The sequence below is a fragment of the Acidovorax sp. GW823-FHT01C06 genome (assembly GCF_058798375.1).
In genome coordinates this window covers 112,632-279,206 of sequence record NZ_JBXAKN010000008.1, presented here as the reverse complement: position 1 = coordinate 279,206, position 166,575 = coordinate 112,632, and the positions used below count along the sequence as shown (strand labels likewise).

Here is a 166,575-nt window from a genome sequence, read left to right as displayed (position 1 = left end):
CTTTGCTTACTCATGGCACCTCCTATTGGGCCTCAGGTTTGAGGCTCAGAGGTGTCTAGAAAACCCGGGGCGATTCATGGTGACGCCGCGCTCCTTGAGCCAGTTGTTGTTGCTCGACCCCGTGAGGAACCACAGCAGCTCCTGGATGATGGACCGCAGGTGCACCTTCTTGGTGGTGACGAGCGGAAAGCCTTCCTTCAGGTCGAAACGCATCTGGTGGCCGAAAACGCTGCGGGTGCCGGTGCCCGTGCGGTCGGATTTTTCCACGCCGTGGGTGAACACGTGGCGCATGAAGTCTTCGTATTGCGAGCGGACGGGGCGGGCGTGTTCGGTCATGGCGGTTGGAAGGCGAAAGACGCGATTTTAGGGGGCGGCTGCCGGCAGGAACCGGCTAAGCTCGCAGACCTTTTCGCCCAGCTGCCCTTTTTAGAAAGAAGCCCCCGATCATGCGCCCTATCTCTCCAGCCCCTTTGTCAAGCGCCGTGCTGGCCGCTCTTGCGTTGGCTGTGCTGCTGCCGGGTTGCGTGGGCACGGTACCCACGGCGCCCACGGCGCTGCGCAAGGTCGCGCGTCCTGTGCCCAACGAGGTACCTGCCGGGCCCGCCAATCCCTGGGCGAACCTGCAAACCCAGGTAGGCAACTATCCGGTCGGGGGCTCAGACTTCCTGCGTGCCGGCCCGCTGGCCGAGCGGCTGCGTGGGCTGCTCGGTCTCGCCAACTACAACGTGCTGCTGGACAACCTGCAGGTGAGTGGGCCGCTGCGGCAAGACGGCTCCATGCTCTACATCACCGGTAACCGGCCGGACGCAGGCGACACGGAGGCTGCCGCCATCGTGGTCCACGCCGCCACCGACTCGGTACGCGTATGGCTGCTGACCGGCGGGGAGGAATGGGACGTGCAGGACCTGGGGACCCCGAAGACCCTGCCGGCCCACGTTGCCACGATGATGGAAAACGCGCGGCGCTGAGCGCGCAGCCGGTCTGCCGGATGGCGGCGTGCCCAGGGGCTGGGCGGGAATGTGTTTCTATAATCAAGAATCATTCTCAAAAAGGCCGTCACGCCATGTCTGCCGCTCACCCCCTGCACGCGCTCTACAGCCACCACCACGGGTGGCTGCAGTCCTGGCTGCGCCGGCGGCTCGGTTGTGCCGACGACGCGGCCGACTTGGCGCAGGACACCTTCGTGCGCCTGCTCGCACGGCCCACCGCCATCGCCCCGGACGCGATGCGCGAGCCGCGCGCCTACCTGACCACGGTGGCACGCGGGCTGCTGGTGGACTTCTGGCGCCGGGGTGAACTGGAGCGCGCCTACCTGGCAGACCTGGCCCTGCAGCCCGAGGTGCTGCAGCCATCCCCCGAAGAGCGCCTGGCCGCCGTGCAGATGCTCCACGCGGTCGATGCAGTGTTGCAGGGCCTGACGCCCAAGACGCGCGCAGCGTGGCTGATGAACCGGCTCGATGGCCTCACGCACGCAGAGATTGCCGAGCAGCTGCAAGTGTCGGTGCCCCGCGTGCGCCAGTACCTGGCCAACGCCATGCGCCACGCCTACCACCTGCGCTTCGGTGGCGCGGCGTGAGCAGCGCGGGCTGGACCACGGGCGGCCCCCCTGGTGGTGCAGCCGACGACCACCCCGTGCCGCCTGCCGTGCTGGAGGCCGCCATTGGCTGGCAACTGCGCCAGGGCGAGGGCGATAGCTCGCCGGCGGACGCGCAAGCCCTGGCCGACTGGCTGGCCGCACACCCCGACCATGCCCGCGCCTGGCGCCAGCTGGGCGACATCGACCAGCACCTGACCCGCGCCGCCGCAGGTCCCGGAGCCCGCGCAGCGTTGCTGCTGCCACCGCGCCGGCGCCGTCCAGCCCGTGTGGCGGGCGCCGTGCTGGGACTGGCATTGGCGCTGGCCTGCGGCGTGCTGGTGCTGGACCGCTACCAGCCCGTGGGCCAACTGCTGGCCGACCACCGCACCGCCACCGGCGAGCGCCGCACCATCGTGCTGCCCGACCAGACCGTGCTGCACCTGAACACCCGCAGCGCTGTGGATGTCGTGTTCAGCCAAGACCAGCGCGCCATCCACCTGCGCGCGGGCGAGGTGGCCGTGGAAACCAGCCATGCCGACCCGGCTGAGCGGCGCCCGTTCGTCGTGCTGACCGAGGACGGCAGCCTGCGCGCCCTGGGCACCCGCTTCACCGTGCACCGCTGGCCACAGGCGCACGCCGCTGGTATCGGTGAAGCGCAGGGCCGTGGCGCGCCCGCCACCGAGGTCGCCGTCACCGAGTCGGCCGTCGCGGCCCGCCCGGCGACCTGTGCGGCAGCAGCGTCCGAGCCGTGCGCTGCCGAGCGCATCGTGTCGGCCGGGCAGGGCGCGCGGCTGGAGGGCGGGCGGGTGGACCCGTGGGCAGCCCCGCCCGATGCCGACGCCTGGAAGGACGGCATGCTGGTCGTGGACAACCAACCCTTGGGCGAGGTGGTGGCAACGCTCGCGCGGCACCGGGTCGGCCACCTGGGTGTCGACCCCCGCGTGGCCGGGTTGCGCGTGACGGGCACGCTGCCCCTGGCGGACACCGACCAGGCCCTGTTGGCGCTGACCGCGGCCGTGCCGGTCGATGTGGTCTGGACCACGCGCTGGTGGGTCACGCTCAAGCCGCGTGCTGCGCCCTGAGGATGAAAATTTCAAGAAAATAGGCCGCTACCGCTTGATGGGAAAGCGCTGGCAGCTATCAAAAGATGAGCGACTTGGTGCGGCTGATCGACGGTTCCATTCAGTTCAACCCAGATCCACCAGCCGAAGCAGATCAACCCAGATCGCCCCTGCCAGCCGGCAACCCACCCACCAGCGATGCCGGCCCAAAAAAGAAATTGCCCCGGCCCCCTCTCACTTTTCGGCACCCGTTCGGCAATCAGACAGAGACCGTGCATTGGCGCGGTTGCCCCTCTTTTCTGACGTGACCCGTTTCGGAGCCTGACCCATGCCCTCTGCTGTTCTCCCCTTTCCGCTGAACCCCTGCGCTACCGCGCTGCTGCTCGCGTTGGCGGCCTCTGCCGCGGCCGCACAGCCAGCCACGGTGCAGGCCCCTGCGGCCCCGGCCAGCGCTGCGGCCGTACGCGACTACGACCTGCCCGCCGGGCCACTGGGGGCTTCCCTCAACCGCATCGCGCGCGATGCAGGCTTGGCGCTCACCGCCGATGCGCAGTTGGTGGAAGGCCGCAACGCGGCGCCCGTGCGGGGACGCTTCGATGCCCCCGAGGCACTGCGCCGCGCGCTGGCAGGTTCGGGGCTGGAGCTGCGGCAGACCACGGGCGGCGTCTTCACGCTGCGCGAGGCATCGCGCCCTGCAGCGCAGGCACCCCGGCTCAGCGATGCCGCCACCCTGGGCGCCGTCACCGTGACGGCCAGCGCCGAGGCAGCGCCCGGCGATTTGCCGCCCGCCTATGCCGGCGGCCAGGTTGCCACGGGCAGCCGGGTCGGCCTGCTGGGCCACCAGAGCCTGATGGACACGCCGTTTCACATCACCAGCTACACGGCCGAACTCATGCAGGACCAGCAGGCGATCACCGTGGCCGATGTGCTGGCCAACGACCCGTCCGTGCGCACGGTGTCGTACAGCCTGACGAACGCTGCTGCGGGGGGCGACATCTTTCTGATCCGCGGCTTCTCGGTGCAGGACTCGGTGCTGTTCGACGGCATCGGCGGCATCGCCACCAACCGTGCCGTGGCGGTCGAAGCGGCCGAGCGCGTCGAGGTGCTCAAGGGCCCCAACGCGTTGCTCAACGGCATGGCGCCCGGGGCGGGCGGCGCGGTGGGCGGCGCCATCAACCTGGTGCCCAAGCGGGCGGGCGATGTGCCGCTGACACGCCTGACCACCACGTACCTGTCCAGAGGCAACCTGGGCGGCCACCTGGACGTGGGCCGCCGGTTCGGCGACGACCACCAGTGGGGTGTGCGCTTCAACGGCGTCTACCGTGACGGGAAGACCGCTACCCAGGGCCAGTCCGTCGAGCTGGGCGCTGCGGCGCTGGCCGTGGACTACCGGGGCAGTCAGTTGCGGGCCTCGGTGGATGCCGGCCACCAGACGATGAACAACGAAGCGCCGCAAGGCGCCGCGGGCTTTGGCATCGACGACGCCATTGCCATCCCCAGGCCGCCCCGGGCCAGCCATCGCATCGCGCAGGACTGGGAGTTCGCCAGGTCGCGCAGCAACTACCTCTTGGCCAAAGCCGAGTACGACCTTACCCCGGACTGGACGCTCTCTGCAGCCGCGGGTGGCAGCCACACGCGGTCCCGCTACCTCGCCACCGACGTGTTCGTGACCAGCATGCAGGGCGATGCGCAGGCCACTACGTACTTCTGGCCCAACTGGACGAACTACCGCACCCTGCAAGGCGGGCTGCAAGGCACGGTGCGTGCCGGCGAGCTTACGCACCGCATCCACCTGCATGCGTCGTACCTGAAGAAGGACAGCGGCTTCACGGCGCAGTACTACGGCTTCGACAGCTTCGCCACGAACATGTATGCGCCCGCGGCCACCGCGCGTCCGTCCATCGACGGTTTCTCATCGCGGCCGCCCCAGACCGATTCCTTGCAGTTGCCGTCCGTGGCGCTGTCCGACACCGTCTCGCTGTGGCAAGACCGCCTGTCCGTCACCCTGGGCGCCCGCTACCAGCGCGTGAAGGTCGTCAAGTACGACACCACCACCGGGGCCGGCAGCGCCGCGTACGACGAGCACGCGGTGACGCCGGCGCTGGCGGCGGTGTTCAAGCTACAGCCGCACGTGTCGCTCTACGGCAATTACATCGAAGGGCTGGTCCAGGGCGATTCAGCACCGCTGGGCACCACCAACGCCGGGCAGGTGTTTCCGCCGGTCCGCACGAAGCAGCGGGAGGTGGGCGTGAAGGCCGATTGGGGCCGCTTCAGCACCACGGCGAGCCTGTTCCACATCCAGAAGCCGAGCGGGCTGGTGGCCTCCAACGGCGATGGCACGTTCACTTACCAGGTCGGTGCAGAGCAGCGCAACCGCGGGGTCGAGCTCAATGTCTTTGGCGAGGTGGCCCGGGGCACGCGCCTGCTGGGCGGCGTGACCTTCAACGATGCCCGGCTGACCAAAACCGAAGGCGGCACCTACAACGGCAACGCCGCGCCCAATGTGTCACGCTGGCAGCTCAACCTGGGCAGCGACCACGACGTGGCTGCCGTTCCAGGGCTGACGCTGTCGGCCCGCATGATCGCCAGCAGCGCGCAGCAGGTGGACGCCGCCAACCTGCGGCGCATTCCGGGCTGGACGCGCTGGGACATCGGTGCCCGCTACAAGACCCAGGCGTGGGGCCGGCCGCTGGTGCTGCGCGCGGGCGTGGACAACCTGTTCAACCACAACTACTGGTCCAGCGGCTCCGGCAACTGGCTGTATGTGGGAAGTCCCCGCACGGTGACGCTGTCTGCCACGGTGGATTTCTGACGCGGAGCAGGCTGCCGTGGGCAGGGGGGCAAATAGAGGGAGGAGGGGGTATGGGCGTCAACCCCAGTGGGCCTTGGTGCAAGAAAATGTGGATTGAATTGGCCTCTGCCGCTTGATAGGTAAGCGCTGGCAGCTATCTATTTGATAGTAATCCAGGGCATTCGCTACGCCAGCGCAGCGACGGTGCAGCCGCCTTATCGCACTCGTTTAGATACCCTGTTGACACATCTAGGTATAAATCCTGAGTATCTGGTGCAAATTAGTATTTGTGGGGGCGTCTGGAGTACCAATCGAGCATCGCAGCATCGGTATCGTTCAGTCCGTCAATGCCTGCATGCCTTGCGCCGGTGTTGAAAGGCAGATTCCCATACCAACGACCGAGGAGACTTTTCCGATGCCACATTCCACCCCTGTCACCATGCCCCAGCGCCTGGCCGTCGCCGTTGCGCTGGCCTTGACGTCGCTGTGCGGCGCCGCCAGCGCGCAGACCGAGCTCGTGATCGCCACCGTGAACAACGGCCACATGATCGAGATGCAGAAGCTCTCCAAGAACTTCGAGCAGGCCAACCCCGACATCAAGCTCAAGTGGGTCACGCTCGAAGAAGGTGTGCTGCGCCAGCGCGTCACCACCGACATCGCCACCAAGGGCGGCCAGTTCGACGTGATGACCATCGGCATGTACGAGGCGCCCATCTGGGGCAAGAAGGGCTGGCTGCAGGAGCTCAAAACCGACGCCGCCTACGACGTGGACGACCTGCTGCCCGCCGTGCGGGGCGGCCTGTCCATCGACGGCAAGCTGTTCGCCGCGCCGTTCTACGGCGAAAGCTCCATGCTCATGTACCGCAAGGACCTGGCCGACAAGGCCGGCGTGCAGGTGCCCGAGCGTCCCACCTGGCCGCAGATCAAGGACCTGGCCGCCAAGATGCACGACCCCAAGAACGGCGTGTACGGCATCTGCCTGCGCGGCAAGCCGGGTTGGGGCGACAACATGGCGTTCTTGACCACGCTGGTCAACACCTTCGGCGGCCAGTGGTTCGACATGCAGTGGAAGCCGCAGCTCGAATCCAAGCCCTGGAAGGACGCGATCACCTTCTACGTGGACCTGCTCAAGAACTACGGCCCGCCCGGCTCGTCGGCCAACAGCTTCAACGAGATCCTGGCGCTGACCAACTCCGGCAAGTGCGGCATGTGGGTGGACGCGACCATCGCGGCATCGTTCGTGAGCGACCCCAAGCAGTCCAAGGTGGCCGACCAGATGGCCTTTGCCCAGGCGCCCACCATGAACACGCCCAAGGGCGCCAACTGGCTGTGGTCGTGGAACCTGGCCATCCCGGCCGGTTCGAAAAAGGTGGACGCCGCGCAGAAGTTCATCACCTGGTCCACCAGCAAGGACTACATCCAGCTGGTCGCCAAGACCAACGGCTGGGCCAACGTGCCCACCGGCACGCGCAAGAGCACCTACGCATCGCCTGAGTTCCAGAAGGCCGCCCGCTTCGCCGCCGCCGAGAAGGTCGCGATCGACTCGGCCAACCCGACCGATTCGACCCTGCCCAAGAGCCCGTACGTGGGCGTGCAGTTCGCGGCGATTCCGGAGTTCCAGGCCATCGGCATCGCGGTGGGCCAGCAGATGAGCGCGGCGCTGGCGGGCAAGACGACGGTGGACGCGGCGCTGAAGGCCAGCCAGGTGTCTGCGGACCGGGAAATGAAGAAGGCTGGTTACTACAAGTAAAGGCTGGCGGGGCCACCGAGGCTCCGCCGTCCACTGCCCATCCGTGGATTGACCAGTGCTGATCCTGGGGCTCGCCATTCACCATGGCGGCCCCGTCGCCCTTTCGGAAACACCATGAACCGCCGCCTGCTCCCCCGCCTGCTGCTCACGCCAGCCATGGCCACGCTCTTCCTGTGGATGATCGTGCCGCTGGTGATGACGATCTACTTCTCGCTCATCCGCTACAACCTGATGCAGCCGGACCAGACCGGCTTTGCCGGGCTGGAGAATTTCGAGTACTTCGTCACCGACCCCTCGTTCGGCACGGCGGTGGTCAACACGCTGCTGCTGCTCGGCAGCGTGATCCTCATCACGGTGGTGTTCGGCATCGCCATCGCGCTGCTCATCAACGAGCCGTTCGCGGGCCGGGGCATCGTGCGGGTGCTGCTGATCTCGCCGTTCTTCGTCATGCCCACGGTGAACGCGCTGATGTGGAAGAACATGATGATGAACCCCATCTACGGCGTGCTCGCCCAGGTGTGGATGTTCTTCGGCGCGCAGCCGGTGGACTGGCTCACCGACCACCCGCTGTTCTCGGTGATCGTCATGGTCTCCTGGCAGTGGCTGCCCTTTGCCACGCTGATCTTCATGACCGCGCTGCAAAGCATGAACCATGAGCAGCTCGAGGCCTCGCGCATGGACGGCGCCAACTACCTGCAGCAGCTGCGCTACCTGTACGTGCCGCACCTGGCGCGCTCTGTGGCGGTGGTGGTGATGATCGAACTCATCTTCCTGCTCAGCATCTTTGCCGAGATCTACACCACCACGGGCGGCGGCCCGGGCGATGCGAGCACCAACGTCACCTTCCTGATCTTCAAGCAGGCGCTGCTCAACTTCGATGCGGGCGTGGCCTCGGCCGGCGCGCTGTTCGCGGTGGTGCTGGCCAACATCGCGGCCGTGTTCCTGATCCGCATGGTCGGCAAGAACCTCGACAAATAACCGAAGCACCACCATGACTGCTCGACGCCGTTCCAACTATCCGCTGGGCCTGCTGGCCCTGCGCACCGTGGCTGCCTGGGGCGTGGCCCTGCTGCTGTTCTTCCCGCTGGCCTGGCTGCTGCTGACCGCGTTCAAGACCGAGCTGCAGGCCATCGCCGTGCCGCCGCAGCTGTTCTTCATCCCCACGCTCGAAAATTTTCACGAGGTGCAGGAGCGCAGCGACTACCTGCTGTACGCCAGGAACTCCGTCATCACCAGCGTGCTGTCCACCCTGGTGGGGCTGATGCTGGCAGCGCCCGCGGCGTATGCCATGGCCTTCTTCAAGGGCAAGTACACCAAGGACATCCTGATGTGGATGCTCTCCACCAAGATGATGCCCGCCGTGGGCGCGCTGGTGCCCATCTACGTGCTGGCGCAAAAGAGCCACCTGCTGGACACGCAGCTGGCACTGATCATCGTGTTCGCGCTGTCCAACCTGCCCATCATGGTCTGGATGCTGTACTCGCACTTCAAGGACATCCCGCGCGAGATCCTGGAGGCCGCGCGCATGGACGGCGCCACCCTGTGGCAGGAGGTGCGCCTGGTGCTGCTGCCCCTGGGCATGGGCGGCCTGGCGTCCACCGGCCTCCTGTGCCTGGTGCTGTCGTGGAACGAGGCCTTCTGGAGCCTGAACCTGAGCGCCGCCAAGGCCGGCACGCTGGCCACGCTGATCGCCTCGTACTCCAGCCCCGAGGGCCTGTTCTGGGCCAAGCTGTCTGCCGCCTCGCTGATGGCCATCGCGCCCATCGTGGTCTTTGGCTGGTTCAGCCAGAAGCAGCTCGTTCAGGGCCTGACCTTCGGTGCGGTCAAGTAAGCGCCGCAGTTTTTCTCCCAGTTTTCAAGATTTCAGGAACCCGATTCCATGGCTTACCTTCAACTGCGCGGCATCGAGAAATTCTTCGGTGAGCACCGCGCCATCAAGGGCATCGACCTCACCATCCAGCAAGGCGAGTTCATCGTCTTCGTCGGCCCCTCGGGCTGTGGCAAGTCCACGCTGCTGCGCCTGATCGCGGGGCTGGAGAACATCGACGGTGGCTCGCTCATGCTCGATGGCCGCGACATCACCGACCAGCCTTCGAGCAAGCGCGACCTGGCCATGGTGTTCCAGAGCTATGCGCTGTACCCGCACATGAGCGTGTACGAGAACATGAGCTTCGCGCTCAAGCTGGCCAAGGTCGATCCGGCCATCGTGCGCGAGAAGGTCGAGCGCGCCGCTGCCATCCTGAACCTCACCACCTACCTGGAGCGCACGCCCAAGGAACTCTCGGGCGGCCAGCGCCAGCGCGTGGCCATCGGCCGTGCCATCGTGCGCGCGCCCAAGGTGTTTCTGTTCGACGAGCCGCTGTCCAACCTGGACGCGGCCCTGCGCGGCCAGACCCGCGTGGAGATCGCCAAGCTGCACCGCGACCTGGGCGCCACCACCATCTACGTCACGCACGACCAGGTGGAGGCCATGACCCTGGCCGACCGCGTGGTGGTGCTGCGCGACGGCGTCATCGAGCAGGTGGGCACGCCGCTCGAGCTGTACGACCAACCCGCCAACCAGTTCGTGGCCCAGTTCATCGGCACGCCGCAGATGAACGTGGTGCCCTTGCAGCAGCTGCCCGCACCGGTGCAGCAGCAGGCACCGGCGGGTGCGGCGGGCGGCGCCATCGGCCTGCGGCCGGAAAACATCGCCGTGCGCAACACCGGCGTGACGCCGGTGGGCGGCCAGGTAGACCTGGTCGAAGCGCTGGGTGCCGAGACGCTGATCTATGTGAGCACACCAGGGGGCGCACAGTTCGTGGCCCGCCAGAACGACCGCACCAGCCTGCGCGCCGGTGATGCGGTCAGCCTGGACATCGACGCATCGCAAGCCCATTGGTTCGACCCCGCAGGCCGCGTGGTGGCCCGCCAGACCGCATGACCACCATGACCCTCGGACAAGAACTGCAAGGCAAGGTGGCGGCCATCACCGGCGCTGCATCGGGCATTGGCTTCGCCAGTGCCCAAGCCATGGCCGACGCGGGTGCGCGCGTGGTGCTGATCGACCGCGACGAAGCCGCGCTGGCCAAGGCCTGCGCTGCGATCGGTGCCAGCGCATTGCCGTTGGTACTGGACTTGCTGGACGCCAAGCAGTGCGCCAGCCTGCTGGCGCGCACGCTGGCCCTCGCCGGCCAGCTCGACATCTTCCACGCCAATGCCGGGCTTTACGTCGGCGGCGATCTGGTGGACGCCGACCCCGACGCCATCGACCGCATGCTGAACCTCAACGTCAACGTGGTGATGAAGAACGTGCACAACGTGCTGCCCCACATGATCGAACGCGGCACGGGCGACATCATCGTCACCAGCTCGCTGGCCGCGCATTTCCCCACGCCATGGGAGCCGGTCTACGCATCGTCCAAGTGGGCGGTGAACTGCTTCGTGCAGACCGTGCGCCGCCAGGTGTTCAAGCACGGCATCCGCGTGGGCTCCATCTCGCCCGGGCCGGTCATCACCTCGCTGCTCGCCGACTGGCCGGCCGAGAAGCTGGAAGAGGCCAAGGCGAGCGGCAGTCTCATCGAAGCGGCCGAAGTGGCCAGCGTGGTGCTGTTCATGCTCACGCGCCCCCGTGGCATGACCATCCGCGACGTGGTGATGATGCCCACGAACTTCGATCTTTAAACACCTGCATTCACGCACCATGAATTTCATCCTGCACCTGGGCCTGGGCTCGTTCCACCGCGCCCACCAGGCCGTTTACGTCCACGCATTGCGCCAGCAGGGAGACACCGGCTGGGCCATTGCGGGCGGCAACCTGCGCGCCGACATGGCCGACACCATCGCCGCGCTGCAGGCCCAGGGCGGCCGCTACACGCTGGAGACCGTCACGCCCCAGGGCGAGCGCAGCTACACCGTCATTGAATCGATCCAGCGCGTGATCCCCTACCGGGACGACCTGGCCCCGCTGATCGCCGCAGGTGCCGACCCCGCCACGCGCATCATCTCGTTCACGGTGACCGAGGCGGGTTACTACCTCGATGCGCAAGACCAGCTCGACTGGCCCAGCTTTGCCGACCTGCGCGCCGACCTCGCCACCGTCAAGGCGGGCCAGGCGGGCCACACCCTCTATGGCGGCCTGGTGAGCATCCTGCGCGCGCGCAGGGCCGCCGGTGCCGGCCCCGTGACACTGATGAACTGCGACAACCTGCGCCACAACGGCGACCGCTCGCGCGGGGGCCTGCTGCAGTTCATCGACGCGCTGGGCGATGCCGCGCTCAAGGCCTGGGTGCAGGAGCACACGAGCAGCCCCAACGCCATGGTCGACCGCATCACGCCACGCCCCACGCCGGACGTGGCCGAGCGCGTGAAGGCCGCCACCGGCTGGGACGACCAGGCCGCGTTGATGGGCGAGAGCTTCATCCAGTGGGTGATCGAAGACGACTTCATCGCAGGCCGCCCCGCGTGGGAAAGGGTCGGAGTCGAGATGGTCGATTCGGTGCAGGCGTACGAAGAAGCCAAGATTAGACTGCTCAACGCTACCCACAGCTGCATTGCCTGGGCGGGCACGCTGGCGGGCTACCAGTACATCCACGAAGGCACGCACGATGCCACCATCCGCCAGATGGCCTACGACTACGTGACCGACGACGCGATCCCGGTGCTGCTGCCGTGCCCCATCGACCTGGAGGCCTACCGCGACGTGGTGCTGGACCGGTTTGGCAACCCTGCGATTGCGGACACCAACCAGCGCGTGGCCATGGATGCGTTTTCCAAGATCCCCGGCATGATCGCGCCCACCATCCGGGACCAGCTGGCCCGCGATGGCTCGTTCGACAGCGTGGCCGTGCTGCCCGCGCTGTTCCTGGCCTACCTGCAGCGCTGGCATGCCGGGCAGATCCCCTACACCTACCAGGACCAGGCCATGGACCCGGCCGTGGCGCATGCGATCTGCGATGCGCCGGACCTGGTCGCCGCCTATGCCGCGGATACCACCCTGTGGGGCGAAATGGCCTCAAACCCGCGGCTGGTTGCCACGCTGCGCAACGCCTTTGCCCGCGTGCAGGCCTTCGTGGCCGGGCGTGCGGAACGCCAGGGGTTGGTGTAAGTTGAGCGGCCCGACCACAGGAATGACGCCATGACCGTGAAGACGACGCCTGTCTCTCCGCGCCAGACCAAGCCCGAGCTGGAGCACGACTACGTGCGCTTTCCCGAGCTCGGGTACGAGTCGCCCGAGGCCGCAGGTTTCATCCGGTGCCTGTCGCATGGGTTTCCCACGCCGCTGGCGCGCTGGCACTACCACGACGAGTATGAGCTGCACCTCATCACCGCCACCTCGGGCAAGGTGTTCGTGGGCGACTGGATCGGGCAGTTCCAGCCCGGCCATCTGGTGTTGACCGGGCCGCGCCTGCCGCACAACTGGATCAGCATGGACCTGCCCGAAGGCGGCGTGCCGCTGCGCGACCTGGTGATCCAGTTCTCGCACGCGCCGCTGGTCGCCAGCAGCGAGAGCATCCCCGAGCTGCGCGAGGTGTTGCCCCTGCTGGAGCGCGCACGCCATGGCATCGAGTTCTTTGGCATGGAGGCCCAGGCGCAGGAACACTGGCACCGCATCAAGGCGCGCCAGGGCCTGGCCCGGTTTGGCGCGTTCTGTGAATTCCTGAGCGACCTGGCCCGCTGCACCGACTTTCGACTGCTGTCGAGCACCCAGCTGCAAAGCGAGGACAACGACACCCAGCTCGACCAGATCAACGCCATCGTGAGTCGCATCACCGGCCACCTGGCCGACCCGTTGTCGGCTGCCGACCTGGCACAGGAGCTGGGCATGACGGAAAGCCGCTTCTCCCGCTTCTTTCGCCGTGCCACGGGCAACACCTTCACCGACTTCGTGAACCTGGTGCGCGTGAACCGCGCGTGCCAGCTGCTGATGGAGACCGAGCGCTACATCACCCACATCGCCTACGACGTGGGCTTCAACAACATGGCCAACTTCAACCGCCGCTTTCTGGACATCAAGGGCATGACGCCCAGCGAATACCGCAAGCAGGGAGCCGGAAGATTCGGAAAGGCCCCTTGAAGTGGCGGGGCGCCTTCGCTGCGGGGCGGCCCTTGCCGGGCATCTGTGGCCTGGGTCGCGCCGGTTGCGTGCGGCGGGGGCCTGGCTTCCACTTTGAACCACTGAAATCTGCCAACCACCCATGTACCTCGGAATTGATTTGGGCACCTCGGGTGTCAAGCTCCTGCTGCTCGACGAAACGCAGGCCGTGATCGCCACGGCCGACGCCGCCGTGCCCCAGCACCGCCCGCGGCCCACCTGGAGCGAGCAGCACCCGGCCGACTGGCTGGCCGCCGTGGAAGCCGCCGTGCCGCAGCTGCGCGCCCAAGCCCCCGCAGCATGGGCGCGGGTGCGCGGCATCGGGCTGTCTGGCCACATGCATGGCGCCGTGGTGCTGGGCGCGCAGGGCCAGGTGCTGCGCCCCGCCATTCTCTGGAACGATGGCCGCGCGAGCGCCGAATGCGCCGCGCTCGAGCAGGCCGTGCCCGCCGCGCGCCAGGTCACCGGCAACCTCGCCATGCCCGGCTTCACCGCACCCAAGCTGTTGTGGCTGCGCACGCACGAGCCGGCCGTGTTCGGCCAGATCCGCACGGTGCTGCTGCCCAAGGACTGGCTGCGCCTGCAGCTCACGGGCGATGCGGTGAGCGACATGTCCGACGCATCGGGCACGCTGTGGCTCGATGTGCAGGCCCGCGCCTGGAGCCCCGCGATGCTGCGGGCCTGCGGGCTCGATGCCTCGCACATGCCCGCGCTGGCCGAGGGCAGTGCACCCACGGGCACGCTGCGCAGCGATGTGGCCCGCCGCTGGGGCCTGAGCGGGGGCGTGGTGGTGGCCGCAGGCGCGGGCGACAACGCCGCCAGCGCCGTGGGCGTGGGCGCCCGCACCGCCGGGCAGGGCTTTGTGTCATTGGGCACCTCGGGCGTGGTCTTCCGGGTGACGGACGCCTTTGCGCCCGCCACCGAACGCGCCGTGCACGCTTTTGCCCATGCGCTGCCGCAGCGCTGGCACCACATGTCGGTCATGCTCAGTGCGGCAAGTGCGTTTGGCTGGGCCGCGCGGCTCACGGGGCAGGGCGATGAAGCCCGGCTGTCTGATGCCGTGGGTGCCCTCAGCCCCCACCGCCAGGCCCAGGCGCCGCTGTTCCTGCCCTACCTGAGTGGCGAGCGCACGCCGCACAACAACGCGGCTGCGACCGGCGTCTTCATGGGCTTGCGCGCCGAGCACGAAGCGGCGGACCTGGCCCATGCGGTGATGGAAGGCGTGGGCTTTGGCCTGCTCGACGGGCTCAACGCCATGCGGGCGGTCGGGGCAGGGCAGGGCCGTGCGCTCGGGGCGATCGGTGAGGGTGAGGACGCCCTGGCACTGGTCGGTGGCGGCGCCCGCAGCAACCCCTGGGCGCAATTGCTGGCCAGCGCGCTGGGCACGCCGCTGCAGCGTCCGCAGGGTGCACATGCTGCTGCCGCCCTGGGCGCGGCGCGGCTGGCGGCCATGGCCTGCGGTGGCGACGAGGCCCACTGGTGCCAGCCCTTGCCCGCCGACGCCACTTTCGACCCCCAGCCCGCACAACAAGCCCTGCTGGCCGAGCGCTACGCCCGCTTTGTCGCGCTATACCCGGCGCTGCAGTCGCAGTTCTGACGCTGCTCTCCGCACCCTCTTCACATCCACCATGACTTCGGTACACCACACTTCCCAGGCCACGGCCCCCGTCCAGGCCGCCATCGCGGGCGAGGCCCTCATCGACCTCATCCGCCGCCCCGATGGCAGCTACCTGCCGTGCCTGGGTGGCGCGCTGTACAACCTGTGCCGCGCGCTGGCCCGGCAGGACGTGGGCACGCAGTACCTCAACCCCTTGTCGCGCGACCGCTTTGGCCGCGAGCTGGCCGCGCAGCTGGTCGCCGACGGTGTGCTGCTGGCCCAGCCCGGGCCGGTGCAGCAAGTCACATCATTGGCCGTGGTCAATCTCAATGAACACGGCCACCCCGACTACGCCTTCTACCGTGAGGGCGTGGCCGACCGCGCCGTGTCGGCGCACGGCCTCAGCGAGGCCTGCGCCGCCTTGCCCGCGTTGCAGCTGGTCTGCACCGGCGCCCTCGCGCTCGATGCCCGCGACACCGCCATCTACCAGCCCTGGCTCGCTGCCCAGCGCGCCGAAGGCCGCTGCGTGGTGGTCGATGCCAACCTGCGCCCCTCGGTCATGCCCGACCTGGACGCCTACCGCACCACGGTGCACGCGGCGTTGGCACACGCCCACATCATCAAGGCCAGCGACGAAGACCTGGACCACCTAGCCGTGCCCGGCACTGGCGCCCTGGCCCGCGCCCGCCACCTGCTGGCCGCCAACCCCCAGGCCCATCTGCTGGCGCTGACGCTGGGCGCAGAGGGGGCCTGGCTGCTGCACCAGAGCGGCATGCAGTGTTTTGCCAAAGAAGCGCAGCCCCTGCGGGTCATCGACACCGTGGGGGCGGGCGACAGCTTCCTGGCGGGGCTGCTGGCGCACCTGCTGCGGCAGGCGCCGGCAGCGGGCGCTGCCAGCTTCGTGCAGTTCGTTGAAGCGCTGTCCGTTGAGGCCGGCCAGCAGGCTCTTCGCCATGCACTGGCCAGTGCGAGCCTGTGCGTGATGGAGCAGGGGTGTGTGCCGCCCGGGTGGGAGGCCGCGAGCGGGTGGGCGCGGGCGCACCCTTGCGTCGCCGGGTAGCGGCCGGCGTCGCCACGGTCTTGCGCCCGTGCCCGCCTGCGCGCAGGCGGGCTGGCGGGCTGGCGGTACGATGGCACCGGCCTGTCCGGGCAGGACAGCCCATCGCAACCTCCATCTTTGCCCGCGCAGACCTTGAATCCACCATGAAGCCCGTCCCTGCCGCTGTTCCCGTCACGGCCCATGCAGCGGCCGACGCCTGCAACGTGGTCCGCCAGTCCATCACCCACTGCTGCGCCCTCGACCACCACCACGATGCCGCCATCCTCGGCACATGGCTGGCCAACAAGACGCCCGAGAATCTGGCCGCCTGGATGGCGGCACCGGGCGCGATGGCGTGGGGTGTGTATCGGGGGGACACGATGGTGGGGTTTGCGCTGTGGGCACGCTCCACGCTGGCGCTTTGTTATGTGGTGCCAGAAGCATTGCACCAAGGTGTGGGCCGTGCCCTGCTGCTCGGCGCGGAGGCCCATGCGCGGCAGTTGGGCCTGGCGGCTGTGGGACTGGAGAGCACGCGCACGGCGGAAGATTTTTACCGCCGCCACGGGTATGAACCATCGGGCGCGCTGCAGGTGTGGGCGGGGCTGCAGGCGCAACCCATGCGCAAGGTGCTGTGAGGCGGTTTTTTGCGCGGCGCGGTTGACGGTTGTGGCCCTGGTGGCGGCTGCGGGTTTTAGCGAACAATCGGGCGCTGGCGCCCGAGTTATCTGCGCTGAAAGCTATTGTCTTTATAGCAAATTGGCTGCGCCGTACCTCCGCACGCGCCACCCGTGGCCGGGATGCCCGGGAGGGGGCTTCGGGGCGTGGGCCCTGTTCAGAGTTCCTGGGCGTAGACGATGAAGCCGTGGTGCTTGGCCATCTTGTCGTACAGCTGGCGCCCGGCCGCATTGGTTTCGTGGGTCTGCCAATACACCCGCGACGACTTCGCGGCACGCGCCGCGCCATACACGGCGTCGATGAGCGCGCGCCCCACGCCCCGGCCGCGCGCGGCTTCGCGGGTGAACAGGTCGCTGAGGTAGCACACGGGCTCGATGCGCGTCATGCTGCGGTGAAAGAGGTAGTGCGTCAGCCCCAGCATCTCGCCGCTGGCCGCATCGTGCGCCACCAGGCAGAAGACGGGTTCCGCCGGGTCGTGAAAACGCTGCCAGGTGGCCTGGGTGATGTGCTCGGGCAGCGCGGTGGCCCCAAAGCGGCCATAGAACGCGTTGTAGCCATCCCAGAGCGGGCGCCAGGCGGCGTAGTCTTCGGGCTGAACGGGGCGCACGGTAACGGCGGTGGTCATGGGCCGGCCTCCTGGGATTTACTGGAGCACCCGCCCCGGGTTCATGATGCCCTGCGGGTCGAGCGCCTGCTTGATGGCGCGCATCATCGACAACGCCACGGGCGACTGGTACTTCTCCAGCTTGTCGGCCTTGAGCTCCCCAATGCCATGCTCGGCCGAGAACGAGCCGCCGAACTCGGCCACGGCTTCGTACACCAGGTGGTGCACATGCTGCTCGTGCTCGCGCAGGAAGGCCTTGGCATCCCCCTCGGCCGGTGCCTGGACGTTGTAGTGCAGGTTGCCGTCGCCCAGGTGGCCAAAGTTGACCAGGCGCACGCCCGGGATCTCGCGCTGCAGCACCGCGTCGGTGTGCGCGACGAAGGCGGGGATGCGCGAGATCTGGATGGAGATGTCGTGCTTGATGTTCAGGCCCTCCTCGGCCTGCGCGAGCGGAATGTTCTCGCGGATGTGCCAGAGCTGGCTGGCCTGGGTGAGGTTCTCGGCCACGACGGCGTCGGTCACGCAGCCCATCTCGAACGCGGTCTCCAGCAGCGCTTCAAACCGCGCGCGGGCATGTTCTTCGGATTCGCTGTCGGAGTTTTCGAGCAGCACGCACCAGGGAGCGTTTTCGTCGCCGAGGAAGGGCACGCGCAGCTGCGGCATGTGTTTGCCCACCAGGCTCAGCGCGAACTGGCCCATCACTTCAAAGCCCGTGAGGCCAGCGCCCAGCTGCTTGTGCGCCAGGCCCAGCAGGGCCACGGCGTGTTCCATCGACGGCACGGCGGCCCAGGCCGTGAGGCGGGCGGCGGGCTCGGGGTAGAGCTTGAGCGTGGCGGCGGTGATGATGCCCAGCGTGCCTTCGCTGCCGATGAACAGGTCGCGCAGGTCGTAGCCCGTGTTGTCCTTGCGCAGGCCCTTGAGGCCGTCCCACACCTCGCCCTGGGCGGTGACCACCTCGAGGCCCAGGCACAGGTCGCGCGCATTGCCGTAGCGCACCACCTGCGTTCCGCCCGCATTGGTGCCCAGGTTGCCGCCGATGGTGCAGCTGCCCTCGGCCGCCAGCGAGAGGGGGAACAGCACACCCGCATTGCGCGCCACGTCCTGCAGGTTCTGCAGGATGCAGCCGGCCTCCACCGTCATGGTGAGGTTGTCGGTGTCGATGCTGCGCACCGCGTTCATGCGCGTGAGGCTCAGCACGATCTGCGTGCCGGAATCATCGGGTGTCGAGCCCACGGCCAGGCCGGTGTTGCCGCCCTGCGGCACGATGGTGGTTCCCGCCGCCGCGCAGGCCGCGACCACGGTGGCCACCTCCTGCGTGGTGGCGGGGCGCACCACGGCCAGGGCCTTGCCGCGCACGCGGCGGCGCCAGTCCTGTTCCCAGGCGGTGAGGTCGCCCTCGGTGATCACGTGGGCAGGGCCGACGAGGGTGCGCAAGGTGTCGAGCAAGGTGGTCATGGACAAGCGTCTTCTTCAGTTCGAGGGAGGGGGATGGCGCGCGGCGGCTGGCATCAAGAGGCCGGCGTGGCCGCGGCGGCTGCCGCCGCCTTCGCGTTGCGCTGGCGCAGCCGCACGTGCAGTGTGCAGGCCACGAACAGGGCCAGGCACAGCGCGACCTCGGCCCAGGCCAGCCATTGCGACGGCGGCCTGTCGCTCCAGCCGCGCACCACGCCTTCGGTGAAGTACAGCCAGATCACCAGGCTGACCCAGCGGTAGGTGTACATGCGGTTCTTGAGGATGCCCGCCAGCGGGATGCACAACGGCAGCGCCTTGAGCGCGAGCCAGGTCCCGCCGGGCCGCAGGGGCGCCAGCACCAGTTCCCAGGCCAGGCACAGGACGATGAGCGCCAGCAGGCTGCCGGTGGCCAGCCAGCGTGTGGCACGGACGCCGCTGTCGGCGGGGCTGGAAGGGAGGGCGGGGGCTCTGGGGGATGCGGTCATTGGGGTGGCATCATATCGGCCATGCCTTTTTCCTTACAGACAGTAGCGTCGCGCTTCGAGGCGCTGATCACGGAACTGTCGCACTTTCCCTGGAAAACCACCGCGCAGACCCTGCGTGAACGCTTTCGCGAGGACCATCTGGGGCTCACCGCCAGCAGCCTGACCTTCACCACCATCCTCGCGCTGGTGCCGTTCTTTGCCGTCGCCCTGGCCGTGTTCACGGCATTCCCCATCTTTGGAAAGCTGCAGGACGTGTTGCAGCGCTGGCTGGTGGACAGCCTGGTACCCGACAGCATCTCCCGCCAGGTGCTGGGCTACCTCACCCAGTTCGCGGCCAAGGCCAGCGGCCTGGGCGTGGCGGGTTTCAGCATCCTGCTGGCCACGGCGCTGGCGCTGATCCTCACGATCGACCGCACGCTCAACGACATCTGGCGCGTGCAGCGCCTGCGGCCGCTGGGGCAGCGGGTGCTGATCTACTGGGCGGCCATAACGCTGGGCCCGCTGCTCATGGGGGCGAGCCTGGCGCTCACCTCGTATGTCATGTCGGCGTCCGGCGGGCTGGTCAAGCGCCTGCCCGACGGCGTGCAGCTGCTGTTCGATTCGATCCAGTTCCTCGTGCTGGCGGCGGGCATGGCGTCGCTGTACCACTATGTGCCCAACACCCCGGTGAAGTGGCGCCACGCGTGGACCGGCGGGCTCTTCGTGGCCGTGTGCATGGAGCTGGCCAAGAAGGTGCTGGCGCTGTACCTGGGCAACGTGCCCACCTATTCGGTGGTGTACGGCGCGTTCGCCACGCTGCCCATCCTGCTCATCTGGATCTACGTGGCCTGGGTCATCGTGCTGCTGGGGGCGGTGGTCACGGCCTACCTGCCCAGCCTTCTCGCGGGGGTGGCGCGGCGTGGAACCGTGGCGGGCTGGACGTTCCAGCTGGCCGTGGAGGTGCTGCAGGAGCTGCACCGGGCCCGCTCCCACGCCATGAAGGGGCTGCGGCCGAGCCAGCTGGCGCAGCGGCTGCGCGTGGACATGCTGCAGCTGGAGCCGGTGCTGGAGGCGCTGACGGCCCTGGACTGGGTGGGGCAGGTGAGCGATGCGGCGATGAGCGTGTCGGACGTGCCCGAGTCCCGGTACGTGCTGCTGATCGACCCGCAGAGCACGCCGCTGGAGCCCCTGGTGCACAAGCTCCTGCTGGAACGCTCCACGAGCCTGGAGCCCCTGTGGGCGCGCGCGGGGCTGGGCGGCCTGCATGTGCGCGACGTGCTGCAGGCAGAGTAGGCCGTGGCTGGCCAGGCGGTCCGCTCCATTGGTTTGCTATTATTTTTATAGCTATCCGCGCATTGCAGTGAAGCGCCGTGGCCTGTTGGGGCCAGAAATCACAGCGATACCTTCCCCGTCCAGATGTCCTTGTACATCACCCAGTCGCCCATGAAGCTGTACAGGGGCCGCTTGAAGCTGGCCGGCTTGTTCTTCTCGAAGCCGAAGTGCCCCACCCACGCGAAACCGTAGCCGCAGAGCAGGCCGTACAGCAGGTACTGCGGCTTGCCCGTGGCGATGAGCATCGCCAGGCACACCAGCGTCAATGTCGAGCCGGCGAAGTGCAGTCTGCGGCAGGTGCGGTTGCTGTGCTCGCTCAGATAGAAGGGGTAAAACTCCGCGAAGCTCTTGAAGGCGCGCGGATCGGTCGTGGGGGCGGCGCTGAGGTCCATCGTTGTCTCCTGGTTGTTTTCAAGCGCTTTATACGCCCAAGCCCGTCTCCATGGCGTGCCGGGTTTGACAGGCGCCGCCGCGTGGTATTTAATTAATCGACTAATCGATCTATTAATAACCGTGCGAGGTGTGCGATGCGGACCGTGAACCCCGAGCGCCACCAGGCGCGGCGACAGCAGATCCTGGAGGCCGCGGTGGCCTGCTTCATGCGCAAGGGGTTCCATGCCACGCGCACGGCGGAGATCTGCGCCGAGGCGGGCATGAGCCCCGGCAATCTGTTCCATTACTTCCCGACCAAGGAGGCCATCGTTGCCGCCATCGTCGAAGAAGACCAGCGCGAGACCGCCGGGCGCTATGCCGCGGCGGCCCGCGCCCGGAACCTCTACCAGGCGCTCCAGGACATCGTGGAGGAGAGCATCGCCCAGCTGGCCGACCCCGTGTACCTGCGCATCGGCGTGGAGGTGCTGGCCGAAGCGGTGCGCAACCCGCTGGTGTTTGCGAGCGTGGCCAGCAGCGAGGCGGGCCGCAAGGCGGCCCTGGTGCATCTGCTCGGCGCGGCCGTGGAGCGCGGGCAGGCCCGCCTCGCCCTGCCGCCGGCGCAGGCGGCGGACTGGATCCTGCTGCTGCTGGACGGCGCCTTTGGCCGGGCCATGGTGGAAGAGCGCTTCGACGCCGCTGCCTGCCGCACGCTGGTGCTGGGCGCGCTCGCGGCGGTGGTGGTGCCGGCCGCATGACGCGCGTGGCTTGCCCCGCCATGGACACCAACCCCTCGCTCCCGGACGGCAACCCGGCCCAGCCCGCCGGGGCGGCGGACCGCGAACATGCCATTGACGCGCTGCGGGGATTTGCCCTGCTGGGCATCGCCATGGTCAACGCGGGCAGCTTTGCGTCCACCTACTTCGGGGTGGGCGTGTCCGACCCGGCCTTCTCGCGGCCCGTGGACCATGCCGTGCGCTGGTTCGTGGCGCTGGTCTTCGAGACCAAGTTCTATCTGCTTTTCTCGCTGCTGTTCGGCTACAGCTTTGCGCTGCAGATGGACTCGGCCCAGCGCTCGGGCGGCGCGTTCGTGCCGCGTTTCCTGCGGCGCCTTCTGGGGCTGGGGCTGCTGGGGCTGGCACATGCCTGGCTGCTGTTCGCGGGGGACATCCTGGTGACCTATGCGCTCCTGGGCCTCGTGCTGCTGGCGCTGGGCCGGCTGCGCCCCGTGGCCGCCGTGGCGCTGGCCCTGGGGTTGCTGGGCATCACGGCCTGGGGCTGGGGGGCGATCGCCTGGCTGGTGGCGCTGGCCCCGCCGCTGGACCTGCCCGTGGCCGAACTGCACGCCAAGGCGCAGCAGGCCGCGCAGGCCTACCGCGCCAGCGTGCAAGAGGCGATCGCGCAGCGGGGCCGCGACATGGCCGATGGCGTGTGGTTCGTGCTGGTGTTCGTGCAGGGGCCCTGCGCGCTGGCCATGTTTTTGCTGGGGCTGGCGGCTCGGCGCTCGGGCTACCTGGCCAGGGTGGCGCGGCAGCCGGCCCGGCTGCGCCGATGGATGGCGTGCTGCCTGCCCGTGGGCGCGGCGGGGGCCTGGTTCTACGCGTCCGTGCAGCCCGGGGCCAGCAGCGTCACCCACCCCGAGCATCTGGGGCTGGCCGCGTTGGCGGTCGATCTGGCCACGGCGCCATTCCTTACCTTCGGGTACGTCGCGGCGCTGCTCTGGCTGCTGCAAAGCGGCCCCGCCGGCCGCCGGCTGGGCGCGGTGCTGGAACCGGCAGGGCGCATGGCGCTGTCGAACTACCTGCTGCAGTCGCTGGTGGGGGCGCTGGTGTTCACGGCCTACGGCTGGGCGCTGGTGGGCCAGGTGGCGCCGCTCCTGGTGGGGCTGGGCGTGCTCGTACTGTACGGTGCCCAGCTGGCACTGAGCTGGCACTGGATGGCCGCCCACGCCTATGGCCCGGTGGAGTGGCTGCTGCGCGCCGTCACGCTCTGGCAGCGGCCGGCATGGCGGCGCCGCGCGCGCTGACGGCGAGAGCGCGCACGGTGGACGCGGGGACGCGGGCCGGCCGCGCCCTGCCGTGCTGGTTCAGCGGGCCAGGAAGTCCCGCAGCGCGAACAGCGTTTCTTCCGGCGCTTCGGTCATCTGGTTGTGGCCCACCGGCAGGGGCGCGACCTGCACTGTCCTGCCCGCTGTGCGCGCGGCGTTGACCAGGCCCTGTGCGGCCTTGGGCGCGGTCATCTGGTCCTGCGCACCCAGTGCAAACAGCACGGGGCAGGTGAGCTGGGCCATGGCCGCTTCGCCGCCGCCATAGCTGTCGCAGGCGACGAAACCCCGGTGAAACACGTTGACGGCGGGGTTGCTGCGCAGCACCTTGCGCCCGAGCGCCATGCCGGCGCCAAACACCCAGGTGCCGGGGCCCAGGGCCGAAGGGGGCGCCGCCAGCGTGCTGCGAGAAAACACGTTGACCATGCGCATGGCCTTCTCGGGATCGCTTTGCGAGGCCTCGATGAGCGCGGGCGACACCTTCATGGGAAACGCCGTGCCCACCAGCACCAGATGGCTGATGCGGTCCTTGAGCCGCGCGGCCGCCTCCATGGCGATGAGCGAACCCCAGCTGTGCCCCACCAGCGCCGCCCTCTGCACGCCGGCCGCGTCCAGCAGCGCGCCAATGAAGTCGGCGCCCTGCTCCACCGAGGCGGGCGCGTCGCCGCCGCTTCTGCAGTGGCCGGGCAGGTCGATGGCCAGCACGTTCCAGCCGTGGTTGGCCATGTAGCGGCTTTGCAGGGCCCAGACACTGTGGTCGTTCAGCACGCCATGGATGAAGACCACGGTGGGCTTGGATGCATCGAAGGCCTTGCCCCCGGTGTAGCAGTAGACGGGGCTCTCGTTGACTTGAAGTTGCATGGCGTGTTCCTGTGTTCGCTCTCTTGTGTGGATTGTCTCGGTGGAAAAGGGGCATGGGGCTGGCGCCTAGCCAGGTGCCTGTCCGGTCGGGGCCATCGCGCGGTGCGTGTCCAGCGCCTCCAGCCAGCGCAGCGCGGCATCGCGAATGCGGTCGCTCGGGTCGTGTGCCGCCGTGGCTTGCGCCAGGGAGCGCAGGTGGGCCGCATCCTGCTTCCAGTAGCCCAGGCCCAGCACGGCCAGGAAGCGCACGGTTTCCTCGGCATCGCCCGTGGCGGCGCGCGCCAGCGCGGGCACGATGCGCGGAGCCCGTTCGCTGCCCAGGGCGCGGTCTCCCAGTGCCATGGCAGCGTGCTGGCGCACGAGCGGCGTGGGCGAGCCCAGGCCGCGCAGGGCTTCGTCCACGTCCGCCGGGCCCAGCGTGCAGGTGCCGCGCCCCGGAGCCAGCTTGCCCTGCAGGGCAAGCCGGAGGGCAGGGTGCTGCAGGACGGCGTGTTCCAGGGGGGCATAGTCCAGCGGGCGGGGCTGAAGGCACCGGTCCCGAAAGGGCCCCAGCGGCGCGGCCAGGCCGCTGGCGACCAGGTCGTCCGCCAGCGTGCCCACCTGCGACAGCAGCCACCGCCCATCCCCCAGCTGCCCCAGCGCGCAGGCGCACCCGAGCCGGCCCGCGCGGCCAAGGTGGGCCCGGCTGCCGCGTGGGACCGGCCGCAGCAGGTGGTGGCGCAGGGCGTCCAGCACCTCGGGGCTGGCGGATCCGATGTCGCCCAGGAGCCTGGCCGCGATGGACTGCGTGTCCGCGCGCTCCAGCAGCGCCAGCAAGGCGGGCGCCGCGACGGGGCCGAGCCGCCGCAGCGCGTGTTCGGTGTCCTGCGTGGCATGGTCCACGGCTTGTTGGCGGCCCAGGCCCAGCTCGGGCGCGGCTTCATTGCGCAGGCATGCCAGGTGATAGCGCAGTTGCTGGTCCGGGGGCAGCGCTTCCACGCGCAGCGCCTCCGCGATGGCGGCCGCATGGCCGGGAAGCAGGGCGGCGAAGGCATCGTCTCCCAGGCAGCGCCGGGCCCACTGCACGCCCTCGTCGCTGTCCTCATGCAGCAGCACGGCGAAGTCCGGCGTGAGCCGGTCCGACCAGGGCAAGGCCCGCAGCGCGGTGCGCAGGCGCTGGCATGCGCGCACCAGGGCCTCCAGGCATTGCTGCTCGGTGGCCCGCCAGTGCGCCACGTCGCCGCGGCAGGCATGTGCCTGCAGCTCCTGCTGCATCCGGGCCAGGGCTGGGCTGTCGGCCGGCAGGTCAGGCCACCCCCAGTCCGCCGGATTCCAGCGCAGGCTGTACAGCGTGCCGCCCCCGCCGTCATCGTCGCCGCCCTTGGCCTGGGCGTAGGCCTGTTCGCTGTTCAGCGCGATCGCGGGCAGGAAGAGGGGGCCATCAAGCTCGCGGCCCATGCCGGCCAGGGCGACCGCATAGAAGCGGTGCTCCGGGTGCCCGGCAAGGACGGCGCTGGCCACCGCGAGCGCGGCGTCAAGGAAGGCCTGCTCGAAGGCGTCCCAGGAAAACGCGGGCTGTGGGGCTGCGGCTTGCATCGGTGTGGCTGGCGTGGTCGGGCCCAGGCCTTCAGGCGGCCTTCTCTGCGGCCTTGAGGGCGCGCTTCAAATCGTCGATCAGGTCGTCGGCATCCTCCAGCCCGATGGACAGGCGGATCGTGCCCTGCGTGATGCCGGCACCCGCCAGGGCCTCGTCGCTCATCCGGAAATGCGTGGTGCTGGCCGGATGGATCACCAGGCTGCGGCAGTCGCCCACGTTGGCCAGGTGGCTGAAGACCTTGAGGGTTTCGATGAACTTCTTGCCCTGTTCGCGGTTGCCCTTGAGGTCGAAGCTGAACACCGAGCCCGCGCCGCGCGGCAGCAGCTTTTGCGCCAGCGCGTGGCTGGGGTGGGATGCGAGCATGGGGTGGCCCACGCGTGACACGAAGGGCTGAGCGGCCAGAAATTCGACCACCTTTTCGGTGTTGCGCATGTGCTGCTGCATGCGCAGCGGCAGGGTCTCGATGCCCTGCAGGATGAGCCAGGCCGTGTGCGGGCTCATGCAGGCGCCGAAGTCGCGCAGGCCCTCGCGGCGCGCGCGCAGCAGGAAGGCGCCCACGGTGCTCTCTTCGGCGAACACCATGTTGTGAAAGCCGTCGTAGGGCTGGGTCAGCTCGGCGAACTTGCCGACGGATCTGGGGCCGTCCCAGTCGAAGCTGCCGCCATCGACCACGACGCCGCCCACCACGGTGCCGTGGCCCGAGAGGAACTTGGTGGCCGAGTGGTAGACCAGATCGGCGCCATGCTCGAACGGCCTGATGAGCCAGGGCGAGGTCAGGGTGGAGTCCACCAGCAGAGGCACACCGGCCTCGTGCGCAATCGCGCTCACGGTGGGGATGTCCAGCACGTCCAGGCCCGGGTTGCCCACCGTCTCGCCAAAGAACAGCTTGGTGTTGGGCCGCACGGCGGCGCGCCAGGCGTCGATGTCGCCGGGCTTGACGAAGGTGGTCTCGATGCCGAAGCGCGAGAGCGTGTAGTGCAGCAGGTTCTGCGAGCCGCCATACAGCGCGGTGCTGGCCACGATGTGGCTGCCGGCACCCATCAGCGTGGCCACGGCCAGGTGCAGCGCGGCCTGGCCGCTGGCGGTGGCAATGGCGCCGACGCCGCCTTCCAGCGCCGCCACGCGCTGCTCCAGCACGGCGTTGGTGGGGTTGCTGATGCGGCTGTACACGTGGCCGCCACGCTCCAGGTTGAACAGCGACGCGGCATGGTCGCTCGACTCGAAGACGAAAGAGGTGGTCAGGTGGATGGGCACCGCGCGCGCGCCAGTGGCGGGGTCGGGGCTTGCACCCGCGTGCAGGGCCAGCGTGTCAAAGCCGGGGTCGGAGTAGCCGGGCATCTGTGTGTCTCCCATGTTGTCAATTCAGCCGGGCATTGTGGGCTATATTTGGTGCAAGACAGCCTCTAGCGCCTGCCGCGCTCTTCCCGCCCTCTTGGAGACCCAGAAACCATGAAAGTCAGCGACATCCTCCGCGTCAAAGGGAACACCCTCTACACCGTCACGCCGGACGAGCCGCTGGCGGGCGCCGTGGATGTGATGGCCGACAGGGACATCGGCTCGCTGGTGGTGATGGAGCTGGGCGATCTGGTGGGCATGCTCACGTTTCGCGAAGTGATCCAGGCCGTGGTGAGGAATGGCGGCAGCGTGGGCACCCTGCAGGTTCGCTCGGCCATGGACGATGCACCCCTGACCTGCACGCTCGAAACCGACATGGACGAGGTGCGCCGCATGATGCTGGACCGCCATGCGCGCTACATGCCGGTGATGGACCGCAAGATGCTCATGGGCGTGATCAGCTTCTACGACGTGGCCAAGGCCGTGGTGGACAGCCAGAACTTCGAGAACAAGATGCTCAAGGCCTACATCCGCGACTGGCCGGAAGACGACGCCCGCGGCGGCTGACCACGGCCGCGCCCTGGCGGCGCTCAGCGCGGGCGCGCTGCCTGCGCGCAGAGCCAGGCCTCCAGTTCGTCCGGTGGCAGCGGCTTGCCAAACAGATAGCCCTGCATGACGGGACAACCATGCGCCTGCAGCCACTGCTGCTGGCCCGTGGTTTCCACCCCTTCGGCCACCACCACCATGCCCAGGCTGTGGGCGATGCTGAGCACCGATACCGTGAGGGCCCGCGCGGTGGGGCTGGTGGTGAGGTCCTGCACGAAGGCCATGTCGAGCTTGAGCTCTGAAATGGGAAGGCGGTGCAGGTAGCTCAGGCTGGAATAGCCGGTGCCGAAATCGTCCAGCGACAGCCGGAATCCCTTGCCGTGCAGCGCCTCGATGTTGGCCAGCGTGACGGGCCGCGCGTCCATCATGACGCTCTCGGTGATTTCCAGAAGCACGTCGTCCGCGCGCAGCCCGTGGCGCCGCAGCGCATCGCACACCTGCTGCGCAAGGTCTGCCTGGTGGAAGCTGCGCCCTGACAGGTTGACCGCCACGCAGGGCACGTGGTGGCCCGCCGCGCGCCATGCCGATAGCTGCGCACAGGCCTCGTCCAGCAGCCACAGGGTCAGCTCGTGAATCAGGCCGGACTCTTCGGCCACGGGGATGAACCGGCTGGGCGGCACCATGCCCCATTCGGGGTGCTGCCACCGCGCGAGGGCTTCCACGCCGTGCAGTGTGCCGGGCGCTTCGCCGAGCACCTGGGGCTGGTAGTGCAGCGTCAGGCGGCGTTCGGCCAGGGCCTGGCGCAATGCGCGCTCCAGCGCTGCACGTTCCTGCGCGCGCCGGTTCATCTCCGCGCTGAACAATTGCAGGCTGTGCCGGTGATCGCTCTTGGCCTGTGCCATCGCCTGGTCGGCATGGCGCAGCAGCGTCTCGATGGCGTCGCCGTCGTCGGGAAACATCGCGATGCCGATGCTGGCGTGGCAGACATGGGCCTGTCCATGGATGTCCATGGGCCGGGACATTTCCTCCAGCATGCGGTGCGCCGCCTGCACCGCTTCCTCGGTGGCGCACTCGGACAGCAGCAGCACGAATTCGTCGCCCGCCAGCCGGCCGATCAGGTCCCGCGCTCGCAGGCACTGCGTCAGCCGCCTGGCCACTTCGCACAACAGCGCGTCGCCCGCGGCATGCCCCTGCGTGTCGTTCACCTGCTTGAAGCGGTCCAGATCGATGAACAGCAGCGCGCCGGGGCGGCCGTCCTGCCGCAGGCCGGCCAGCGTGCGCCCGGCGCTGCTGAGGAACATCGCGCGGTTGGGCAGGCCCGTGAGCCCGTCAAAAAAGGCGAGGCGGTGAATGCGCTGCTGCGTGGCATTGCGCTCGATGGCCAGCGCGCACAGGTGCAGGCATACACCCACCAGCCGGTAGTGCAGCGCATCCGGGCCGCGCGGCTCGCGAAAGTAGAAGGCAAAGGTGCCCACCACCTTGCCCGTGTGGTCGCAGATCGGGCTGGACCAGCAGGCGCGCACGCCGCTGGGTGCGAACAGCGCGCGGTAGTCGTCCCACAAGGGGTCGGTGGCGATGTCGTTGACCGCCACGGGGATGCCCCTGAAGGCCGCGGTGCCGCACGACCCCGCACGGGGGCCGATGGGCAGGCCGTCGAGCGCCTGGCAGATGGCGGGAGGAAGCCCCGGTGCCGCCAGGGGGCGCAGCAGGCCTTGCTCATCCACGGCCAGGATGGAGGCGGTGACTTCGGGGGCGATGCGCTCCACTTCGTGGCAGACGAGGGCCATCAGATCGGCCAGGGGCAGTTCATTGACCATGCCCTCGAGCACCCGCTTTTGCAGCACCTCGTGCATCTTGGTGAGCGTGATGTCCGTCAGCACGGTGATGCTGCCGCCCGGCCCGCCCGAGGCCTCGTCCGATGCATTGATCATCATCGACACCCAGCGCGGCGCGCCGGCCCGGCTGTACAGCAGGGTCTCGGTGTGGAAACTGCCCTCGGTGTGCATGCCGCTGCGGATGTCGGCGAGCAGCCCCGGGTCGGAGTGCGGGCCCAGCAGCACATCGCTCAGGTGCCGCCCGAGCACCTCCTGGGGCCTGAACCCGAACAAGCGGGTGAAGCCCTCGTTGATGTACACGACGAGCCTGGCGCTGTTGCTCATCACGATGGCGTTGTCGCTGGCATCCAGGGCCCTGCGCAGCGGGGCGTCTGCCAGGAGGCCTGCCGGTGGGCGGTCCAAAGGGGAGGGGGAGCCTGGAAGGTGCGGAGCTGAAACGGGCATGGTTGTCCCAAAGATCGTCCACCCATGCTAGCAAGCGCGTCCCGCGATGCCAAGCAGGTTGGTGGCGCGTGGTATCCGCACCGCACGGAGGGCCCGCCTTCGGGCTCCTGGCGCACGGCACGGGCCATCACCCCGGGGGCAAGGCGCGGCCGTGCGGCCGCTCTGGGATAATCCCGCGCCATGAGCGGCAATACTTTCGGATCCCTATTCGCAGTCACCAACTTTGGTGAATCCCACGGCCCGGCCATTGGCTGCGTGATCGACGGCTGTCCGCCCGGCATGGCGCTCGCCGAGGCCGACATCCAGGCCGACCTGGACCGGCGCCGCCCCGGCACCAGCCGCCACGTCACCCAGCGCAACGAGCCCGATGCGGTGGAGATCCTGTCGGGCGTGTACGAAGGCAAGACCACCGGCACGCCGATTGCGCTGCTGATCCGCAACACCGACCAGCGCAGCAAGGACTACAGCAACATCGCCGAGAGCTTTCGCCCCGGCCATGCCGACTACACCTACTGGCACAAGTACGGCATCCGCGACCCGCGCGGCGGAGGCCGGTCTTCCGCCCGCCTGACGGCGCCCACGGTGGCCGCTGGCGCCGTGGCCAAGAAGTGGCTTGCGCAGCGGTACGGCGTGCAGTTCCGCGCCTGCATGACACAGCTGGGCGACCTGTCCATCCCGTTCGAGAGCTGGGACCACGTGCGCAGCAATCCCTTCTTCGCCCCCGTGGCCGACGTGCAGCAGTACGAGGATTACATGGACGCCCTGCGCAAGGCCGGTGATTCCTGCGGTGCCCGCATCCGCGTGCAGGCCACCGGCGTGCCCGTGGGGCTGGGCGAGCCGCTGTACGACAAGCTCGATGCCGACATCGCCCACGCCATGATGGGCCTGAACGCGGTGAAGGGCGTGGAGATCGGGGCGGGCTTTGCCAGCGTGGCCCACCGGGGCACGATGCATGGCGATTCGATGACGCCCCAGGGCTTTCGCACGAACAACGCGGGCGGCGTGCTGGGCGGCATCAGCACCGGGCAGGACCTGGAGGTGAGCATCGCGATCAAGCCCACCAGCTCCATCATCAGCCCGCGCGAATCGATCGATGTGCACGGCAAGAGCACCGAGGTCGTCACCAAGGGCCGCCACGACCCCTGCGTGGGCATCCGCGCTGCGCCCATCGCCGAGGCGCTGCTGGCGCTGGTCGTCATGGACCATGCCCTGCGCCACCGCGCGCAGTGTGGCGATGTGGTGCCGCCGGTGCCGCCCATCCAGGCATCGTTTCTGTAGGAATCGGCATGGCACAGCGCACCGGGCCCGGCCCGGGCGCTTCGCCGCCGTGGTTTGCGGGGCGTGCAGGGATGCGCGCCCTTTTTACTGGACTGGACAAGGCACTCTCCATGCGCAGGTTGTTGGCACAGGCATTCCGTGGTTCAGGATGGGCGCGCGGCGGCGCGGTGCTCGCGGCGGCGGGCGTCCTCGGGGGCCTGCTGGCGGGTTGTGGCACGGCCACGCGATGGGCCGGCGATCCGGCACCCGCGCACATCGACATCACGCTCATCGGCTTCAACGACCTGCATGGCAACATGGAGCCGCCTCGCATGGCGCATGCCGTCCCAAGCCCCGCAGGGCCGGTGGCGGTGCCCGCGGGCGGGATGGCGTACTTCGCGAGCGCCATCGCAGCCCTCAAGGCGCGGGGGCCGCACCACGCGGTCGTGTCCGCCGGCGACATGGTCGGTGCGTCGCCGCTGGTGTCCTCGCTATTCCTGGACGAGCCCACCATCGAGGCCGTCAACGAGATGCAGATCGACTTCAACGCGGTGGGCAACCATGAGTTCGACCGCGGCTGGCGCGAGCTGCTGCGCCTGCAGCAGGGAGGTTGCGAGAAGTTCACGGCGCGCCAGCCCTGCCAGATCAGCCAGCCATTCAAGGGCGCCCGCTTTGGCTTCCTGGCCGCGAACACGGTGCGCGTCGAGGACGGGCGGACACTGCTGCCCGCGACGGGGCTCAAGCGCTTCACGCAGGGTGGCACCACGGTGACGCTGGGCGTCATCGGGCTCACGCTCCAGGCTACGCCCACCATGGTGAGCCCCTCGGGCGTGGCCGGGCTGCGCTTCGAGGACGAGGCGGCCACGGCCAATGCCCTGATTCCCCAGCTCAAGGCGCAGGGCGCCGACGTGATCGCGGTCGTCATCCATGAAGGCGGCAACACCACGGCCGGCGTGCAGGAGACCAGCTGCGCGGGCCTCTCCGGCGACATCGTCCCCATCCTGGAGCGCCTGGACCCCGCGGTGGACGTGGTGGTCTCCGGCCACACGCACCAGGCCTACGTGTGCGACTACGCCCGTGTGAATCCCGCCAGGCCCTTCCTGCTGACCAGTGCAGGCCAGTATGGGACGCTGCTCACCGACATCCAACTGCGTGTGGACACCCGCACGCGCCGCGTGGTGCGCAAGACGGCGCGCAACGTCATCGTGCAGGGAGAGGCCTTCACTGGCAGCCAGGGACACGTGCCCATGACCTCGGCCGTGCCTTCCTTCCCGGCCGATCCGGCGGTGCAAAAGATCGTCGACACCTACCGCGCGGCGGCCATACCGCTGGCGCAGCGCCCGGTGGGGCAGGCCGTGTCGGCCCTGCGCCGCGTGCTGACGCCCTCGCTGGAGAGCGCCCTGGGCAACCTGGTCGCCGATGCGCAGCTCCACGCCACGCGCGCGCCGGAGCAGGGCGGGGCGCAGCTGTCCTTCATGAACCCGGGGGGGCTGCGTGCCGACCTGGTGCCGGATGCGCAGGGCCTGGTGCGCTACGGGCAGCTGTTTGCCGTGCAGCCCTTTGGCAACCAGCTGGTCGTGAAGACCTTCACGGGCGCGCAGATCAGGGCGGTGCTGGAGCAGCAGTTCGCCAGCGGCAGCAACACCGTGCAGCGGCCCCGCGTGCTGTCGGTCTCATCGGGCTTTGCCTACCAGTTCGACCTGTCCCGGCCGGCGGGCGAGCGCGTCAGCCAGATGGTGCTGCAGGGTGCTGCGCTGCGCGACGACATGCAGGTGCGCGTGGTGATGAGCAGCTACCTCGACAGCGGCGGAGACAACTTCACCGTGCTGACCGAAGGGCGCGACCGCCTGGTGGGCGGGCTGGACCTGGACGCGCTGGAGGCCTACTTCCGCACGCAGAGTCCGGTGGCCGTGCCTGCTACCAACCGCATCACGTCCGTCGCGCGCGCCGTGCGTTGAGCGGCGGCGGCTATTCCTTGCCCGGGCGCAGTGCCCCCAGCCAGCGCAGCGGGTTGAAGCCCGTGACCAGGCCGGTGGCCACCAGCACGAGCACGCCGCCCCAGAGCATGCCGGGGCCCAGGGCCTCGCCCAGGAACACATGCCCCCAGGCCACCCCGAACAGCGGGATCATGAACGCGGAACTCATCGCCGCCACCGGGGATACCTGGGCGAGCACGCGCAGGTTGAGCCAGTAGGCCAGGCCCGAGGTGGCGATGCCCATGACCGCCACCGCCGCCACGGCCCCGGGGGTGAAGCGGGCTTCGGGCAGGCTCCATGCGGCGCCCGGCAGCAGCAGCACCAGCGCGGCGGCGTGGATGCCCGCGGCGATCGACAGGGGCGACATGCGCGTGGTGGCCCGCTTCATCCAGGTGGTGGAGACCCCGTAGCAGGCCGACGCGATGATGCAGGCCAGTGCCGCGACCAGCAGGGACGGCGTGGGCTCCACCGGGCCGAGCTGCACGATCAGGGCCACGCCCGCGAAGCCGCACAGGCAGCCCAGCCACTTGCGCTGGCTCAGCGTGTCTTCCTTCATCCACGCGGCCGCGAGCACGCTGAAGGGAACGGCCATCGTGTTGAGCAATGAGCTGTAGCCCGCCGGCAGGTGCAAGGCTGCCCAGGCATACAGCAGGAACGGCACCGCCACGGTGAGCGTGCCCAGCCCGAACAGCTCGCGCCAGTGGCGCCACGGCCAGGGCTCGCCGGCCGCCCGCATGATGGCGACCAGGGTCAGCGTGCCCAGCCCGATGCGCAGGGCGGCCATCACGTTGGGCCCCAGCAGCGGGCTTGCGATGCGGATGAAGAGAAACGAAGCGCCCCAGAGGGCCGACAGCAGCACCAGCTGCAGGAAGTGGCGGGTTTTCACCGCAGGCATTGTCGGGCAGCCGCGGTGTTTCTGTGCACCAGGGGGGTGTTTTGCCCATGAAAATAGCCTCTGGCGCTTTTACTTCAAGCGCCGAAAGCTATATTTTTGATAGCGTATCGCCAAGGTGGCCGCTGGGCCTGGCTGGCTGGCGGCGGGTGCGTGGGCAGCCCAGCCCGGCAACAAACGGGCCGTGGGCGCCGCGGCGGCTATTTGCGCACTTCGTCCACCATCGCGCGGAAGTCGTCGATGTCCTCGAAACTGCGGTACACGCTGGCAAAGCGGATGTAGGCCACCTTGTCGAGCTTCTTGAGCTCGCGCATGACCAGCTCGCCGATGCGGCTGGAGATCACTTCGCGCTGGCCGAGGTTGAGCAGCTTTTCCTCGATGCGCTCGATGGCGCTGTCGATCTGGTCCGTGCTGACCGGGCGCTTGCGCAGCGCCAGATTGAAGGAAGCGAGCAGCTTGGCGCGTTCGTACTCGATGCGCCGGCCATCCTTCTTCACGATGGCAGGGAAGCTCACTTCCGGCCGTTCGTAGGTGGTGAAGCGCTTGTCGCACGCGCCGCACTGGCGGCGGCGGCGGATGAACACCCCATCTTCAGAAACCCGCGTTTCGACGACTTGCGTTTCCAGGTTGCTGCAGAAGGGGCATTTCATGGCGGCTGCTGACCGGTGAAGTTAACGGTAGACCGGGAAGCGGGCCGTCAGCGCATTGACCTTGGCACGCACCGCCGCGATGTTGGCCTCGTCGCGGGGGTTGTCCAGCACATCGGCGATCAGGTTGGCCGTGATGCGGGCTTCTTCTTCCTTGAAGCCGCGCGTGGTCATGGCGGGGGTGCCAATGCGCACGCCGCTGGTCACCATCGGCTTTTCGGGGTCGTTGGGGATCGCGTTCTTGTTGATGGTCATGTGGGCGGCGCCCAGCACAGCCTCGGCTTCCTTGCCCGTGATGCCCTTGGCACGAAGGTCCACCAGCATCACGTGGCTTTGCGTGCCGCCGGAGACGATGCGCAGGCCGCGCGCGGTCAGTGTCTCGGCCACCACCTTGGCGTTCTTGGCCACCTGCTCCTGGTAGGCCTTGAACTCGGGCTGCAGCGCTTCCTTGAAGGCCACGGCCTTGGCAGCGATCACGTGCATCAGCGGGCCGCCTTGCAGGCCGGGGAAGATGGCGCTGTTGATGGCCTTCTCGTGCTCGGCCTTCATCAGGATGATGCCGCCACGGGGGCCGCGCAGGCTCTTGTGCGTGGTGCTGGTGACCACGTCGGCATGCGGCACCGGGTTGGGGTACACACCCGCGGCGATCAGGCCGGCGTAGTGGGCCATGTCCACCATGAAGATCGCGCCCACGTCCTTGGCCACCTTGGCAAAGCGTGCGAAGTCGATGTGCAGGCTGTAGGCCGAGGCACCGGCGATGATGAGCTTGGGGCGGGTTTCGTGCGCCTTCTTCTCCATGGCGTCGTAGTCCAGAGCTTCGTTGGCATCGAGGCCGTAGGAGACCACGTTGAACCACTTGCCCGACATGTTCAGCGGCATGCCGTGCGTGAGGTGGCCGCCTTCGGCCAGGCTCATGCCCATGATGGTGTCGCCGGGCTTGAGGAACGCGAGGAACACGGCCTCGTTGGCGGATGCGCCGCAGTGGGGCTGCACGTTGGCGGCCTCGGCACCGAAGATCTGCTTGACGCGGTCGATGGCCAGCTGCTCGGCCACGTCCACATGCTCGCAGCCACCGTAGTAGCGCTTGCCGGGATAGCCTTCGGCGTACTTGTTGGTCAACTGCGTGCCCTGCGCCCACATCACGGCGGGGGAGGCGTAGTTCTCGCTCGCGATCAGCTCGATGTGGTGCTCTTGCCGGGCGTTTTCAGCCTGGATGGCGGCAAAGAGCTCGGGGTCGGTTTGTTCGACAAGAATATTGCGGTCGTACATGATTGGCAGTCCTATGAACTTGTGTCCCTTGAAACAAGGGCTGCCCAGGCGAACGGCGGAACGCAGAAGGATGAACCCCGTGCGGCACGCTTCCCAGTGGTTCACAAGGGGCAAGCCCTTGCTGGTTTCCACGTCAGCGGCAGCACCCTGTGTGCGGGATGCCGCGCCTATCGCCAGTCGCGTACCCCGCTAGTGTAGCTGACGTGGCATGCGCAACCTGTGTCGCATCGCGCGAAGTGCCGTGCGCCCCGGGGTCATGGCGCCCCGGCCGGCGGCACAGGATCGGCTCAGAGCCCCGTCAGCAGGGCCACCTTGTCGGCCGCCACCGCCGCTGGCGTCGCGGGCGGCGCAGACACCGGGATGACCTGGGCGGGTGCCTGGGTGGACAGCGTGGGCGGTGGCGCGGTGGGCATGGAGCGGCCACCGGCCACCTGGCGCAGGCGGAAATGCTCGGCCATCACCTTGGCGGCATAACCGCCGTCGTCGGCCAGGTTGCCGGCGCCCACGTAAAAGCGCAGCCCGCCTTCCACGGAACCCGCGCGCGAAATGCATTCCTGCAGGACCTTCACGCCCACGCGCAGGTTGCTCACGGGATCGAAGGCCGCAAAGTGCCCCCCGAAGTTCTGGTACTTGTCGGTATGTACGTTGGTCATCACCTGCATCAGCCCCTGGGCGCCCACCGCGCTTTGCGCAAACGGGTTGAAGCTCGACTCGATGGCCATGATGGCCAGGATCAGCGTGGGATCGATCTTGGACTTCGCGCCAATTTCATAGGCCTCTGCCACCAGCACGCTCAGCGGCTCGGGGGCAACGCGGTACTTCTTGCTGAGCCAGAACGCGACGGCGGCCTGCTCCTGGGGCAGGTCCTTGGGATTGCCCGCCGTGGCGCGCTCGCTGGCCTCCGGCTCGATGGGCATGCCAAGCACTTCCACCTGGCGGGCCTGCAGCCAGTTCATCAATTGCGCTTCGCCTGCCTGGCGCAGGTCCGGGCGGGCCGTGAGGGTGATCACGACAAAGGCCACAGCCAGGCCGATGAGGGCGAAGCTGTTGTGGGTGATTTCAAGAAAACCTTCGGTCACGTCGGCCACGAAGGTCCGCACGCCGGAGACTATTTTTCCTGACGCTGTCATAGCTCTTCCTTTCTGAAGCGCCGCACTGAGCCTGGGCAGTCATCGGTGACTGTCCCGTCTCAGCGGGTCGCCTGGATTGGTACGCCATCAAGTGGGCCGCACATCTCTGGGGTGCTTTGGGCCTGGTTTGACTTAGCCGGGTTCGGCAGCGGGTTGGGGTTTTTACTAGCCTGTTTTTGGGGCTGGCGGATTCTAGGAGGTCACTAAATGCTTAGTCAATACTAATGAATTAAATCATTAGACTAATAAGTTATAAAAAACATGTAAAAAATCACAGTTTTTGGGGTGCCGGCGGACGTTTGGGGCCTGTGGCCTCAGGCGGGTTGTTACAAGCTCATGTCAAATTCAATCGGTGGACTTTTCGCCATTGAGAATCCAGTTTGAACTGCGGCAACTACTTTGGTAAGGTTCAGTTGCCTGTTGATTTCAGGCATCGCCAGACGAAACCAAGTCTCCCTCCAAAGGCATTCAGTGCCCTGGTGCAGCAGATGAGGATTCCAAGGCACCCCCTGGAGGCAATACCTTGCCTCCTCGCAGTGTGGACCTTCATCTCCGCATTTGCGACCGATGGCAAAGACCGTTGTGTCAGCCGTCAAGCCCGGCAGGCAGGCCTTGAGGCACTGTCCGCCGGGCTTTCTTGTTTGTGCTGGCGGGCTGTCTGGGCTAGCGGCGCTTATATATAGATAATGGGGGCTGTTCCCTAGAGCGGCGACAGTTCGCCCGGAGTCGCGGGCGATGCCCCTTGCGGGGGTCGCAGCATGTCAGCCCGTCTGGCAAAGCCTTGTGCCAGATCACCCTCGGGGTTTGGCGCAGCGCCATGCTGCGGTCTGTTGGCCGAACCCGGTGAAAATAGTCTCCTTGTTGCCTTGGCGCGCGTGCAGTGCGGTTGCCAGGGCGGGCCTCCAGGCAATGCGCCTGGGGGAGCCTTTGTTATCCATTGGATCCATGTTTCCATTTTTTTCCCGCAGCAAAATGTCCGACGCACCTGAAGTGAATCCGGCCCCGGCCAAAACCCATGAGCCGCATCCGCTTGATGCGTTGACCGGCGGCGCCTTTTCTGCCGCCACCTCTGGTGAGCGCGCCTCCCGCATCCGCGACTGGCTGGCCACGCAGCCTGCCCCGGAGCAGTTGCAGGAGGTCTTCAAGGAGTTGAGCGGCCGTGACAAGGGCGCAGCCCGCGCGGTGCGAGAGCGCCTTGACGAAATCCGCCGCGCCAAGGGGCAGGAGGCCATCGCCGCCGAGTGGGCGGAAAAGGCACAGGCCCTTCTTGCGGCCCCTAAGCTCAATATCGCCGATGCCATGGCCTGGCAGCGCGATGCGGCCAAGGCCGGTGCGCCGCTGTCGCGCGAGCCGTTGTCGCTGCTCAAGGTGCAGGTCGCGGACCGTGTGAAAGTGATCGAAGACCTGCAGCATCGCGTGCAGGTGCAGCGGGAGGCCGCCGTGCTGCTGGCCCAGCGCATCGAAGTGCTTTCCACCAAGCCCTGGCGCGATGCGCAGGCGGCGCTCGAACTCCTGCGTGCCGATGTGGCGCGCTGGCAGGAACAGGCACAGGAACTCACCAGCGATGCCAGCTGGGCGAGCGTGGAAGCGCGCTTTCCTGCGCTGCTCGATGCGTCGCGCACCCAGTTGCTGGTGGTGTGGGAGGCTTTCCAGCCCGCCGTCGCCCAGGCCGTGGCGGCCGCGGCCGATGCGAGCGCTGCACTGCCGCCCGTGCCCGTATGGGCCGACGAGCTGCGCGCCGCGCGCGGCCTGCCCACGGAGGCCGCTGCTGCGGCGGCCACGGCCAAGCCTGCGCGTGCGGCCAAGCCCAAGGCGGCTCCTGAAGTGATCGAGAAGGCCGCGCAAAGCGTGCGCGAAGCCCTGGCCGTCCTCGAAAAGGAAACCGCCGAAGGCCATGGCAAGGCCAGCGCGGGTGCTGCAGCCGCGCTGCGCGCCGTGCTCAAGGTGCATGGAAAGCACATCGACAATGCCCTGGAGCAGCAGGTGCACGCGGCCCTGGTGGCGGCTGGCGAGCTGGAGGGCTGGCAGCGCTGGAGTGCCGACCAGGTGCGCGAGGACCTGGTGGCCAAGGCCGAGGCCTTGCTCAACCGTCCTGAAGGCCAGGCCCTGGGTGGCCGCAAGATGCAGGAAATCCTGCGCAACCTGCGCGACCAATGGAAGCAGGCGGACCAGGGGGGCGCACCCAACCATGCGCTGTGGAAAAAATTCGATGAAGCCTGCAACGCGGCCCACAAGGTGGTCGAGGCCTGGCTGGACAAGATCCGCACGGAGGCTGCCGAGCACAAGGCGCAGCGCCTGGCACTGATCGAGGAGCTCAAGGCATGGTCGCAAGCGCACGCGGCGTCGGGTGACTGGAAGGCCATCAACCGCGCGCTCCACCAGTTTGGCGACCGCTGGCGCGAAGGTGGTCATGTGGGCGAGAAGATCTTTGCCGAGCTGCAGCCCTTGTGGAAGCAGGCCATCGCCTCGGCGGCGGCCCCGCTGGAAGCAGCCCAGAAGGAGAGCCTGGCGCGTCGCCACGCCATGATCGACGAAGCCACCGCATTGGGGGCTGCGCCCGCGCTGCGCATCGATGCGGTCAAGGCGCTCCAGCAGCGCTGGCAGGCCGAGGCGCAGACGGTGCCACTGGACCGCAAGCACGAGCAAAAGCTGTGGGACGCGTTCCGCAAGCCCATCGACGAGGCTTTCAACCGCAAGTCCGCAGACCGTGAGCGCGCAGTCACCGAATTGAGCGCCCGCGACCGCGTGGTGCTGGAGGCCTCCAAGTCCCTGGAAGCCGCCAATGCGACGGGGGATGCGCAGCAGATCCGCTCTGCCATGCAGGCGCTGGAGGCCGCGCTGCGCGGTCAGGCGCAGGCCGCGCAGGCCGTGGCCTCGGCGCAGAAGGACGAGCAGAGCCAGTCCGCCATGGCGGCTGAATCCGCTTCGGAAGCTCCGGCGGATCCGGTGGCCGAGGGTGTGGAGGCGGAGCCGGTGGCTTGCGCACCGGCGCCCGTGGCACCCAAGCCCGTGGCGCGGCCCGTGGTGGCCGTGCGCGGTGACGACCGGCCGGGCATGAAGAAGGATGCGCCTGCTGCGCCGGGCCGTGGTGCGCGCCCCGGCGACCGCAGGGATGGCCGCCCTGGCGACCGTGATGCCGGCCGTGGCGGCCCGCGTCCAGACGGTCGTTTTGGCGACCGCAATGACCGGGGTGGCCGTTTCGGCGACCGTCCTGCGCAGGAAGACCGGGGCCCGCGCCTGGGAGACACCGCTTTCCGCGCGCAGCGCGAAGCCATGGAGCATGCCCAGCTGGCCCTGAAAAAACTGGCGGCGCAAGCCCACGGCGAGGCACTGACGCAATTGCTGACCGCGTGGGAAAAGCGCGACGCGGGCCTGGTGCCCAGCACGCAGGATCTCGGAGCGGGTGTGACTGCATCGGTGCGCAACGCCTGGGCGCAGGCCCTGTCGGCGGCGCCGAAGGGCGATGCCTCGGAAGCGCTGCTGCGCCTGGAGGTGGCCGCAGAGGCGCCCACGCCCGCGGAGCACATCGCCGCCCGGCGCATGCTGCAGCTGCAACTGCTCACGCGCCGCAACGATCCCGCGCCAGCGCAGACCTGGGGGCAGGACGCGGCCCGCGTGCTGGCCAGCGCCAGCGACGCGGCCAATGCGCGCCGCCTTCAGAACGCACTCAAGGCACTGCTGCGCAAGTAAGAGGGCCAAAGAAGCGATGGCTGGCGGGTTGCCGGTGCACATCCGGCCTTTCGAGGCGGCCGATGAGGCTGCCGCGGTGGCGCTGTGGCACGACTGCGGGCTCGTCCGCCCCTGGAACGATCCTCACAAGGACATCGCCCGCAAGCTTCTGGTGCAGCCAGAACTTTTTCTGGTGGCGGTGGTGCCGGCGCGAGACGGCATGGCGGAACGGCTCGTGGGCACCGCCATGGCGGGCTATGACGGCCACCGGGGCTCCGTGTACTACCTCGCGGTGGCGCCGGGGCATCAGCGGCTGGCGCTGGGGCGCCGTCTCATGGCGGAGGTGGAGCTGCGCTTGCTGCGGCTCGGGTGTCCCAAGGTCAATGTGCTGGTGCGCACCAGCAATGCCCGGGTCCTGCATTTCTACGATGCCCTCGGCTATGCGCGCGACGAGGCGTTTTCATTGGGCAAGCGGTTGATACCTGATCTTTGAGCAGGGCCGGGGAGGGCTTGTCCGGAGCGTGGACTGCGCAGGGCATTGATGGCCACGAAGAGCCGCCCGTTGCCCGCCTGTCGAGGGCGGGGCAGGAATAAAAAAAGCCGTTGCGGTTGCAACGGCTTTTTTATTGTTTGGTGCCCAGGAGAGGACTCGAACCTCCACGATGTTACTCGCTAGTACCTGAAACTAGTGCGTCTACCAATTCCGCCACCTGGGCTTTCAGATCAGCCTCGAATTATAGAACAAGTAATTGCGGCTTCTGGCGAGTGGATGAAGATTTTTTTAAATTCATTCCGCCAGCGTCTCGGGAAGCGGCGTCGGGGCATGGAGGCGGGAAATAAAAAAGCCGCTGTATTCACAGCGGCTTCGATATTTTGAAAACCTTCACAGGTTCTCGTTAAACTTGGTGCCCAGGAGAGGACTCGAACCTCCACGATGTTACTCGCTAGTACCTGAAACTAGTGCGTCTACCAATTCCGCCACCTGGGCATTTCAGGAAAGACTAAGATTGTATATCAAAAAAACCACCCCCGGCGCGCAGTCCGCGCATCTGTCGGACGAAATTGAAGGCAGCGTGCAGGGGCACCGTGACGGACACGGTTTTGTCATCCGCGACGATGGCGAAGGCGACATCTATATCCCCCCCAACGAAATGCGCGCTGTCCTGCACAAGGACCGCGTGCGCGTGCGCATCGTGCGCCAGGACCGGCGCGGCCGCCCCGAGGGCCGCGTGGTCGAGATCATCGAGCGCCCGCCCCAGCCCATCATCGGCCGCCTGCTGCAGGAAAGCGGCGTCTGGCTGGTGGCGCCCGAGGACAAGCGCTACGGGCAGGATGTACTGATCCCCAAGGGTGCCACCGGCGCCGCCAAGCCCGGCCAGGTGGTCGTGGTCGAATTGACCGAGCCGCCGGCCCTGTTCGGCCAGCCCGTGGGCCGCATCACCGAAGTGCTCGGCGAGGTGGATGACCCCGGCATGGAGATCGAGATTGCGGTGCGCAAGTACGGCGTGCCGCACGAGTTCTCGGCCGAGTGCCTGGCCCAGGCCAAGGAACTGCCCGACAAGGTGCGCGCGCAGGACAAGAAGCGCCGCGTGGACCTGACCGACGTGCCCCTGGTCACCATCGACGGCGAGGACGCGCGCGATTTCGATGACGCCGTGTACTGCGAGCCCGCCAAGGTCGGCCGCGCCAAGGGCTGGCGCCTGCTGGTGGCCATCGCCGACGTGAGCCACTACGTGGAGACCGGCAGCGCCATCGACATCGATGCCTATGACCGCGCCACCAGCGTCTACTTCCCGCGCCGCGTGATCCCCATGCTGCCCGAGAAGCTTTCCAACGGCCTGTGCTCGCTCAACCCCGAGGTCGAGCGCCTGTGCATGGTCTGCGACATGCTGGTCACCGCCAAGGGCGAGGTGCATGCCTACCAGTTCTACCCGGCCGTGATGTTCAGCCATGCGCGGTTCACGTACACCGAGGTCGCGGCCATTCTGGCCAACACGCGCGGGCCCGAGGCCAGCAAGCGCAAGGACCGCGTGAAGGACCTGCTCAACCTGCATGACGTGTACCGCGCCCTGCTGGTGGCGCGCCAGCAGCGTGGCGCGGTGGACTTCGAGACCACCGAGACGCAGATCATCTGCGACGAGAACGGCCGCATCGAGAAGATCGTGCCGCGCACCCGCAACGATGCGCACAAGCTCATCGAGGAGGCCATGCTGGCCGCCAACGTGTGCAGCGCCGACTTCATCGCGCAGGGCGGCCAGCCCGGCCTGTTCCGCGTGCACGAAGGCCCCACGCCCGAGAAGCAGGAAATCCTGCGCAACTACCTCAAGGCCATGGCCGTGGGCATGACCATCGGCGACGATCCCAAGCCCGCCGAGTTCCAGGCCATCGCCGAGGCCACCAAGGACCGGCCGGACGCGCAGCAGATCCACACCATGCTGCTGCGCTCCATGCAGCAGGCCATCTACACGCCCGTCAACAGCGGCCACTTCGGCCTGGCGTTCGAGGCCTACACGCACTTCACCAGCCCCATCCGGCGCTATCCCGACCTGCTGGTGCACCGGGTCATCAAGGCCATCCTGGGCAAGACCAAATACGCGCTGCCGTCGCTGCCGACGCCGGGCGAGGCCCACGCCAAGCTGGCCAAGCGCCTGGCCGCCCGCGTGGCGGCGCCCGGCACCAAGCCGCGCAAGGACGTGAAGCCGCCGAGCCGCGATACGCAGGCCTGGGAGGCCGCGGGCCTGCACTGCAGCGCCAACGAGCGCCGTGCCGACGAGGCCAGCCGCGACGTGGAAGCCTGGCTCAAGTGCAAGTACATGCGCGAGCACCTGGGCGAGGAGTACAGCGGCGTGGTCAGCGCGGCGACGAGCTTCGGCATCTTCGTCACGCTCGACGCGATGTACGTCGAAGGCCTGGTGCACATCACCGAGCTGGGTGGCGAGTACTTCAAGTTCGACGAGGCGCGCCAGGAGCTGCGCGGCGAGCGCACCGGCATCCGCTACGCCATCGGCGCGCGGGTGCGGGTGCAGGTCAGCCGCGTGGACCTCGATGGTCGCAAGATCGACTTCCGCCTGGTGCGCGAGGGGGAGGAGCTGCTCGGCCGCGCGCTCAAGGACAAGGGCGTTGCCTCCGACGGCCCCGGCGGCGCGCGCAAGGCGGGGGGCCGCCCGGCAGCCCGCAAGCGTGGCCCCGCGCCCGAGGCGTCCAGCACCGAACTCGCATCGCTCACGCGTGAGCGCGCGGCCCGCTCGCCCATCCAGGAGCTCAAGGCCTCGGTGAAAAAGGCCGCGGCCGGCAGCAAGTCCGGCAAGGGCAAGGGGCGCAAGCCGCGCCGGGGCTGACCCACCCGGCTTCCACCCGGGGTGAACCGTCTCCCGGGCGGGAGTTTGCTATATATTTGATAGCTTCCAGCGCTTTCCAGAAGAGCGCCAGGGGTCGATTCAATGGGATTTCTCTGACATGGAGCGGGAGGGCCGCGCCCCGGGGTGTCGCAGGAATTCCGCATACCGCAGCGCCGTGTCCCGGGGCGCTTCCATCATCGGCAGGTGGCCCACCCCGCGCAGTGCCTCCACCTGTGCTCCCGGCAGGGCCGCCTTCAGGGGCCGCATGCCGGAGGGGTGGAAGACGCGGTCACTTTCGCCCCACAGGACCAGAGTGGGGTGCTGCTCGAGGGCGGCGAGCTTTTCCTGCAGCAGATAGCGGTCCTTGAGCTGTGCATCCCAGAGCCGCGCATTGGATGCCGCGTTGCGCAGCGCGTCCTGCTGCGTGGCGTGCAGGATGGGATACGGCAGGAAAGGGCGTTTCTCGAACACCAGCGCCATCATGGCGTCGAACGCCGCGGGGTCGTGCGCCACGAGCGGGCGCTGCCCGCTGTCGATGAGGTGGTCCATGGCGCTGGGTTGCGGTGAACGGATGCCGTGTGGTGCTCCGATGAAGGCCACGCTCGCCACGCGCTCGGGGTGTGCTGCGGCGAACAGCGCCGCGATCGTGCCCCCCATGGAGTTGCCTGCCAGATGGGCCTTTTCAATGCCCAGTGCATCGAGCAGGCTGCGCAGGCGTTCGGTGTGGGCGGCGTAGTCATAGGCCTGGTCCTCGCGGCGCGTGCTTTCTCCGAACCCCGGCAGGTCTGGCGCGATCACCCGGTGGGTGGCTGTGAGCGGGCGGGCGAACTCCACCCAGTGGTCCTTCTCGGCAAAGATGCCGTGCAAGAGGACGACCGGAACGCGGGGGGAACTGGTGGCGCCCTGCGCCGGGGGCCCTGGCGTGGCGCCGCTGTCCAGGTAGTGGATCTGGTGCATCGCGGCGGCGACGGTCTTTTCCTCCAGGCCCGACAGGCTGCGATTGAGCGCGAGCAAGGGCTCCGTGAACAACGAGGGGGCACCGTGGTACAGCGCCGTGGCGGCGAGCGCGAAAGCTGCCACGGCAGCAAGGACAATGCGTTTCAAGGAGGGGTCTCCAGAGGTTGTCGTGGGTGGGCCGGCGCACGCCTGTCCTGCCCGCGCGGGGGCATTGGAATGGGGGGCATGGACGGGGATGGCGAAGGCTATCGGGAACCGTGCGAGAAAACTTGTATGTTTGGGCTATGCGCATGCCAGCACGGAACACACTGACCTTGGGCGCCGACCGTGCGCTGTATCTGGGCGACCTTCCCTCCACGGGCTGGCACTGCCATGCGTCGCCGGTGCTGCTCATCGGCCTGTCGGGGCGCTTTGCCTTGCACTGGCAGCCGGGGCGGGTGGAGACGTGCCACAGCGCGCTGGTGGCCGCCGGGGTGGAACATGTGTTCGACCCCTGCGGAGAGCACGTGGCGCTGATGTACCTGGAGCCCGACTCTCCCGAGGCGCGGGGTCTGCGGGGCCCGTTCCAGCAGCACGATGGTGTGGTCCTCGACGCGGCCAGGGCCGTGGGCTCGCGCAGCGCCATGGACGCTTACCTGCGCCACTTCGATCTGCAGGCCCTGCTGCGGTGCGGGGGTGGGCATGCTGCGGCGCCCCTGGATCCGCGCGTGGCGCGCGGCCTGCTGGCCCTGCGAAGCCCCCGGGACGGGCGGTGGGCGCGCGAGGGGCTGGCGTCATCCGTGCAGCTGTCGGCCTCGCGTTTCAACCACCTGTTCCGGGCGGAGATGGGCGTCAGCCTGCGCCGCTACCAGGTGTGGTCGCAGGTACGGCTGGCCATGGCGAACCTCGCGGTCAGCCCCCGGCTGACGGATGCTGCGCTGCAGGGCGCGTTCTCCGATTCGGCGCATTTCAGCCGCATGTTCCGGCAGACCTTTGGCATGACCCCCTCCAGCGTGCTCAAGCCCCTGAAGGAGGTCACGCTGGTGGGCCGGTGAAGGCCTCCTTGGCGGCGGTGGGCGGCGTGCGGCCTCGGCCGTGGCGCGGACAACGCGCTGGCCGTGCCGTCAGCCGCCCGCGCGCCGCGCGAGCCCGCTGGCGGTGAGAGCCAGCCCGGCCGGCCAGGCATCTGCCGCCAGCCCGTGGCCATACACCGCCTCGCAGGCGGCGCGCAGGGCACTGGCCCCGGCGGCCATGTGCGCCGCGACCATGCCGGCAAGCACATCCCCCGTGCCCGCGGTGGCCAGCCGTGCGTTGCCCGTGGGGTTGATGGCGGGCACGCGGCCGGGGGCCGCCACCACTGTGCCCGAGCCCTTGAGCACGGCCACGCAGTTGAACTGCGAGGCCAGTTGCTGGGCCGCGTCCAGGCGGTCCGCCTGGACCTCGGCGGTGGACAGGCCCAGCAGCCGGGCGGCCTCCAGAGGGTGGGGCGTCAGCACCGTGGGCAAGCCGTGCTGGCCGCGCGCCACCACCAGCGCGTGCAGGGCGGCCTGGCTGGCGATGGTGTTGAGGGCATCGGCGTCCAGCACCAGCCGCGCCGAGCGCGTGATGACGCCCGGCAGCACATGGGCGACGGCCTGGCCGCCGCCGCAGCCGCAGACCACGGTGAGCTGTTCCAGCGCCAGGGCGTCGAAGCGGCGGAACATCAGCTCGGGTTGCTGCAGGTCCAGCTCCAGATGGCCGCCGTCGAGCAGGGCCACCAGTACACGCCCCGCGCCGCCATGCAAGGCCGCGGACGCGGCCAGCAGGGCGGCGCCCGCCATGCCCATGCCACGCCCCGCCAGCCCCTCTCCCCCCACCACGGCCACGTCGCCATAGCTGCCCTTGTGGCTGGCATGGGCGCGTGGTGCCGCCAGCGCGGGGCCACAAAGCCAGGCGCTGGGGGGCTCGTGCCCGGCCTCCGCGCCCAGCGCGTCAAACCACACCCTGCCCGTGGCGTCACGCCCCGCGCCGGTGAAGAGGCCGGGCTTGAGGGTGAGCAGGCTCAGCGTGTGCCGCGCGGCGCGCGGCGGGTGGGCTGCGTCGGGCGCGAAGCCCGCCGCGAACTGTCCCGTATCGGCGTCCAGACCGCTGGGCAGGTCCACCGCCAGCACGGGCGCGGGGCTGCGCTGCAGGGCCTCCAGGCAGCGGCGCAGCCGCTCGTCCGGTTCGCGGGCCGGGGGGCTGGCGGGGTTGGCTCCCACGCCGATGCCCAGCAGCGCGTCGATGCACAGGTCGGAGGCCGTGAGGTCTTCGGGGGCGCTGTCGGCCCACAGCACGCCCGCGTCCCGCGCGCGTTCCCACGAACGGCGGGCATCGGCGGGGGCGCGGTCCGGGTTGCCCAGCCAGGTGACCACCACGCGCCGTCCGTCGCGCTGCAGGTGCAGGGCGGCCTCCAGGCCGTCGCCGCCGTTGTTGCCGGGGCCACAGGCTATCCACACGGTGCGCGCATGGGGCGCGAGCGCCCGGGCCAGGCGGGCCACGGCCAAGCCCGCCCGCTGCATCAGCGTGTGCGGGGGCAGGGCGGCGGCGGCCTGCTGCTCCATGCGCCGCGTGGCTGCCGTGTTGAACAGGGGGTGCGGCTGCTGGGGCGTGATGGGGTGCATGGGCGGGGGCTGGCAGGTGGTGGCGGGTGGTGGCGGGTGGTGGTCGGGGGGGGCCGGTGGCGGCGGGCTCAGGGCTTCGCCGTGGAGCGGTGGTCGTAGGCCAGCTCCATCCGGTAGGCCAGGCCCAGGAACAGCGATTGCGCGAGGCTCAGCGTGCTGGTGAGCGAGCGAAAACCAAAAGTGGCACCGTCCTGCGCGATCAGGGTGGCGCTGGCCAGGGCCGCGAGCGGGCTCAGCTGGCTGTCGGTGATGGCAAGCAGGCGCGCGCCGCGCGCCACCGCCGCCTGTGCGAGCTCCAGGGTCTCCTGCGCGTAGGGCTCGAACGAGACGGCGACCAGCACATCGCCGGGCGCCAGCGCGCGCAGCTCGCCCTGGTGCATGAAACCCAGCCCGTGCAGCCAGTGCACCGGCTTGGCCGTGTGCTGCAGCGCGTAGGCCAGGTAGGCGCCCACCGGAAACGCGCGGCGCGATGCGGCCAGCCAGAGCGCGGGGGCCTGCAGCATCAGCTCCACCGCCGCATCGAACTGTGCGTCCGGCAGGTTGCGCTGCAGCGCCTGCAGGCTGTCGATGTTGCCGTCGATCACCTCGTGCGCGAGCTGGGCGGCCGACCGCGCGCTGCCGCCGGGCACGATCAGTTCGCGGATGCGTTCCTGGTAGTTGCGGTTGGGGGCCAGCTGCCGCACGGCTCCGGCGCGGAACAGGGCCTGCATTTCCGTGTAGCCCGAAAACCCGAAATGCTTGGCAAACCGCACCAGTGCCGACGGCTGCACGCCGCATTGCGCGGCCGTGGCCTGCACGCCATCGAGCGCCAGCTGGTCGCGTTGCTTCTCGACATAGCGCGCGATGGTCTTGAGCTGGCGGCTCAAGGGCTCGAAGCCCGCATGCACGGCCGCCAGGAATGCGTCCGCGTCGGGGTAGGGGGCGGACGCGTTGCCGGGGGGCGTGGCAATGGGATCGGCCAGGGTGTTTCTATTTTTCATTAAATTAGAAAATATTTTCTATTTTGGGCTATCATAGGCGCAACGAACCATTATCCGGCGCGCGCTTTCCCGCCGCCGCGCCCTTGCGGAGACCCGTGCATGCTCTCTTTTCCTTCCAACCGGCCCTTTGACGTGGCCTGCCTGGGCCGGCTGGCCGTGGACCTCTATGCCCAGCAGATCGGCTGCAGCCTGGAGGCCGCGACCAGTTTCGCCAAATACCTGGGAGGCTCGTCGGCCAACATAGCCTTTGGCACTGCCCGGCTGGGGCTGCGCTCGGCCATGGTGTCGCGCGTGGGCAATGAGCAGAACGGCCGCTTCCTGCTCGACACCCTGCGGCGCGAGGGCTGCGACGTGAGCCAGGTGCAGGTGGACGACCAGCGCCTGACGGGCATGGTGCTGCTGGGCATCAAGGACCAGGACACCTTCCCCCTGCTTTTCGCCCGCGAGAACTGCGCCGACATGGCGCTGGACGCCGACGCGATCAGCGAGGAGTTCCTGGCGCGCTGCCGCAGCCTGGTGATCACCGGAACGCACCTGAGCACGCCCACCGTGCTGGCCGCGAGCCGCCGCGCGCTGGACATCGCGCAGCGCCATGGCCTGGTGCGGGTGCTGGACATCGACTACCGCCCCGTGCTGTGGGGGCTGGCCGCCAAGGGCGATGGCGAAACGCGCTACGTGGGCAGCGACGCGGTGAGCCGCCACCTGCAGGCGCAGCTCGGATCGTTCGAGCTCATCATCGGCACCGAAGAGGAGTGGCTGATCGCCGGCGGCGTGCCCGGGGACCTGATGGCCAGCCTGCGCGCAGTGCGCGGGCACACACAGGCCGTGCTGGTGGTCAAGCGGGGCCCGCTGGGCTGCAGCATCATCGAGGGGGCGGTGCCCGCCGCCCTGGACGATGCGCCCACGGTGCTGGGCGAGCGCATCGAGGTGCTCAACGTGCTGGGCGCGGGCGATGCCTTCGCGTCGGGCCTGCTGTCGGGCCTGCTGCGGGGCAAGACCCTGGTCGAGTCGGCGGCGATCGCCAATGCCTGCGGGGCCATCGTGGTGTCGCGCCACGGCTGCGCGCCCGCCATGCCCACACCGGCCGAGCTGGCCCACTGGTTCTCGGGGCACCGCCACCCCCGGCCCGACCAGGACCCGCAACTGGCCCATCTGCACCGGGTGACGGCGGCGCGGCCGCAGTGGCCCGAGCTGTTCGTGCTGGCCTACGACCACCGCGCCCAGTTTGAAGACCTGGCGCGGCAGGCCGGTGCGCAGGGCGCACGCCTGCCCGTGCTCAAGCAGCTGCTCAACGCCGTGGTGGCCGAGGTCGAGCGGGACCCCGGGTGCGGGGGGCGCATGGGCGTGCTGATCGACGGACGCATCGGCGAGGCCGCGCTGCACGGCGCCACGGGCCGGGGCTGGTGGCTGGGGCGCCCGATCGAGCGGCCCGGCTCGCGCCCGCTGCGTTTCGACGGCACGCATTCGCTGGCCTCGCAGCTGGTGCACTGGCCGCGCGAGCAGGTCGTGAAATGCCTGGTGTTCTACCATCCGGACGACGCGGCCGCGCTGCGCGCCGAGCAGGACGAGTGGCTGCAGCAGGTGTGGGAGGCCACGCGCGCCAGCGGGCATGAACTGCTGCTGGAGGTGATTCCGCCCAAGGACATGCTGGCCCCGGGCGATACCGGCGAGGCCGTGCTGCGCGCCATCCGCCACTTCTACGGGATCGGCCTCAAGCCCGAGTGGTGGAAGGTCGGCGCCATGGCCGCGCGCCACTGGGAGGCGCTGGACGCCCTGGTGCGCGAGCGCGACCCGTACTGCCGTGGCGCGGTGATCCTGGGGCTGTCGCAGCCGGTGGAGCAGCTCATCGCAGGCTTTGCCGAGGCGCGCGCGCCCATCGTCAAGGGCTTCATGATCGGGCGCACCGTCTGGGCCGGGCCCAGCCTGGCCTGGCTCAAGGGCGAGATCGACGACGCCGGGCTGCAGGCCCAGGTGGCCGCCAATTTCCGCCGCCTCATCGCGGGCTGGCGCGACAGCCGGCCGGCGCAGGCCGCCACCGCCCCCGACGCCGCGGGAGTGCCCGCATGACACTGCTTGTCAAGGCCAACCCGTCGGGCCGGGTGGTGGTGGATGTGACGCCGGCCACGGCCGGATGGACCCACGTGGGGTTCAAGGCCCTGCGCCTGGGCGCGGGGGACGAGGAGTCGCTGGCCACCGGCGCGCGCGAGCTGTGCATCACGGTGCTCAGCGGGCAGGTGGACGTGCACGTGGGCGCACAGGCCTACCGGGCCCTGGGCAGCCGTGCCTCGGTGTTCGAGGAGGCCTCGCCCACGGCCGTGTATGTGCCGCCAGACCGGGCGGTGCGCATCGTGGCGCGGGGCGCCGCCGAGGTGGCGTTGAGCAGCGCGCCGGCGCGCGGCCTGTATCCCGAGCGGGTGATCGAACCCGCGCAGATGCAGCGCAGCGTGCGCGGGCAGGGCAGCAACACGCGCCACGTCTGCGACATCCTGCCCGAGTCGCAGCCCGCCGAAGGCCTGCTGGTCGTGGAGGTGATCACCCCGGCCGGGCATTCATCGAGCTACCCGCCGCACAAGCACGACAGCGCCGACGCGGGCCAGCCACACGCCGAAACCGTGCTCGAGGAAACCTACTACCACCAGCTCCATCCCGCGCAGGGATTCGCCTTTCAGCGCGTGTACACCGACGACCGCTCGCTGGACGAATCCATGGCCGTGGAACACCGCGACACGGTGATGGTGCCGCGCGGCTACCACCCCTGCGTGGCCCCGCATGGCTACGACCTGTACTACCTCAACACCATGGCGGGGCCCGAGCGCCGCTGGGCGTTCAGGAACGATCCCGCGCATGCCTGGATGGTCGCGCCGCGCTGATGCTATTTATTTGATAGCTGCTGGCGCAATCGCATCAAGCGCAAGAGCGCAAAAACACCAAAGATTTCCGAAAAGGTTCGCAGAAAACCTTGCCCCTGAACCGCCAACCTCTGGAGACAAACACACCATGAAACGCAACACCCTTCGCATCCTTGCCGGTGCACTGCTCGCCTGCACGCTCGGCGCCCAGGCGCAGACCGCCGCCTACCCGTCCCAGCCCGTCAAATGGGTGGTTCCCTATGCGCCCGGCGGCACCACCGACGTGATCGCGCGCAGCCTGGCCGTGCGCATGGGGCAGGACCTGGGCCAGCCCGTGGTGGTGGACAACAAGCCGGGCGCGGCCAGCATCATCGGCGCCACCTTCATCGCGCGCTCCGCGGCCGACGGCTACACCGTGGGCACGGCCGATTCGGGCACGCTGGCCTTCAACCCGGCCATGTATTCCGCGCTGAGCTACAACGCCGAGAAGGACTTCAGCTTCATCGGCGGCCTGGGCCGCATGCCCCTGGTGCTGGCCGTGCACCCCGACTTCCCGGCCCGGAACATGCAGGAGTTCCTGGCCCAGGTGCGCAAGAGCCCGGGGACCGTCTCGTCGGCCTCGTCGGGCCCGGGTTCTCCGCTGCACGTGGCGCTGGAACTGTTCAAGCAGCGCACCGGCACGGACATCCTGCATGTCCCCTACAAGGGCTCGGCCCCGGCGCTGCAGGACCTCATGGCGGGCCAGGTGCAGTCGATGTTCGTCGACCTTCCGCCCAGCCTGTCGATGATCAAGGCGGGCAAGGTGCGCGTGCTGGCCGTGGCCACGCCGCAGCGGCTGTCCATCCTGCCCGATGTGCCCACCATGGCCGAGGCCGGCGTACCCGGCTTCGAGGCCTATGCGTGGCAGGGTTTCGTGGGCCCGGCCCGGATGCCTGCGGCGGTGGTGGAGCGCCTGAACAAGGACCTGGCGGCCGCCCTGCGCCATCCCGAGACGCGCGCCAAGCTCGAAGAGATCGGCATCCAGCCGCTGTCCATGACGCCCCAGCAGTTCACCGACTTCGTGCGCAGCGAACAGAAGCTGTGGGCGGGCGTGATCCGCGCCGCCAACATCCGCCTTGATTGACCGGGCCGATACGACCCCAGATACCCGACACGAGACACCACGCCATGACCGTTTCCCTGAACCGCCGCCATGCCTGCGCTGCCCTGGCCAGCCTGGCCGCAGGTACCATGCTGCCCGCCGCCGCCCAGACCGCGGCCTATCCCGGCAAGCCCATTGAACTCATCGTGCCCTTCGCCGCGGGCGGCGGCACCGATGTGCTGGCCCGGGCGCTGGCCGAGGCGGCGCGCAAGCACCTGCCGCAGGACCTGATCGTTCTCAACAAGGCGGGCGCCAGCGGCGCCGTGGGCTGGACCGAGCTGGCCAATGCCCGGCCCGACGGCTACAAGCTGGCCATCATCACGGTGGAGATCACGATGATCCCCCACATGGGCATCACCAGGATCACGGCCGACAGCCTGACCCCCATCGCGCGGCTGAACGCCGACCCGGCCACGCTGGCCGTGCGCGCGGACTCCCCCCTGCGCACCATCGAGGACCTGCTGGCGGCCGCCCGCAAGAACCCGGGCGGCGTGCGCGTGGGCAATGCGGGGCCGGGCTCGCTGGGGCATCTGGCGGCCGCGGCGCTGGAGGACAAGGTGGGCGTGTCGTTCAACCATGCGCCGTACCGCGGTGCCAACCCCGCCGTGCTGGACCTGCTGGGCGGGCACATCGAGGTGGTGGCCGTCACGCCGGTGGAGGTGGCCACCTATGTGGCGGCGGGCAAGATCCGCCCGCTGGCCGTGATGTCCGAGCAGCGCATCGCCGCCGGGTGGGAGGCGGTGCCCACGCTCAAGGAACGCAAGATCGACCTCGTGATCGGGGGCTGGCGCGGTCTGGCCGCGCCCAAGGGCACTCCGCCCGAAGTGGTGGCGGTATTGCGCGCCGCCATCGCCAAGACCCTGCAGGAGCCCGCGCTGCGCGACACCATGGCCCGCCAGAACATGGGGGAGGGCTACCTGGACCAGGCGGACTTCAACGCCCTGATCGCACGGGACAACGCCACGTTCAAGCAACTGGTGGACAGGCTGGGCATCAAGGCCTGAGAAGCCGCCGAACCTGCAGGCCCGCCCTGCGGCGCCCCACGGGGCCGCTGCGGGCGGTTTTCTTTTTTTGGGTGTGCGTCCGCCGGGTCCACGGTGTCCGCCTCGCGGTGGGCATGGCCGCACGGCTTCCCCCGTCCCGGGGGCCGCGGCCCGCGCACGGCCTCATGTCCCGAAGCCGGGGGCAAAGGCCTCGCGCAGCCATTCCACGAACACCGACACCGAACGCGGCACATGGGCCGAGTAGGGACGTATCGCGTGGATCGTCTCGCTGAAGGTGCCCACGGAGCGCCAGTCGGGCAGCACCTGGACGAGCTTGCCCGACTGCAGCGCGGCCTGCGCGCTGAAGTCGGGGACCAGCGCGATGCCCAGGCCCGCCAGGGCCGCGTCGCGCAGGGCCTCGCTGTTGCTGGCGGCCAGCGGCCCGGCCACGGGCACGGTCAGTCGGGGGGCGGTGCCCGGCACCACGGGCTCGAAGGTCCAGGCCGGAGCTTCCTGGGTGCGGGGGTAGTGCAGGCAGTCGTGCCCGCGCAGGTCGCCGGGCGTGCGGGGCAGACCGGCGCGGCGCAGGTAGGCGCGGCTGGCCACTAGCACGGACCGCGTGGTGCACAGCAGCCAGGCCACATGGGTGTCGGGGGCCACGGCGGTGTGGCGGATGGCCAGGTCCAGCCCTTCGAGCGTCAGCGAGCGCAGGTTGTCCGACAGGTCCAGCTCCAGCCGCACTTCGGGATAGGCGCGCACGAACGCAGGCAGCCGGGGCACCAGTTGCTGGCGTGCCAGCGCGACGGGGGCGGTCACGCGCAGGCGGCCCTGGGGCACGCCGGCGCGGTCGCGCACGCTCGCAAAGCTCTCGGCGATGCTGTCGAACGCGCCCCGCGTGTCGTCCACCAGCTGCCGCCCCGCCTCGGTCAGGCCCACGCTGCGCGTGGTGCGCCGCACCAGCGGCACGCCTGCCGCGCGTTCCAGCTCCGCGATGTGCTGGCTCATGGCCGCCTTGCTCACGCCCAGGCGCGCGGCGGCGCCGGTGTAGCTGCCCTGTTCGCCCAGCACGACAAGCCAGTGCAGGTGCGACCACAGGGCTTCGGGTTTGGGATGGATTGTCGATTTCATGGCTCTATTGTTCATCAATGTGAACAATCAATTCACCGCCACGGTCTTGGCGCGGCGGGTTGTCGCTCCTAGACTGCAGGCCACTTTCCACCGTTCTTTGAAAGAGGTTTGCATGACCACCGCCACCCAGCCGGCCCCCATTGGCCACTACATCCACGGCCAGCGCACCATGGGCACCAGCACACGCAGCCAGGACGTGACCAATCCCGCCACGGGCGCCGTGACGGGCCGCGTGGCGCTGGCCCACCGCGCCGATGTGGATGCGGCCGTGGCCGCCGCGCAGGCCGCCTTTCCCGCCTGGGCGGACACGCCGCCCATCCGCCGCGCCCGCGTGCTGTTCAAGTTCCTGGAGCTGGTCAACCAGCACAAGGATGCGCTGGCCCGCGCCATCACGGCCGAGCATGGCAAGGTGTTCACCGATGCGCAGGGCGAGGTGGCGCGCGGCATCGACATCATCGAGTTCGCCTGCGGCGTTCCGCAACTGCTCAAGGGCGATTTCACCGACCAGGTGAGCACCGGCATCGACAACTGGACGTTGCGCCAGCCCCTGGGCGTGGTGGCGGGGATCACGCCTTTCAACTTTCCGGTCATGGTGCCCATGTGGATGTTTCCGGTGGCCATCGCGACCGGCAACACCTTCGTGCTCAAGCCCAGCCCCACCGATCCCACGGCCTCGCTGCTCATGGCCGACCTGTTCCGGCAGGCGGGCCTGCCCGACGGCGTCTTCAACGTGGTGCAGGGCGACAAGGAGGCGGTGGATGCGCTCATCGAGCACCCCGATGTCCGGGCGATCAGCTTTGTCGGCTCCACCCCCATCGCCAACTACATCTACGAGACCGGCGCCCGCCACGGCAAGCGCGTGCAGGCCCTGGGCGGCGCCAAGAACCACATGATCGTCATGCCCGATGCCGACATGGACCAGGCCGTGGACGCCCTCATCGGCGCGGGCTACGGATCGGCCGGTGAGCGCTGCATGGCCATCAGCGTGGCCGTGCTGGTGGGAGATGCCGCCGACAAGGTGGTGCCCAAGCTCGTCGAGCGCACGAAGGCGCTCAAGGTGCTCGACGGCACGAACCTGGCGGCGGAGATGGGCCCCATCGTCACCCGCGCGGCCCACGAGCGCATCTCGGGCTACATCGACCTGGGCGTGAAGGAGGGCGCGCAATTGCTGGTGGATGGCCGCGGCTTTGACGCGGCGCAGGCCGGCGAGGGCTGCGAAGGCGGCTTCTGGATGGGAGGCACCCTGTTCGACCATGTCACGCCGCAGATGCGCATCTACCGGGAGGAGATCTTCGGCCCGGTGCTGGCGGTGGTGCGCGCCAAGGATTTTGGCGAGGCCGTGAAGCTGGTCAACGACCATGAGTTCGGCAACGGCGTGGCCTGCTTCACGCGCGACGGCAACGTGGCCCGCGAGTTCGGCCGCCGCATCCAGGCCGGCATGGTCGGCATCAACGTGCCGATTCCCGTGCCCATGGCCTGGCATGGCTTTGGCGGCTGGAAGCGCAGCCTGTTTGGCGACATGCACGCCTACGGCGAGGAAGGCGTGCGCTTCTACACCAAGCAAAAGAGCATCATGCAGCGCTGGCCTGAAAGCACGCCCAAGGGGGCCGAGTTCGTGATGCCGACGGCCAAGTAGGACCCGGCGCGCGGTCGCTGGAATGGGGCTTTGGCCCCATTTTTTCGTGGCCGCGGCGCGTTGCCGCGGGCCCTTTCGATCCCCGCGCCCAGCGTCCCTGGCGGGTTTGCCGGGCCTCCCGTTCCGGGGGGGGACTCCAGCACGCTCTAGAAACGCTGGATGCCGAACTCCTCGAGGCCGATCTCGGGGCTGCGCTGGCCGATCAGGTCCGCCACGGCCCGGGCGCTCCCGCAGGCCAGGGCCCAGCCGCCGGCGCCGTGGCCCGTGTTGAGCCACAGCCCCGGCACCCCGCTGGGGCCCACCACGGGGGCCGCGTCGGGGAGCATGGTGCGCGCGCCGCGCCAAACCTGCAGCCCCGAGGACAGCTGCGCCCCTCCGGGGAACCAGTCGTTGAGCGTGCGGTACAGGCGCTGCAGGGTGGGCGCATGGTGGTCCGCGTCGGCGCCCGCCAGCTCCGCGCCACCGGCAATGCGCACACGCTGCCCCAGGCGGGTGATGGAGATCTGCTGGGCCATGTCCACCACGCTGGCGCGTGGCGCGTGCGTGGACTCGCGCAGGGGCGCGCTGACCGAATAGCCGTACACGGCGGTCATCGGCAGGCGCAGCCCCAGCGGCGGCAGCAGCGCGGCCGAGGCCATGCCCGCGCACAGCACCACGGCATCGAAGCGGCGCAGCTCGGGCTCGCCTGGCACCGCAATGCCCAGGGGGCTGGTGCCGATGCGTTCGACACGGGTGTTGAACGCGAACTGCACGCCCGAACCCTGCGTGCCCTGGCGCAGCAGTTGCGCGAACAGGCGGCAGTTGCCGGCGCTGGCGTCGGGCAGGTGGATGGCGCAGGCCAGCGGGGCGTCGGGGGACAGCCCGGGCTCGATGTGGCGCGCCGTCGCGGCATCGATCTCGCGTGCCGCCACGCCGCAGTCGCGCAGCACCTGCAGGGCCGGCTGCAGCGCGGCCTGCTCCTGCTCGCTGCGCAGCAGCACCAGGCGTCCGTCACTGGATTCGAAATCCAGCTCGTGCTGGCTGGCGATGGCCTTCAGGCGCTCCTGGCTGTACCGCGCCAGTTGCTCCAGAGCCGGGGCCGGCGCGCTGTTGGCGCGTGCCGCGCGGCGCCAGCGCCACAGCCAGGCCAGATGGTCCTGGCCCAGGCCGGACGCCAGCCGCAGCGTGGCGTGGGCGCCCATGAGCCGCAGCGCCTGGCCGAAGCCGGGCAGGGCCCAGGGGCTGAGCACGTGGGAGCCCAGCAGGCCGGCCGTGGCAAAACTGGCTTCTTCGGCGGCAGCGCTGCGCTGCTCGAACACGGTGACCTCGTGGCCGTCGCTGGCCAGCTCATAGGCAGTGGTGACGCCGACAATGCCGGCGCCCACGATGGCAATCTTCATGAATTTGGGTGTTTTTAGCCTCTAGAGCTTGATTATCAAGCGCTTGCAGCTATTGTTTTTGTAGTATTTTTTCGATTTGCAGGCCCGTGTTGAGCACGGTGTCATCCCGCAGGGCCCCGTGCCAGACCATCAGGCCCACCGGGAGTTCCCCCGGTACATGGCAGGGCAGGGACAGCGCGCAGCCGTCCAGTAGATTGACGGCGCTGGTATTGCGCAGCAGCAGGGTGTTGACGCGGAAGAACTCGGCGTCGCGCGCCGCATCCTGCGCGGCGTCCTGGCCGCCGGCCGGGGCCACATCCGCCAGGGCGGGGGCCACGATGGGCACGGTGGGGGACAGCAGGACGTCGTAGCCTTCCATGCACGCGTGCATGCAGGCCATCCAGTGCTGGCGGGCCTGCAGCAGGTCGATGTATTCCCATGCCATCAGCGCCGCGCCCTTGTCGATGCGCGCACGCACACGGGGGTCGTAGCGCGTGCCCGCGCGCTGCAGCAGTTCGCGGTGCCAGGCGTAGGCTTCGGGCGCGGAGAAGCCATGCACCGGCTGCTCCTGCATGGGGGGCATGTCGATGGTGGCGATGGTGGCGCCCGCCGCGCGCAGCGCGGACAGGGTGCGCTCGAACGCCCGGGCCACCGTGGCGTCCATGCCGTCCAGGAAGACCGTCGAGGGGACGGCCAGGCGGTATTGCGACAGCGGTGCCAGGCTGCGCGTGACGCTCCGGGCGGCCAGCACCTCGTGCGCCACGATGGCATCGCGCACGCTGCGGGTCATGGCGCAGGCCGTGTCGAGCGTGGTGGACAGCGGGACGGCCCCGGCCGTGGGGACCAGCCGCGCGGTGTTCTTGAAGCCCACGATGCCGTTGAGCGCCGCCGGAATGCGGATCGACCCTCCCGTGTCCGACCCCAGTCCGATGAACGCAGCCCCCGTGGCCACCGACACGGCGGCGCCCGACGACGAGCCGCCGGGAACCCGTGGCGCGCCGGGTAATGCGCCCGACCGGGCATCGAAGGCCGCGGGCGTGCCGAAGTGCGGATTCACCCCCACGCCTGAAAACGCGAACTCCACCATGTTCGTGCGGCCGATGACAACGCCACCCGCGGCACGCAGGCGCGCCACCGCGGGGCTGTCGGCCGCTGCGGCGGGCGCATCCGCCAGCACCGTGGAGCCGGCGGGCGTGGGCTGGCCGGCGATGTCGAACAGGTCCTTGACCGATACCGCCAGGCCGGCCAAGGGCAGGCGGTCCAGGCTGGCTTGCACCGCATTGGTGCGTGCTTCCCCGAACAGCGTGCGCACGAAACTGTGGGTGTTCGCAGGGGACTGGGCGGCTTCGATGCAACGTTCCAGCTCTGCGGGCACGGCGGTGGTGCCGTCCCGCAGGCGGTCGCGGGTGGCGATCAGGTCAGGGAGCATGGGTGTGCTAGAATCTTTGGGTTTTGCTGGGAGCAGTAACGCGGGCAAGGGGCAGTGCAATCCGGTGTGATCGGGCATTGTCGCAATGTGCGTGTGGCGGCTTGCGCAGAACCAATCGCAAACCAGCCCTGTCAAGGTGTTGCGTCTTTCGTGAGAAACCACGGCGGCGCAAGTATTGGGGCTGGATTTTAGACCCAACCTTTGGAGTATTTTTATGTCCGTTACCATGCGCGAAATGCTGGAAGCCGGTGTCCACTTCGGTCACCAGACCCGCTTCTGGAACCCCAAGATGGCCCCCTACATCTTCGGCCATCGCAACAAGATCCACATCATCAACCTGGAAAAGTCGCTGCCACTGTTCCAGGAAGCCCAGAAGTTCGCCAAGCAACTGGCTGCCAACCGCGGCACGATCCTGATGGTCGGCACGAAGCGCCAGGCCCGTGAGATCCTGTCCACCGAAGCCCTGCGCGCTGGCGTGCCCTTCGTGGACCAGCGCTGGCTGGGCGGTATGCTGACCAACTTCAAGACGGTCAAGACCTCGATCAAGCGCCTCAAGGACATGAAGGCCCAGCAAGAAGCTGGCCTGGACAGCCTGAGCAAGAAGGAGCAGCTGACGTTCTCCCGCGAGATCGAGAAGCTCGAAAAGGACATCGGCGGCATCCAGGACATGGCTGCGCTGCCCGACGCCATCTTCATCATCGACGTGGGCTTCCACAAGATCGCCGTGGCCGAAGCCAAGAAGCTCGGCATCCCGCTGATCGGTGTGGTCGATACGAACCACTCGCCTGAAGGCATCGACTACGTGATCCCTGGCAACGACGACTCGGCCAAGGCCGTGACGCTGTACGCCCGTGGCATCGCCGACGCGATCATCGAAGGCCGTGCGAACGCCGTGAACGAAGTGGTCAAGGCCGTGACGGCCGAGAGCTCCGACGAGTTCGTGGAAGTGCAAGAAGCCGCCGCCTGATACCCGGCTGCGCGATCCGTCGCGAATGAAAGCGGGGCCCCTGGTGAGCCCCCTTTTTTTTAGGCTGAATCTAATCGATTGAACTGAACACTGAAGGAATAAAGATGGCTGCAATTACCGCAAGCATGGTGGCTGAACTGCGTGGCAAGACCGACGCACCCATGATGGAATGCAAGAAGGCCCTGACGGAAGCCGACGGCGACATGGCCAAGGCCGAAGAGCTGCTGCGCGTCAAGCTGGGCACCAAGGCGGGCAAGGCTGCATCGCGCATCACGGCCGAAGGCGTGGTGGCGAGCTACATCGACGGCACCACCGGTGCCCTGGTCGAAGTCAACAGCGAAACCGACTTCGTCTCCAAGAACGACAGCTTCATCGCCATGGCCAATGCCGCCGCGAAGCTGGTGGCCGAGCACAACCCCGCCACCGTCGAAGCCCTGGGCGCGCTGCCCTACAGCCAGGACAGCTTCGGCCCCACGCTGGAAGACGTGCGCAAGGGCCTGATCGGCAAGATCGGCGAAAACATGTCGTTCCGCCGCTTCAAGCGCTTCAGCGGCTCCAGCCTGGCAGCCTACCTGCATGGCTCGCGCATTGGCGTGGTCGTCGAGTTCGACGGCGATGCCGCTGCCGCCAAGGACGTGGCCATGCATGTGGCCGCCATGAAGCCCGTGGCCCTGACCAGCGCCGACGTGCCTGCCGACCTGATCGCCAAGGAGCGCTCTGTCGCCGAAGGCAAGGCCGACGAAGCCAACAAGGAACTCGTGGCCGCCGGCAAGCCCGCGCAAAGCGCGGAAATCACCGCCAAGCGCATCGACGGCGCCGTGCAGAAGTACCTCAAGGAAGTCTCGCTGGCTGACCAGGTCTTCGTGAAGGCCGCCGACGGCAAGCAGACCGTGGCCCAGATGCTCAAGGCCGCCAACACCAACGTGAAGGGCTTCACGCTCTACGTCGTGGGTGAAGGCATCGAGAAGAAGGTCGACGATTTCGCCGCCGAAGTGGCCGCCCAGGTGGCTGCTGCCAAGGCTGCTGCCTGATCGTTTCCGCAACCCCCCAAGCCCCGCATCTATCACCGGAGAAATTTCCCATGTCCCACGCCGCACCAGCCCACAAGCGCATCCTGCTCAAGCTGTCTGGTGAGGCGCTGATGGGGGATGACGCCTTCGGCATCAACCGCGCCACCATCGTCCGCATGGTGGAGGAGATCGCCGAAGTGACGCGCCTGGGTGTCCAGGTGGCCGTGGTGATCGGTGGGGGCAATATTTTCCGTGGCGTGGCCGGCGGCTCGGTCGGCATGGACCGTGCCACCGCCGACTACATGGGCATGCTGGCCACCGTCATGAACGCGCTGGCCCTGGCGGACGCCATGGACAAGCAGGGCCTGGTGGCCCGCGTGATGTCCGCCATCGCCATCGAGCAGGTCGTCGAGCCCTACGTGCGTCCCAAGGCCCTGCAGTACCTCGAAGAGGGCAAGGTCGTGGTGTTCGCGGCCGGTACGGGCAATCCGTTCTTCACCACCGACACGGCGGCTGCCCTGCGCGGTGCCGAGATCGGCGCCGAGCTGGTGCTCAAGGCCACCAAGGTGGACGGCGTATATACTGCCGACCCCCAGAAGGACCCCACGGCCACGCGCTACACGAAGCTCAGCTTCGACGAGGCCATGTCCCGCAACCTGGGCATCATGGATGCGACCGCCTTCGCGCTGTGCCGCGACCAGAAGCTGCCGGTGCGGGTGTTCTCGATCATCAAGCATGGCGCCTTGAAGCGCGTGGTGATGGGCGAAGACGAAGGTACGCTGGTTTACGCTTGACGACGACGATGATGGCTTGCGGCCTGCACCGGATGCAGGCCGGCCCCGAGGAGAAAACATGACGATTGCCGACATCAAGAAGAATGCAGAGACCAAGATGGACCAGTCCATCGCGGCGTTCAAGAACAACCTGCAGAAGATCCGCACCGGCCGTGCCAACCCCGCCTTGCTCGACACCGTGCAGGTCGAGTACTACGGCTCCTTCGTGCCCCTGAGCCAGGTGGCCAATGTGGCGCTGATCGATTCGCGCACCATCAGCGTCCAGCCCTGGGAAAAGGGCATGGGCGCCAAGATCGAGAAGGCCATCCGCGAAAGCGATCTGGGCCTGAACCCCGCGTCCATGGGCGATCTCATCCGCGTGCCCATGCCGCCCATGAGCGAAGAGCGCCGCAAGGAAATGACCAAGCTGGCCCGCAATGAAGGCGAAAGCGCCAAGATCGCCGTGCGCAACCTGCGCCGCGATGCCAACGAGTCCGTCAAGAAGCTGGTCAAGGACAAGCTGGCGTCCGAAGACGACCAGAAGCGCGCCGAAACCGACGTGCAGAAATTCACCGACAGGCACATCGCCGAGATCGATGCGCTGGTGGCGGCCAAAGAGCAGGAAATCATGGCGGTTTAAGCCTTGAGGGCTTGAACGTTCACATGTCTGTATCTCCGGTGGTGCCGCACCACATCGCCATCGTCATGGATGGCAACGGCCGCTGGGCCACGCGCCGCTTTCTGCCGCGCCTGGCCGGCCACAAGCAGGGGGTTGATTCACTGCGCCGCTGCGCGCGCGCCTGCGTGCAGCGTGGCGTGGGGGTGTTGACCGTCTTCGCGTTCTCGTCCGAAAACTGGAACCGCCCGGCGGATGAGGTCTCTGGCCTCATGGAACTCCTGGCGATGGCGCTGGCACGCGAAGTGCCGCAGCTCAAGAAGGATGGCGTGCGCCTGTATTTCGTGGGTGAGCGTGCCGGCCTGTCGCCCAAGGTGCGCGATGGCCTGGCGCAGGCAGAAGCCGCCACGGCGCAAAACACCCGCCTCGTCCTCAACGTCTGTTTCAACTATGGCGGCCGCTGGGACATCGCCCAGGCCGCCGCATCGCTGGCAGCGCGCGGCGAGCCCATCACCGAGGCCAGCCTGCACGGTGCTATGGGCCTGGCCCATGTGCCCGATCCGGACCTGGTGATCCGCACCGGGGGGGAAATGCGGATCAGCAACTTTCTGCTGTGGCAGGCCGCATACTCCGAGTTCTTCTTCAGCGACCGGCTGTGGCCGGATTTCGACGAGTCGGCGCTGGACGAGGCGATTGCTGCCTTTGGCGGCCGCGAGCGCCGTTTTGGCAAAACCTCCGAACAGATCCTGTCCGCGCATCCCCATCCGATGCCGGGCTGAAAGGCCCCATGCTCAAACAGCGCGTCATTACAGCCCTTGTCCTGCTGGCCATTCTGCTGCCGGCGCTTTTTTATTCATCGTCCACCGTCCCGTTCACCCTGGTGGTGCTGGTGCTCATGGCGGCTGGCGCCTGGGAATGGGGCCGTTTGAGCGGTTTCGGACAGGCGGGCTCCGTGGCGGTGGGGGGCGCGTGCGTCGCCCTGTGCGCCGGGTCGTGGGCCCTGGGCTGGATTGACCGCCCGCTGGCGGGGCTCTGGGTGGCGGGGGGTGGCCTTTGGGTGCTGTCCGCGGCCTGGCTGCTCAGGGCCGGCGTGCCCGGCTGGCCTCGCATTCCGGCGGCGGTGCGCCTGGTGGCCGGGGTGCTGGCCCTCTGGCTTGCGTGGCTGGCGGTCGTGCAGGCGCGCAACGTGGGCGTCAACTTCCTGCTGTCGGTGCTGCTGCTGGTGTGGGTCGCCGACATCTTCGCGTACTTCGCGGGCCGTGCTTTTGGCCTGCGCTTCACCAAGGGCAAGCTGGCCCCTTCCATCAGTCCCGGCAAAAGCTGGGAGGGCGTGTGGGGCGGCCTTGCCGGCGTGCTGGCCATGGCATTCATCTGGGTGGCCGCCGATGCCCACTGGCAGGCGGCCGTTCCCAGCTTCTACAGCCGCATGGCGCAGCAAGGCTGGTGGCTGCTCGTGATCGCGGCCCTGTTCATGGTGGCCATGAGCGTGTCGGGTGACCTGGTGGAGTCCCTCATCAAGCGCAGCGCGGGCGTGAAGGACAGCAGCGGCCTGTTGCCCGGGCACGGTGGCGTGCTCGACCGGGTGGACGCCTTGCTGCCCACCCTGCCGCTGGCCATGATGCTCACGAGCCTGACAACGCAATGATGAAACAACGACTGACTGTCCTGGGTTCCACGGGCTCCATCGGTACCAGCACGCTCGACGTGGTGGCCCGCCATCCCGAGCGCTTCGAGGTGTTCGCGCTCAGTGCCGCGACCCAGGTGGACCTGATGCTGGCGCAGTGCGCGCAGTTCCGCCCCCGCTACGCCGTGATGGCGAGTGCCACCCATGCGGCCCTGCTGGCTGAAAGACTGCAGGCAAATGCCCTTCCAACGCATGTCCTTCAAGCGCAAGATGCTCTTGAAATAATAGCATCCCACCCTGACGTGGATGCCGTGATGGCGGCCATCGTGGGCGCTGCCGGCCTGGCGCCGTGCCTCGCTGCAGCGCGCGCGGGCAAGCGGCTGCTCCTGGCCAACAAGGAGGCCCTGGTGGTGGGCGGCGGGTTGTTCATGCAGACCGTGCGCGAGGGCGGCGCGACGCTGCTGCCCATTGACAGCGAGCATTCCGCGATTTTCCAGTGCCTGCCCGAAGATCCGGCGACCTGGGCCGAACGCGTCGACAGCATCCTGTTGACCGCGTCTGGCGGTCCCTTCCGCCAGCGGGATCCGTCCACGCTCTCGCAGATCACGCCCGACCAGGCCTGCGCGCACCCCAATTTCTCGATGGGCCGCAAGATCTCGGTGGATTCGGCCACCATGATGAACAAGGCGCTGGAAGTGATCGAGGCGCGCTGGCTGTTCGACCTGCACCCCGACCAGATCAAGGTGGTGATCCATCCGCAGCAGATCATCCACTCGATGGTGCAGTTCAAGGATGCATCGATCCTCGCCCAGCTCGGCACCCCCGACATGCGCGTGCCGATCGCCTGCGGCCTGGCCTGGCCGGAGCGCATCGCCAGCGGTGCCAGCCGGCTCGACTTCTCTGCCTTGACGGCGCTGGCGTTTGAAGATGCCGACGCGGCCCGTTTTCCCGGGCTGCACCTGTCCTGGCAGGCGCTCAAGGCGGCCGAAGGCACGACCGCCGTATTGAACGCCGCCAACGAGGTCGCGGTCGGGGCCTTCCTGTCGGGGCGGCTGCGTTTCGACCGTATCCATGCCGTGAATCTTGCAACTTTGGACGCGGTTTCTCCCTCCAAGCCGGATTCCCTCGAAGCCCTGCTGGACCTGGATGCCCAGGCACGCAATGCTGCCGAGCACGCCGCGGGCCGCCTGGCGGCCTGAGTTCTCACAGCACCACGGACCCGTACATGCTCCTTACCATCGTTGCCTTCATCGTGGCCCTGGGCCTTCTGATCGCCGTGCACGAATATGGCCACTACCGGGTGGCCGTGGCGTGCGGGGTCAAGGTGCTGCGCTTCTCGGTGGGCTTTGGCAAACCATTGCTGCGCTGGCAGCCCAAGGGGTCGCCCACGGAGTTCGTGCTGGGGGCTTTTCCGCTGGGGGGCTATGTGCGCATGCTGGACGAGCGGGAAGCGCCCGTGGCCGCCGAGGAGCGGCATCTGGCTTTCAATACCCAGCCGCTGCGCTCCCGCGCGGCCATCGTGGCCGCGGGGCCGCTGGCAAACCTGCTGCTGGCGGTGCTGCTGTATTCCATTGTGAACTGGAACGGGGTGGACGAGCCCAAGGCGGTACTCGCCAGTCCGGTGGCCGGGTCCGTCGCGCAGAGTGCCGGCCTGCGGGGCGGCGAGCTGGTCGCGCAGGCAGCGCTGGGGTCGGACGAGATGGAGCCCGTGCGCTCGTTTGAAGAACTGCGCTGGCTGCTCACGCGCGGTGCGCTGGAGGGTGTGAACGTGCGCCTCGACGTGCAGCCGCAGTCGGGCGCCGTGCACCGGGAAATCCTGCTGGACATGTCGAAGATCGACAGCCGGGAGGCGGACGCCCAGCTGTTTCGCAAGATCGGCATCCTGGGGCCGTGGACACGGCCGGTGCTGGGCGAGGTCATGCCTGACGGGGCCGCAGCCCGCGCTGGATTGCGCCAGGGGGACGTGGTGCTCAGGATCGGTGCCAGCGACGTGGTGGACGGCCAGCAGCTGCGCGAGCTGATCCGCCAGTCGGTGCGGGGAAGCGAGCCATTGGCACAGTCATGGCGCATTGATCGCTCAGGCCAGGTGCTGAGCGTGGACGTGTTGCCCGAGGCCAAGCCGGAACTGGGCGCCTCCGTCGGCCGCATCGGGGCGTATGTCGGAGCCCCCCCTGAATTCGTGACGGTGGAATATGGCGTGTTCGAGGGGGCCTGGGCCGGCGTGGTCAAGACCTGGGATGTCTCCATCCTCACGCTTCGGATGATGGGGCGCATGGTGATCGGCGAGGCATCGCTCAAGAACCTCAGCGGCCCCCTGACGATCGCCGACTACGCAGGGCGCTCCGCCAGCCTGGGACTCTCGCAGTACCTTGTCTTCCTTGCGCTGATCAGCGTGAGCCTGGGCGTGCTCAACCTGCTGCCGCTGCCTGTCTTGGACGGAGGGCACCTGATGTATTATCTTTGGGAGGGTGTCACGGGCAGGGGGGTGTCGGATGCATGGATGGAGCGCCTGCAGCGTGGAGGCGTTGCGGTCCTGCTTCTCATGATGTCCATTGCCCTGTTCAACGATATCACCCGGCTCTTTGGCTAACACTTTTGCCGCGCTTGCCCTGCAACTGCGGCTCCAGCTTCATTCATGAAAAAACACATCAATCGCCTGGGCGTGCGTACCGCATCGGCCGTTGCAGCCATGATTTTTGCCGCCAATGCGGCATGGGCTCTGGAGCCTTTCAAGGTGCAGGACATCCGCGTCGAGGGCCTGCAGCGCGTGGAGCCCGGCACCGTGTTTGCCTCCATGCCGCTGCGGGTTGGTGACGACTACAACGACGAGAAGGGCGCCGCGGCCATCCGCGCTCTTTTCGGACTGGGCCTGTTCAAGGACGTGCGCCTGGAGGCGGCCGGCAACGTGCTGGTGGTGGTGGTGGAAGAGCGGCCCACCGTCGCCGACGTTGACTTCGCCGGCACGCGCGAGTTCGACAAGGACGCGCTCAAGAAGGCCATGCGCGATGTCGGACTCACCGAGGGCCGGCCTTACGACAAGGCGTTGACGGACCGCGCCGAGCAGGAGCTCAAGCGCCAGTACATCAACAAGAGCCTGTACGGCGCCGAGGTCGTCACCACCGTGACGCCGATCGAGCGCAACCGCGTCAACCTGACCTTCACCGTGGTCGAGGGCGAGCCTGCCCGCATCAAGGAAGTGCGCCTCGTCGGCAACAAGGCCTTCAGTGAATCCACGCTCAAAGGCCTGTTCGACCAGGACACCGGGGGCTGGCTCAGCTGGTACACCAAGTCGGACCGCTACTCGCGCGCCAAGCTCAATGCCGATCTGGAGACGCTGCGTTCGTACTACCTGCAGCGCGGGTATCTGGAGTTCCGGGTCGACTCCACGCAGGTCGCCATCTCGCCCGACAAGCAGGACATCTCCATCACCGTCAACGTGACGGAAGGCGAGCGCTACGTGGTCTCGGGCGTCAAGCTGGAGGGCAACTACCTGGACCGCGAAGACGAGTTCAAGTCCCTGGTCACCATCCGCGCGGGCGAGCCCTACAACGCGGACCAGGTCACGGAAACGACCAAGGCGTTTTCAGAGTATTTCTCGCGTTTTGGCTTCGCCTTCGCGCGCGTGGAAGCCGTGCCCGAAATCGATCGCGAAAACAACCGGGTCGCTTTCGTGCTGCAGGCCGAACCTTCGCGCCGCGCCTATGTGCGCCGCATCAACGTGAGCGGCAACAACCGCACGCGCGATGAAGTGATCCGCCGTGAATTCCGCCAGTACGAAGCCTCGTGGTACGACGGCGAGAAGATCCGCCTGTCGCGCGACCGCGTGGACCGCCTGGGCTTCTTCACCGAAGTCAATGTGGAAACCCAGGAAGTGCCGGGTTCCCCCGACCAGGTCGACCTCGTGATCAACGTGGCGGAAAAGCCCACGGGCTCGCTGCAGATGGGGGTGGGTTTCTCCAGCGCCGAAAAGGTGTCGCTGTCGTTCGGCATCAAGCAGGAAAACATCTTTGGTTCCGGCAACTACCTGGGCATCGATGTCAACACCAGCAAGTACCGTCGCACGCTGGTGTTCAGCACCACCAATCCATACTTCACGCCGGAAGGCATCTCGCGCACGCTGGATGTGTACTACCGCACGGACAAGCCCTACGAAGACCAGGGCGGCAACTACGAGTTGGTGACCACCGGAACGTCGGTGCGATTCGGTGTTCCGTTCAGTGAAACCGATACCGTGTTCTTTGGTGGGGGGCTGGAGCAGACCAAGATCAAGGCGGGTACGAACATTCCCGCCACCTACCTGGCCTATGCCGACCAGTTTGGCTACAGCAGCACCTCCATTCCTTTGACGATCGGTTGGTCGCGGGACGACCGCGACAGCGCTCTGGCGCCGAATTCCGGCCGCTATCAGCGCCTCAATTCAGAATGGTCGGTGGCGGGGGATGCTCGCTATGTGCGGGCCAACTACCAGTACCAGCAGTACGTGCCACTGAACAAGCGCTTCACCATCGCCTTCAACGGCGAGGTGGGCATCGGCAAGGGCATGAACGGCAGGCCGTTCCCCGTGTTCAAGAACTTCTATTCGGGTGGGCTGGGATCCGTGCGCGGCTTCGACCAGGGTACGCTGGGGCCGCGTGACGTGACGGGCGCGTCGTTGGGGGGACCCAAGAAGGTCACCTTGAACGCGGAGCTGATCGCACCCTTTCCGGGCGCGGGCAACGACCGGACACTGCGTGTATTCACCTTCTTTGATGTGGGTAATGTGTACGGAGAGAACGAAAAAGTTACTTTCAGTGACATGCGTTCCTCCGTCGGCCTGGGCCTGAGCTGGATTTCCCCGCTGGGTCCGTTGCGCCTGGCCTTTGCGCAACCGGTGCGCAAGTTCGCCGGCGATAGAATCCAGAAACTGCAATTCCAGATTGGAACGTCTTTCTAATGAAATCCTTTTCTCGCCATATCTCTCTGGCCCTGCTGCTTGGCACGCTTGCCATCGCAGCGCCTGCACAAGCGCAAGAGTTCAAAGCCGGGTTTGTCAACACCGACCGCATCTTCCGCGAGGCCAGCACCGCCAAGGCTGCACAGGCCAAGCTGGAGCAGGAATTCTCCCGCCGTGAGAAAGAACTGGTGGACATGGGCAACACCCTGAAGACCGCCACGGAGAAGTTCGAACGCGAAGCTCCCACGATGGCTGAAAGCCAGCGCACCACCCGCCAGCGCCAGCTGGTGGACCAGGACCGTGAATTCCAGCGCAAGCGCCGCGAATTCCAGGAAGACCTGAGCGCCCGCAAGAACGAGGAACTGTCCCAGGTGCTCGAACGTGCGAACAAGGTGGTCAAGCAGGTGGCAGAGGCGGAGAAGTACGACGTGATCCTGCAGGAGGCCGTCTACATCAACCCCAAGCACGACATCACCGACAAGGTGATCAAGGCGCTGAATGCCGCTGCCGGCAAGTAAGCCCCAGCGCTGGACAGGTGGCGCGTGAGCTTGCTTCTCGGGCACATAGTTGATGCGCTCGGTGGCTCGCTGGAAGGAGGTGCGGCACGGGATGCCGTCATTTCCCGCATCGCGCCCCTGGAGGTTGCAGGGCCGGGAGACCTCAGTTTCCTGAGCAACCCCCGCTACCAACAGCAACTGGCCGCCTCCCGGGCGGCCTGTGTCATTGTGGCGCCTGCCATGCGCGATGCCGCCATGGCCCGTGGCGCCTGCATCGTGGCGGACAACCCCTACGTGTACTTCGCGCGGGCCACGCAGCTTTGGCGCCGGCTCAATGCCCCCGCAGTGCAGGGCGGTGTGCACGCGAGCGCGGTGGTGGACCCGTCGGCGCAGGTCGATGCCACCGCCACCATCGGTCCCCTGTGCGTGGTGGAACGCGGTGCGCGCGTTGGCGCAGGAACCGTGCTCAAGTCCCGTGTCACGGTGGGCGAGGGCTGCCGCATCGGCGCGCGCTGCATCGTGCACCCCGGCGTGGTGATCGGCGCCGACGGCTTTGGTTTTGCGCCCGAGAACGGGCAGTGGGTCAAGATCGAGCAACTGGGGGCCGTGCACATTGGCGACGATGTCGAGATCGGCGCCAACACCTGCATCGACCGTGGTGCGCTGCTGGACACCGTCATCGAAGACGGCGTCAAGCTCGACAACCTGATCCAGATCGGGCACAACGTGCGCATCGGCAAGCACTCTGCCCTGGCGGGGTGCGTGGGCGTGGCCGGCAGCGCGACCATTGGCGCGCACTGCACCGTGGGCGGCGGCGCCATCGTGCTGGGCCATCTGGAGATGGCGGACAACGTGCATATCTCTGCCGCCACGGTGGTCACGCGCTCTTTGAGCCAGCCTGGGCAATACACGGGCATGTTTCCCATCGACGACAATGCGCGTTGGGAAAAAAACGCTGCAACACTCAAACAACTGCACAGCTTGCGAGAGCGCATCAAGGCGCTGGAGCAAGCTCTGAAAGCAGCATGAACGGAAGAACAACTCGATGATGGATATCCACGCAATTCTCAAGCAACTGCCCCACCGCTACCCGTTCCTGCTGGTGGACAAAGTGATCGAGCTTGAGAGCAACACCCGCATCAAGGCGATCAAGAACGTCACGTTCAACGAGCCTTATTTCATGGGGCACTTTCCAGGGCGCCCGGTGATGCCGGGTGTGTTGATCCTCGAGGCCCTGGCGCAGGCCGCCGGCCTGCTGGCGTTCGACGCGATGGGCAAGGTGCCTGATGAAAACAACATCTACTACTTCGTCGGCATCGATGGCGCGCGCTTCAAGCGGCCGGTGGAGCCGGGCGATCAGCTGATTCTCTCCATCACGATCGACCGCGTGCGCGGCGGCATCTGGAAGTTCAAGGGCGTGGCCAGCGTGGGCGAGGAAGTGGCCTGCGAGGCCGAACTCATGTGCACCATGCGCAGCGTGGGTTGATCCGCTCAGACTTGCAGATCGTGAGCAATATTCATCCCACGGCCATAGTCGCGCAAGGCGCCAGTCTGGATCCCACGGTCACGGTGGGGCCCTACGCGGTGATTGGTCCCGACGTGGTGATCGGGGCGGGAACCACGGTGGGGCCGCACTGCGTGATCGAAGGGCGCACCACGATCGGGGCCGACAACCGCATTTTCCAGTTCGCATCGCTGGGTGCCGTGCCGCAGGACAAGAAGTACGCGGGCGAGCCGACCGAACTCGTCATCGGCGACCGCAACGTGATCCGCGAGTTCTGCACCTTCAACCTCGGTGTGCCGGGAGCCGGCGGCATCACGCGCGTGGGCAGCGACAACTGGATCATGGCGTACACCCACATCGCGCACGACTGCCGCGTTGACAACCACACCACGCTCTCCAACAACACCACGCTGGCAGGCCATGTGCACCTTGCCGACTGGGTCACCATCGGCGGGCTCACCGGCATTCACCAGTTCGTCTCGATCGGTGCCCATGCCATGGTCGGCTTTGCCAGCGCCGTGTCGCAGGATGTGCCCCCCTTCATGCTGGCCGACGGCAATCCGCTGGCGCTGCGCGGCCTCAACATCGTCGGGCTGCGCCGCCGGGGCTTCTCGGCAGAGCGTGTGGCGGGCATCAAGCAGATGCACCGCCTGCTCTATCGCCAGGGGCTGACACTGGAGGCCGCACGCGCAGGCGTGGCCGAGTTGCCAGCCGCCCATCCGGAGGCTGCGCCCGACATCGCCATGATGCTGGGTTTCCTGGATACCTCCACGCGCGGCATCGCGCGCTGAGGGGCAATGATGAAGGCTTCCCCCCGCGTCGCCATGGTGGCGGGCGAGACCTCCGGCGACCTGCTTGCCGGCCTGCTGATCGACGGCATGCAGGCCCATTGGCCGGGCCTGCAGTCCTGCGGCATTGGTGGCCCGCAGATGCAGCGCCGGGGTTTTGCCGCCTGGTGGCCCAGCGAGAAGCTCGCCGTGCATGGGTACAGCATGGAGGTGCTGCGCCGCCTGCGCGAACTGCTGGGCATTCGCAAGCAACTGCGTGAGCGGCTGCTCAAGGAGCGTCCGGACGTGTTCATCGGCGTGGATGCGCCTGACTTCAACCTGAAGCTGGAGGCCGACCTGCGTGCCGCGGGTGTCAAGACCGTGCACTTCGTGTGCCCGTCGATCTGGGCCTGGCGCGCGGACCGTGTCGAGAAGATACGCCGCAGCGCCGACCACGTGCTGTGCATCTTTCCGTTCGAGCCCGAGCTGCTGGCGCGGCACGGCATTGCGGCGACCTATGTGGGCCACCCGCTTGCCGGCGTGATTCCCATGGTGCCGGACCGCGCCGCCGCCCGCGCCCAGCTCGGCCTGCAGGATGCCGACGAAGTGCTGGCCATTCTGCCGGGCAGCCGCTCCTCGGAGATCGCCTACATCACGCAGCCTTTCTTTGAGGCTGCAGCGCTTGTCCTGAAAGCGCGTCCAGCTATTAAATTGATAGTTCCTGCCGTCCCGGCGCTGCGGGAGCGCATCGTGCAGGCGGCACGGGCCGCGGGTCTGGTTGGGGCGGTGCAGATCGTGTCCGGCCAGTCCCATGCCGTGCTGGCCGCCTGCGACGCCACGCTGATCGCCAGCGGCACCGCGACGCTGGAGGCGGCGCTGTTCAAGCGTCCCATGGTCATCGGCTACCACATGCACCCGTTGAGCTGGTGGCTCATGCGCCGCAAGCAGCTGCAGCCCTGGGTGGGGCTGCCCAATATCCTTTGCGGAGAATTCGTGGTCCCCGAGCTGATCCAGGATGCCGCGACACCCCAGGCGCTCTGCGCGGCAACGCTGCAATGGCTGGATGCGCGCCAGCACAATCCTGAGAAAATCACGGCCCTGGAGCAGCGCTTTACGGCGCTGCACGAAAGCCTGCAACGCAATACCCCCCAACTGGCTGCCGATGCGATCCAGAAAATCCTTCACCCAGCTGCCTGAACAGGCCTGCCTGCCATGGCACCCGCCGGGTCTTGTGTCCGGCGTGGACGAGGCGGGCCGCGGCCCGCTGGCGGGGCCCGTGGTGGCGGCCGCGGTCATCCTGGATGACCTCAATCCGATCGCCGGCCTTGCCGATTCCAAGAAGCTCACGCCTGCCCGGCGCGAGAAACTCTACGACGAAATCCGTGCCAAGGCGCTGTGCTGCAGCATTGCCGAGGCCAGCGTGGAAGAGATCGACCAGCTCAACATCCTGCAGGCCACGCTGCTGGCCATGCGGCGGGCCGTGATGGGGCTGCGCCTGAAGCCCGTCATGGTGCTGGTCGATGGCAACCGCCTGCCCACGCTGGGCATCCAGGCCGAGGCCATCGTCAAGGGCGATGCGCTGGTACCGGCCATCTCGGCCGCCTCCATCCTGGCCAAGGTGCACCGCGACCGCTGGTGCGTGCAGGTGCATGAAGAGTTTCCGCAGTACGGGTTTGCCGGCCACAAGGGCTATGGCACCGCGGTGCACATGGCCGCCTTGCGCGAGCACGGGGCCTGCGTCCATCACCGGCGTTCCTTTGCGCCCGTGGCGCAGAGCCTGCTTGCCTGACGGAACCTGCTCGCCCCATGACCTCTCCGTCCATCACCGCGATCCATTCGCGGGACAACAGCTTCGTGAAGGAACTGCGCCGGCTCGCGCAGGACACCACCGCCTACCGCAAGCAGGGCAGGGTGTGGCTGGAGGGTGACCACCTCTGCCGCGCCGCCCTGGAACGGGGTCAGCGGGCATCGATCGCGGTATTTTCCGAGTCTTTTTGGCCTCAGGCGCAAGTGGAATGGGCGCAGGCAGCTATGAAAATCATAGTGCTCGCCGATGCCCTGTTTGCCGACATCAGCGGTCTGGAGTCGCCTGCCCGCATGGGCTTCATCATCGATCTGCCCGCTGCCGCCGCATTGCGCACGGACGCCGCCACCGTCGTGCTGGACCGGGTGCAGGACGCCGGCAATGTGGGTTCCATCCTGCGCAGCGCGTCGGCATTCGGATTCCGTCAGGTGGTCGCCGTCAAGGGCAGCGCCGCCCTGTGGTCCCCCAAGGTGCTGCGCGCCGGCATGGGCGCGCATTTCGCGCTGGACCTGATCGAAGGCGTGGAGCACGGCGAACTCCAGTCCCTGAAGGTGCCCATGCTGGTGACCAGTTCGCACGCCGGGGACTGGCTGCACCGGGCCGCGCTGCCCTGGCCCTGCGCATGGGTCATGGGCCATGAAGGGCAGGGCGTCTCCGCCGTGCTGGAGGAGCGGGCTGCGATGCGCATCCGCATCGCGCAGCCCGGTGGCGAGGAGTCGCTGAACGTCGCGGCGGCGGCGGCGATCTGCCTGCATGCGAGCGGCGCCGGGCGCTGAACACCTCCCTTCGCAGCCGGCTCCGGGGGGCCGCGGAAGGCCCGTCTTCTCCCGTTTTTCTAGAGGTTGCGCAGGAACTGGCGCACGAAATCGCCCTGGTTGGGCGCATCCTTCTCGGTGCTGAACAGCACCTGCTGGTTTTCCACGCGGATCTTGAGCTGTGGCGCGAACCTGCACTGCACCTGGCCCAGCCCGGATGCCGTGCTCTTGAAGGCAGGCGTGTTGCGGCACATGGAGTCCAGCTCCGAGGCCACCACGCCGCAGAAGCTGCCGATGCTCAGGGTCTGCAGCTTCTCGTCATCGATCGTGCTCCAGTCGACCGTGGTCTTCACCGGCGTGCCGCAGGCCGCGGAGGCTTCCTGGTCGGCCCTGGCCAGCTCGGCCTGCGCTCCCGCGAGGCGCTTGCTGCGGTCAAAGCGGGCCAGCTTTTCCTGCACGCCCTGCTTTTGCTGGCTCTGGTAGCTCGCCTGCAGGTCCGCCAGCTTGAAGGCCTTGCTCTTTTCCTCGCTGAAGGACAGCGGCAGGCCATCGCGCTTGCCGGGCAGGTACACCACATACTGCTCGCCGTGGCGATAGGCGTGGCTCTGCTTTTGCAGCAGGCCGTAGCTGCGGCCGTCGAGCCGGGTGGCATAGACCTCCCGCGCGGAGCCCTGTTGCTCCAGCTGGCTCAGGAACACGACCTGGTCAATGGGATCGTTGATGCCGCTCACGCGCACCAGGGCCTGTTTGCCATCCGCGCTGGGCGCCAGCACCACTTCCACCCCCTGGGGGGCCACGAAGACCTGGGGGTACCTGGCCAGTTCCAGGGCCTGGGCGGCCACGGCGGCGCACAGGCCGGCCAGGGAAAGGGCAAGAGGGCGGAGAAAAGTGCGCATCGGGAGGGTTCTCTGTGGGAGTGGCGGGAGGCGTCGGCCGAAGTCTAGGCGGACCGTTGTCACCTGAAATGCCTGGAACACTTGCTTACGTAACAAGGTTATGCAAGGCATGCATTTGCGAGTGGATGCGCCGCGATGGGTATAATCGGGAGCTTTTCTCGCAACAGCGTCGCCCGACCGCACCCAAAGCAACAACCCATCTGAGAGCAGCCACCGGCACTTGCGTACCTTTGCGTGCACGAGTGGCCTGCAGGCGCCGGGCGACCGTAACCATCCGGAGAACCCAGTGCTTTTGTCTCTACAGGGAAATTTCCCGCCCGCCATCCTGGCGCTCGCAGACGGCACGGTCTTTATCGGCAATTCGATTGGTGCCACCGGCACCACCGTCGGCGAAGTGGTGTTCAACACCGCGATCACCGGCTACCAGGAAATCCTCACCGACCCCAGCTACTGCCAGCAGATCGTCACGTTGACGTATCCGCACATCGGCAACTACGGCGTCAACGTGGAGGACATCGAAGCCGACAAGGTCCATGCCGCGGGCCTGATCATCAAGGACCTGCCCCTGCTGGCCAGCAACTTCCGCTCCACGGAAACGCTCTCGCAATACCTCGTGCGCGAGAACACCGTGGCCATCGCCAACATCGATACCCGCAAGCTCACGCGCCTGCTGCGCAGCAAGGGTGCGCAAAACGGCGCCATCATCGGACTGGCCGCCGGGCAGCCGGTCACGCAGGCGCTCATCGACGAAGCCATCGCCAAGGCCAAGGCCGCCCCCAACATGGCCGGGCTGGACCTGGCCCAGGTGGTGACCACGGCGTCGCGCTACGAGTGGACGCAGACCGAGTGGAAGCTGGGCTCAGGCTACGGCGAACTCGCGGCGCCGCAGTTCCATGTGGTGGCATACGACTTCGGCGTGAAGAAGAACATCCTGCGCATGCTGGCCGAGCGCGGCTGCAAGGTCACCGTGGTGCCTGCCAAGACGCCCGCCGCCGATGTGCTGGCACTCAAGCCCGATGGCGTGTTCCTGTCCAACGGCCCCGGCGATCCGGAGCCCTGCGATTACGCCATTGCCGCCACCCGCACCATCGTGGACAGCGGCGTGCCCACGTTCGGCATCTGCCTGGGTCATCAGATCATGGCCCTGGCCGCCGGCGCCAAGACCTTCAAGATGACCCACAGCCACCACGGGGCCAATCACCCCGTGAAGGACCTGGACACCGGCCGCGTGAGCATCACGAGCCAGAACCACGGTTTCGCGGTGGACATGGAATCGCTGCCTGCCAACCTGCGCGCCACGCACATCAGCCTGTTCGACGGCACGCTGCAAGGGCTGGTCCACAAGGACAAGCCGGCATTCTGCTTCCAGGGCCACCCTGAGGCTTCCCCCGGGCCGCACGACATCGCCTACCTTTTCGACCGATTCACCGATGCCATGCGCGCGGCGAAAGCCGGTTGAACCCGGGAAGGAATAGCGCCATGAAACTGTTCAGCTTTCCCCTCGCATCGCTGGAAAAGGCGATCCACAAGCGTGTCCTGACCCTGCCATCGCCCCACCGCGAGTGGTTCACGGAACGCTGGGCGCAAAAGCCCTACAAGAAGGCGTTCGTCGAGAACAAGGCCATGCCCCTCGTCACGCTGGTGGCCAAGGGCAAGACCCTGGACGATGCCGCCTTCGCAGAGCTGCTGCAGGAATGGGAAGTGACGTTTTATGACGCGGAAGAAGAGGTCCTGCGCCCGCTGATCCAGGGCGACGGCCTGCTGCAGCTGATGCAGAAGAACCTTCCTCCCGAACGGGCCCAGGCGCTGCTTGCCAAGTTGACCGAGCGGCGCCCGCCATCGGACGCAGCAGCCTCTGCCCCGACCCCCAGCCCCCAGGCAGCCGAACCCACGATCGACTGATCGACGCACCATGCCAAAACGCACAGACATCAAAAGCATTCTCATCATCGGCGCCGGCCCGATCATCATCGGCCAGGCCTGCGAGTTCGACTACTCCGGCGTGCAGGCCTGCAAGGCCCTGCGCGAGGAAGGCTACAAGGTCATCCTGATCAACAGCAACCCCGCGACGATCATGACCGACCCGGCCACGGCCGACGTGACCTACATCGAGCCCATCACCTGGCAGACGGTCGAGAAGATCATCGCCAAGGAGCGCCCCGACGCCATCCTGCCCACCATGGGCGGCCAGACCGCGCTCAACTGCGCGCTGGACCTGTGGCACAACGGCGTGCTCGACAAGTACAAGGTCGAGCTGATCGGCGCCACGCCCGAAGCCATCGACAAGGCCGAGGACCGCCTGAAGTTCAAGGATGCCATGACCAAGATCGGTCTGGGTTCCGCGCGCTCCGGCATTGCCCACAGCATGGACGAAGCCTGGGCCGTCCAGAAGAGCGTGGGCTTCCCCACCGTGATCCGCCCCAGCTTCACGCTCGGCGGCACGGGCGGCGGCATTGCCTACAACCCCGAAGAGTTCGAGACCATCTGCAAGCGCGGCCTGGAAGCCTCGCCCACCAACGAGCTGCTGATCGAGGAGTCGCTGCTCGGCTGGAAGGAGTACGAGATGGAAGTGGTCCGCGACAAGGCGGACAACTGCATCATCATCTGCTCCATCGAGAACCTCGACCCCATGGGCGTGCACACGGGCGACTCGATCACCGTGGCCCCCGCGCAGACGCTGACCGACAAGGAATACCAGATCATGCGCAACGCCAGCCTGGCGGTGCTGCGCGAGATCGGCGTGGACACGGGCGGCTCCAACGTGCAGTTCTCGGTGAACCCGAAGGACGGCCGCATGATCGTCATCGAGATGAACCCCCGCGTGTCGCGTTCGTCCGCGCTGGCATCCAAGGCCACCGGCTTCCCGATCGCCAAGGTCGCCGCCAAGCTGGCCGTGGGCTACACGCTCGACGAGCTCAAGAACGAGATCACCGGCGGCGCCACGCCCGCGTCGTTCGAGCCCTCCATCGACTACGTGGTCACCAAGATCCCGCGTTTCGCGTTCGAGAAGTTCCCCACGGCCGACAGCCGCCTGACCACGCAGATGAAGTCCGTGGGCGAGGTCATGGCCATGGGCCGCACCTTCCAGGAGTCCTTCCAGAAGGCCCTGCGCGGCCTGGAAGTGGGCGTGGACGGCATGAACGAGAAGACCCAGGACCGTGAGGTGCTCGAAAAGGAGCTGGGCGAGCCCGGCCCCGAGCGCATCTGGTACGTGGGCGATGCGTTCGCCATGGGCCTCTCCGTGGACGAGGTGTACGACCTCACCAAGATCGACAAGTGGTTCCTGGTGCAGATCGAAGAGATCGTGAAGATCGAACTGGAGCTGGACCAGCTGGCCGTGGACAAGGGCGATGCGGCACTGGCCAGCCTGGATGCCGGCACGCTGCGCTCGCTCAAGAAGAAGGGCTTCTCGGACCGCCGCCTGGCCAAGCTGCTCAAGACGACGGAAAAAGCCGTGCGCGAAGCCCGCCGCGCGCTGAACGTGCGCCCGGTGTACAAGCGCGTGGACACCTGCGCCGCCGAATTCGCGACCAACACCGCCTACATGTACTCGACCTACGAGGACGAGTGCGAGGCCGAGCCGACCAACAACAAGAAAATCATGGTGCTCGGGGGCGGCCCCAACCGCATCGGCCAGGGCATCGAGTTCGACTACTGCTGCGTGCACGCCGCGCTGGCCATGCGCGAGGACGGCTACGAGACCATCATGGTCAACTGCAACCCCGAAACCGTGTCCACGGACTACGACACCTCGGACCGCCTGTACTTCGAGCCCCTCACGCTCGAAGACGTGCTCGAAATCGTGGACAAGGAAAAGCCCACTGGCGTGATCGTGCAGTACGGCGGCCAGACGCCGCTCAAGCTGGCGCTGGGCCTCGAAGCCGAGGGCGTGCCGATCATCGGCACCAGCCCCGACATGATCGATGCCGCCGAGGACCGCGAGCGCTTCCAGAAGCTGCTGCACGACCTGGGGCTGCGCCAGCCCCCCAATGCCACGGCCCGCACCGAGGCCGAGGCGCTGGAAAAGGCCGCCGCCCTGGGGTACCCGCTGGTGGTGCGCCCCAGCTATGTGCTGGGCGGCCGTGCGATGGAAATCGTGCACGAGCAGCGCGACCTGGAGCGCTACATGCGCGAGGCCGTGAAGGTGAGCAACGACTCGCCCGTGCTGCTGGACCGCTTCCTGAACGATGCCATCGAGTGCGACGTGGACTGCCTGCGCGATCCCGAGGGCAAGACCTTCATCGGTGGCGTGATGGAGCACATCGAACAAGCCGGTGTGCACTCGGGCGACTCCGCCTGTTCGCTGCCGCCGTACTACCTCAAGCAGGCCACGGTCGATGAACTCAAGCGCCAGTCCGCGGCCATGGCCGAAGGCCTGAACGTGGTGGGCCTGATGAACGTGCAGTTCGCCATCCAGGAAGTGGACGGCAAGGACGTGATCTACGTGCTGGAAGTGAACCCCCGTGCCTCGCGCACCGTGCCGTTCGTCTCCAAGGCCACGGGCATCCAGCTGGCCAAGGTGGCCGCGCGCTGCATGGCCGGCCAGACGCTGGCCTCGCAGGGCATCACCAAGGAGGTGACGCCGCCCTACTTCAGCGTGAAGGAGGCCGTGTTCCCGTTCGTCAAGTTCCCTGGCGTGGACACCATCCTCGGCCCCGAGATGAAGTCCACCGGCGAGGTGATGGGCGTGGGCAAGACCTTCGGCGAAGCCTTCGTGAAGAGCCAGTTGGGCGCGGGCACCAAGCTGCCGACGTCGGGCAAGGTGTTCCTCACGGTGAAGAACAATGACAAGCCCCGCGCGGTGGACATTGCCCGCCAGCTGGTGGCGCTGGGCTTTGACCTGGTGGCGACCAAAGGCACCGCTGCAGCCATTGCCGAGGCGGGCGTCCCGGTGGTGGTGGTCAACAAGGTCACGGAAGGCCGTCCGCACATCGTGGACATGATCAAGAACAACGAGATCGTCATGGTCATCAACACGGTGGAAGAGCGCCGCAACGCGATTGCAGACTCGCGCGCGATTCGCACCTCGTCGCTGCTGGCCCGCGTGACCACCTTCACGACCATCTTCGGCGCCGAGGCGGCCGTGGAGGGCATGAAGTACCTGGACAAGCTCGACGTGTACTCGGTGCAGGAGCTGCACGCCCAGCTGGTGGCCTGACCCCCGGCAAAAGCGGCATAATCTTCGCCTGACCAGACACCGCCGCGCGGCAACGTGCGGCGGTTTCCTTTTGTAGACTTGCCATTCACGAAGTCCGGCACAGCCCGGGCGTGACGTGGTGACTGACCGGTGGAAGTGCCTTGGCGCTTTCACCGTTTTGACTTATGGAGACTCGACAGAATGGCCACCATTCCGATTACCAAGCGCGGCGCTGAAAAGCTCAAGGAAGAGTTGCACCGCCTCAAGACCGTGGAACGGCCCGCGGTGATCACGGCGATCGCCGAAGCGCGCGCACAGGGGGACCTCAGCGAAAACGCCGACTACGACGCCGCCAAGGACCGCCAGGGCTTCATCGAGGGCCGCATCCAGGAGATCGAGGGCAAGCTCTCGGTCGCGCAGGTCATCGATCCCAGCGCCGTCGACGGCGGCGGCAAGGTGGTCTTTGGCGCCACGGTCGAGCTGGAGGATGAAGAGTCTGGCGACACCGTGAAGTACCAGATCGTGGGCGAGGACGAGGCCGACCTGAAGCAGGGCCTGATCAATATCTCCAGCCCCATCGCCCGTGCGCTCATCGGCAAGGAAGAGGGCGATACCGCCGAAGTGCTGGCGCCCGGCGGCGTTCGCCGCTATGAGGTGGTGGCGGTCAGCTACCAGTGAACAGGCGCGGCATGCTCCATCGCCTTCCTGCCCTGGTGGCCGCCCTGTGGTGGGGAAGCCTGACCACCATCGGCTTTCTGGTCGTGCCCATGCTGTTTGCCCACCTCCCGTCGCCGACGGTGGCGGGCAACATGGCGGCCAGGCTGTTTGCGGCACAGACCTGGGTGGCGGTGGCCTGCTGCCTGGTGCTGCTGCTGGTCTCCAGGCCTAGGCAGGCTGTAGCGCAGCACCCATGGGCGCAAGCTGCTATGGTTTTCATACTGGGCGGCATGCTGCTGGCACTGCTCACGCAGTTTGGCGTGGCACCGCGCATCGTGGCGCGGCAGGATCTGCGCGTGTGGCACAGCGTGGGAACAGTAATGTACGCGCTGCAATGGTGCTGTGCGTTGGCCGTGCTGTGGCAAACGCTTCGCCACGACCCTCAGGCGCCCGCCGGGGGCGGCTCCGCCGGAGCCTGAAGCGCATGCACCGCGGCGGCTCGGCCAGCGTCAGCGCCGACGCCGCCTACTCGTGCCAGTGTTCCGCCACCCAGCTGGCGGGGCGAATGTAGCGAAAGCGGCGGTTGCGCCGTCCCGCCAGCGCGTCCGGTGGATTGCACTCCCCGTGAAAGATCACGATGCGCGCACCGGGCGGCACGAACGGCGCGCGCCAGTAGTTGGTGGGCCATGGCGGTATGCCGTGGTACTTGAAGCTCGGGCACCACGCTGCGGGCCAGTACTGCAGCTTGCCCTGCCGGTGCAGAAAGTCCGACAGGTAGGCCTGTTCGTTGCGGAACTGCGCGCGGATTTCTGCGAAGTGGGCGCGAAAGTGTGCCAGCACGTCAGGGTGCGCCCCCAGTTCGAACCGGTAGACCGATGAATTGCCCGTGACGCGCCAGGGGCGCTTGTAGTCATGGATGATCAGGAATTCGCCCGGCTGGGTGAAAAAATCGTCCAGGCTGCCGGTGATGACCACGTCCACATCCAGGAACAGGGCCGTGCCGCGGAGCCCGTGCAGGTCCTGGCTGAAGGTGGCCAGCTTGGTCCAGCCCCGCTCGGGAATGCCGGGTGGCAGATCGAGCGCGGGGATGGGCAAGCACTGCACTTCGCTGCGGATGCCGGCGCTGTCGTCGGTCAGGCAGACGAAGCGGAAGTCACCACGCAGGTGCCGCCGAACCATCGCGTACAGCCGATTGACATATTCGGGGCCGTATTTCGTGCCCCACTTCATGCAGAGGATGTGGCGCGCGTGGGCGGCCCTGCCGGCAGGCGCTGCAGAAGCTGCAGGTACTGCAGAGACTGCGGGGGGGATCATCAGTCTGCCTGGCGCTTCTTGATCGACTTTTGCTTGGGTTTGGCGCGCTTGATCTGGCCGCCCGAGGTCAGGCGCTGGTTGCCCAGCACGCGCAGCTGCTTGATTTCGGGACGCTGGCCGCCGCGCTTGCTGAACTTCAGCACCTTGACGTCGCGCGGGCCCGGCATCCGGTCTTCATCGACCACGCGCTCCTTGACGGGCTGAGGGCGCCAGAGCACCAGCAGCTTGCCGATGTGCTGGATGGGGGCGGCGTTGAGGTCGGCCGTGATCTGCTGGTACATCAGCTCGCGGGCCGCGCGGTCGTCATTGAAAACACGCACCTTGATCAGCCCGTGGGCATTCAGGGCGGCGTCGATCTCCTTCTTGACGGCGGGGGTCAGGCCATCGCCGCCAATCAGGACGACGGGGTCCAGGTGGTGGGCATTGGCGCGTTGTTCCCGGCGCTCGGCGGGAGTCAGTTGAATTTGAGGCATGGGCCGTATTATGTCTGCGGCCCGCCGCGGGGTGCCTTCGCGTCGCCGCGCGAAATGGGCCTTGTGTCCAATCGGCTGTGCCGATTGTCGAGAGACAATGGAGCCGTATGAAAGTCAAAACCCAGAGCAAGAAGGTCAACAAGGCATGGTTGAACGACCACGTCAACGACACCTATGTCAAATTGGCCCAGAAAGAGGGATACCGCGCGCGCGCGGCCTACAAGCTCAAGGAGATCGACGAGCAGCTGGGCCTCATCAAGCCCGGCTACACGGTGGTGGACCTGGGCTCCACGCCCGGCGCATGGAGCCAGTACCTGCGCAGGCGCATGTCGCCCTCGGGTGCGGCGGCGGGGCAGCTCAATGGCACCATCATCGCCTTGGACATCCTGCCCATGGAGCCCATCGAGGGGGTGACCTACCTCAATGGCGATTTTCGCGAGGCGCAGGTGCTCGAGCGCCTGGAGCAGGCGCTCGGCGGCCGCGCGGTGGATGTCGTGGTGTCGGACATGGCGCCCAATCTTTCGGGCATCGGATCGGCCGATGCGGCCCGCATCGCCCACCTGGTGGAGCTGGCGGTGGATTTCGCTTGCAACCATTTGAAACCGGACGGTGCGCTGGTGGTCAAGCTCTTCCACGGCGGCGGGTACGGCGATCTGGTGACGCTGTTCAAGCAGACCTTCAAGGTGGTCAAGCCCTTGAAGCCCAAGGCGTCGCGCGACAAATCTTCGGAGACCTTCCTGGTGGGAATGGGCCTCAAAAAGGCCGCCTGAAAGGTCTTGCCCCAGGTCATGAATCCGTGAAATTCGCCCGTAAAGCCCGTGCTGTTTCCATGGCGGCTAGGGGGAATAGGGATGGCTGGGTGGCTTGAAAGACCTAAAATGGGCCGCACATGCGTGCCATGACGGCAGTGTGTCCGTTTTCTGTTCCCTGCAACTGGAGCCCCGCTTGAACAATCAGTGGTTTTCAAAAATTGCCGTGTGGCTGGTTATCGCCATGGTGCTGTTCACGGTGTTCAAACAGTTTGACACCCGTGCCGGCGCCAGCGCAGGCCACGTCGGCTACTCGGAATTCCTCGAGGAAGTCCGCAGCAACCGCATCAAGAGCGCAACCATCCAGGAAGGCCAGGGCGGCACCGAGATCGTGGCCGTCACCAACGACGACCGCAAGATCCGCACCACCGCGACCTATCTGGACCGCGGCCTCGTGGGCGATCTCATCAACAACAACGTCAAGTTCGACGTCAAGCCCCGCGAAGAAGGCTCCCTGCTCATGACCCTGCTGGTCAGCTGGGGCCCCATGCTGCTGCTGATTGGCGTGTGGGTGTACTTCATGCGCCAGATGCAGGGCGGCGGCAAGGGCGGCGCCTTCAGCTTCGGCAAGAGCAAGGCGCGCATGCTCGACGAGAACAACAACCAGGTCACGTTCGCGGACGTGGCCGGTTGCGACGAGGCCAAGGAAGAAGTCAAGGAAGTCGTGGACTTCCTGAAAGACCCACAGAAGTTCCAGAAGCTGGGCGGCCGCATTCCGCGCGGCCTGCTGCTGGTGGGCCCTCCGGGCACCGGCAAGACCCTGCTGGCCAAGTCCATCGCGGGCGAAGCCAAGGTGCCGTTCTTCAGCATCTCGGGCTCCGATTTCGTGGAAATGTTCGTCGGCGTGGGCGCGGCCCGTGTGCGTGACATGTTCGACAACGCCAAGAAGAACGCCCCCTGCATCATCTTCATCGATGAAATCGACGCCGTGGGTCGCCAGCGTGGCGCGGGCCTGGGCGGTGGTAACGACGAGCGCGAGCAGACCCTGAACCAGATGCTGGTCGAGATGGACGGCTTCGAGACCAACCTGGGCGTGATCGTGGTGGCTGCCACCAACCGCCCCGACATCCTGGACGCCGCGCTGCTGCGCCCCGGCCGCTTCGACCGCCAGGTCTACGTGACGCTGCCCGACATCCGGGGCCGCGAGCAGATCCTGAACGTGCACATGCGCAAGATCCCGATCGGCCAGGACGTGGCCCCCGGCATCATCGCGCGCGGCACGCCCGGCATGAGCGGTGCCGACCTGGCGAACCTGTGCAACGAAGCCGCCCTGATGGCCGCCCGCCGCAATGCGCGCACGGTGGAGATGCAGGACTTCGAGAAGGCCAAGGACAAGATCCTCATGGGCCCCGAGCGCAAGAGCATGGTCATGCCCGAGGAAGAGCGCCGCAACACGGCCTACCATGAGTCCGGCCACGCGCTCATCGGCAAGCTGCTGCCCAAGTGCGACCCGGTGCACAAGGTCACCATCATTCCCCGTGGCCGTGCCCTGGGCGTGACGATGAGCCTGCCCGCACAGGACCGCTACAGCTATGACCGCGAATACATGCTCAACCAGATCAGCATGCTGTTCGGCGGCCGCATCGCCGAGGAAGTGTTCATGAACCAGATGACCACCGGCGCCAGCAACGACTTCGAGCGCGCCACGCACATCGCCCGCGACATGGTCACCCGCTACGGCATGACGGATGCGCTGGGCCCCATGGTCTATGCGGAAAACGAAGGCGAGGTGTTCCTGGGCCGCTCGGTCACCAAGACCACGACCATGAGCGAGCAGACCATGGAAAAGGTCGACATGGAAGTGCGCCGCATCATCGACGAGCAGTACAACCTCGCCCGCCGCCTGATCGAGGAGAACAGCGACAAGATGCACGCCATGGCCAAGGCCCTGCTCGAATGGGAGACCATCGACACCGAGCAGCTGGACGACATCATGGCTGGCAAGGAGCCCCGTCCTCCGAAGGACTGGACACCCCGCACGCCTCCCTCGGGCGGCGACAATTCCAGCGGCGGCACGCCCGCCGTGGCAACGGACACCGCGCCTTCGGCAGCCTGAGGAGCCCGTTGCAGTTCCAGCCGTTCCAACGGGGCCTTGTGCCCCGTTTTTCATGGTCTGTTTGGTCCCCTTGCTGATCCCCGCGGCGGCACGCCCCTATCTCTTTTCCCCACGGACCATGCTCTGGCAGACCTCCCGTTTTTCCATCGATCTTTCCGAGCCCCGCGTCATGGGGATCGTCAACGCCACGCCGGATTCGTTTTCCGATGGCGGACGCCATGGCTCCACGGCGGGGGCCCTGCGGCATTGTGAGCAGCTGCTCAAGGACGGGGCCCACATTCTGGATATCGGGGGGGAGTCCACGCGGCCCGGCAGCCCCGCGGTGCCCCTGGACGAAGAACTCGCGCGCGTGGTGCCCTTGGTGCGGGACGCGGTGTCCCTGGGCGCCCCGGTCTCCGTCGATACCTACAAGCCCGAGGTCATGCGGGCGGTGCTGGACCTTGGCGCCGACATCGTCAACGACATCTGGGCGCTGCGCCAGCCAGGCGCGGCGCAGGTTGTGGCATCGCACCCGCAGTGCGGCGTGTGCCTGATGCACATGCACCGTGACCCCCAGACCATGCAAGCGGCCCCCATGCAGGGGGATGTGGTCCGGCAGGTGCTATTGTTCTTGCAGCAGTCAGCGCTTGATCTGCAAGCGCTGGGGGTCAAGAATACCCGGATCGTGCTGGACCCTGGCATTGGATTCGGCAAGACGCCGGAGCAGAATTTTGCGCTGCTGGCCCATCAGCCTGCATTGTTGCGCGCGGGCTACCCCCTCCTGGCGGGCTGGTCGCGCAAGTCGTCCCTGGGGGCCGCGACGGGGCTGGCGGTGGAGCAGCGCATGGTTCCGAGCGTGGCCGCGGCCGTGCTGGCCGTGGAGCGCGGGGCTTCCGTGGTGCGCGTGCACGATGTGCGAGAAACCGTGTCGGCGCTGGCGGTGTGGAGCGCCATGCAGCGAGAGCGTTGAGGCCGGGCGCTGCAAGGAGAGGGCAGCATGCCGGGCGGCCCGCATCCACATATTAATAAACAACGAGAGATTCACACGAGGAGACACCAGAACATGACGCGCCAATACTTTGGAACCGACGGTATCCGTGGCACCGTCGGGCAACCTCCGATCACCCCGGATTTCGTCTTGCGCCTGGCCCATGCCGTCGGGCGCGTGCTGCGCAGGGCCGAAGACCGGCCCACGGTGCTGATCGGCAAGGACACCCGCATTTCAGGCTACATGCTGGAGAGTGCGCTGGAGTCGGGTTTCAATTCCGCCGGCGTGGACGTGGTGCTGCTGGGCCCCTTGCCGACCCCGGGTGTCGCGTACCTGACCCGTGCCCAGCGCGCGAGCTTGGGGGTCGTCATCAGTGCCAGCCACAACCCTTACCCCGACAACGGCATCAAGTTCTTCAGCGCCCAGGGCACCAAATTGCCCGACGCCTGGGAGCAGGCGGTCGAAGCCGCCCTGGCAGAGCCCCCGGTGTGGGCCGACTCGGCCAGCCTGGGCAAGGCGCGCCGGCTCGATGACGCCGCGGGCCGCTACATCGAGTTCTGCAAGAGCACGTTCCCGCAGGACCTGACCCTCAAGGGCCTCAAGATCGTGGTGGACGCGGCCCATGGCGCGGCGTACCAGGTGGCGCCCAAGGTCTTTCACGAACTCGGTGCCGAGGTGCTGTCGATTGGCTGCTCGCCCGATGGCCTCAACATCAACCACGAGGTGGGCGCCACCCACCCTGACGCGCTCGTGCGCGCCGTGCGCGCCAACCGCGCCGACTACGGCATCGCGCTTGATGGCGATGCCGACCGGCTGCAGATCGTGGATGCCACCGGGCGGCTGTACAACGGCGACGAGCTTCTGTACCTCATGGCGTCGGACCGCATGGGCCGTGACGAGCATGTGCCCGGCGTCGTCGGCACCCTGATGACCAACATGGCGGTGGAGGTGGCGCTGCAGGCCCGGGGCGTGAAGTTTGTGCGCGCCAAGGTGGGTGACCGCTATGTGCTCGAAGAGCTGGCGCGGCACCAGTGGGTGCTGGGCGGCGAGGGGTCGGGCCACCTGCTCGCGCTGGACCGCCACACCACCGGCGACGGCCTGGTGAGCGCGCTGCAGGTGCTGCAGGCCAGCGTGCGCAGCGGGCGCACGCTGGCGCAGCTGCTGGCGGACATCACGCTCTACCCCCAGGTGCTGCTCAATGTGCGCCTGGCGCCCGGGCAGGACTGGAAGTCCAACCGCCGCCTGGAGGAGACCACCCGCGCCGTGGAGCAGGAGCTGGGCGCCACGGGCCGGGTGCTGATCCGCGCGAGCGGCACCGAACCGCTGCTGCGCGTGATGGTCGAGGCGCGCGATGCGCAGCAGGCCAGCGCGTGTGCGCAGAAGCTGGCCGACGCGGCCCGTGCCGGCTGATGGTGGCGCCGCGCGCCATCGCCACTGTGGGGCGCGCCGTGCGATCGGCTACGCTGCTGTCTTTGCCGCCAGCCTGGAACCGTTGCTGATGCCTTCCACCACCACCGATGCTCTCACTCCCATCACCGTCCGGCGCGTGGACTATGGCGATGCCCGCCAAGCCCGGGCGTTGGTTGAACTGCTCGACAGCTATGCGAAGGACGTGGCGGGGGGAGGCGCGCCGCTCAGCGCCGAGGTCCTGCGCGGCCTGCCCGAAGCCTTGCGGCGCAGGCCCCAGGCTTTCAGCGTGATCGCATGGGCGGCCGACGCCGCGGCGCCGCACGGCGAGGTGCCCGTGGGGCTGGTCAATTGCCTGGAGGGTTTTTCGACCTTTGCCTGCCGGCCCCTGGTCAACGTGCATGACGTGGTGGTGGCCCCCGGCTGGCGCGGCCACCGCATTGCCCAGCGCATGCTGCAGTCGGTGGAGGCGCTGGCGCGCGAGCGGGGTGCCTGCAAGCTCACGCTGGAAGTGCTTTCGGGCAACCGCAGCGCCCTGCGCGCGTACGAACGGGAAGGCTTCGCCGCCTACACGCTGGACCCCAGCATGGGACAGGCGCAGTTTCTGCAGAAGATGCTGGACGGGGCAGGGCCTGTGCCACCCGCGGTACTCTGAATCACTTTTCCGGGAGACAAGACCGTATGAAGACATCTCTGGGCCAGATCGCCGCGGTGGGCGCCACCGCATTGGCGGCGTTGCTCGCGGCGCCCGCTGCCCATGCGGGCAAGACGCTTGACGGCATCCGGGCGCGCGGGCAGGTGGTGTGCGGCGTCAACACCGGGCTGGCCGGGTTTGCGATCGCGGACTCCAGTGGCCGGTGGTCGGGCCTGGACGTCGACATCTGCCGGGCGCTTGCGGCCGCGGTGCTGGGCGACGGCCAGAAGGTCAAGTACGTGCCGCTGGACGTGCCGCAGCGCTTCACCGCGCTGCAATCCGGCGAGGTGGACGTGCTTTCGCGCAACACCACATTCTCGCTGGCGCGCGACGCATCGCTGGGCCTGCACCAGACGGCCGTGACCTACTACGACGGCCAGGGCTTCATCGTGCCGGCCAGGAGCAAGATCAAGAACCTCCGCCAGCTCAAGGGGCAGACCGTGTGCGTGCAGTCAGGCACCACGACGGAAAAGAACCTGGCCGACTATTCCCGTGCCCACGACCTCGACATCAAGCCCGTGATGTTCGAGAAGGTGGACGCGGCAACGTCGGCCTACCTGTCGGGGCGCTGCTCCGCGTTCACCACCGATGCCTCGGGCCTGGCATCCCTGCGCAGCGGCGTTCCGCAAGGCGCGGCAACGCACACCATCCTGCCCGAGCTCATCTCCAAGGAGCCTCTGGGCCCCATGGTGCGGCGGGGGGACGACGAGTGGTTCGCGGTGGTCAAGTGGGTGATCTACGGCCTCATCGAAGCCGAAGAGCAGGGCGTGACACAGGCCAACGCGGACCAGCTGAAAACCAGCAGCAGCCACCCGGCGGTGCAGCGCATGCTGGGAACCTCGGAAGACACCGGAAAGCTGCTCGGCCTGGACCGCGACTGGCTGCTGCGCGCCGTCAGGACCACCGGCAACTATGGCGAGATCTTCGAGCGCAACGTCGGGCAGAAGTCGGCGTTGGCGCTGCCGCGCGGCCTCAACAACCTGTGGAACAGGCAGGGCCTGATGTACGCCTTTCCGATCCGCTGAGCGTTGCCTGGAGGGATCTGCGCGCGCGGTGCGGACGACAGCTCGGGCATCGCGGCAGTGCAATGCAATACAGTGCATTTGCTATTATATTTATAGCTGCTCGCGCTTATCTATAAAGCGTCAGGGGCTGATTTTATTCAAAATTTCCCCGTGTGGAGGCCTGTTGCCCGGGCGGGTCTGTGAGAGCCGGTCCGGCGGGTCCGGGCCGCGGCACGATCGTGCTGCCGGCCGGCCGGCTCAATGCAGCTGCCGCCGCATGAAGGCTTCCAGCTCCGGTGCCGACAGCGGCATGCTGAAGTGGTAACCCTGCGCCTCGTCGCAGCCCTGCTCACGCAGGTAGGCCAATTGGCCTTCGGTCTCCACGCCTTCGGCCGTGGTGCGCATGCCCAGCGCCTGGGCCATGCGGATGATGGCGCTCACGATGGCGCGGTCGTTGTTGTCGTTGCCCAGGTCGCGCACGAACGACTGGTCGATCTTGAGCTTGAAGATCTGAAATCGCTTGAGCTGGCTCAGCGATGAATAGCCGGTGCCGAAGTCATCCATCGACATGCGCACGCCGCGCGCGTGCAGCTGGTCCATGGTGGCCACCGCGGCATGCGGGTCGTCCACGGCCACGCCTTCGGTCAGCTCCAGCTCCAGGCAATCCGGCGGCAGGTCGAATTCGGCCAGCATGCGGCTTACCAGTTCGGGCAACTGGGGCTGGCGGAACTGGATGGCCGAGAGGTTCACGGCCATCGTCAGGCCCGGGAACCCGCAGGCCCGCCAGGTCTTGAGCTGCGAGAGCGCGGTGCGCAGCACCCATTCGCCGATCTGCAGGATCTGCCCGCTGTCTTCTGCAATGGGAATGAATTCGGCGGGCGACACTCCACCGAGCTGCGGGTGCTGCCAGCGCAGCAGGGCTTCCACGCTGCGCACGGCCCCGGTGGTCAGGCTCATCTGCGGCTGGTAGTGCAAGTGGAACTGGTTGCGCTCCAGCGCCCGGCGCAGGGCGTTTTCGAGCTGCAGCGCGCGCACCGACTGCGCCTGCATTTCCGGGGTGAAGAACTTGAATGTGTTGCGCCCGTCGAGCTTGGCGCGGTACATGGCCACGTCGGCCGACTGCGTCAGGGTGTCGAAGTCCTTGCCGTCCTGGGGGAACAGCGCGATGCCCATGGACGGGGCCATGGTCAGTTCATGGTGGTCGATCTGGTAGTGCTGGCGCGAGGCCTCCTGCAGCTTGCCGGCCACGCGGGCCGCGCCGTGCGCATTGGCGCCGGGCAGCAGCAGGATGAACTCGTCGCCACCCAGGCGCGACACCGTGTCCTTGTCGCGCACCACGGCGCGCAGCCGCTTGGCGATCTCCACCAGCAGTGCATCGCCCACCCGGTGGCCCAGCGAGTCGTTCACGTGCTTGAAGTGATCCAGGTCCAGGAAGATCAGGGCCAGGGGCGTGTTGCCCTCCTGGGCCACGCGGATGGCCTGCTGCGCGCGCTCGGACAGCAGGGCGCGGTTGGGCAGGCCCGTGAGGGCGTCATAGTGGGCGAGCCAGTAGATGCGCTCCTGGTCGGCCTTGCGGTCGTTGATCTCGCGGTGCAGGTTGTCCACGGTCTCGCGCAGTTCGCGGGTGCGGTCCTGCACCTGCCGTTCCAGGTCCTCGTGCGTGCTGGCCAGGACGGCCTGTGCCTGCTTTCGCTCCGTGATGTCCATGGTGATCCAGATGGAGCCCTGCGATGGATCGGCGGGATCTATGGATTTGCTGCGCACCTCGCAGATCACGGGGGTGCCGTCCTTGCGGCACAGTTCCAGCTCGCCTTCGTACGAATGGCCGGCGGCCAGCTGCGGATAGCACCGGCGGCCGACTTCTTCCCACGCGGCGTCGCTGGCATACCAGCGGCGCGACGGGCTGCCCGCCAGTTCCCCCGGCTGGTAGCCCAGCATCTGCTCGAAGTGGTGGTTGCACCGGGTCAGGCGCCGGTCGCGCAGGAACACGATGCCCACCATGGCGCTGTCGAACAGCAGCTGTTTTTCGCGGACCGCGGCGCCCAGCGCGGCCTGCGCGCGCCGTTGCTCGTCGATATCGTCCAGGATCCAGATGGAGCCTTCGGTCGTGTCGTGCGGATTGATGAGCCGCCCCGTCAGGCTGCCCCAGAACAAGGAGCCGTCGCGCCGGCGCAATTGGCGCTCCACGCGGAAGGCCTGGCCCTGGGCGAGCACCGGGTAGGCGGTGCGGCCCAGATCGCGAAAGGCATCGCGCGAAGGGTAGAACGCCTCGGTGTTGAGGCCCACCAGCCCTTCGGCGCTGGCGTAGCCGAAGATCTCGGCGTACCGCTGGTTGCAGCGCACCACGCTGCGCTGGCGCAGGAAAACAATGCCCACGCCCGCACTGTCGAGCAGGGTTTGCTGTTCGCGCAGCGCGCGTTGCAGGGGGGTGTCGGTGGCAACTCCAGGACGCTGCAATTCTGGAGAGCTGTACGGCGCAGACATGGAAACCGGTACGGGCGGGAGGGCCAGGCGGCCTTGGTAATTTGTACCAAAGTGTAGCAGCGCTCCCTTACAAGCCTTTCGGCGGGGCGTCCGGCCCTTTCCCGTGCAGGGTCGGGTCGGCTTCAGTGGTCCCGCTGAGCGCGCAGGTACGCCTCGAACTCCGGCGCGGGCAGGGGGCGGCTGAAGTAGAACCCCTGGCCCTCGTCGCAGCCCTGGGCCTGCAGGAACTCGACCTGGCCGTCGGTTTCCACCCCCTCCGCCGTGGTCTGCATGCCCAGGGCCTGCGCCATGCGGATGATGGCGCTCACGATGGCCCGGTCATTGGCATCGTCTTCCAGATCGCGCACGAACGACTGGTCGATCTTGAGCTTGTAGATCTGGAACCGCTTGAGGTAGCTCAACGAGGAATATCCGGTGCCGAAGTCGTCCATGGACAGGCGCACGCCGCGGTCGTGAAGCTGGTCCATCATGGCGAGCGCGGCGGCGGGGTCGTCCACCGCGGCGCCCTCGGTCAGCTCCAGCTCCAGCCGGCGCGCGGGCAGGCCTGCCTGTTCCAGGCAGCGCGTGACCATCTCGGGCAGCTGGGGATGCCTGAACTGGACGGCGGAGACGTTCACGGACACCGCCCGCAGGGGCAGCTGCAGATCCAGCCAGCGTTTGGCGTCCTTCACCGCGGTGTGGATCACCCATTCCCCGATCGCCACGATCATGCCGCTGCTTTCGGCCACCGGAATGAACTCGGCCGGCGACACCATGCCCAGCTCGGGATGGCGCCAGCGCAGCAGTGCCTCGGCCCCCACCACCTGGCGCGCGGTGAGCGAGACCTGGGGCTGGTAGTGCAGTTCGAACTGGTTGCGCTCCAGCGCGCGGCGCAGGGCGTTCTCGATCAGCAGGGCGCGCGCCGTGCGCGCCTCGAGGTCGGCGGTGAAGAAACCGTACCGGTTGCGTCCGTTCTGCTTGGCACGGTACATGGCGGCATCGGCCCGCTGGTACAGCGTGTCGAACGAGTCGCCATCGGCGGGATACATCGCGATGCCCACCGACAAGGTGGTGGTGAGTTCGTACGGGTCCACCTGAAACGGCTGGGCGATGGCCGCGAGCAGCCGGGTTGCCATGTCGGCCGCGGAGGGTGCCGAGGTGGCGGGCAGCAGCAGCAGAAATTCATCGCCCCCCAGGCGCGAGACGGTGTCCTGAGGCCGCAGCAGGGACTGAAGGCGCTGCGCCACTGCCACGAGCAGGATGTCTCCAATGCGGTGGCCCAGCGAATCGTTGACGTTCTTGAAGTGGTCCAGGTCCAGGAACAGCATGGCCAGGGTGCCGCCTCGCGCCTGCTCGTTGGCAATGAGGTGCTGCGCGCGCTCGGCCAGCAGCGCGCGGTTGGGAAGGTTCGTGAGCGGGTCGAAATGCGCCAGGCGCTGGATGCGGTCCTGGGCCTCGCGCTGCTGCGTGATGTCGCGAAACAGCGTGATGGAGTGCGTGGCGACGCCATTGCCATCGCGCACGCTGCTGACCGACAGCCACTGGGGGTAGGTGGACCCATCCTTGCGGCGGCCGCAGGCCTCGCCCTCCCAGTGGCCGTCCTGGGACAGCCGTGCGTACACGGCGTCGGCGCTGGCGTTGTCTGCCGGCCGGGCGACCGTGAGCAGGCGCACGGACTGCCCCACGGCTTCGGTTTCCGTGTACCCCGTGATCCGCGTGAAAGCCCGGTTGATGCGCACGATCGTATGGGCCGCGTCGGCGATCACGATGGCTTCGCTGCTCTGGTCGAACACCTGGGCGGTCAGCTGCAGTTGCTCCTGGGACCGCTTGCGCTCCGTGATGTCGCGCGACAGCAGGATGAACCGTGGCTTCGCGCCCGCGCCCGCGGACGTGGCCTTGCGCGCGGCGGACAGCTCAAACCACGTGGTGCCCACCCCGGGCAGGTCGAGCATGATCTGCCGCCCGGAGGACCAGCCCTGCGCCTGGGCATCGCTCAGCACGTCCAGCACCGACAGGGCTGCCAGCGCTGGCAGCACCTCGGTCACGTTGCGTCCCACCAGCGTTTCGGCGGGGCCCATGAGCAATTCGGCGCGCTGGCTGTGCACGCTGCAATAGAACCCGTCCTGGTCGAGTTCGAAGAGAGGGTCCGGGATGGCGTCGATGGTGGCGTGCAGCTGCTGCTGGGTGGCCTGGATTTCCGATGTGCGCTGGGCCACCTGATAGGCCAGCCCGCGCTCGTGGGCCTTCAGCTCGAAAAGAAGCCGGGCCAGGTAGGTCATCATCAAGGCAAACAGCAGGCCCACCGCGCAGCGCATGAGCAGCACGGCCGGGTCGCCCCAGCCCTTGATGGGGACCAGGCTCAGGGTCCATTGCCCGTTGGGCAGGGTCAGCGACCGGCCCACCGCGTCCGCGCCCGGGGGCGGGTCGGATGCGGCAATGGTCTGTTCCTCGCCCGTGTCGGGCCGGACGCGCCACAGCCGGTAGTGGTAGCCGCGCAGCGTCAGCTGCGGCAGGCGCGCGGCGGCCAGCACTTCGGGCAGGCGGATGGTGACGTAGGTGAACCCCCAGAAGGCGCGGTGCCCCTGGGCATCGTCGAGGTAGACGGGCTGGCGCCCCACCACGCCCAGGCCGCCTTGCACCAGCTCCATGGGGCCGGCCAGGGTCAGCCGGCCCGACTCCCGGGCCCTGGCGGATTCGGGGCCCTGCCGGCGGTCGTTGAGCTGGTCGAAACCGATGGAGTTCTCGTTGCCCTGGCGCGGCACGACCTGTTTGACCACCCCCCCGGGAGAGAGGCCCATGGCCGTGATGCCCGGGTAGAAGGGCAGCATCTGCGTGCCGATCTCCTCGAACTGCGTCACCTCTCCCCGGCCCTGGCGCACCAGCGCCACCAGGGTGTTGTTGGCCGACAGGGCCAGCTCGATGGCGCGTTGCAGCGCCTGGACGTGGTCACCCGCCATGTCCGTCACCTGCGTGCGGTGCTGGGCGCGCTCCTGGCGCTCAAGGGCCCACACCACCACCCCGGCACAGGCCGCCGCCAGAACAAACACGACCAGCGAGCCCGCAAGAGGGCTTCGGGAGCGGGTGGGGGCGGATGCGTGCACGGTGCGGTTTCCTGAACCAATTATGCAGGCCCGTTGGAGCCGATGCGGGGTTCTGCGCGGCGATCCGCTGTCATGGGATTGACATGCGGCCGACATGGCGGCGTCACGCGGCAATTTCACACTCGTGCCCAGGGGAAACGGTTCCCAGCCCATGGTTGGGGCCTCCAGCCGAACCCGTCCTGACACAAGGAGATGTTGCACCATGAATGAGCTGCCCACCTTGACGCCGCCCCTGTCCGCCGAAATCGTTCCCCAGCGGCCGCTTCGCGGCACGGCTGCCATGCCCGGCGCCCTGCAGCCGGTGGCGGCGCGGGGGGCCATCGAGGTGGCATGGGCGCGGCATGAAGATGAGGTGCGCCAGGCGCAGCGGTTGCGGTTCGATGTGTTCGCGGCGGAGATGGGCGCTCGATTGACGACCCCCATCCCCGGCCACGACGTGGACCTGTTCGACGACTATTGCGAGCACCTGCTGGTGCGCGACGCCCAGAGCCAGCAAGTCATTGGGACTTACCGCGTGCTCACTCCCGCACAGGCCCGGCGCGTCGGCGGCACCTACAGCGACACCGAGTTCGACCTGACGCGGCTGCGCTCCCTGCGCCCGCGCATGGTGGAGCTGGGCCGCAGCTGCGTGCACCCCGACCACCGCCACGGCGGCGTGATCATGGCGCTGTGGAGCGCGCTGGCGGATTTCATGGTGCGCAACCAGCTCGACACGATGATCGGCTGCGCCAGCATCCCCATGCTGCACAACGGCGTCGTCAGCGGCGACGCGGCCGCGAGCATCTGGCAGCAGGTGCGCAAGACACACCTGGCCCCCATCGAATACCACGTGCTTCCCCGGCTGCCGCTGCCCGTCGAGCAGCTGGACGGTTCGATCACGGTGGAGCCCCCGGCGCTCATCAAGGGCTACCTGCGCTTGGGCGCGCGCGTGCTGGGCGCTCCAGCCTGGGACCCGGACTTCAACACCGCGGACCTGCCGATGCTGATGCGCCTGGCGGACCTGCACCCCCGCTACCGCAAGCATTTCCTGGGGGCCTGATGCGCACCGCGTTCGATGCCCTGGGCCCCTGGATGGAACCGTCCGTGGGCCACGAGGACATGGCCGACGACGCACATGCCTTCGCGGCGGGTCATCGCCGGTACCGCGCGGTCTTCATTTCGGATTTGCACCTGGGCACCCCGGGGTGCCAGGCGGTCGCGCTGCTGGACTTTCTCAAGCACCACCCCAGCGACCACCTCTACCTCGTGGGCGACATCGTCGACGGCTGGCAGCTGCGCCGCAAGTGGTTCTGGCCCCAGGCCCACAACGATGTCGTGCAAAAGCTCCTGCGGCGCGCGCGCAAGGGATGCCGGGTGGTCTTCGTGCCTGGCAACCATGACGAGTTTGCACGCGCCTTTGTCGGCCACTCGTTCGGCGGCATCGAAGTGCTGGCCGAGGCGGTGCACACCACGGCGGACGGCCGCAGCCTGTGGGTCACGCACGGAGACCACTTTGACGGAGTGATCCAGTGCGCCAAGTGGCTGGCCTACCTGGGGGACAACCTGTATGAGTTCACGCTGCGGCTCAACCGGCACCTCAACACCTTGCGCGCCCGCATGGGGCTGCCCTACTGGTCGCTGTCGGCCTACCTGAAGGGCAAGGTCAAGAAGGCGCTCAATTACGTGACCGACTTTGAAGTGGCCGTGGCCGCCGAGGCGCGCCGCAGGGGACATGACGGCGTGGTGTGCGGCCATATCCACCGCGCGGAGATGCGGGAGATCGGCGGAACCCTGTATTGCAATGACGGCGACTGGGTGGAAAGCCACACCGCGCTGGTCGAACACCTGGACGGCCGGCTGGAACTGCTCCAGTGGCCCGCTTCTCCCTTCGCCGACACATCGCGGACCGAGGCCGCCGTTGCCCTATGAAAATCGCCTTGCTGACGGATGCCTGGCTTCCCCAGGTCAACGGGGTCGTCACCACGCTGCTGGAGCTGGTGCGGGAGCTGGAAGCCGCCGGGCACGCGGTCCAGGTGCTGCATCCCGGCCAGTTCGCAACGCGCCCGTGCCCTGGCTATGCAGGGATCGATCTGGCCGTGCGGCCCGCGCAGCGCGTGGCAGGGATGCTGGATGCGATGGAGCCCGACGCCATCCACCTTGCCACCGAGGGGCCGCTGGGCTGGGCGGGGCGCCGCTACTGCCTGCGCAAGGGCCTGGCATTCACCACGGCATTCCATACCCGTTTCCCGGAAATACTGAACGCGGCCTTGCGGGTGCCGCTTGGATGGGGGTACGCGCTGTTCCGTCATTTCCATCGCCCGTCATCGGGCGTGATGGTGCCGACGCACGGCGTCCTGCAGATGCTGGAGCACCGGGGATTTCGCAACCTGCGCCTGTGGACCCATGGCGTTGACACGCAGGCTTTCGCGTTCCACGGCGCCACCACCCCCAGCCCGCTCATGGGGGCCCTGGCCCATCCCGTGGCCTTGTACGTGGGACGGATCTCGTACGAAAAGAACATCGAGGCCTTCCTCCGGCTGGACATGCCCGGCTCCAAGGTGGTGTGTGGTGTCGGCCCGCTGGAGGCGCGCCTGAAGGCCAGGTACCCGCAGGTCCGCTGGCTGGGCATCCTGGACCGCCCGGCACTGGCCCAGGTGTATGCGGCGGCGGATGTTTTTGTGTTTCCCAGCCGTTCTGAAACCTTCGGGCTGGTCATGCTCGAGGCCATGGCCTGCGGAACGCCGGTGGCCGCTTTCCCCGTGGACGGGCCGATGGAAGTGCTGGGTGCACATCCTGGCCAGCCGGCACGGGGGGGCGTGCTGCATGACGATTTGCTGACTGCAAGCCAGGAGGCGCTGGCGATTGCCCGCTCCGACGCCCGGGCGCGTGCGCTCGATTTCACATGGGCCCACGCCGCGCGGCTGTTCGAGCAGTACCTGGTTCCTGCCCGGACACAGGGCGCGGCGCGTGTGACTGTCACGGAGCCTGTCACATCTTTGTCATCTGGGCGTTAAATACTGCAGCCATCCTGCACTCGTCGCGCTTGCGTATCCATGTTGCCCTTGCCCCCCGATGACGCTGTTGCCCTGTCGTGTGACAGTCCCGATGCCACGCCGACGCCACGCGACGGCGGCGTGGGCCACGCACCGGCAGCCGCGCCCACTGCGGCGCCGCCCCACATGTTCCTGGACAGGGACCACAGCATCCTCGCGTTCAACGAACGGGTGTTCGACTGGGCCGTGAGAACGGATGTGCCGCTGCTGGAGCGGCTGCGCTACCTGTGCATCGTGTCGTCCAACCTGGACGAGTTTTTTGAAGTGCGTGCCGCGCCGCACATCACCGCGGCCCAGAAAGGCGAGACCCAGGGCCTTTATTCGACGGCATCCTTCGAAGCAGTGGCCGCCAAGGTGCACGGGCTGGTGGACCGGCAGTACACGCTGTACAACGAGTCCCTGGTGCCTGCGTTTGCCGCCCATGGCATCCGGATCGTGGGGCATGGGGAGCGTTCGCCCGCCCAGAAGCGCTGGGTCCACGAGTATTTCGTGGGCGAGGTGCGGCCGCTGCTGATCCCGGTGGGGCTGGACCCCGCGCACCCCTTTCCCCAGGTGGCCAACAAGTCCCTGAACTTCATCGTGCGCCTGAAGGGGCACGATGCATTCGGGCGAGAGAACGAGATCGCCATCGTCAAGGTTCCCAGGGCCCTGCCCAGGCTGATTCGCATGCCTGCCCGCGTGGCACCCTCGGAAGCGCTTTTCGTGAGCCTTTCCAGCATCGTGCGGGCACACCTGGACGAGCTCTTTCCGGGGCGCGAGGTGACGGAGTTCTCGCAATTCCGGGTGACGCGCCATTCCGACCTCGCGCTGGATGAGGAGGATGTGCGCAATCTGCGGACAGCCCTGCGCCAGGGCTTGCAGCACAGGCACTATGGGCAGGCCGTCCGGCTGGAAGTGTCCGCGGGATGTTCGCAATTCCTGTCCGACTTTTTGCTGGCGCAGTTTGCCTTGCCCCCCGCCGCCTTGTACCGGGTACCCGGGCCCGTGAACCTGGTGCGCCTGACCCAGCTGGTGGACCTGGTGGATGCACCCGCCCTGCTGTTTCCGACCTGGAATTCCGCCTGGCCACGGCAATTGCAGGCCGGGGTGTCCATCATGGAGCAGCTGCGCCAGCGCGACGTGCTCATCCACCAGCCGTTCGAGAGCTTCGACGGACTGCTCGCTTTCCTGCGCGAGGCCGTCAACGATCCCGACGTCCTCGTCATCAAGCAGACGATCTACCGCACCGGTGGCGATTCCGAACTCATGGACCTGCTGACCGAAGCCGTGCGCCGGGGCAAGGAGGTCATGGCGGTCGTGGAACTCAAGGCCCGCTTTGACGAGGAAGCCAACATCAACTGGGCCGAGGCGCTGGAGTCGATCGGCGCGCAGGTGGTGTATGGCGTGGTGGGGCTCAAGACACATGCCAAGATGCTGCTGGTCACGCGCAGGGAAGGGCGCCAGCTGCGGCGGTACGGGCACCTGTCCACCGGCAACTACAACGTGCGCACGGCACGGCTCTATACCGATCTGAGCTATCTCACTGCCGACGAGGAAACCACGGCGGACATGGACGGGGTGTTCAACCACCTCGCGAGCCAGAACCGCCCGCCCAAGCTGCGCAAGCTGATGCTGGCGCCGTTCCATCTGCACCGGCGCATGCTGGAGAAGATCGAGCAGGTGGGGCAGGCCGCGAGCCGGGGAGAGGATGCGCGCATCGTGGCCAAGATGAATGCCCTGACCGATGAAGCCTTGATGCGCGCGCTGATTCTGGCCGCCCAGCGCGGAGCGCGCATCGACCTCATCGTGCGCGGGGCCTGCATGCTCGCGGCCCAGGTGCCCGGGGTGACCGACAACATCCGGGTGCGCTCGGTGATCGGCCGCTTCCTCGAGCACACGCGGGTCTTCTACTTCCGCTGCGGCAGCGACGAGGACCTGTACCTTTCCAGTGCCGACTGGATGAACCGCAACATGATGCGGCGCGTGGAACTGGCCTGGCCCGTGACGGACCCGCGCCTGCGGCAGCAGATCGTTGACGAATGCCTGGTGGCCTACCTGCACGATGACCGGGACGCATGGACGCTGAATGCGCAGGGAGGCTATGACCGGGCACCCCGCCCCGAGGACGGAGTGGGCGCCCAGGACGCCCTGATGGTCCGCTACGGACCGGCCCCTTCCCGGGCGCAAATCGACCAAGGGACAGCATGATGGATCTCATCCTGTGGCGACATGCGGAGGCGGAAGAAGCCGCTGAGGGGGGTGATGACCTGGCGCGGGTCTTGACGCCGCGGGGCGAAAAGCAGGCAGCGCGCATGGCTGCATGGCTGGACCGGCAGCTGCCCGAGGGCCTGCGCGTGCTGGCCAGCCCCTCGCGGCGCACCGAGCAGACGGCCAGCGCCCTGGGGCGCAAGTTCAAGATGCGGGCCGAGCTGCTGCCGGGCGGGACGCCGCAGGAACTGCTGGACCTCGCACAGTGGCCGCGCGCCAAGGGCACGGTGCTGATCGTGGGCCACCAGCCCATGCTGGGGCAGACCATCGCCCAGCTGATGGGGCTGCAGGCTTCGGAATGCGCCGTGCGCAAGGGCTCGGTCTGGTGGCTGAGGCAGCGGCAGCGGCTGGACCAAAGCCAGACATTGCTGATCGCCGTTCAGTCGCCCGAGTTTGTTTGATGCCGGTTGCGCCAGGGGCCGTCCCCGGCGCAGACCGGCTCACTTGCGCGTGGCCTTGGCGGCGGTCCTGGCGGCCGGTGCGGCCGCGGCGACGGGGGCTGCGGCCGCTTGGGCCTTGGGGCGTCCCGTCTTGATGGACGGCACGGCCTGCACTGCGGTGCGCAGTGCGCTGTCGGACATCGCCGCCAGCACCTTCAGGCCGGCGCGCAACAGCTCGCTCTTCTTCACGGGCTGCGCGAGCGCCGCAGAGCGCTGCTTCAGTGTCTCGATGACGGCGTATTCATCCTTCGGGATGGTAAAGCTGTCACGCACCAGCTTGGGCTTCTTGGCCTTGCTGTCCGGGGCAGCCTGCGGCGTGGGTGCTTTTGCTTTGGCGGGCTGGGGCGCGGCCGCAGCCTTCTTGGAGCTGGCCCCTTTCGCCTTGGGGGCGGCAGCAGCGGGCTTCGCGCCCGCTTTCCTGGCCTGCTTGGCGGGAGCCGCTGCCTTGGCGGGTGATTTGGCGGCCACCGAGGCAGAGGGCTTGGCAGGTTTTGCGGGCGCTGTGGCTGTGGCTGCGGGGGCGGACGGGGCGGGTGGTGTGGCGCTGGTGGTGGTCATGATGAAGGCAGTGGGTCAATAAATAAACGGTATAAACAGTTTATATAGTTTATTGCCAATGCTCAGGGAAGGTCAACCACCAGTTCCCAGGGCGTCTTCTGCCAGGCCTGGACTTCCTCGCGAAGAAGGTGCGCAGACTGCGGAAAGGCCGCAGCCCAGCCGGGGCGGGCGCGCAGGAGAAAACGCGGCCCCTCGGCTTGCAATGAGAGGCCTGCCGTGTCCGGATCGCGGCGCGCATGGCACAGCGCCACGGACAGGCGCAGGCTCAGCAGCTGCAGCACGAAGACAGGATCTTGCAGGTCCGCGCCGAGCTTGCGCACCTTGCCGCGCTGTCCCTGCACCAGCACGCCCAGGCGATGCAGCTCGGGAACGGCAAACCCGGCGGCATCGGTGTTGTCCAGGATGTAGGCGCCGTGGCGGTGGTAGTCGCTGTGGGATATGCGGCAGCCGATCTCGTGCAGCCGCGCCGCCCAGTCAAGCTTGCGCGACGCTCGCTCGCTGTCGCCGGGCGTGGCCTGCTCGAACAGGGCACACGCGGTGCGCGCCACCCGTTCCGCGTGCTCCATGTCCACGCCAAACCGCTGCATGAGTCCATTGACGGTGGTGGTACGCAGGTCGGTGCCGGGTTGCTCTCTGTCCAGCAGGTCGTAGAGGGCGCCCTGGCGCAAGGCGCCCTGTGCCACCTGCATGTGCTCGATGTCCAGCAGGTCGAAGACGGCGCGCAGCACGCTGATTCCTCCGCCGATGACGGCGCGCCGCTCTTCCTTCAGCCCTTCCAGGCGCACCCGGTCGGCAGACTGGGCGCGCAGCAGGCGCTCGTGCAGCCAGCCCAGCCCGTCCCGCGTGATGAGGCCCTGCGGGCCGCCGGCGGCGGCCAGGATGTCACCCACGGCGCCCGCGGTGCCGGAGGAGCCGTAAGACACGTCCCAGGTCTCGGGGCGGAAGGTTTCCAGCGCTTCGTCCAGCACGGCCTTGGCCGCGATCTCGGCGGCCAGGAACGCCTGGGCCGTGAATTCGCCGTTGGCGAAGTAGCGCTGCGACCAGGCCACGCTGCCCACGCGGTACGAGGCCACGGAGTAGGGTGTGAACTGCTGGCCCAGGATGAGCTCCGTGGAACGCCCTCCGATGTCCACAACCAGGCGGCGCTCGTCGGATTGCGGCAGCAGGCGGGCCACCCCCTGGTAGATCAGCCGTGCTTCTTCCGGGCCCGACACCACATCGATCGGATAGCCCAGCACCTCGCTGCCGCGTGACAGGAACTCGTCCCGATTGCGTGCCTCGCGCAGCGTCTGGGTCGCCACGGCTCGGACCTGGGCACGGGGAAACCCCGCCAGCCGCTCCCCGAATCGTGCCAGGCAGGCCCAGCCACGCTCCATGGCGTCGCGCGTCAGATTGCGGTCTTCATCGAGGCCGTTGCCCTGGCGCACGGTTTCCTTGAGGTATTCCACCCGCTGGATATGTCCGAACTCATAGCGCCCGATTTCAAGGCGAAAACTATTGGAGCCGAGGTCGACCGCGGCGAGGCGTGTGCCGTTCTGCATGTATTTCTGGTGGGAGCTTCGTTCGGCATCGTACCGCGAGCGTCAGGTGCATCTGTGCGGCACCCGTCGTCTCCCTCATGGAGGCGGGTGCTGATCGCGAGCCGCCCAGTGTCCGTGGACCGTGTGACAGATTCATGACGGTGCGCGCGGCGCTGGATGACCGTGTGGCGGCTCTGTGCGACGGGGTGCCTTGTGTCACCGAATTGTCATCTTGGGGGCCTAGAGTTCGTGCTGTTCCTGTTAACCCTAGCCAAAAGGTACTGAATAATGAAACGCACATTTCTCAAAACCGTCGCTGTCGCACTGGCCACCATGGCTGTGGGCAGTGCCTTTGCGGCGGACATCACCGGTGCAGGCGCGACCTTTCCGTTCCCCATGTACGCCAAGTGGGCCGAGGCCTACAAGAAGGAAACGGGCACGGGCCTGAACTACCAGTCCATCGGATCTTCCGGCGGCATCCGCCAGATCCGCGCCAAGACCGTGGCTTTCGGCGCCACCGATGCGCCCGTGTCCGGCGCCGACCTGGACAAGGACGGCATGGTGCAGTTTCCCGCCATCATCGGCGGCACGGTGCCCGTGATCAACCTGGACGGCTTCAAGCCCGGCGAACTGCGCGTGACGGGCCCCGTGCTGGCGGACATCTTCCTGGGCAAGATCGCCAAGTGGAACGATGCCAAGCTCGCCGCGCTGAATCCTGGCAAGACCCTGCCCGACCAGAACATCACCGTGGTACACCGCGCGGATGGTTCGGGCACCACCTTCAACTGGACCGACTACCTGTCGGCGGTCAGCAAGGAGTGGGCTGATTCCGTGGGCAAGGGCGCGGCCGTGAAGTGGCCTGCCGCGTCGTCCGTAGGCGGCAAGGGCAACGAAGGCGTGGCCGCCAACGTGACCCGCGTGAAGGGCGCTGTCGGCTACGTGGAATACGCCTACGTCAAGAAGAACAACATGAACTTCCTGCAACTGCAGAATGCAGACGGCAAGTACGTGAGCCCTGACGACAAGACTTTTGCGGCCGCCGCCGCCAGCGCCGACTGGTTCAGCGTGCCGGGCATGGGCATCTCGATGGTCAACGCCAAGGGCGCGGACAGCTGGCCCGTCAGCACCGCTTCTTTCATCCTGATGTACAAGGACCCCGCCGACAAGGCGCAGTCGGCCGAAGTGCTGAAGTTCTTCGAGTGGGCGTTCAAGAACGGCAAGGGCATGGCCACGGAACTGGACTATGTTCCGCTGCCCGACAGCCTGACCGCCGAGATCCGCTCCAAGGTCTGGTCGCAGATCAAGAAGTAAGCCAGTTGCCCCAGAATACCCCCCATCGGCCGGCTGGTCTGGCTGATGGGTGCTGGTTTGTGGGGCCTCCAGAAGCCAGATGGGAGTCAACATGAGCGTGGGAACCACCATGAGTTCGCAACCTGTGTCCGTCAAGACGACGGACGCCCCCACAGAGTCCATGGTATCGATTGCCAGGCGGCAGCGCCTGCAGGACATCTTTTTCCATCGCCTGACCCAAAGCCTGTCGCTGCTGGTGCTCGCGGCGCTGCTGGGCATCATCGTTTCCCTTTTTGTCTACGCGTGGCCGACATTCCACAAGTTCGGAGTCCAGTTCATCTGGCGCGTGGAATGGGACATCATCAATGAAGAATTCGGTGCCGCGATTGCCATCGTCGGCACCCTGGCGAGTGCCGGCATCGCGCTGCTGATCGCGGTGCCCCTGGCTTTCGGCATCGCCCTTTTCCTCACGGAAACCTGCCCGGTCTGGCTGCGGCGCCCGCTGGGCACGGCGGTGGAGTTGCTGGCGGCCGTGCCTTCGATCATCTACGGCATGTTCGGCCTGTTCGTGTTCGCCCCGCTGTTTGCCGACTACTTCCAGATGCCGGTGCAGAAGCTGCTGGGCTCGATGCCGCTGGTGGGCTTCCTGTTTGGCGGCAGCACCAACGGTTTCGGCATCCTGGCCGCCGGCATCGTGCTGGCGTTCATGGTGCTGCCCTTCGTGGCGGCCGTGATGCGCGATGTGTTCGAGATCGTCCCGCCCATCCTGCGCGAGTCGGCCTACGGCCTGGGCTGCACGACCTGGGAGGTGGTGCGCCGCGTCGTGCTGCCCTATACGCAAAAGGGCGTGATCGGCGGCGTCATGCTGGGCCTGGGCCGCGCCCTGGGCGAGACCATGGCGGTGACCTTCGTGATCGGCAATGCCAACCGCATGCCCACTTCGCTGTTTTCGCCAGGGACGTCCATTGCCTCCACGCTGGCCAATGAATTTGGCGAGGCGGCGGATTTCCACCTCTCCACGCTGTTTGCCCTCGGTTTCCTGCTGTTCGTGATCACGTTCGTGGTCCTGTCGGCCGCCAAGATCATGATGCTGCGCGCCGAAAAGGCCAAGGGCCTCTGAGCCCGCGCCGCACTGCCCATGAACCTCCTTTGAGACAAGCTCCATGGAATTCAACCAACAACTCTACAAAAAGCGCCAGCGCTCCAACGCCGTCGGCCTGACCCTGTCCCTGGGCGCGATGGTGCTGGGCCTGTTCGTGCTGCTGTGGATACTGAGCGTGCTGCTGGCCAACGGCCTGGCCGCGCTGGACCTGAACATGTTCACCCAGTCCACGCCGGCACCGGGCTCCGAGGGCGGCGGCCTGGCCAACGCCATCGTCGGCAGCCTCATGATGGTGGGCTTCACCGTGCTGGTATCGACGCCGATCGGTGTTCTGGCGGGCGTGTACCTGGCGGAATACGGCGACCAGAGCAAGACGGCCGAACTCACCCGTTTCGTGACCGACATCATGCTGTCGGCCCCGTCCATCGTGCTCGGGCTCTTCGTCTACGCGATCGCCGTGGCCACGGTGGGCAACTTCTCGGGCTGGGCTGGCAGCCTGGCGCTGTCGCTGATCGCCGTGCCCGTGGTGGTGCGCACCACCGAGAACATGCTGCGCCTGGTGCCCGGCAGCCTGCGCGAAGCGGCCTTCGCGCTCGGCGCGCCGCGCTGGAAGGTGTCCACCATGGTCACCCTGCGCGCCGCGCGCAGCGGCGTGATGACCGGCCTGCTGTTGGCAGTGGCCCGCATCAGCGGCGAGACGGCGCCCCTGCTGTTCACCGCGCTCAACAACCAGTTCTTCAGCACCAACATGAGCGCCCCCATGGCCAACCTGCCGGTGGTGATCTTCCAGTTTGCCCTGAGCCCCTATGAGAACTGGGTGCGCCTGGCCTGGGGCGGTGCCTTGCTCATCACGCTGTCGGTGCTGATCCTCAACGTCGTGGCACGGGTCTTCCTGCGCGAGAAGAACCGCGTCTGACCCCACGCCAGCCCTCCCCATTGCAGATACAGACCGCCTCCATTTTCAGGAATTGACAATGAACGCCACCGCTACCGCCACCGCCAGCAAGAATGCGCTGGAACTGCGCAACCTGAGCTTCTTCTACGGCAAGTTCCAGGGGCTGCGCAACGTCAGCCTCAACATCGCGGAACACAAGGTCACCGCCTTCATCGGCCCTTCGGGCTGCGGCAAGTCCACCCTGCTGCGCACGCTCAACCGCATGTACAGCCTGTACCCGGGCCAGCGTGCGGAAGGCTCGATCAACTTCTACGGCCAGGACATCCTGGACCCCAAGCAGGACATCAACCTGCTGCGCGCGCGCATCGGCATGGTGTTCCAGAAGCCCACGCCGTTTCCCATGTCCATCTACGACAACATCGCCTTCGGCGTGAAGCTCTACGAGACGCTGAGCAAGAGCGAGATGGACGACCGCGTGGAATGGGCTCTGTCCAAGGCGGCGCTGTGGACCGAGGTGAAGGACAAGCTGCACCAGAGCGGCCTGTCCCTGTCCGGCGGCCAGCAGCAGCGCCTGTGCATCGCGCGCAGCGTGGCCGTCAAGCCCTCGGTGCTCCTGCTCGACGAGCCCACCTCGGCGCTGGACCCGCTGTCCACCGCCAAGATCGAAGAGCTGATCGACGAGCTCAAGCACGACTACACCATCGCCATCGTGACGCACAACATGCAGCAGGCCGCCCGCTGCAGCGACTACACCGCCTACATGTACCTCGGCGAAATGATCGAGTTCGGTGCCACCGAACAGATCTTCTTCAAGCCCGAGCGCAAGGAAACCGAAGACTACATTACCGGCCGTTTCGGCTAAGGAGACAGCAGATGCCCGATAAACATCTTTCGTCCCAGTTCGACAGCGAACTCAACAGCGTGTCCGCCCGTGTCATGGAGATGGGGGGGCTGGTGGAATCGCAGATCCGGCAGGCGGTCTACGCGCTGTCCCAGTTCAGCCTGGAGGCCGTGGAGACCGTGGCCTCGATGGAGACCCGCATCAATGCGATGGAGGTCGAGATCGACCAGGAGCTGTCCTCCATCATCGCCCGCCGCCAGCCCACCGCGCGCGATTTGCGCCTGCTGCTGGCCTTCTCCAAGGCCACGGCCAACCTCGAGCGCATGGGCGACGAGGCCAACAAGATGGCGCGCATGGTGCGCTCCATCATCGAAGGCGGCGCCCCGCGTTCGCTGCCGTCGAGCGACCTGCGCGTGGCAGCCGAGCTGGCCTCGGGCCAGCTGCGCAAGACGCTGGACGCGTTCGCGCGGCTGGACGTCAAGGCGGCCGTGGCCATCCTCAAGGAGGACGACCTCATCGACAAGGAATTCGACGGCTTCGTGCGCAAGCTCATCACCTACATGATGGAAGACCCGCGCACCATCTCGCCCAGCCTGGACCTGTTGTTCCTGGCCAAGGCCATCGAGCGCATCGGTGACCATTCCAAGAACGTGGCCGAGCTGATCATCTATCTGGTCAAGGGCAAGGATGTGCGCCACACTGCCCTCGACGAGATCGAGTCGGCCGTGCTGTAAGAAAGGGCTTTGGCACACCTATGAGAAAGCTCCCACGCGTCCTCATCGTGGAGGACGAACCCGCGATTGCCGAGCTGATTGCCGTCAATCTGCGCCACAACGGATTCCAGCCCTTCTGGGCGGAAGACGGCGACTCCGCCCAGCGCGAGCTCGACGCCGTGCTGCCGGATGTCATCCTGCTGGACTGGATGCTGCCGGGCCAAAGCGGCCTGTCGCTGGCTCGCAAATGGCGTGCCGACAGCCGTACCAAGCCCATCCCCATCCTCATGCTCACCGCCCGTGGCGACGAGCCCGACAAGGTGGCGGGGCTGGATGCCGGTGCCGACGACTACATCACCAAGCCATTTTCCACGCAGGAGCTGCTGGCCCGCATCCGCGCGGTGCTGCGCCGCCGTGCGCCCGAGCAGGTCAGCGACAGCGTGACCATCGGCGAGCTGGTGCTGGATGCCGGCACCTACCGCGTGACCTTCCAGGGCCAGCCGCTCAAGGTGGGCCCCACCGAGTTCAAGCTGCTGCACTTCCTGATGAAACACGCCGAGCGCGTGCACAGCCGCTCGCAGCTGCTCGACAAGGTGTGGGGCGACCATGTGTTCATCGAGGAGCGCACGGTGGATGTGCATGTCAAGCGGCTGCGTGAAGCGCTGGGTGCCGCATCCGTCATGGTGGAAACCGTGCGCGGGGCAGGCTACCGGCTCACGGCCCAGCCGCAGGTGCAGTTGCAGGCGTGATGGCGCAGGCCTGATGTTTGGATGGGGTGCACGGGTTGCGCCCCTGGCGTTGATAAGAAGGCTGAGCTGACCGCATGCTGTGGCGTATTTCGTATTTCCTGCTCTGGCAGATGGCGGGTGGTGGCCTGGGATGGTGGCAGGGCGGCCCCTGGGGCGCGGCCCTGGGCGCGGCCTTGGCGGGCTGGGCCTGGTTTGTATGGGACCTGCTGCGCGGTGCCCGCGTGCTGCGCTGGCTGCGCACGGGCGACCTGGCGGAAGTGCCTGCCATGCGCGGCATCTGGGGCGAGGCGGCGGACCGCGCTCGGCGCCTTCTGCGCAGGCAGCAGGCGCAGATCCGCGACAGCCAGGACCGGCTGCAGGAAATCCTGGCGGCGCTGCAGGCCACGCCCAACGGCGTGGTCTTGCTGGATGCGCAGGGCCGGATCGAGTGGTGCAACCAGATGGCGGCCAACCAGTTTGGTTTCGATGCCCAGCGCGACGTGATGCAATCGATCGGCAACCTGGTGCGCGACCCCGAGTTCACGGCCTACTTCGCCGCCCAGGACTTCACCCACGATGTGGTGCTGGAAGGGCGCTTCAGCACGCCCTCGCGGCCCGTGCGCATCTCGGTGCACCTGCACCCCTACGGGGACGGGCGCACCTTGCTGCTGTCGCGCGATGTCACTGCGCTGGAGCAGGCCGAGGCCATGCGGCGCGACTTTGTCGCCAACGTGTCCCATGAGATCCGCACGCCCCTGACGGTGCTGGCCGGTTTCGTCGAAACCCTGCAGACCCTGCCGCTGAATGCCGATGAGCGGGCGCGCTATCTGGGCATGATGGCGCAGCAGGCGCTGCGCATGCAAAGCGTGGTGCAGGACCTGCTGACTCTGTCGCGCCTGGAGGGCAGCCCGCCGCCCGGCATGGCGGAGTGGACGCCCGTGCAGGCGCTGATGCAGCGGTGCGAGGAAGAGGGCCGCGCATTGTCCGCCCTGCTCACGCAGAACCAGCCGCGCCAGCATGTGATGATTTTTCCGGCCGTGGACAGTCTGCGTGCCGAAGGCGATATCGCGGGCGTGCCCGCCGAGCTGCAGAGCGCGCTGTCCAACCTCATCAGCAACGCCGTGCGCTACACGCCCGCGGGCGGATCGATCACGGTGGCCTGGCAGCGCAAGGAGGACGGCCGTGCCGTCTTCTCGGTGCAGGACACGGGGCCGGGCATCGCGCCGGAACACCTGCCGCGCCTGACGGAGCGCTTTTACCGCGTGGACCGCAGCCGTTCCCGCGAGACCGGCGGCACGGGCCTGGGACTGGCCATCGTCAAGCATGTGCTGCAGCGGCACGGCGCCACGCTGGACATCTCCAGCACCCTGGGCAAGGGCTCGGTGTTCGCGGTCACCTTCCCGGCGAACCGGTTGCGTGTTTTCTCGCTGCCGGATTGACCGCACGCCAGAGCATCGCCAGGAACAGCGCGGCCGTCGCGACCAGCGCCGCTGCGCTCGCGGCCCAGAAAGGCGTAGGCGATGGCTCGGCGGCCCACGGCCCCAGGCCACGATAGGCCAGCAGGTAGCCGCCCCCCAGGCCGGCGCCCCACAGCAGCACGCAATACACCACCAGCGGCGCCACCGTAATGCGGTAGCAGCGCAGCACGAAGACGCACAGTGTCTGCAGCGCATCGGCCGCGTGGTAGGCGGCCACCCACACCATGACCCCTCCCGTCAGGGCCACCACGCCGGTGTTGCCGGAGTACACGCCCCCAATCTGGTCTTTTGCTATTAATAATATAGCTGCCAGCGCAATACCGATAAGTGCTGAGAGCTTGAAACCTATGAAAACCACCTGGCGTGCCCGCGCAGGTTCGCCCGCCCCCAGCCAGTAGCTGACGCGGGCGCTGGTGGCGATCGCCAGCGACAGCGGCACCATGTAGAGCACGGCCGCCACATTGGCCGCAATCTGGTGGGCCGCCGACGCCGTGGTGCCCTGGCGCGCGATGAACAAGGCCATCAGCGTGAACGAGGTCACCTCGACCATGACCGCGAGCCCGGCCGGGATGCCCAGCCGGGCAAAGCCCGCGATGGTGGGCCAGTGAGGGGGTTCCATGCGGCGCCAGATGCGCAGGGGCCCATAGAGATCCTGGGTGCGCAGCAGCCAGACCGCCACCGCAAGCATGCTGCAGTTGACCACTAGCGTGGCCCAGGCGCATCCGACCACGCCCAGCGCGGGCAGCCCGCCGCCGCCGAAGGTGAACCAGACCGACAGGGGCAGCTTCACGAGCAGCGATCCCACCTGCAGCCAGGTCACCAGCTGGGGGCGGCCCAGGGCCTGGTTCAGGGTGCTGTAGATCCGAAAGAGCAGGGCGGGTGGCAGCGCCAGGGCCAGCACGGCCAGGTAGCTCTCCACCTCGGTGCGCAGGGCGGGGGGCACCTCGGTCCAGCGCAGCAGGGGCCCCGGCGACAGCAGGATGGCCATTCCCAGCAGCGATGCCGCGCCGCAGAGGTACAGCGCCTGCCGCAGGGAGCGGCCCAGGGCGTCGGTCTGCCGGGCGCCGCGCTGTTCGGCCCATACCGGCAGCAGGGCCTGCAGAATCCCGATCAGCGCGACATACACGCTGATGAAGATGGCCGAACCCACCGACAGCGCGGCCAGCGAGGATTCCGCATGGCGCCCGGCAACGATGGTGTCCGTGACACCAAAGGCCATCACGGCCAGCTGCCCCGCCAGCACCGTCACCGCGTGGCGCGAGATGCCCGACAGTTCAGACATCAGCGCGCAGGCCCTGCGCGGCGAAACACCAGGAGGTGGTCGTTCTTGTCGGTGGGGCGGGGAATGGTGGCCCGGGCTTCCCAGCGCGCCGCGTTGACCATGCGCTCGGAAGGCGGCCAGGACGCGATGTCTGCCACCAGCCAGTCGCACTCGTCCTGCAGTCCCGCCCGCTGGAGCGAAAGGCCGCCGTGGTACTGCAGTGCCGCCACCTGGGCGCGGTTCAATCCCACGGTCTGCACGCAGCCCGGTGCCGGCCCGAGTGCCGCCATCACGCTGCGAACCTGGGGCCGGTAACTGCGGGCGTAGTCCAGAAGCGGCAGCCACAGCGTCATGAGCAGCAGCCAGCCCAGCGCCGCGCCGCCGGCGGGCAGCACCAGGCTTTTCCAGATCGGGGCCCGGTCGCGCGAAGCGCGCCACCAGACCAGGCTGCACCAGCCCACGGTGGCCGCCAGGGCCACGACCAGGGCCAGCGCGGAGAACTCCGGCACGAAGCCGGGGGCCAGCTTGGCCACATTGGCGGCGGGCTTGGCGGGAAACCCCGTCTGCATGGCGATCCAGATGACCCAGATCGCCAACGCCGACACCGTGAAGAACAGCAGCGTGAACCAGTCGATCAGGGCGCCCACGCTGCGGCGCAGCGTGGGCAGCGCGAAGGCCGCCAGCGCGGCCATGGCGGGCAGGCCCAGCAGCAAGGCCCGGTCGGCGGGCTGGGTGGTGGCGGTGGCGGCGACGGATACCGCCACAAACCACAGCGGAAGCAGCAGGTGCCGGTGCCCCTGGCGGCTGACGATCTGCTTGCGCCAGCGCCACAGGGTCCACAGGGCCAGGGGCCAGGCGGGCCATCCAAACCACAGCAGCAGCCGTGCCAGGCTCTGCCACTCCTTGCCCCCGGAGCCGGAGCCCACGATCCGCCAGCGCCAGAGGTCCAGGCCCCAGGCCAGCAGCGCCGCCGCCAGCGTGACCGCCGCGAGGGCCAGCGCCCACCGCAGGCGGCGGTCAGAACCGCTGCCGGGCGCATACACCACCACCGCCATGCTGCCCAGCCCGAGCAGGGCCGCGAGCGCGGGAGCCCCGGCCAGCGTCAGGCCGGCCATGCCGGCGACAAGCGCCATGGCGGGCGCGACCGTGCGGTGCGGCATGGCAGCCACGGCGAAGAAGAGCAGCGCCGTGCAACTGAGCTGCGCCAGGTAGCTCGTCACCTCATGCGACAGCTGCGCCAGGCCCAGGCAGGCAATCAGGGCCAGCAGGCCGCCATCGGCGATGGCGCGGGCATAGTCGGGCGGGTTGGCTTCGCCGCCGAAGGCGAAGGCCACGGGCTGGGCCCCCGGGCTGCGCGCGAGGTAGTACACGGCATACCAGGTGGCGGTCAAGGTGATCGCCAGCAGGGCCGCGAACGGAAGGCGCACGGCCATCTCGGCGGACACCCACTGCGGCGCCAGCTGGATGGCCCACGCACCCAGCCAATACGGAAGCAGCCCCTCGGTTTCCGGAGGCATGCCCCCGAGCAAGGGGCTGAGCCACGGAGTGCGCCCCTGTGCCAGCTCCAGCATGTACCCAAATGCCGTGACATCCGCGCTCTTCCAAGGATCGCGCCCGATGAAGCCCGGCACGACGTAGGCGATGCACAGCAGCATCAGCGCCCAGCGTGGAAGGGGGCTGACGGCGTTCTGGGTGACGATGGCGGGGGTCGGTGGATTCACGCGTCAGGGGGCGGCAAAAGCGGAGCCACCGAGAATAATGGCAAAAGCATAGAAAAAGGCAGCGCGGTTGCCCGGGCTGCCTTTGTGGCGGAGCGCAGAAGGCGAATTACTTCGCTGCGGTCTTGCCGAAACGGTTGCGGAAGCGCTCGACGCGGCCACCCATGTTGTCCACGGACTTTTGCGTGCCGGTGTAGAAGGGGTGCGATTCAGAGGAGGTGTCCAGCTTGAACAGCGGGTATTCCTTGCCTTCGAAGGTTTCCATTTCCTTCGTGTTCACGCACGAACGGGTCACGAACTTGAAACCGTTGGACAGGTCCGAGAACAGGACTTCGCGGTAGTTGGGGTGAATGCCTTCTTTCATGATCAATCCTTGTCAAGTGCGGGAGCCGTGCTGAACCCGGTGCAACCTTTGCGCCGTGGAACATCCAGCGTACTTTCCGCAGAAAAAGCCCTCTATTATGGCACAGGGCGAATACGTGTCTTCTTCAACGTCGCTGCGCATCCGTCACAGCGATGGAAACCGGCGCGGCCCAAGCCCAGTGCCACCGTGGAACTGGCTCTGCCAGGCCACGGGTGGCGTCCCCCTCCGGGGGAAGGCGCCGAAGGCGACTCAGGGGGGCTTACCCGCCTCGTCGCATCATGTCGAAGAAGTCCACATTGGTCTTGGTGGCCTTCATGTTCTTGATCATGAGCTCCATGGACTCGATCTCGTCCATGTTGTACATGAACTGGCGCAGGATGCGGGTCTTTTGCAGGATCTCGGGCGCCAGCAGCAGCTCTTCGCGGCGGGTGCCGCTCTTGTTGAGCTCGATGGCCGGGAACACGCGCTTTTCGTACAGGCGGCGGTTCAGGTGGATCTCGCAGTTGCCGGTGCCCTTGAATTCTTCAAAGATCACTTCGTCCATGCGGCTGCCGGTGTCGACCAGCGCGGTGGCGATGATGGTGAGCGAGCCACCTTCCTCGACCTTGCGCGCGGCGCCGAAGAAGCGCTTGGGGCGCTGCAGCGCGGCGGCGTCCACACCACCGGACAGCACCTTGCCGCTCGACGGCACCACGTTGTTGTAGGCGCGGGCCAGGCGGGTGATGGAGTCGAGCAGGATCACCACGTCCTTCTTGAGCTCGACCAGGCGCTTGGCGCGCTCGATCACCATCTCGGCCACGTGCACGTGGCGCGCGGCGGGCTCGTCGAAGGTGGAGGCGATGATCTCGCCCTTCACCGTGCGCTGCATTTCGGTCACTTCTTCAGGGCGCTCGTCCACCAGCAGCACCATCAGGTGCACGTCGGGGTTGTTGGCCGTGATGGCGTGGGCGATGTGCTGCATCATCACCGTCTTGCCGCTCTTGGGCGGGGCGACGATCAGCGCGCGCTGGCCACGGCCGATGGGCGCGATGATGTCGATGATGCGGCCGGTGATGTTCTCTTCGCTCTTGACGTCGCGCTCCAGGCGCATCTGCTCCTTGGGGAACAGGGGCGTCAGGTTTTCGAACATCACCTTGTGCTTGTTCTGCTCGGGCGGGCCGTCGTTGACCTTGTCGAGCTTGGTCAGGGCAAAGTAGCGCTCGCCGTCCTTCGGGGTGCGCACTTCGCCTTCGATCATGTCGCCGGTGTGCAGGTTGAAGCGGCGCACCTGGCTGGGGGAGATGTAGATGTCGTCCGTGCTCGCCGTGAAGCTCGTGTCCGGGCTGCGCAGGAAGCCGAAGCCGTCCGGCAGGATTTCCAGCACCCCGTCCGCGAACACCTGCTCTCCCGCCTTGGCGCGCTTCTTGATGATGGCAAACATCAGCTCCTGCTTGCGCATCCGGCCCGTGTTTTCGATTTCGAGTTCTTCGGCCTGCTTCAGGACTTCAGACACGTGCAGTGCCTTGAGTTCGTTTAAGTGCATGGAATGACTCCTTGGCGGAGCTGGTATGAATCTTGGGGGAGGAGGGCTGGTGCCGGATGGGCTGCTGTTTGCAGGTCCGGCTTGCCGGGGATCTCGGTCCGGCTGCCAATGCGTGCAGGCCGGTGATCTGGGGGAATTATGACAGGAAAAAAAGCAGGGGATTCACGCGGGCCGGATTCGGTGGGCGCCGGGCTGGCGGCCCGGGCCATGCACCTTCATCAAGAAAGCCCCGCATGCCGGGTGATCGCGTGCGGGGCCGGGACCGGGGCTGGGCCGTCGGTCAGGCCAGTTGCTGGTCGATGAAGGCGGTCAGCTGTGCCTTGCTCATGGCGCCCACTTTCGTGGCGGCCAGCTGGCCATCCTTGAACAGCATCAGCGTGGGGATGCCGCGGATGCCGAACTTGGCGGGAATCTCGCGGTTCTCGTCCACGTTCATCTTGGCGATCTGCAGCTTGCCCTGGTAGGTGCCCGCGACTTCGTCCAGGATGGGGGCAATCATTTTGCAGGGGCCGCACCATTCGGCCCAGTAGTCCACCAGCACGGCGGTGCCGGGTTTCAGCACGTCGGCTTCAAAGCTGGCGTCAGAGACATGTTTGATGAGTTCGCTGGCCATGGCGGATTCCTTGTTTTTGAGCGGGTTGTGACCGGTGTACGTTTAAAGTCTGGGCATTGTGACAGAAACCAATCCCACGTTCACCGGTGTGGCCGGGCCCTGCGACGCTATGACTGTCATAGCGAAAAGCGATCAGTGCGCAGCCCTGGTGCCCCTGTGGCGGCGCGTGCTGGGACAGGTGGCCGGGCACCTGCGCCAGCAGGGCGCGCATCCCGCGCGCACGGTGGTGCTGGTCCCCTATGCCCAGCTCATGCCGTGGGCGCAGCGCTATTGGGCCCTGTTCCATGCGGACGGTTTTGCTCCCCGGTTTGAAACAACGCGCAACTGGGCACGGCAGCTGGCGGCGTTCGTGCCCATGGGCGACGACCTGGCCGGGGATGTGGCGCGCGACACCTTGACGGCGCGGGCGCTGCTGGACCGCGCGGGCCTTTCGGCCCAGCGCGACGTGCTGGCCGCGCCGCTGCAGGAGGCCGCGGCGCAGCTGGCGACCGTGGTGGCCGCGGTGCCGCCCGCGCAGCGGCCAGCATGGGCCGCGCATGCGCGCGGCCTGCTGCCCGAGGCCGATGGCGCCTCGGCGCTGCGCTTCGAGGCCGTCGTGGCGCGCATTGCGCTCGAATGGGTGCTTGCCTCGCGCCATGCCACCGATGTGCTGTTCGAGGCCGGCGTGCGGGAGTCCGTGGACGCGCTGGTGGTGCTGCACGGGTTCCAGGCAGAACCCCTGGCGCAGGCCTTGCAGAACCACTGGGGCGACAAGGCCACGGCCCTGGCGCTGCCTCCCGGGCCTGGCGATCCAGGTCCCATGGGGCGGGTCGCGCTGCATGCCGCGCAGGATGCCGAGGACGAAGCCCAGCGGGCCGCCGCCTGCGTGCTGGCGCATGTGGCGGCGGGCCGCACACCGGTGGCGCTGGCGGCCAACGACCGGGCTCTCACGCGCCGCATTGGCGCGCACCTGGCAAGCTCGGGCGTGGCGGTGCGCGACGAAAACGGCTGGACACTGTCCACCACCCGCGCCGCCGCGCAGCTGATGGCCGCACTCAAGGCCTGCGCATGGGATGCCCGTGCGGATGAAGTGCTCGACTGGCTCAAGCACGCCCCCGCCGTGGCGGCGCCAGCGCTCGATGCGCTCGAGCGCGCGCTGCGCAAGGCCCCGGTGGCGAACTGGGCCGGTGCGGCGCAGCGCGACTGGTCCGGCAAGCCGGCCCTGGCGCAGTGCGTGGCGCTCGCGCAGGGCTGGCGTGAGGGCCTGCGCGCGCCCCGCCCGCTGGCGCAGTGGCTGCAGGCCCTGCGCCTGCTGCTGCAGGCCAGCGGCCAGTGGGCGCAACTGGAGGCGGATGACGCGGGCGCCCGCGTGCTGGCCGCGCTGCGCCTGCAGGCGGGGCAAGAGGCCGAGCTCGACGGCTGGGACAGCGCGGGGCGGCCCATGGCGCTCGCCGAATTCACGCGCTGGGCCAGCGAGGTGTGCGAGGCCGCGCGCTACGTGCCGGCCCTCGCGGGCGATGCGCCCGTGGTCGTCCTGCCCCTGCCGCAGCTGCTGGCACGGCCGTTTGCAGCGCTCGTGCTGCCCGGGTGCGACGAAAAACGCCTCCAGTCGTCACCGGAGCCCACGGGCGACTGGACCACGGCCCAGCGCGAGGCCTGGGGCCTGCCCACGCGCGGATCGCTCGAGGCCGCCCAGCGCGCGGCCTGGCACTACGCCCTGCAGACACCCGAGGTGGATGTGCTGTGGCGCACGGGCGACGAAGGTGGCGAACCCCTGCTGGCCAGCGCGCTGGTGCTGGCGCTGCACCTGGATGGCGCCGCCCGCCCAGGCACCGATGGGCGCCGCGCGCGCACCGTGCCGGCCGCGCCCACCCCGCGCCCCGGGCCCGACGGGAGTGCCCTGCCTGTCCAGCGCCTGTCGTCCACGGCCTATTCCGACCTGCGGCATTGCCCCTACCGCTTCTTTGCGCTGCGCCAGCTGGGCCTGCAGGAGGCCGACGAGCTGGCCGCCGAGGTGGACAAGCGCGACTTCGGCAACTGGCTGCACGCGGTGCTGCAGCACTTCCATGAGGCGCTGCTGGCCGAGCCGACAGACGACGCGGGCGGGCGCGCGGCGCGCATGGACAGCGCCGCGCAGGCCGTCACGCTGGAGCAGGGCCTGGGGGAGGGCGACTTCCTGCCGTTCGCCGCAGGCTGGCCGCAGGTGCGCGATGGCTATCTGCGCTGGCTTGTGCAGCATGAGCAGTCTGGGGGGCACTTCCGGCAGGCCGAGGTGCAGACTACCCAACCGCTGGGCGCCCTGCAGCTGGTGGGCACCATCGACCGCATCGATGCCATCTCGTCCACCGGCGAGCCCACGCCGCTGGTCATCGACTACAAGACCGAAAACGACACCGTCACGCGCAAGCGCATTGGCGCGGGTGCCGAAGACACCCAGCTTGCTTTCTACGCAGCCTTGCTGAGCCACGACACGCTGCGCGCCGCGTACGTGAACGTGGGCGAGCGGGGCGAGACGCAGATGCACGAACAGGAAGAGGTGGTGCACCTGCGCGACCTGCTCGTGGAGGGCATTCAGCACGACTTCGAACGCATCGCTGCGGGCGACCCCATGCCCGCGCTGGGTGAGGGCATGGTCTGCGACTACTGCGTTGCGCGCGGCCTGTGTCGCAAGGATTTCTGGGAATGAACGCTGCCTACGAACACAACGGCCACCCCGTCTCCCGCGAGGCCTTCTACGCCATCGCCTGCGACCCGGCGCGCAGCGTGGCCGTGGAGGCCTGCGCGGGCGCGGGCAAGACCTGGATGCTGGTGTCGCGCATGCTGCGTGCCTTGCTCGATGGCGCCGCGCCGCACGATATCCTGGCCATCACCTTCACCAAGAAGGCGGCCGGTGAAATGCGCCAGCGCCTGCAGGAATGGCTCGAAGCCTTTGCCCAGGCCCCCCTGGAAGACCTCACCCGCGAGCTGGTTGCCAGAGGAATCAGCCCCGAGCGCGCTCTGGACAAGCGCGAGGTGCTACAAAATTTATACCGCCAGATGCTGGCCAGCGGCCGCCCGGTGCAGATCCGCACCTTCCACAGCTGGTTTGCCGCGCTGCTGGGCACGGCCCCGCTGGCGCTGCTGCAGGCGCAGGGCCTGCCGGCCAACTTCGAACTGCTCGAAGACGATGCCGAAGCCGTGCGCGAGGTGTGGGCCCCGTTCCTGCACACCGTGGCCACCAGCGCCGGCCTGCGGGCCGACTACGAGGCCGTGGTGGCCCGCCACGGCCGCTCGCAGACCCACAAGGCGCTGGCGGCGGCGCTGGCCAAGCGCGTGGAATTCGACCTGGCCGACGCGGCGGGCGTGCTCGATGCCTCGGTGCCTTCCTTTCAGGCGCACTGCCCGGAACTGGCGGGACTGGATGAGCCCGCCGGCGCGCTGCAGGGCGATGCCTGCCACCAGCGCTGGCTGGCGCGCGCCAGGGCGCTGGGGGCCGAGACCAACAAGACACCCCAGAAGGCGGCGGATGCCATCGTGGACGCGCTGGCCTGCGGCGACCCGAACCTGCGCCTGGACCTGCTGCGCAAGGCGATGTTCGTGGCCAAGGAAGATAGGCTGTCCAAGAACCTCGAGAAGTTCGCAGCCGCCCAGGAAGCCGAGCCCGAGCTGCAGCGCCTGCTGCTGGCGCGGCGCCAGCACGAGGCCTGGCAGCACCAGCAGCGCATGGCCCGCCTGGCACGCTGCCTGATCCGCGAATTTGCCGCCGTGAAGAACCGGCACGGCTGGGTGGACATGAACGACGTGGAGCGCACGGCGCTGGTCATGCTGTCCGATCCCATCCTCTCGGGGTGGGTGCAGGAGCGGCTCGATGCGCGCGTGCGCCACCTGCTGGTCGACGAGTTCCAGGACACCAACCCGCTGCAGTGGCAGGCGCTGCACGCCTGGCTGTCGGGCTATGCGGGTTCGGGCGGCGGCGCCAGCGGCCAGACGCCGCCCAGCGTGTTCATCGTGGGCGACCCCAAGCAGAGCATCTACCGTTTTCGCCGCGCCGAGCCACAGGTGTTCATCGCCGCGCAGGCCTTCGTGCGCCATGGGCTCGCGGGCGACCTGCTCAGCTGCGACCACACGCGCCGCAACGCCACGGGCGTGATCGCCGCCGTGAACCACGTCATGGGCACCGCCCAGGCGCAGCACGAGACCAGCGGCTTTCGCGACCACACCACCGAGTCCAGGGACCCCGGCGTGCTGCTGCGCCTGCCCGCCATCCTGCCGCCGGATGCCGGCAGCGGCGGCGCGGGCGCGGACCCTTTCGCCTGGCGCGACAGCCTGACCGAGCCCCGCCACGAGGCCGAGGAAACCCAGCGCATGCGCGAATGCACACAGGCCGCCGCGTGGGTGGCGGCGCAGATCGCGCAGGGCACGCCGCCCCACGAAGTGCTGGTGCTGGCCCGCAAGCGCGACCGGCTCGCCGCCCTGCAGGAGGCCCTGCGCGCCCTGCACCTGCCCTGCGTGCAGCCCGAGAAGGCCGACCTGTTCGACGCGCCCGAGGTGCAGGACATCGTGGCGCTGCTCGATGCGCTGGTGTCCACCGGGCACGACCTTTCCCTGGCTCGGGCACTCCGCTCGCCCCTGTTTGGCTGCGGCGACGAGGCCCTGGTGACCCTGGCGCTGCTGCGCCGCCAGCCGGAACACGCTGCCTGCAGCTGGTTTGATTTGCTACAGAAAAGTGAGCTGCTACCGCATGAAATGAAAGCGCTGGGGCCCGTTTTGGCTCAATACAGGGCCTGGGTGGATGGCCTGCCCCCGCACGACGCGCTGCACGCCATCTACCAGCACGCCGATGTGCTGGCCCGCTTCGCGGCGGCCGCCCCCGCCGCGCAGCGCACCGCGGTGCAGGCCAATCTGCGCGCCTTGCTGTCGGCCGCGCTGCAGCACGACGGCGGCCGCTACCTCACGCCCTACGCCTTTGTGCGTGCCATGAAAAAGGGCGGCGTGCGCGCACCGGGCCGGGTGGATGCGCAGGCGGTGCGCCTGCTCACCGTGCACGGCGCCAAGGGGCTGGAGGCGCGCTGCGTGCTGCTGCTGGACACCGACACCCGCCCCCAGAAGGCCGAGACCATGGGCGTGCTGGTGGACTGGCCCGGCGAGCAGGCCGTGCCCAGGGCGTTCGTCTTCCTGGCCAGCGAATCGAACCCGCCGCCCAGCGCCGTGGAAGTGCTGGCCGCCGAGCAGCAGGCCCGCCAGCGCGAAGAGCTGAACATGCTCTACGTGGCGATGACGCGGGCCAAGCACTGCCTGGCGCTGTCCAGCGTGCAGCCGGCCGCATCCGCGCCGGGCAGCTGGTGGAACCGCCTGGCGCCGCTGGCGGCCGAGATCGCCGTGCAGGAGGGCCCTGGCGCGCCCGGGGGCGAAACCCTGGCCGGGCCGGGCCGCCACGATCACTTCATGCTGGCGGAGCTGCCGCCGCTGCCGGAGCACCTGCGCGCGGCGCCCGCCGCGGGGCCGGTGGATGCCGACCGGGCCGCCGACCCCGGCGATGCCACGGCTGCCTCCACGCCGCAGTCCCGGCTGGGCGAGGCCATGCACCAGCTGCTGGAGCAGGCGGGCGTGGCGGGGGCCCCGCTGGTGGAGCTGCGCGCCCAGGGCTGGCCGCCCGCGCGGGTGGCGCGGCTGGCGCGGGATTTCGACATCACCATCGCGGCCGCGCGGCACGCCGCGCTGACCGCGCAGCGCATCCTGGCGGGCGAAGGCGCCTGGGCCTGGGAGGCGTCGGCCGTGGACACCGCCATCAACGAGGCGCCCTTGCGCTACCAGGGCCTGAGCCTGCGGCTGGACCGCCTGGTGCATTGCCACCAGCCGCCCGAACGCGCCGGGTGGTGGGTGCTGGACTACAAGAGCGCGGCCGAGCCCGAGCGCCAGCCCGCGCTGCTGGCCCAGCTGCAGCGCTACCGCAGCGCCGTGCAGGGGCAGACGCCCGGCGAGCGCGTGCGCGCGGCCTTCCTCACGGGCGACGGGCGCCTCGTGCCCGTGCCCGACGCCGTGCCAGCCGGGCCCGATGCAGTGCAGGGCGCAGAGGCCGTGCTGCGGCATACTCTCGCCCCCGCCGCGCAGGAACCCGGGGCCGTGCCGCCGCCGCTGCCCCTGCCGCGGGGACCCGGCCCCGACGATTCGCCCCAGGGTTCCCTGTTCTGACGCTTTTTTCCCGATTGCCGGCCTCCCATCCAAAGGTTTTCCCCATGAATGTTTCCCTTCCTCCCGCCCCCGACGACGTGGCCGGCCTGCACTGCGACGTCGCCATCGTGGGCGGAGGCCCCGCCGGGCTCATGGCCGCCGAAGTGCTGGCGCAGGCGGGCGTGGCGGTGCATCTGTTCGACGCCATGCCCTCGGTGGGGCGCAAGTTCCTGCTGGCGGGCAAGGGGGGGCTGAACCTCACGCATTCCGAGCCCCATGCGCCGTTCGCCGCCCGGTTTGCGGAGCGCCAGCCGCAGGTCGAGCCCTGGCTCACCGCGTGGGGCGGGCCCGAGATCCGCGCCTGGGCGCAGGGGCTGGGGGTGGAGACCTTCGTGGGCACCTCGGGCCGGGTCTTTCCGGCCGACATGAAGGCCGCCCCGCTGCTGCGCGCCTGGCTGCAGCGCCTGCGGGGGCAGGGCGTGGTGTTCCACATGCGCCGCCGCTGGCTGGGCTGGGCGGACGATGGCGCGCTGCGCTTCGCCGCGCCGTCGGGCGAGGAGCGGGTGCAGGCGCGCGCCGTGGTGCTGGCGCTCGGGGGCGGCAGCTGGGCGCGCCTCGGCTCGGACGGCGCCTGGGTGCCCCTGCTGGCCGGGCGTGGGCTTGCCGTGGCGCCGCTGCGCCCCGCCAACTGCGGTTTCGACGTGCTTCGTGGGGATGTGCCTGCGGGGGAGACGCGCCGCGCGTTCCTGCAGGAGCTCATCGGCCGCACACCTGCTCCCGCCACGGGCTGGACGCCCCACTTCGCCGGGCGGTTCGCGGGCCAGCCGTTCAAGACGGTGGCATTGGCGTTCACCGACAGCCAGGGCCGCGCCTTCAGCCGCCGGGGCGAGTTCGTGGCCACGGCCACGGGCGTGGAGGGCAGCCTGGTCTATGCCGCATCGCACCTGCTGCGCGACGAGATCGAGGCCCACGGCCATGCCACTTTTCACCTGGATCTGCTGCCCGACCACACGCCCGAACGCGTGCTGGTGGAGGTGCGCCATCCACGCGGGTCGCGCTCGCTGTCCAGCCATCTCAAGAGCCGCCTGGGGCTGGACGGCATCAAGGCCGGCATCCTGTACGAGCACCTGGGCAAGGACGGGATGAACGACCCCGTGGCGCTGGCCCACGCGATCAAGGCGCTGCCCGTCACGGTGGTCGCCGCGCGGCCGCTGGACGAGGCCATCAGCACCGCGGGCGGCGTGGCTTTTGACGCGCTCGATGCCCGCCTCATGGCCGCCGCCGCGCCCGGCGTGTTCTGCGCGGGGGAGATGCTCGACTGGGAAGCCCCCACCGGCGGCTACCTGCTCACGGCTTGTCTGGCGAGTGGTCGCGTGGCCGGGCACGGCGCGCTGGACTGGATTCGCCAACGCGGGGTGTAGCTTTCGGCGGCTCCTTCATCCAGATGGAAGTTCCCTTCGGCGTTCAAAACTGACACGCCGCCACCGCCACCGTGGATCCGGCTGCGCCGGTCCACCGGAGGCCTCCCCCCGGGGGGCAGACGCCGCAGGCGGCTCAGGGGGCTCAGGGGGGCTCAAAACTTGGCGCGGTAATACAGCATCGGGCCGCCCTTGCGCGCCCGCAGCACCAGGCGCGATCCGCCCTGCAGCTGCACGCCGATGGCGCCAAACTCGGGCACCAGCCCCCGGGTGCGGGAGGAGGCCCATTGCACCTCCACCCGGGTTCCATACATCGGCGGCTGCGACTGCCAGATCATGCCCATCGCGTCCTGGGGCTGGCCTGCCGGGAGAGGACGTGTCCAGGCGGAAATGTCCAGATGGCGCCCACTGTCCAGGCGGGACCGCCAGCGAACCCCGAGGTCCAGGCTGGCGGGGGGCAGGGCGCCGCCCGCCAGGGGGGCGCCAGCGGCCGAGGGTGCCGGCGCGCTCATGCCCAGCGACAGCCCGAATCGGCCCCCGCTATCGGACGTTTCGGGCGTGAGCCAGCGCGTCACGCCGATGTGCTGCGTGCTGTTGAAGCTGCTGCCCGGCTGGGCCGCTCCCGAGGTGGCCCATGGCGGGGCCGTCTCGCCCATGCTGGGCAGCTCGACGCTGTGGACCTCGTACGCGGCGGAAAGGCGGGCCGTTTCCTGCTCCAGGCTGGCCCGCGCCTCGTCGGCGAACTGGGAGTCGGCTCCCCAGGCCGCGCCCGCGACGGCCAGGCACAGCCAGCCCACCACCGGGCGCCCGGGCAGCATGCGGGCCAGGGCTTGCGGCCGGCGCGCACGCGCCGGCAAGGCGCGCCGGTAACGGAAGGAAAAAATCACTTGCGCAGTCAGGGGGGTTGACATGGCGGCACCCGATGAAAAGAAAGGATGAAGCGATGCAACAAAGTGTGCGCCTGCCGCCCGGGGCGGCGCAATCCCGAAAGCCGCAAAACAGCGTGGGAAAGGACTGACATGCGCTCGCGCCGCGTGCCTGTGCGCGCAGGAGGCGGCCAGCGCATGCCACGAAGGGGAACGGGGTGGGGGAGGGGATGCGCGACAACACCGCGCCAGGAATGCCGCTCGCGGGCACGCCGCGCAGGCAAGAAAAGAGAAGTTGACGAGCCTTACCCCCGGCACTGGCTCCACAGTTAGGGCTGCTTGGTTCCCCACCTGACCCGGTTGGCCGCTTCACCATGCGGGGAGGCCCGTCAGGATGGGATTCTACCTCCTGAACAGGACGCCATTTTTTACTCCTCTCGAATGGCCTGCAATTGCAAAGGGCGACGACGCCAGCGCGGCGTTGCCCACGCCAGGGGCGGCCCCTGGGCGGCGTGTCTGGCGTGGGCGCGCGAGCCGGTGCCGGGCGGCGCAGGGCTTTCGCGGATGGCGGGCCGCGGCACCCAGACCCGGTACGCCATGGGCCCTAGAATCACCCCCCATGTCCTATCTCGTGCTCGCCCGCAAGTACCGCCCCCGCAATTTCACCGAAATGGTGGGGCAGGAGCACGTGGTGCAGGCCCTGACCAACGCGCTCACCCAGCAGCGGCTGCACCATGCCTACCTGTTCACCGGGACGCGGGGCGTGGGCAAGACGACGGTGTCGCGCATCCTGGCCAAGTCGCTCAACTGCCAGGGGCCCGATGGGCAGGGCGGCATCACCGCCACGCCGTGTGGCGTGTGCGCGGCCTGCAGCGACATCGACAGTGGCCGGTTTCCGGACTACACCGAGCTCGACGCGGCCTCCAACCGGGGCGTGGACGAGGTGCAGAGCCTGCTGGAACAGGCTGTCTACAAGCCGGTGCAGGGCCGCTTCAAGGTCTTCATGATCGACGAAGTGCACATGCTCACGAACACGGCGTTCAACGCCATGCTCAAGACGCTGGAAGAGCCGCCCGAGTACCTCAAGTTCGTGCTCGCCACGACCGACCCGCAGAAGGTGCCGGTCACCGTGCTTTCGCGCTGCCTGCAGTTCAACCTGCGTCCCATGGCGCCGGAGACCGTGCTGTCGCACCTCACGCAGGTGCTGGCGTCGGAGAACGTGCCGGCCGAGCCCCCGGCGCTGCGCCTGCTCTCGCGCGCGGCGCGTGGCTCCATGCGCGATGCGCTGTCGCTCACCGACCAGGCCATCGCCTTTGGCAGCGGCCAGCTGCAGGAGGCCGCCGTGCGCCAGATGCTGGGCGCGGTGGACCGCTCCTACGTGTTCCGCCTCATCGACGCGCTGGCCCGTGGCGATGGCAAGACGGTGGTGGAAACCTCGGACACGCTGCGCCTCAATGGCCTGTCTGCCGCTTCCACGCTGGAAGAGATGAGCGCCGTGCTGCAGCGCATGGCCGTGTTCCAGGCCGTGCCGCAGATGGCGGCTGCCGTGGATGCCGACGACCCCGAGGCGGCGGAAACGGCGCGGCTTGCCGGCCTGATGCCCGCCGACGAAACCCAGCTGCTCTACAGCCTGTGCCTGCACGGGCGCGGCGAACTGGGCCTGGCGCCCGATGAGTATGCGGCGCTGACCATGGTGCTGCTGCGCTTGCTGGCGTTCAAGCCTTCGGGCGAAACGGCTGAAAAAAAAACTCTGACGCGGCCTGAAGCGGCGTCTTCTGGCCCGCCACCGGCGGTTTCCGCGGTGCCCGCGGCGGCGGATGCCGCCATGCCGGCACCCGTGGTTGCCCCGGCCCTGGCCGCCGCGCCACCTCCCCAGGTGCCGGCGGCTTCGCCGGAGCCCGCCGTGGCCCCGGCGTTGGCGCAAGACGCCCCTTCACCAGAATCCGCCGATGCCTCCGAGCCACCTCCCTGGCCGGGCTCGGACGAGCCGGGCGCCGCGGCGCCTGCCCCCTCGGCCGCCACCGCGCTGCCGGTGCGCACGTCCGATCGGTTTGAGCGAAATCGGCCCCCAGCGCAGTCCTCGCATGCGCAAGGTGCTCCTGAATTCGTAGCGATTCCGGTGCGCGAGACGCCCGAACCCGGGGAGCGGCTGCAACCGCTGCCGCTTTCGGCCCCCGCGCCTGTTTCCGCGCGCTACACGCCCACCGAGGAGGGCGATGTCTGGCATGCCACCGTGCAGCAGATGGTGGCGGCGGAATCGATCACCGCCCTGGTGCGTGAGCTGGCCCTGCAGTCGCAGCTGGTGGCGCGCGACGGTGGCCACTGGCTGCTGCGCGTGGAGCGCGAGTCGCTCAATCAGCCCACCGCCCGCGAGCGCCTGCGCGCCGCGCTGGAGGCCGCGGGGCACGCCACCCAGATCAGTGTGGAGGTGGGCAATGTCATCGACAGCCCGGCCCGCCGCAATGCGGCCGCCGCTGCCGAGCGCCAGCGCCGCGCCGAAGAGATCGTGAACAACGACCCCTATGTGCAATCGCTGATGCGCGACTACGGCGCGAGAATCGTGCCGGGCAGCATCAAGCCTGCGTGAGATGAAGCTCCCCCTGAGTCGCCTTCGGCGCCTTCCCCCTCTCTCGCTTCGCGGGAGGCGGACGCACTCGGTGGCCTGGCACGGCCAGCTCCACGAGTGCACTGGATTGGGGTGTGCCAGTTTCGACGGCCGCTGACATTGCACAGCACAATACCGTGCATCTCGGATACCGAATCTCTGTCCCTTCGTGGGAATCGATCAACCAGAAAGAAGCAAAGGAAACACACCATGTTCAACAAAGGACAACTCGCCGGTCTCATGAAGCAAGCCCAGGCGATGCAGGACAACCTCAAGAAGGCGCAGGACGAGCTGGCCTTCATCGAGGTGGAAGGTGAATCGGGTGCCGGCCTGGTGAAGGTGCTGATGACCTGCAAGCACGACGTCAAGCGCATCACCATCGACTCGAGCCTGCTGGCCGAAGACAAGGACATGCTCGAAGACCTGGTGGCTGCGGCGTTCAATGCGGCGGTGCGCAAGGCGGAGGAGACTTCGGCGGAGAAGATGGGCAAGCTGACGCAAGGCATGCCAGGCCTCCCCGGCGGCATGAAATTCCCCTTCTGAGGCTGGCTGCCGAGCGGGCGATCTGCGTCGTTGGGCGGTGCTCGCAAGCCTCACGTACAGGAAGTACGCTGCGGTTCCCGCGCTCCGGCCGCCTGGCAGCTGATCCCGCTCGCTACGCCCTTGAGGGCGGAGTTTTTGAAAACCAATACCTGCATGTCTGCTTCCGATTCCCTTGATGTCTTGATCCAGGCGCTGCGCCGGTTGCCGGGGGTGGGGGTGAAGTCTGCGCAGCGCATGGCGTTCCATCTGCTGCAGCATGACCGGGAGGGGGCGCTGGCGCTGGCGCGGGCGCTGGGCGAGGCGGTGGGCACCGTGCACCATTGCGCGCGCTGCCATACGTTCACCGAGGCCGAGGTGTGCGGCACCTGCCTGGACCCTGCGCGCGACGCCACGCGGCTGTGCGTGGTGGAGACGCCGGCCGACCAGGCGGCGCTGGAGCGCACGGGGGCGTTCAAGGGGCTGTACTTCGTGCTCATGGGGCGCCTGAGCCCGCTCGACGGCATCGGCCCCAAGGAGATCGGCCTGCAGAAACTCATGGGCCGCGCCACCGATGGCACGGTGCAGGAGGTCATCCTGGCGACCAATTTCAATGCCGAAGGCGAGGCCACGGCCCATGTGATCAGCGAGGCGCTCAAGAGCCGGGGGCTGCACGTGACGCGGCTGGCGCGCGGCGTGCCCGTGGGCAGCGAACTGGAATATGTGGACCTGGGCACGATTGCGCATGCGCTGGTGGACCGCCGCTAGGCCCTGCGTGGAAAAAGGGCGCCACGGCGGCTAGAATACTCACAATTTAATAGCTGCCAGCGCTTATCTATAAAGCGCTGGGGCCCGAAAAGGCTTGAAAATGAATACCACCATGCATGTCGCACGGTTCACAGTGGCCTACTGGTGCGTGCTGATCGCGGCACTGCTTCCCATCGCCTGTGCCTGGCTGGCCAAGAGCGGCAGCTTCGGCAAGCCGCGCAAGGACGGGGGTTTCGACAACCGGGACCCCCGCGCCTGGATGGCCCGTCAGACCGACTGGCGGGCCCGCGCCAATGCGGCGCAGGCCAACAGCTTCGAGGCACTGCCGTTCTTCATCGGCGCCGTGATCATTGCGCACCTGCTGGGGGCGGGGCAGACATTGCTGGACATCCTGGCATTTTTGTATGTCATGTTGCGCATCTTCTACATCATGATGTACGTTTCCGACATGCCCACCGTGCGCAGCGCGATCTGGGCCGGGGCGTTTCTGGTCAACATCGCCATCCTGTTCGTCGGCTACCGCTGACCCGCACCGCGCCTGGCTTGCAAAGGGCCAGGACGGCCGGTTCGCCCGGGGCCGTAGCCCCTGTTTTTCGACCCTGGTACGTAGAAACCCGCTGGGAATCCCCCTGATGCGGGCTGGCCCGCTCTGCGGCACGATTGTTGCAATGCAGCATCGATATTTTTCCGGATTGCCATGACCCGCCCCTTGCTCACCCGCCGCGCCTTTGGTGCCGTGTCCGCCCTGTCGGCGGCCGCGGTGTTCGCGCCGGCCGCCGTGCGGGCACAGGCCGAAGGCGCGGCACTGGGCAATGTCACGATCGCCGTGGGCGGGCAGGGCGTGCTCTACCACCTGCCGCTGGCGCTCGCTGTCCAGCTGGGCTATTTCCGCGCCGAGGGGCTGGACGTGACGGTGCGCGATTTCTCGGCCGGCGCGCTGGCGCTGCAGGCGGTGCAGGAGGGCGCGGCCGATGTCTGTGCCGGCGCCTTCGAGCACACCATCCGCCAGCAGGTGCGGGGCCAGGCGTTCCGGTCGCTGGTGGTGCAGGGGCGCGCGCCCCAGCTGGCACTGGGGGTCTCGCTGCGGTCGCTGCCGGCCTACAAGGATCTCGGCGACCTGCAGGGGCGGCGCATCGGGGTGTCGTCCGCGGGGTCGTCCACGCACCTGGCGGCCAGCCTGGTGCTGGCGCGCGCGGGCCTGGGCCCGCGCGATGTGGCCTTTGTCGGCGTGGGCTCCGGCACGGCCGCGATGAATGCGCTGCGCTCCGGCCAGGTGCATGCGCTGTGCCATGCCGACCCGATCATGACGCTGCTGGAGCAGAAGGCGGACACCCGCATCGCGGCCGACATGCGCTCGCTCAAGGCCGCGCAGGAGATGTTCGGCGGCGCGATGCCCGCCAGCTGCCTCTATGCGCCGCAGGCCTTCCTGCAAAAGAACGCCGCCCAGGCCCAGGCGCTGGCCAACGGCATCGTGCACGCCCTCAAGTGGCTGCAGACCGCGGCCCCTGCCGACCTTGTCAAGGCCGTGCCCGCGGGCTACCTGATGGGCGACCGGGGGCTGTACCTGGCCGCCTTCAGCCGCGTGCGGGAAACCTACTCGCCCAACGGGGTGATGCCCGACGATGGCGCGGCCACGGCGCTGCGCGTGCTGGCGCGCGTGCACCCCGAGCTGGGAGATTTCAAGGTGGAGCTGGCGCGCACCTACACCAACGACTTCGTGCGCAAGGCGCGCCAGAAATTCAGCGTCTGAACGTGCGGCGGCGCCTCTCGGGGGCGCTTTGCGGCGGCCGTTGCCGTGGGGCGGGGGCAGGGCGCTGGAGACATGAAGTGAGGCCGCCCATTCCGTGTGGCGCCTGCGGCATCCGGGTCGGGAAGATGGCTTACATTCGTCGGCGTTCGGTTGGCCGTAGCCTCGGCATACCACTCACCCCTCCACCAAGGATCGCTCCATGACGTTCACCCTCAGCATCGGCCCGCTTGTCTCCCTGATCGCGGGCATCCTCATCCTGGTCATGCCCCGCCTGCTCAGCACCATCGTGGCGCTGTACCTCATCATCATGGGCATCCTGGGGCTGCTGGGCATGCACACGCTGAAGTTCTGAGGCGGGCGCCTCTGTCCGCGCTGCCCTTTCAGGGGCTTTTCAGCGGCGCTTGACCTTGGAGGGCGTGCCGCCCCGGCGCGACGGCGCGGCCGCCGGCCGCTTGGCGGCGGTGCCCGCCCGCGCCACCGTGCCCCGTGCCTGGCTGGCCTGCCGCACCGGCAGATACACCACGACCTGCTGGCCTGCCTTGAAGGCGGCCGTCGCGCGCACATCGTTCCAGTCCGCGACACTGGCCGCCGCGAGCTTGTAGCGGCGGGCGATGCTCGCCACGGTTTCGCCCTTGCCCGCCCGCACGGTGGTGCGGCGGGTGACGATCTCCGGAGAGAAAGCGACCTGCCCGTTGTCCGCCAGGTGGGACGACACGTCCTGGCGGATGGCCGACGAGCGCGGAACCATGAGGGCCGAGCCCGCCTTGATCAGCATGCGGGGCGGTATGTTGTTGACGCTGCGCAGGTCGTTCTCGCTCATGCCCGCGCGCTGCGCCGCTTCGGCCACCGTCATGGTGGAGGGCACGGACCACACGGTCCAGCTGGCGTACTGCCCTTCGCGGCGGGCTTCGAGGTTGCGCTGGAACACCTTGGCGTTGTCCCAGGGCAGCAGGATCTGCGGCGTGCCGGCCGCCAGGATCACCGGCTTGTTGAAGGAGGGGTTCAGCGCCCGGAAGTCCTCCTCGCGCACGCCCGCCAGCGTGGCCACCAGGGCCACGTCGATGTCGTGGGTGATGTCCACCGTCTGGAAGTAGGGGTGGTTCTCGATGAGCGGCAACTCGGTGCGGAAGGCCTCGGGGTGGGCAACGATGTTCTTGACGGCCTGCAGCTTGGGCACGTACATGCGGGTTTCGGCCGGCATGTTGAGGTCGGTGTACGTGGTGCCCAGCCCCTGCTTCTGGTTGCGGGCGATGGCCCGGCCCACGCTGCCTTCGCCCCAGTTGTAGGCGGCCAGGGCCAGGTGCCAGTCGCCAAACATGCCATGGAGCTTTTGCAGGTAGTCGAGCGCGGCGCGCGTGGATGCGAGCACATCGCGGCGGTCATCGCGAAATGCGTTCTGCTTGAGGTCGAAATAGTTGCCCGTGGCGGGCATGAACTGCCACATGCCAGCCGCCTTGGCGCTGGAGACGGCCTGGGGATTGAACGCGCTTTCGATGTAGGGCAGCAGCGCCAGCTCGGTGGGCATGCCGCGCCGCTCCAGCTCCTCGACGATGTGGAACAGGTACTTGCTGGAGCGCTCGGTCATGCGCTGCATGTAGTCGGGGCGCGTGGCGTACCACTGCTCGCGGTCCTGCACCAGTTCGTGCTGCAGGTCGGGCATCGCGAAGCCCCGGCGGATGCGGTCCCACAGGTCGGCGGGGGTGGAGAGCGATGCGACCTCGCCGCTGGCCGCCTGCGCCGCCGTGATGGGGCGCAGCGGTCCGTTGGGAATGACGGGGGTGTGGGAGGCGGTGCGGGGCGCAGCGCCGGTGGAGGATGAAGGGGCGGTGCCGGCTGCGCTGTCCTGCGATGGCGCGGTGGTGGCGCAGCCCGTGAGCCAGAGCGCGCAGGCCAGGCAGGCGATGTGCAAAATTTTCATCGAAACTCGTTTTTCCATTGGCGCAGCGCGGCCAGTACCGCCACTGCATCGTCTTGATTCACCTGCGCGTCGTAGCCTCGGGCGGCCTGGGCCACCGCGGGCTGGCGCACACGCAGGAAGGGGTTGATGTCTCGCTCCAGGGCCATGCGCGAAGGCAGCGTGGGCTGGTGGCGTGCCCGCAGCGCCTCGCACTGGCTGCTGTAGTGGAGCAGCGCATCGTTGCCGGGTTCCACGGCCCGTGCGAATTTCAGGTTGGACAGGGTGTACTCGTGCGTGCAGCACACGCGGGTGTTGCCGGGCAAGGCCGCCAGCTGGTCCAGGGAGTCCAGCATCTGGGCCGGCGTGCCCTCGAACAGCCGGCCGCAGCCGCCGGAAAAAAGCGTGTCGCCGCAGAACAGCAGGGGCTCACCGTCGATGTCGGGGCAGTAGTAGGCGATGTGGCCGGCGGTGTGGCCCGGAACGTCGATGACCTCGAAGCGCAGCCCCAGCGCGTCCACCGTATCGCCCTGCGCGAGGCGGTGCAGGGGCCCGGGGATCTGCTCCCGCGCGGGGCCATACACCGTGGCGCCGGTGGCGTCGCGCACGGCATCGACGCCACCGACATGATCGGCGTGGTGGTGCGTGACTAGAATGGCCTGCAACTGCAGGTCCAGTTGCTGCAGTGCCTGCAGCACGGGCGCGGAATCCCCCGGGTCGACGACGAGCGCCTGGCGGCCGTTGTGCAGCATCCAGATGTAGTTGTCGGTAAAGGCGGGCAGCGGCAGCAAGTTCATGAGCGATCAAATTATAGGTTTGCACCACTGGTTCGATTCCCCGCCGGGCCGGTACCTGCTGGCGTGGGAGCAGGCGCGCTTCGACGAGGCGGTGGCGGATATTTTTGGATACCACAGCCTGCAGCTTGGCATGCCCCTGCTTGACGGCCTGCGCGCCAACCGCATGCCGCACCAGTGGCTGGCCCTGGGCCAGGAGGGCGTCCAGGGCTCCCTGGGCTTTCTGGAGGCGGGCAGTGGCGTGGACGCGCCCCTGCAGTGCCGCATGGTCAACCTGCTCGCCGAGCCCGTGGCCCTGCCGTTCGCGCAGGCCAGCCTGGACCTGCTGGTCCTGCCCCATACGCTGGAGCTGAGTGTCGACCCCCACGCCGCCCTGCGCGAGGTGGAGCGGGTGCTGGTGCCCGAGGGCCGCGTGGTCATCAGCGGGCTGAACCCCACGAGCCTGTGGGGGCTGCGCCAGTGGCGCGCACGCATGTACCAGCGCATGGGCAATGGCACGCTGTACCTGCCCGACGTGGGCGAGTTCATTGGCTACCGGCGGTTGCGCGACTGGCTCAGGCTTTTGAGTTTCGAGGTCGAATCCGCCCGTTTTGGCTGTTATCGTCCAGCGGTGCGCACCACCCGGTGGCTGGAGCGCTTTGGCTTCATGGATGGGCTGGGTGAGAAATGGTGGCCCATTTTTGGCGCCGCCTATTTCATCGTGGCGGTCAAGCGGGTGCATGGCATGCGCTTGCTGGAGCCCGCCTGGCGCACCAGCCGCCAGCGGTCCGCCGCCACGGTGCCCATCGCCAACCGCGCACACGCGGCGGGTACGCCCGCGCGCACCTCCCGGGCCATCACGGCCGCCGAAAGAGACAGGAACACAGTTTGAACCAGGTAGAGATATACACAGATGGCGCCTGCAAGGGCAACCCGGGTCCGGGGGGATGGGGCGCCGTGCTCCGTTCCGGCCCGACGGAGAAGGAGATTTTTGGCGGCGAGCTGGGCACCACCAACAACCGCATGGAGCTGTTGGCCGTGATCGAGGCGCTCTCCGCCTTGAAGCGGCCCTGCGCCGTGACGCTGTACCTGGACAGCGAATATGTGCGCAAGGGCATCACCGAATGGATTCATGGCTGGAAGGCCCGGGGCTGGCGCACCGCCTCCAAGCAGCCCGTCAAGAACGTCGAGCTGTGGCAGCGCCTGGATGCGCTGGTGAGCACCGGCGGGCATCGCATCGAGTGGCGATGGGTGAAGGGGCATTCTGGCGATCCGGGCAATGAGCGCGCGGATGCGCTGGCCAACCGCGGCGTGGACAAGGCCCTGGGCCGCGCGTGACGGCGCTCTTCGCCAGCCAAGGCTCCTTCGGGAGCCTTTTTTGTGCGCGCCTTGTGTAAAGCCTGCGTAAAACTGCCGCAATTGACCTTGGGGTCAAGCCGCGAGTTGCTGCAGGTCAAGACACGCACTGATACATTCTTTGGTTGCGCTTTCCCACTTCACCCGGTTTCATTGATCCATGGCGTCCAAGCACAGATACATCGTTTTCGCCGTCATCGGCATCGCTGCAGCCTCCGGTGCCGCATGGTGGCTGCAGAAGAAATCCGTGCAGGCCCCGCGCACCGAGGCGGCCCTGGCCGGCGGTGGCAATGGCGCATCCGCCCGGGGCGGCGCCCCGGGTGGGGCCGGCCGGCCGGTGGCGGTCGAGGCGGTGGCCGTCCGGCAGATGGCGATGCGCGATGACGCCGAGGCCGTGGGCAGCCTGCGTTCGCGCCAGAGCGTGGTGCTGCGCCCCGAGGTGAGCGGGCGCATCACCCAGCTCAATTTCCGGGACGGCGAGCGCGTGCGCCGCGGGCAGGTGCTGGTGCAGTTCGACGACCAGTTGCCGCGTGCCCAGGTCCAGCAGGGCCAGGCCGAACTGTCGATTGCCCGGGCCAACCACAAGCGCAACCAGGAGCTCGTGGCCCAGGGCTTCATCAGCCAGCGGTCCGTGGACGAAAGCGCCGCGAACCTGGAGGTGGCCCAGGCCAAGCTCTCCCTGGCGCAGGCCACGGCCTCGCGCCTGAAGATCGTGGCGCCGTTCGACGGCATTGCGGGCATCCGGGGCGTGAACGTGGGCGACTACCTCAAGGATGGCGCCGACATCGTCAACGTGGAAGACCTGGATGCCGTGTACGTGGACTTCCGCCTGCCCGAGCGCCTGCAAGGCAAGATCCGCACGGGCCAGACCGCCCAGGTGGCGTTCGACGCGCTGCCGGGCGTGCGCTATGCCGCCGTGGTGCAGGCCATCAACCCCCAGATCGATGCCGACGGCCGGGCCGTGGCGGTGCGCGGATGCATCGACAACCGCCGCCTGCAGCTGCGCCCTGGCATGTTTGCCCGGGTGACAGCGGTGTTTTCGGAGCGCGCCGACGCCCGGGTCATCCCGGAAGAGGCTGTCGTGCCGGACGGCACCAGCCCCTACGTGCTCAGGATCGTCGAGGGCAAGGAGCCCGGCAGCCGGGTCACGCGGCGCACGCCGGTCAAGCTGGGCGTGCGCACGCCGGGGTTTGTGGAAGTGGTGGACGGCCTTGCCACGGGTGACCTGGTGGTGACCGCAGGGCAGCAGCGCATCCAGAAGGACGGCACCGTGGTGCGCGTGGTGGAACTGGGCAAGCCGGCCACCGGCGCGGCGCAGCCCGCTTCGGCGGCGCCCGCGGCGCTGGCCGATGCCCCGGCACCGGGCGCGGCCGGCTCCGCCCCCGTGCCTGTGGCCGCGGCGCCTTCGCCGGCCCTGGTGGCCCCGCTGCCCGGGGCCAGCCCCTGCCAGCTTGCGGGCGCATCCGGCAAGGCGGTGCCATCCGGCCCGCGTCCCGCGCGCGATCGATGAAGCACCAGGACTGCCATGCAACTCGCTGAAATATCGATACGCCGGCCGGTCTTTGCGACCGTGCTGTCCCTGCTGGTGCTGCTGATCGGCGCCGTGAGCTTCACGCGCCTGTCGGTGCGCGAGTACCCCAAGATCGACGAGCCCGTGGTGACGGTGAGCGTGCGCTATGCGGGCGCCTCGGCGGAGGTGATCGAGTCGCAGGTCACCAAGCCGCTGGAGGATTCCATCGCCGGCATCGACGCGGTGGATGTGATCACCTCCATCAGCCGCCCCGAGCAGAGCCAGATCAGCGTGCGCTTCCGCCTGGAGAAGGACGCGGACAACGCGGCCGCCGAAGTGCGCGACCGCACGGCCCGTGTGCGCAACCGCCTGCCCGACGCGGTGGACGAGCCCGTGATCGCCAAGGTGGAGGCCGACGCCTCGCCCGTGATGTGGCTGGCCTTCAGCAGCGACACCCGCACGCCGCTGGAGATCAACGACCTCGTCAACCGCATCGTCAAGCCGCGCTTGCAGACGGTGACCGGCGTGGCCGACGTGCCCATCTATGGCGAGCGCAAGTACGCGATGCGCGTGTGGCTCGACCCCGAACGCATGGCCGGCTACCGCCTGACCACGCAGGACGTGGAAGACGCCATCCGGCGCAACAACCTGGAGCTGCCCGCGGGGCGCATCGAGTCGCAGCAGCGCGAGTTCAGCGTGACATCGCAGACCGACCTGGCCACGCCCGGGCAGTTCGCCGAGGTGGTGATCCGCACCGTCAACGGCTTTCCGGTGCGCATCCGCGACGTGGCGCGCGTGGAGGAGGGCGCGGCCAGCGACCGCAGCCGCGTGCGCCTGAACGGGCGCGAGGCCATCTCGGTCGGCGTGATCCGGCAGGCCACGGCCAACCCGCTGGAGCTGTCGCAGGGCGTGCGCGCGATGATGCCCGTGCTCAAGGACGACCTGCCCTCGGACATCGTGATCGACGTGGCCAACGACAACTCGCTGTTCATCGACCGGTCCATCAAGAGCGTGTACTCCACCATCGCCGAAGCCGTGGTGCTCGTGGCGCTGGTGATCTTCGTGTTCCTGCGCACGCTGCGCGCGTCCATCATCCCCATCATCACCATCCCGGTGAGCCTGGTGGGCAGCTTCGCGCTCATGTCGCTGGCGGGCTTTTCCATCAACACGCTCACGCTGCTGGCGCTGGTGCTGGCCATCGGGCTGGTGGTGGACGACGCCATCGTGATGCTGGAGAACATCTACCGGCACATCGAGGAAGGCCTGGACCCGTTCTCCGCCGCCATCAAGGGCGCGCGCGAGATCGGCTTTGCCATCGTGGCCATGACGCTCACGCTGGTGGCCGTGTATGCGCCGCTGGCCTTCACGCCCGGCCGCACCGGGCGCCTGTTCGTGGAGTTCGCGCTGGCGCTGGCCGGCGCGGTGGTGGTGTCGGGCTTCGTGGCGCTCACGCTGTCGCCCATGATGTGTTCGCTCCTGCTCAAGCACAACCCCAAGCCCAACTGGTTCGACCGCTCCATGGAGCGCTGGCTCACGGCGCTGTCGGACGCCTACGGCCGCCTGCTGCGCTGGATCGTGACGGCGCGCTGGGGCGGTCAGGGCGCGGGGCGCGGCGGCATCCGTGGCGCGGTCTTTCAGGCGCGCTGGATCGTGATCGCGGTCATGGCGGTCAGCGGCGCCGCACTGGTGGTGGTGTACCCGAGCATGCGGCAGGAGCTCTCGCCGCTGGAAGACCGGGGCACGGTGCTTGTCAACGTCACCGCCCCCGACGGCGCCACGCTGGACTACACCAACCGCTACGCGCTGGAGCTGGAGAAGGTCGGCCGCGAGTACCCCGAGTTCGACCGCATCTTCGCCAACATCGGCAACCCCACCGTGGCGCAGGGCAGCGTGATCTACCGCACGGTGGACTGGGAAAACCGCAAGCGCACCACGCTGGAGCTTGCGCGCGAGCTCCAGCCCAAGGTGGGCAACCTGCCGGGCGTCAGCTCGTTCCTCATCACCCCGCCGTCGCTGGGCCAGGGGTTCCGGGCGCGCCCGCTCACCTATGTGATCCAGACCTCGGACAGCTACGAGAACCTCAACCAGGTGACCACCGCGTTCATGGCCGAGATCGCCCGGAACCCCGGCATCATCGGGCCCGACATCGACCTGCGCCTGAACAAGCCCGAGCTGCGCATCGAGGTGAACCGCGAGCGCGCGGCCGACCTGGGCGTGAGCGTGGACGTGGTGGCCAAGGCCATCGAGACCATGCTGGGCGGGCGCACGGTGACGCGCTACAAGCGCGATGCCGAGCAGTACGACGTGATCGTGCAGACGGCGGCCCGGGGCCGCACCACGCCCGAGAACATCGACACCATCTACGTGCGGGGACGCAACGATTCGATGATCCCGCTGTCCAGCCTGGTCAAGGTGCGCGAGAGCGTGAGCCCGCGCGAGCTCAACCACTTCGGGCAGCGCCGCTCGGCCACCATCACGGCCAACCTGTCGCCCGACTACTCGCTGGGCGAGGCGCTCAAGTTCATGGATGACACCGCCGCCAAGGTCATCCGGCCGGGCTACACCACGGATCTGAACGGCACGTCGCGCGAGTTCAAGAGCTCACAGGGCGCTTTGGGCATCGTGTTCGTGCTGGCGCTGGTGTTCATCTTCCTGGTGCTGGCGGCGCAGTTCGAGAGCTTCATCGACCCGCTGGTGATCATGGTCTCGGTGCCGCTGTCGATGATCGGGGCACTGCTGGCCCTCAAGTGGAGCGGGGGGTCGCTCAACGTGTATTCGCAGATCGGGCTGATCACGCTCGTGGGGCTGATCACCAAGCATGGGATCCTGATCGTCGAGTTCACCAACCAGCTGCGCGAGCAGGGCATGGAGATGGTGGACGCGCTGGTCAAGGCCTCGGCGCAGCGCCTGCGCCCCATCCTGATGACCACGGGCGCGATGGTGCTCGGCGCCATCCCGCTGGCGCTGGCCTCGGGCGCGGGGGCCGAGACGCGCACGCAGATCGGCTGGGTGATCGTGGGCGGCATGTCGCTGGGCACATTGCTCACCATCTTCGTGGTGCCCACCATGTACACGCTGTTCGCGCGCCGGGCCGTGCCGGGCGCGAACACGGCGGTGGCGGCCGAGGAGCCCGCGCATCCGCTGCACCCGCATGACTACGTGGCCAAGTAGCGCCCCTTCCGGCCCGGGGCGCCGGGCGCGTGCATGAGGACCGGATGAAAGGAAAGCCCCCTCGGGGCTTCTTTTCGTTCAGGACGCCGGGGCGTGGTCAGGCCGGCCCCGCGTTCGCCTGCAACGCATCCAGCACCTCCTGCAGGGCCTGCGGCCGCACGAGGCGCGCCACTTCCTGCCCGTTCTTCAGGAACACCAGCGTCGGCCACAGCTTGACCCCAAAAGTGCGGCCCAGGCGCTGGCCGGGGCCGTCTTCCACCTTGATGTGCGCCACGTCCGCGCGGCCCTTGAGCGCCTGCTCGATGAGGGGCTGGGCCCGCTGGCAGTGGCCGCACCAGGGCGTGCCGAACTCGACGACGGCCGCGCCCGGCAGGCGGTCCACATCGTCGCGGGAGGGGGGCGTGGCAAGGTGCTGGGCGGCGTAGGTCATGGGCAGAGTCCACGGAGGGAAATAAAAATAAGTGGAAGGCAGTGGGTTCCAGATTAGCGGGACAGGGGTGGACGGGTACCGGCCCGGCACCCGTGGCCGTGTCAGATCACGCCGTCAAAAAGCATCACATCCACCGTGTCGCCCACCGCCACATTGCCCTGGCCGTGGTGCAGCACGATGAGCCCGTTGGCCTGCACCATGGAGCTGAGCACGCCCGAGCCCTGGTTGCCCGTGGTGCGCACCTGCAGCGTGCCGTCGGCGGCGGTGGTGACGGTGCCGCGCTGGTACTCGGTGCGGCCGGGTTTCTTGCGCAGGGCTTCGGTGCTGGTGGCGCGCACCAGGGGCGGGGCGGTGTGTGTGCTGCCCATCATGCGCAGCAGGGCGGGGCGCACGAAGGCCAGAAACGTCACCATCACGGCCACCGGGTTGCCGGGCAAGCCGAATAGCACCGCGCCGTTGTGGGATTGTTTGCTATTATTTTGGTAGCTATTGGCGCTTGCTGGATCAGCGCCAGAGGCTGTTTTTTCCTCAAATTCCGTGGCGGCGATGCTCCCTGCGGCCATGGGGCGGCCGGGCCGCATGGCGATGCGCCAGAAGGCCACGTCGCCCAGCTTTTTCATCATGGTGCGCGTGTGGTCGGCCTCGCCCACGCTCACGCCGCCGCTGGTGATGATGGCGTCGGCGCGCTGTGCCGCGTTGCGAAATGCCGCCTCCAGCAGCGCGGGCTCGTCGCGCACCACGCCCAGGTCGATCACCTCCACGCCCAGGCGGGTGAGCAGGCCGAAGACGGTGTAGCGGTTGCTGTCGTACACCGCGCCTTCGCGTGGGGCTTCGCCCAGGCTCAGGATCTCGTCGCCGGTCGAGAAATACGCCACGCGCAGGCGGCGGAACACCGTCACCGTGGGCAGGCCCAGGCTGGCCACCAGGCCCAGCGCGGCGGGTGCCAGCAGCGTGCCCTGGGCCAGCGCAACGCCGCCTTCCAGGAGGTCTTCGCCCTTGAAGCGGCGGTTGTCGCCGGTCTTGAGCACGTCGGCCGCGATGGTGATGTGGCCATCATCGGCTGCGGCCGTGGTGAACTCCTGCGGCACCACGGTGTCCAGGCCCGGGGGCATGATGGCGCCGGTCATGATCTTCACGCAATCGCCCGCCGCCACGGTGCCCACCCAGGCCTTGCCCGCCAGCGCCGTGCCCACCACCCGCAGCGTGAGGGGCTGCCCTGGGGTGAGCTGTGCGCCGGCGAACGCATAGCCATCCATCGCCGAGTTGTCGTGGGGCGGCACGCTGAGGGGCGAGACCACGTCCCGCGCCAGCACGCGGCCCAGGGCGTCGAAGAGGGGGAGCTCTTCGGTGGCGGTCACGGGCTCGATCAGCCGCTGCAGAAACGCGTTCACATCGGCGGCGCTCAGGGCCTGCGGGTCGTAGCCTTGCAGTTCGGCGGCAATCTGGGCAATGGTTTTCATGGGTCTCAGTAGCTTTCAATCAGTCGTGCAGCACGCGCACCATGTGCAGCTTGTCGAAGCCCACGCCGTCCACCACGATGGCGTGGGGCAGCAGGCCCCAGGCGCGGAACCCGGCCTGCTCGTACAGGCGCACGACGTGGGTGTTGGAGGCGGTGACGGTCAGCACCAGCTGGGTCAGCCCGGGCACGCGGCTGGCGGCCTCCACACAGGCGGCCACCAGTTGCTGGCCGATGCCCTGGCGCTGCGCACGGGGCGCCACCATCATGCCCACCACCACGGCGCAGTGGCGCTGCTTGGCGCGCTGTTCGCGTTCACAGCCCAGGCAGCCGAGCAACTGGCCCGTGGCGTCGAAGGCCCCCAGGAAGAACTGGCCGGATTCCAGGGTGCCAAAGCGCGTCACGTACTCGCTGGCATCGCGGCCCACCGAGGATTCGTAGTCGGAGGTGAACGCATCCGGCGCGGTGCGCAGCGCCTCGTCGCGCAGGGCCTTGTAGGCCACGGCATCCGCGGCGGCCAAGGGGCGGATCTGTACGGAACTGGTGGCCGGAAACGGGCGCGTGTTCATGGCGGTTGGGGGGCGCGTCAAGCCTGTGAGGCCTGTGGGGCCTGCGGTGTGCTGGTGCTCTCCAGCGCGTGCAGCTCGGCCAGCGTATTGGCGTTGAAGAAGGCCTTGGGGTCATCGCCCGGCTGGTCGAAGGGCACGATGGCGCAGTGGTGCTGGCCCGTCCAGGCGTCGATCTTGCGGCCGCCGGCCTGGGTGAAGGCGACCAGGCTTTCGAGCAGGTCCACGCGCAGCAGGCAGAACACCGGCTGGGTGCGCACGCTGGTGCGGCCCGTGCCATCGTCTTCGGGCGCTGCGGCCATGGCGATGTCGGCGTCCTGGGCGTCTGCCGCGGCCGCCAGGCGCTGGGCCAGGTCCAGCGGGAACAGCGGGGTGTCGCAGGGCACCGTCAGCAGCCAGGGTGTTTCGCAACGCTCCAGCCCCGTCAGAAAGCCCGCCAGCGGGCCGGCATAGTCGGCCAGCACATCGGGCCACACGGGGGCGCCAAACGCCTCGTAGGCCGCGAGGTTGCGGTTGGCATTGACCATGGTGGCGCCGGTCTGCATCTGCAGCCGCATCAGCGTGTGCAGCGCCAGCGGCAGGCCGCGAAAGTTCTGCAGGCCTTTGTCGACGCCGCCCATGCGGCTGCCGCGTCCGCCTGCGAGCACGAGGCCGGTGATGTCTTGGGTTTCGATCATGGGGGTGGGCGATGGGGTGAAAAGCAGGGTGCTACAGCGGCTGCCGGGCACGCAGCGCGGTCAGTTGCAGGCACGAAAGGACGGCCGTGCAGGCCAGCAGGCCCAGGGACACGGGTTGCGCGAACGCCCCGTGCCCCAGCGCAAAGAACAGGCCGTGGATCGCCACGGTCAAGGCTCCCAGGCAGGGCATGAGCTTGTAGAAGGCCAGGGCCGAACGGCCGTCGCCCCGGGCGACCTGCGCCTGGGCATACAGCACCAGCGCAATGATGGGCAGGTTGAGCAGCAGGTTGACCTGGTTGCCGCCGGGAATGTGGAACAGCTCCCACTCATGCCAGTACGCGGCATCGATCTGGTGCGTGACCAGGACGGTGGCATTGGCCAGGAACAGTGCGCGGTGCGTGGATTGAAGGGGCATGGGGTGGGTGTGGGCAAGAGGTGAAGGCCGCGGCCACCCATGGTGCCTGAAAACCGTCGGCGCCCGGACCATGGCGCGGGGCGGGGGCTCCGCAGGGCCGAGATGCACGGGGCCTGCCTCACCGCTAGCCGCCGATATAGCTCATCTCCACCCGCCGCGCGCCACCCTGTGTGGTGTCCGCCGGCAGGCTGCTGCGCAGCTCCGAATAGCGGTCGCCGCGCTGTTGCCAGATGGGCGCGATGGCCGAGGCGATCGCTTCGTCGCTGGCGCCGCCGCGCAGCAGGGTGCGCAGGTCGTAGCCCTCCGAGGCAAACAGGCACAGGTAGAGCTTGCCCTCGGTGGACAGGCGCGCGCGGTTGCAGTCGTGGCAGAAGGCCTGGGTCACGCTGCTGATCACGCCCACCTCGCCCAGGGCGGGGTCGTACTGGCCTTGTGCGTTGGCATAGCCCCAGCGCTCGGCGGTCTCGCCGGGGCTGCTGGGGTCGAGCTGCACCAGCGGCAGCTCGGCGCGCAGGCGTTCGATCAGCTCGGCCGAGGGCAGCACCTCGTCCATGCGCCAGCCGTTGGTGGCGCCCACGTCCATGTACTCGATGAAACGCAGCGTGGTGCCCGTGCCGCGAAAGTGGCGCGCCATGGGCAAGATTTCATGGTCGTTGGTGCCGCGCTTGACCACCATGTTGACCTTGATGTGCGACAGGCCCGCCGCGTGCGCGGCTTCGATGCCCGCCAGCACGTCGGCCACCGGAAAGTCCACATCGTTCATGCGGCGAAAGATCGTGTCGTCCAGTCCGTCCAGGCTCACGGTCACGCGGTTCAGGCCCGCATCCTTCAAGGCCTGGGCCTTGCGCGCCAGCAGCGACCCGTTGGTGGTGAGGGTGAGATCGGGCGCCAGGCCGTCCACCGTGCGCAGCTGGGCCAGCTGGGCCACCAGCGCTTCCAGGTTCTTGCGCAGCAGGGGCTCGCCGCCGGTCAGGCGGATCTTGCGCACGCCGTGCGCCAGGAACAGCCGCGCCAGCCGGGTGATCTCCTCGAAGCTCAGCAAGGCACCGTGCGGCAGGTAGGGGTAGTCCTTGTCGAACACTTCCTTGGGCATGCAGTAGTTGCAGCGGAAGTTGCAGCGGTCCGTCACGCTGATGCGCAGGTCGCGCAGCGGGCGGCCCCGGGTGTCGGTGAGTTGGCCCGTGGGGGCCACCGGGTGCGTGGGCACCCGCGCCGCCAGTGCGGCGATGCGTTGGTCCACCAGGGGAATCACACGTTCGGCCATGGGGTGATTTTGCCGCAAGGGGCCCCGCGGAGGGGCAAGCCCCTGCGCGCGGAGTTGATCGCGGTCAAGTTCTGCCCCGGCGGCGGCGTGGCCCGCCTTTGACATGGCGCAGGGCGCTCTGGATGTTGCATTGCAACAATACGGCATCCGATTTCAGGGGATTCCCATGCCAGTTCGTGAGTTCTTCGCCGACGCCCTGCCATGCCAGCGCCGCGTGGCGGTTCAATGGGTGGCGGCGGGCATCCTGCTGCCCACCTGGGGCCACAGTGCCCAGGCGCAGATAGGGCTGTCGGGGGCCATCAACTATGCGGGCTGGTTCCGCGCCCTGTCGCAGCGGATGGCCAAGGCCTATTGCCAGCAGTACCTGCAGGTGCTGCCGGGGGCGGCGGTGGATGTGATGGGGCTGGCGCGCAAGATGGTGCAGTCGGGCGGCAGCGAACTGGCGCGGGGCCTGCAGTCGGGGCGCTGGCCGGCCGACGTGGGGCGCCAGCTGGAAGAAGTGCAAAAGCAGTTTGCCCTGCTCAACCAGTTGACCGCCGTGCCAGCCACCCAGACGGCGCTGGTGGTGGCGGCGTCCGACCAAGCCGACCGCACGCTGCTGGTTTCCCAGGCCGTGACCGAGTCGATCGAGAGGCTGGCGCAGGCCCCCAGCGCGCGGCTGGTGAACCTGGCGGGCCGCCAGCGCATGCTGTCGCAGCGCCTGGCCAAGAACTACTTTCTGCACGCGGCCAAGGTGGAGTCCAAGGTGGTGCAGGCGCAACTGGCCTCCGACGCCGCCGACTTCCGCCAGGCACTGCAGACGTTGAAGGCGGCGCCGGTGTCCACCCCCGCCATCCGCAACGAGCTGGAGCTGGCCGACTCGCAGTGGCTGTTCTTTGAATCGGCCCTGCGCCGCCCGGCCGATGACGTGGGGCTCAACGCCGTGGCCACCACCAGCGAGCGCCTGCTGGGCGTGATGGACAAGCTCACCAACCTGTACGAGGCAGCCCTGCGCGAGGTGCTGGGCTGAGCGTCCGGGGGCAATCCGGCCATCCGGCCCCCCATCAGCCGCTGCAGGCCGCGTGCTGCGTGAAGTCCGCCAGGCGGCAATCGCGCCCCACCAGCACCAGCCGGGTGTCCAGCGCGTCGAAGAATCCCGGGGGTGGTGGCAGGGGCAGGCGCTGCACGCGTTTGTGCGCGTCGATGCGCACCGCCGCCAGCTCATAGTCGCGCGCCAGGGCCATCCACAGGCCGTGGGCCCCGGCGGACTGGCGTGCCCCGGTCATGAGGCTGCGGCCCGAGTCCAGCCACCAGCGGTAGATGGCGGAGGCAATGCCCATGCGGCGGTAGCCGTCCACCACCTTGGTGTGGGGCGCGCGCAGGTGGCGGTCGGTGCGGCGGTCCACCTCGACCAGCCGGTTGAACACGGTGTAGGCCACGATGCGGTTGCGCTGCGGGTCGATGGCGTAGACAAAATACTCGCCGTCGGCTTCGCGCAGGCGCAACTCCAGCCCGTGCAGGCGCAGGGGCAGCGCACGCATCGCGTCGCGGGTGCGGTGGTTGGTGCGGATGCGTTCGTGCAGTGCGTCGAACTCGCGCTGGATGTCGCGGCCCGACAGGTCCACGTCGATGCGCAGTTCGGTCAGCAGGTGGCCCAGCGCACCCAGCCAGCCCCGGCCGGCCGGGGCACCGGGGGCGATGCGGGGCGCGAGGTGCAAGGCGCAGGCCCCGGGCATCATGGCGTGTGCCCCTGGCCATCGGTCCAGCAGCCGCTCAGCAGGCGCGCGGGCTGCTCACGGGCGCACACCCGGGCGCTGTGGGGCCAGTCGGGCAGCGGCACCACCAGGCCGGCGTACACGCCATAGGCTTCACCCGCCGCGATGGTTTCCCCCGCCGACAGGCTTTCGCCCGCGCGGATGGCCCCTCCTGCGTGGATGCGCCCGCCCGCGCGCACGCCCGAGCCCACCTGCAGGTGGCCGCGGCAGTCCACGTCGCCCGCCACCTGCAGGCCGTGCGTGGCCTGCACGGCCGCGTCGCCGTGCAGGTGGCCGCCCACCTTGATGCCTCCGCCGCCGTCCAGGGCGCCTGCCACGCGCAGGTCCTGGCCCACGGTGCAGTGGCCGCCGATGTGGGCCGAGGCGCCAGCGTCCAGCTCGCCGCCCACGCGCAGGCCGCCCGTGCACTGCAGCCGCTGCGCCACCACCAGGGAGCCGCCCACGCGCGCATCGCCGTGCAGCCGCACGCTGCCCTCACAGCGCAGCGCGCCCGCGACGCGCAGGTCTTCTCCCACCCGCAGCGCACCGCCCACCCGCAGGCCGCCCAGCACGCTGAGGCTGCGGCCGGTGCGCAGCACACCGTCCACGTCGGCGCTGCCCTGGCACCGCACGCTGCCGGCGAACACCAGCGCGTCGGCCTCCAGATGGTCCACCTCCAGCACGTCGTTGGTGGGGCCGAACTGGTCGAGCATCCAGCAGGCGTCTTCCACCCGGCCTTCGCGCACCAGGTCGTCCAGCAAGGCCTGGTAGTTGCTGGCGCCCTCCTGGCGGCGCAGGTACCAGCGGTAGCCGTCGGCGCAGGGCCGTTTGGCGCGGATGAAGTGGCGGGTGATGTCGGTGGCGGCCGTCAGGCCGGCAGCGGCTCCGTCGGCGGGGTCGTGGCGCGCGGGGGGGCACGGGGCGAGCGAGATCTCGCCGGAAGGGAACGGGGGCATCAACACTCCTCAAGGCTGCCCCGGGCCGTGGCCTGGGCGCAAGCAAGCGCCTGGGGGATGGGCCCGGCGACAGGAGGTGCGCGAAAGAACGTGGGGGAGAGGGTGTCGCCGGGCTCAGGAGTCTGCAGCAAGCGTGCAGACCCGGCGGTCGCCGGCCTGGAGGGTGGCTTGCGAGCGCGCGGCACGGCGCAGCGGCGCGGTGCCGCTGGGGGTCGTGACGGGAGAGGCGCTTGCAAACATGGATGGGCGGCACTATAGGCAGCTGCCCTGCAACCGTCAATCAATCCGCACCTCCCTGGTGCGGCTTGTGCCTGCGCGGGGCGGCCTCCGGCGGCCTTGCAGGTGGCGGGCGCCCGGGCGCGATCCCTCGCGAGACCGCCAGCAGGTGCCTACACGCAGCGCCCGCCGTCCACCTCGATGCACACGCCGCTGACGAAGGACGCCTCTTCGCTCGCCAGGTACAGCGCGGCGTTGGCCACGTCGAGCGCGGTGGAGAAGCGGCCCAGCGGAATGGTGGCCAGGAACTTGGCGCGGCGCGCCTCGTCCACCGGGCCGCCCGCGAACTCGGCGGCCAGGCCGGTGTCGGGGTTGAACACGGGGTTGATGCAGTTCACGCGGATGTTGTCGGGGCCCAGCTCGGCGGCCATGGACTTGCTGGTGATGATGACGGCGCCCTTGGAGCCGTTGTACCAGGTCAGGCCCGGGCGGGGGCGCAGGCCGGCGGTGGAGGCGATGTTGATGATGCTGCCGCCACCGGCCTGGCGCAATGCGGGCACGGCGTGGATGGCCGACAGGTAGATGCTCTTCATGTTGATGGCATAGACCTTGTCGAACTCGTCCTCGCTCACTTCGAGCATGGGGCGGTTGCGGTGCGTCCAGCCCGCGTTGTTCACCACCACGTCCAGGCGGCCGTACAGGCGCACGGCCTCGTCCACCATGGCCTTCACTTCGGCGGACTTCGTCACGTCGGCCTTGAAGAAAGCGGCCGTGCCGCCTGCCGCCGTGATCTCGGCCACCACGCGCTGGCCTCCTGCCTCGTTGATGTCATTGACGATGACCTTGCCGCCCTCTGCGGCCAGGCGCTTGGCGATGCCTTCGCCAATGCCGTTGCCGGCGCCGGTGACGATGATGGATTTGTTCTGCACACGCATGGGCGTCTCCGATGGGTTGTGGTGAGATATATCAAAATTGATAGCTGCCAGCGCTTATTCAACCAGCGCTAGAGCCCGATGGGGCTGAAACTTCAGTGGCAGGGGCCGTCGGGGCGGGTGCCTTGGATTCCCGGCCATGGAACTGGGGGAAAAATTCCTTCACGCCGCTGCCGTTGAAGTCCCACCCCGTGCACTGGCCCAGGTGGCGCGGCGGCTCGTCGGGGTGGCTGGCGGCAAACACCGCAGGCACCGACTGGAAGGCCGCCGTGGCCAGGTTGAACAGCAGTTCGCGCAGGTGTGTGCAGCTTTCCACGCCGCCCAGGTGCTTCTGGATGGCCTGGCGCCAGCCGCGCGCCATGCTGCAGCCCACCATGCGCTGCAGCGCCGCCTGGGCCTCGGTGCAGCCCTTGAGCGGGTGCGAGTCCATGGACACGTCCACCGCCTGCACCACCAGCTGGCGGTTCACGGTCACGCGCAGCCACATGTGGTGGATGGCCTCACCCGCCAGGCGCGTGCGCGTCGGGTCGCGGTGCGAGGGGGCGTCGTAGGCCTTGCTGTCGTGCAGCTCGCCCTCGATGTCCCACAGGCCATCGTCGCGTTCAAAGCCCTGGTAGTTCACCCGGCGGACATGCTTCAGGGTGCGGGGGGCGGGGGGGCTCAGGGGCATGGAGGAAGAAAAATCGTCGTACAGAAGCTGCCGAGGTTAGCGGGGCCTGCCCGTGCCGTCGTGCGCGGGCGGGACACTGAGAACGTGTTCACGATCTCGCAGGGGATCGCGTTGGAGCGCAATCGGGATGAGTGGATGCTTCGGATGCGCCGCATGGGCTCATGCCCATGCAAGCAGCCGAGGCGCCCAATCGCCCGATTTCGCTCCAACCCTTCGGGCAGTGGTCTTTGCGGGCGGTCTGCGGCGTTGCGGCGCTTGCCAATAGCCGAGCTATTGGCTGTCCACCGCGCCTTGCATCCCATCCCGCAAAAACCACTGCGCGACCCCTGGGAGATCGTGAACACGTTCTAAGGCCTTCAACCGTACTTGATGGCGACGGTCTTCAAGGTGGTGAAGCCGTACAGCGCCTCAAAGCCCTTTTCGCGCCCGTAGCCGCTGGATTTGACGCCGCCAAATGGCAGCTCCACACCGCCGGCCGCGCCGTAGTTGTTGATGAACACCTGGCCGCTGTGCACGCGCTTGGCCATGCGGAACTGGCGCGCACCGTCGCGCGTCCAGATCCCGGCCACCAGGCCGAACTGCGTGGCATTGGCGAGTTCCACCGCATGGTCCTCGTCCTGGAAGGCCATGGCCGACAGCACGGGGCCGAAGACTTCTTCCTGCGCCAGGCGGTGGCCCACGGGCACATCGCGCAGCAGCGTGGGGGCTTGGTAGTAGCCGGTCTCGGGCGCTTCGTCCACCACCACGCCCTGGGCCACCATGGGGATGCCGGCCACCTGCGCGTCGGACAGGAAGTCCCACACGCGCTGCTGCTGCGTCTGGCGGATCAGCGGGCCCACGTCCAGGTCCATGGCGGCGGGGCCCACGCGCAGCTTTTCAAACGCCTTGCCCAGGCGTTCGAGCAGGGGTTCATAGATCAGCGAGTCGATCAGCACGCGCGAGCCCGCCGAGCAGGTCTGCCCGGCGTTCTGCACGATGGCGTTGATGACCACGGGAATGGCGGCGTCCAGGTCGGCATCGGCAAAGATGATCTGCGGGCTCTTGCCGCCCAGCTCCAGCGTGACGGGGCAGTGGCGCTCGGCGGCCACCTGCTGGATCAGCGTGCCGATCTTGGGGCTGCCGGTGAAGCTGATGTGGTCGATGCCGGGGTGGCGCGCCAGCGCGTCGCCCACCTCGTGGCCGTAGCCGGTGACGATGTTCAGCGCGCCGGAGGGGAAGCCCACCTCGGCCGCCAGCTGCGCCACGCGGATCAGCGACAGGCAGGCGTCCTCGGCGGGCTTGACCACGCAGACGTTGCCCGCCGCCAGGGCGCCGCCCACGCTGCGGCCGAAGATCTGCATGGGGTAGTTCCAGGGGATCACATGGCCCGTGACGCCATGCGGCTCGCGCCAGGTGAGCACGCTGTAGCCGTCGGGGTAGGGAATCGTCTCGCCGTGGAACTTGTCGCACGCACCGGCGTAGAACTCGAAGTAGCGCGCCAGCGCAATCGCATCGGCGCGTGCCTGCTTGGTGGGCTTGCCGCAGTCGCGCTGCTCCAGGGCCGTGAGTTCGTCGGCATGCTCCAGGATCTTGGCCGAGAGCTTTTGCAGCAGGCGGCCGCGCTCCACGGGCGCCATCTTCTGCCACACCGCGTGGTAGCACTGGCGCGCCGCATGCACCGCCGCATCGATGTCGTCGGCGTTGCTGCGCTGGATTTCGTCGAAGGTCTGGCCGTCGGACGGGTCGATCACGGGGATCGTGCGGCCCGAGGCGGACGGAACCGAGGCGTTGGCGATGTAGTTCAGTTGCATGGCCGTCATTTTGCCCGGAAATGGAATGTGTGCTTACTATTTGTATGAAAAATGGCTATGGCGCTTGATGGTAAAGCGCTGGTTGCTATATATTTAATAGTAATTCAATAGCAGGTGGCCCGCAGCGCCGCCAGGTCCAAGATCTCCACCTCGCCACGCTGCACGCGCACCAGGTGGCGCGACTCCAGGTCCTTGAGGATCTGGTTGGTGGTCTGGCGCGAGATGGCCAGCATCAGCGACAGCTGCTCCTGCGAGATGCCGATCACGCGGCGCGACTGGCCCTCGGCCGTCCACTGGCCGTAGCCCTCGGCCATCATCACCAGGCGGCGTGCCAGGCGCTGCGGGGCGGGCAGCAGCGCCAGTTCCTCCATGGCCACGAAGGCGGTGCGCAGCTTGTCGGTGAGCAGCAGGGCCAGCGCATGCCAGTGTTGCGGGTGGGCCTGCAGCCAGGCCTGCAGCCGTTCGTGCGGCACCTGCAGCAGCGTGCTGGCCTCGGCGGCATGGGCGTCGTGGGTGCGCGCCGAGCCGTCGAACACCGAGATCTCGCCAAACCAGTGCGGCGGCTCCAGCCGCGTGAGCAGCGCAGCGCGCGCCTCGTGCGCCCGCCCGCCCGTGCCCGAGATGCTGATGGCCCCGCGCACCACCGCGTACAGCCCGCAGGGCGCGTCGCCGCGCAGGAACAGCACCTCGCCCGGCTGCAGCTGGCGCAGGTGGGCCATGGCGATCAGCGGCTGGGCAAAGTCCGGCGGCAGGTGGGCAAACCAGCGGCCGGACTGGAGAACGGGCAGGTAGGCGGCGGGGTCGGTCATGCGGGGAGGGCGGGGTGCGCGCGGGGCGGAAGGAAGGGGCTGAAGGGGAAGTGCTGAAGGGAAGGGGGCTTTTTGTCGTGTGTACGACAGACGTTGCGGCCCCTGCGGGGCGACCATTGATCCTGCTCAAAACAATACCAGGAGACACCCATGAAAACCCTGATCGACCACCTGGCCCAGTACGCCGACTACCACCGCGACCCGCGCAACATCCACACTCACTTCGTGGGCGTGCCGATGATCATGTTCGCGGTGGTGGTGCTGCTCTCGCGCCCCGCGTGGGCGGTGGGCGGCCTGCCCCTGACCCCGGCGCTGTTCTGCGCGCTGGCCAGCAGCGTCTTCTACCTGCGGCTCGACCTGCGTTTTGGCCTGGCCATGGCGGCGCTGCTGGCCGCGATGCTGGTGGTGGCGCAGTGGGTGGCGCTGCAGTCCATGGCCGTGTGGCTGGCCACGGGCATCGGCCTGTTCGCCGTGGGCTGGGTGATCCAGTTCGTGGGCCACCATTACGAAGGCCGCAAGCCCGCGTTCGTGGACGACCTCGTGGGCCTGATCGTGGGCCCGCTGTTCGTGGTGGCCGAGTGGGCCTTCGCGCTGGGCCTGCGCAAGGAAGTGCAGGCCGCCATCGAACTGCGCAGCGGACCGGTGCGCCTGCGCACGGGCCAGGCGGCGGCCTAGGGGCACGCCGCTTTTCCCGCCCGCCTCGCTGCCCCTTTTTCCTTTTCTTTCTCTCTCTCCTTGTCGTCCGGTCGCGGCACTCCGCCCACGGCGCCCTTGTGGCGCCGTGGGCACTGCCGTTTCCACCCGCTTTGAACGGAGCACGGCCCTCTGCGGGCCGTGTGTGCACATGAGCTTTGTTTCCATCCTTCCCACCCTGCTGTTCATTGCGCTCGGGCTGGTCATGTTCGGCCTGGGCCTGTCGCTCACGGTGGGCGACTTCAGGCGCCTGCTGCAGCATCCGCGCGCGGTGCTGCTGGCCCTGGTGCTGCAGGTGCTGGTGCTGCCGGCGGCGTGCTACGCCCTCATCGTGCTGCTGGGCGTGGCCCCCGTCTACGCGGTGGGGCTGATGCTGCTGGCGGCATCGCCCGGCGGCGTGTCGGCCAACCTGTTCAGCCATCTGTTCGGCGGCAACGTGGCGATGAACATCTCGCTCACCGCCATCAACACCGTGCTGTCCATCGCGAGCCTGCCGCTCATCACCAACTGGGCCATCGACACCTTTGCCCGCACGGGCCAGGTGGTGCCGCTGCAGTTCGGCAAGGTGGTGGAGGTGATCGTCATCGTGCTGGTGCCCGTGGTGCTGGGCATGGCGGTGCACCGGCGCGCGCCGGCGTTCAGCGCACGCATGGAAAAGCCCATGAAGATCTTCAGCGCCGTGGTGCTGGCGGCGTTCGCGCTCATCGCCATCGCCAAGGAGTGGACGGCGCTCGTGGAGTCCTTCGCGGGCATCGGCCCGGCCGTGCTGCTGTTCAACGCCATCAGCCTCTCATCGGGCTACTACCTCGCACGCGCGGCGGGGCTGGACAAGTCCATGGCCACGGCGATCAGCTTCGAGATCGGCATCCACAATTCCACGCTCGCGATCTTCATCGCGCTGTCGGTGCTCGGCAACTTCCAGCTCGCGCTGCCCGCCGCCATCTACTCGGTCAGCATGTACCTCCTGGCCACGCTGTTCGGCATGCTGGTGCTGCGCCGCCCTGGCACGGCGGCCGCGGCCAAGGTGGCGTGAGCGCGATGCGGCCGCTGCTGAAGAAGGCGCTGCTGGCCCTGGGGCTGCTGGCGGTGTTCGCGCTGGGCGCGCTGGCCTGGGCGCTGCAGCAGCACCCCTCACTGCAGCCGTACGCGGATCTGCGCTGGAAGGTGCCCGCTGGCGGCGAGGCGCCGCCACCCGTCAAGGTGACCTTCCTGGGCGTTTCCACCGTGCTGCTGGACGACGGCGAGACGGCGCTGATGACGGACGGATTTTTCTCTCGCCCCGGCAAGCTGCAGACCTTCCTGGGCAAGGTGGAGCCCGACATGCAGGCCATCACGCAGGGCCTGCGGCGTGCCGGCCTGCCGGGCGAAACGGGCAGGCTGGCGGCGGTGATCCCCGTGCATTCGCACTACGACCACGCCATGGATGCGCCCGAGGTCGCGCGGCGCATGGGTGCGCTGCTGCTGGGCTCCGAGTCCACGGCCAACGTGGGGCGCGGCTGGGGCCTGGCCGAGGCGCAGATCCGCGTGGCGAAGCTGGGCGAGCCGCAGCGCTTTGGCCGCTTCACGGCGACGCTGTTCGCCAGCCGCCATGCGCCCACCGGCTTCACGGGGGGCGAGGTCACCGCCCCGCTGCACCCGCCGGTGCGTGCCAGCGACTACAAGGAGGGGCAAAGTTATGCCCTGCATGTGGAGCATGGCGGCAGGACGCTGCTCATCGTGGGCAGCGCGGGCTTCGAGCCTGGTGCGCTGCGCGGCGTGCAGGCCGACGTGGTGCTGCAGGGCATCGGCGCGCTGGGGCCCCGGCCCGAGAGCTACCGCGATGCGCTGTGGACCGAGGTGATCGCCGCCGTGGGCGCCCGGCGCGTCATTCCCATCCACTGGGACGACTTCTGGCAGCCTCCGGGCCGGCCCATGCAGCCCATGCCCCCGCCGCTCGATGCCTTCGATGTGTCCATGGCCTACCTGCGCGAGCGGGGCGCGCGCGACGGCGTGGATGTCCGCCTGCCGCTGGAGTGGCAGGCGATGGACGTGTGGGCCGGGCTGCCCGCGCGCCGTTGAGCGGTGAGGGGTGAGGGGGCAGGGCGGCGGGCCCGGCGCGGCGTGGTGCTCAGACTGCTGGCAGGAGCCGGGGGCGGGTCTTGTACAGCAGCGCCGCCGTGGCCACCGCGCACAGCGCCACCAGCGCGCACAGGTGGGGCAGGGCGGCCGACAGCGGCGCGCCCAGCTGGTTGAGCCGCAGCGAGGCCTGCACGCCCGAGGTGCTGGGCAGCAGCCAGCGCAGCCACTGCAGCGGCTCGGACAGGGCCTCCACGGGCCACGAGAAACCGGCCACGAACGCGATGGGCAGCGTGGTGAACAGCAGTACCTGCAGCGCGCGCTCGCGGTTGCCGAACCACAGCCCCAGCAGCGACCCCAGCGCGGCGATGGCGGGCACGTAGCAGGCCAGGAGCGCCAGCGCGCCCAGCGGGTTGCCGCCGCGCGGGTAGCCGTGCAGCACGAAGATCCAGCCAAAGTAGAACAGCCCGCTGGCCCAGCCCAGCGTGCTCAGCGCCAGCAGGCGGCCCAGCCAGGTGGTGGCGCTGGCGCGGTGCTCGCCGGCCTCCACCCAGGTGCCGGTGAGCAGGGCGGCGCCCATGAGCAGGGTCTGCTGCAGGATCAGCAGCGCCACGGCGGGCACCACGAAGCTGCCATAGCCCTCGATGGGATTGAAGAGCGCCACCATCTGCAGCTGCACCGGCGCGCGGCTGGCCGCGGCCTGCTGCGCGCTCTGGCCGCCGGCCTGCAGCTTGCGGATCTCGACCCCGGCGGACACCGTGCCCACCGCCTCGGCGAAGCCGTACTGCACGGCCTTGTTGAGCAGCGCATAGGCACCGTTGGCCTCGATGCTGACCACCGCGTTCTCGCCGCGCACCACGCTGCGCTTGAGGTTGGCGGGGATCAGCGCATAGCCTTCGATCTCGCCGCGCCACAGGGCCTCCTGCGCCTCGCGCTCGCTGCCCGTGACCAGGCGCACCTCGATGCGCGGGTCGGCGTCGGCAAAGCGCGTGATCTGGCGCGACAGGCTGCTGTGGTCCATGTCCACCACCGCCACGGGCACGCGGGTGAGCACCTCGTCGGCATAGAACCAGGGGTAGAAGAAACCGTAGAGCACGGGCGCGCCGATCAGCAGCAGCAGCACGCCCTTGTCGCGCGCCATGGTGGCCAGCGCTAGCAGCCAGGCGTGCAGCAGGCCCCGGGGGGCGGGGTTCGTGTGGACGTGCATGTCAGCGGCCTCCCCAACTGGCGGGCTGGCCCGCGGCAAAGCTCAGCCCCATGGCGGCCACGAGCCAGAGCACGCCGGTGGCGATGAGCAGCGCCGCCATGGTGGACACGCTGGTGGCCAGCGGCGCGCCCATCTGCAACTGCTCGATCTGCAGCCGGATGTAGTGCGTGAACGGCATGGCCTCGGCCCAGGTGCGCGCGCTGGCGGGCATGCCCGCCAGGGGAAACGCCACGCCGCTGAACGCGAACGCCGGCGCCGCGAAGAACCCCGCGCCCGACAGCGCGGTGCGCAGCGAGCGCGTGAGGGCCGCCAGGGCCGCGCCCGCCGCCACCGACACGGCCATCAGCAGCGCCAGCGCGGCGGCCACCCAGGGCAGGCTGCCCGGCGGGTGCCAGCCCCGGCCCCAGGTGATGCCCGCCAGCGCCAGCAGGCCCACCAGCGTGAGGGTGGCCCAGGGCAGCACGAGCTTGCCCAGCAAGGCGCCTGCGACAGGGACGAAACGGCCCGTGCCCAGCCACTCGCCCAGGCTGCGGTCGCGCAGCTCGCGGCCCACCGTCCAGGCACCGGCCGTCATGGCCAGGATGTGCAGCAGCGCGGGGATCAGCGCCGCGCCCAGGAACTGCTCGTAGTTGCTCGACACGTTGAACAGCGCCACCAGCTGCGTGTGGATGGGCTCCATGCTCACGCGCACGGCTTGCGCGCTTTCGCCGCGCTTGTTGCGCGCGGCCATCTCGATGCCCGCCGACAGTGTGCCCACGGCGGCGCGCACGTCGCGCTGCAGCAGGCCCGAATGCGTGCCCATCTGCGCGTTGTGCAGCAGCGTGACCTGGGCTGCGCGGCCTTCCTTCACGGTGCGCGCGAAGTCGCGCGGGATGGTGACGACGGCATAGACCTCGAGGGCGCGCAGCGCGCGCTCCGCCTCGGCCGTGTTGGCGTGGTTCTGCGCGATGCGCACGCCCGGCGTGGCGTCGAGCATGCGCACCAGCTGGCGCGACAGGCTGGAGTGGTCCTCATCGACCACCCCCACGGGCAGGTGGCGCGGCAGGCCGGCCGAGAAAATCCACCACAGCAGCGCCACGGCCAACAGCGGCACCCAGGTGACCATGGCCAGGTCCCAGGGGTCGGCCGCCAGGCGGCGGGCCTCGCGGCGAAAGCTGTTTACTATTGAATTCATAGCTGCTGACGCTTATGTATCAAGCGCTGAAGGCAATTTTTACGTCGATGATCCATTGCGCTTCACGGCCATCGCAGGGCGTGAAAGACGCGCGGCCCAGCCAGGGCAGCCGGACAAGGGCCGCCCCGCGGCGAGGGCTGCGTTCCCCTGCCCGCAACGCACAGCGTTGCGAGAGCCGGGGGGAAGCGCCGCAGGCGCTCAGGGGGTGTCGGTACATTTCACTGCACCAGCACCGTCATGCCGGGGCGCGCGCCCTCGATGGGCGCGGCGGGGCGGGCGCGCACCTCGAAGGTGCGGGCGTCGAAGCCCTGGCCCGCGCGCGTGGCGCGCCAGGTGGCGAAGTCGGGCAGGGCGCCGGTGTGGTAGACCTTGAACTTCACCGCCTTGTTGCCCAGGGCCGGCAGCGTGGCGTCGAACTCGCTGCCGATGGCAAAGCGCTGCAGGCGGTCCTCGCGCACGTTCAGCACCACCCACTGGTCCTTGAGGTCCACCACGGTGACCACGGCCACGCCCTGGGGGGAGAGTTCGCCGGTGCGGGCCAGCACCTTGGCCACTTCGCCCGCCACGGGGCTCTTGAGCTCGGTCTCGGCCTGGGCGGCCTCGACCTCGGCCACCACGCCCGCGACCTGGCGTGCCTGGGCGCTGGCGGCCGAGCGGTCTTCGGTGCGGGCGCCGGCGCGGGCCAGGTCGTACTGGGCCCTGGCGGCCAGCGCCTGGTCGCGCGATGCCTTGAAGTTGGCCTCGGCCTCGTCACGCTTTTGCGCGGCCACCAGGCCCTCGCGGGCCAGGCCGTCCACGCGCTTGAAGGAGGACTCGGCCAGGTCGGCGGCGGCCACGGCGCGCTGCCAGTTCAGCCGGGCCATTTCGATTTCCTGCGGGCGGGCGCCGTGCTGGGCCTTGTCGGCCACGGCCTGGGCGGCCTCCTGCGCGGCGGTGGCCTGGGCCAGCTTGGCCTTGACTTCGGGGCTGTCCATGCGGATCAGCGGCGCGCCCACGGCGATCTGGTCGCCTTCCTTCACCAGGATCTGCGCGATGCGCGCGGTCACCTTGGGAGCGATGTCGGCCTCCTGGGCCTCCATCTGGCCCTGGAAAAGCTCGGGTGCGGGCTGCGAGGCCTTCCACAGGCCAAAGCCCACGAAACCGGCCACGGCCACGACGGCCACGGTGCCGATCACGGCGGCCTTCTTGCTGTTGTTCTTGCTGTTGCTCATGTCATTCGCCTTCGTTCGTTTCGCCTTCGTTCATTCCAGCCGCACCGCATCGGCGCGCGCCATGTAGTTGCCAAAGTCTTCCGACAGGCCGCAGCTCTCCAGCAGGTCGGCCAGAGCCTTCACGTAGTCGTGCGCCGCCTGGGCGCGTTCGGTCTGGGCCTTGGCCTGGTTCACCTGCGCGTCGATCAGGTCCAGCGTGGTGCTGGTGCCGGCCTTCAGGCCCGCAGCGCGCAGGCGCAGCACCTCGTCGGCCAGTTCCAGGCTGGGGGCCATGGCCAGGAACTGGCGGCGGGCCTGCTCCACGCCCAGCCAGCGCTTTTCCACCAGCAGGGCGATGTCGTTCTGCGCCTGCGCGCCGGTGCGCTCGGCCTGCTCGATCTGGCGGTTGGACGACTCGGCCAGCGCATTGCGGTCGATCGAATCCCACAGCGTCCAGCGCACGCCCACGCCCGCCACCCAGTCGGCCTCCTTGCCGGTCTTGAGCTGGCGCTGGCCGAAGGCGAACACCTGGGGCTTGCGCAGTGCCTCCTGCGCGGCGTGCAGCTGCGTGGCCTGCTCCTTCTTGGCGGCCACCTTGGACAGGCCCGGGTGGCGCGCGAGCGCGGTGTCGATGAACTGCGGCAGGGGCTCGAGCGGCCCGTTCAGCACGAACAGCGGGCTGGTGGGCGTCACGCGCTCGCTGGCCTTGAGCGTGCGGGTCAAGGCGGTGGCGGCCAGCTCGGCGTCGTCGCGCGCCTTGCGGGCGTTGCGGCGAGCCTCTTCCAGGGCGGAGCGGGCCTGCAGGCGCTCCACGCGGGCGATCACGCCAGCGTCCAGCATCTTCTGCGCGGCCGCGTCGTGCTGCTCGATGGTGGCCAGGGCTGCCTCGCGCAGCGCGGCCGCCCGCTCGGCCAGCTGGGTGCCGAAGTAGCGCTGCACCAGCAGCGTGGTCGCTTCATGGCCCGTCCTGGCGGCGTCGGCCTCGGCCTCGTGGGTCTGCGCATCGAGCAGGCCGCGCGCCGCCTGGCTGGCGCCCCCCATGTAGATCGGCCAGACGGCCGAGACGGAGCTGGTGGTGTCGCTCTTGTGGCGGTTGAGCGTGTAGCTCGACGGCAGGTGTGGCAGCTGCGCCAGTGGGGCCGCCAGCTGTGGCGGCAGCTGCGACAGCACGCCGGGCAGCACGCGGTTGAGCGGGTTCAGGTCCACATCCAGGTTGGCGTTGTAGGCATAGGCCGCTCCGGTCAGGTTGACCACCGGGCCGCCCAGGCGCTGCATCGCATCGCGGCGCAGCCGTGCGCTCTCGATGGCGCTTTTCGAGGCGGCAAGCTGGTCGGAGCGCTGGCCGAGCTGCTGCAGCGCGGCGTCGAACGCCATGGGTTGCGCATGTGCGGCCCCGGCGGCAAGCGCGAGGGGGGCGGTGGCGATCAGGCACAGCAAAGCTTCGCCTGCCCGGCTCTTGCGCCGGTGCGTTCTGTTGGATGTCATGTTTCAGCTCGTCGTGGTCAGCGCCTGCCCCGGTGGCCGGGGGCAGGCCGCGCGGTGCAGGGCAGGTGGTTGGTTTGTAGCAGCACGGGGCTTGCGGGTCAAAGGGGCGGTGCGCGGTGGTCCGTTGCCGGCATCAGCGCGCGCCCACGGGGGTGAAGGCGTCGCTGTGTTCGGCCAGCCAGCGCGCGGACAGGTCGCTGCCGTGCTGGCCGGGATGGAAGTCGCGCCGCAGGTATTCGCGCCAGGGCCGCCACGTCTCGCGCACGAGGCCGCCCTTGCCAAGCAGCGTGCGGGCGGCGCTGGCCCAGGTGCTCCACTTCCACAGCGTGCCGTCGCGGCGCAGGTTGCCCAGGGTCTGGCGCAGCACATCGCCCAGGAACACCAGGGTGATGCGGCGAAACCAGGTGATGCGCCATTCGTGGTTGCCGCCCAGGGCCTGGTACAGGTCGAAGGCCGTGTTCCGGTGCTCCGATTCTTCGGCGCAGTGCCATTGCCACATCGTGGCCAGGCGCGGCTCGGCGCCGGCGAGCGTTTCGGGGTGCGCCAGCAGCCATTCGGCCAGCAGGGCGGTGAAGTGCTCGTTGGCGGCGGTCACGGCCAGCGGGTGGCGCGGATCGGCATGGGCGAAAAGCTTCATGCGCTCCTGCGCGCGGGGAGCCCATTCGTTGACCAGGCCCTGCTTTTCCAGGTGGCCGTTGAACAGCGCGTGGATGCGGCGGTGCGTGGCCTCCTGGCCGATGAAGCCGCGCACTTCGTCCGCGAACCGCGCATGCTGTTCGGCCGGCAGGGCCTTGTGGCCGTCCTTCACGGCGTCGATGAAGAACTGCTCACCCACCGGAAAGCTCATCGACAGCGCATTGAAGAACGCCGAGCGAAACGCATCCCCCCCGCACCAGTGGCGCTCGAACGGGGTTTCAAGGTCGATCAGCAGGCGGCGGACAACAAGTTCGGTCATGGAAAACACTCCTTGGGAAGGCCGGGGAACAGGGCTGGTACTGGTAAGTACCAATGATCTGGATCATGCCTGCCAGGTGTGGTACTGTCAAGTACCCGCTGTGATTCCTGCCCCCATCCGCATGCCGACCCCTGACGCCGCCCCCTCCGCCCCGGCCCCCGAGCCCCGCGCCCGTCTGCTCGAGGGCATGGCCCGTGCGGTGGCCTCCAAAGGCTATGCCGACACCACCATCGCCGACATCGTGCGCGAGGCCAGCGTGTCGCGCCGCACGTTCTACGAGAACTTCGCCGACAAGGCCGAGTGCCTGATCGCTCTGTACGAGGTGGCCAGCGGCAATGCGATCGCGGTGCTGCGCGCGGCGATCGACCCGCACAGCGACTGGCAGGCGCAGGTGGAGCAGGCGATGGGTGCGTACTTCGGCGTGCTCACGCGCAACCCGGTGCTGCTGCGCACGCTGTTCATCGAGATCCTGGGCCTGGGCGCTCCGGGCCTGGGAGCGCGGCGGCGCGCCAACCAGCAACTGGCCGACCTGATGCTGGACGTGGTGAACAACCGCCCGGGCGAGCGCCTGCGCAAGACGCCGCTGCAGCCCACCATGGCCATGGCGGTCGTGGGCGGCATCAACGAGATGGTCCTGCAGGCGATCGAGCAGGAGCGGGCGGGCCAGTTGCAGGAGCTGGTGGAGCCCGCCGCAGCGTTGCTGCGGGCCGCGATTTCGGCGGAGTTCTGAGCGTGTTGTCGGCACGGGTGCCGCAGCCCGCGCCGCGAGCCGGTCACACCTCGTTGGCAATCTCGATCAGGTTTTCGTCCGGGTCGTAGATATAGACCGAGCGCAGCCTGTGGCGTGCGCCCGTTGCACCCACCGGGCCTTGCACGATGGCGACGCCTTCGGCCTGCAGGTGCGCGATGACATCGTCAAGCGGCATCCTGGTGAGAAAACACAGGTCGCCCGAGCCCGCAGTGGCATGGCGCACATTGGGGTCCACCACCGTGCCTACTTCGTGCAGGTTGATCTTTTGCGCGCCGAAGTGCAGCGCGTACCGCCGGGGCTTGAACTCCCGCGCGATCATGCCCAGCACGCGCTCATAAAACGCAATGGTCTTGTCGATGCTGGCAACGGTGAGGACGACGTGGTCGATTGATTCCAGAGCGATGGGCATGGCGTGCGGCGGTGTGGTCAAGCAGGCGGGTGATTGTGCTCCAGTGTCGCGGGCTGCAGCCACCGCTTGTTGGCCGCAAACACTGCCGTCAGCGCCAGCCCGGCCAGCAGCGCCATGAACCAGTGCGGGGGCGATAGCGGCGCAAACTTGAAAGCGCTGGCCAGCCCCGGCACGGTGGTGATCGCGGTCAGCGCCGCCAGCGTGCCCCCCGACACCCACAGGCTGACGGGGGTGAGGCCCGCCCACAGGCTGCGCCAGCTCAAGATGCCGGGGGTGTCGCTGCTGCGGCTGGGCAGGATGAGCGCTGCGTTCGCAGCCACCAGCACCACGAATGCGGCCGTGCTGGCAGTGGCGGCATGTGCCGGCTGGCCCAGGAGCCAGGCATACAGGCCCACCACGGCGGCGGTCACCACGCTGCCTTGCAACATGCTCAGCAGGAAGTGGCGTGCCGAGAGCAGGGGCTCGCCAGCCCCGCGCGGCGGCTGCTGCATGAGATCGGCAGCGCCTTCCTCGGCCTCGAACACGATCGAGCAGGCCGGGTCGATGACCAGTTCCAGAAACGCGATGTGCAGCGGCGCCAGCACCAGCGGCAGCCCGAGCAGCACCGGCAGCAGCGCCAGGCCAATGATGGGCACGTGCACCGCCAGCGTGTAGACCATGGCCTGGCGCAGGTTGGCAAAGGTCTGCCGCCCCCGATGAATCGCCAACACGATGGCTGCGAAATCGTCGTGCAGTAGCACCAGGGCTGCGGCCTCGCGCGCCACGTCGGTGCCGCGCTGTCCCATGGCGATGCCGATGTGGGCGGCCTTGAGGGCCGGGGCGTCGTTCACACCGTCGCCCGTCATGGCCACCACCTCGCCCTGGGCCTTGAGGGCTTCGACCAGCGCCAGTTTCTGGTGCGGCTTGATGCGGGCAAACACACTGACCTGCCGTACCTTGTCGGCCAGTACCTGTGGCGGCATCTGGGCCAGCTCATCGCCGGTGACCACGCTCTCATGGGCAATGCCCGCCTGGGCCGCAATGGCGCGGGCGGTGCGAGGGTGGTCGCCGGTGATCATCACCACGCGGATACCCGCCTGGCGGCATTGCGCGACGGCCTGGGGCACCTCGGGACGCAGCGGGTCGGCCAGGGCCACCAGGCCCAGCCACTCAAAGTCAAAGTCGTGCTGAATGTCAGGCCAGGTGTCCTGTGCGCGGTGCCGGGCCTTGGCCACGCCCAGTACCCGCAGGCCCCGGTCGGCCAGGCGGGCGGCCTGGGCGCTGACGGCGGCGCGTTCGGCGTCGGGCAGGTGGCAGAGGTCCGCCACGGCTTCGGGCGCGCCCTTGGTGGCCACGGTGTCGTGCGCCGAGGTGCCGTCGCGCCACAGGTGGCTCATGGCCAGCAGCCGGGGCGACAGCTCGTATTCGCGCGCCAGCGACCATGTGGGGTGCAAATGATCAGTGCCCAGCAGGTGGTCGCCCGCCATGCGGTGAAAGGCCTGCTCCATCGGATCGTGCGGTTCGATCTCGCTGGCCAGCACGGCGTATTCCAGCAGTTCGTGGAAAACCTCCGGCAGCGCCGTGCCGCCTGCTGCTGCGCGCAGGTTCTGTACATCCAGCTCTTGGCCTGCGATGCACAGCGCCGCCACGGCCATGCGGTTTTGCGTGAGGGTGCCGGTCTTGTCCACGCACAGCACGGTGGTCTGCCCCAGCGTCTCGATGGCGTTGAGCCGCCGCGTCAGCACCTGCTGTGCCGCCAGCCGCCGCGCGGCCAGGGCGAGGAAGACGATCATGATCACGGGCAGCTCTTGCGGCAGGATGCCCATGGCCAGCGTGATGCCCGCCAGCACGGCCTGCAGCGCGTCGCCGCGCAGCGCCCAGAACAGGGCCACCAGCAGCGCGCACAGCGACAGCCCGATGAGCACCAGCTTGTGCGTGAGTCGCGCCATTTCCTCGCGCAGCGGCGAGGCCTGCAGCGCAATGGTGTCGAGCGACTGGCCAATGCGCCCCAGCTCGGTGTGGCGCCCCACGGCCGTGACCCGAACCAGGCCCTGGCCGCCAACCACCAGCGTGCCCGCAAACACCTTGTCGGCAGTTTGCTTGGCCACGGGCTCGGATTCACCGGTCAGCATCGATTCGTTGGTGGCCAGCTCGTGGGCCTGCAGCAGCAGGCCGTCGGCGGGGATGCGGTCGCCTTCGGCAATCATCAGCAGGTCTTCGCGCACCACATCGCGGCCCGCAATGCGCACCAGGGTGCCGCCGCGCAGCGCCTGCGCGCGGGGGCTGGAGAGGTCGCGCAGGGCGCTCAGCGCGTTGTCGGTGCGGCGCTCCTGCAGCACCGTGATCGCCATGATGATGACCACAAAGCCCAGCAGGATCATCGCCTCGTGCGCGTCGCCCATGGCGAGGTAGATGGCGCCTGCGCCCAGCAGCAGCAGGAACATGGGCTCGGTGACCACGTCCCGGGCCATGTCGCGCAGCGTGCGGCGCTGGGTGATGCCCAGTTCGTTGGGGCCTTCTTCACGCAGGCGTTGGGCGGCCAGGGCCGGGTCGAGGCCGGTGGGGGAGTCTGGGGTGGGCATGGGGGCGTGGGGCAGCGTTGTACAGAGGGCTGCAACGGTGCAACTGTTATACCGCGCGCAGGTGTCTGCATCCCTGACGCAGCGCAGTGCGCCGCACCCGATCTGCCTTCATCACACCTCGCACATCACAAAGTCCGCTTTGCCGACATGGCACTCGGGGCAGCGCCAGTCCTCAGGCACGTCGGCCCAGCAGGTGCCGGGCGCCAACCCGTCTTCGGGCCTGCCAGCGGCTTCGTCATGGATCCACCCGCAGACGACGCACATGTAGATTTTCATGGGATGGTTTCCTTCAGTGGTGGTTGCCGTGGCTCAGTCGTCCTCGTGGTGCTGCTGGCGCTGGGCCGATGTGCTGCCGGCGGTCCAGCCGCTGGGTGACTGCTGCCATTGCCAGGCGCCGAAGGCCAGGGCTGCGATCAGCAGCAGGGCGGCCAGCCAGGCACGGTTCTTGGGGACCAGGTCTGGCCCCTTGCCCTCCACCCGGCCGGTCAGCATGGGCATTGCCTGGTTCTTGCGCCGCAGGACGCTCAAGCCTGCAATCAGTGCGATGTGAGCCAGCACCACCAAGAGCAAGGCGTTTCCAACAAACTCATGCACTTCTTCCATCCAGTCGCCACCCAGCGCTTCGCCCCAGTCGTTGTACGTGGCATAGCCGCTGAGCGTGAGGGGCACGACCAGCGCCAGCAGCAACACAATGGCCAGCGCCATCAGCAGGTTCTGGCCCTGGCGCCAGTTGATCCCTGCGATCGACGTGGCCTGGGGCAGGGTGCGCAGCCATGCCGGGGCCCCCGCCAGCTTGCGCCACAGCAGGCCCAGGCCCGATGTGCGTGGCCCGAAGATGCCGTACAGCAAGCGAAAGCCCAGCAGGCCCGCCATGGTGTAGCCCAGCGTGACGTGCAGCAGCCGCCAGTGTTCACCGTCGGCCGTGGCGTAGGCCCCCGCAAAGCACAGTGCGAACAGCCAGTGGAACATGCGCGTGGGCGCATCGGTCACCCGGCGGCCGGAGGCCTTGGCAGGGGCTGGCTGCGCAGTGGTGCTGGCAGGGTGAAGGGACGGGGTGTTGTTCATCGTGTTCTCCTGGTGGGGACGCCGAAGGTTTCTGTCCGTGGCGGTCAGTCGTTCCATGCGCGGCGCGATCGGGGATCGAGCCCCGCCGGCATGCGCAGGTTGTGTTCATCAAACCGCCCCTGGTCCGCGCCCGTGTGGCAGGCCGCGCAGTTGGCGGCGCTTTTCACGCTGGCGAGCTTCCAGGTGGCGGAGGCAATCCTTCGGTGCTTGCGTTCAAACCACGTCGAGCGGGTGATGCGGTCCTCCGTGGGCTCCTCGTTCACGCGCTTGTAGGTACCTGCGTGGGCCTGCAGCCACTGGTTGAGCTGGCGCACGGCGGCCGCGTCCAGCGATGCGTCGGTGCCGTAGTGTTTGTCGAGGCCCGTCATCACGCGGTTCCATGATGCGGCGGGCAGCAGACCGGGTGGGTAGGCGGTGTGGCAGGCCGCGCATTCCTGCGTGTAGGCGGCGGGCATGTTGCGGGGCATGGCTCTCCCGCCTTCCGCACGGGCGCTGGAGAGCGACAGCAGGGTCAGCGCGCACACGGCGGCGGCCCTGGCCGCCGGGCGGAGGGGAACAGATTTCTTCATGATGCGATGGCTTCAGGGCTTGAGAGCGTTGAGGTAGGCCAGCACATCGGCCTTCTCGATCGCTGTGCATTCGCGGCTCAGCACGTCGTTGCAGTTGCGGCGAAACCACTTGTCGATCTTGGCCGTGTCGGTGAAGGCCCTGGGGTTGAAGGCGGGGGCCAGGGGTGCGATCGACTTGCCGGTGCTGGCATGTTTGCCCTGCGTGGTGGGTGGCGTGCCGTGGCACGAGGCGCAAGACCACTCGCCGCCATGTCGGGTGGTGAAGAACACCTTGCCCTTGTCGGCGTGGCCCGGGCTGCCGGCCTGTGCGCTCCAGTGCGCGAGCTGCCGGGCGGCGGTGGTGTCTGCGGCGTGGCTGATGTTGGTGGCCGCCATTGCGCAGAGCGCAGTCAGTGCCAGGGTGCGGAGGGCGGGCATTGTGTTGTCCTTGTGGGTTGTTTCGTGTGCAGCCATTGTTGAAATGGCTGCCTGAACGGGGCGTGAAAGGGCTGTTCATCGGCCGTTCAGACACCGGACAGGACAATGCACCCATGGTTTCCATCCCCTACCGCGCCTCCACAAGCTGCCGGGTTGCGCGCCTGGACGTGGCGGCGTGTGTGCTGTGGGCCGCTGCGCTGGCTACGCCACACGCTCTGGCCAGCGGCAAGGAAGACCACGACCGCGCCCGGCAGGCCGTGCAGGCGGGCCAGGTGCTGCCGTTGCCCGTGGTGCTGGAGCGTCTGCAGCGCGAAGTGCCCGGCCAGGTGCTGGAAGTGGAGCTGGAGCAGGAGCAGGAGCGGGATCGCTGGATTTACGAGATCAAGCTGCTCACACCTGCGGGGCAGTTGACCAAGGTCAAGCTGGATGCGCGCACGGCCGAGGTGTTGCGCATCAAATCGCGCGACGATCAACGCACCGGCCGAGAGCACCGGCAAGAGCGGCCTCGCAATTAGCCATCCATGCGCATCCTCCTGGTAGAAGACGACACGTTGCTGCGCGCCCAGTTGCGCACGGCGCTGCACGGCGCTGGCTACACCGTGGACGAAGCCGACAACGGGCGCGACGCGCAGTTTCTGGGCGACACCGAGGCGGTGGATGCCGTGGTGCTGGACCTGGGCCTGCCGGTGGTGGACGGGCTCACGGTGCTCAAGCGCTGGCGGGCCGAGGGGCGCAACATGCCGGTGCTGATCCTCACCGCGCGGGACAACTGGCACGAAAAGGTGGCGGGTATCGACGCCGGTGCCGATGACTACCTGACCAAACCATTTCACCAGGAAGAACTGCTGGCGCGCCTGCGCGCACTCATCCGCCGCGCCAGCGGGCTGGCGTCGGCGGTGCTGCAGTGTGGCGACTGGTCGCTGGACACCCGCAGTGGCCGTGTGACCTGCGCGGGCCAGCCCGTGGCGCTGACGGCGCATGAGTACAAGGTGCTCGCCTACCTCATGCACCGGCCCGGCGTGCTGGTATCGCGCGCCGAGCTGACCGAACACATCTACGCACAGGACTTTGACCGGGACTCCAACACCATCGAAGTCTTTGTCGGGCGCTTGCGAAAAAAGCTGCATTCGCTGTCGGTCCACGCTGCCCGTATCGAGACGGTGCGTGGCATGGGCTACCGCCTGGTGCCGCCATGAGCTGGAGCGGTCTGCACTGGTCGCGCTCCCTGCGGTTTCGGCTGCTGGCCGTGACGGTGGCGGGGGTGGCGGTGGCCGTGGTGCTGGCTGGCGTGGTGCTCAGCGGGCTGTTCCGCGAGCATGTGCAGCGCCAGTTCGAGGCGGCCCTCCTGCAGCAGCTGGACCAGGTCACGGCGCGCCTGGAGTTTGATGCCCAGGGCCGGCCGGCGATCGCTGCGCAGGCGCTGTCGGACCCGCGCTGGCTCAAACCCTATTCCGGCCTGTACTGGCAGGTGGACGCCATGGCCCCCGATGGACACGGCCGTGCCGGGGTGCTGCGTTCGCGCTCGTTGTGGGACACCAGCCTGGCCTTGCAGGTGGATGCGCTGACCGATGGCGCCGTGCATGTGCATGAAGTGGCTGGCCCGAAGGGCGCGCCGTTGCTGGTGCTGGAGCGCTCGGTGCGTGCCGAGGGCGCGGAAACGGCGCGCTGGCGCCTGATCGTGGCGGCCGATCTGCAGGCCACGCAGGCGGCCACCGCGCGCTTCACGCGCGTGCTGGCGCTGTCGCTGGCTGCGCTGCTGGTGCTGCTGGCAGCGGCCGCCTGGGCCCAGGTGGCGGTGGGGCTCAAGCCCTTGCGGGCGCTGCAGCGGGGTTTGCTGGATGTGCAGCAGGCGCGGGCCACCCAGCTGCAGGGCGCATTCCCTGTCGAGGTGCAGCCGCTGGTGGATGACTTCAACGCCGTTCTGGGCCGCAATGCCGAGGTGGTGGAACGCGCGCGCACCCAGGCGGGCAATCTGGCGCACGCCTTGAAAACACCGCTGACCGTGCTGGAGAACGCGGCGCGCGCTTCACCATCCGATGATGGGGGCGCGCTGGCGGCGCTGGTGCACGACCAGGTGCGGGTCGCGCGGCGCCACATCGACTGGCACCTGGCACGGTCACGCTTGGCCGCATCGGCG

At 68.3% G+C, this 166,575-nt stretch carries 145 protein-coding genes, 2 tRNA genes, 1 other RNA gene, 1 pseudogene and 1 riboswitch (1 of these 150 cut by a window edge); of the genes and pseudogenes, 89 read left to right on the top strand and 60 right to left on the bottom strand.

Going from position 1 to position 166,575, the window contains the following annotated elements; translation table 11 throughout:
* Window positions 1-75: 75 nt before the first annotated feature.
* A pseudogene (gene thyA, locus AC1RCS_RS17770) lies at window positions 76-336 on the bottom strand (thymidylate synthase); the annotation flags it as partial.
* A 110-nt stretch (window positions 337-446) separates the two neighbouring features.
* Between thyA and AC1RCS_RS17765 the strand changes: the two are divergent.
* The 14 genes from AC1RCS_RS17765 to AC1RCS_RS17700 all read left to right on the top strand — a co-directional run bounded on the left by AC1RCS_RS17765 (window position 447) and on the right by AC1RCS_RS17700 (window position 16,522).
* Entirely contained in the window at window positions 447-968 is a 522-nt protein-coding gene (locus tag AC1RCS_RS17765; RefSeq protein WP_492245408.1) for an Ivy family c-type lysozyme inhibitor, read from the top strand.
* A 95-nt stretch (window positions 969-1,063) separates the two neighbouring features.
* Window positions 1,064-1,576, top strand: a complete 513-nt coding sequence (locus tag AC1RCS_RS17760; RefSeq protein WP_492245409.1) for a sigma-70 family RNA polymerase sigma factor — start codon at window positions 1,064-1,066, stop codon at window positions 1,574-1,576.
* A complete protein-coding gene (locus AC1RCS_RS17755) occupies window positions 1,573-2,658 on the top strand; it encodes a FecR domain-containing protein (RefSeq protein WP_492245410.1) in 1,086 nt (361 codons plus the stop codon). Before AC1RCS_RS17760 ends, AC1RCS_RS17755 begins: the two co-directional genes overlap by 4 nt.
* 307 nt (window positions 2,659-2,965) lie before the next feature.
* Entirely contained in the window at window positions 2,966-5,449 is a 2,484-nt protein-coding gene (locus AC1RCS_RS17750) for a TonB-dependent siderophore receptor (RefSeq protein WP_492245411.1), read from the top strand.
* A gap of 394 nt (window positions 5,450-5,843) precedes the next feature.
* Window positions 5,844-7,178 (top strand): ABC transporter substrate-binding protein, encoded by a 1,335-nt coding sequence (locus AC1RCS_RS17745; protein WP_056413437.1) that lies wholly within the window; start codon window positions 5,844-5,846, stop codon window positions 7,176-7,178.
* 114 nt (window positions 7,179-7,292) lie between these two features.
* On the top strand, window positions 7,293-8,156 hold the full coding sequence (locus AC1RCS_RS17740) for a carbohydrate ABC transporter permease (protein ID WP_369642826.1): 864 nt from the start codon (window positions 7,293-7,295) through the stop codon (window positions 8,154-8,156).
* Window positions 8,157-8,169: 13 nt separating this feature from the next.
* Window positions 8,170-9,009, top strand: coding sequence for a carbohydrate ABC transporter permease (locus AC1RCS_RS17735; RefSeq protein ID WP_218341559.1), 840 nt, complete (start codon window positions 8,170-8,172; stop codon window positions 9,007-9,009).
* 48 nt (window positions 9,010-9,057) lie between these two features.
* Complete coding sequence (locus AC1RCS_RS17730; RefSeq protein WP_492245412.1) at window positions 9,058-10,101, top strand: ABC transporter ATP-binding protein; 1,044 nt, start codon at window positions 9,058-9,060, stop codon at window positions 10,099-10,101.
* A gap of 5 nt (window positions 10,102-10,106) precedes the next feature.
* On the top strand, window positions 10,107-10,841 hold the full coding sequence (locus tag AC1RCS_RS17725; protein ID WP_218341561.1) for an SDR family oxidoreductase: 735 nt from the start codon (window positions 10,107-10,109) through the stop codon (window positions 10,839-10,841).
* 19 nt (window positions 10,842-10,860) lie between these two features.
* Window positions 10,861-12,264 (top strand): D-arabinitol 4-dehydrogenase, encoded by a 1,404-nt coding sequence (gene dalD, locus AC1RCS_RS17720; protein WP_492245413.1) that lies wholly within the window; start codon window positions 10,861-10,863, stop codon window positions 12,262-12,264.
* Window positions 12,265-12,294: 30 nt separating this feature from the next.
* Window positions 12,295-13,233 carry an AraC family transcriptional regulator gene (locus AC1RCS_RS17715; RefSeq protein ID WP_492245414.1) on the top strand — a complete coding sequence of 313 codons (939 nt, stop codon included), beginning with the start codon at window positions 12,295-12,297 and terminating at the stop codon, window positions 13,231-13,233.
* Between the two features lie 121 nt (window positions 13,234-13,354).
* Window positions 13,355-14,848 (top strand): xylulokinase, encoded by a 1,494-nt coding sequence (gene xylB, locus AC1RCS_RS17710; RefSeq protein WP_492245415.1) that lies wholly within the window; start codon window positions 13,355-13,357, stop codon window positions 14,846-14,848.
* Window positions 14,849-14,879: 31 nt separating this feature from the next.
* Complete coding sequence (locus tag AC1RCS_RS17705) at window positions 14,880-15,908, top strand: PfkB family carbohydrate kinase (RefSeq protein ID WP_492245416.1); 1,029 nt, start codon at window positions 14,880-14,882, stop codon at window positions 15,906-15,908.
* Between the two features lie 143 nt (window positions 15,909-16,051).
* Window positions 16,052-16,522: a GNAT family N-acetyltransferase gene (locus tag AC1RCS_RS17700; RefSeq protein ID WP_492245417.1), complete on the top strand. Its 471-nt coding sequence runs from the start codon at window positions 16,052-16,054 to the stop codon at window positions 16,520-16,522.
* 197 nt (window positions 16,523-16,719) lie between these two features.
* Here AC1RCS_RS17700 and AC1RCS_RS17695 read toward each other — a convergent pair whose 3' ends face one another.
* From AC1RCS_RS17695 to AC1RCS_RS17685, 3 genes are read right to left on the bottom strand one after another with little or no spacing between them, the layout of a single operon-like run.
* On the bottom strand, window positions 16,720-17,187 hold the full coding sequence (locus tag AC1RCS_RS17695) for a GNAT family N-acetyltransferase (protein ID WP_218297730.1): 468 nt from the start codon (window positions 17,185-17,187) through the stop codon (window positions 16,720-16,722).
* Between the two features lie 18 nt (window positions 17,188-17,205).
* Window positions 17,206-18,621, bottom strand: coding sequence for an FAD-binding oxidoreductase (locus AC1RCS_RS17690; protein ID WP_218341566.1), 1,416 nt, complete (start codon window positions 18,619-18,621; stop codon window positions 17,206-17,208).
* 53 nt (window positions 18,622-18,674) lie between these two features.
* On the bottom strand, window positions 18,675-19,103 hold the full coding sequence (locus AC1RCS_RS17685; RefSeq protein WP_218297728.1) for a DUF2069 domain-containing protein: 429 nt from the start codon (window positions 19,101-19,103) through the stop codon (window positions 18,675-18,677).
* Window positions 19,104-19,124: 21 nt separating this feature from the next.
* Here AC1RCS_RS17685 and AC1RCS_RS17680 point away from each other — a divergent pair, with 21 nt between their 5' ends.
* Window positions 19,125-20,375: a YihY family inner membrane protein gene (locus AC1RCS_RS17680; RefSeq protein ID WP_492245418.1), complete on the top strand. Its 1,251-nt coding sequence runs from the start codon at window positions 19,125-19,127 to the stop codon at window positions 20,373-20,375.
* 98 nt (window positions 20,376-20,473) lie between these two features.
* Here AC1RCS_RS17680 and AC1RCS_RS17675 read toward each other — a convergent pair whose 3' ends face one another.
* On the bottom strand, window positions 20,474-20,806 hold the full coding sequence (locus AC1RCS_RS17675) for an Mpo1-like protein (protein WP_218297726.1): 333 nt from the start codon (window positions 20,804-20,806) through the stop codon (window positions 20,474-20,476).
* Between the two features lie 135 nt (window positions 20,807-20,941).
* Between AC1RCS_RS17675 and AC1RCS_RS17670 the strand changes: the two genes are divergently transcribed.
* Both AC1RCS_RS17670 and AC1RCS_RS17665 read left to right on the top strand, forming a co-directional pair.
* A complete protein-coding gene (locus AC1RCS_RS17670) occupies window positions 20,942-21,541 on the top strand; it encodes a TetR/AcrR family transcriptional regulator (RefSeq protein WP_492245419.1) in 600 nt (199 codons plus the stop codon).
* A 20-nt stretch (window positions 21,542-21,561) separates the two neighbouring features.
* Window positions 21,562-22,809: a DUF418 domain-containing protein gene (locus AC1RCS_RS17665; protein WP_492245420.1), complete on the top strand. Its 1,248-nt coding sequence runs from the start codon at window positions 21,562-21,564 to the stop codon at window positions 22,807-22,809.
* A gap of 60 nt (window positions 22,810-22,869) precedes the next feature.
* Here the strand turns inward: AC1RCS_RS17665 and AC1RCS_RS17660 are convergent, their stop codons facing one another.
* The 3 genes from AC1RCS_RS17660 to AC1RCS_RS17650 form a co-directional block, all read right to left on the bottom strand.
* The gene (locus tag AC1RCS_RS17660) at window positions 22,870-23,688 is read right to left on the bottom strand and encodes an alpha/beta fold hydrolase (RefSeq protein WP_369642806.1); all 819 of its coding nucleotides are present in this window, start codon (window positions 23,686-23,688) and stop codon (window positions 22,870-22,872) included.
* A gap of 66 nt (window positions 23,689-23,754) precedes the next feature.
* Entirely contained in the window at window positions 23,755-25,263 is a 1,509-nt protein-coding gene (locus tag AC1RCS_RS17655) for a DUF4303 domain-containing protein (RefSeq protein ID WP_492245421.1), read from the bottom strand.
* 31 nt (window positions 25,264-25,294) lie between these two features.
* The gene (locus AC1RCS_RS17650) at window positions 25,295-26,602 is read right to left on the bottom strand and encodes an O-acetylhomoserine aminocarboxypropyltransferase (protein ID WP_218341641.1); all 1,308 of its coding nucleotides are present in this window, start codon (window positions 26,600-26,602) and stop codon (window positions 25,295-25,297) included.
* Window positions 26,603-26,713: 111 nt separating this feature from the next.
* On the opposite strand from AC1RCS_RS17650, the gene AC1RCS_RS17645 reads away from it, so the two are divergent.
* Window positions 26,714-27,166 carry a CBS domain-containing protein gene (locus tag AC1RCS_RS17645; protein WP_218297720.1) on the top strand — a complete coding sequence of 151 codons (453 nt, stop codon included), beginning with the start codon at window positions 26,714-26,716 and terminating at the stop codon, window positions 27,164-27,166.
* A 23-nt stretch (window positions 27,167-27,189) separates the two neighbouring features.
* Here AC1RCS_RS17645 and AC1RCS_RS17640 read toward each other — a convergent pair whose 3' ends face one another.
* Window positions 27,190-29,424, bottom strand: coding sequence for a sensor domain-containing protein (locus AC1RCS_RS17640; RefSeq protein ID WP_492245422.1), 2,235 nt, complete (start codon window positions 29,422-29,424; stop codon window positions 27,190-27,192).
* 180 nt (window positions 29,425-29,604) lie between these two features.
* On the opposite strand from AC1RCS_RS17640, the gene aroC reads away from it, so the two are divergent.
* Together aroC and AC1RCS_RS17630 are read left to right on the top strand one after the other, a co-directional pair.
* Window positions 29,605-30,702 (top strand): chorismate synthase, encoded by a 1,098-nt coding sequence (gene aroC / locus AC1RCS_RS17635; protein ID WP_218297718.1) that lies wholly within the window; start codon window positions 29,605-29,607, stop codon window positions 30,700-30,702.
* A gap of 110 nt (window positions 30,703-30,812) precedes the next feature.
* Entirely contained in the window at window positions 30,813-32,639 is a 1,827-nt protein-coding gene (locus AC1RCS_RS17630) for a bifunctional metallophosphatase/5'-nucleotidase (RefSeq protein ID WP_492245423.1), read from the top strand.
* 10 nt (window positions 32,640-32,649) lie between these two features.
* Here AC1RCS_RS17630 and AC1RCS_RS17625 read toward each other — a convergent pair whose 3' ends face one another.
* From AC1RCS_RS17625 to AC1RCS_RS17610, 4 genes are all read right to left on the bottom strand, one after another.
* Window positions 32,650-33,552 (bottom strand): DMT family transporter, encoded by a 903-nt coding sequence (locus tag AC1RCS_RS17625; RefSeq protein WP_492245424.1) that lies wholly within the window; start codon window positions 33,550-33,552, stop codon window positions 32,650-32,652.
* Between the two features lie 197 nt (window positions 33,553-33,749).
* Window positions 33,750-34,199: a transcriptional regulator NrdR gene (gene nrdR / locus AC1RCS_RS17620; protein WP_218297715.1), complete on the bottom strand. Its 450-nt coding sequence runs from the start codon at window positions 34,197-34,199 to the stop codon at window positions 33,750-33,752.
* Window positions 34,200-34,220: 21 nt separating this feature from the next.
* Complete coding sequence (glyA, locus tag AC1RCS_RS17615) at window positions 34,221-35,465, bottom strand: serine hydroxymethyltransferase (protein ID WP_218297714.1); 1,245 nt, start codon at window positions 35,463-35,465, stop codon at window positions 34,221-34,223.
* 35 nt (window positions 35,466-35,500) lie between these two features.
* Window positions 35,501-35,656, bottom strand: a riboswitch (ZMP/ZTP riboswitch).
* A gap of 96 nt (window positions 35,657-35,752) precedes the next feature.
* Window positions 35,753-36,595, bottom strand: a complete 843-nt coding sequence (locus AC1RCS_RS17610; protein ID WP_492245425.1) for a lytic transglycosylase domain-containing protein — start codon at window positions 36,593-36,595, stop codon at window positions 35,753-35,755.
* Between the two features lie 945 nt (window positions 36,596-37,540).
* Between AC1RCS_RS17610 and AC1RCS_RS17605 the strand changes: the two genes are divergently transcribed.
* Both AC1RCS_RS17605 and AC1RCS_RS17600 read left to right on the top strand, forming a co-directional pair.
* Window positions 37,541-40,285, top strand: a complete 2,745-nt coding sequence (locus AC1RCS_RS17605; RefSeq protein WP_492245426.1) for a DUF349 domain-containing protein — start codon at window positions 37,541-37,543, stop codon at window positions 40,283-40,285.
* 34 nt (window positions 40,286-40,319) lie between these two features.
* Window positions 40,320-40,757, top strand: a complete 438-nt coding sequence (locus tag AC1RCS_RS17600; RefSeq protein WP_492245516.1) for a GNAT family acetyltransferase — start codon at window positions 40,320-40,322, stop codon at window positions 40,755-40,757.
* 138 nt (window positions 40,758-40,895) lie between these two features.
* Here the strand turns inward: AC1RCS_RS17600 and AC1RCS_RS17595 are convergent.
* Window positions 40,896-40,980 (bottom strand) — tRNA-Leu (locus tag AC1RCS_RS17595).
* Between the two features lie 187 nt (window positions 40,981-41,167).
* Window positions 41,168-41,252 (bottom strand) — tRNA-Leu (locus AC1RCS_RS17590).
* Window positions 41,253-41,271: 19 nt separating this feature from the next.
* Here AC1RCS_RS17590 and rnr point away from each other — a divergent pair.
* A complete protein-coding gene (gene rnr / locus AC1RCS_RS17585) occupies window positions 41,272-43,602 on the top strand; it encodes a ribonuclease R (RefSeq protein ID WP_218297710.1) in 2,331 nt (776 codons plus the stop codon).
* A gap of 99 nt (window positions 43,603-43,701) precedes the next feature.
* On the opposite strand, the gene AC1RCS_RS17580 is transcribed toward rnr, so the two are convergent.
* Window positions 43,702-44,706, bottom strand: coding sequence for an alpha/beta fold hydrolase (locus tag AC1RCS_RS17580; RefSeq protein ID WP_492245427.1), 1,005 nt, complete (start codon window positions 44,704-44,706; stop codon window positions 43,702-43,704).
* Window positions 44,707-44,873: 167 nt separating this feature from the next.
* Here AC1RCS_RS17580 and AC1RCS_RS17575 point away from each other — a divergent pair, with 167 nt between their 5' ends.
* Window positions 44,874-45,593 (top strand): helix-turn-helix transcriptional regulator, encoded by a 720-nt coding sequence (locus AC1RCS_RS17575; protein ID WP_492245428.1) that lies wholly within the window; start codon window positions 44,874-44,876, stop codon window positions 45,591-45,593.
* 69 nt (window positions 45,594-45,662) lie between these two features.
* On the opposite strand, the gene AC1RCS_RS17570 is transcribed toward AC1RCS_RS17575, so the two are convergent.
* The gene (locus AC1RCS_RS17570) at window positions 45,663-47,180 is read right to left on the bottom strand and encodes an NAD(P)H-hydrate dehydratase (protein WP_492245429.1); all 1,518 of its coding nucleotides are present in this window, start codon (window positions 47,178-47,180) and stop codon (window positions 45,663-45,665) included.
* 68 nt (window positions 47,181-47,248) lie between these two features.
* Complete coding sequence (locus AC1RCS_RS17565) at window positions 47,249-48,160, bottom strand: MurR/RpiR family transcriptional regulator (RefSeq protein ID WP_492245430.1); 912 nt, start codon at window positions 48,158-48,160, stop codon at window positions 47,249-47,251.
* 99 nt (window positions 48,161-48,259) lie between these two features.
* On the opposite strand from AC1RCS_RS17565, the gene AC1RCS_RS17560 reads away from it, so the two are divergent.
* The 4 genes from AC1RCS_RS17560 (at window position 48,260) to AC1RCS_RS17545 (ending at window position 53,154) form a co-directional block, all read left to right on the top strand.
* On the top strand, window positions 48,260-50,227 hold the full coding sequence (locus tag AC1RCS_RS17560; protein WP_492245431.1) for a bifunctional 5-dehydro-2-deoxygluconokinase/5-dehydro-2-deoxyphosphogluconate aldolase: 1,968 nt from the start codon (window positions 48,260-48,262) through the stop codon (window positions 50,225-50,227).
* Entirely contained in the window at window positions 50,224-51,030 is an 807-nt protein-coding gene (gene iolB, locus AC1RCS_RS17555) for a 5-deoxy-glucuronate isomerase (RefSeq protein WP_218297704.1), read from the top strand. The genes AC1RCS_RS17560 and iolB overlap by 4 nt, the downstream gene beginning before the upstream one ends.
* 127 nt (window positions 51,031-51,157) lie before the next feature.
* Entirely contained in the window at window positions 51,158-52,132 is a 975-nt protein-coding gene (locus tag AC1RCS_RS17550; RefSeq protein WP_218297703.1) for a Bug family tripartite tricarboxylate transporter substrate binding protein, read from the top strand.
* 44 nt (window positions 52,133-52,176) lie between these two features.
* Window positions 52,177-53,154, top strand: a complete 978-nt coding sequence (locus AC1RCS_RS17545; RefSeq protein ID WP_492245432.1) for a tripartite tricarboxylate transporter substrate binding protein — start codon at window positions 52,177-52,179, stop codon at window positions 53,152-53,154.
* A gap of 162 nt (window positions 53,155-53,316) precedes the next feature.
* Here the strand turns inward: AC1RCS_RS17545 and AC1RCS_RS17540 are convergent, their stop codons facing one another.
* A complete protein-coding gene (locus AC1RCS_RS17540) occupies window positions 53,317-54,261 on the bottom strand; it encodes a LysR family transcriptional regulator (protein WP_492245433.1) in 945 nt (314 codons plus the stop codon).
* A gap of 112 nt (window positions 54,262-54,373) precedes the next feature.
* Here AC1RCS_RS17540 and AC1RCS_RS17535 point away from each other — a divergent pair, with 112 nt between their 5' ends.
* Window positions 54,374-55,897, top strand: coding sequence for a CoA-acylating methylmalonate-semialdehyde dehydrogenase (locus AC1RCS_RS17535; RefSeq protein ID WP_218297700.1), 1,524 nt, complete (start codon window positions 54,374-54,376; stop codon window positions 55,895-55,897).
* A 146-nt stretch (window positions 55,898-56,043) separates the two neighbouring features.
* On the opposite strand, the gene AC1RCS_RS17530 is transcribed toward AC1RCS_RS17535, so the two are convergent.
* A complete protein-coding gene (locus AC1RCS_RS17530; protein ID WP_218341587.1) occupies window positions 56,044-57,276 on the bottom strand; it encodes an FAD-dependent oxidoreductase in 1,233 nt (410 codons plus the stop codon).
* A gap of 49 nt (window positions 57,277-57,325) precedes the next feature.
* Window positions 57,326-58,684, bottom strand: a complete 1,359-nt coding sequence (locus tag AC1RCS_RS17525; protein WP_492245434.1) for an amidase — start codon at window positions 58,682-58,684, stop codon at window positions 57,326-57,328.
* Between the two features lie 214 nt (window positions 58,685-58,898).
* Here AC1RCS_RS17525 and rpsB point away from each other — a divergent pair, with 214 nt between their 5' ends.
* From rpsB to AC1RCS_RS17445, 16 genes are all read left to right on the top strand, one after another.
* A complete protein-coding gene (gene rpsB, locus AC1RCS_RS17520) occupies window positions 58,899-59,651 on the top strand; it encodes a 30S ribosomal protein S2 (protein WP_218297697.1) in 753 nt (250 codons plus the stop codon).
* Between the two features lie 104 nt (window positions 59,652-59,755).
* On the top strand, window positions 59,756-60,682 hold the full coding sequence (gene tsf / locus AC1RCS_RS17515; RefSeq protein WP_218297696.1) for a translation elongation factor Ts: 927 nt from the start codon (window positions 59,756-59,758) through the stop codon (window positions 60,680-60,682).
* Between the two features lie 50 nt (window positions 60,683-60,732).
* Window positions 60,733-61,455 carry a UMP kinase gene (pyrH, locus tag AC1RCS_RS17510; RefSeq protein ID WP_056413356.1) on the top strand — a complete coding sequence of 241 codons (723 nt, stop codon included), beginning with the start codon at window positions 60,733-60,735 and terminating at the stop codon, window positions 61,453-61,455.
* A gap of 58 nt (window positions 61,456-61,513) precedes the next feature.
* Complete coding sequence (frr, locus tag AC1RCS_RS17505; protein WP_218297695.1) at window positions 61,514-62,074, top strand: ribosome recycling factor; 561 nt, start codon at window positions 61,514-61,516, stop codon at window positions 62,072-62,074.
* A 23-nt stretch (window positions 62,075-62,097) separates the two neighbouring features.
* Window positions 62,098-62,829 (top strand): polyprenyl diphosphate synthase, encoded by a 732-nt coding sequence (gene uppS, locus AC1RCS_RS17500; protein WP_218297694.1) that lies wholly within the window; start codon window positions 62,098-62,100, stop codon window positions 62,827-62,829.
* A gap of 8 nt (window positions 62,830-62,837) precedes the next feature.
* A complete protein-coding gene (locus AC1RCS_RS17495) occupies window positions 62,838-63,695 on the top strand; it encodes a phosphatidate cytidylyltransferase (protein WP_218297693.1) in 858 nt (285 codons plus the stop codon).
* Entirely contained in the window at window positions 63,695-64,873 is a 1,179-nt protein-coding gene (gene ispC / locus AC1RCS_RS17490) for a 1-deoxy-D-xylulose-5-phosphate reductoisomerase (RefSeq protein ID WP_492245517.1), read from the top strand. Before AC1RCS_RS17495 ends, ispC begins: the two co-directional genes overlap by 1 nt.
* A gap of 26 nt (window positions 64,874-64,899) precedes the next feature.
* On the top strand, window positions 64,900-66,264 hold the full coding sequence (gene rseP / locus AC1RCS_RS17485; protein WP_218341589.1) for an RIP metalloprotease RseP: 1,365 nt from the start codon (window positions 64,900-64,902) through the stop codon (window positions 66,262-66,264).
* Between the two features lie 45 nt (window positions 66,265-66,309).
* Window positions 66,310-68,607, top strand: a complete 2,298-nt coding sequence (gene bamA, locus AC1RCS_RS17480) for an outer membrane protein assembly factor BamA (protein WP_218297691.1) — start codon at window positions 66,310-66,312, stop codon at window positions 68,605-68,607.
* Entirely contained in the window at window positions 68,607-69,125 is a 519-nt protein-coding gene (locus tag AC1RCS_RS17475; RefSeq protein ID WP_218297690.1) for an OmpH/Skp family outer membrane protein, read from the top strand. Before bamA ends, AC1RCS_RS17475 begins: the two co-directional genes overlap by 1 nt.
* A gap of 24 nt (window positions 69,126-69,149) precedes the next feature.
* The gene (lpxD, locus tag AC1RCS_RS17470; protein WP_492245435.1) at window positions 69,150-70,133 is read left to right on the top strand and encodes a UDP-3-O-(3-hydroxymyristoyl)glucosamine N-acyltransferase; all 984 of its coding nucleotides are present in this window, start codon (window positions 69,150-69,152) and stop codon (window positions 70,131-70,133) included.
* A gap of 16 nt (window positions 70,134-70,149) precedes the next feature.
* Window positions 70,150-70,590, top strand: a complete 441-nt coding sequence (fabZ, locus tag AC1RCS_RS17465) for a 3-hydroxyacyl-ACP dehydratase FabZ (protein WP_010457855.1) — start codon at window positions 70,150-70,152, stop codon at window positions 70,588-70,590.
* A gap of 20 nt (window positions 70,591-70,610) precedes the next feature.
* On the top strand, window positions 70,611-71,399 hold the full coding sequence (gene lpxA, locus AC1RCS_RS17460) for an acyl-ACP--UDP-N-acetylglucosamine O-acyltransferase (RefSeq protein WP_218341591.1): 789 nt from the start codon (window positions 70,611-70,613) through the stop codon (window positions 71,397-71,399).
* A 9-nt stretch (window positions 71,400-71,408) separates the two neighbouring features.
* Window positions 71,409-72,572, top strand: a complete 1,164-nt coding sequence (gene lpxB / locus AC1RCS_RS17455; RefSeq protein WP_492245436.1) for a lipid-A-disaccharide synthase — start codon at window positions 71,409-71,411, stop codon at window positions 72,570-72,572.
* Window positions 72,538-73,164, top strand: coding sequence for a ribonuclease HII (rnhB, locus tag AC1RCS_RS17450; RefSeq protein WP_218297686.1), 627 nt, complete (start codon window positions 72,538-72,540; stop codon window positions 73,162-73,164). Before lpxB ends, rnhB begins: the two co-directional genes overlap by 35 nt.
* 17 nt (window positions 73,165-73,181) lie before the next feature.
* Complete coding sequence (locus AC1RCS_RS17445) at window positions 73,182-73,955, top strand: TrmH family RNA methyltransferase (RefSeq protein WP_492245437.1); 774 nt, start codon at window positions 73,182-73,184, stop codon at window positions 73,953-73,955.
* Window positions 73,956-74,014: 59 nt separating this feature from the next.
* Here AC1RCS_RS17445 and AC1RCS_RS17440 read toward each other — a convergent pair whose 3' ends face one another.
* Window positions 74,015-74,830 (bottom strand): hypothetical protein, encoded by an 816-nt coding sequence (locus tag AC1RCS_RS17440; protein ID WP_218297684.1) that lies wholly within the window; start codon window positions 74,828-74,830, stop codon window positions 74,015-74,017.
* A 286-nt stretch (window positions 74,831-75,116) separates the two neighbouring features.
* Between AC1RCS_RS17440 and carA the strand changes: the two genes are divergently transcribed.
* From carA to AC1RCS_RS17415, 5 genes are all read left to right on the top strand, one after another.
* The gene (gene carA, locus AC1RCS_RS17435; RefSeq protein ID WP_218297683.1) at window positions 75,117-76,289 is read left to right on the top strand and encodes a glutamine-hydrolyzing carbamoyl-phosphate synthase small subunit; all 1,173 of its coding nucleotides are present in this window, start codon (window positions 75,117-75,119) and stop codon (window positions 76,287-76,289) included.
* A gap of 20 nt (window positions 76,290-76,309) precedes the next feature.
* The gene (locus AC1RCS_RS17430) at window positions 76,310-76,732 is read left to right on the top strand and encodes a hypothetical protein (protein WP_218297682.1); all 423 of its coding nucleotides are present in this window, start codon (window positions 76,310-76,312) and stop codon (window positions 76,730-76,732) included.
* Between the two features lie 10 nt (window positions 76,733-76,742).
* The gene (carB, locus tag AC1RCS_RS17425; RefSeq protein ID WP_218297681.1) at window positions 76,743-79,988 is read left to right on the top strand and encodes a carbamoyl-phosphate synthase large subunit; all 3,246 of its coding nucleotides are present in this window, start codon (window positions 76,743-76,745) and stop codon (window positions 79,986-79,988) included.
* Window positions 79,989-80,168: 180 nt separating this feature from the next.
* Window positions 80,169-80,645: a transcription elongation factor GreA gene (greA, locus tag AC1RCS_RS17420; protein WP_218297680.1), complete on the top strand. Its 477-nt coding sequence runs from the start codon at window positions 80,169-80,171 to the stop codon at window positions 80,643-80,645.
* 11 nt (window positions 80,646-80,656) lie between these two features.
* On the top strand, window positions 80,657-81,103 hold the full coding sequence (locus AC1RCS_RS17415) for a DUF4149 domain-containing protein (protein WP_218341594.1): 447 nt from the start codon (window positions 80,657-80,659) through the stop codon (window positions 81,101-81,103).
* A gap of 46 nt (window positions 81,104-81,149) precedes the next feature.
* On the opposite strand, the gene AC1RCS_RS17410 is transcribed toward AC1RCS_RS17415, so the two are convergent.
* The gene (locus tag AC1RCS_RS17410) at window positions 81,150-81,938 is read right to left on the bottom strand and encodes a glycosyltransferase (protein WP_492245438.1); all 789 of its coding nucleotides are present in this window, start codon (window positions 81,936-81,938) and stop codon (window positions 81,150-81,152) included.
* Window positions 81,938-82,411, bottom strand: coding sequence for a YhbY family RNA-binding protein (locus tag AC1RCS_RS17405; protein WP_218297678.1), 474 nt, complete (start codon window positions 82,409-82,411; stop codon window positions 81,938-81,940). The genes AC1RCS_RS17410 and AC1RCS_RS17405 overlap by 1 nt, the downstream gene beginning before the upstream one ends.
* 107 nt (window positions 82,412-82,518) lie before the next feature.
* On the opposite strand from AC1RCS_RS17405, the gene AC1RCS_RS17400 reads away from it, so the two are divergent.
* From AC1RCS_RS17400 to AC1RCS_RS17375, 6 genes are all read left to right on the top strand, one after another.
* Entirely contained in the window at window positions 82,519-83,181 is a 663-nt protein-coding gene (locus AC1RCS_RS17400; RefSeq protein ID WP_492245439.1) for an RlmE family RNA methyltransferase, read from the top strand.
* Window positions 83,182-83,356: 175 nt separating this feature from the next.
* Window positions 83,357-85,276 carry an ATP-dependent zinc metalloprotease FtsH gene (ftsH, locus tag AC1RCS_RS17395; RefSeq protein ID WP_218297676.1) on the top strand — a complete coding sequence of 640 codons (1,920 nt, stop codon included), beginning with the start codon at window positions 83,357-83,359 and terminating at the stop codon, window positions 85,274-85,276.
* Window positions 85,277-85,394: 118 nt separating this feature from the next.
* Window positions 85,395-86,225: a dihydropteroate synthase gene (gene folP / locus AC1RCS_RS17390; protein ID WP_492245440.1), complete on the top strand. Its 831-nt coding sequence runs from the start codon at window positions 85,395-85,397 to the stop codon at window positions 86,223-86,225.
* Between the two features lie 93 nt (window positions 86,226-86,318).
* Window positions 86,319-87,653, top strand: coding sequence for a phosphoglucosamine mutase (gene glmM, locus AC1RCS_RS17385; protein WP_218297674.1), 1,335 nt, complete (start codon window positions 86,319-86,321; stop codon window positions 87,651-87,653).
* An 88-nt stretch (window positions 87,654-87,741) separates the two neighbouring features.
* Entirely contained in the window at window positions 87,742-88,305 is a 564-nt protein-coding gene (locus AC1RCS_RS17380) for a GNAT family N-acetyltransferase (protein ID WP_218297673.1), read from the top strand.
* Between the two features lie 26 nt (window positions 88,306-88,331).
* Entirely contained in the window at window positions 88,332-89,369 is a 1,038-nt protein-coding gene (locus AC1RCS_RS17375) for an amino acid ABC transporter substrate-binding protein (RefSeq protein WP_218297672.1), read from the top strand.
* A gap of 237 nt (window positions 89,370-89,606) precedes the next feature.
* On the opposite strand, the gene AC1RCS_RS17370 is transcribed toward AC1RCS_RS17375, so the two are convergent.
* Window positions 89,607-91,832, bottom strand: a complete 2,226-nt coding sequence (locus AC1RCS_RS17370; RefSeq protein ID WP_492245441.1) for an EAL domain-containing protein — start codon at window positions 91,830-91,832, stop codon at window positions 89,607-89,609.
* A gap of 122 nt (window positions 91,833-91,954) precedes the next feature.
* The gene (locus AC1RCS_RS17365) at window positions 91,955-94,912 is read right to left on the bottom strand and encodes a bifunctional diguanylate cyclase/phosphodiesterase (RefSeq protein WP_492245442.1); all 2,958 of its coding nucleotides are present in this window, start codon (window positions 94,910-94,912) and stop codon (window positions 91,955-91,957) included.
* 202 nt (window positions 94,913-95,114) lie between these two features.
* Between AC1RCS_RS17365 and AC1RCS_RS17360 the strand changes: the two genes are divergently transcribed.
* The 5 genes from AC1RCS_RS17360 to AC1RCS_RS17340 are packed head-to-tail and all read left to right on the top strand — an operon-like array spanning window position 95,115 to window position 100,592.
* On the top strand, window positions 95,115-95,951 hold the full coding sequence (locus AC1RCS_RS17360; RefSeq protein WP_218341599.1) for a GNAT family N-acetyltransferase: 837 nt from the start codon (window positions 95,115-95,117) through the stop codon (window positions 95,949-95,951).
* Window positions 95,951-96,820: a UDP-2,3-diacylglucosamine diphosphatase gene (locus AC1RCS_RS17355; protein WP_218297668.1), complete on the top strand. Its 870-nt coding sequence runs from the start codon at window positions 95,951-95,953 to the stop codon at window positions 96,818-96,820. The genes AC1RCS_RS17360 and AC1RCS_RS17355 overlap by 1 nt, the downstream gene beginning before the upstream one ends.
* The gene (locus AC1RCS_RS17350) at window positions 96,817-97,905 is read left to right on the top strand and encodes a glycosyltransferase family 4 protein (RefSeq protein ID WP_492245443.1); all 1,089 of its coding nucleotides are present in this window, start codon (window positions 96,817-96,819) and stop codon (window positions 97,903-97,905) included. The genes AC1RCS_RS17355 and AC1RCS_RS17350 overlap by 4 nt, the downstream gene beginning before the upstream one ends.
* 39 nt (window positions 97,906-97,944) lie before the next feature.
* Window positions 97,945-100,131 (top strand): polyphosphate kinase 1, encoded by a 2,187-nt coding sequence (gene ppk1, locus AC1RCS_RS17345; protein ID WP_492245444.1) that lies wholly within the window; start codon window positions 97,945-97,947, stop codon window positions 100,129-100,131.
* Complete coding sequence (locus AC1RCS_RS17340) at window positions 100,128-100,592, top strand: SixA phosphatase family protein (protein WP_492245445.1); 465 nt, start codon at window positions 100,128-100,130, stop codon at window positions 100,590-100,592. The genes ppk1 and AC1RCS_RS17340 overlap by 4 nt, the downstream gene beginning before the upstream one ends.
* A 39-nt stretch (window positions 100,593-100,631) precedes the next feature.
* Here AC1RCS_RS17340 and AC1RCS_RS17335 read toward each other — a convergent pair whose 3' ends face one another.
* Window positions 100,632-101,189 carry a hypothetical protein gene (locus tag AC1RCS_RS17335; RefSeq protein ID WP_492245446.1) on the bottom strand — a complete coding sequence of 186 codons (558 nt, stop codon included), beginning with the start codon at window positions 101,187-101,189 and terminating at the stop codon, window positions 100,632-100,634.
* A gap of 62 nt (window positions 101,190-101,251) precedes the next feature.
* Window positions 101,252-102,730 carry a Ppx/GppA phosphatase family protein gene (locus AC1RCS_RS17330; RefSeq protein ID WP_218297663.1) on the bottom strand — a complete coding sequence of 493 codons (1,479 nt, stop codon included), beginning with the start codon at window positions 102,728-102,730 and terminating at the stop codon, window positions 101,252-101,254.
* A gap of 267 nt (window positions 102,731-102,997) precedes the next feature.
* On the opposite strand from AC1RCS_RS17330, the gene pstS reads away from it, so the two are divergent.
* From pstS to phoR, 7 genes are all read left to right on the top strand, one after another.
* Window positions 102,998-104,020 (top strand): phosphate ABC transporter substrate-binding protein PstS, encoded by a 1,023-nt coding sequence (gene pstS, locus AC1RCS_RS17325; protein ID WP_218297662.1) that lies wholly within the window; start codon window positions 102,998-103,000, stop codon window positions 104,018-104,020.
* 79 nt (window positions 104,021-104,099) lie between these two features.
* Window positions 104,100-105,119, top strand: coding sequence for a phosphate ABC transporter permease subunit PstC (gene pstC / locus AC1RCS_RS17320; protein ID WP_218297661.1), 1,020 nt, complete (start codon window positions 104,100-104,102; stop codon window positions 105,117-105,119).
* A 43-nt stretch (window positions 105,120-105,162) separates the two neighbouring features.
* A complete protein-coding gene (gene pstA / locus AC1RCS_RS17315) occupies window positions 105,163-106,017 on the top strand; it encodes a phosphate ABC transporter permease PstA (RefSeq protein WP_218297660.1) in 855 nt (284 codons plus the stop codon).
* A 58-nt stretch (window positions 106,018-106,075) separates the two neighbouring features.
* A complete protein-coding gene (gene pstB / locus AC1RCS_RS17310) occupies window positions 106,076-106,858 on the top strand; it encodes a phosphate ABC transporter ATP-binding protein PstB (protein WP_218297659.1) in 783 nt (260 codons plus the stop codon).
* An 11-nt stretch (window positions 106,859-106,869) separates the two neighbouring features.
* Entirely contained in the window at window positions 106,870-107,571 is a 702-nt protein-coding gene (gene phoU / locus AC1RCS_RS17305; RefSeq protein ID WP_010457902.1) for a phosphate signaling complex protein PhoU, read from the top strand.
* 20 nt (window positions 107,572-107,591) lie between these two features.
* Window positions 107,592-108,299, top strand: a complete 708-nt coding sequence (phoB, locus tag AC1RCS_RS17300; protein ID WP_142146933.1) for a phosphate regulon transcriptional regulator PhoB — start codon at window positions 107,592-107,594, stop codon at window positions 108,297-108,299.
* Between the two features lie 74 nt (window positions 108,300-108,373).
* Window positions 108,374-109,717: a phosphate regulon sensor histidine kinase PhoR gene (gene phoR / locus AC1RCS_RS17295; RefSeq protein WP_492245447.1), complete on the top strand. Its 1,344-nt coding sequence runs from the start codon at window positions 108,374-108,376 to the stop codon at window positions 109,715-109,717.
* Here the strand turns inward: phoR and AC1RCS_RS17290 are convergent.
* The 5 genes from AC1RCS_RS17290 to trxA all read right to left on the bottom strand — a co-directional run bounded on the left by AC1RCS_RS17290 (window position 109,671) and on the right by trxA (window position 115,234).
* Window positions 109,671-111,038 carry an MATE family efflux transporter gene (locus tag AC1RCS_RS17290; protein ID WP_369642785.1) on the bottom strand — a complete coding sequence of 456 codons (1,368 nt, stop codon included), beginning with the start codon at window positions 111,036-111,038 and terminating at the stop codon, window positions 109,671-109,673. The two genes, phoR and AC1RCS_RS17290, sit on opposite strands and share 47 nt — an antisense overlap.
* Window positions 111,038-112,738, bottom strand: coding sequence for a hypothetical protein (locus AC1RCS_RS17285; protein ID WP_369642784.1), 1,701 nt, complete (start codon window positions 112,736-112,738; stop codon window positions 111,038-111,040). Before AC1RCS_RS17285 ends, AC1RCS_RS17290 begins: the two co-directional genes overlap by 1 nt.
* A 106-nt stretch (window positions 112,739-112,844) precedes the next feature.
* Complete coding sequence (locus AC1RCS_RS17280) at window positions 112,845-113,099, bottom strand: type B 50S ribosomal protein L31 (protein ID WP_008906759.1); 255 nt, start codon at window positions 113,097-113,099, stop codon at window positions 112,845-112,847.
* Between the two features lie 259 nt (window positions 113,100-113,358).
* A complete protein-coding gene (rho, locus tag AC1RCS_RS17275; protein ID WP_056067265.1) occupies window positions 113,359-114,621 on the bottom strand; it encodes a transcription termination factor Rho in 1,263 nt (420 codons plus the stop codon).
* Window positions 114,622-114,901: 280 nt separating this feature from the next.
* Window positions 114,902-115,234 carry a thioredoxin TrxA gene (gene trxA / locus AC1RCS_RS17270; RefSeq protein WP_218297655.1) on the bottom strand — a complete coding sequence of 111 codons (333 nt, stop codon included), beginning with the start codon at window positions 115,232-115,234 and terminating at the stop codon, window positions 114,902-114,904.
* A 109-nt stretch (window positions 115,235-115,343) separates the two neighbouring features.
* On the opposite strand from trxA, the gene AC1RCS_RS17265 reads away from it, so the two are divergent.
* Genes AC1RCS_RS17265 through AC1RCS_RS17255 form a run of 3 tightly spaced genes read left to right on the top strand, consistent with a single transcriptional unit; the run spans window position 115,344 to window position 122,784 of the window.
* A complete protein-coding gene (locus AC1RCS_RS17265) occupies window positions 115,344-117,899 on the top strand; it encodes a PD-(D/E)XK nuclease family protein (protein WP_492245448.1) in 2,556 nt (851 codons plus the stop codon).
* Window positions 117,896-121,384: a UvrD-helicase domain-containing protein gene (locus AC1RCS_RS17260; RefSeq protein WP_492245449.1), complete on the top strand. Its 3,489-nt coding sequence runs from the start codon at window positions 117,896-117,898 to the stop codon at window positions 121,382-121,384. The genes AC1RCS_RS17265 and AC1RCS_RS17260 overlap by 4 nt, the downstream gene beginning before the upstream one ends.
* A 44-nt stretch (window positions 121,385-121,428) precedes the next feature.
* A complete protein-coding gene (locus AC1RCS_RS17255; protein ID WP_492245450.1) occupies window positions 121,429-122,784 on the top strand; it encodes a TIGR03862 family flavoprotein in 1,356 nt (451 codons plus the stop codon).
* A gap of 152 nt (window positions 122,785-122,936) precedes the next feature.
* Here the strand turns inward: AC1RCS_RS17255 and AC1RCS_RS17250 are convergent, their stop codons facing one another.
* Together AC1RCS_RS17250 and ffs are read right to left on the bottom strand one after the other, a co-directional pair.
* Window positions 122,937-123,692 carry a hypothetical protein gene (locus AC1RCS_RS17250; RefSeq protein WP_492245451.1) on the bottom strand — a complete coding sequence of 252 codons (756 nt, stop codon included), beginning with the start codon at window positions 123,690-123,692 and terminating at the stop codon, window positions 122,937-122,939.
* A 249-nt stretch (window positions 123,693-123,941) separates the two neighbouring features.
* Window positions 123,942-124,038, bottom strand: an RNA gene (gene ffs / locus AC1RCS_RS17245) — signal recognition particle sRNA small type.
* 228 nt (window positions 124,039-124,266) lie between these two features.
* Here ffs and dnaX point away from each other — a divergent pair.
* The 6 genes from dnaX (at window position 124,267) to AC1RCS_RS17215 (ending at window position 129,641) form a co-directional block, all read left to right on the top strand.
* Complete coding sequence (gene dnaX, locus AC1RCS_RS17240; RefSeq protein ID WP_492245452.1) at window positions 124,267-126,234, top strand: DNA polymerase III subunit gamma/tau; 1,968 nt, start codon at window positions 124,267-124,269, stop codon at window positions 126,232-126,234.
* 228 nt (window positions 126,235-126,462) lie between these two features.
* Window positions 126,463-126,795: a YbaB/EbfC family nucleoid-associated protein gene (locus AC1RCS_RS17235; RefSeq protein WP_492245453.1), complete on the top strand. Its 333-nt coding sequence runs from the start codon at window positions 126,463-126,465 to the stop codon at window positions 126,793-126,795.
* Window positions 126,796-126,948: 153 nt separating this feature from the next.
* Complete coding sequence (gene recR / locus AC1RCS_RS17230; protein WP_218297650.1) at window positions 126,949-127,539, top strand: recombination mediator RecR; 591 nt, start codon at window positions 126,949-126,951, stop codon at window positions 127,537-127,539.
* A 100-nt stretch (window positions 127,540-127,639) separates the two neighbouring features.
* The gene (locus tag AC1RCS_RS17225; protein ID WP_218297649.1) at window positions 127,640-128,065 is read left to right on the top strand and encodes an MAPEG family protein; all 426 of its coding nucleotides are present in this window, start codon (window positions 127,640-127,642) and stop codon (window positions 128,063-128,065) included.
* Between the two features lie 171 nt (window positions 128,066-128,236).
* Window positions 128,237-129,289, top strand: coding sequence for an ABC transporter substrate-binding protein (locus tag AC1RCS_RS17220; RefSeq protein WP_492245454.1), 1,053 nt, complete (start codon window positions 128,237-128,239; stop codon window positions 129,287-129,289).
* A 199-nt stretch (window positions 129,290-129,488) separates the two neighbouring features.
* Complete coding sequence (locus tag AC1RCS_RS17215; protein ID WP_218297647.1) at window positions 129,489-129,641, top strand: DUF3096 domain-containing protein; 153 nt, start codon at window positions 129,489-129,491, stop codon at window positions 129,639-129,641.
* Window positions 129,642-129,680: 39 nt separating this feature from the next.
* On the opposite strand, the gene AC1RCS_RS17210 is transcribed toward AC1RCS_RS17215, so the two are convergent.
* Together AC1RCS_RS17210 and gloB are read right to left on the bottom strand one after the other, a co-directional pair.
* Entirely contained in the window at window positions 129,681-131,207 is a 1,527-nt protein-coding gene (locus AC1RCS_RS17210; protein ID WP_218297646.1) for a transglycosylase SLT domain-containing protein, read from the bottom strand.
* Window positions 131,204-131,980, bottom strand: coding sequence for a hydroxyacylglutathione hydrolase (gene gloB, locus AC1RCS_RS17205; protein WP_492245455.1), 777 nt, complete (start codon window positions 131,978-131,980; stop codon window positions 131,204-131,206). Before gloB ends, AC1RCS_RS17210 begins: the two co-directional genes overlap by 4 nt.
* On the opposite strand from gloB, the gene AC1RCS_RS17200 reads away from it, so the two are divergent.
* The 4 genes from AC1RCS_RS17200 to AC1RCS_RS17185 all read left to right on the top strand — a co-directional run bounded on the left by AC1RCS_RS17200 (window position 131,979) and on the right by AC1RCS_RS17185 (window position 137,993).
* Window positions 131,979-132,848: a class I SAM-dependent methyltransferase gene (locus AC1RCS_RS17200; RefSeq protein WP_218297644.1), complete on the top strand. Its 870-nt coding sequence runs from the start codon at window positions 131,979-131,981 to the stop codon at window positions 132,846-132,848. The genes gloB and AC1RCS_RS17200 overlap by 2 nt on opposite strands.
* Entirely contained in the window at window positions 132,845-133,294 is a 450-nt protein-coding gene (rnhA, locus tag AC1RCS_RS17195) for a ribonuclease HI (protein ID WP_218297643.1), read from the top strand. Before AC1RCS_RS17200 ends, rnhA begins: the two co-directional genes overlap by 4 nt.
* A gap of 178 nt (window positions 133,295-133,472) precedes the next feature.
* Window positions 133,473-134,822, top strand: coding sequence for an efflux RND transporter periplasmic adaptor subunit (locus tag AC1RCS_RS17190; RefSeq protein ID WP_492245456.1), 1,350 nt, complete (start codon window positions 133,473-133,475; stop codon window positions 134,820-134,822).
* A 15-nt stretch (window positions 134,823-134,837) separates the two neighbouring features.
* On the top strand, window positions 134,838-137,993 hold the full coding sequence (locus AC1RCS_RS17185; RefSeq protein ID WP_218297641.1) for an efflux RND transporter permease subunit: 3,156 nt from the start codon (window positions 134,838-134,840) through the stop codon (window positions 137,991-137,993).
* 97 nt (window positions 137,994-138,090) lie between these two features.
* Here the strand turns inward: AC1RCS_RS17185 and AC1RCS_RS17180 are convergent, their stop codons facing one another.
* The 6 genes from AC1RCS_RS17180 to moaA all read right to left on the bottom strand — a co-directional run bounded on the left by AC1RCS_RS17180 (window position 138,091) and on the right by moaA (window position 142,801).
* Window positions 138,091-138,423 (bottom strand): thioredoxin family protein, encoded by a 333-nt coding sequence (locus AC1RCS_RS17180; protein ID WP_218341613.1) that lies wholly within the window; start codon window positions 138,421-138,423, stop codon window positions 138,091-138,093.
* Window positions 138,424-138,524: 101 nt separating this feature from the next.
* On the bottom strand, window positions 138,525-139,883 hold the full coding sequence (gene moeA / locus AC1RCS_RS17175; protein WP_492245457.1) for a molybdopterin molybdotransferase MoeA: 1,359 nt from the start codon (window positions 139,881-139,883) through the stop codon (window positions 138,525-138,527).
* 19 nt (window positions 139,884-139,902) lie between these two features.
* Window positions 139,903-140,448 (bottom strand): GNAT family N-acetyltransferase, encoded by a 546-nt coding sequence (locus tag AC1RCS_RS17170; RefSeq protein ID WP_492245458.1) that lies wholly within the window; start codon window positions 140,446-140,448, stop codon window positions 139,903-139,905.
* Between the two features lie 17 nt (window positions 140,449-140,465).
* Window positions 140,466-141,122: a molybdenum cofactor guanylyltransferase MobA gene (gene mobA / locus AC1RCS_RS17165; RefSeq protein ID WP_218297637.1), complete on the bottom strand. Its 657-nt coding sequence runs from the start codon at window positions 141,120-141,122 to the stop codon at window positions 140,466-140,468.
* 31 nt (window positions 141,123-141,153) lie between these two features.
* Window positions 141,154-141,537 (bottom strand): DUF6713 family protein, encoded by a 384-nt coding sequence (locus AC1RCS_RS17160; RefSeq protein WP_218297636.1) that lies wholly within the window; start codon window positions 141,535-141,537, stop codon window positions 141,154-141,156.
* Window positions 141,538-141,661: 124 nt separating this feature from the next.
* Window positions 141,662-142,801 carry a GTP 3',8-cyclase MoaA gene (moaA, locus tag AC1RCS_RS17155; protein WP_492245459.1) on the bottom strand — a complete coding sequence of 380 codons (1,140 nt, stop codon included), beginning with the start codon at window positions 142,799-142,801 and terminating at the stop codon, window positions 141,662-141,664.
* A gap of 166 nt (window positions 142,802-142,967) precedes the next feature.
* On the opposite strand from moaA, the gene AC1RCS_RS17150 reads away from it, so the two are divergent.
* A complete protein-coding gene (locus AC1RCS_RS17150) occupies window positions 142,968-143,810 on the top strand; it encodes a type IV pili methyl-accepting chemotaxis transducer N-terminal domain-containing protein (protein ID WP_492245460.1) in 843 nt (280 codons plus the stop codon).
* A 34-nt stretch (window positions 143,811-143,844) separates the two neighbouring features.
* On the opposite strand, the gene AC1RCS_RS17145 is transcribed toward AC1RCS_RS17150, so the two are convergent.
* From AC1RCS_RS17145 to AC1RCS_RS17120, 6 genes are all read right to left on the bottom strand, one after another.
* The gene (locus tag AC1RCS_RS17145; protein ID WP_492255478.1) at window positions 143,845-144,519 is read right to left on the bottom strand and encodes a hypothetical protein; all 675 of its coding nucleotides are present in this window, start codon (window positions 144,517-144,519) and stop codon (window positions 143,845-143,847) included.
* The gene (locus AC1RCS_RS17140) at window positions 144,516-145,490 is read right to left on the bottom strand and encodes a bactofilin family protein (protein ID WP_492245462.1); all 975 of its coding nucleotides are present in this window, start codon (window positions 145,488-145,490) and stop codon (window positions 144,516-144,518) included. Before AC1RCS_RS17140 ends, AC1RCS_RS17145 begins: the two co-directional genes overlap by 4 nt.
* Before the next feature lie 389 nt (window positions 145,491-145,879).
* Window positions 145,880-146,641, bottom strand: a complete 762-nt coding sequence (locus tag AC1RCS_RS17135; RefSeq protein ID WP_492245463.1) for an SDR family oxidoreductase — start codon at window positions 146,639-146,641, stop codon at window positions 145,880-145,882.
* A gap of 58 nt (window positions 146,642-146,699) precedes the next feature.
* Complete coding sequence (locus AC1RCS_RS17130) at window positions 146,700-147,308, bottom strand: DUF2889 domain-containing protein (protein ID WP_492245464.1); 609 nt, start codon at window positions 147,306-147,308, stop codon at window positions 146,700-146,702.
* Window positions 147,309-147,664: 356 nt separating this feature from the next.
* A complete protein-coding gene (locus AC1RCS_RS17125) occupies window positions 147,665-149,098 on the bottom strand; it encodes an aldehyde dehydrogenase family protein (RefSeq protein ID WP_218341622.1) in 1,434 nt (477 codons plus the stop codon).
* 104 nt (window positions 149,099-149,202) lie between these two features.
* Complete coding sequence (locus tag AC1RCS_RS17120; RefSeq protein ID WP_492245465.1) at window positions 149,203-149,907, bottom strand: Crp/Fnr family transcriptional regulator; 705 nt, start codon at window positions 149,905-149,907, stop codon at window positions 149,203-149,205.
* Window positions 149,908-150,057: 150 nt separating this feature from the next.
* Between AC1RCS_RS17120 and AC1RCS_RS17115 the strand changes: the two genes are divergently transcribed.
* The 3 genes from AC1RCS_RS17115 (at window position 150,058) to AC1RCS_RS17105 (ending at window position 152,658) form a co-directional block, all read left to right on the top strand.
* Window positions 150,058-150,582 (top strand): Mpo1 family 2-hydroxy fatty acid dioxygenase, encoded by a 525-nt coding sequence (locus tag AC1RCS_RS17115; protein WP_218297627.1) that lies wholly within the window; start codon window positions 150,058-150,060, stop codon window positions 150,580-150,582.
* Between the two features lie 169 nt (window positions 150,583-150,751).
* Entirely contained in the window at window positions 150,752-151,633 is an 882-nt protein-coding gene (locus tag AC1RCS_RS17110; RefSeq protein WP_492245466.1) for a bile acid:sodium symporter family protein, read from the top strand.
* A 5-nt stretch (window positions 151,634-151,638) separates the two neighbouring features.
* The gene (locus AC1RCS_RS17105) at window positions 151,639-152,658 is read left to right on the top strand and encodes an MBL fold metallo-hydrolase (protein ID WP_492245467.1); all 1,020 of its coding nucleotides are present in this window, start codon (window positions 151,639-151,641) and stop codon (window positions 152,656-152,658) included.
* Between the two features lie 49 nt (window positions 152,659-152,707).
* Here the strand turns inward: AC1RCS_RS17105 and AC1RCS_RS17100 are convergent, their stop codons facing one another.
* From AC1RCS_RS17100 to AC1RCS_RS17080, 5 genes are all read right to left on the bottom strand, one after another.
* Entirely contained in the window at window positions 152,708-153,862 is a 1,155-nt protein-coding gene (locus AC1RCS_RS17100) for an ABC transporter permease (RefSeq protein ID WP_492245468.1), read from the bottom strand.
* A 1-nt stretch (window position 153,863) separates the two neighbouring features.
* A complete protein-coding gene (locus tag AC1RCS_RS17095) occupies window positions 153,864-155,036 on the bottom strand; it encodes an ABC transporter permease (RefSeq protein ID WP_492245469.1) in 1,173 nt (390 codons plus the stop codon).
* A 218-nt stretch (window positions 155,037-155,254) separates the two neighbouring features.
* Window positions 155,255-156,247: an HlyD family secretion protein gene (locus tag AC1RCS_RS17090; RefSeq protein WP_492245470.1), complete on the bottom strand. Its 993-nt coding sequence runs from the start codon at window positions 156,245-156,247 to the stop codon at window positions 155,255-155,257.
* A 30-nt stretch (window positions 156,248-156,277) separates the two neighbouring features.
* Entirely contained in the window at window positions 156,278-157,711 is a 1,434-nt protein-coding gene (locus AC1RCS_RS17085; RefSeq protein WP_492245471.1) for a TolC family protein, read from the bottom strand.
* Window positions 157,712-157,844: 133 nt separating this feature from the next.
* Complete coding sequence (locus AC1RCS_RS17080; RefSeq protein ID WP_492245472.1) at window positions 157,845-158,666, bottom strand: metal-dependent hydrolase; 822 nt, start codon at window positions 158,664-158,666, stop codon at window positions 157,845-157,847.
* Window positions 158,667-158,787: 121 nt separating this feature from the next.
* Here AC1RCS_RS17080 and AC1RCS_RS17075 point away from each other — a divergent pair, with 121 nt between their 5' ends.
* The gene (locus AC1RCS_RS17075) at window positions 158,788-159,396 is read left to right on the top strand and encodes a TetR/AcrR family transcriptional regulator (protein ID WP_218297619.1); all 609 of its coding nucleotides are present in this window, start codon (window positions 158,788-158,790) and stop codon (window positions 159,394-159,396) included.
* 43 nt (window positions 159,397-159,439) lie between these two features.
* Here AC1RCS_RS17075 and AC1RCS_RS17070 read toward each other — a convergent pair whose 3' ends face one another.
* The 6 genes from AC1RCS_RS17070 to AC1RCS_RS17045 form a co-directional block, all read right to left on the bottom strand.
* Entirely contained in the window at window positions 159,440-159,826 is a 387-nt protein-coding gene (locus AC1RCS_RS17070) for a VOC family protein (protein ID WP_218297618.1), read from the bottom strand.
* Between the two features lie 17 nt (window positions 159,827-159,843).
* Window positions 159,844-162,387, bottom strand: a complete 2,544-nt coding sequence (locus AC1RCS_RS17065) for a cation-translocating P-type ATPase (RefSeq protein ID WP_492245473.1) — start codon at window positions 162,385-162,387, stop codon at window positions 159,844-159,846.
* A gap of 111 nt (window positions 162,388-162,498) precedes the next feature.
* Window positions 162,499-162,663 carry a rubredoxin gene (locus AC1RCS_RS17060; RefSeq protein WP_218297616.1) on the bottom strand — a complete coding sequence of 55 codons (165 nt, stop codon included), beginning with the start codon at window positions 162,661-162,663 and terminating at the stop codon, window positions 162,499-162,501.
* 33 nt (window positions 162,664-162,696) lie between these two features.
* Entirely contained in the window at window positions 162,697-163,452 is a 756-nt protein-coding gene (locus AC1RCS_RS17055) for a cytochrome b/b6 domain-containing protein (RefSeq protein WP_218297615.1), read from the bottom strand.
* 44 nt (window positions 163,453-163,496) lie between these two features.
* Complete coding sequence (locus tag AC1RCS_RS17050; protein WP_492245474.1) at window positions 163,497-164,021, bottom strand: diheme cytochrome c; 525 nt, start codon at window positions 164,019-164,021, stop codon at window positions 163,497-163,499.
* Between the two features lie 12 nt (window positions 164,022-164,033).
* On the bottom strand, window positions 164,034-164,438 hold the full coding sequence (locus tag AC1RCS_RS17045) for a DUF1924 domain-containing protein (protein ID WP_218297613.1): 405 nt from the start codon (window positions 164,436-164,438) through the stop codon (window positions 164,034-164,036).
* A gap of 113 nt (window positions 164,439-164,551) precedes the next feature.
* Between AC1RCS_RS17045 and AC1RCS_RS17040 the strand changes: the two genes are divergently transcribed.
* The 3 genes in view from AC1RCS_RS17040 to AC1RCS_RS17030 are tightly spaced (at most 6 nt apart) and all read left to right on the top strand, a layout consistent with a single transcriptional unit that may run on beyond the window.
* The gene (locus tag AC1RCS_RS17040) at window positions 164,552-164,953 is read left to right on the top strand and encodes a PepSY domain-containing protein (RefSeq protein ID WP_492245475.1); all 402 of its coding nucleotides are present in this window, start codon (window positions 164,552-164,554) and stop codon (window positions 164,951-164,953) included.
* A 6-nt stretch (window positions 164,954-164,959) separates the two neighbouring features.
* Window positions 164,960-165,634 (top strand): response regulator, encoded by a 675-nt coding sequence (locus AC1RCS_RS17035; RefSeq protein ID WP_218297611.1) that lies wholly within the window; start codon window positions 164,960-164,962, stop codon window positions 165,632-165,634.
* Window positions 165,631-166,575, top strand: partial view of a sensor histidine kinase gene (locus tag AC1RCS_RS17030; protein ID WP_492245476.1) — the 5' portion only. It continues 471 nt past the right edge of the window; the window shows 945 of its 1,416 coding nt (coding positions 1-945); its start codon is at window positions 165,631-165,633; its stop codon lies beyond the right edge, outside the window. Before AC1RCS_RS17035 ends, AC1RCS_RS17030 begins: the two co-directional genes overlap by 4 nt.

Coding starts and splice junctions, on each gene's coding strand:
- AC1RCS_RS17765 (WP_492245408.1), top strand. CDS start 447: ATGCGCCCTATCTCTCCAGCCCCTTTGTCAAGCGCCGTGCTGGCCGCT.
- AC1RCS_RS17760 (WP_492245409.1), top strand. CDS start 1,064: ATGTCTGCCGCTCACCCCCTGCACGCGCTCTACAGCCACCACCACGGG.
- AC1RCS_RS17750 (WP_492245411.1), top strand. CDS start 2,966: ATGCCCTCTGCTGTTCTCCCCTTTCCGCTGAACCCCTGCGCTACCGCG.
- AC1RCS_RS17745 (WP_056413437.1), top strand. CDS start 5,844: ATGCCACATTCCACCCCTGTCACCATGCCCCAGCGCCTGGCCGTCGCC.
- AC1RCS_RS17740 (WP_369642826.1), top strand. CDS start 7,293: ATGAACCGCCGCCTGCTCCCCCGCCTGCTGCTCACGCCAGCCATGGCC.
- AC1RCS_RS17735 (WP_218341559.1), top strand. CDS start 8,170: ATGACTGCTCGACGCCGTTCCAACTATCCGCTGGGCCTGCTGGCCCTG.
- AC1RCS_RS17730 (WP_492245412.1), top strand. CDS start 9,058: ATGGCTTACCTTCAACTGCGCGGCATCGAGAAATTCTTCGGTGAGCAC.
- AC1RCS_RS17725 (WP_218341561.1), top strand. CDS start 10,107: ATGACCCTCGGACAAGAACTGCAAGGCAAGGTGGCGGCCATCACCGGC.
- dalD (WP_492245413.1), top strand. CDS start 10,861: ATGAATTTCATCCTGCACCTGGGCCTGGGCTCGTTCCACCGCGCCCAC.
- AC1RCS_RS17715 (WP_492245414.1), top strand. CDS start 12,295: ATGACCGTGAAGACGACGCCTGTCTCTCCGCGCCAGACCAAGCCCGAG.
- xylB (WP_492245415.1), top strand. CDS start 13,355: ATGTACCTCGGAATTGATTTGGGCACCTCGGGTGTCAAGCTCCTGCTG.
- AC1RCS_RS17705 (WP_492245416.1), top strand. CDS start 14,880: ATGACTTCGGTACACCACACTTCCCAGGCCACGGCCCCCGTCCAGGCC.
- AC1RCS_RS17700 (WP_492245417.1), top strand. CDS start 16,052: ATGAAGCCCGTCCCTGCCGCTGTTCCCGTCACGGCCCATGCAGCGGCC.
- AC1RCS_RS17695 (WP_218297730.1), bottom strand. CDS start 17,187: ATGACCACCGCCGTTACCGTGCGCCCCGTTCAGCCCGAAGACTACGCC.
- AC1RCS_RS17690 (WP_218341566.1), bottom strand. CDS start 18,621: ATGACCACCTTGCTCGACACCTTGCGCACCCTCGTCGGCCCTGCCCAC.
- AC1RCS_RS17685 (WP_218297728.1), bottom strand. CDS start 19,103: ATGACCGCATCCCCCAGAGCCCCCGCCCTCCCTTCCAGCCCCGCCGAC.
- AC1RCS_RS17680 (WP_492245418.1), top strand. CDS start 19,125: ATGCCTTTTTCCTTACAGACAGTAGCGTCGCGCTTCGAGGCGCTGATC.
- AC1RCS_RS17675 (WP_218297726.1), bottom strand. CDS start 20,806: ATGGACCTCAGCGCCGCCCCCACGACCGATCCGCGCGCCTTCAAGAGC.
- AC1RCS_RS17670 (WP_492245419.1), top strand. CDS start 20,942: ATGCGGACCGTGAACCCCGAGCGCCACCAGGCGCGGCGACAGCAGATC.
- AC1RCS_RS17665 (WP_492245420.1), top strand. CDS start 21,562: ATGGACACCAACCCCTCGCTCCCGGACGGCAACCCGGCCCAGCCCGCC.
- AC1RCS_RS17660 (WP_369642806.1), bottom strand. CDS start 23,688: ATGCAACTTCAAGTCAACGAGAGCCCCGTCTACTGCTACACCGGGGGC.
- AC1RCS_RS17655 (WP_492245421.1), bottom strand. CDS start 25,263: ATGCAAGCCGCAGCCCCACAGCCCGCGTTTTCCTGGGACGCCTTCGAG.
- AC1RCS_RS17650 (WP_218341641.1), bottom strand. CDS start 26,602: ATGCCCGGCTACTCCGACCCCGGCTTTGACACGCTGGCCCTGCACGCG.
- AC1RCS_RS17645 (WP_218297720.1), top strand. CDS start 26,714: ATGAAAGTCAGCGACATCCTCCGCGTCAAAGGGAACACCCTCTACACC.
- AC1RCS_RS17640 (WP_492245422.1), bottom strand. CDS start 29,424: ATGCCCGTTTCAGCTCCGCACCTTCCAGGCTCCCCCTCCCCTTTGGAC.
- aroC (WP_218297718.1), top strand. CDS start 29,605: ATGAGCGGCAATACTTTCGGATCCCTATTCGCAGTCACCAACTTTGGT.
- AC1RCS_RS17630 (WP_492245423.1), top strand. CDS start 30,813: ATGCGCAGGTTGTTGGCACAGGCATTCCGTGGTTCAGGATGGGCGCGC.
- AC1RCS_RS17625 (WP_492245424.1), bottom strand. CDS start 33,552: ATGCCTGCGGTGAAAACCCGCCACTTCCTGCAGCTGGTGCTGCTGTCG.
- nrdR (WP_218297715.1), bottom strand. CDS start 34,199: ATGAAATGCCCCTTCTGCAGCAACCTGGAAACGCAAGTCGTCGAAACG.
- glyA (WP_218297714.1), bottom strand. CDS start 35,465: ATGTACGACCGCAATATTCTTGTCGAACAAACCGACCCCGAGCTCTTT.
- AC1RCS_RS17610 (WP_492245425.1), bottom strand. CDS start 36,595: ATGACAGCGTCAGGAAAAATAGTCTCCGGCGTGCGGACCTTCGTGGCC.
- AC1RCS_RS17605 (WP_492245426.1), top strand. CDS start 37,541: ATGTTTCCATTTTTTTCCCGCAGCAAAATGTCCGACGCACCTGAAGTG.
- AC1RCS_RS17570 (WP_492245429.1), bottom strand. CDS start 47,180: ATGCACCCCATCACGCCCCAGCAGCCGCACCCCCTGTTCAACACGGCA.
- AC1RCS_RS17565 (WP_492245430.1), bottom strand. CDS start 48,160: ATGAAAAATAGAAACACCCTGGCCGATCCCATTGCCACGCCCCCCGGC.
- AC1RCS_RS17560 (WP_492245431.1), top strand. CDS start 48,260: ATGCTCTCTTTTCCTTCCAACCGGCCCTTTGACGTGGCCTGCCTGGGC.
- iolB (WP_218297704.1), top strand. CDS start 50,224: ATGACACTGCTTGTCAAGGCCAACCCGTCGGGCCGGGTGGTGGTGGAT.
- AC1RCS_RS17550 (WP_218297703.1), top strand. CDS start 51,158: ATGAAACGCAACACCCTTCGCATCCTTGCCGGTGCACTGCTCGCCTGC.
- AC1RCS_RS17545 (WP_492245432.1), top strand. CDS start 52,177: ATGACCGTTTCCCTGAACCGCCGCCATGCCTGCGCTGCCCTGGCCAGC.
- AC1RCS_RS17540 (WP_492245433.1), bottom strand. CDS start 54,261: ATGAAATCGACAATCCATCCCAAACCCGAAGCCCTGTGGTCGCACCTG.
- AC1RCS_RS17535 (WP_218297700.1), top strand. CDS start 54,374: ATGACCACCGCCACCCAGCCGGCCCCCATTGGCCACTACATCCACGGC.
- AC1RCS_RS17530 (WP_218341587.1), bottom strand. CDS start 57,276: ATGAAGATTGCCATCGTGGGCGCCGGCATTGTCGGCGTCACCACTGCC.
- AC1RCS_RS17525 (WP_492245434.1), bottom strand. CDS start 58,684: ATGCTCCCTGACCTGATCGCCACCCGCGACCGCCTGCGGGACGGCACC.
- rpsB (WP_218297697.1), top strand. CDS start 58,899: ATGTCCGTTACCATGCGCGAAATGCTGGAAGCCGGTGTCCACTTCGGT.
- tsf (WP_218297696.1), top strand. CDS start 59,756: ATGGCTGCAATTACCGCAAGCATGGTGGCTGAACTGCGTGGCAAGACC.
- pyrH (WP_056413356.1), top strand. CDS start 60,733: ATGTCCCACGCCGCACCAGCCCACAAGCGCATCCTGCTCAAGCTGTCT.
- frr (WP_218297695.1), top strand. CDS start 61,514: ATGACGATTGCCGACATCAAGAAGAATGCAGAGACCAAGATGGACCAG.
- uppS (WP_218297694.1), top strand. CDS start 62,098: ATGTCTGTATCTCCGGTGGTGCCGCACCACATCGCCATCGTCATGGAT.
- AC1RCS_RS17495 (WP_218297693.1), top strand. CDS start 62,838: ATGCTCAAACAGCGCGTCATTACAGCCCTTGTCCTGCTGGCCATTCTG.
- ispC (WP_492245517.1), top strand. CDS start 63,695: ATGAAACAACGACTGACTGTCCTGGGTTCCACGGGCTCCATCGGTACC.
- rseP (WP_218341589.1), top strand. CDS start 64,900: ATGCTCCTTACCATCGTTGCCTTCATCGTGGCCCTGGGCCTTCTGATC.
- bamA (WP_218297691.1), top strand. CDS start 66,310: ATGAAAAAACACATCAATCGCCTGGGCGTGCGTACCGCATCGGCCGTT.
- AC1RCS_RS17475 (WP_218297690.1), top strand. CDS start 68,607: ATGAAATCCTTTTCTCGCCATATCTCTCTGGCCCTGCTGCTTGGCACG.
- fabZ (WP_010457855.1), top strand. CDS start 70,150: ATGATGGATATCCACGCAATTCTCAAGCAACTGCCCCACCGCTACCCG.
- lpxB (WP_492245436.1), top strand. CDS start 71,409: ATGAAGGCTTCCCCCCGCGTCGCCATGGTGGCGGGCGAGACCTCCGGC.
- rnhB (WP_218297686.1), top strand. CDS start 72,538: ATGCGATCCAGAAAATCCTTCACCCAGCTGCCTGAACAGGCCTGCCTG.
- AC1RCS_RS17445 (WP_492245437.1), top strand. CDS start 73,182: ATGACCTCTCCGTCCATCACCGCGATCCATTCGCGGGACAACAGCTTC.
- AC1RCS_RS17440 (WP_218297684.1), bottom strand. CDS start 74,830: ATGCGCACTTTTCTCCGCCCTCTTGCCCTTTCCCTGGCCGGCCTGTGC.
- AC1RCS_RS17430 (WP_218297682.1), top strand. CDS start 76,310: ATGAAACTGTTCAGCTTTCCCCTCGCATCGCTGGAAAAGGCGATCCAC.
- carB (WP_218297681.1), top strand. CDS start 76,743: ATGCCAAAACGCACAGACATCAAAAGCATTCTCATCATCGGCGCCGGC.
- greA (WP_218297680.1), top strand. CDS start 80,169: ATGGCCACCATTCCGATTACCAAGCGCGGCGCTGAAAAGCTCAAGGAA.
- AC1RCS_RS17415 (WP_218341594.1), top strand. CDS start 80,657: ATGCTCCATCGCCTTCCTGCCCTGGTGGCCGCCCTGTGGTGGGGAAGC.
- AC1RCS_RS17410 (WP_492245438.1), bottom strand. CDS start 81,938: ATGATCCCCCCCGCAGTCTCTGCAGTACCTGCAGCTTCTGCAGCGCCT.
- AC1RCS_RS17405 (WP_218297678.1), bottom strand. CDS start 82,411: ATGCCTCAAATTCAACTGACTCCCGCCGAGCGCCGGGAACAACGCGCC.
- AC1RCS_RS17400 (WP_492245439.1), top strand. CDS start 82,519: ATGAAAGTCAAAACCCAGAGCAAGAAGGTCAACAAGGCATGGTTGAAC.
- folP (WP_492245440.1), top strand. CDS start 85,395: ATGCTCTGGCAGACCTCCCGTTTTTCCATCGATCTTTCCGAGCCCCGC.
- glmM (WP_218297674.1), top strand. CDS start 86,319: ATGACGCGCCAATACTTTGGAACCGACGGTATCCGTGGCACCGTCGGG.
- AC1RCS_RS17380 (WP_218297673.1), top strand. CDS start 87,742: ATGCCTTCCACCACCACCGATGCTCTCACTCCCATCACCGTCCGGCGC.
- AC1RCS_RS17375 (WP_218297672.1), top strand. CDS start 88,332: ATGAAGACATCTCTGGGCCAGATCGCCGCGGTGGGCGCCACCGCATTG.
- AC1RCS_RS17370 (WP_492245441.1), bottom strand. CDS start 91,832: ATGTCTGCGCCGTACAGCTCTCCAGAATTGCAGCGTCCTGGAGTTGCC.
- AC1RCS_RS17360 (WP_218341599.1), top strand. CDS start 95,115: ATGAATGAGCTGCCCACCTTGACGCCGCCCCTGTCCGCCGAAATCGTT.
- AC1RCS_RS17355 (WP_218297668.1), top strand. CDS start 95,951: ATGCGCACCGCGTTCGATGCCCTGGGCCCCTGGATGGAACCGTCCGTG.
- AC1RCS_RS17350 (WP_492245443.1), top strand. CDS start 96,817: ATGAAAATCGCCTTGCTGACGGATGCCTGGCTTCCCCAGGTCAACGGG.
- ppk1 (WP_492245444.1), top strand. CDS start 97,945: ATGTTGCCCTTGCCCCCCGATGACGCTGTTGCCCTGTCGTGTGACAGT.
- AC1RCS_RS17340 (WP_492245445.1), top strand. CDS start 100,128: ATGATGGATCTCATCCTGTGGCGACATGCGGAGGCGGAAGAAGCCGCT.
- AC1RCS_RS17335 (WP_492245446.1), bottom strand. CDS start 101,189: ATGACCACCACCAGCGCCACACCACCCGCCCCGTCCGCCCCCGCAGCC.
- AC1RCS_RS17330 (WP_218297663.1), bottom strand. CDS start 102,730: ATGCAGAACGGCACACGCCTCGCCGCGGTCGACCTCGGCTCCAATAGT.
- pstS (WP_218297662.1), top strand. CDS start 102,998: ATGAAACGCACATTTCTCAAAACCGTCGCTGTCGCACTGGCCACCATG.
- pstC (WP_218297661.1), top strand. CDS start 104,100: ATGGGAGTCAACATGAGCGTGGGAACCACCATGAGTTCGCAACCTGTG.
- pstA (WP_218297660.1), top strand. CDS start 105,163: ATGGAATTCAACCAACAACTCTACAAAAAGCGCCAGCGCTCCAACGCC.
- pstB (WP_218297659.1), top strand. CDS start 106,076: ATGAACGCCACCGCTACCGCCACCGCCAGCAAGAATGCGCTGGAACTG.
- phoU (WP_010457902.1), top strand. CDS start 106,870: ATGCCCGATAAACATCTTTCGTCCCAGTTCGACAGCGAACTCAACAGC.
- phoB (WP_142146933.1), top strand. CDS start 107,592: ATGAGAAAGCTCCCACGCGTCCTCATCGTGGAGGACGAACCCGCGATT.
- phoR (WP_492245447.1), top strand. CDS start 108,374: ATGCTGTGGCGTATTTCGTATTTCCTGCTCTGGCAGATGGCGGGTGGT.
- AC1RCS_RS17290 (WP_369642785.1), bottom strand. CDS start 111,038: ATGTCTGAACTGTCGGGCATCTCGCGCCACGCGGTGACGGTGCTGGCG.
- AC1RCS_RS17280 (WP_008906759.1), bottom strand. CDS start 113,099: ATGAAAGAAGGCATTCACCCCAACTACCGCGAAGTCCTGTTCTCGGAC.
- rho (WP_056067265.1), bottom strand. CDS start 114,621: ATGCACTTAAACGAACTCAAGGCACTGCACGTGTCTGAAGTCCTGAAG.
- trxA (WP_218297655.1), bottom strand. CDS start 115,234: ATGGCCAGCGAACTCATCAAACATGTCTCTGACGCCAGCTTTGAAGCC.
- AC1RCS_RS17265 (WP_492245448.1), top strand. CDS start 115,344: ATGACTGTCATAGCGAAAAGCGATCAGTGCGCAGCCCTGGTGCCCCTG.
- AC1RCS_RS17260 (WP_492245449.1), top strand. CDS start 117,896: ATGAACGCTGCCTACGAACACAACGGCCACCCCGTCTCCCGCGAGGCC.
- AC1RCS_RS17255 (WP_492245450.1), top strand. CDS start 121,429: ATGAATGTTTCCCTTCCTCCCGCCCCCGACGACGTGGCCGGCCTGCAC.
- AC1RCS_RS17250 (WP_492245451.1), bottom strand. CDS start 123,692: ATGTCAACCCCCCTGACTGCGCAAGTGATTTTTTCCTTCCGTTACCGG.
- dnaX (WP_492245452.1), top strand. CDS start 124,267: ATGTCCTATCTCGTGCTCGCCCGCAAGTACCGCCCCCGCAATTTCACC.
- AC1RCS_RS17235 (WP_492245453.1), top strand. CDS start 126,463: ATGTTCAACAAAGGACAACTCGCCGGTCTCATGAAGCAAGCCCAGGCG.
- recR (WP_218297650.1), top strand. CDS start 126,949: ATGTCTGCTTCCGATTCCCTTGATGTCTTGATCCAGGCGCTGCGCCGG.
- AC1RCS_RS17225 (WP_218297649.1), top strand. CDS start 127,640: ATGAATACCACCATGCATGTCGCACGGTTCACAGTGGCCTACTGGTGC.
- AC1RCS_RS17220 (WP_492245454.1), top strand. CDS start 128,237: ATGACCCGCCCCTTGCTCACCCGCCGCGCCTTTGGTGCCGTGTCCGCC.
- AC1RCS_RS17215 (WP_218297647.1), top strand. CDS start 129,489: ATGACGTTCACCCTCAGCATCGGCCCGCTTGTCTCCCTGATCGCGGGC.
- AC1RCS_RS17210 (WP_218297646.1), bottom strand. CDS start 131,207: ATGAAAATTTTGCACATCGCCTGCCTGGCCTGCGCGCTCTGGCTCACG.
- AC1RCS_RS17200 (WP_218297644.1), top strand. CDS start 131,979: ATGAGCGATCAAATTATAGGTTTGCACCACTGGTTCGATTCCCCGCCG.
- gloB (WP_492245455.1), bottom strand. CDS start 131,980: ATGAACTTGCTGCCGCTGCCCGCCTTTACCGACAACTACATCTGGATG.
- AC1RCS_RS17190 (WP_492245456.1), top strand. CDS start 133,473: ATGGCGTCCAAGCACAGATACATCGTTTTCGCCGTCATCGGCATCGCT.
- AC1RCS_RS17185 (WP_218297641.1), top strand. CDS start 134,838: ATGCAACTCGCTGAAATATCGATACGCCGGCCGGTCTTTGCGACCGTG.
- AC1RCS_RS17180 (WP_218341613.1), bottom strand. CDS start 138,423: ATGACCTACGCCGCCCAGCACCTTGCCACGCCCCCCTCCCGCGACGAT.
- moeA (WP_492245457.1), bottom strand. CDS start 139,883: ATGAAAACCATTGCCCAGATTGCCGCCGAACTGCAAGGCTACGACCCG.
- AC1RCS_RS17170 (WP_492245458.1), bottom strand. CDS start 140,448: ATGAACACGCGCCCGTTTCCGGCCACCAGTTCCGTACAGATCCGCCCC.
- mobA (WP_218297637.1), bottom strand. CDS start 141,122: ATGATCGAAACCCAAGACATCACCGGCCTCGTGCTCGCAGGCGGACGC.
- AC1RCS_RS17160 (WP_218297636.1), bottom strand. CDS start 141,537: ATGCCCCTTCAATCCACGCACCGCGCACTGTTCCTGGCCAATGCCACC.
- moaA (WP_492245459.1), bottom strand. CDS start 142,801: ATGGCCGAACGTGTGATTCCCCTGGTGGACCAACGCATCGCCGCACTG.
- AC1RCS_RS17150 (WP_492245460.1), top strand. CDS start 142,968: ATGCCAGTTCGTGAGTTCTTCGCCGACGCCCTGCCATGCCAGCGCCGC.
- AC1RCS_RS17145 (WP_492255478.1), bottom strand. CDS start 144,519: ATGATGCCCGGGGCCTGCGCCTTGCACCTCGCGCCCCGCATCGCCCCC.
- AC1RCS_RS17140 (WP_492245462.1), bottom strand. CDS start 145,490: ATGCCCCCGTTCCCTTCCGGCGAGATCTCGCTCGCCCCGTGCCCCCCC.
- AC1RCS_RS17135 (WP_492245463.1), bottom strand. CDS start 146,641: ATGCGTGTGCAGAACAAATCCATCATCGTCACCGGCGCCGGCAACGGC.
- AC1RCS_RS17130 (WP_492245464.1), bottom strand. CDS start 147,308: ATGCCCCTGAGCCCCCCCGCCCCCCGCACCCTGAAGCATGTCCGCCGG.
- AC1RCS_RS17125 (WP_218341622.1), bottom strand. CDS start 149,098: ATGCAACTGAACTACATCGCCAACGCCTCGGTTCCGTCCGCCTCGGGC.
- AC1RCS_RS17120 (WP_492245465.1), bottom strand. CDS start 149,907: ATGACCGACCCCGCCGCCTACCTGCCCGTTCTCCAGTCCGGCCGCTGG.
- AC1RCS_RS17115 (WP_218297627.1), top strand. CDS start 150,058: ATGAAAACCCTGATCGACCACCTGGCCCAGTACGCCGACTACCACCGC.
- AC1RCS_RS17110 (WP_492245466.1), top strand. CDS start 150,752: ATGAGCTTTGTTTCCATCCTTCCCACCCTGCTGTTCATTGCGCTCGGG.
- AC1RCS_RS17105 (WP_492245467.1), top strand. CDS start 151,639: ATGCGGCCGCTGCTGAAGAAGGCGCTGCTGGCCCTGGGGCTGCTGGCG.
- AC1RCS_RS17100 (WP_492245468.1), bottom strand. CDS start 153,862: ATGCACGTCCACACGAACCCCGCCCCCCGGGGCCTGCTGCACGCCTGG.
- AC1RCS_RS17095 (WP_492245469.1), bottom strand. CDS start 155,036: ATGAATTCAATAGTAAACAGCTTTCGCCGCGAGGCCCGCCGCCTGGCG.
- AC1RCS_RS17090 (WP_492245470.1), bottom strand. CDS start 156,247: ATGAGCAACAGCAAGAACAACAGCAAGAAGGCCGCCGTGATCGGCACC.
- AC1RCS_RS17085 (WP_492245471.1), bottom strand. CDS start 157,711: ATGACATCCAACAGAACGCACCGGCGCAAGAGCCGGGCAGGCGAAGCT.
- AC1RCS_RS17080 (WP_492245472.1), bottom strand. CDS start 158,666: ATGACCGAACTTGTTGTCCGCCGCCTGCTGATCGACCTTGAAACCCCG.
- AC1RCS_RS17075 (WP_218297619.1), top strand. CDS start 158,788: ATGCCGACCCCTGACGCCGCCCCCTCCGCCCCGGCCCCCGAGCCCCGC.
- AC1RCS_RS17070 (WP_218297618.1), bottom strand. CDS start 159,826: ATGCCCATCGCTCTGGAATCAATCGACCACGTCGTCCTCACCGTTGCC.
- AC1RCS_RS17065 (WP_492245473.1), bottom strand. CDS start 162,387: ATGCCCACCCCAGACTCCCCCACCGGCCTCGACCCGGCCCTGGCCGCC.
- AC1RCS_RS17060 (WP_218297616.1), bottom strand. CDS start 162,663: ATGAAAATCTACATGTGCGTCGTCTGCGGGTGGATCCATGACGAAGCC.
- AC1RCS_RS17055 (WP_218297615.1), bottom strand. CDS start 163,452: ATGAACAACACCCCGTCCCTTCACCCTGCCAGCACCACTGCGCAGCCA.
- AC1RCS_RS17050 (WP_492245474.1), bottom strand. CDS start 164,021: ATGAAGAAATCTGTTCCCCTCCGCCCGGCGGCCAGGGCCGCCGCCGTG.
- AC1RCS_RS17045 (WP_218297613.1), bottom strand. CDS start 164,438: ATGCCCGCCCTCCGCACCCTGGCACTGACTGCGCTCTGCGCAATGGCG.
- AC1RCS_RS17040 (WP_492245475.1), top strand. CDS start 164,552: ATGGTTTCCATCCCCTACCGCGCCTCCACAAGCTGCCGGGTTGCGCGC.
- AC1RCS_RS17035 (WP_218297611.1), top strand. CDS start 164,960: ATGCGCATCCTCCTGGTAGAAGACGACACGTTGCTGCGCGCCCAGTTG.